223 protein-coding genes, 1 tRNA gene, 1 other RNA gene and 2 pseudogenes (2 of these 227 only partly in view) are annotated in these 225258 nt (G+C 64.3%); 80 read left to right on the top strand and 147 right to left on the bottom strand.

All coding sequences use genetic code 11. From position 1 onward, the window contains the following. The 3 genes from ruvC to ruvB all read left to right on the top strand — a co-directional run. Positions 1 to 400, top strand: partial view of a crossover junction endodeoxyribonuclease RuvC gene (gene ruvC, locus AWB66_RS06265; protein WP_087629391.1) — the 3' portion only. It extends 143 nt beyond the left edge of the window; only the last 400 of its 543 coding nucleotides appear in the window; its start codon lies beyond the left edge, outside the window; it ends in the stop codon at positions 398 to 400. A 21-nt stretch (positions 401 to 421) separates the two neighbouring features. Further along, on the top strand, positions 422 to 1003 hold the full coding sequence (ruvA, locus tag AWB66_RS06260; RefSeq protein ID WP_087629390.1) for a Holliday junction branch migration protein RuvA: 582 nt from the start codon (positions 422 to 424) through the stop codon (positions 1001 to 1003). 89 nt (positions 1004 to 1092) lie between these two features. Then, entirely contained in the window at positions 1093 to 2151 is a 1059-nt protein-coding gene (gene ruvB / locus AWB66_RS06255) for a Holliday junction branch migration DNA helicase RuvB (protein WP_087629389.1), read from the top strand. Here ruvB and AWB66_RS06250 read toward each other — a convergent pair. Genes AWB66_RS06250 through tyrS form a run of 3 tightly spaced genes read right to left on the bottom strand, consistent with a single transcriptional unit; the run spans position 2148 to position 4541 of the window. After that, on the bottom strand, positions 2148 to 2807 hold the full coding sequence (locus AWB66_RS06250; RefSeq protein WP_087629388.1) for a histidine phosphatase family protein: 660 nt from the start codon (positions 2805 to 2807) through the stop codon (positions 2148 to 2150). The genes ruvB and AWB66_RS06250 overlap by 4 nt on opposite strands. 30 nt (positions 2808 to 2837) lie before the next feature. Further along, a complete protein-coding gene (gene dtd / locus AWB66_RS06245; RefSeq protein ID WP_087629387.1) occupies positions 2838 to 3281 on the bottom strand; it encodes a D-aminoacyl-tRNA deacylase in 444 nt (147 codons plus the stop codon). Positions 3282 to 3284: 3 nt separating this feature from the next. Then, positions 3285 to 4541 (bottom strand): tyrosine--tRNA ligase, encoded by a 1257-nt coding sequence (gene tyrS, locus AWB66_RS06240; protein ID WP_087629386.1) that lies wholly within the window; start codon positions 4539 to 4541, stop codon positions 3285 to 3287. 345 nt (positions 4542 to 4886) lie between these two features. Between tyrS and AWB66_RS06235 the strand changes: the two genes are divergently transcribed. Further along, positions 4887 to 6017, top strand: coding sequence for an anhydro-N-acetylmuramic acid kinase (locus AWB66_RS06235; protein WP_087629427.1), 1131 nt, complete (start codon positions 4887 to 4889; stop codon positions 6015 to 6017). An 80-nt stretch (positions 6018 to 6097) separates the two neighbouring features. Here AWB66_RS06235 and erpA read toward each other — a convergent pair whose 3' ends face one another. The 3 genes from erpA to rplM all read right to left on the bottom strand — a co-directional run bounded on the left by erpA (position 6098) and on the right by rplM (position 7493). Then, positions 6098 to 6463 carry an iron-sulfur cluster insertion protein ErpA gene (erpA, locus tag AWB66_RS06230; RefSeq protein WP_087629385.1) on the bottom strand — a complete coding sequence of 122 codons (366 nt, stop codon included), beginning with the start codon at positions 6461 to 6463 and terminating at the stop codon, positions 6098 to 6100. Positions 6464 to 6660: 197 nt separating this feature from the next. Continuing rightward, the gene (gene rpsI / locus AWB66_RS06225; protein ID WP_087629384.1) at positions 6661 to 7053 is read right to left on the bottom strand and encodes a 30S ribosomal protein S9; all 393 of its coding nucleotides are present in this window, start codon (positions 7051 to 7053) and stop codon (positions 6661 to 6663) included. Positions 7054 to 7064: 11 nt separating this feature from the next. Beyond that, entirely contained in the window at positions 7065 to 7493 is a 429-nt protein-coding gene (gene rplM / locus AWB66_RS06220) for a 50S ribosomal protein L13 (RefSeq protein ID WP_062632786.1), read from the bottom strand. A gap of 612 nt (positions 7494 to 8105) precedes the next feature. Here rplM and AWB66_RS06215 point away from each other — a divergent pair. Further along, positions 8106 to 8528 (top strand): OsmC family protein, encoded by a 423-nt coding sequence (locus tag AWB66_RS06215; RefSeq protein WP_087629383.1) that lies wholly within the window; start codon positions 8106 to 8108, stop codon positions 8526 to 8528. Positions 8529 to 8598: 70 nt separating this feature from the next. On the opposite strand, the gene rnpB is transcribed toward AWB66_RS06215, so the two are convergent. The 3 genes from rnpB to pyrC all read right to left on the bottom strand — a co-directional run bounded on the left by rnpB (position 8599) and on the right by pyrC (position 11001). Beyond that, an RNA gene (rnpB, locus tag AWB66_RS06210) (RNase P RNA component class A) lies at positions 8599 to 9012 on the bottom strand. 54 nt (positions 9013 to 9066) lie between these two features. After that, the gene (locus AWB66_RS06205) at positions 9067 to 9894 is read right to left on the bottom strand and encodes a DUF3025 domain-containing protein (protein WP_087629382.1); all 828 of its coding nucleotides are present in this window, start codon (positions 9892 to 9894) and stop codon (positions 9067 to 9069) included. A 21-nt stretch (positions 9895 to 9915) separates the two neighbouring features. Beyond that, complete coding sequence (gene pyrC, locus AWB66_RS06200) at positions 9916 to 11001, bottom strand: dihydroorotase (RefSeq protein WP_087629381.1); 1086 nt, start codon at positions 10999 to 11001, stop codon at positions 9916 to 9918. 264 nt (positions 11002 to 11265) lie between these two features. On the opposite strand from pyrC, the gene AWB66_RS06195 reads away from it, so the two are divergent. Both AWB66_RS06195 and AWB66_RS06190 read left to right on the top strand, forming a co-directional pair. After that, positions 11266 to 12159, top strand: coding sequence for a class II glutamine amidotransferase (locus tag AWB66_RS06195; protein ID WP_087629380.1), 894 nt, complete (start codon positions 11266 to 11268; stop codon positions 12157 to 12159). A gap of 59 nt (positions 12160 to 12218) precedes the next feature. Beyond that, a complete protein-coding gene (locus tag AWB66_RS06190) occupies positions 12219 to 12554 on the top strand; it encodes a YegP family protein (RefSeq protein ID WP_087629379.1) in 336 nt (111 codons plus the stop codon). A gap of 65 nt (positions 12555 to 12619) precedes the next feature. On the opposite strand, the gene AWB66_RS06185 is transcribed toward AWB66_RS06190, so the two are convergent. The 6 genes from AWB66_RS06185 to AWB66_RS06160 all read right to left on the bottom strand — a co-directional run bounded on the left by AWB66_RS06185 (position 12620) and on the right by AWB66_RS06160 (position 18384). Then, positions 12620 to 13345 carry an amino acid ABC transporter ATP-binding protein gene (locus AWB66_RS06185; protein WP_087629378.1) on the bottom strand — a complete coding sequence of 242 codons (726 nt, stop codon included), beginning with the start codon at positions 13343 to 13345 and terminating at the stop codon, positions 12620 to 12622. Beyond that, positions 13342 to 14019, bottom strand: coding sequence for a glutamate/aspartate ABC transporter permease GltK (gltK, locus tag AWB66_RS06180; RefSeq protein ID WP_087629377.1), 678 nt, complete (start codon positions 14017 to 14019; stop codon positions 13342 to 13344). The genes AWB66_RS06185 and gltK overlap by 4 nt, the downstream gene beginning before the upstream one ends. Further along, on the bottom strand, positions 14019 to 14759 hold the full coding sequence (locus tag AWB66_RS06175) for an amino acid ABC transporter permease (RefSeq protein ID WP_087629376.1): 741 nt from the start codon (positions 14757 to 14759) through the stop codon (positions 14019 to 14021). The genes gltK and AWB66_RS06175 overlap by 1 nt, the downstream gene beginning before the upstream one ends. Before the next feature lie 71 nt (positions 14760 to 14830). Next, positions 14831 to 15724 (bottom strand): glutamate/aspartate ABC transporter substrate-binding protein, encoded by an 894-nt coding sequence (locus AWB66_RS06170; RefSeq protein WP_087629375.1) that lies wholly within the window; start codon positions 15722 to 15724, stop codon positions 14831 to 14833. 265 nt (positions 15725 to 15989) lie between these two features. Further along, complete coding sequence (locus AWB66_RS06165) at positions 15990 to 17303, bottom strand: Glu/Leu/Phe/Val family dehydrogenase (protein WP_087629374.1); 1314 nt, start codon at positions 17301 to 17303, stop codon at positions 15990 to 15992. Positions 17304 to 17412: 109 nt separating this feature from the next. Then, positions 17413 to 18384: a LysR substrate-binding domain-containing protein gene (locus AWB66_RS06160; protein WP_087629373.1), complete on the bottom strand. Its 972-nt coding sequence runs from the start codon at positions 18382 to 18384 to the stop codon at positions 17413 to 17415. A 328-nt stretch (positions 18385 to 18712) separates the two neighbouring features. On the opposite strand from AWB66_RS06160, the gene AWB66_RS06155 reads away from it, so the two are divergent. After that, positions 18713 to 20110: an MFS transporter gene (locus AWB66_RS06155; protein WP_087629372.1), complete on the top strand. Its 1398-nt coding sequence runs from the start codon at positions 18713 to 18715 to the stop codon at positions 20108 to 20110. A 52-nt stretch (positions 20111 to 20162) separates the two neighbouring features. On the opposite strand, the gene AWB66_RS06150 is transcribed toward AWB66_RS06155, so the two are convergent. Then, the gene (locus tag AWB66_RS06150; RefSeq protein ID WP_087629371.1) at positions 20163 to 22097 is read right to left on the bottom strand and encodes an ABCB family ABC transporter ATP-binding protein/permease; all 1935 of its coding nucleotides are present in this window, start codon (positions 22095 to 22097) and stop codon (positions 20163 to 20165) included. Here AWB66_RS06150 and AWB66_RS06145 point away from each other — a divergent pair. Then, on the top strand, positions 22096 to 22314 hold the full coding sequence (locus AWB66_RS06145; RefSeq protein WP_087629370.1) for a hypothetical protein: 219 nt from the start codon (positions 22096 to 22098) through the stop codon (positions 22312 to 22314). The two genes, AWB66_RS06150 and AWB66_RS06145, sit on opposite strands and share 2 nt — an antisense overlap. A 27-nt stretch (positions 22315 to 22341) precedes the next feature. Next, positions 22342 to 22737: an acyl-CoA thioesterase gene (locus AWB66_RS06140; protein ID WP_087629369.1), complete on the top strand. Its 396-nt coding sequence runs from the start codon at positions 22342 to 22344 to the stop codon at positions 22735 to 22737. A 12-nt stretch (positions 22738 to 22749) separates the two neighbouring features. On the opposite strand, the gene AWB66_RS06135 is transcribed toward AWB66_RS06140, so the two are convergent. Both AWB66_RS06135 and AWB66_RS06130 read right to left on the bottom strand, forming a co-directional pair. After that, complete coding sequence (locus AWB66_RS06135; protein ID WP_087629368.1) at positions 22750 to 25851, bottom strand: sensor domain-containing protein; 3102 nt, start codon at positions 25849 to 25851, stop codon at positions 22750 to 22752. 211 nt (positions 25852 to 26062) lie between these two features. Continuing rightward, the gene (locus AWB66_RS06130) at positions 26063 to 26542 is read right to left on the bottom strand and encodes a nitrate reductase associated protein (protein ID WP_087629367.1); all 480 of its coding nucleotides are present in this window, start codon (positions 26540 to 26542) and stop codon (positions 26063 to 26065) included. Between the two features lie 193 nt (positions 26543 to 26735). On the opposite strand from AWB66_RS06130, the gene fdhD reads away from it, so the two are divergent. Beyond that, positions 26736 to 27566: a formate dehydrogenase accessory sulfurtransferase FdhD gene (fdhD, locus tag AWB66_RS06125; protein ID WP_087629366.1), complete on the top strand. Its 831-nt coding sequence runs from the start codon at positions 26736 to 26738 to the stop codon at positions 27564 to 27566. Positions 27567 to 27578: 12 nt separating this feature from the next. Here fdhD and AWB66_RS06120 read toward each other — a convergent pair whose 3' ends face one another. From AWB66_RS06120 to AWB66_RS06035, 18 genes are all read right to left on the bottom strand, one after another. Then, positions 27579 to 28343, bottom strand: coding sequence for an enoyl-CoA hydratase (locus AWB66_RS06120; protein WP_087629365.1), 765 nt, complete (start codon positions 28341 to 28343; stop codon positions 27579 to 27581). A gap of 76 nt (positions 28344 to 28419) precedes the next feature. Then, entirely contained in the window at positions 28420 to 29619 is a 1200-nt protein-coding gene (locus tag AWB66_RS06115; protein ID WP_087629364.1) for an acetyl-CoA C-acyltransferase, read from the bottom strand. 23 nt (positions 29620 to 29642) lie between these two features. After that, entirely contained in the window at positions 29643 to 32078 is a 2436-nt protein-coding gene (locus AWB66_RS06110) for a 3-hydroxyacyl-CoA dehydrogenase/enoyl-CoA hydratase family protein (RefSeq protein ID WP_087629363.1), read from the bottom strand. Positions 32079 to 32180: 102 nt separating this feature from the next. Next, complete coding sequence (locus tag AWB66_RS06105) at positions 32181 to 33968, bottom strand: acyl-CoA dehydrogenase C-terminal domain-containing protein (protein ID WP_087629362.1); 1788 nt, start codon at positions 33966 to 33968, stop codon at positions 32181 to 32183. A gap of 65 nt (positions 33969 to 34033) precedes the next feature. Continuing rightward, positions 34034 to 34669: a TetR/AcrR family transcriptional regulator gene (locus AWB66_RS06100; RefSeq protein WP_087629361.1), complete on the bottom strand. Its 636-nt coding sequence runs from the start codon at positions 34667 to 34669 to the stop codon at positions 34034 to 34036. A 215-nt stretch (positions 34670 to 34884) separates the two neighbouring features. Then, positions 34885 to 36177, bottom strand: coding sequence for a cardiolipin synthase ClsB (gene clsB, locus AWB66_RS06095; protein WP_087629360.1), 1293 nt, complete (start codon positions 36175 to 36177; stop codon positions 34885 to 34887). Further along, positions 36177 to 36659 carry a dihydroneopterin triphosphate diphosphatase gene (gene nudB, locus AWB66_RS06090; protein WP_087629359.1) on the bottom strand — a complete coding sequence of 161 codons (483 nt, stop codon included), beginning with the start codon at positions 36657 to 36659 and terminating at the stop codon, positions 36177 to 36179. Before nudB ends, clsB begins: the two co-directional genes overlap by 1 nt. Positions 36660 to 36759: 100 nt before the next feature. Continuing rightward, positions 36760 to 38562 (bottom strand): aspartate--tRNA ligase, encoded by a 1803-nt coding sequence (gene aspS / locus AWB66_RS06085; protein ID WP_087629358.1) that lies wholly within the window; start codon positions 38560 to 38562, stop codon positions 36760 to 36762. Between the two features lie 77 nt (positions 38563 to 38639). Further along, on the bottom strand, positions 38640 to 39299 hold the full coding sequence (locus tag AWB66_RS06080) for a DUF502 domain-containing protein (RefSeq protein WP_087629357.1): 660 nt from the start codon (positions 39297 to 39299) through the stop codon (positions 38640 to 38642). A gap of 127 nt (positions 39300 to 39426) precedes the next feature. Then, on the bottom strand, positions 39427 to 39798 hold the full coding sequence (locus tag AWB66_RS06075) for an FmdB family zinc ribbon protein (protein WP_087629356.1): 372 nt from the start codon (positions 39796 to 39798) through the stop codon (positions 39427 to 39429). A gap of 185 nt (positions 39799 to 39983) precedes the next feature. Next, positions 39984 to 40595, bottom strand: coding sequence for a methyltransferase domain-containing protein (locus tag AWB66_RS06070; protein ID WP_087629355.1), 612 nt, complete (start codon positions 40593 to 40595; stop codon positions 39984 to 39986). A 3-nt stretch (positions 40596 to 40598) separates the two neighbouring features. Next, positions 40599 to 42179: a ubiquinone biosynthesis regulatory protein kinase UbiB gene (gene ubiB / locus AWB66_RS06065; protein ID WP_087629354.1), complete on the bottom strand. Its 1581-nt coding sequence runs from the start codon at positions 42177 to 42179 to the stop codon at positions 40599 to 40601. Positions 42180 to 42208: 29 nt separating this feature from the next. Next, positions 42209 to 42910: a ubiquinone biosynthesis accessory factor UbiJ gene (locus tag AWB66_RS06060; protein WP_087629353.1), complete on the bottom strand. Its 702-nt coding sequence runs from the start codon at positions 42908 to 42910 to the stop codon at positions 42209 to 42211. A gap of 136 nt (positions 42911 to 43046) precedes the next feature. Continuing rightward, positions 43047 to 44051, bottom strand: a complete 1005-nt coding sequence (locus AWB66_RS06055; protein ID WP_087629352.1) for a Tim44 domain-containing protein — start codon at positions 44049 to 44051, stop codon at positions 43047 to 43049. A 28-nt stretch (positions 44052 to 44079) separates the two neighbouring features. After that, on the bottom strand, positions 44080 to 44811 hold the full coding sequence (ubiE, locus tag AWB66_RS06050; protein WP_087629351.1) for a bifunctional demethylmenaquinone methyltransferase/2-methoxy-6-polyprenyl-1,4-benzoquinol methylase UbiE: 732 nt from the start codon (positions 44809 to 44811) through the stop codon (positions 44080 to 44082). A gap of 90 nt (positions 44812 to 44901) precedes the next feature. After that, positions 44902 to 45315 carry a gamma-butyrobetaine hydroxylase family protein gene (locus AWB66_RS06045; RefSeq protein ID WP_087629350.1) on the bottom strand — a complete coding sequence of 138 codons (414 nt, stop codon included), beginning with the start codon at positions 45313 to 45315 and terminating at the stop codon, positions 44902 to 44904. A 22-nt stretch (positions 45316 to 45337) separates the two neighbouring features. Beyond that, entirely contained in the window at positions 45338 to 45772 is a 435-nt protein-coding gene (locus AWB66_RS06040; protein ID WP_087629349.1) for an HIT family protein, read from the bottom strand. Positions 45773 to 45808: 36 nt separating this feature from the next. Continuing rightward, a complete protein-coding gene (locus AWB66_RS06035) occupies positions 45809 to 49900 on the bottom strand; it encodes an FAD/FMN-binding oxidoreductase (protein ID WP_087629348.1) in 4092 nt (1363 codons plus the stop codon). 508 nt (positions 49901 to 50408) lie between these two features. Here AWB66_RS06035 and ilvA point away from each other — a divergent pair. Genes ilvA through queF form a run of 3 tightly spaced genes read left to right on the top strand, consistent with a single transcriptional unit; the run spans position 50409 to position 53660 of the window. Continuing rightward, on the top strand, positions 50409 to 51932 hold the full coding sequence (ilvA, locus tag AWB66_RS06030; protein WP_087629347.1) for a threonine ammonia-lyase, biosynthetic: 1524 nt from the start codon (positions 50409 to 50411) through the stop codon (positions 51930 to 51932). 4 nt (positions 51933 to 51936) lie between these two features. Continuing rightward, positions 51937 to 52839 (top strand): 5'-nucleotidase, encoded by a 903-nt coding sequence (locus AWB66_RS06025; protein ID WP_087629346.1) that lies wholly within the window; start codon positions 51937 to 51939, stop codon positions 52837 to 52839. Continuing rightward, positions 52836 to 53660, top strand: a complete 825-nt coding sequence (gene queF, locus AWB66_RS06020) for an NADPH-dependent 7-cyano-7-deazaguanine reductase QueF (protein ID WP_087629345.1) — start codon at positions 52836 to 52838, stop codon at positions 53658 to 53660. Before AWB66_RS06025 ends, queF begins: the two co-directional genes overlap by 4 nt. 48 nt (positions 53661 to 53708) lie before the next feature. On the opposite strand, the gene AWB66_RS06015 is transcribed toward queF, so the two are convergent. The 3 genes from AWB66_RS06015 to AWB66_RS06005 are packed head-to-tail and all read right to left on the bottom strand — an operon-like array spanning position 53709 to position 56493. Next, positions 53709 to 54089, bottom strand: a complete 381-nt coding sequence (locus tag AWB66_RS06015; protein ID WP_087629344.1) for a RidA family protein — start codon at positions 54087 to 54089, stop codon at positions 53709 to 53711. Between the two features lie 18 nt (positions 54090 to 54107). Further along, positions 54108 to 55604, bottom strand: a complete 1497-nt coding sequence (locus AWB66_RS06010; RefSeq protein ID WP_087629426.1) for an N-acyl-D-amino-acid deacylase family protein — start codon at positions 55602 to 55604, stop codon at positions 54108 to 54110. 1 nt (position 55605) lies between these two features. Next, positions 55606 to 56493 (bottom strand): MurR/RpiR family transcriptional regulator, encoded by an 888-nt coding sequence (locus AWB66_RS06005; RefSeq protein WP_087629343.1) that lies wholly within the window; start codon positions 56491 to 56493, stop codon positions 55606 to 55608. A 145-nt stretch (positions 56494 to 56638) separates the two neighbouring features. Here AWB66_RS06005 and AWB66_RS06000 point away from each other — a divergent pair, with 145 nt between their 5' ends. Further along, positions 56639 to 57913, top strand: coding sequence for an amino acid deaminase (locus AWB66_RS06000; RefSeq protein ID WP_087629342.1), 1275 nt, complete (start codon positions 56639 to 56641; stop codon positions 57911 to 57913). Here the strand turns inward: AWB66_RS06000 and AWB66_RS05995 are convergent. Beyond that, on the bottom strand, positions 57910 to 58365 hold the full coding sequence (locus AWB66_RS05995) for a MarR family winged helix-turn-helix transcriptional regulator (protein WP_087629341.1): 456 nt from the start codon (positions 58363 to 58365) through the stop codon (positions 57910 to 57912). The two genes, AWB66_RS06000 and AWB66_RS05995, sit on opposite strands and share 4 nt — an antisense overlap. A gap of 32 nt (positions 58366 to 58397) precedes the next feature. Then, positions 58398 to 59993, bottom strand: a complete 1596-nt coding sequence (locus tag AWB66_RS05990) for an MDR family MFS transporter (RefSeq protein ID WP_087629340.1) — start codon at positions 59991 to 59993, stop codon at positions 58398 to 58400. 105 nt (positions 59994 to 60098) lie between these two features. Between AWB66_RS05990 and AWB66_RS05985 the strand changes: the two genes are divergently transcribed. After that, complete coding sequence (locus AWB66_RS05985; protein ID WP_087629339.1) at positions 60099 to 60947, top strand: EcsC family protein; 849 nt, start codon at positions 60099 to 60101, stop codon at positions 60945 to 60947. Here AWB66_RS05985 and AWB66_RS05980 read toward each other — a convergent pair. From AWB66_RS05980 to AWB66_RS05970, 3 genes are all read right to left on the bottom strand, one after another. Then, positions 60917 to 61867 (bottom strand): alpha/beta hydrolase, encoded by a 951-nt coding sequence (locus AWB66_RS05980; protein WP_087629338.1) that lies wholly within the window; start codon positions 61865 to 61867, stop codon positions 60917 to 60919. The two genes, AWB66_RS05985 and AWB66_RS05980, sit on opposite strands and share 31 nt — an antisense overlap. A gap of 48 nt (positions 61868 to 61915) precedes the next feature. After that, the gene (locus tag AWB66_RS05975; RefSeq protein ID WP_407642269.1) at positions 61916 to 62317 is read right to left on the bottom strand and encodes a CHRD domain-containing protein; all 402 of its coding nucleotides are present in this window, start codon (positions 62315 to 62317) and stop codon (positions 61916 to 61918) included. A gap of 231 nt (positions 62318 to 62548) precedes the next feature. Continuing rightward, positions 62549 to 63673, bottom strand: coding sequence for a porin (locus AWB66_RS05970; RefSeq protein ID WP_087629336.1), 1125 nt, complete (start codon positions 63671 to 63673; stop codon positions 62549 to 62551). Positions 63674 to 64150: 477 nt separating this feature from the next. Between AWB66_RS05970 and AWB66_RS05965 the strand changes: the two genes are divergently transcribed. Then, positions 64151 to 65086: a LysR family transcriptional regulator gene (locus AWB66_RS05965; RefSeq protein WP_087629335.1), complete on the top strand. Its 936-nt coding sequence runs from the start codon at positions 64151 to 64153 to the stop codon at positions 65084 to 65086. A 78-nt stretch (positions 65087 to 65164) separates the two neighbouring features. On the opposite strand, the gene AWB66_RS05960 is transcribed toward AWB66_RS05965, so the two are convergent. The 7 genes from AWB66_RS05960 to AWB66_RS05935 all read right to left on the bottom strand — a co-directional run bounded on the left by AWB66_RS05960 (position 65165) and on the right by AWB66_RS05935 (position 73729). Next, positions 65165 to 69583 (bottom strand): ATP-binding protein, encoded by a 4419-nt coding sequence (locus AWB66_RS05960; RefSeq protein WP_087629334.1) that lies wholly within the window; start codon positions 69581 to 69583, stop codon positions 65165 to 65167. A gap of 21 nt (positions 69584 to 69604) precedes the next feature. Then, positions 69605 to 70369: an aquaporin gene (locus AWB66_RS05955; protein WP_087629425.1), complete on the bottom strand. Its 765-nt coding sequence runs from the start codon at positions 70367 to 70369 to the stop codon at positions 69605 to 69607. A 151-nt stretch (positions 70370 to 70520) separates the two neighbouring features. Next, positions 70521 to 71165, bottom strand: a complete 645-nt coding sequence (locus tag AWB66_RS05950) for a response regulator (protein WP_087629333.1) — start codon at positions 71163 to 71165, stop codon at positions 70521 to 70523. Between the two features lie 119 nt (positions 71166 to 71284). Beyond that, complete coding sequence (locus tag AWB66_RS05945; RefSeq protein ID WP_087629332.1) at positions 71285 to 71956, bottom strand: response regulator; 672 nt, start codon at positions 71954 to 71956, stop codon at positions 71285 to 71287. 157 nt (positions 71957 to 72113) lie between these two features. Continuing rightward, positions 72114 to 72746, bottom strand: a complete 633-nt coding sequence (locus AWB66_RS05940) for a response regulator (RefSeq protein WP_087629331.1) — start codon at positions 72744 to 72746, stop codon at positions 72114 to 72116. Between the two features lie 11 nt (positions 72747 to 72757). Beyond that, positions 72758 to 72967: a hypothetical protein gene (locus AWB66_RS32825; RefSeq protein ID WP_125469663.1), complete on the bottom strand. Its 210-nt coding sequence runs from the start codon at positions 72965 to 72967 to the stop codon at positions 72758 to 72760. Between the two features lie 543 nt (positions 72968 to 73510). Beyond that, positions 73511 to 73729 (bottom strand): hypothetical protein, encoded by a 219-nt coding sequence (locus AWB66_RS05935; protein WP_087629330.1) that lies wholly within the window; start codon positions 73727 to 73729, stop codon positions 73511 to 73513. Positions 73730 to 73953: 224 nt separating this feature from the next. Here AWB66_RS05935 and AWB66_RS05930 point away from each other — a divergent pair, with 224 nt between their 5' ends. From AWB66_RS05930 to AWB66_RS05910, 5 genes and pseudogenes are all read left to right on the top strand, one after another. Then, positions 73954 to 74286 carry an ArsR/SmtB family transcription factor gene (locus tag AWB66_RS05930; RefSeq protein WP_087629424.1) on the top strand — a complete coding sequence of 111 codons (333 nt, stop codon included), beginning with the start codon at positions 73954 to 73956 and terminating at the stop codon, positions 74284 to 74286. Further along, positions 74283 to 74744 (top strand): ArsI/CadI family heavy metal resistance metalloenzyme, encoded by a 462-nt coding sequence (locus tag AWB66_RS05925; protein WP_087629329.1) that lies wholly within the window; start codon positions 74283 to 74285, stop codon positions 74742 to 74744. The genes AWB66_RS05930 and AWB66_RS05925 overlap by 4 nt, the downstream gene beginning before the upstream one ends. Then, positions 74741 to 75277 carry an arsenate reductase ArsC gene (locus AWB66_RS05920; RefSeq protein ID WP_087629328.1) on the top strand — a complete coding sequence of 179 codons (537 nt, stop codon included), beginning with the start codon at positions 74741 to 74743 and terminating at the stop codon, positions 75275 to 75277. The genes AWB66_RS05925 and AWB66_RS05920 overlap by 4 nt, the downstream gene beginning before the upstream one ends. Next, on the top strand, positions 75249 to 76310 hold the full coding sequence (gene arsB, locus AWB66_RS05915) for an ACR3 family arsenite efflux transporter (RefSeq protein WP_087629327.1): 1062 nt from the start codon (positions 75249 to 75251) through the stop codon (positions 76308 to 76310). The genes AWB66_RS05920 and arsB overlap by 29 nt, the downstream gene beginning before the upstream one ends. Before the next feature lie 113 nt (positions 76311 to 76423). Next, positions 76424 to 76834: pseudogene (locus AWB66_RS05910) on the top strand (NAD(P)H-dependent oxidoreductase). A 108-nt stretch (positions 76835 to 76942) separates the two neighbouring features. Here the strand turns inward: AWB66_RS05910 and AWB66_RS05905 are convergent. After that, on the bottom strand, positions 76943 to 77461 hold the full coding sequence (locus AWB66_RS05905; protein WP_087629326.1) for a single-stranded DNA-binding protein: 519 nt from the start codon (positions 77459 to 77461) through the stop codon (positions 76943 to 76945). A gap of 126 nt (positions 77462 to 77587) precedes the next feature. Next, positions 77588 to 78790: an MFS transporter gene (locus AWB66_RS05900; RefSeq protein WP_087629325.1), complete on the bottom strand. Its 1203-nt coding sequence runs from the start codon at positions 78788 to 78790 to the stop codon at positions 77588 to 77590. 259 nt (positions 78791 to 79049) lie between these two features. Between AWB66_RS05900 and uvrA the strand changes: the two genes are divergently transcribed. Together uvrA and AWB66_RS05890 are read left to right on the top strand one after the other, a co-directional pair. After that, complete coding sequence (gene uvrA, locus AWB66_RS05895; protein WP_087629324.1) at positions 79050 to 81923, top strand: excinuclease ABC subunit UvrA; 2874 nt, start codon at positions 79050 to 79052, stop codon at positions 81921 to 81923. A gap of 135 nt (positions 81924 to 82058) precedes the next feature. Then, positions 82059 to 83144 (top strand): AI-2E family transporter, encoded by a 1086-nt coding sequence (locus AWB66_RS05890; protein WP_087629323.1) that lies wholly within the window; start codon positions 82059 to 82061, stop codon positions 83142 to 83144. A gap of 72 nt (positions 83145 to 83216) precedes the next feature. Here AWB66_RS05890 and purU read toward each other — a convergent pair whose 3' ends face one another. The 5 genes from purU to AWB66_RS05865 all read right to left on the bottom strand — a co-directional run bounded on the left by purU (position 83217) and on the right by AWB66_RS05865 (position 88254). Further along, a complete protein-coding gene (gene purU, locus AWB66_RS05885; protein WP_087629322.1) occupies positions 83217 to 84086 on the bottom strand; it encodes a formyltetrahydrofolate deformylase in 870 nt (289 codons plus the stop codon). A 25-nt stretch (positions 84087 to 84111) separates the two neighbouring features. After that, positions 84112 to 84957 (bottom strand): NUDIX hydrolase, encoded by an 846-nt coding sequence (locus AWB66_RS05880; RefSeq protein WP_087629321.1) that lies wholly within the window; start codon positions 84955 to 84957, stop codon positions 84112 to 84114. A 72-nt stretch (positions 84958 to 85029) separates the two neighbouring features. Continuing rightward, entirely contained in the window at positions 85030 to 85644 is a 615-nt protein-coding gene (locus AWB66_RS05875) for a LysE family translocator (RefSeq protein WP_087629320.1), read from the bottom strand. A 4-nt stretch (positions 85645 to 85648) separates the two neighbouring features. Then, entirely contained in the window at positions 85649 to 86215 is a 567-nt protein-coding gene (locus AWB66_RS05870) for an adenine phosphoribosyltransferase (RefSeq protein ID WP_087629319.1), read from the bottom strand. A 44-nt stretch (positions 86216 to 86259) separates the two neighbouring features. Further along, on the bottom strand, positions 86260 to 88254 hold the full coding sequence (locus tag AWB66_RS05865) for a monovalent cation:proton antiporter family protein (protein ID WP_087629318.1): 1995 nt from the start codon (positions 88252 to 88254) through the stop codon (positions 86260 to 86262). A gap of 158 nt (positions 88255 to 88412) precedes the next feature. Here AWB66_RS05865 and kdsD point away from each other — a divergent pair, with 158 nt between their 5' ends. The 11 genes from kdsD to AWB66_RS05810 all read left to right on the top strand — a co-directional run bounded on the left by kdsD (position 88413) and on the right by AWB66_RS05810 (position 97879). Continuing rightward, a complete protein-coding gene (gene kdsD / locus AWB66_RS05860) occupies positions 88413 to 89396 on the top strand; it encodes an arabinose 5-phosphate isomerase KdsD (RefSeq protein ID WP_087629317.1) in 984 nt (327 codons plus the stop codon). After that, positions 89396 to 89965, top strand: coding sequence for a KdsC family phosphatase (locus tag AWB66_RS05855; RefSeq protein WP_087629316.1), 570 nt, complete (start codon positions 89396 to 89398; stop codon positions 89963 to 89965). The genes kdsD and AWB66_RS05855 overlap by 1 nt, the downstream gene beginning before the upstream one ends. Before the next feature lie 4 nt (positions 89966 to 89969). Further along, on the top strand, positions 89970 to 90572 hold the full coding sequence (gene lptC, locus AWB66_RS05850) for an LPS export ABC transporter periplasmic protein LptC (RefSeq protein ID WP_087629315.1): 603 nt from the start codon (positions 89970 to 89972) through the stop codon (positions 90570 to 90572). Positions 90573 to 90602: 30 nt separating this feature from the next. Next, positions 90603 to 91292: a lipopolysaccharide transport periplasmic protein LptA gene (gene lptA / locus AWB66_RS05845; RefSeq protein WP_087629314.1), complete on the top strand. Its 690-nt coding sequence runs from the start codon at positions 90603 to 90605 to the stop codon at positions 91290 to 91292. A gap of 11 nt (positions 91293 to 91303) precedes the next feature. After that, positions 91304 to 92071 carry an LPS export ABC transporter ATP-binding protein gene (gene lptB / locus AWB66_RS05840; RefSeq protein WP_200818934.1) on the top strand — a complete coding sequence of 256 codons (768 nt, stop codon included), beginning with the start codon at positions 91304 to 91306 and terminating at the stop codon, positions 92069 to 92071. A 146-nt stretch (positions 92072 to 92217) separates the two neighbouring features. Continuing rightward, positions 92218 to 93723, top strand: coding sequence for an RNA polymerase factor sigma-54 (locus tag AWB66_RS05835; protein WP_087629312.1), 1506 nt, complete (start codon positions 92218 to 92220; stop codon positions 93721 to 93723). A gap of 185 nt (positions 93724 to 93908) precedes the next feature. Next, positions 93909 to 94268: a ribosome hibernation-promoting factor, HPF/YfiA family gene (gene hpf, locus AWB66_RS05830; RefSeq protein WP_062639196.1), complete on the top strand. Its 360-nt coding sequence runs from the start codon at positions 93909 to 93911 to the stop codon at positions 94266 to 94268. Positions 94269 to 94592: 324 nt separating this feature from the next. Next, positions 94593 to 95084: a PTS IIA-like nitrogen regulatory protein PtsN gene (gene ptsN, locus AWB66_RS05825; protein ID WP_309786486.1), complete on the top strand. Its 492-nt coding sequence runs from the start codon at positions 94593 to 94595 to the stop codon at positions 95082 to 95084. A gap of 165 nt (positions 95085 to 95249) precedes the next feature. After that, on the top strand, positions 95250 to 96218 hold the full coding sequence (gene hprK / locus AWB66_RS05820) for an HPr(Ser) kinase/phosphatase (protein WP_062639198.1): 969 nt from the start codon (positions 95250 to 95252) through the stop codon (positions 96216 to 96218). 97 nt (positions 96219 to 96315) lie between these two features. Then, the gene (gene rapZ / locus AWB66_RS05815; protein ID WP_087629310.1) at positions 96316 to 97212 is read left to right on the top strand and encodes an RNase adapter RapZ; all 897 of its coding nucleotides are present in this window, start codon (positions 96316 to 96318) and stop codon (positions 97210 to 97212) included. A gap of 34 nt (positions 97213 to 97246) precedes the next feature. Beyond that, complete coding sequence (locus AWB66_RS05810) at positions 97247 to 97879, top strand: LON peptidase substrate-binding domain-containing protein (RefSeq protein WP_087629309.1); 633 nt, start codon at positions 97247 to 97249, stop codon at positions 97877 to 97879. Here AWB66_RS05810 and mutY read toward each other — a convergent pair. Together mutY and mutM are read right to left on the bottom strand one after the other, a co-directional pair. Continuing rightward, positions 97876 to 98940, bottom strand: a complete 1065-nt coding sequence (mutY, locus tag AWB66_RS05805; protein WP_087629308.1) for an A/G-specific adenine glycosylase — start codon at positions 98938 to 98940, stop codon at positions 97876 to 97878. The two genes, AWB66_RS05810 and mutY, sit on opposite strands and share 4 nt — an antisense overlap. Positions 98941 to 98948: 8 nt before the next feature. Continuing rightward, complete coding sequence (gene mutM, locus AWB66_RS05800) at positions 98949 to 99779, bottom strand: bifunctional DNA-formamidopyrimidine glycosylase/DNA-(apurinic or apyrimidinic site) lyase (protein ID WP_087629307.1); 831 nt, start codon at positions 99777 to 99779, stop codon at positions 98949 to 98951. Between the two features lie 98 nt (positions 99780 to 99877). On the opposite strand from mutM, the gene AWB66_RS05795 reads away from it, so the two are divergent. The 8 genes from AWB66_RS05795 to hisC all read left to right on the top strand — a co-directional run bounded on the left by AWB66_RS05795 (position 99878) and on the right by hisC (position 107006). Continuing rightward, positions 99878 to 101767 carry a tetratricopeptide repeat protein gene (locus AWB66_RS05795; RefSeq protein ID WP_087629306.1) on the top strand — a complete coding sequence of 630 codons (1890 nt, stop codon included), beginning with the start codon at positions 99878 to 99880 and terminating at the stop codon, positions 101765 to 101767. Continuing rightward, entirely contained in the window at positions 101767 to 102393 is a 627-nt protein-coding gene (lolB, locus tag AWB66_RS05790; RefSeq protein ID WP_087629305.1) for a lipoprotein insertase outer membrane protein LolB, read from the top strand. The genes AWB66_RS05795 and lolB overlap by 1 nt, the downstream gene beginning before the upstream one ends. A gap of 17 nt (positions 102394 to 102410) precedes the next feature. Then, positions 102411 to 103292: a 4-(cytidine 5'-diphospho)-2-C-methyl-D-erythritol kinase gene (ispE, locus tag AWB66_RS05785; RefSeq protein ID WP_087629304.1), complete on the top strand. Its 882-nt coding sequence runs from the start codon at positions 102411 to 102413 to the stop codon at positions 103290 to 103292. A gap of 54 nt (positions 103293 to 103346) precedes the next feature. Continuing rightward, positions 103347 to 103423: transfer RNA gene (locus tag AWB66_RS05780), tRNA-Gln, on the top strand. A gap of 48 nt (positions 103424 to 103471) precedes the next feature. Then, complete coding sequence (locus AWB66_RS05775; RefSeq protein WP_062639206.1) at positions 103472 to 104425, top strand: ribose-phosphate pyrophosphokinase; 954 nt, start codon at positions 103472 to 103474, stop codon at positions 104423 to 104425. Positions 104426 to 104568: 143 nt separating this feature from the next. Continuing rightward, entirely contained in the window at positions 104569 to 105186 is a 618-nt protein-coding gene (locus AWB66_RS05770; protein WP_087629303.1) for a 50S ribosomal protein L25/general stress protein Ctc, read from the top strand. A gap of 131 nt (positions 105187 to 105317) precedes the next feature. Then, positions 105318 to 105920 (top strand): aminoacyl-tRNA hydrolase, encoded by a 603-nt coding sequence (pth, locus tag AWB66_RS05765; RefSeq protein WP_087629302.1) that lies wholly within the window; start codon positions 105318 to 105320, stop codon positions 105918 to 105920. Between the two features lie 18 nt (positions 105921 to 105938). Further along, positions 105939 to 107006 carry a histidinol-phosphate transaminase gene (hisC, locus tag AWB66_RS05760; RefSeq protein WP_087629423.1) on the top strand — a complete coding sequence of 356 codons (1068 nt, stop codon included), beginning with the start codon at positions 105939 to 105941 and terminating at the stop codon, positions 107004 to 107006. A 7-nt stretch (positions 107007 to 107013) separates the two neighbouring features. Here hisC and AWB66_RS05755 read toward each other — a convergent pair whose 3' ends face one another. The 3 genes from AWB66_RS05755 to rsmD form a co-directional block, all read right to left on the bottom strand. Then, positions 107014 to 107271 (bottom strand): YfhL family 4Fe-4S dicluster ferredoxin, encoded by a 258-nt coding sequence (locus tag AWB66_RS05755; protein WP_087629301.1) that lies wholly within the window; start codon positions 107269 to 107271, stop codon positions 107014 to 107016. Positions 107272 to 107363: 92 nt separating this feature from the next. Then, on the bottom strand, positions 107364 to 107867 hold the full coding sequence (gene coaD / locus AWB66_RS05750) for a pantetheine-phosphate adenylyltransferase (RefSeq protein WP_087629300.1): 504 nt from the start codon (positions 107865 to 107867) through the stop codon (positions 107364 to 107366). Positions 107868 to 107972: 105 nt separating this feature from the next. Beyond that, a complete protein-coding gene (gene rsmD, locus AWB66_RS05745; RefSeq protein WP_087629299.1) occupies positions 107973 to 108632 on the bottom strand; it encodes a 16S rRNA (guanine(966)-N(2))-methyltransferase RsmD in 660 nt (219 codons plus the stop codon). A 244-nt stretch (positions 108633 to 108876) separates the two neighbouring features. Between rsmD and ftsY the strand changes: the two genes are divergently transcribed. Next, positions 108877 to 110160, top strand: coding sequence for a signal recognition particle-docking protein FtsY (ftsY, locus tag AWB66_RS05740; protein ID WP_087629298.1), 1284 nt, complete (start codon positions 108877 to 108879; stop codon positions 110158 to 110160). Between the two features lie 69 nt (positions 110161 to 110229). Here ftsY and AWB66_RS05735 read toward each other — a convergent pair whose 3' ends face one another. From AWB66_RS05735 to AWB66_RS05725, 3 genes are read right to left on the bottom strand one after another with little or no spacing between them, the layout of a single operon-like run. Beyond that, entirely contained in the window at positions 110230 to 110850 is a 621-nt protein-coding gene (locus AWB66_RS05735; protein WP_087629297.1) for a LysE/ArgO family amino acid transporter, read from the bottom strand. Next, on the bottom strand, positions 110847 to 111491 hold the full coding sequence (gene maiA / locus AWB66_RS05730) for a maleylacetoacetate isomerase (RefSeq protein WP_087629296.1): 645 nt from the start codon (positions 111489 to 111491) through the stop codon (positions 110847 to 110849). Before maiA ends, AWB66_RS05735 begins: the two co-directional genes overlap by 4 nt. 22 nt (positions 111492 to 111513) lie before the next feature. Continuing rightward, entirely contained in the window at positions 111514 to 112212 is a 699-nt protein-coding gene (locus tag AWB66_RS05725) for a fumarylacetoacetate hydrolase family protein (protein ID WP_087629295.1), read from the bottom strand. Positions 112213 to 112513: 301 nt separating this feature from the next. Here AWB66_RS05725 and ybiB point away from each other — a divergent pair, with 301 nt between their 5' ends. Together ybiB and leuA are read left to right on the top strand one after the other, a co-directional pair. Beyond that, a complete protein-coding gene (gene ybiB / locus AWB66_RS05720) occupies positions 112514 to 113485 on the top strand; it encodes a DNA-binding protein YbiB (protein WP_087629294.1) in 972 nt (323 codons plus the stop codon). Positions 113486 to 113956: 471 nt separating this feature from the next. Beyond that, positions 113957 to 115609 (top strand): 2-isopropylmalate synthase, encoded by a 1653-nt coding sequence (gene leuA, locus AWB66_RS05715; protein ID WP_087629293.1) that lies wholly within the window; start codon positions 113957 to 113959, stop codon positions 115607 to 115609. A 66-nt stretch (positions 115610 to 115675) separates the two neighbouring features. On the opposite strand, the gene AWB66_RS05710 is transcribed toward leuA, so the two are convergent. Together AWB66_RS05710 and AWB66_RS05705 are read right to left on the bottom strand one after the other, a co-directional pair. Beyond that, positions 115676 to 116059 (bottom strand): nuclear transport factor 2 family protein, encoded by a 384-nt coding sequence (locus AWB66_RS05710; protein WP_087629292.1) that lies wholly within the window; start codon positions 116057 to 116059, stop codon positions 115676 to 115678. Positions 116060 to 116104: 45 nt separating this feature from the next. Continuing rightward, positions 116105 to 116671 carry an acyloxyacyl hydrolase gene (locus tag AWB66_RS05705; RefSeq protein ID WP_087629422.1) on the bottom strand — a complete coding sequence of 189 codons (567 nt, stop codon included), beginning with the start codon at positions 116669 to 116671 and terminating at the stop codon, positions 116105 to 116107. A 371-nt stretch (positions 116672 to 117042) separates the two neighbouring features. On the opposite strand from AWB66_RS05705, the gene rpoH reads away from it, so the two are divergent. Further along, positions 117043 to 117978, top strand: coding sequence for an RNA polymerase sigma factor RpoH (gene rpoH, locus AWB66_RS05700; protein WP_087629421.1), 936 nt, complete (start codon positions 117043 to 117045; stop codon positions 117976 to 117978). Positions 117979 to 118113: 135 nt separating this feature from the next. On the opposite strand, the gene nagE is transcribed toward rpoH, so the two are convergent. From nagE to AWB66_RS05675, 5 genes are all read right to left on the bottom strand, one after another. Next, positions 118114 to 119895 (bottom strand): N-acetylglucosamine-specific PTS transporter subunit IIBC, encoded by a 1782-nt coding sequence (gene nagE / locus AWB66_RS05695; RefSeq protein ID WP_087629291.1) that lies wholly within the window; start codon positions 119893 to 119895, stop codon positions 118114 to 118116. A 76-nt stretch (positions 119896 to 119971) separates the two neighbouring features. After that, positions 119972 to 122554, bottom strand: a complete 2583-nt coding sequence (gene ptsP, locus AWB66_RS05690; RefSeq protein WP_087629290.1) for a phosphoenolpyruvate--protein phosphotransferase — start codon at positions 122552 to 122554, stop codon at positions 119972 to 119974. 11 nt (positions 122555 to 122565) lie between these two features. Beyond that, entirely contained in the window at positions 122566 to 123573 is a 1008-nt protein-coding gene (locus AWB66_RS05685; RefSeq protein WP_087629289.1) for an SIS domain-containing protein, read from the bottom strand. Next, positions 123566 to 124669 (bottom strand): N-acetylglucosamine-6-phosphate deacetylase, encoded by a 1104-nt coding sequence (gene nagA, locus AWB66_RS05680; protein WP_087629288.1) that lies wholly within the window; start codon positions 124667 to 124669, stop codon positions 123566 to 123568. The genes AWB66_RS05685 and nagA overlap by 8 nt, the downstream gene beginning before the upstream one ends. A 155-nt stretch (positions 124670 to 124824) precedes the next feature. Then, on the bottom strand, positions 124825 to 125559 hold the full coding sequence (locus tag AWB66_RS05675; RefSeq protein ID WP_087629287.1) for a GntR family transcriptional regulator: 735 nt from the start codon (positions 125557 to 125559) through the stop codon (positions 124825 to 124827). A gap of 335 nt (positions 125560 to 125894) precedes the next feature. On the opposite strand from AWB66_RS05675, the gene AWB66_RS05670 reads away from it, so the two are divergent. Then, complete coding sequence (locus AWB66_RS05670) at positions 125895 to 126809, top strand: bifunctional helix-turn-helix transcriptional regulator/GNAT family N-acetyltransferase (RefSeq protein ID WP_159462882.1); 915 nt, start codon at positions 125895 to 125897, stop codon at positions 126807 to 126809. Between the two features lie 47 nt (positions 126810 to 126856). Here AWB66_RS05670 and AWB66_RS05665 read toward each other — a convergent pair whose 3' ends face one another. Continuing rightward, positions 126857 to 127669, bottom strand: a complete 813-nt coding sequence (locus AWB66_RS05665; RefSeq protein ID WP_087629285.1) for a MetQ/NlpA family ABC transporter substrate-binding protein — start codon at positions 127667 to 127669, stop codon at positions 126857 to 126859. A gap of 169 nt (positions 127670 to 127838) precedes the next feature. Between AWB66_RS05665 and AWB66_RS05660 the strand changes: the two genes are divergently transcribed. Next, positions 127839 to 128135 (top strand): YciI family protein, encoded by a 297-nt coding sequence (locus tag AWB66_RS05660; RefSeq protein ID WP_087629284.1) that lies wholly within the window; start codon positions 127839 to 127841, stop codon positions 128133 to 128135. A gap of 56 nt (positions 128136 to 128191) precedes the next feature. Here the strand turns inward: AWB66_RS05660 and cyoD are convergent, their stop codons facing one another. The 9 genes from cyoD to AWB66_RS05615 all read right to left on the bottom strand — a co-directional run bounded on the left by cyoD (position 128192) and on the right by AWB66_RS05615 (position 136516). Then, positions 128192 to 128524 carry a cytochrome o ubiquinol oxidase subunit IV gene (gene cyoD, locus AWB66_RS05655; protein WP_087629283.1) on the bottom strand — a complete coding sequence of 111 codons (333 nt, stop codon included), beginning with the start codon at positions 128522 to 128524 and terminating at the stop codon, positions 128192 to 128194. Then, positions 128525 to 129133, bottom strand: a complete 609-nt coding sequence (gene cyoC, locus AWB66_RS05650) for a cytochrome o ubiquinol oxidase subunit III (protein ID WP_087629282.1) — start codon at positions 129131 to 129133, stop codon at positions 128525 to 128527. Next, positions 129134 to 131119, bottom strand: coding sequence for a cytochrome o ubiquinol oxidase subunit I (gene cyoB / locus AWB66_RS05645; RefSeq protein WP_087629281.1), 1986 nt, complete (start codon positions 131117 to 131119; stop codon positions 129134 to 129136). 3 nt (positions 131120 to 131122) lie between these two features. Beyond that, positions 131123 to 132013 (bottom strand): ubiquinol oxidase subunit II, encoded by an 891-nt coding sequence (gene cyoA / locus AWB66_RS05640; RefSeq protein WP_087629280.1) that lies wholly within the window; start codon positions 132011 to 132013, stop codon positions 131123 to 131125. A 400-nt stretch (positions 132014 to 132413) separates the two neighbouring features. Continuing rightward, positions 132414 to 133016, bottom strand: a complete 603-nt coding sequence (locus AWB66_RS05635) for an SCO family protein (RefSeq protein ID WP_087629279.1) — start codon at positions 133014 to 133016, stop codon at positions 132414 to 132416. Beyond that, positions 133013 to 133918, bottom strand: coding sequence for a heme o synthase (gene cyoE, locus AWB66_RS05630; RefSeq protein WP_087629278.1), 906 nt, complete (start codon positions 133916 to 133918; stop codon positions 133013 to 133015). The genes AWB66_RS05635 and cyoE overlap by 4 nt, the downstream gene beginning before the upstream one ends. A gap of 9 nt (positions 133919 to 133927) precedes the next feature. Further along, entirely contained in the window at positions 133928 to 135037 is a 1110-nt protein-coding gene (locus tag AWB66_RS05625; protein ID WP_087629277.1) for a COX15/CtaA family protein, read from the bottom strand. A gap of 12 nt (positions 135038 to 135049) precedes the next feature. Next, positions 135050 to 135706: an SCO family protein gene (locus tag AWB66_RS05620; RefSeq protein ID WP_087629276.1), complete on the bottom strand. Its 657-nt coding sequence runs from the start codon at positions 135704 to 135706 to the stop codon at positions 135050 to 135052. Positions 135707 to 135775: 69 nt separating this feature from the next. After that, positions 135776 to 136516, bottom strand: a complete 741-nt coding sequence (locus AWB66_RS05615; protein WP_087629275.1) for an SURF1 family protein — start codon at positions 136514 to 136516, stop codon at positions 135776 to 135778. Positions 136517 to 136606: 90 nt separating this feature from the next. Here AWB66_RS05615 and AWB66_RS05610 point away from each other — a divergent pair, with 90 nt between their 5' ends. After that, complete coding sequence (locus tag AWB66_RS05610; protein ID WP_016344133.1) at positions 136607 to 136816, top strand: twin transmembrane helix small protein; 210 nt, start codon at positions 136607 to 136609, stop codon at positions 136814 to 136816. 212 nt (positions 136817 to 137028) lie between these two features. Here AWB66_RS05610 and AWB66_RS05605 read toward each other — a convergent pair whose 3' ends face one another. From AWB66_RS05605 to AWB66_RS05570, 8 genes are all read right to left on the bottom strand, one after another. Next, on the bottom strand, positions 137029 to 137886 hold the full coding sequence (locus AWB66_RS05605; protein WP_087629274.1) for a cytochrome c oxidase subunit 3: 858 nt from the start codon (positions 137884 to 137886) through the stop codon (positions 137029 to 137031). A 96-nt stretch (positions 137887 to 137982) separates the two neighbouring features. Further along, positions 137983 to 138201: a DUF2970 domain-containing protein gene (locus AWB66_RS05600; protein ID WP_087629273.1), complete on the bottom strand. Its 219-nt coding sequence runs from the start codon at positions 138199 to 138201 to the stop codon at positions 137983 to 137985. Positions 138202 to 138230: 29 nt separating this feature from the next. Continuing rightward, the gene (locus tag AWB66_RS05595; protein ID WP_087629420.1) at positions 138231 to 138809 is read right to left on the bottom strand and encodes a cytochrome c oxidase assembly protein; all 579 of its coding nucleotides are present in this window, start codon (positions 138807 to 138809) and stop codon (positions 138231 to 138233) included. Between the two features lie 8 nt (positions 138810 to 138817). Further along, entirely contained in the window at positions 138818 to 138958 is a 141-nt protein-coding gene (locus tag AWB66_RS33595; RefSeq protein WP_087134882.1) for a cytochrome oxidase small assembly protein, read from the bottom strand. Positions 138959 to 139031: 73 nt separating this feature from the next. After that, positions 139032 to 140642 (bottom strand): cytochrome c oxidase subunit I, encoded by a 1611-nt coding sequence (gene ctaD, locus AWB66_RS05585; RefSeq protein WP_087629272.1) that lies wholly within the window; start codon positions 140640 to 140642, stop codon positions 139032 to 139034. Positions 140643 to 140715: 73 nt separating this feature from the next. Beyond that, on the bottom strand, positions 140716 to 142353 hold the full coding sequence (gene coxB, locus AWB66_RS05580; protein WP_087629271.1) for a cytochrome c oxidase subunit II: 1638 nt from the start codon (positions 142351 to 142353) through the stop codon (positions 140716 to 140718). Between the two features lie 77 nt (positions 142354 to 142430). After that, positions 142431 to 142907, bottom strand: a complete 477-nt coding sequence (locus tag AWB66_RS05575) for a DUF2244 domain-containing protein (RefSeq protein WP_087629270.1) — start codon at positions 142905 to 142907, stop codon at positions 142431 to 142433. A gap of 212 nt (positions 142908 to 143119) precedes the next feature. Continuing rightward, a complete protein-coding gene (locus AWB66_RS05570) occupies positions 143120 to 144100 on the bottom strand; it encodes a methyltransferase domain-containing protein (protein WP_087629269.1) in 981 nt (326 codons plus the stop codon). 160 nt (positions 144101 to 144260) lie between these two features. Here AWB66_RS05570 and AWB66_RS05565 point away from each other — a divergent pair, with 160 nt between their 5' ends. Beyond that, positions 144261 to 145010 carry a ComF family protein gene (locus AWB66_RS05565; protein ID WP_125469667.1) on the top strand — a complete coding sequence of 250 codons (750 nt, stop codon included), beginning with the start codon at positions 144261 to 144263 and terminating at the stop codon, positions 145008 to 145010. A gap of 24 nt (positions 145011 to 145034) precedes the next feature. Next, on the top strand, positions 145035 to 145505 hold the full coding sequence (gene trmL, locus AWB66_RS05560) for a tRNA (uridine(34)/cytosine(34)/5-carboxymethylaminomethyluridine(34)-2'-O)-methyltransferase TrmL (protein WP_087629268.1): 471 nt from the start codon (positions 145035 to 145037) through the stop codon (positions 145503 to 145505). Here the strand turns inward: trmL and AWB66_RS05555 are convergent. The 5 genes from AWB66_RS05555 to AWB66_RS05535 all read right to left on the bottom strand — a co-directional run bounded on the left by AWB66_RS05555 (position 145478) and on the right by AWB66_RS05535 (position 148338). Beyond that, positions 145478 to 146029, bottom strand: a complete 552-nt coding sequence (locus AWB66_RS05555) for an O-acetyl-ADP-ribose deacetylase (protein WP_087629267.1) — start codon at positions 146027 to 146029, stop codon at positions 145478 to 145480. The genes trmL and AWB66_RS05555 overlap by 28 nt on opposite strands. 24 nt (positions 146030 to 146053) lie before the next feature. Beyond that, positions 146054 to 147052, bottom strand: coding sequence for an NAD(P)H-dependent glycerol-3-phosphate dehydrogenase (locus AWB66_RS05550; RefSeq protein WP_087629266.1), 999 nt, complete (start codon positions 147050 to 147052; stop codon positions 146054 to 146056). Positions 147053 to 147087: 35 nt separating this feature from the next. Further along, positions 147088 to 147558, bottom strand: coding sequence for a protein-export chaperone SecB (secB, locus tag AWB66_RS05545; RefSeq protein ID WP_087629265.1), 471 nt, complete (start codon positions 147556 to 147558; stop codon positions 147088 to 147090). Between the two features lie 97 nt (positions 147559 to 147655). Further along, positions 147656 to 147916, bottom strand: coding sequence for a glutaredoxin 3 (grxC, locus tag AWB66_RS05540; protein WP_087629264.1), 261 nt, complete (start codon positions 147914 to 147916; stop codon positions 147656 to 147658). Then, the gene (locus AWB66_RS05535) at positions 147913 to 148338 is read right to left on the bottom strand and encodes a rhodanese-like domain-containing protein (protein WP_087629263.1); all 426 of its coding nucleotides are present in this window, start codon (positions 148336 to 148338) and stop codon (positions 147913 to 147915) included. The genes grxC and AWB66_RS05535 overlap by 4 nt, the downstream gene beginning before the upstream one ends. Before the next feature lie 195 nt (positions 148339 to 148533). Between AWB66_RS05535 and gpmA the strand changes: the two genes are divergently transcribed. The 4 genes from gpmA to AWB66_RS05515 all read left to right on the top strand — a co-directional run bounded on the left by gpmA (position 148534) and on the right by AWB66_RS05515 (position 153418). Beyond that, complete coding sequence (gene gpmA / locus AWB66_RS05530) at positions 148534 to 149280, top strand: 2,3-diphosphoglycerate-dependent phosphoglycerate mutase (protein WP_087629262.1); 747 nt, start codon at positions 148534 to 148536, stop codon at positions 149278 to 149280. Positions 149281 to 149588: 308 nt separating this feature from the next. Continuing rightward, a complete protein-coding gene (locus AWB66_RS05525; RefSeq protein ID WP_087629261.1) occupies positions 149589 to 151169 on the top strand; it encodes a S41 family peptidase in 1581 nt (526 codons plus the stop codon). Positions 151170 to 151292: 123 nt separating this feature from the next. After that, on the top strand, positions 151293 to 152051 hold the full coding sequence (locus AWB66_RS05520) for a HesA/MoeB/ThiF family protein (protein WP_087629418.1): 759 nt from the start codon (positions 151293 to 151295) through the stop codon (positions 152049 to 152051). Positions 152052 to 152194: 143 nt separating this feature from the next. Next, the gene (locus tag AWB66_RS05515) at positions 152195 to 153418 is read left to right on the top strand and encodes an autotransporter strand-loop-strand O-heptosyltransferase (RefSeq protein ID WP_087629260.1); all 1224 of its coding nucleotides are present in this window, start codon (positions 152195 to 152197) and stop codon (positions 153416 to 153418) included. On the opposite strand, the gene ptsP (AWB66_RS05510) is transcribed toward AWB66_RS05515, so the two are convergent. The 7 genes from ptsP (AWB66_RS05510) to AWB66_RS05480 form a co-directional block, all read right to left on the bottom strand. Continuing rightward, positions 153415 to 155172 (bottom strand): phosphoenolpyruvate--protein phosphotransferase, encoded by a 1758-nt coding sequence (gene ptsP, locus AWB66_RS05510; RefSeq protein WP_200818933.1) that lies wholly within the window; start codon positions 155170 to 155172, stop codon positions 153415 to 153417. The two genes, AWB66_RS05515 and ptsP (AWB66_RS05510), sit on opposite strands and share 4 nt — an antisense overlap. A gap of 193 nt (positions 155173 to 155365) precedes the next feature. Further along, positions 155366 to 155635: an HPr family phosphocarrier protein gene (locus tag AWB66_RS05505; RefSeq protein WP_087629258.1), complete on the bottom strand. Its 270-nt coding sequence runs from the start codon at positions 155633 to 155635 to the stop codon at positions 155366 to 155368. Between the two features lie 52 nt (positions 155636 to 155687). Next, complete coding sequence (locus AWB66_RS05500) at positions 155688 to 156176, bottom strand: PTS sugar transporter subunit IIA (protein WP_087629257.1); 489 nt, start codon at positions 156174 to 156176, stop codon at positions 155688 to 155690. A 308-nt stretch (positions 156177 to 156484) separates the two neighbouring features. Beyond that, complete coding sequence (gene gshB, locus AWB66_RS05495) at positions 156485 to 157441, bottom strand: glutathione synthase (protein WP_087629256.1); 957 nt, start codon at positions 157439 to 157441, stop codon at positions 156485 to 156487. 63 nt (positions 157442 to 157504) lie between these two features. Next, positions 157505 to 158794, bottom strand: a complete 1290-nt coding sequence (gene gshA, locus AWB66_RS05490; RefSeq protein WP_087629255.1) for a glutamate--cysteine ligase — start codon at positions 158792 to 158794, stop codon at positions 157505 to 157507. A 290-nt stretch (positions 158795 to 159084) separates the two neighbouring features. After that, a complete protein-coding gene (locus AWB66_RS05485) occupies positions 159085 to 160548 on the bottom strand; it encodes an ammonium transporter (RefSeq protein WP_087629254.1) in 1464 nt (487 codons plus the stop codon). A gap of 31 nt (positions 160549 to 160579) precedes the next feature. Next, positions 160580 to 160918: a P-II family nitrogen regulator gene (locus AWB66_RS05480; RefSeq protein WP_087629253.1), complete on the bottom strand. Its 339-nt coding sequence runs from the start codon at positions 160916 to 160918 to the stop codon at positions 160580 to 160582. A 424-nt stretch (positions 160919 to 161342) separates the two neighbouring features. Here AWB66_RS05480 and AWB66_RS05475 point away from each other — a divergent pair, with 424 nt between their 5' ends. Together AWB66_RS05475 and AWB66_RS05470 are read left to right on the top strand one after the other, a co-directional pair. Further along, complete coding sequence (locus AWB66_RS05475; RefSeq protein WP_087629252.1) at positions 161343 to 161603, top strand: accessory factor UbiK family protein; 261 nt, start codon at positions 161343 to 161345, stop codon at positions 161601 to 161603. 94 nt (positions 161604 to 161697) lie between these two features. Next, complete coding sequence (locus AWB66_RS05470; RefSeq protein WP_087629251.1) at positions 161698 to 163245, top strand: YifB family Mg chelatase-like AAA ATPase; 1548 nt, start codon at positions 161698 to 161700, stop codon at positions 163243 to 163245. Positions 163246 to 163601: 356 nt separating this feature from the next. Here the strand turns inward: AWB66_RS05470 and AWB66_RS05465 are convergent, their stop codons facing one another. Then, the gene (locus AWB66_RS05465) at positions 163602 to 164189 is read right to left on the bottom strand and encodes a hypothetical protein (RefSeq protein ID WP_235021001.1); all 588 of its coding nucleotides are present in this window, start codon (positions 164187 to 164189) and stop codon (positions 163602 to 163604) included. 143 nt (positions 164190 to 164332) lie between these two features. Here AWB66_RS05465 and AWB66_RS05460 point away from each other — a divergent pair, with 143 nt between their 5' ends. Further along, positions 164333 to 164869 (top strand): peroxiredoxin family protein, encoded by a 537-nt coding sequence (locus tag AWB66_RS05460; RefSeq protein ID WP_087629250.1) that lies wholly within the window; start codon positions 164333 to 164335, stop codon positions 164867 to 164869. 54 nt (positions 164870 to 164923) lie between these two features. Here the strand turns inward: AWB66_RS05460 and AWB66_RS05455 are convergent, their stop codons facing one another. From AWB66_RS05455 to AWB66_RS05430, 6 genes are all read right to left on the bottom strand, one after another. Then, positions 164924 to 166264 (bottom strand): sigma-54-dependent transcriptional regulator, encoded by a 1341-nt coding sequence (locus AWB66_RS05455; protein WP_087629249.1) that lies wholly within the window; start codon positions 166262 to 166264, stop codon positions 164924 to 164926. Between the two features lie 25 nt (positions 166265 to 166289). Then, a complete protein-coding gene (locus AWB66_RS05450; protein WP_087629248.1) occupies positions 166290 to 168260 on the bottom strand; it encodes a sensor histidine kinase in 1971 nt (656 codons plus the stop codon). Between the two features lie 22 nt (positions 168261 to 168282). After that, positions 168283 to 169581 carry a dicarboxylate/amino acid:cation symporter gene (locus tag AWB66_RS05445; protein ID WP_087629247.1) on the bottom strand — a complete coding sequence of 433 codons (1299 nt, stop codon included), beginning with the start codon at positions 169579 to 169581 and terminating at the stop codon, positions 168283 to 168285. 515 nt (positions 169582 to 170096) lie between these two features. Then, positions 170097 to 171095: a lipoyl synthase gene (gene lipA, locus AWB66_RS05440; RefSeq protein ID WP_087629246.1), complete on the bottom strand. Its 999-nt coding sequence runs from the start codon at positions 171093 to 171095 to the stop codon at positions 170097 to 170099. Between the two features lie 12 nt (positions 171096 to 171107). After that, complete coding sequence (gene lipB / locus AWB66_RS05435) at positions 171108 to 171890, bottom strand: lipoyl(octanoyl) transferase LipB (RefSeq protein WP_087629245.1); 783 nt, start codon at positions 171888 to 171890, stop codon at positions 171108 to 171110. Between the two features lie 62 nt (positions 171891 to 171952). Then, positions 171953 to 172279 (bottom strand): DUF2917 domain-containing protein, encoded by a 327-nt coding sequence (locus AWB66_RS05430; protein WP_087629244.1) that lies wholly within the window; start codon positions 172277 to 172279, stop codon positions 171953 to 171955. Positions 172280 to 172420: 141 nt separating this feature from the next. On the opposite strand from AWB66_RS05430, the gene AWB66_RS05425 reads away from it, so the two are divergent. Beyond that, positions 172421 to 173374 (top strand): transcriptional regulator GcvA, encoded by a 954-nt coding sequence (locus AWB66_RS05425; RefSeq protein WP_087629243.1) that lies wholly within the window; start codon positions 172421 to 172423, stop codon positions 173372 to 173374. Here AWB66_RS05425 and AWB66_RS05420 read toward each other — a convergent pair. From AWB66_RS05420 to AWB66_RS05375, 10 genes are all read right to left on the bottom strand, one after another. Next, the gene (locus AWB66_RS05420; protein ID WP_087629242.1) at positions 173358 to 173642 is read right to left on the bottom strand and encodes a DUF493 family protein; all 285 of its coding nucleotides are present in this window, start codon (positions 173640 to 173642) and stop codon (positions 173358 to 173360) included. The two genes, AWB66_RS05425 and AWB66_RS05420, sit on opposite strands and share 17 nt — an antisense overlap. A gap of 11 nt (positions 173643 to 173653) precedes the next feature. Further along, complete coding sequence (locus AWB66_RS05415) at positions 173654 to 174556, bottom strand: D-amino acid aminotransferase (RefSeq protein ID WP_087629241.1); 903 nt, start codon at positions 174554 to 174556, stop codon at positions 173654 to 173656. 12 nt (positions 174557 to 174568) lie between these two features. Continuing rightward, entirely contained in the window at positions 174569 to 175795 is a 1227-nt protein-coding gene (locus tag AWB66_RS05410) for a D-alanyl-D-alanine carboxypeptidase family protein (protein WP_087629240.1), read from the bottom strand. Positions 175796 to 176214: 419 nt separating this feature from the next. Beyond that, positions 176215 to 176841, bottom strand: coding sequence for an alpha/beta hydrolase (locus AWB66_RS05405; protein ID WP_087629239.1), 627 nt, complete (start codon positions 176839 to 176841; stop codon positions 176215 to 176217). A 13-nt stretch (positions 176842 to 176854) separates the two neighbouring features. Beyond that, positions 176855 to 177184 carry a (2Fe-2S) ferredoxin domain-containing protein gene (locus AWB66_RS05400; protein WP_087629238.1) on the bottom strand — a complete coding sequence of 110 codons (330 nt, stop codon included), beginning with the start codon at positions 177182 to 177184 and terminating at the stop codon, positions 176855 to 176857. Between the two features lie 29 nt (positions 177185 to 177213). Then, entirely contained in the window at positions 177214 to 178389 is a 1176-nt protein-coding gene (locus AWB66_RS05395; RefSeq protein ID WP_087629237.1) for a VanZ family protein, read from the bottom strand. A 49-nt stretch (positions 178390 to 178438) separates the two neighbouring features. Next, positions 178439 to 179068 (bottom strand): ABC-type transport auxiliary lipoprotein family protein, encoded by a 630-nt coding sequence (locus AWB66_RS05390; protein WP_087629416.1) that lies wholly within the window; start codon positions 179066 to 179068, stop codon positions 178439 to 178441. Between the two features lie 188 nt (positions 179069 to 179256). Then, positions 179257 to 180216, bottom strand: a complete 960-nt coding sequence (locus AWB66_RS05385; RefSeq protein WP_087629236.1) for an MlaD family protein — start codon at positions 180214 to 180216, stop codon at positions 179257 to 179259. A gap of 58 nt (positions 180217 to 180274) precedes the next feature. Beyond that, positions 180275 to 181150 carry an ABC transporter ATP-binding protein gene (locus AWB66_RS05380; RefSeq protein WP_087629235.1) on the bottom strand — a complete coding sequence of 292 codons (876 nt, stop codon included), beginning with the start codon at positions 181148 to 181150 and terminating at the stop codon, positions 180275 to 180277. Continuing rightward, positions 181150 to 182277 carry an MlaE family ABC transporter permease gene (locus tag AWB66_RS05375; RefSeq protein WP_087629234.1) on the bottom strand — a complete coding sequence of 376 codons (1128 nt, stop codon included), beginning with the start codon at positions 182275 to 182277 and terminating at the stop codon, positions 181150 to 181152. Before AWB66_RS05375 ends, AWB66_RS05380 begins: the two co-directional genes overlap by 1 nt. A gap of 144 nt (positions 182278 to 182421) precedes the next feature. Between AWB66_RS05375 and AWB66_RS05370 the strand changes: the two genes are divergently transcribed. Genes AWB66_RS05370 through AWB66_RS05360 form a run of 3 tightly spaced genes read left to right on the top strand, consistent with a single transcriptional unit; the run spans position 182422 to position 184392 of the window. After that, positions 182422 to 183336: a biotin--[acetyl-CoA-carboxylase] ligase gene (locus AWB66_RS05370; RefSeq protein WP_087629415.1), complete on the top strand. Its 915-nt coding sequence runs from the start codon at positions 182422 to 182424 to the stop codon at positions 183334 to 183336. Then, on the top strand, positions 183333 to 184139 hold the full coding sequence (locus AWB66_RS05365) for a type III pantothenate kinase (RefSeq protein WP_087629233.1): 807 nt from the start codon (positions 183333 to 183335) through the stop codon (positions 184137 to 184139). Before AWB66_RS05370 ends, AWB66_RS05365 begins: the two co-directional genes overlap by 4 nt. Positions 184140 to 184152: 13 nt before the next feature. Beyond that, positions 184153 to 184392, top strand: a complete 240-nt coding sequence (locus tag AWB66_RS05360) for a hypothetical protein (protein ID WP_087629232.1) — start codon at positions 184153 to 184155, stop codon at positions 184390 to 184392. 17 nt (positions 184393 to 184409) lie between these two features. Here the strand turns inward: AWB66_RS05360 and rfaE2 are convergent, their stop codons facing one another. The 3 genes from rfaE2 to AWB66_RS05345 form a co-directional block, all read right to left on the bottom strand. Continuing rightward, entirely contained in the window at positions 184410 to 184889 is a 480-nt protein-coding gene (gene rfaE2, locus AWB66_RS05355; RefSeq protein ID WP_087629231.1) for a D-glycero-beta-D-manno-heptose 1-phosphate adenylyltransferase, read from the bottom strand. 147 nt (positions 184890 to 185036) lie between these two features. Further along, on the bottom strand, positions 185037 to 185909 hold the full coding sequence (locus AWB66_RS05350) for a ferritin family protein (RefSeq protein ID WP_087629230.1): 873 nt from the start codon (positions 185907 to 185909) through the stop codon (positions 185037 to 185039). A gap of 502 nt (positions 185910 to 186411) precedes the next feature. Further along, a complete protein-coding gene (locus AWB66_RS05345) occupies positions 186412 to 187404 on the bottom strand; it encodes a MerR family transcriptional regulator (protein WP_087629229.1) in 993 nt (330 codons plus the stop codon). Between the two features lie 248 nt (positions 187405 to 187652). Between AWB66_RS05345 and AWB66_RS35075 the strand changes: the two genes are divergently transcribed. Next, positions 187653 to 187748, top strand: a complete 96-nt coding sequence (locus AWB66_RS35075; protein ID WP_159462880.1) for an FAD-dependent oxidoreductase — start codon at positions 187653 to 187655, stop codon at positions 187746 to 187748. Here AWB66_RS35075 and AWB66_RS33980 read toward each other — a convergent pair. Then, the gene (locus AWB66_RS33980; protein ID WP_087629228.1) at positions 187745 to 187948 is read right to left on the bottom strand and encodes a hypothetical protein; all 204 of its coding nucleotides are present in this window, start codon (positions 187946 to 187948) and stop codon (positions 187745 to 187747) included. The two genes, AWB66_RS35075 and AWB66_RS33980, sit on opposite strands and share 4 nt — an antisense overlap. Between AWB66_RS33980 and AWB66_RS33975 the strand changes: the two genes are divergently transcribed. Then, positions 187943 to 188098 carry an SAM-dependent methyltransferase gene (locus AWB66_RS33975; RefSeq protein ID WP_200818932.1) on the top strand — a complete coding sequence of 52 codons (156 nt, stop codon included), beginning with the start codon at positions 187943 to 187945 and terminating at the stop codon, positions 188096 to 188098. The two genes, AWB66_RS33980 and AWB66_RS33975, sit on opposite strands and share 6 nt — an antisense overlap. A 152-nt stretch (positions 188099 to 188250) precedes the next feature. Here the strand turns inward: AWB66_RS33975 and AWB66_RS05335 are convergent, their stop codons facing one another. Then, positions 188251 to 188451: a zf-HC2 domain-containing protein gene (locus AWB66_RS05335; RefSeq protein ID WP_087629227.1), complete on the bottom strand. Its 201-nt coding sequence runs from the start codon at positions 188449 to 188451 to the stop codon at positions 188251 to 188253. After that, the gene (locus AWB66_RS05330) at positions 188451 to 189035 is read right to left on the bottom strand and encodes a sigma-70 family RNA polymerase sigma factor (RefSeq protein WP_087629226.1); all 585 of its coding nucleotides are present in this window, start codon (positions 189033 to 189035) and stop codon (positions 188451 to 188453) included. The genes AWB66_RS05335 and AWB66_RS05330 overlap by 1 nt, the downstream gene beginning before the upstream one ends. Before the next feature lie 206 nt (positions 189036 to 189241). Between AWB66_RS05330 and AWB66_RS05325 the strand changes: the two genes are divergently transcribed. Further along, positions 189242 to 189880 (top strand): cytochrome b/b6 domain-containing protein, encoded by a 639-nt coding sequence (locus AWB66_RS05325; RefSeq protein WP_087629225.1) that lies wholly within the window; start codon positions 189242 to 189244, stop codon positions 189878 to 189880. A gap of 34 nt (positions 189881 to 189914) precedes the next feature. Further along, positions 189915 to 190709: a molybdopterin-dependent oxidoreductase gene (locus tag AWB66_RS05320; RefSeq protein ID WP_087629224.1), complete on the top strand. Its 795-nt coding sequence runs from the start codon at positions 189915 to 189917 to the stop codon at positions 190707 to 190709. 73 nt (positions 190710 to 190782) lie between these two features. Here the strand turns inward: AWB66_RS05320 and AWB66_RS05315 are convergent, their stop codons facing one another. The 4 genes from AWB66_RS05315 to AWB66_RS05300 all read right to left on the bottom strand — a co-directional run bounded on the left by AWB66_RS05315 (position 190783) and on the right by AWB66_RS05300 (position 194769). Further along, positions 190783 to 191574, bottom strand: coding sequence for a PhaM family polyhydroxyalkanoate granule multifunctional regulatory protein (locus AWB66_RS05315; RefSeq protein ID WP_087629223.1), 792 nt, complete (start codon positions 191572 to 191574; stop codon positions 190783 to 190785). A 75-nt stretch (positions 191575 to 191649) separates the two neighbouring features. Continuing rightward, positions 191650 to 192480: an enoyl-CoA hydratase/isomerase family protein gene (locus tag AWB66_RS05310; protein WP_087629222.1), complete on the bottom strand. Its 831-nt coding sequence runs from the start codon at positions 192478 to 192480 to the stop codon at positions 191650 to 191652. A gap of 23 nt (positions 192481 to 192503) precedes the next feature. Continuing rightward, positions 192504 to 193640 carry an ABC transporter substrate-binding protein gene (locus AWB66_RS05305; protein ID WP_235021000.1) on the bottom strand — a complete coding sequence of 379 codons (1137 nt, stop codon included), beginning with the start codon at positions 193638 to 193640 and terminating at the stop codon, positions 192504 to 192506. A 142-nt stretch (positions 193641 to 193782) separates the two neighbouring features. After that, on the bottom strand, positions 193783 to 194769 hold the full coding sequence (locus tag AWB66_RS05300) for a fumarylacetoacetate hydrolase family protein (RefSeq protein ID WP_087629221.1): 987 nt from the start codon (positions 194767 to 194769) through the stop codon (positions 193783 to 193785). Between the two features lie 20 nt (positions 194770 to 194789). Between AWB66_RS05300 and AWB66_RS05295 the strand changes: the two genes are divergently transcribed. From AWB66_RS05295 to AWB66_RS05265, 7 genes and pseudogenes are all read left to right on the top strand, one after another. Beyond that, on the top strand, positions 194790 to 195710 hold the full coding sequence (locus AWB66_RS05295) for an IclR family transcriptional regulator (RefSeq protein WP_200818931.1): 921 nt from the start codon (positions 194790 to 194792) through the stop codon (positions 195708 to 195710). A 136-nt stretch (positions 195711 to 195846) separates the two neighbouring features. Continuing rightward, positions 195847 to 197052 (top strand): DUF3108 domain-containing protein, encoded by a 1206-nt coding sequence (locus AWB66_RS05290; protein ID WP_087629220.1) that lies wholly within the window; start codon positions 195847 to 195849, stop codon positions 197050 to 197052. A gap of 61 nt (positions 197053 to 197113) precedes the next feature. Continuing rightward, positions 197114 to 197902 carry an alpha/beta fold hydrolase gene (locus AWB66_RS05285; protein ID WP_087629219.1) on the top strand — a complete coding sequence of 263 codons (789 nt, stop codon included), beginning with the start codon at positions 197114 to 197116 and terminating at the stop codon, positions 197900 to 197902. Positions 197903 to 198018: 116 nt separating this feature from the next. Beyond that, entirely contained in the window at positions 198019 to 198276 is a 258-nt protein-coding gene (locus tag AWB66_RS05280; protein WP_062634911.1) for a BTH_I0359 family protein, read from the top strand. Between the two features lie 203 nt (positions 198277 to 198479). Continuing rightward, entirely contained in the window at positions 198480 to 199571 is a 1092-nt protein-coding gene (locus AWB66_RS05275; RefSeq protein ID WP_087629218.1) for a homocysteine S-methyltransferase family protein, read from the top strand. A 21-nt stretch (positions 199572 to 199592) separates the two neighbouring features. Beyond that, a pseudogene (metH, locus tag AWB66_RS05270) lies at positions 199593 to 202340 on the top strand (methionine synthase); the annotation flags it as partial. A gap of 154 nt (positions 202341 to 202494) precedes the next feature. Beyond that, positions 202495 to 202692 (top strand): hypothetical protein, encoded by a 198-nt coding sequence (locus AWB66_RS05265; RefSeq protein ID WP_087629216.1) that lies wholly within the window; start codon positions 202495 to 202497, stop codon positions 202690 to 202692. A gap of 162 nt (positions 202693 to 202854) precedes the next feature. On the opposite strand, the gene AWB66_RS05260 is transcribed toward AWB66_RS05265, so the two are convergent. Then, the gene (locus AWB66_RS05260; RefSeq protein WP_087629215.1) at positions 202855 to 203181 is read right to left on the bottom strand and encodes a DUF1840 domain-containing protein; all 327 of its coding nucleotides are present in this window, start codon (positions 203179 to 203181) and stop codon (positions 202855 to 202857) included. A 329-nt stretch (positions 203182 to 203510) separates the two neighbouring features. On the opposite strand from AWB66_RS05260, the gene argS reads away from it, so the two are divergent. The 4 genes from argS to AWB66_RS05240 all read left to right on the top strand — a co-directional run bounded on the left by argS (position 203511) and on the right by AWB66_RS05240 (position 207839). Continuing rightward, a complete protein-coding gene (gene argS / locus AWB66_RS05255) occupies positions 203511 to 205295 on the top strand; it encodes an arginine--tRNA ligase (RefSeq protein WP_087629214.1) in 1785 nt (594 codons plus the stop codon). Positions 205296 to 205451: 156 nt separating this feature from the next. Next, a complete protein-coding gene (locus AWB66_RS05250) occupies positions 205452 to 206246 on the top strand; it encodes an SPOR domain-containing protein (RefSeq protein ID WP_087629412.1) in 795 nt (264 codons plus the stop codon). Between the two features lie 146 nt (positions 206247 to 206392). After that, positions 206393 to 207046, top strand: coding sequence for a thiol:disulfide interchange protein DsbA/DsbL (locus AWB66_RS05245; protein ID WP_087629213.1), 654 nt, complete (start codon positions 206393 to 206395; stop codon positions 207044 to 207046). A gap of 16 nt (positions 207047 to 207062) precedes the next feature. Further along, a complete protein-coding gene (locus AWB66_RS05240; protein ID WP_087629212.1) occupies positions 207063 to 207839 on the top strand; it encodes an SDR family oxidoreductase in 777 nt (258 codons plus the stop codon). Between the two features lie 99 nt (positions 207840 to 207938). On the opposite strand, the gene AWB66_RS05235 is transcribed toward AWB66_RS05240, so the two are convergent. Further along, positions 207939 to 208964 carry a DUF3443 domain-containing protein gene (locus tag AWB66_RS05235; protein ID WP_235020999.1) on the bottom strand — a complete coding sequence of 342 codons (1026 nt, stop codon included), beginning with the start codon at positions 208962 to 208964 and terminating at the stop codon, positions 207939 to 207941. Between AWB66_RS05235 and AWB66_RS34275 the strand changes: the two genes are divergently transcribed. Further along, entirely contained in the window at positions 208957 to 209214 is a 258-nt protein-coding gene (locus AWB66_RS34275; RefSeq protein WP_235020998.1) for a hypothetical protein, read from the top strand. The two genes, AWB66_RS05235 and AWB66_RS34275, sit on opposite strands and share 8 nt — an antisense overlap. 14 nt (positions 209215 to 209228) lie before the next feature. Here AWB66_RS34275 and AWB66_RS05230 read toward each other — a convergent pair whose 3' ends face one another. The 14 genes from AWB66_RS05230 to flhD form a co-directional block, all read right to left on the bottom strand. Then, positions 209229 to 209798: a DUF2844 domain-containing protein gene (locus AWB66_RS05230; RefSeq protein WP_407642267.1), complete on the bottom strand. Its 570-nt coding sequence runs from the start codon at positions 209796 to 209798 to the stop codon at positions 209229 to 209231. Positions 209799 to 210078: 280 nt separating this feature from the next. Further along, entirely contained in the window at positions 210079 to 210783 is a 705-nt protein-coding gene (cheZ, locus tag AWB66_RS05225) for a protein phosphatase CheZ (RefSeq protein WP_087629210.1), read from the bottom strand. A 2-nt stretch (positions 210784 to 210785) separates the two neighbouring features. Further along, entirely contained in the window at positions 210786 to 211181 is a 396-nt protein-coding gene (cheY, locus tag AWB66_RS05220) for a chemotaxis response regulator CheY (RefSeq protein WP_087629209.1), read from the bottom strand. Between the two features lie 83 nt (positions 211182 to 211264). Then, the gene (locus AWB66_RS05215) at positions 211265 to 212371 is read right to left on the bottom strand and encodes a protein-glutamate methylesterase/protein-glutamine glutaminase (protein WP_087629208.1); all 1107 of its coding nucleotides are present in this window, start codon (positions 212369 to 212371) and stop codon (positions 211265 to 211267) included. Further along, the gene (gene cheD / locus AWB66_RS05210; protein WP_087629207.1) at positions 212368 to 213168 is read right to left on the bottom strand and encodes a chemoreceptor glutamine deamidase CheD; all 801 of its coding nucleotides are present in this window, start codon (positions 213166 to 213168) and stop codon (positions 212368 to 212370) included. Before cheD ends, AWB66_RS05215 begins: the two co-directional genes overlap by 4 nt. After that, the gene (locus AWB66_RS05205; RefSeq protein WP_087629206.1) at positions 213165 to 214091 is read right to left on the bottom strand and encodes a CheR family methyltransferase; all 927 of its coding nucleotides are present in this window, start codon (positions 214089 to 214091) and stop codon (positions 213165 to 213167) included. Before AWB66_RS05205 ends, cheD begins: the two co-directional genes overlap by 4 nt. A gap of 169 nt (positions 214092 to 214260) precedes the next feature. Then, positions 214261 to 216099, bottom strand: coding sequence for a methyl-accepting chemotaxis protein (locus AWB66_RS05200; RefSeq protein ID WP_087629205.1), 1839 nt, complete (start codon positions 216097 to 216099; stop codon positions 214261 to 214263). 760 nt (positions 216100 to 216859) lie between these two features. After that, positions 216860 to 217384 carry a chemotaxis protein CheW gene (cheW, locus tag AWB66_RS05195; protein WP_087629204.1) on the bottom strand — a complete coding sequence of 175 codons (525 nt, stop codon included), beginning with the start codon at positions 217382 to 217384 and terminating at the stop codon, positions 216860 to 216862. A gap of 32 nt (positions 217385 to 217416) precedes the next feature. Then, positions 217417 to 219672 (bottom strand): chemotaxis protein CheA, encoded by a 2256-nt coding sequence (gene cheA, locus AWB66_RS05190; RefSeq protein WP_087629203.1) that lies wholly within the window; start codon positions 219670 to 219672, stop codon positions 217417 to 217419. Between the two features lie 76 nt (positions 219673 to 219748). Then, on the bottom strand, positions 219749 to 220153 hold the full coding sequence (locus tag AWB66_RS05185; RefSeq protein WP_087629202.1) for a response regulator: 405 nt from the start codon (positions 220151 to 220153) through the stop codon (positions 219749 to 219751). A 52-nt stretch (positions 220154 to 220205) separates the two neighbouring features. After that, the gene (motB, locus tag AWB66_RS05180; protein WP_087629410.1) at positions 220206 to 221315 is read right to left on the bottom strand and encodes a flagellar motor protein MotB; all 1110 of its coding nucleotides are present in this window, start codon (positions 221313 to 221315) and stop codon (positions 220206 to 220208) included. Positions 221316 to 221351: 36 nt separating this feature from the next. Further along, on the bottom strand, positions 221352 to 222212 hold the full coding sequence (gene motA / locus AWB66_RS05175) for a flagellar motor stator protein MotA (protein ID WP_087629201.1): 861 nt from the start codon (positions 222210 to 222212) through the stop codon (positions 221352 to 221354). A gap of 175 nt (positions 222213 to 222387) precedes the next feature. After that, positions 222388 to 222972 (bottom strand): flagellar transcriptional regulator FlhC, encoded by a 585-nt coding sequence (gene flhC, locus AWB66_RS05170; RefSeq protein ID WP_087629200.1) that lies wholly within the window; start codon positions 222970 to 222972, stop codon positions 222388 to 222390. Positions 222973 to 223026: 54 nt separating this feature from the next. Next, entirely contained in the window at positions 223027 to 223350 is a 324-nt protein-coding gene (gene flhD / locus AWB66_RS05165) for a flagellar transcriptional regulator FlhD (protein ID WP_087629199.1), read from the bottom strand. 643 nt (positions 223351 to 223993) lie between these two features. Between flhD and AWB66_RS05160 the strand changes: the two genes are divergently transcribed. Next, on the top strand, positions 223994 to 225058 hold the full coding sequence (locus tag AWB66_RS05160; RefSeq protein ID WP_087629198.1) for a glycosyltransferase family 4 protein: 1065 nt from the start codon (positions 223994 to 223996) through the stop codon (positions 225056 to 225058). Positions 225059 to 225200: 142 nt separating this feature from the next. Here the strand turns inward: AWB66_RS05160 and AWB66_RS05155 are convergent, their stop codons facing one another. Beyond that, positions 225201 to 225258, bottom strand: partial view of an H-NS histone family protein gene (locus AWB66_RS05155; protein WP_087629197.1) — the end only. It continues 239 nt past the right edge of the window; 58 of the gene's 297 nt are visible here — the last part of the coding sequence; its start codon lies off the right edge, out of view — the gene reads right to left on this strand; it ends in the stop codon at positions 225201 to 225203.

Genomic DNA, 225258 nt, shown 5'->3' with positions numbered 1-225258 from the left:
CGAAGGCGTTTCGACGCTCGTCAGGCAACACAATCCCGACCAGTCGGCGATCGAAAAAGTCTTCGTCAACGTCAATCCGCAATCCACGCTGCTGCTCGGCCAGGCGCGCGGCGCCGCGATCTGCGGGCTGGTCGCGAGCGGCGTGCCGGTCGCCGAATACACCGCGCTGCAACTGAAGCAGGCGGTCGTCGGCTACGGGCGCGCGACGAAGGAACAGATGCAGCAGATGGTCGTGCGCCTTTTGAGCCTCTCGGGCGTTCCCAGCACCGACGCCGCCGACGCACTCGGCATGGCGATCTGTCACGCGCATGGCGGCGGCGCGCTCGCGACGCTCGGCGGCATCGCGCCGTCGCTCGCGAAGAAAGGCTTGCGCGTGCGGCGCGGCCGTCTCGTCGGATAACTCCACTTCGAATCTCTCACCATGATCGGTCGCATCGCCGGCGTTCTGCTGGAAAAAAACCCGCCGCACCTCATCGTCGACTGCAACGGCGTCGGCTACGAACTCGCCGTGCCGATGAGCACGTTCTACAACCTGCCGCATACCGGCGAAAAGGTTGCGCTGCTCACGCAACTGATCGTGCGCGAGGACGCGCATCTGCTCTACGGCTTCGGCACGCAAGAGGAGCGCAACACGTTTCGCGAGTTGCTCAAGATCAGCGGCATCGGCGCGCGCATGGCGCTCGCCGTGCTTTCTGGCATGAGCGTGCAGGAACTCGCGCAGGCGGTGACGCTGCAAGACGCCGCGCGCCTCACGCGCACGCCGGGCATCGGCAAGAAGACGGCCGAGCGGCTCTTGCTCGAACTCAAAGGCAAGCTCGGCGCCGAACTGGGCGCGGCGGCGGGCGCGGTATCGGCGTCGGATCACGCGGGCGACATTCTGAACGCATTGCTGGCATTGGGTTACTCCGAGAAGGAAGCGCTCGCGGCGGTCAAGAACGTTCCAGCCGGCACGGGCGTGTCGGAAGGCATCAAGCTCGCGTTGAAGGCGCTGTCGAAGAGCTAGGAACGCACAGCTTCGCACGGCCGCGCGCGCCGCGACACTAGCCCGTTCGGCCAGCTTTCCGCGCAACGGGCACGCTGTACAATCGAAGCATGATCGAAACCGACAAACTCGCCGCCGAACGCATCATTTCGGCCACGCCCGTCTCGCCGAACGAGGAAGCGTTCGAGCGCGCGCTGCGTCCGCGCCAGCTCGACGAATACGTCGGTCAGGAAAAGGTGCGCGGCCAGCTCGAAATCTTCATCGAGGCGGCGAAGCGCCGTTCCGAAGCGCTCGACCACGTGCTCCTGTTCGGCCCGCCGGGCCTCGGCAAGACGACGCTCGCGCACATCATCGCGCGCGAGATGGGCGTGAACTTGCGGCAGACGTCGGGTCCGGTGTTGGAACGCGCCGGCGACCTCGCGGCGCTGCTGACCAATCTCGAAGCAAACGACGTGCTGTTCATCGACGAGATTCACCGGCTGTCGCCGGTCGTCGAGGAAATCCTGTATCCGGCGCTGGAGGATTATCAGATCGACATCATGATCGGCGAAGGGCCGGCCGCGCGCAGCGTCAAGCTCGATCTTCAGCCGTTCACGCTGGTCGGCGCCACGACGCGCGCCGGCATGCTGACCAATCCGCTGCGCGACCGCTTCGGCATCGTGTCGCGGCTCGAGTTTTATAACGCGAGCGAACTGGCGCGCATCGTCATGCGTTCGGCGTCGCTTTTGAAGGCGGAGATCGTGCCCGAAGGCGCGCTGGAAATCGCGAAGCGTTCGCGCGGCACGCCGCGGATCGCGAACCGGCTGTTGCGCCGGGTGCGCGACTTCGCCGAAGTGAAGGCGGACGGCAACATCACCGCGCCTGTGGCGGACGCCGCACTGAAAATGCTCGACGTCGATCCGGTCGGCTTCGACCTGATGGACAGGAAGCTGCTGGAAGCGATCCTGCACAAGTTCGACGGCGGACCGGTGGGCGTCGACAATCTTGCGGCGGCGATCGGCGAGGAGCGCGACACCATCGAGGACGTGCTCGAACCGTATCTGATACAGCAGGGCTTCCTGCAACGCACGCCGCGCGGACGCGTCGCCACGTTGCTGACCTACCGCCACTTTGGTCTCGCCGCGCCCGATGCCGGCCCGATTCGAGACCTCTGGGACGCGAACGCTTAAGCCGTTTTCCTGAGGCCGTCGTCGCTGGTGTCGGTCGAAAGATGCGCGATGTCGCCCCACGCCACGACCGACGCCGCGCCTTTGTCGAAATCGACGATATTCATGCTGCAATTGAGCAGCGGCCACTTGCGCGGCTCCTGGAGCGACACGCCCATCGCGAACCGGTAGATGCAATCGAGCACGCCACCATGCGCGACGCACGCGACGCGCCCGTCCGGATGCGCCGCCACGATCGGTTCGACCGCATGCAGCACGCGATGATAAAAGGCGCGCTGCGACTCGCCGCCTGGCGGCGCAAAGCCGGGATCGCGCGTCTGCCATTCGACGTATTCGTCGGGAAACTTCTGGCTGATCTCGTCGCTGTCGTGGCCTTGGAACGCGCCGTACCAGCGCTCGCGCAATCCTGCGCTGAGTTGCATCGGCAAGCCGAGCGCGTCGGCGAAAGGATGCGCCGTCTGCTGCGCGCGCTGCAGATCGCTCGAATAGACCGCATCCAGCCGCGCTCCCGCCTTCACATCGCGCACCACGCGCGCCGCGAGTTGCCCGGCTTGCATGAAACCGTGCGCGTTGAGCGGGATGTCGATGTGGCCCTGAATGCGCTTGATGCTGTTCCAGTCGGTTTCGCCGTGCCGGATGAAGAGGATTTGCGTGGTCATGAGCGCCTGGATTGAGTTATCGATGCCCGGTCACGGGCGAACTTGCAGCCAGAACGTGACCGGTCCGTCGTTCACGAGCGACACCTGCATGTCGGCGCCGAATTCGCCCGTCTCCACGACCGGATGGCTCGCGCGCGCCCGCGACACGTAGTAGTCGAAGAGCCGCTTACCTTCGTCGGGCGGCGCCGCGGGCGTGAAGCTCGGACGCAGGCCGCTCGACGTATCGGCGGCGAGCGTAAACTGTGAGACGAGCAACACGCCGCCATTGACGTTCTGCACCGACAAATTCATCTTGCCCGCCGCGTCGCTGAATACGCGATACGCGAGCATCTTCGCGAGCAGTTTGTCGGCGACCGCTTCGGTATCGCCGCGCTCGGCGCACACGAGCGCGAGCAGGCCCGCGTCGATCGCGCCGGTCACGCGCTCGCCGACGCGCACTTCCGCGCGCCGAACCCGCTGGATGAGCGCGATCACCGCTTACGCCGTCAGCGTGACGCGTGCGAAACGGCGCTTGCCGACCTGCACGACGAACTCGCCCGCTTCGATCTTCAGACCCTTGTCGGAGACCGTGGCGCCGTCGATCTTCACGCCGCCCTGCTCGATGTTGCGCAGCGCCTCGCTCGTCGACGGCACGAGCCCCGCTTGCTTCAGCAACTGGCCGATCGCGACCGGCGCGCCCGCGAGCGTCACCGCCGGAATGTCGTCCGGCACGCCGCCCTTCGCGCGACGGTTGAAGTCGTCGAGCGCGAGTTCTGCATCGGCTGCCGAATGGAAACGCGCGACGATTTCCTGGCCGAGCATCACCTTGAAATCGCGCGGATTGCGCCCTTCTTCCGCTTCCTTCCTGAAGCGCGCGATTTCTTCGATGCTGCGAAACGACAGCAGCTCGAAGTAACGCCACATCAACGTGTCGGAGATGCTCATCAGCTTGCCGAACATGTCGGCGGGTTTTTCGCTGATGCCGATGTAATTGTTCTTCGACTTCGACATCTTTTCGACGCCATCGAGCCCTTCGAGCAACGGCATCGTCAGGATGCACTGCTGTTCCTGGCCGTACTGCTTCTGCAATTCACGACCGACCAGCAGGTTGAATTTCTGGTCCGTGCCGCCGAGTTCGAGGTCGGCGTTCAGCGCGACCGAGTCGTAGCCTTGCATCAGCGGATACAGGAATTCGTGGATCGAAATCGGCACGCCGCCCTGAAAGCGCCGGGTGAAATCCTCGCGTTCCAGAATGCGCGCGACCGTGTAGCGCGACGCGAGCTTGATCATGCCGTCGGCGCCGAGCGGCATCGACCATTCGCTGTTGTAGCGGATCTCGGTCTTCTCACGATCAAGCACGAGCGACGCCTGATCGAAATACGTCTTCGCGTTCGCTTCGATCTGCTCGCGCGTGAGCGGCGGACGCGTCGCATTGCGGCCCGACGGATCGCCGATCAGCGAAGTGAAATCGCCGATCAGGAAGATCACCGTGTGCCCGAGGTCCTGCAACTGCCGCATCTTGTTCAGCACGACCGTGTGGCCGATGTGGATGTCCGGCGCGGTCGGATCGAGGCCGAGCTTGATGCGCAACGGCTTGGCCGTCGCGGCGCTCCTCGCGAGCTTCTGCGCGAATTCGTCTTCGATCAGCAGTTCGTCGCAACCGCGTTTGGCGATCGCGAGCGCGGCGCGGACTTCGGCGGTGATGGGGAAAGCTTGCGCCGCGGGCGCGGAGGATGCGGTGGAGTCAGTGGTCATGCTCGCGACTTTTGAAATGAAAGTGGTTCGAAGGCCGTCTCGCGGCCTGGCCGGGCGATTCGGCATGAAAGCCGATTGGCCGGCGCTGACAGATGATGCTGCAAGGCAATTGCGCAATGCGGATGCAACTGCTTGTTCAGGCAAAGGATTTTACGCGATGACGCCACGCTTCGCCCCGTTTTTGCCCGCGGCACGCGCGTGTCGCGGCACTCGGCCGATTCCGACGCACCTTAACGATTCGCCCCGATGCGCGGATAATCGCGCTTGATCGACGAAACCGGCATCGGCCGCAACTATGTGCATGGGACCAGACAGGAGACGAGCGTGGGACGAAAACCCGAGGCAATCGAAGCGGGCAAGGCGGACGGCGTCTATTTCGGTCTGATGTCCGGCACGAGCATGGACGGCGTCGACGGCGTGGCCGTCCAGTTCGTGACCGGCAAGCCTCCGGTCGTACTGGGCGAAGCGCACGTGAGCTTCTCGCAAGGCCTGCGCGACGCGCTCTTCGCGCTACAGGCGCCCGGCGAGAACGAACTCGAACGCGCCGCGCTCTGTGCCAACGCGCTCGCGACGCGCTACGCCGTCTGTTGCCACGAACTGCAGAGCATGAGCAACTGCTCGGCGACGAAAGTGCGCGCGATCGGCGTACACGGACAAACGGTGCGGCATCGGCCGGACAAGGGCTACACCACGCAGATCAACAATCCCGCGCTGCTCGCCGAAATGACGAACATCGACGTGATCGCCGATTTTCGGCGCCGCGATGTCGCCGCGGGCGGCCAGGGCGCGCCGCTCGTGCCGGCGTTCCACGCGACGGTGTTCGGCGCGAAGGGCGAGACGCGCGTCGTCTGCAATCTGGGCGGCATCAGCAACATCACGATCCTGTCGGCGGATGGCTCGGTGCGTGGGTTCGATTGCGGACCGGCGAACGCGCTGCTCGACGAATGGGCGCACAGGCACCTTCAAAAGCCCTACGATGAAGGCGGTCATTTCGCGGCGCAGGGCGAGGTGAACCGGCCGCTTCTGAACGCGTTGCTCGACGAACCGTTCTTTGGACAATTGCCGCCCAAGAGCACCGGGCGCGATCTGTTCAATCCGGTTTGGCTCGATGCGAAGCTGGCGGCGTTCGCGGCCGTCGCACCCGCCGACGTGCAGGCGACGCTCGTCGCGCTGACAGCGGTAAGCATCGCTCGCGAGATTCAGCGGCATGCGCCCGACACGCGCGCGGTCTACGTCTGCGGCGGCGGCGCACGCAATTCCGTGCTGATGAACGCGATCCAGCAGGCGCTGGAAGAAATCGGCGTGCCGGGCGTGCCGGTGATGACGACCGAAGCGCTCGGCGTGCCGCCGCAGCAGGTCGAAGCCCTCGCTTTCGCGTGGCTCGCGATGCGATGCGTGGCTCGCGAGCCCGGTAATCTCGCGGCCGTGACGGGCGCGGCCGGCGATCGCGTGCTCGGCGCGATCTATCCGCATTGAGCGGGGCGTCGGTTTGATCGGCGCAATAAAAAACGGAGCCCGCAGGCTCCGTTTTCTTTACGGCCTTCGACGCGAAACCATCACACCGAAAAGGACGAGCCGCAGCCGCAAGTCGTCGTCGCGTTCGGGTTCTTGATCACGAACTGCGCGCCGTTGAGGTCGTCCTTATAGTCGATTTCGGCGCCGACCAGATACTGGTAGCTCATTGAATCGACCAGGAGTTGCACGCCGCTCTTGTCCATCACGGTATCGTCTTCGTTGACGGCTTCGTCGAACGTGAAACCATACTGGAAGCCCGAACAGCCGCCGCCCTGCACGAACACGCGCAGTTTCAGGTCCGGATTGCCTTCTTCGTCGATCAGTTGCTTGACCTTGTCGGCGGCCGCGTCGGTGAAGACGAACGGCAACGGCATTTCGGTCGTGGGGGTGTCGGTGACAGCGTTCATTCGAACTCTCCAAAAAAGCTTCTATCCGTCATTGTAGGGCCGATCTCAATATTGTGCTGGAAGTCCATGTAATCAATGGGCTATAAGCACAGTCGCGAATCGCCCGCTCCAATGAAAAAGCCGCCAGGCGCATGACGCCGGCGGCTTTTCGCAGCAGTTCCGCTTTCGACCAGCAAAGCGAAACGCGCGGATACGGCTTAACGCTTCGAGAATTGCTTCCTGCGGCGTGCCTTGTGGAAACCGACCTTCTTACGTTCCACTTCACGCGCATCACGCGTGACGAAGCCAGCGTTCGACAGTTGCGGCTTCAGCGTTGCGTCGTAGTCCATCAGCGCGCGGGTGATGCCGTGGCGAACCGCACCGGCCTGACCCGTTTCGCCGCCGCCCGACACGTTGACCTTGATGTCGAACGTGACAGCGTGGTTCGTGAGTTCCAGCGGCTGACGCACGATCATCAGCGACGTTTCGCGCGAGAAGTAGTCAGCGATGGGCTTGCCGTTGACAACGATGTCGCCCTTGCCTGCCTTGATGAAGACACGAGCGACGGCGCTCTTGCGGCGGCCCGTACCGTAGTTCCAGTTACCGATCATGTGGGCTCCCCTTAGATCTCGAGCGCTTTAGGCTGTTGAGCCGTATGCGGATGCGTTGCGTCGGCGTAGACCTTCAGCTTCTTGATCATCGCGTAGCCGAGCGGACCCTTCGGCAGCATGCCCTTCACGGCCTTCTCGAGCGCGCGGCCCGGGAAGCGTTCTTGCATCTTGCCAAACGTCGTTTCGTAGATGCCGCCCGGGTAGCCCGAGTGACGATAGTACTTCTTGTCCGTGGTCTTGTTGCCCGTGACCTTCAGCTTGCCGGCGTTGATGATGATGATGAAATCACCAGTGTCGACGTGCGGGGTGAACTCGGGTTTGTGCTTGCCGCGAAGACGGCGTGCCACTTCGCTGGCGACACGGCCGAGAATCTTATCCGTCGCGTCAATCACGTACCATTCACGCGTCACCTCATGGGCTTTTGCGGAAAACGTCTTCATGATCGATCCAAAAAAATAACTGTGCCCTTGATGTCCCGCTTGTATGAATGTTGCGCATCGAGGCGCGTGCAGGCTCTCCCTGAGCTCCCTCCGCGGGCATGGTGCGAAGAGAACTTTGAATTATAAGGGGTTTTCTGGTATCGAGTCAAAACTTGCTCGAATGGACCGCGCGCGCGAGGGGAAAAGGCGAAAAAAAGCCCGGGCAACTGAGGCTCGAGCTTAATCCACCAAAGGAGGAGGTGGAGGAGACGCGGTAGAGATGTCCAACTTCGACAACCAATGAGCCGAGTATAGGCAGGCAGTTTCTGCAACGCAAGAAAATTTGCATGGTGAGAATTGATTTCATAATTCGAAATCTCAGAGGCATGCTTGCGGCGATTGTTTTTCTTTTAAAAACAATCAGCTAGATTCACTCTAAGCCGCTTGTCCAATCGAATCGACGCATTAGAGGACCTGCTCAGTCTCGCGAACCGCCCAACGTTGCTCATACCGCACGGTTGATAACCGCGCCGTCAACCCGTATATGCGCTTATCGGCGGCGTGCTGGAAACGACCGACCCGCTACAATGTAGTTTTGTACAACAACGTCTTGAGTTGCGCTGGAGCCTGAGCATGGAATGCAAAGTAAGCTGGATGGGACAGGACGGTATGGCGTTCGCGGCCGAAACCGGCAGCGGCCACCTCGTCACGATGGACGGCGCACCCGACGGCGGCGGCCGCAATCTCGCCCCGCGTCCGATGGAAATGGTGCTGCTCGGCACGGGCGGCTGCACGGCCTACGACGTCGTCATGATCCTGAAGAAGAGCCGTCAGGAAGTCGCCGGATGCTCGGTCACGCTCAAGGCCGAGCGCGCCAGCGAAGACCCGAAAGTCTTCACGAAGATCCACTTCCACTTCACCGTGACGGGCAAGAACCTCAACCCGGCGACCGTCGAGCGGGCGATCAACCTGTCGCACGACAAATACTGCTCGGCGTCGATCATGCTCGCGAAGACGGCCGAGCTGACCCATTCGTTCGACATCGTCGCGGCCTGATCGCGGCGAAGCAGGCCAGGATGCAAAAAGCCGGCGTCATCACTGACGCCGGCTTTTTGACTTTAAGCGAAGGCAAAGCAGGCCGATAAGCCGGATTCTGTGCATGCAGCGCATCCGAAGACGCGCTGCGCGTGGCAGTCATTCCTCTAGACGCGCCATTGCTGACGCGTTCAAGCTTCCTACCCGCAGACGAAACGGGGGCCCCGTCCTGCATCCCGAAGATGCGCGCCTGCCTACTTGGAATTGCTCCGGGTGGAGGTTACCGTGCCGGTCTGTCTCGCGACAGCCGCGGTGCGCTCTTACCGCACCGTTTCACCCTTACCTGATCCCGATTTGCATCGGGCCATCGGCGGTTTGCTTTCTGTTGCCCTGTTCCGCGTGTCGCCACGGATGGCCGTTAGCCATCACCCTGCCCTGTGGAGTCCGGACTTTCCTCGCCCTTCCCGGCCGAAACCGGAAAAGCCGCGACTGCCTGGCCTGCTTTGCTGCGCAAATTTTAACATGGGCGCTGGAAGCCGACCCGTCGCCAACGCGCGGTTCAGCGATGGCGACGGCCGGAGCGAAACACTGAGACATCGTCGTAGAACGCCGTCGATTCGTTCTCCGGCCACCAGCCCGGCACGCCCAGAACGGGCAGCGGCGCGAAATCGCGGCTCGTCGGCGGCGCGGCGAGCAGCATGCCCGCGATGCGCTCGTCGAGCAGCGCGCGACGTTGCGCATCGTCGGCGGAGAAATAGGCGGGCGGGACTTCCACGATCCACGCGTGTCCCGTGCACGCCTTGTACGGCGCGACCAGCTTTTCCAGCAGCGCGTGACCGAAAATGCGCGCCTCGCAGCGTTCGCCCCACGCGTCGCGGCGGCTCACGAAGAGCGACTGCCAGTCGAACTCGCGCAGCGCCTCGGACACCCGTGGATCGCACGACGCAAAAAGCACCGCGTTTTCGTCGAAGAGCGTGAGCGCGTCGCGCAACCCGCCGCGCGTCGGTCCGATGCCGAGCGCGTCGATCTGCCCGGCTTGCAGCGCATTCAACGCCGCCTTGATCCGCGGATACTGGAACCACATCGACGCGTTGAAGAAATCGTGCAGATTGTGGCGCGTCGGGACGCAACCGGTCGCGGCGATGTGTCCTTCGTAGGACGCGCCCGGCGGCAGGTCGTCCTGTGCGATGAACGACAGCGCGTTGCCGCGGCCGGTCGACAGCGCGGCGCGCCGGGCGTCGACGTTGAGCGCGCTCAGATAGGTGGCGTAGTCGGCGAGCGCCGCTTCCTGCCAGCGCGCGCCCCGCTCGGCGAGCGCCGCGAGCCACGGCTGGCTCCAGTCGACGCGCGCGAACGCCGTGTGTGGATCTGCGGCGGTTTCCAGCATGCCCGAACAATCCAAAAGCGCTTAAATCTGCCGCCAGCCGATCGACTCGCCGCCGCGCAGCGGAACGACTTCCGTGTCGCCGGCGGCGAACTGGGCCGGCAGCGTCCACGATTCGCGACGCAGCGTCACCGTCTCGGTGCTGCGCGGCAGACGGTAGAAATCGGGGCCGTAGAAGCTCGCGAAACCTTCCAGCTTGTCGAGCGCGCCGGCCTGATCGAAGGCTTCGGTGTACAGCTCCAGCGCATGCAGCGCCGTGTAGCAACCCGCGCAGCCGCACGCGTGCTCCTTCAAGCCCTTCGGATGCGGCGCGCTGTCGGTGCCGAGGAAAAAGCGCGGATTACCCGAGATCGCCGCCTCGACGAGCGCCACGCGATGCGTCTCGCGCTTCAACACCGGCAGGCAGTAATAGTGCGGACGAATCCCGCCGAGGAAAATCGCGTTGCGGTTGTACAGCAGGTGATGCGAGGTGATCGTCGCGCCGAGGGTGCCTTCCGGGCCGCTCGCGTCGCGCACGTATTCGGCGGCGTCTTTCGTCGTGATGTGCTCGAAAACGACCTTCAACGCCGGAAAATCGCGGCGCAACGGCGTCATCACGCGGTCGATGAACACCTTCTCGCGATCGAACAAGTCGATCGCCGGGTCGGTCACTTCGCCGTGCACGAGAAGCGGCATGCCGGCTTCCTGCATCGCTTCGAGCGTCTTCGCGCATTTCGCCAGGTCGGTCACGCCGGCGTCCGAGTTGGTCGTCGCGCCCGCCGGATACAGCTTCACGCCGTGAACGAAGCCGCTTTCGCGCGCGCGACGGATTTCGTCGGGCGGCGTGTTATCGGTGAGATAGAGCGTCATCAGCGGCTCGAAGCGCGCGCCGGGGCCGTCCTTCGGCAGCGCGGCCAGAATCCGCTCGCGATACGCGGCGGCCATCTCCGTCGTCGTCACCGGCGGGCGCAGGTTCGGCATGATGATCGCGCGGCCGAACTGGCGCGCGGTGTGCGGCAGCACGGCGGCGAGCATCGCGCCGTCGCGCACGTGCAGATGCCAGTCGTCGGGGCGCGCGATGGTGAGCGTGGCGGGAGACTGCGATTCGGAAGCGGCGTGTTGAGCGGACATGGCGGTTTGACAGCGAAGACGATCGGATTTGCGGGACACGAGCCTTTGGCGCACATCGAAAGCGGCGCGGCGCGTGATGGAAGCGTCACGGGAGCGGCACTGAAGCGGCACTGAAGCGATATCGGGAAAAATCGCCGTGGAAAATCAACAACGATGCCCGCGGGCAGCCGGACGATCGATATTTTCGGGCGTGGGCTCGGTGATATGCTTGCGAGACAGCATTGTAACAATTCGCTCCGACACCCAGCCTGCAGCCCCAGCAACATGTGCCAACTTCTTGGAATGAACTGCGCGGAGCCGACCGACGTGACGTTTTCGTTCACGGGTTTCGCGGCGCGCGGCGGCGTCACCGATCATCACGCCGACGGCTGGGGCATCGCCTTCTTCGAAGACAAGGCATGCCGGCTGTTCATCGACCATCAATCGTCGGCCAGCTCGCCGCTCGCGGAGATGGTCAAGCGCTATCCGATCAAGTCGAAGAACACGATCGCGCATATCCGCAAGGCGACGCAAGGGCACATCCTGCTCGAAAACTGCCATCCGTTCCTGCGCGAGTTGTGGGGCCGACACTGGATCTTTGCGCACAACGGCGACCTGAAAGGCCACGCGCCGCAGTTAGGGGGCGTCTATCAGCCGGTCGGCACGACCGACAGCGAACTCGCGTTTTGCGCGTTGCTGCAAGGCTTGCGCGAGGCGTTCCCCGGTTCGCAGCCGCCGCTCGACGAACTCTTCGACGCGCTCGCCACGCTCACGCGCGAGATCACGCAATACGGCGTGTTCAATTTCCTGATGTCGAACGGTCAGGCGCTCTTTTCGCATTGCTCGACACATCTCTATTATCTGGTGCGCAGTTGGCCATTCTCGACCGCTCATCTGATCGACGCCGACATGTCGATCGACTTCGCGAAGTACACGACGCCGGAAGACCGCGTCGCGGTGATCGCGACGTCGCCGCTCACCGACAACGAAATCTGGACTCGCTTCGCCCCCGGCGATCTCGCGATGTTCCAGAAAGGCGCGCTGCAAAAAACCGTGAATATTCCCGTGCCGGAAGAGGTGGCGACGAAGGCCGCCGAGCCGCTTTGCAAGGTCTGCGTGGAATCGGCGTTGAAGATCGAGACGAACGCCGCCGTCGAGACGGCGCTCGGCATCGAATAGCATCGACTGGTGCGTCGAACCCTCCGACTCAAGCTTCATCCACCGCGAAAGGAAGCGCCATGTCAGGAAAATTCGTGATCGACAAAGCGAGCAACGGGCAGTTCTATTTCAACCTGCGCGCCGGTAACGGCGAGCCGATCCTGCGAAGCGAGACGTACGTGACGCGCGCGTCGGCGGAGCATGGGATCGAATCCGTGCGCAAGAACGCGCCGCTCGACGAGCGCTATCAACGCAAGGACAACACCAAAGGCGAACCGATGTTCACGCTCAAGGCCGGCAATCACGAAGTGATCGGCGTGAGCGAAAGCTACAGCAGCGCGTCGGCGCGCGACAACGGCATCGAGTCGGTGAAGACGAACGCGCCCGACGCCACCGTTCAGGACAATACGAAGTAACGCTCACGAGAAAACGGCCTCTTTTGCAAGGGGCCGTTTTTTCATTGCAGCGAGCGAAACGAAGCTCAGTGAAGGATCTTCGCGAGAAAATCCTTCGCGCGATCCGACTTCGGGTTCGCGAAGAACTCTTCCTTCTTGTCGTCTTCCACGATGAGCCCCTTGTCCATGAAGACCACGCGATGCGCGACCTTCTTGGCGAAGCCCATTTCGTGCGTGACGCACATCATCGTCATGCCTTCCTGCGCCAGTTCGACCATCACGTCGAGCACTTCGTTGATCATCTCCGGGTCGAGCGCGGAGGTGGGTTCGTCGAAGAGCATCGCGATCGGGTCCATCGACAGCGCGCGCGCAATCGCCACGCGCTGCTGCTGACCGCCCGACAACTGGCCCGGATATTTCTCGGCGTGAGCGCGCAGTCCGACGCGATCCAGAAGCTTCAACCCCTTCGCCATCGCTTCGTCGTTCGAGCGGCCGAGCACCTTGATTTGCGCGAGCGTCAGGTTCTGCACGATCGACAGATGCGGGAACAGTTCGAAGTGCTGGAACACCATGCCGACCTTCGAGCGCAGCTTCGACAGATTCGTCTTCTTGTCGCCGACGGACTGGCCGTTGATCGTGATCTCGCCCTTCTGGAACGGCTCAAGGCCGTTCACGGTCTTGATGAGCGTCGACTTGCCCGAGCCCGACGGGCCGCACACGACGACCACTTCGCCCTTTTTCACTTCGGTCGTGCAGTCGGTCAGCACCTGGAACGGGCCGTACCACTTGGAAACATTTTTCAAAGAGATCATCTTGCGACCTTTTTCTGAAGACTTTTGACTAGGGCCGATGCCAGCACGCAGACCACGAAATAGCATGCCCCGGCGAAGAGGACCATCTCGACGGTCGTGCCGTCACGGTCGCCCACGTTCGTCGCGGTGCGGAAGAAATCCGCGAGGCTGATCACGTAGACGAGCGACGTGTCCTGAAAGAGCACGATGGCCTGTGTAAGCAAGAGCGGCACCATCGCGCGGAACGCCTGCGGCAGCACGACGAGCTTCATCGCCTGCGCGTAGGTCATGCCGAGCGCGAACGCCGCGTTCACCTGCCCGCGCGAGACCGACTGAATGCCCGCGCGGATGATCTCCGAATAATAAGCGGCCTCGAAGAGCGAGAACGCGACCATCGCGGAGGCGAGCCGGATGTCGATGTCGGCCGAGAGCCCGAGCACATTCTGCAGGAACTGCGGCACGATCAAAAAGAACCACAGCAGCACCATCACGAGCGGGATCGAGCGAAACAGCGTGACGTAGATGTTCGCGAACCATTCGAGCGGCTTGACGCCCGAGAGCCGCATCAGCGCGAGCACCGTGCCCCAGACGATGCCCACGACGATGGCGAGCACCGTGATCTGCAGCGTGATGATCGCGCCGGTCCAGAGGGTCGGCAGCGAGCCGATGACGCCACTCCAGTTGAAATGATGCATCACTTGCCTCCGATGTAGCCGGGCAACCGGGTCTTTGCTTCGACCCAGCGCATCAAGAGCATGACGATCAGGTTGATCAGCATGTAGGCGAGCGTCACCGCGATGAACGACTCATACGTCTGCGCCGTGTAGTCGACGAGCTGGCGCGCCTGCGCCGACAAATCGAGCAGACCGATGGTCGACGCGACCGCCGAGTTCTTGAACACGTTGAGGAATTCCGACGTGAGCGGCGGCACGATGATGCGGTACGCGACGGGCATCAGCACATAGCGATACGTCTGCCATTGCGTGAGCCCCACGGCGAGGCCGGCGGCGCGCTGGCCGCGAGGCAGCGCGTTGATGCCCGAGCGCACCTGTTCGCACACGCGCGCGCCGGTGAAGAGCCCGAGACAGATGATCGACGACGAAAAGAACTGCGCGGTTGGCGGCAGTTGCTTGAACCAGTTTCCGATGGACGGCGGCAGCAGCTCCGGAATCACGAGATACCAGATGAAGAACTGCACGATCAGCGGAATATTGCGGAAGATCGCCACGTAGACCGTGCCGATGCCCGCAAGAAAGCGATTCGGGACCGTGCGCAGGATGCCGAACAGCGAACCGATCACGAGCGCGATCACCCACGCGGCGAGCGACACCGTGACGGTCACCCAGAAGCCGGAAATCAGCCAGCCGAGGTAGGTAGTGGGCTCCCCGGTCGATACCGGACTCAGCAGGATGCCCCAGTTCCAGTGATAAGACATGGACTCACTCCAAAAGAAAACGGAAGAAGCGCGACGCTCCTTCCGTTCCGTTCACCCGATACCCGGAGAGGTTAGTCGATTGCCTTGTCATTCGGGCTCTTGAAGAGAGCCTTGATGTCGTCGCTTTCCGGGAAGTTGAGATTCAGGCCCTTCGGCGGAATCGGGCTTTCGAACCACTTCTTGTAGATCTTGTCGCCGTCGCCCGAGGTTTCGACCTGCGCGATCGCATCGTCGACGACCTTCTTGAACTCCGGATCGTTCTTGCGGATCATGCAGCCGTACGCTTCATGCGACTGCGGCGCACCGACGATCACGAAGTCGTTCGGCGTGTTCGACTTCGCGCGCTCGCCTGCGAGCAGCGCGTCGTCCATCATGAACGCCACGGCGCGGCCGGTCGACAGCGTCAGGAACGACTCGCCGTGATCCTTCGCGCTGATGATGTTCATGCCCATGCTCTTGTCCTGGTTCATCTTGCGAAGCAGGCGCTCGGACGTGGTGCCCGCGGTCGTCACGACGGTCTTGCCCTTCAGGTCGGCCCAGTCCTTCACGCCCGAATCCTTCTTGGTCATGAGGCGCGTGCCGATCACGAAGATCGTGTTCGAAAACGAAACCTGCTGCTGACGCTCGGCGTTATTCGTGGTCGAGCCGCACTCGATGTCGACCGTGCCGTTCTGCACGAGCGGAATGCGGTTCTGCGACGTGATCGGCGTGAGCTTCACCTTCAGGTCGGACATGCCGAGCTTCTTCTTGACGGCGTCGACCACCTTCAGCGCGAATTCATGCGAGTAACCGACGACGTTCTGCTTGTCGTCATAGTACGAAAACGGAATCGACGATTCGCGGTGACCCAGCGAAATCACCCCGGTGTCCTTGATCTTTTTCAGCGTGCCGGCATCCTGAGCGTAAGCGCCCGTGGCGAGAAAACCCAGTGCGGCGAGCGTGAGCGCAACTTTTTTAATCTTCATTTGTTCGATCTCCTGTGGCGAAAACGGGGCAAGTTTAGCAGGGTAATTATTCTGAAAGAATGATTGTTAACCACACGTCTCAAAATTTGAATCCACCGCGCCACACGCCCTGCGACGCGCATTCTAACTGTAGTTTCCATGCAAAAGCAGGCGGCATCCCGCGCGGGATGCCGCCTGCTTTTTTAAAGGGCGCGAACAACGCCTTGCGCGCCCGCGCACGCCGCGCACAAAGGCGTAACAGTGCGCGCGAACTGCGCGCAATCAATCACGGATAAAGACCGCGCATCTCGCGCGCCATCAAGATCCGCGTACAGGCGACGATGAACGCGGCCGTGCGCACAGACACCTTGTGTTCGCTCGACACTTGCCACACCGCGGCGAACGCTTCGCGCATCACGCGTTCGAGTCGCTGGTTGATTTCGTCCTCGGTCCAGAAGAAGCTCGAGAAATCCTGCACCCATTCGAAGTACGAGACCGTCACGCCGCCCGCGTTCGCCACCACGTCCGGGATCACGAGGATGCCCTTGTCGTGGAGGATGTCGTCCGCGGCGGTGGTCGTCGGGCCGTTCGCGCCTTCCACGACGATCTTCGTCCTGATCTTTGACGCGTTCTTCTCGGTGATCTGCCCTTCGAGCGCGGCCGGGATCAGGATGTCGCTTTCGATCGTCCAGAACTCGTCGGCGGAAACCGGGTCCGCGCCGGTGAAACCGCCCACGCCGCCGTGCTTCGCCACGTGATCGAGCAGCGCGACCGTGTCGATGCCCTGCGAGTTATGCAGCGTGCCCGTGTGGTCCTGCACCGCGATCACGTGCGCGCCGGCTTCCTGGAAAAGCCGCGCCGCGATGCCGCCGACGTTGCCGAAACCCTGCACCGCGATGCGCGCGCCTTCGATATCGAAGCCGATGCGCCGCGCCGCTTCCGTGCCGACCACGAACACGCCGCGTCCGGTCGCTTCCTTGCGGCCGAGCGAACCGCCGAGCGAGATCGGTTTGCCGGTCACGACGCCGGTGGCCGTGTTTCCCTGGTTCATCGAGTACGTGTCCATCATCCAAGCCATGATCTGCTCGTTCGTGTTCACGTCGGGCGCCGGAATGTCGGTGTTCGGTCCGATGATGATGCCGATTTCGCTGGTATAACGGCGCGTCAGGCGTTCGAGTTCGCCGCGCGAGAGCGTGCGCGGATCGACGCGGATACCGCCCTTCGCACCGCCGTACGGCACGTTCACGGCCGCGTTCTTCACCGACATCCACGCGGACAGCGCCATCACTTCGGAGAGCGTCACGTCCTGGTGGTAACGCACGCCGCCCTTGCCGGGACCGCGCGACATGTTGTGCTGCACGCGATAGCCCTCGAAATGGGCGACGGTGCCGTTATCGAGTTCGATCGGGCAATCGACGATGAGAATGCGCTTCGGACGCTTGAGCGTTTCGATCCAGCGCGAGAGGGAGCCGAGATACGGTGCGACGCGGTCGACCTGCTTCAGATAGTTACCCCACGGGCCGAGATCGTCGGCCTGAAGGTACGACGGAATGGCATGTTGTGCGGCGGGTGACGGCAGGTCGTGCTTCGGAGATGACATTTACGCTCCAGCGTTTTGGGCAATGCGCACATTGTCGAAAAACACCGTTTCGAAATCCAATGCCGTTTCCTTATCCGATTATGCATTTCGCGCATAACGTCGGAGAAGCTTATCCTGCCTGGTTTTCCGGCGATGCCTTCAGCACTTCCTCGCCTACCGCATCCCACAGGCTGCGTATAAGCGCCTGGCGCGGATCGTCGCCTTGCGAAGCGAGCTTGTCGCGGTAGAGGCGGATTTCCATCGTCAGCGTGAACTGACCGGCGGGCACGCCGCGCGTTCCCCGGTCGAGCCGGATCAGGCGCCCTTCCTCGACCGCATCCTCGACGGCGCTGTGCGGCAGGAACGCGATGCCGTGCCCTGCGAGCGCCATCGCCTTGAGGCCCTCGGCCATGTCCGTTTCATACACCTTGTCGAGATGCGGGCGCGTCGGCGCGGTCGCGATGATCACCTCGGTCATGCGGCCGAGATAGGCATTGGGCGTGTACGACAAATACGGCGCCGGCGCTTCGGCGCTCGCGGGCAGCGTGTAGCGCGCCCGGCCGCCCTTGCCGACCGCCGAGAACGGACTGATCGGCTCGGTGCCGAGCGTGAGCATGTCGTAGCGCGCGGGATCGAGCGCGACCGGATGGCTCGGATGGTGATAGCCCATCACGAGATCGCAGCCGCCTTCGACGAGCGACAGGACCGCATCGTGCACGTTCAGCGCGCGCAGTCGCGTGTGAATGCGTCCGAGCCGCGCTTCGATGCGTTGCAGCCAGCGGGGGAAATAGGTGAGCGAGAGCGTGTGCGGCACGGCGAATTCGATCGTCGCGGCGGGCGCGCCGCCCTGGCCGCGCAGGAGCGTGCGCGCTTCATGGAACTGCGAGAGCATCGCGAGCGCCTGCTCATAGAAGACCTGGCCTGCTTGCGTGAGGCGGGTCGGATACACCGAGCGGTCGATGAGTTCCGTACCGAGCCACGCTTCGAGCGCCTGGATGCGCCGCGAAAACGCCGGCTGCGTGATATGGCGCAGTTCCGCCGAGCGGCTGAAGCTGCGCGTCTCCGCGAGCGAGACGAAGTCTTCGAGCCATTTGAGTTCCATGCTGGGTCCTTTCCCTCATCCGCGCGGCCGGCGGCGAAGCCCGCATTTTAGCGGCGCATCGCCGCGCCGCGCGCCGCCCGGCGATGCGTCATCGCACCATTCTCACGCAGCGCGCACCCGGGCGGTGCCGCGGCGCAGCGTCGACGGTGCGCCTGGATGCGCGACGCCATGCCACTGGAGCCGCGCTGGAACCCGCGCCAACATTCGCTTCCGGCGATCCGTCGAAAAGATGCACGCCATTGGCATGAGGCTTGCAATTTCCGGGACCGCCCGCGCGCGAGAACAAACGACGACAGACGAATCGCGCCGCCCCACTCGAGGACCCTTGATGAAGAACCTGACGACATCGCTGAAAACCGGCAACTGGCGCTCGCTCCTCGCCTGCTTCCTGTACTTCGATACCGGCTTCACCGTCTGGGTGCTGTACGGCCCGCTCGCGCCGTTCATCAGCAAGGACATCGCGATGACGGCCGCGCAACAGGGCTTTCTCGTCGCGGTGCCGGTGCTGGCTGCCGCCATCCTTCGCGTGACGCTCGGCAACCTGTACCAGTCGACGGACGGACGGCGCGTCGCGCTGATGGGCGTCGTGCTCTCCTCCATTCCGACGATCGTCCTGCCGCTCCTGCCGGGCGTGCCGTCCTATTCGCTGATGCTCGTGCTCGGCGTGTTCCTCGGCATGGGCGGCGCGAGCTTCGCTGTGGCGCTGCCGATGGCGGGCAGTACCTACGCGCCGAAAGTCCAGGGCCTCGTGCTCGGGCTGGCCGCGGCGGGCAACATCGGCGCGGTGCTCGACGGCTTCCTGTTCCCGCATCTCGCCGAAGCGTTCGGCTGGAAGGCATCGACGGCAGCCGCTTTGCCGCTGCTCGCGATCACGGCCGTGGCGCTCTACGCGTGGGCGGCGGATGCGGGCGAAAAGACCGGCAGCACGCTGCGCGCGCTGACGGGTTTCGCGGTGACGCTCGTCGGGCTGATCGTGCTCGTGCTGGCCGTGCACGGCGGCGTGTTCGGCACGGGACGCACCGGCGTGCTGATGTTGCCGGTGATCGGCGCGCTGCTCGCCATCGCGGTGCTGCCGAAGCGCTATCGCGCGGTGCTCGGCGAACGCGACACCTGGGTCGTCATGCTGATCTACAGCATCACGTTCGGCGGTTTCGTCGGGATGTCGTCGTACGTGACGCTGCTCCTCACCACGCTCTATCAGATGCCGAAGATCGAAGCCGGCCTCTTCATGGCGCTGCTGGCGTTTCTCGGCGCGATCGTGCGGCCGTTCGGCGGCTACGTCGCGGATCGCGTGACGGGCGTGCGCGCGCTCCTCGTGCTGCTCGTCGTGATCGCCGCCGCCGACTTCACCTTCGCGATCTGGATGCCGCCCGTCGCCGGCGGGATCGTGCTGCTGATCTGCCTCTACATCGCGTTCGGCCTCGGCAACGGTTCGACCTTCCAGCTCGTGCCGCAGCGCTGGAAGGGCAAGACCGGACTGCTGTCGGGGATCGTCGGCGCCGCGGGCGGGATCGGCGGCTTTTATCTGCCGGTGATCATGGCGATCGCCAAGGAAAGCACCGGCAGCTATCAGATGGGCTTCGCGACCTTCGGCGTGCTCGCGACCTGCGCGTTCGGCCTCCTGCTCGCGCTGCGCTCGCAATGGCTGCGCTGGGCGGCGCCGGCGATGGCCGTCGGCAGCGCGCCGGGCGGCGTGGCGATCTCGACCGCGCACGCGACGGAATAACGCTCGCTTCGCGCAACACACAGCGCCGGTGCCGCGAGGCACCGGCGCTTTTTCATGCCCGCGCGGTGTCCTGCGCGATGCCGTGTGCTGTACCTTGCTGATCGACCGCATCCCGGTCGGCGCGCGGCTCTTCCGCCCGCTGCTGCTGCAGCGCCCACATCTGCGCGAAGAGGCCTCCGGCGAGCAAGAGATCGGCATGCGTTCCGCGCTCGACGATCCGCCCATGATCCATCACGATGATCTGCTGCGCGTGCACGACCGTCGACAGCCGGTGCGCGATGATGAGCGTCGTGCGCTCGCGCGCGATCGAATCGAGTTCATGCTGGATCGCGCGTTCGGATTTCGAATCGAGCGCGGACGTCGCTTCGTCGAAGATCAAAAGCGGCGGGTTCTTGAGCAGCGTGCGCGCGATCGCGACGCGCTGCTTCTCGCCGCCCGAGAGCTTCAGCCCGCGCTCGCCGACCGGCGTGTCGTACCCGGCCGGCAGGCTTTCGATGAAATCGTGGATATGCGCCGCGCGCGCCGCCGCGATCACTTCGTCGCGCGTCGCCGACGGACGCCCGTAGGCGATGTTGTAGTAGATCGAATCGTTGAAGAGCACCGTGTCCTGTGGCACGATGCCGATCGCCGCGCGCAGCGAGTCCTGCGTGACGTCGCGAATGTCCTGGCTGTCGATCAGGATGCGCCCGCCGTGCGCGCGGTCGAGGTCGTAGAAGCGAAAGAGGAGCCGCCCGAGCGTCGACTTGCCCGAGCCGCTGTGACCGACCACCGCGGTCGTCGTGCCCGCGGGAATCGTGAAATCGACGCCGTGCAGGATCGGCCGCGCGGCTTCGTAGCCGAAGCTGACGTTCTCGAAGCGCACCCCCGCGCCGCCGACGACGAGCGCCTCCGCACCGGGCGCGTCGGGCACTTCACGGCCAGCCGCGAGCAGTGTGAACATGCGGTCCATGTCGGTGAGACTCTGCTTCAACTCGCGATATACCACGCCGAGGAAATTCAGCGGAATGTAGAGCTGCAGCATGAACGTGTTGATCAGCACGAGATCGCCGAGCGTGAGGCGTCCCGCCATCACGCCCTGGGTCGCGCGCCAGAGAATGAACACGAGCCCCGTGCCGATGATCGACTGCTGCCCGAAATTCAGCATCGAGAGCGAACGTTGCGACTTGATCGCGGCCGTCCGGTAACGCTTCAGGTTTTCGTCGTAACGCTCGGCTTCCCATTGCTCATTGCCGAAGTATTTGACCGTCTCGTAGTTCAGCAGCGAATCGATCGCGCGCGAGTTCGCCTTCGAATCGAGATCGTTCATCGTGCGCCGGAAGTGCGTGCGCCACTCGGTCACCTTCACCGTGAACACGATATACACGACGAGCGCAATGAACGTGACGATCGCGTAGTACGCCTCGTACTTCGTCGCGAAGAAGCCGAGCACGAGGCCGACTTCGACGAGCGTCGGCAGGATGCTGTAGAGCGAATACGACACGAGTTGCTGGATGCCGCGCGTGCCGCGCTCGATGTCGCGCGACATGCCGCCCGTCTGCCGCTCGAGGTGAAAGCGCAGCGACAGTGAATGCAGATGGCGGAACACGCGCAGCGCGAGCGTGCGCACGGCGCTCTCGGTCACCTTCGCGAAGAGGATCTCGCGCAGCTCGGTGAAGAGCGACGTGGAAAGCCGCACGACCGCATATGCCACGACGAGCAACCCGATGCCGCCGATCAGCACGATGCCGGGCGAATCGTTCGCGCGGCCGAGCGCGGTGAGATGCTGCACGGAGGCGAGGCCATCGACGATCTTCTTCATCACGATCGGCACGCCCAGATTCGCGACCTTCGCGCCGATCAGGCAGGTGAGCGCGAACGCGACCCGCCACTTATAGGTCGCAAGATACGGCAGCAGCGAGCGGATGGTCTGCCAGTCGTTGCGCGGGCCTTTCTGGAGCGGCGCCGGCTCGGTGTGGGAGGAACTGGACGAACTGGATGAGCGGCGCATGAATTCTGGATCGGCATGGGCACGCGGCGCGCCGGTCGTGACCGGTGCGCGGGCAGCGCTGTATCGCGGTATCGCGGGGCGGGAGCACGTCGAGGACGCATGCTTTCCCGTACAATCCGATGAACCGCGCGGCCATTGCGACCTTCGTCGCGCGGCCGTCGCGGCATCGTTTCATGCGTTCATTGTCGCAGATGGCGGCATCTACCGCTCACGCTGACCGAAGCGCCCTTACCGGACTCCACCGATGACCGACCCAATGCAACTTCCAGACAAGCCGGTCGCGCTGCGCGTGATGCCGCAGCCCTCCGATTCGAACGTCCACGGCGACGTGTTCGGGGGCTGGATCATGGCGCAGGTCGACATCGCCGGATCGATTCCCGCCAGCCGTCGCGCGAACGGGCGCGTCGCGACCATCGCGGTGAACTCGTTCATCTTCAAGCAGCCGGTGTTCGTCGGCGATCTGCTGAGCTTCTACGCCGACGTCGTGAAGACGGGCAACACGTCGGTCACGGTGTCGGTCGAGGTGTATGCGCAGCGCATGCGCCTGAACGGCGAGGTCGTGAAGGTGACGGAGGCGATGCTCACCTATGTCGCCACCGATCGCGACCGCCGTCCGCGCGCGCTGCCCGCCATCGACTGACGACCGCCGCGCTCAGTTCAGCGTGATCCCGTGCTGCAACAGCCCGGGAATGTCGTCGCGCGGCATCGGGCGCGAAAAGTAGTAACCCTGCATCTCGTCGCAGTCGCGTGCGCGCAGGAATTCGTGCTGCGCGGACGTCTCGACGCCCTCCGCGATCACCTGCAATTCCAGCGAATGCGCGAGCGCGATGATCGCCGAGGTGATCGTTTCGTCGTCGCCGCATGTGCCGATGTCGGCCACGAACGAGCGGTCGATCTTGAGCCGGTGCACCGGGAAGCGTTTCAGATACGCGAGGCTCGAATAGCCGGTGCCGAAGTCGTCGATCGCGATGCCGATGCCGAGCGCCGACAATTCCGCCAGCATCGTGATCGCCTCCTCGGCGTTGCGCATGATCGTGCTCTCGGTGAGTTCGAGCTCCAGGTACTTCGGCTCGAGCCCGGTTTCCTCCAGCACGGACGTCACGAGCCGCGCGATATCGCGTTGCTGGAACTGCCGCGCCGAAAGGTTCACCGAGACTCTCGCAGCAGGCAATCCGGCATCCTGCCACGCCTTGTTCTGCCGGCATGCCTCGCGCAGCACCCACTCCGAGAGCGGCCCGATGAGCCCGCTCTCCTCCGCCACCGGGATGAACGACGCCGGCGACACGAGCCCGTGCTCGGGGTCCATCCAGCGCACGAGCGCCTCGATCCCGACGATGCCGCCCGTCGTCATGTCGACCTGCGGCTGGTAATGCAGGATGAACTCGCCATCGCGCAGCGCGCGCCGCAGCCGCCGCTCGACGTTCATCCGCGCTCCGACGCTCGCGTTCATCTCCGGCAGATAGAACTGGAAGGTGTTGCGGCCCATGTCCTTCGCGCGGTACATCGCCAGGTCGGCTTTCTTCAGCACCGTTTCGGCGTCGTCGCCGTCCTGCGGGAAGAGGCTCGCGCCCATGCTGCAGCCGACATACAGCTCCGTACCGTCGAGCCACACCGGCTCCGAGATCGCCGCGCGCACGCGCTCCATCCAGGCGATCAGCGCCGTTTCGTCGGCGAAACCGGGCAGCACGATCACGAACTCGTCGCCGCCGTGACGCGCCACCGTATCGCCCGCCCGCGCGCAACGCGCGAGACGTTCCCCGACCACCGCGAGCAGCCGGTCGCCGACGCTGTGACCGAGACTGTCGTTGACGTTCTTGAAGCCGTCGAGGTCGATGAACACGACCGACAGCTTCGTGTCGTGCCGGCGCGCGTGGTCGATCGCCTGCTGGAGGCGCTCGCGCAGCAGGTTGCGGTTCGGCAGGCGTGTGAGCGTGTCGTAGTTCGCCTGATATTCGAGTTGTTCCTGATAGCGGATCAGGTCGGTGACGTCGTGGATGACGCCGATGTGATGCGTCGTATGGCCGTTCACGTCCGGCACGGGCGCGACGAACAGCTGGTTCCAGAACAGCGCGCCGTCCTTGCGGTAGTTGCGCAGCACCGCGCTCACTTCGCGATTGACCGCAAGCCCGCGGCGAATCGTATCGAGCCCTTCCTGCTCGGGATCTTCGCCGTGCAGGAAGCGGCAATCGCGGCCGATCACCTCGGCCGGATCGTAGCCCGTGATGCGCTTGAACGCCGGATTCGCATACTCGATCACGTTGCCGCCGTTCGCCGGACCGGTGATCAGAATGGCATTGACGCTCGCGTCGAGCGCGCGGCTTTGCAGACGCAACGCGAGTTCCGAGCGCTTTCTCTTCGTCACGTCGTGATACGAACCGAGCACGCCGATGATCTGCCCTTCGCCGTCGGTGAGCGGCAGCTTGCTCGCCACCACGGTGCGCAGCGTGTCGCCGACCATGATGTCCTGTTCGAAGTGCATCTTCGGCACGCTCGTCGTGATCACCTCTTCGTCGTCGGCGCGCAGCACGTGGGCGAAGGCGCCCCACGGCAGTTCGTCGTCGGTCTTGCCGATCACCTGCTCGTTGTAGGCGAGGCCGGCGTCGCGCGCGAACGCGTTGTTGCAGCCGAGATAACGCGACTCCCGATCCTTCCAGAACACGCGCTGCGGAATGTTGTCGATCACGGCTTCGAGCATCTCGTTCGAACGCCGCGCCTCGGCTTCGGCGTTGATGCGGTCGGTCACGTCGTTCGCGAGCATGAAGAGGCCCGGCCGTCCCGAATAGACGAGCGCGTGATACGAGACGTCCGCGCTGATCGACGAACCGTCCCTGTGGCGGTGCCGCCATACGCCCGCCGAGCGCTGCCCCGGCGCCTCGTCGTTCGCGCTTCGCGCGAGCCGCGCCGCGAACAGGGCGAAGTCTTCCGCGCAATGCAGGTCGGGGAGCGTCAGGTTCATGAACTCGGGTTCGGTGTAGCCGTAATGCTGGAGCGCCGCCGGGTTCACGGCGACGAAGCGCATCGTCTCGCTGTCGACGATCCACATCGGCACCGGATGCGAGTCGAAGAGCCCGCGAAAGCGCTCGTTGCTGCGCTGCATCGCGCGGGCGATGCGCAACTTGCCGCGCGCCGAGTGCTCGTGGCTCGCGAAGGTGTAGATCAGCACGCCGCTGCCCGCGAGCATCGTGACGATCAGAAGCAGCATCGCGTGGCCGGATGCCTCGGTCGAGACATCGAGCGCCGAGGTCAGCGCGATGTCCTCACGGGCACGCAGCGCGGCGAGTTCTTCGTCGACGGCCCGCTGGTCTTCCGCGATCTGCGCGAAAAGCGCATCGACCCAGTCGCGCAACGCGCCGGGTCTTGCCTTCATCGCCCGCTCGAAAGCGGAATGCGAGTCGCGCTTCATGACGGCGGCTGCGCGCGCGAGCGCGTCGAACGCGCCGTCCATGCCCGGCTCGATGGCGAACTGGGCGCGCAGGCTGCTTTCGAGCGCGTCGATATGCGCGGTACGCGCTTCGCGCACGGCGGCCGATTCGAGCGTGCCGGTCGCCTCGAAGCGGCTGAGCGCGGTCAGATTTTCGCCGAGTGTGCTGCGATAGGCGTCCAGGTCGCGCATCACGCTCATCGAGCGGAGCGTGCGCGCGTCGGCTTCGCTCTGACCGCTGATCTGCCGGTAAGCGACGAACGCATTCGCGCCGAGCGCGAGCAGCACGACGGCGACATTGACCAGCAAGCGCCTGGAAAAGAATGGGATCATGGGCTACGGGCGTCATCCGTGAAAGCGCGCGGAGGCGGTTTCGCGAGCGCCATCGAAACAGCGCACGAAACCGGCGCGCGGACCTGTCGTCCACGCCGCGATCTCTGGATAACGGCAGCCGCGCCGCCGGGTTTAGGGCAGCGGCCAAAAAAAATCCCTGAAGCGCTTAAATGCAGCGCTTCAGATGGTCAGCGATGACCGCGCTTTGGCGTCACTCCGCGAGCCCGAACTCGCGCATGGCGGGCAGGAAGTCATGATTCAACTCGCCCGTGCGGCGCGCGAGCTTGGCGAGCGCATAACGCTGGAACGGGTCGAGCGCGCCCCAGCGCGACAGGCTCGGCGCGCTCACCCCCGCGAGACTGCTCTGCCGGATCACGGTCTCCGGCACGGCGTCGGCGTGGGCCCAGACCGGCTCGGCGTCGGGCGTGAACTTCTCGGGTTCGGCGTTCGCATGCGTGCGCAACATCTCTTCGACCGCGCGATCGAAGTTCGGCTCGATCTCGCTGTCGACTTCGACCGGGAAGCGCGCGAGCAGCACGCGGTCGTCGTGAGGGAGCATCTGCCACTGATCGAGCGTTATCCGCAGACCAAAGCGATCCAGGTTGAAACGCACGGCAAGGGGAATGAAGCGCAGATTTTCGGACGACTCGACTTCGAATTCGAACAGACGCGCGGCGTCGTAAAGTCCCATGACAGTTGCCTCGTTGGCGTGATGGCGAGCATCGGCATGCTTCGCCGGCTTAAGTTATTGTAGGGCCTCGGACGACAAATATACCCACAGTTGCGGCGCCCCTGCATGGGGTCGCGCACGCTCCTTCGTCGATTCGGCAGCAAACGTTATGCCCGTGCCGTGAGCGCGGGCCCGCTCCAGGGAAAACAGCAAAGTGAACGAACTCGACACGGACGACCAGCCCGGATACATCGAGCGCCAGGTGCGCCGCCATCGCATCGGCGACACGACGATCGCCTCGGACAACGTCGGGCAGGAATGGCCCGTCGCGCTCGTCTACAACGGCATTTCGCACGCGGTGATGATGTGCACGCCGCGCGACCTCGAAGCATTCGCGGTCGGCTTCTCGATCACCGAAGGGATCGTCGAGCGCGGCAGCGACATCCACGACATCGAGGTGTTCTTCCGCGATAGCGAAGACGCCGTCTTGCCACATGCGGAAGTGCATCTGCAAGTGGTGCAGCAGGCGTTCGTCGCGCTGAAGGACAAGCGGCGCGCGCTCGCCGGCAGAACCGGCTGCGGCGTATGCGGCATCGAAAGCATCGAGTTGCTCGACCTGCAGCCCGAACGCGTGCCGGACACGGGCTTTCTCGCGCGCGTGGCCGACGACGCGATCGCCCGCGCCGCGCGCGAACTGCCCGCGCATCAGCAGTTGACGAAGCTGACCGGCGGCCTGCACGCGGCCGCATGGTGCGACGCGAACGGCGCGGTGCGCTACGCGTTCGAGGACGTCGGCCGGCACAACGCGCTCGATAAGCTGATCGGTCATCTGATCCTGAACCGCGAGGACACGACGCAAGGCTTCGTGTTCCTGTCGAGCCGCGCGAGCTATGAGCTCGTGCGCAAATCGGCGCGCGTCGGCGTGCCGATGGTCGTCACGATATCCGCGCCGACGTCGCTCGCCATCGCCATCGCGAAAGAGGCCAACCTGCGGCTCGTGAGCTTCGCGCGGGAGAAGAGCTTCGTCGAATACGACGTGGAGTAACGCGCGACCCGGCTAGTCGAAGCGGCTGAAGTCCGGCTTGCGCTTGTCGAAGAACGCCTGGAACGCCTCGCGCGCTTCCGGCGCCTTCAGCATCGTGCCGAAGTGCCCGGCTTCCTCGTCGATGCGATGCGCGACGGCGGCGGCATCCGCGCTTTTCATCAGCGACTTCGAGAGGCGCAGCGACGAAGCGGGCAGCGACGCCAGCTTATGTGCCTGCGCCAACGCGAATGCATCGACTTCGGCGGCGTCCAGCACGCGATTCACGAAGCCCATGCCGACGGCTTCCTGTGCATCGAACGCTTCGCCGAGCAGCAGCTTTTCCGCCGCGCGCTGATAGCCCGCGACGCGTGGCAGCAACAGGCTCGACGCCGCTTCCGGACAGAGCCCGAGTTGCACGAACGGCATCGAGAATCTGGCCGTCGAGGCTGCATAGACGAGGTCGCAGTGCAGCAGCATCGTCGTGCCGACGCCGACCGCCACGCCCGTCACCGCCGCCACCACGGGCTTCGGCGCGCTGCTGATGCGGCGCAGGAACTGGAGCACGGGCGCATCGTGGTCGGTGTTCGGCGCCTTCATGAAGTCTTCGAGATCGTTGCCCGCGCAGAACGCGCCGCCGTTGCCGCGAAGCAGCACGACGCGCACGCTCGCGTCCTTCTCCGCTTCGAAGAAGGTGTCGGCCAGTTCCTGGTACATCGCGGCCGTGAGCGCGTTCTTCTTGTCCGGCCGGTTGAGCGCGATGGTCAAGACGCCGCCGTCACGCTGGATCAGAATGTCCATCTTTGTCCCCTATGTAAAAGGCGGTTCGCGAGCGCCTGCTCACGAACCGCCATTCAAGTCATGTCGACGGCAAGCGTTACAAACGCTCGATGATGCCCGCCGCACCCATGCCGGTGCCGACGCACATCGTCACCATGCCGTACTTCAGATTGCGGCGGCGCAGGCCGTGCACGACCGTCGCCGCGCGAATCGCGCCCGTCGCGCCGAGCGGATGGCCGAGCGCGATCGCGCCGCCGAGCGGATTGATCTTCGACGGATCGAGCCCGAGGTCCTGCGTGACGGCGAGTGCCTGGGCCGCGAACGCCTCGTTCAGTTCGATCCAGTCGATGTCGTCCTGCCTGAGACCGGCGGCCTTCAACGCGGCCGGAATCGCTTCCTTCGGACCAATGCCCATGATCTCCGGCGGCACGCCGCGCACGGCGAAGCTCACGAAGCGCGCAAGCGGCGTGAGGTTGAACTGCTTCAAGATTTTCTCCGACACGACGATCAGCGCGCCCGCACCGTCGGACGTCTGCGAGCTGTTGCCCGCCGTCACCGAACCCTTGTTCGCGAACACCGTGCGCAGTTTCGCGAGACCTTCCATCGACGTGTCGGCGCGCGGGCCTTCGTCGAGCCGGATCTCGCGCGCGTTCACACGGACCTCGCCGGTCGCGAGGTCGGGGAAGCGCTCGTTGAGCATGAACGCGGCGATTTCATCGTTGAATTCGCCCGACTGTTGCGCGGCCAGCGCCTTGCGATGCGACTCGACCGCGAACGCGTCCTGCGCCTCGCGGCTGATCTTCCAGCGCTCGGCGACCTTCTCCGCGGTCAGGCCCATGCCATAGGCGATGCCGACGTTCTCGTCGCGATCGAAGATGTGCGGCGACAGCGACGGCTTGTTGCCCATCATCGGCACCATGCTCATGGATTCGCAGCCGCCCGCGATCATCACGTCCGATTCGCCGACGCGAATCCGGTCCGCCGCCATCGCGAGCGCGGTCACGCCCGATGCGCAGAAGCGGTTCACCGTCACGCCGCCGACCGTGTTCGGCAGGCCCGCGAGCAGCGCACCCATGCGCGCCACGTTCAGGCCCTGCTCCGCTTCGGGAATCGCGCAACCGATGATCGCGTCTTCGATCAGCGACGTATCCAGCCCCGGCACCTGCGCCACGGCCGAGCGGATCGCGTGAACGAGCAGTTCGTCCGGGCGCGTGTTCTTGAAGACGCCGCGCGGCGCACGGCCGATCGGCGTGCGGCTCGCGGCGACGATGTATGCGTCCTGCAGTTGTTTGGTCATATCCGACTCCAGTATGTGCGCGCTCAGTTGCGAACCGGCTTGCCGGTCTGCAACATGCCCATGATCCGTTCCTGCGTCTTTGGCGTGCCGAGCAAGTCGACGAACGCCTGACGTTCGAGTCTCAGGAGCCACTCTTCGTCGACGAGACTGCCCGCTTCGACATCGCCGCCGCACACGGCTTCCGCGATGCGGCTCGCGATCAGGAAATCGTGCTCGCTGATGAAGCGGCCATCGCGCATGTTGACGAGCGACGCCTTGATCGTCGAGATGGCCGAGCGGCCCGCGACCGGGATCTGCTTCGCGCGCAGCGGCGGACGATAGCCCGATGCGCTCAGCGCGCGCGCTTCCTTCTTCGCGATGTCGAGCAGTTCGTGCACGTTGAAGACGATCGTGTCCGACGGCTTCAGATAGCCCATCGCGCGGGCATCGAGTGCGGAAGTCGAGACCTTCGCCATCGCCGCGTTCTCGAACGGCTTCTGGAGGAATTTCAAAAGATCGCTGGTCGCGTTGACGGCGCTGGCCGCTTCCGCCGCGCGCAACGCGGCTTCTTTCAGCCCGCCGCCCGCCGGCACGAGACCGACGCCCACTTCCACGAGCCCGATATAGCTTTCGATGTGCGCAACGCGCTTGGCCGAATGCAGCACGAGTTCGCAGCCGCCGCCGAGCGCGATGCCCGACACCGCCGCCACGACCGGCACGCTCGCGTACTTCACGCGCAGCATGCCCTGCTGGAACTTCTTGACGAACGGTTCGATGCCTTTCGCGCCGCCCATCATGAACGCGGGCATCGCTTCTTCGAGATTCGCGCCCGCCGAGAACGCGCCGCCCGGGTTGCCGAGCTTGAGCGATGTCGGCTGCCAGATCACCACGCCCTTGTAGTCCTTCTCGGCGAGTTCGATCGCCTGCGTGATGCCGTCGATCACCGACGGTCCGATCGTGTTCATCTTGCTCTTGAACGACACGATCACGACGTCGTCCTCACCTGCACGATCATCGACCCACGCGCGCACGGCTTCGGTTTCGAAGAGCGTCTTGCCGTAGGTTTTCGGATCGGCGCCCGTTTCGCCCGCGAGCGGCGCGCGGAACACCTGCTTGCCGTAGACCGGCAGATTCGAGCGCGGCACGAACTTGCACGCCTCGGGTGACCACGAGCCTTCCGTCGTATGCACGCCGCCCTTCTCCGCGACCGGACCGTCGAAGACCCACGACGGCAGCGGCGCGTTCGACAGCGCCTTGCCCGCGTCGATGTCTTCCTGCACCCACATCGCGATCTGCTGCCAGCCGGCCGACTGCCAGCCTTCGAACGGACCTTCGTTCCAGCCGAAGCCCCAGCGGATCGCGAGATCGACGTCGCGCGCGTTATCGGCGATCGATTCCAGATGCACGCCGATGTAGTGGAACACGTCGCGGAAGATCGCCCAGAGGAACTGCGCCTGTGGGTGCTCGGATTCGCGCAAGAGCTTCAGGCGCTCAGGCGCGGGACGCTTCAGGATGCGGCCGATGAGTTCGTCGGCTGTCGCGCCGCCATCGACGTAGCCGCCCGACTTCGGATCGAGCACCTTGATCGTCTTGCCTTCCTTCTTGTAGAAGCCCGCGCCGGTCTTTTGTCCGAGCGCGCCCTGCTTCACCAGTCCGGCGAGCACGGCAGGCGTTTCGTAGACCGGGAAGAACGGATCGTCGGCGAGATTGTCCTGCATCGTCTTGATGACGTGCGCCATCGTGTCGAGGCCGACCACGTCCGCCGTGCGGAACGTCGCCGACTTCGCGCGACCGAGACGCGCGCCCGTGAGATCGTCGACTTCGTCGAAACGCAGGCCGAACTTCTGCGCTTCCGCGATCACCGCGAGAATCGAGAAGATGCCGACGCGGTTCGCGATGAAATTCGGCGTGTCCTTCGCGCGCACGACGCCCTTGCCGACGACGCTCGTCAGGAACGTTTCCAGTTGATCGAGAATCTCGGGACGCGTCGATGCGGTCGGAATCAGTTCGACCAGATGCATGTAGCGCGGCGGATTGAAGAAGTGCACGCCGCAGAAGCGTGCCTTCAGTTCGTCGGAGAAGCCGTTCGACAGTTCGTTGATCGACAGCCCCGACGTGTTGGTCGCGAAGATCGCGCGCTCGCCAATATACGGCGACACCTTCTTGTACAGATCGTGCTTCCAGTCCATGCGCTCGGCGATCGCTTCGATCACGAGATCGCATTCCTTCAGCTTCTCGATGTCGTCGTCGTAGTTCGCGGGCTCGATGTACTGCGCGTCTTCCTTCACGCCGAACGGCGCGGGCGACAACTTCTTCAGGTTTTCGATTGCCTTGATCGCGATGCCGCTTTTCGCGCCTTCCTTCGCGGGCAGGTCGAACAGCAGGACCGGCACCCGCGCGTTCACGAGGTGCGCGGCGATCTGCGCGCCCATCACGCCGGCGCCGAGCACGGCCACCTTGGCGATATTCAGATTGCTCACGTTTTATCTCCGGGAGTATTCATTCGATGCGCTTCGTCAGAAGCGGCTTGAGAGACCGGCGCGCCGCAACGCTTAAAGCCGCGGCGCGCTCGCGAAAGGCGTTTAGAACAACGCCTCGTCGTAGTCCATCAGCGTCTTCGACCCGGCGCGCGCGGCGCGGATCGTCGATGCCGTTTCGGGCAGCAGCTTCGCGAAGTAGAACCGCGCGGTCGCGAGCTTCGCCGTGTAGAACGGGTCGCCTTCGGCTTCTTTGTCGAGCGCGACGCGCGCCATGCGCGCCCAGAAGTACGAGAAGACCAGATGCCCGACCGTGCGCAGATACGGCACGGAAGCAGCGCCGACTTCGTCGGGGTTCTGCATCGCCTTCATGCCGATTTCCATCGTCAGCTTCTGCACCTTGTCGCCGATGTCCGCGAGCGGGTTGACGAACTCCTGCATCTCCGGCTTCACGCCTTCCTCTTCGACGAACGCCGTGACGAGCTGGCCGAACTTCTTCAGCTTCGCGCCCATGTCGCCGAGAATCTTGCGGCCGAGCAGATCGAGCGCCTGAATCGAGTTCGTGCCTTCGTAGATCATGTTGATGCGCGCGTCGCGCACGTACTGCTCCATGCCCCACTCGCTGATAAAGCCGTGGCCGCCGTAGATCTGCATCCCCATGTTCGTGCCTTCGAACGCGTTGTCGGTCAGGAAGGCCTTGATGACCGGCGTCAGCAGCGCGACGAAGTCGGCGGAATCGCGGCGCACGGATTCATCCGCGTGCGATAGCTCCTTGTCGATGTTGAGCGCCGCCCAGTACGTGAACGCCCGGCCCGCTTCGGCGTATGCCTTTTGCGTGAGCAGCATGCGGCGCACGTCCGGATGCACGATGATCGGATCGGCGGCTTTCTCCGGCGCCTTCGGGCCAGTCAGCGAGCGCATCTGCAGGCGCTCCTTCGCGTAGACGAGCGAGTTCTGATACGCGACTTCCGTGAGCCCAAGCCCCTGCATCCCGACGCCCAGACGCGCCGCGTTCATCATCACGAACATGGCGTTGAGCCCCTTGTTCGCCTCGCCGACGAGCCAGCCCTTCGCGTTGTCGAGATTGATGACGCAGGTCGAGTTGCCGTGGATGCCCATCTTGTGCTCGATCGAGCCGCACTTCACGCCATTGCGCTCACCGGGCTCGCCCGCATCGGTCGGGACGAACTTCGGCACGATGAAAAGCGAGATGCCCTTGGTGCCGATCGGCGCGCCGGACAGGCGCGCGAGCACGAGGTGAACGATGTTGTCGGCGAGATCGTGTTCGCCGCTGGAGATGAAGATCTTCGTGCCGCTGATCGAGTAGGAGCCGTCGCTGTTCGGCTCGGCCTTCGTGCGCAGCATGCCGAGGTCCGTTCCGCAATGCGGTTCGGTCAGGCACATCGTGCCGGTCCAGACGCCGGAGACGAGTTTCGGCAGATAGACCGTCTTCTGCCCGGGCGTGCCGTGCGCGTGCAGGCACTCGTAGGCCCCGTGCGAAAGGCCGGGATACATCGTCCACGCCTGATTCGCGGAATTCAGCATCTCGTACATCGCGTTGTTCACGAACGCGGGCAGGCCCTGGCCGCCGAATTCGGGATCGCAACCGAGCGCGGGCCAGCCCGCCTCGACGTACTGTCGATATGCCTCCTTGAAGCCCGCCGGCGTGCGCACGACGCCATCGCCTTCGTAGGTGCAGCCTTCGCGGTCGCCGCTCTGGTTGAGCGGAAAAATGACTTCGGAGCAGAACTTGCCGGCTTCTTCGAGCACCTGATTGATGGTGTCGGCGTCGAGGTCGGCATGCTTCGGCATGTTCTTGAGTTCGGCTTCGACATTAAGCACTTCGTGCAATACGAACTGCATATCGCGCAGCGGTGCGGCGTACTGTCCCATGAGTTTCTCCAGATGTTCAATCTTGGTGCCGGGCGCCGCCGCCGAATTCCGCTCGATCGACTTCGCTAACGGCTGTTGCTTTCGCTGTTGCTTTCGGTTTTGTGTTCGCTCTTGCTTTGATACGAAACGATCGTTTTTTCCAGCGCGTCCCGCGTCAGTTGCACGGCGTCCGGCAGGTGCAGGAAGCGCGCGTCGTGATGCAGTCCGAGCGTGAAGCTGTACAGTTCGAAGAGCATCAGCGCCGGATCGGTCTCCGGCTTCAGGTGCCCTTCGTCTTTCGCCTGCTGAATCGCACGCACGAGCGCCTCGCGCCACATCGTCACGCTATGGACGAGTTGCTCGCGCACTGCGCTCGCCGCGCGGTCGTCGTACTCGACCGCGCCGCTGATGTAAATGCAGCCCGTGGTCACTTCCTGGATGCGTCGCTCCATCCAGCGATTCATCATCGATCTCAGACGCGGCAGGCCGCGCCCTTCACGCAGACTCGGGAAAAACACTTCGTCCTCGAAACGGCGGTGGTATTCGCGCACCACTTCCACCTGCAGATCCTCGCGCGAGCCGAAATGCGCGAACACCCCGCTCTTGCTCATCTGCATTCGCTCGGCGAGCAGACCGATGGTCAGCCCTTCGAGCCCGTCGCGGCTCGCGAGGTCCAGTGCTGCATCGAGAATCGCGACTCGTGTCTGTTCGCCTTTTCGCATGATGTCTCTACCGTTCTTATGTGACCGATTAAAAATCGAACGGCCGTACTATTATTGTAGTCGGCCGTTCGTGAAACAAGCAATTTTTTAGAAACCCATGTCTAACCGCCGAGTGATGGTCAATAGGAATCAGCGTAAATCTTGTGCGCGCTCATTGTCCCTTTTAAATCACCGCCTGCCTGTTAGTGCGTGCCCGGGTTCCCAATTCGTGGGAATCAGTCGTATTGGCCGATTGTGAGCAGCTTCATCATCATTCGATAGGTGTTATAGGCGAGCCAGCTCAAGATGCGTTCGCCGATCGGCCGCGCGGCATAGCGTTTTTCGTCGATGCGGCGGCCTTCGTCGAAGGCCGCGAGGATCTTGTCGCGCAGCTCGGCGATCTCTTCGTGATGGACGAGCACCATGTTCGCCTCGTTGTTGAGCACAAGACTAAGCGCGTCGAGGTTCGACGAGCCGACCGTTCCCCACGCGGAATCGACGACCGCGACCTTGCCGTGCAGCATCGTTTTCTCGTATTCAGCAATCCGCACGCCGTGCTTGAGGAGGTTGTCGTAGAGGAAGGGAGTGGCGTAATCGAGCGCGACGAATTCCTTTCGGCCGATCACCAGATTCACGCGCACGCCACGCCGCGACGCGTGCACGAGCGCCCGACGCAGCTTGCGTCCCGGCATGAAGTAGGGATTGGCGAGCAGCACTTCGTGCTCGGCACGCGCGATCGCGCGCAGGTAGGCCTTTTCGATCGCGCGCCGGTTCAGCAGGTTGTCGCGCGCGACGAAGGCGACGCACGGCTGGTCGACCGCGTGAATCTCGCCGAGCCGCGCACGACGCTTCGCGCGCGCGGCCCGCCGCGCCGCGCCGCGCGCGACGGTCGGCTGACCGTTTTCGCCGGATTGCGGATCGCAGCCCGGCTGACGCGGCTGGCTCGGCTTGACGCCGAGCCGGATGCGCTGCCATTGCAGGTCGAAGGCTTCGCGCACGTCGGCGACGACCGGGCCCTTGGTTTCCAGCGCGAAATCCCAGCGCGGCGATTCGAGGCGCACGCCGTCCTGGTCGAAATCGTCGACGATATTGATGCCGCCGCAAAACGCATGCGTTTCGTCGATGACGGCGAGCTTTCGATGCGTGCGCGAAAAACCGAGCGGCCCGAACAGATGCGGGTTGTAAATGCGATGCTCGACGTTCGCCTCGTCCCATGCCGTGAACATCGGCAGGTTCTTCGCGGTGCCGATGCCATCCGTGATCACACGCACGCGCACACCGCGCTTGGCCGCCCGGACGAGGGCTTCGGAGACGGCGCGGCCGGTGTCGTCGTTGGCGAAGATGTAGGTTTCGAGCGCGACGTCGCGTTGAGCGCTGTCGATGCGTTCGAGCAGCGCCGGAAAAAATTCGACGCCGCTTTTCAACAGCCGCACCTCGTTGCCGACCGTAAAGCAGAGCCGCGGCGGCCGGCGGCCAGAGAAGAGCGCCGCCCTCAGGCGCGTGAACCGGCGCCTCGGGCCGAATCCCATCATCGGCTGTGCGCCGCGAGGCGCTCGGGCAACTGCAAAATCGCCTCGCGATTCGACCACGAGAAGCAACGATCGGCCGCCTCGCGAAACGGCAGCCACAGGTGAGACGTGTGCTCGCGCGGCGCGAGCGTGATTTCGAGGCAATGCGGCACGAGCAGGCTGAACTGATGCTCAGTGTTGCGCGTCACGCCCTCGGCGTAGCGATGCCGCCATTGCGGATAGATGTCGTACTGGATTTCGTGATGCCAGTCGACGAGGCACCGCTCGGGCACGAGTTCGCTGCCGATCACGATGCCGGTTTCTTCGGCCACTTCGCGCGCGGCCGTTTCGGCGAACGGCTCGTCGATGCGGTCCTTCGAGCCCGTCACCGATTGCCAGAAGCCCTTGTGATCGGCGCGTTCGATGATGAGGACGTCGAGTTCCGGCGTATGGATCACGACGAGAACGGATTCGGGGATTTTCGGCGGCTTGTTGTTGAGCATGTTGACGGCGCGCGCATATTTTGCGATACGGCCAACGACTGTAACTCAAAAAATGAAAAAGGCGCCATCGGCGCCTTTTTCATGGGTGTGACACGAGACCTTACTGAACCTTCGGCTCCGGCTGACGCAAGCGGATATGCAGCTCGCGCAACTGACGCTCGTCGACTTCGCTCGGCGCCTGCGTGAGCAGACACTGCGCGCGCTGCGTCTTCGGGAACGCGATCACGTCGCGGATCGAATCGGCGCCGGCCATCATCGTGACGATGCGGTCCAGACCGAACGCGATCCCGCCGTGCGGCGGCGCGCCGTATTGCAGGGCGTCGAGCAGGAAGCCGAACTTCAGGCGCGCTTCCTCGGCGTTGATCTTCAGCGCGCGGAACACCTTGCTCTGCACGTCTTCCTGATGGATACGCACCGAACCGCCGCCGATTTCCCAGCCGTTCAGCACCATGTCGTACGCCTTCGCGAGACAGCGGCCCGGATCGGTTTCCAGATATTCGAGGTGCTCGTCCTTCGGGCTCGTGAACGGATGGTGCGCGGCCACGTAGCGGTTTTCTTCCTCGTCGTACTCGAACATCGGGAAGTCGATCACCCACAGCGGCTTCCAGCCGGTTTCCAGCAGGCCGTTCGCCTTGCCGAATTCCGAATGACCGATCTTCAGACGCAGCGCGCCCAGACTGTCGTTCACGACCTTCGCGCGGTCGGCGGCGAAGAACACGATGTCGCCGTTCTGCGCGCCGGTGCGCTCCATGATCGCGGCGATCGCGGCGTCGTGCAGGTTCTTCACGATCGGGCTTTGCAGGCCGTCACGGCCCTTCGTCACGTCGTTGACCTTGATCCACGCGAGGCCCTTCGCGCCGTAGATGCGCACGAATTCCGTGTAGCCGTCGATGTCGCCGCGCGAGAGTTCGCCGCCCTTCGGCACGCGCAGCGCCGCCACGCGGCCGTCCTTCGAGTTCGCCGGCATGCTGAACACCTTGAAGTCGACGTCGCGCACGGCGTCGGTCAGATCGGCGAATTCGAGCTTCACGCGCAGGTCCGGCTTGTCCGAACCGAAGCGGCGCATCGCTTCCGAATAGAGCATCACCGGGAATTTCTCGGCGAGCGACACGTTCATCGTTTCCTTGAACACGTGACGGATCATCGCTTCGAACAGATCGCGGATTTCCTGCTCGTTCAGGAACGACGTTTCGCAGTCGATCTGCGTGAATTCCGGCTGACGGTCGGCGCGCAGGTCTTCGTCGCGGAAGCACTTGACGATCTGGTAGTAGCGATCGAAGTTCGCGACCATCAAGAGCTGCTTGAACAGCTGCGGCGACTGCGGCAGCGCGAAGAACTGGCCGGCGTTCACACGCGAGGGCACCAGATAATCGCGCGCGCCTTCCGGCGTGCTCTTGGTGAGCATCGGCGTTTCGATGTCGATGAAGCCTTGCGCGTCGAGATACTTGCGCACTTCCATCGCGACGCGATAGCGCAGACGCAGGTTCTGCTGCATCTGCGGGCGGCGCAGGTCGAGCACGCGATGCGTGAGGCGCGTGGTTTCCGAGAGGTTGTCGTCGTCGAGCTGGAACGGCGGCGTGACCGACGCGTTCAGCACGGTCAGTTCGTGGCACAGCACTTCGATCTTGCCGCTCGTGAGGCCGGCGTTCGCCGTGCCTTCCGGACGGCTGCGCACGACGCCCTTCACCTGCACGCAAAATTCGTTGCGCACGCCCTCGGCGACCTTGAACATGTCGGCGCGATCCGGATCGCAAACGACCTGGACGAGGCCTTCGCGATCGCGCAGGTCGATGAAGATAACGCCGCCGTGATCGCGGCGGCGGTGTACCCAGCCGCACAGCGAGACGGTTTGGCCCAGGAGGGCTTCGGTCACCAGACCGCAGTATTCAGATCGCATCGACATGATGTTGTGTCTTTCGTTGTTTCATTAATCAACGGCGCGCGCGCGAACATGATGGCGTTTCGCGGCGCGTGCCGGCATTACAGCGGCGGCTCGGTGGGGCGGCGCGCGGGGGCCACCGGCGCGGGTGGCGCGTTCGGCGCCACCACACCCATCGAGACGATGTACTTCAGAGCGGCATCGACGGTCATGTCGAGCTCGATCACTTCGCTTTTCGGCACCATCAGGAAGAAGCCGGAAGTGGGATTCGGCGTTGTCGGCACGTAGACGCTGACGTGCTCTTCCTTCAGATGGTTCACGACGTCGCCGCCGGGAATGCCGGTCAGGAAGCCGATGGTGTACGAACCCTTGCGCGGATACTCGATCAGGAGCGCCTTGCGAAACGCGTTGCCGCTGCTGGAGAGGAGCGTGTCCGACACCTGCTTGACGCTGGTATAGAGCGGGCCGACCACGGGAATATGGCGCACGACCACGTCCCACCATCCGACGAGCTTCTGTCCGATGAAATTCTGCGTCAGCAGACCGACGATGAAAATGAACGCGAGCGTCAGCACGGCGCCCAGGCCCGGCAAATGGAAGCCGAAGAGCCGCTCCGGCTGCCATGCCAGTGGCAAAAGCAGAAGCGTCTGGTCCATGGTCCCGATCACGAGCCCCAGCACCCACAAGGTGATGGCGAGCGGCACCAGCACGAGCAGGCCGGTGAGGAACACGGATTTCAACGTAGTCTTTTTGGTCGTCATTGACACAGCCGGAAGGCCGCCCCGCGATGAGGCACGGTTTGGCAGGTTTGCCGCCCCGGTGGATTCGAAAGCGGTGGGCGGTCGTCTTCTTGCGTGAGTGTGGACAGATCGGCGACGGCCCTGCGCCTTACGCGGCGCCGGACGATGCGGACGTGCCCGTCGAGGCGGCAGGAGCGCTGCCCGACGAGGACGACTCCGTCGGAGCGCTCGCGGCGGCGGCCGGTTTCGAGCCGGAATCGGCGGTGGCGCTGTCGGACTTCGGAGCCTCGGCGCCGGCATTCTCCGTCGCCGCCGGGGCGGATTTGCCGCCGTTGTTGCCGCCGCGGAAATCCGTGACATACCAGCCGGAGCCCTTCAGCTGGAAGCCGGCAGCAGTCACCTGCTTGGCAAAGGTGTCTTTCCCGCATTCGGGACATTGGGTGAGCGGCGCGTCGCTCAGCTTACGGAGGATGTCTTTTCCGAAGCCGCAGGACTCGCAGCGGTACGCGTAGATCGGCATGGCACTGTTCCTACATTAATCTGTCGGCGCTTGCAAAGCCTTGAATTATAGCCGCAAACCATTTTCGACCCGCGATTTTCAGGGCGCCGGGGCGTGCGGGGGGATTCTTAAATGCGGTCCGATCGACCGTAATTCAAGCTCGACGCGGGGCGAAAAGCGCGGAGAAAACCGCCGAGCGGTCGAAGTCAGGCGCGCCGGCGCCACGTCAGCCAGCGCTCGCGCCCGGCGAACACGGCAATGGAGTCCGTCACTTCGTGGTCCTCGACGAGCTCGAAGTGCGGGGTCAGCCAAGCATCGAGCGCGTCGCGTTCGATGCCGAACGGCGGGCCTTTCGGCGTCGTGCCGAGAAAGAAAAAGCCGGCGAGCAGCGCCCCCGGCCGCAGCAGCGCGGCCATGCGCGCGGCGTAGTCGGGCCAGCGCTCGGGCGGCAGCGCGCAAAAAAACGCGCGCTCGTAGACCCAGTCGACGGGAAACGGCGGCTGGTACGCGAAGAAATCCGCTTGTTCGACGACCTCCGCGTGGTCCTTGAGCTGGACCCGCGCCGCCGCGACCGCGCTCGGCGAGAAATCGATCGCGCGGACCGGCCAGCCCGCCTCCGCGAGCAGCGATGCCTCGTAGGCACTGCCGCAACCGGGAATCAGAACATTGCAGCGCGCGCGCCCGGTGACGAACGCCCGGAACGCGTGAGGCACGCCCGCCTGGTCCCACGGCGTGTAGTGCTGGTCGAAGCGTTCGTCCCAGAATTCGGGCGAATTGGGATCGCGCGACTCGAACGACGGTGCGGCAGGATCGCTCATGGGTCAGCCTCCGTAAGCGTAGCTCAGCCAGAACTGCGCGAGGACCGCGCCCGCGCCCACCGCTAGCCCGAAGATCAGGAGCGCCTGGAGGAGCCGGTTCGTCCGCTTCTGCTCGACGAGAATCGTGCGCATCAGTTCGTCGTTGCCGGCGACGCCCGGCAATTCGTGGCGCTCCGCGAGCAGATGATGGATCAGCCGCGGCAGTTGCGGCAGCGTCTTGCTCCACTGCGGCGCTTCCATTTGCAGCCGCTCATACCAGCCGCGCCAGCCGATCTGCTCGTTCATCCAGCGTTCGAGATACGGTTTCGCGGTCTTCCACAGGTCGAGTTCAGGATCGAGCGAGCGGCCGAGCCCTTCCACGTTGAGCATCGTCTTTTGCAGCAGCACGAGTTGCGGCTGGATTTCGACGTTAAAGCGCCGCGACGTCGAAAAGAGGCGCAACAGCACCTGACCGAGCGAAATATCCTTCAGCGCCCGATCGAAATACGGTTCGCAGACCGCGCGAATCGCGCTTTCCAGTTCCTCGACGCGCGTATTGGACGGCACCCAGCCCGACTCCAGATGCAGCGTCGCGACCCGGTGATAGTCGCGCTTGAAGAACGCGAGAAAATTCTGCGCCAGATAATTCTTATCGAAGTCCGACAGCGCGCCGACGATCCCGAAATCGAGCGCGATATAACGCCCGAAATGCGCGGGGTCGAGGCTCACCTGAATGTTGCCGGGGTGCATGTCGGCGTGGAAAAAGCCGTCTCGGAAAACTTGCGTGAAGAAAATCTCGACGCCTTCGCGCGCGAGCTTCGGAATGTCGACGCCCGCCGCGCGCAGCGTCTGTACCTGGCTGATCGGCACGCCGATCATCCGCTCCATCACGAGCACGGTGGGCGCGGAATAGTCCCAGTACATCTCGGGCACGAGCAACAGATCGAGCCCCGCGAAATTGCGGCGCAACTGGCTGCCGTTCGCGGCCTCGCGCATCAGATCGAGTTCGTCGTGCAGGTATTTGTCGAATTCCGCGACCACCTCGCGCGGCTTCAGGCGCCGTCCGTCGGCCCAGAGACGCTCCGCCCAGATCGCGATGTCGCGCAAGAGCGCGAGGTCGGAATCGATCACCGGGAGCATGCCCGGGCGCAGCACCTTCACCGCGACGTCCTTGCCGGCGTGCACGCCCGTGCGAATCTTCGCGAAGTGCACCTGCGCAATCGACGCGCTCGCAATTGGCACGCGTTCGAAGTCGTCGAAGAGCACGTCGATCGGATTACCGAGCGATTTCTCGATGATCGAGATCGCCACCGCCGAATCGAATGGCGGCACCTGATCCTGAAGCTTCGCGAGTTCATCGGCGATATCGACCGGCAGCAGGTCGCGGCGCGTCGAGAGCACCTGGCCGAACTTCACGAAAATCGGCCCGAGGCTTTCCAGCGCGAGCCGCAGACGAATGCCGCGCTGGACGTCGAACTTGCGGCCGAACGTGGTGATGCGCATGAGAAAGCGCACGCGACGATCGTCGATGCCGCTCATCACCAGTTCGTCCAGACCGAAGCGGACAATCGTGAAGAAAATCTTGAGGAAACGCAGAAAACGCATGGTCAGCCCGTTAGCCCTTTATTGGCTCTTTAGTTGCGCGTGCCGCGCGGAAGTGCGGCGGCGCCGGGCGCGGAAGCGCCGCGGGCTTCGGCTGCGGATTGCGCGCGCTCGAGCCGCTCGATGCGCTTTTCGACGCGCGCCAGCGCATCGCGGGCGCGCGACAGGTCGGCGTTGAACGTGTCGAGCGCGCTGCGGCGCACGAGCTGCGGCTTTTCATCGAGCAGGTATTCGGCGACCGTATCCAGCACGTTGCGACCGGTCCGAAGCGCCTGCTCGTGAACCGTGCGCACGACCGCGCCGATGCGGTACGCGGGCGCATCGCCGATCACGCGCGCGAGGTCCTCTTCCGGCTCCCAGCGCAAATGCTCGGCGAGCTTCGCGATGGTCGTCGCGAATTCCGCATCGCCTTCGATCCTGACGTGCTTCATCACGGCCGCCTGGCCGCCCTGCACGAAGGCCGGCAGCGCGTCGGGCGGCACCGAGATGGTGACGTCGAAGAGCGGCGCCTGCGTTTCGTCGATACCGGCGATCAGCCCGTCCGGCTGCACCACGAGCGACAGCGCGAAAGGCGGCGAGGCGAGCCGGGCGGTCTTGCCGGCGTAGGGCTTGAAGCGCTCACGAGCCCACGACTCACGGGCGAGCAGATGATTGACAGCGGCCGCGAACGCTTTCGATGCGGTCTTGACGGCGGGACTTGCGGGAAAACGGGCGGATTCGTCTGCGTTCGTCATCGGCTATGAGATGAAAAAACCCGCGCAAGCGGTAGCTCGCGCGGGTTCCTATTCTACCTTCGTACCTTCGCAACCGGCTGGCCGCCGGACGCGCATTCCGCGCATCGGCCATCCAGCCGATGCACCGGAAACGTCGTCAGTTGACTTGCTGGATGCCGGCCAGCAGCCAGCCTTCGTTGCCCGCCTTCTGCTTCGACAGGTTCCAGATCTCGACGAACGGCTCCGCCGACGCACCTTCCGACTCGCGGATCAGCCCGTGGAAACGCACGCTCGCCAGATACTCCGAGCCGCGATCCTCGACGCCGAGCAGGTCGCCGTTCAACTGCACGACGTCCGTGCGATTCGGCTTGCCGTTACGCGCGTCGATGTCGAGCTTCACTTCGGCGAACATCTCGGGCGTCGTGAATTCGCGGATGTCGTTCACGTTGCCGCGGTCCCAGGCGTCCTGCAGGCGCACGAAGTAGACCTTCGCGTTGCGCATGAAGGCGTCGGTGTCGAAGCCCGCCGGAACGGTGACGGCCGGCGCGACGTCCGTCGTGCTCGCCGCGCTTTGCGGGATATAGCCGCCCGACGACGGCGCGCTGTAGCCCGGCTCCTGGTTCAGCGTCGTGCGCGCGGAGCCGCCGAACGGCGAGGAACCCGCGCCTGCGCCCGCATTGGCGTACGCAGGCGTGTTGCCCGCGGCGCGCTTTCGCATGATGAAGCGGAACAGCATGACGGCGGCCATCACGATCAACGCGATGATGATCATGTTCGCCATCGCGCCGGCGAACGCTTCGCCGAGCCCGAAGTGCGACAGCAACGCGGCGATACCAAGACCCGCGGCCAGACCGGCGATCGGACCGAGCCAGCGGTTGCGCGCCGGCTGCGCGGCAGCGGCACCCGGCGCGGCTGCGGGCGCGCGCTGGGCCTGTGCAGCCTGGCCCTGCTGCATCGACTGGGAAGGCGGCGTCGCCTGATGCTGCTGCGTGGCCGTGGCGGACTGACGGCCCATGCTGCGGCCGCCGCCCATGCGCGCAGCTTCCGCATCGTCGGTGATGATGGCGCCGGCCATGATTACGCCAGCCAGCGCCAGAAGCCCGGCTTTCCTGAAAAGCGTCTTCAGGAAACCCCGAGACTGGGGTGAGCGCGAATCGGACATTTCGAATCCTTTAAGAAAGAGTGGAACACTAGAATTTGGTCCCGACGTGTAACGCTACCACGCCACCTGACAAATTGTAATATTCGACTCGATCCAGGCCCGCTTGTTCCATCATCGTCTTTAAAGTTTTCTGGTCGGGATGCATGCGGATAGATTCCGCTAAATAGCGGTAACTATCGGCATCTTTCGCGAATTTGTCGCCAAGCCAAGGCAAAACCTTGAAGCTATAGACATCGTAGGCTTTTTTCAGCGGGTGCCATACCTTGGAAAACTCTAATACGAGCAGACGCCCGCCCGGCTTCAAAACCCGTCGCATCTCGGCCAGTGCACCCTCTTTGTGCGTCATATTACGAAGACCAAACGCGACCGTCACCACATCGAAATAATTGTTCGGGAACGGAATTTTCTCCGCGTCGCAGAGCAGCGCGGGGGTGATGACGCCCTTGTTGAGCAGCCGATCGCGCCCGACGCGCAGCATCGATTCGTTGATGTCCGTGTGCCACACCTCGCCCGACGGCCCCGCCTGCTTGGCGAACGCCATCGCCAGATCGCCCGTCCCGCCTGCGAGGTCGAGCACCTTGTAGCCCGGGCGAACTTTCGCCTGGCCGATCGTGAAGAACTTCCACACGCGATGCAGCCCGCCCGACATCAGGTCGTTCATCAGGTCGTAGTTGCTTGCGACGGAGTGAAAAACGCCCGCCACCTTTTTTGCTTTTTCCTGTTCGTCGACCGTTTCGAAACCGAAGTGGGTCTTGCTCATCGCGCTCGTCCTCGCCTGTTATTCGTTGTATGCCCGCGCCCGGAGCGCCGGCTGATGCGGCAAAACGCCGCGCTGTTCCGATGACCGGTGTCAGTGACAGTGGCCGCCCGACGCCTTCGCCGCCGTCATCGGCGCATCGCGATCGACGCCTGCCGCTTCCAGTTTGGCGAAATACGCGCGCCAGAGTTCATCCTGGCGCGCGGCCAGGTCGTACAGGATGTCCCAGGAATAAATTCCGGTGTTATGACCGTCGGAAAAGCTCAGTTGCAGTGCGTAATGGCCGACCGGCTCGACGCTGATCACCGTGACGTCGCGCTTGCCCGTCTGCAGCGTTTCCTGGCCGGGGCCGTGTCCCTGCACTTCCGCCGAAGGCGAATACACGCGCAGCAGTTCGAAAGGAACGCGATAGTTCTCACCGTTCGCGTACTGAAGTTCGAGCGCGCGCGATTTGGAATGGACGACGACGCCGCTCGGGATCGGCGTCTCTCGGGTAAGTCCGCTCATGATGAGCCTTGATGGTTGGGGTTCAGTTCTGGCCGAACGCGTGGTCCAGTTCGATGCGCACTGCCTCGCGCAAGAGCGTGGCTTGCGCGCGCCATTTCGACAGTTGCGCCTCGGGCACCGAGCGCTGGCGCGGTGCCCAAATCGGCAGCGGAAAACGTGAATCGTTCGAGCGGCGCGGAATGACGTGCCAGTGAACGTGCGGAACCTGGTTGCCGAGGCTCGCCAGATTCACCTTCGCGGGCGACAGAACGCGCCGCATCGCGCGCTCGACGCCGTTCACGGCCGTCATGACCCGCAGGCGCGCCTGATCGGAGAGATCGGACATCTCGGCGACGTGCGAATTCCAGATCACGCGGATAAGGCCCGGCCAGTCGGGCTCGTCGGCGAGGACGACACGCAGCGTGTCGTCCGACCATAAAACCTCGCCGCCGTCTTCACGGCAAAACACACAGTCCATCGTCAACCTCTAGCGAAACAATCCTCGATTTCGCTATTACACCAGCACGCGCTCGATACCGCCATCGTTCGCGCGCTCGACGTAATCGGCCATCCAGTTCTCGCCGAGCACCTTGCGCGCGATTTCGACGACGATGTAATCCGCCTCGATGTCCGCGTCCTCGTTAAAGCGCGAGAGACCTTGCAGGCAGGACGGGCAGCTCGTCAGGATCTTGACGTCGGTTCCGCTCGATTGCGGGCCGTCGCCGGCCTTCAGCACCGAACCGGGCGCAGCACCCGCCGAACCGGCCGACGCGTTCGCTGGGTTGATCGCGTTCGCGCCCGCCTCGGCGACGAGCGGAATATCGCGCAACTTCGCCGCGCCCTTCCGAATCTCCTCTTCCTTGCGGAAACGAACCTGTGTCGAAATGTCCGGACGCGTGACCGCGAGCGTGCCCGATTCGCCGCAGCAGCGATCGTTCTTCTCGATCTTGTAGCCGTCGTTCTTCGAGCCCATCAGTTCGTTCACGAGCTTGACCGGGTCCATCGTCTTGATCGGCGAGTGGCACGGGTCGTGATACATGTAGCGCGTGCCCTTCACGCCTTCCAGCCGAATGTTCTTTTCGAGCAGGAATTCGTGGATGTCGATGATCCGGCAGCCCGGGAAGATCTTCTCGAATTCGTAGCCCGCGAGCTGGTCGTAGCAGGTGCCGCACGATACGACGACCGTCTTGATGTCGAGATAGTTCAGCGTGTTCGCGACGCGATGGAACAGCACGCGATTGTCCGTCACGATCTTCTCGGCCTTGTCGTACTGGCCCGAGCCGCGCTGCGGATAGCCGCAGCAGAGATAACCCGGCGGCAGCACGGTCTGCACGCCCGCTTCCCAGAGCATCGCCTGCGTCGCGAGGCCGACCTGCGAGAACAGGCGCTCCGAGCCGCAGCCGGGGAAATAGAACACCGCTTCCGTATCGACGGTGGTCGTCTTCGGATTGCGGATGATCGGCACGATCTTGTTGTCTTCGATGTCGAGCAGCGCGCGCGCCGTCTTCTTCGGCAGATTGCCGGGCATCTTCTTGTTCATGAAGTGGATCACCTGCGTGACCACCGGCGGCTTGCCGACCGTCGCGGGCGGTTTCGCCGTCTGCTTCTTCGTGAACTTCTTCAGCATGTCGTTGCCGAGGCGCTGCGCCTTGTAGCCGACGCCCATCATCGCGGTGCGCGCGAGGTTGATCGTCTGCGGGTTGGTCGCGTTCAGGAAGAACATGCCGGCCGCGTTGCCCGCATTGAACTTCTTCTTGCCCATCTTGCGCAGGAGGTTGCGCATGTTCATCGTGACATCGCCGAAGTCGATCTTCACCGGGCACGGCGTCACGCATTTGTGACAGACGGTGCAGTGATCGGCGACGTCGTTGAAATCGTCCCAATGCTTGATCGACACGCCGCGGCGCGTCTGCTCTTCGTACAGGAACGCCTCGACCAGAAGCGAGGTCGCGAGAATCTTGTTGCGCGGGCTGTAGAGCAGGTTCGCGCGCGGCACGTGCGTCGCGCAGACCGGCTTGCACTTGCCGCAGCGCAGGCAGTCCTTGATCGAATCCGAGATCGCGCCGATGTCGCTCTGCTGCATGATGAGCGATTCGTAGCCCATCAGACCGAAGCTCGGCGTGTACGCATTGCGCAGATCGGCGCCCGCGAGCAGCTTGCCCGCGTTGAAGCGTCCGTTCGGATCGACGCGCTGCTTGTACGCGCGGAATTCGCCGATTTCGTCTTCCGTCAGGAATTCCAGCTTCGTGATGCCGATGCCGTGCTCGCCGGAAATCACGCCGTCGAGGGAGCGCGCGAGTTTCATGATGCGCGCGACCGCGTGATGCGCGTCCTGCAGCATCTCGTAGTTGTCGGAGTTGACCGGGATGTTCGTGTGGACGTTGCCGTCGCCCGCGTGCATGTGCAGCGCGACGAACACGCGGCCGCGCAGCACCTGCTTGTGGATGTTCTGCGCTTCGTCGAGGATCGGCTTGAATTCGCCGCCGTTGAAGATCTGCCGCAGTTCGGCGCGGATTTCCTGCTTCCACGAGACGCGCACCGTGCGGTCCTGCGCGACGTTGAACACAGTCGCGCCCCCTTGCGCATCGACGCGGTCCGCGAGCTTTTCCGCGAGCGCCTCGTAGCCGAGCCCGACCATATAGTGCTGCGCCTCGCGCAGCGGCATGTCGAGTTTTTCGCCGACGAACGTCCAGCGCGCCTTCACGCGCTTGAGCAAATCGAGCGCCTGTTGCACGCGATCTTCGAGCAGTTCGGCGCTCGGGATTTCGTTCGCGTCGTCACTTTTGCCGAGCGGCAGCTTGCCGGTGCGGAAAAACGCGTCGAGCGCGTCGACGAGTTGCAGCTTGTTCTTGATCGACAGCTCGATGTTGATGCGCTCGATGCCGTCCGTGTATTCGCCCATGCGGTTGAGCGGAATCACGACGTCTTCGTTGATCTTGAACGCGTTCGTGTGCTTCGCGATCGCGGCCGTGCGCGAGCGGTCGAGCCAGAAGCGCTTCCTCGCCTCCGCATTCACCGCGACGAAACCTTCGCCGCTCTTGCCGTTCGCCATGCGCACGACTTCGGAGGTCGCGCTCGCGACCGCATCGGCATCGTCGCCGACGATGTCGCCGATCAGCACCATCTTCGGAAACGCGTTGCGCTTGCTCTTGGTCGCGTAGCCGACCGCGCGCAGATAGCGCTCGTCGAGATGTTCGAGGCCGGCGAGGACCGCGCCGCCCTGCTTCGACGTTTCGAACAGATAATCCTTGATCTCGACGATGCTCGGAATCGCGTCGCGCGCCTGGCCGAAGAATTCGAGGCAGACGGTGCGCGTGTGCGCCGGCATCTTGTGCAGAATCCAGCGCGCGGACGTGATGAGGCCGTCGCAGCCTTCCTTCTGCACGCCCGGCAGGCCGGACAGGAACTTGTCGGTCACGTCCTTGCCGAGCCCTTCCTTGCGGAACGTGCGCCCCGCGATGTCGAGCGCTTCGGTGCGGATCCGCTTTTCGCCCGGCGCGCGCGTGCCGTCGAACCAGTCGAGCCTGAAGCGCGCCACTTCGATGTCGTGGATCTTGCCGAGGTTATGGTCGAGCCGCGTGACTTCGAGCCAGTTGCCTTCCGGATCGACCATGCGCCACCAGGCGAGGTTGTCGAGCGCCGTGCCCCACAGCACGGCCTTCTTGCCGCCCGCATTCATCGCGACATTGCCGCCGACGCAGGACGCATCGAGCGAAGTCGGATCGACGGCGAACACGAAGCCCGCCTGCTCCGCCGCTTCGGTCACGCGCCGCGTGACGACGCCCGCGCCGGAAAAAATCGTCGCGACGCGGCGATCGACGCCGGGCAAATCCGTCATCTCGACCGGCCCGAGCTGTTCGAGCTTTTCCGTGTTGATGACCGCCGAGAACGGCGTGAGCGGAATCGCGCCGCCGGTGTAGCCGGTGCCGCCGCCGCGCGGAATCACGGTCAGTCCGAGCTCGAAGCACGCCTTGATGAGCCCCGCGATCTCTTCTTCCGTATCCGGCGTCAAGACGACGAACGGATATTCGACGCGCCAGTCGGTCGCATCGGTGACGTGCGAGACGCGCGAGAGGCCGTCGAACTTGATGTTGTCCTTCTGCGTGCATTTGCCGAGCACCTTCGACGCTTTCCGGCGCAGCTCCGCCATGCGGCCGAACTCGTCGGCGAAGTCGTCGACGGCGCGGCGCGCGGCCGACACCAGCGTTTCGACGCGCGCGGCGCGGTCGTGGCCGGCGGTGTCGCTGTTTTCGGAGAGATCGTCCCGGCGACGCTTCTCGATTTCATGCAGCCGATGGTTCAGCGCCTCGACGAGCAGCGCACGGCGCTTCGGGTTATCGAGCAGGTCGTCCTGCAGATACGGATTGCGGCGCACGACCCAGATGTCGCCGAGCACTTCGTACAGCATGCGCGCCGAGCGGCCGGTGCGGCGTTCGAGGCGCAACACGTCGAGCGCGGCCCAGGCTTCGTCGCCGAGGAGCCGCATGACGATTTCGCGATCGGAAAACGACGTGTAGTTATAGGGAATTTCGCGCAGGCGCGGTTCGGCGTCCAGCGCGACAGCGGCGGCGGCGCCCTTCGGGTCGAAGGCTTGGGGTGCGTTCATATTCGGCGGTTCGGTAGGCCGGCACATGCGCCAAGAGAAGCGCAATGCCCGACGATGCGCGTGGGGGCGCAAATTTTCGAGGAAGACTTGATTTTGGGAAGGCGGCCGGTCATTCGATTGTTAAGCGGCTCATCAACTGTTTGACGCCTTCGAGGTGCCCGGAATCAGCGCCACGATCGCGCGTGACGCGCATGCCGCTCGGCCGCGGGATGGCACTCGCGCGGGGCATGCGTAAACGATTCGATCCGAGGCTGCCGTTGCATCTTCCGATCCTGATTCGAAAAGACAATTCTAACCCATCGCGAATATCGCCGTTCGCGGCGGCTAGCGCGCCGAAGGGGCATTTGCCAGCGCGTTTTCGCCGGATTTCCGACGTTTTGCGCCGATGCTATTGGCGACCGACCGGTCGGTGAAAGCCGTTCCCGGCCGATCCGGAAGAGGTTGGCGCTATCATTGATGTTTTCGCTCTCAAAAATGGCGCGCAGTCGCAATGCGCGACTCACCCGGCATGGCACACCCCGATTACCTGAAGAAAGTTTTGACCGCCCGCGTCTACGACGTCGCGCGGGAAAGCGAACTCGAACCCGCGCGCAATCTGTCGGTGCGGCTTTCGAACCCGGTTTTCCTCAAGCGCGAGGACAACCAGCCGGTGTTCTCGTTCAAGATTCGCGGCGCGTACAACAAGATGGCGCAGCTTCCCGCCGATGTGCTCGCGCGCGGCGTGATCACGGCGTCGGCGGGGAATCACGCGCAGGGCGTCGCGTTTTCGGCGGCGCGGCTCGGCTGCCGCGCGGTGATCGCCATTCCGACGACCACGCCGCAAGTCAAGATCGACGCGGTGCGCGCGCACGGCGGCCCGACGGTCGAAGTGGTGCTGGCGGGCGAATCGTATAGCGACGCCTATGCGCACGCGCTGAAACTCCAGGAAGAACGCGGCTTGACCTTCGTCCATCCGTTCGACGATCCCGACGTGATCGCCGGTCAGGGCACTGTCGCGATGGAAATCCTGCGCCAGCATCAGGGGCCGATCCACGCGATCTTCGTGCCGATCGGCGGCGGCGGGCTGGCTGCCGGCGTCGCGGCTTACGTCAAGGCGGTGCGGCCGGAGATCAAGGTGATCGGCGTGCAGACCGACGATTCGTGCGCGATGGCGCAATCGATCAAGGCGGGCGAGCGCGTCACGCTGTCCGAAGTCGGCCTGTTTTCGGACGGCACGGCGGTAAAACTCGTCGGCGAGGAAACGTTCCGGCTCTGCCGCGAACTGCTCGACGAAGTCATCACCGTGGACACCGACGCGCTCTGCGCCGCGATCAAGGACGTCTTCCAGGACACCCGCAGCGTGCTCGAGCCGGCCGGATCGCTCGCGGTCGCGGGCGCGAAGCTGTATGTGGAACGCGAGGGCGTCGAAGGGAAAACGCTCGTCGCCGTGACGTCCGGCGCGAACATGAATTTCGACCGGATGCGCTTCGTCGCGGAACGCGCCGAAGTCGGTGAAGCGCGCGAGGCCGTGTTCGCCGTGACGATTCCCGAGGAGCGCGGCAGTTTCCGGCGCTTCTGCGAACTCGTTGGCACGCGCAGCGTGACCGAGTTCAACTACCGGATCGCCGATGCGAACGCCGCGCATATCTTCGTCGGCGTGCAGATCAAGACGCGCAGCGAATCGGCGCAGATGATGAACGCGTTCGTCGAGCACGGTTTCGCGACCGTCGATCTCTCGCACGACGAGTTGTCGAAGCAACACATCCGCTACATGGTCGGCGGCCATTCGCCGCTCGCCCGCGACGAACGCCTGTTGCGCTTCGAATTTCCCGAGCGGCCGGGCGCGCTGATGAAATTCCTGTCGTCGATGGCGCCGAACTGGAACATCAGCCTCTTCCACTACCGGAACCAGGGCGCGGATTACAGTTCGATCCTGGTCGGCATTCAGGTGCCGTCGGCGGAAAACGCCGCGTTCGAGCGCTTTCTCGCGACGCTCGGCTATCCGTACTGGGACGAAGGCGCGAACCCGGTCTACAAGCTGTTCCTGGCGTAACGCGATGACGTTCACGCTCGAAGACAAGCTCGTCGTCGCGATTTCATCGCGTGCGCTCTTCGACTTCGAGGAAGAGAACGAAGTCTACGAAGCCGGCGATCTCGCCGAGTACGAAGCGTTGCAGCGCTCGCGGCTGAACGTGCCGGCAAAACCGGGCGTCGCGTTTGCGCTGATCCGCAAGCTGCTCGCGATGAACGTCGGCGCGCAGCACGTCGAAGTGGTGATCTTGTCGCGCAGCGATCCGATCAGCGGCCTGCGCGCGTTCAGTTCCTGCAAGGAACACGGGCTCGCGATCGAGCGCGGCGTGTTCACGCGCGGTCGTGCGCCGTTCGGCTATCTGAGGCCGCTCGGCGCGTCGCTGTTTTTGTCGGCGAATCCGGACGACGTGCGCGCCGCGCTCGACGCCGGTTTTCCCGCCGCACGCGTGCTGCCCGAGACGGCGCGCGCCGCGAGCCAGTATCCTGACGAAATCCGCATCGCGTTCGACGGCGACGCCGTGCTGTTCTCCGACGAAGCGGAGCGCGTGTTCCAGTCGGACGGTTTGCGCGCGTTCGTCGGCCACGAGACGACGAAGAAGGACTCGCCGCTCGCCGGCGGGCCGCTGAAGCCGCTTCTGGCGGCGCTTCACAAGCTGCAGAAAATCGCCGACGACGCCGCGCCGATGCGCATCCGCACCGCGCTCGTCACCGCGCGTTCCGCTCCCGCGCACGAGCGCGCGATCCGGACCCTGATGGCCTGGAACATCGAAATCGACGAAGCGATGTTCCTCGGCGGACTCGACAAGGGCGCATTTTTGCGCGAGTTCGAACCCGACTTTTTCTTCGACGATCAAATGCGCCATTGCGAATCGGCCCGCGTCGTCACCGCGACCGGGCACGTTTTGAGTGGCATATCGAACGCATCATGACACCCGACCAATCTCCGCTCGGCAAGGCCGTCGTCTACACCGAACAGTACGATCCGATGCTGCTGTTCCCGATCGAACGCAAGAGCGCGCGCGATGCCATCGGCATCGGCGCGCGGCTGCCGTTCTTCGGCACGGACATCTGGAACGCGTATGAACTGTCGTGGCTGAACCGGCGCGGCAAGCCGCAGATCGCCGTCGCGACGTTCTTCGTGCCGGCGGATTCGCCGAATATCGTCGAGTCGAAGTCTTTCAAGCTCTATCTCGGATCGTTCGCGCAGACGGCGTTCGATTCCATCGACGACGTGAAGGCGGCGATCAAGCGCGACGTGTCGGCGATTTGCGGCGCGACGGTTTCCGTGCAGCTCGCCGCTCCCGGCGATTTCGGCAAGCTCGCGATGGAAGAATTCGACGGCTTGTCGCTCGACCGGCTCGATCTCGACACCGATGTGTATTCGCCGGACCCTTCGTTATTGACGGCGGTCCACGACGAAGCGCCCGTCGACGAGACGCTGTTTTCGAACCTGCTGAAATCGAATTGCCCGGTGACGGGGCAGCCGGACTGGGGCAGCGTGCAGATCCGCTATTACGGCGGGCAGATCGATCACGCGGGATTGCTGCGGTATATCGTGTCGTTTCGCGAACATACCGGGTTTCATGAGCAATGCGTCGAGCGCATTTTCGTGGACATCATGCGCGAATGCCGGCCGGAACGGCTCGCCGTTTATGCGCGATATACGCGGCGCGGCGGGCTCGACATCAATCCTTTCCGCACCAATTTCAATCTGCCGATGCCGGATAACGCGCGGCTCGCGCGGCAATAATCATTGAAAAAGGCCGCCTTCCATGCGGCCTTTCGTTGCATATCGGCGTCAGGGCGCCTTATACGCCACGCAATCCACCTCGACCTTGCAATCGATCACCATCGACGACACGACGCAAGCGCGCGCTGGCGGATTCTCGCCGAAATATTCCTTGAACACCTTGTTGAACGAAGCGAAATCCCGCGGATCGTCGAGCCACACGCCGCATCGCACGACATGCTCCGCGCCGTACCCCGCTTCCTTCAGGATCGCAAACACGTTCTGAATGCACTTGTGCGACTGCTCGACGATGCCGCCGTTGATCACCTCGCCATTTTCCATCGGCGTCTGTCCGGAGACGAACAACCAACCGTTCGCCTCGACAGCCCGCGCGAACGGCATATGCGCGCCGCCCTGTCCCTTACCGCCTTCCACGCCATATCGCTTCATCTTCGACTCCCTTTGAACTTAAAAAGCGCCGCGTTCGTCCAGCTTCGAAGCTGAACCACGCGCCACGAATTGCCCCGCACGGTCGCCCGTCACCGCCCGCTCGCTGTACGACAGAACCCCGTTCACCCAGACCGCATCGATGCCGTCCGCCGGCTGCTGCGGTTCCGCGAAAGTCGCGGCGTCGCGGACCTTTTCGGCGTCGAACATCACTAGATCGGCGTGGAAGCCGACCTTCAGTTCGCCGCGCTCCACGAGCCCGAACCGCCGCGCCGAAAGGCTCGTCATCTTGCGCACCGCTTCCTCCAGCGAAATCAGCGCCGTATCGCGCGCGTAATGGCCGAGTACGCGCGGAAACGCGCCCCACAGACGCGGATGCGGCAGCGGATCGTTCGGCAGGCCGTCGGAGCCGACCATCGTCGCGGGATGCGAGAGGATGCGCCGCACGTCGTCCTCCGACATGTTGTGATACACCGCGCCCGCCGGTTGCAGCCGCTTGCCCGCTTCCTGCTGGCTCACGCCCCACTCGGCGGCGATGTCCTTGATGAGCTTGCCCGCCATCTCGGGATGCGGCTCGGACCAGGTGATCGTGATGTCGATGTCGCCCGTGACCTGCTTCAGATCCAGCGTCGACGAACTGCGGTTGTACGGATAGCAGTCGCAGCCGACCGGCTGACCGTCGCGGGTCGTGTCGAGCGACTTCAGCACCTCGACGCTGCGTCCCCAGTTCGACGGCCCCGCGCACTTCAGATGCGAAATCACGACCGGCACGCGCGCGTGGCGGCCGACCTGATACGCCTCGCTCATCGCGTCGAGAATCGCGTCGAATTCGGTGCGCATGTGCGTCGTGTAGAGCGCGCCCGCACGGCCGAGCGGCTCGGCCAGCGCCTTCACCTCTTCGGGCGGCGCGCTGAACGCCGAACCGTACGCGAGCCCGCTGCTCAGTCCGAGCGCGCCGTTATCGAGCGCTTCTTCGAGCTGCGCCTGCATCGCCTCGATTTCCGCCGGCGTGGCCGCCCGGTCGAGCCGGTCCATGTGATTGTTGCGCAGCGCCGTATGCCCGATCAGCGCGCCGACGTTCACCGCCGGCCGCGCCTCGTTGACCGCGTCCACATACGACGCGAACGTCGGATAGAGGAACGCGCCCGCGTCGCCGAGCAGGTTCATCGGGTCGGGCGGATCGCCGTTCAACGTCACCGGCGATACGCTGATCCCGCAATTGCCGACGATCACCGTCGTCACGCCCTGCGTGAGCTTCGGCAGCATCTGCGGCGAGCGGATCACGTGGGTGTCGTCGTGCGTGTGGACGTCGATGAAACCCGGCGCGAGCACACGCCCCGCCGCTTCCACGACTTGATCCGCACTCCAGCCCGCGAGGCCGCCCGGCGCCGTGATCGCGACGATGCGGCCATCGCGCAATGCGACGTCGCGTTCCGACGCGGGCGCGCCCGTGCCGTCGATCACGCGCGCGCCGACGATGAGCGTGTCGGCCTTGGCCGTCTCCAACTGCGATTCCATGTCAGTCTCCCAGAGGTTGGCGCTCGCCGCCGCCGCGATGCGCATCGAGCGCGTGTTTCATGCGGCGCAGCAATTCGCGGCTGTGGCTCGCCTGCTTGACGGCCAGTTCGGTAACGAGCAGGTCGAGCGCCATCATCATCGCGTAACGCGACGACGACGGCTTGTAGATGAAATCCGTTTCGATCGCGATGATCGGGATCAGCCAGTCGGCGAGCTGCGCGAGCGGCGAAGCCGGCGCGGTCAGCGCGATCACGCGCGCGCCGTATTCACGCGCGAGCCGGCAGCTTTCGACCATCTCCGGCGTCTGTCCCGTCACCGACAACGCCACGACGACGTGCTCCTTCGACAACGTCGCGGCCACCATGCGCTGCAGCAAACCATCCTGATACGACGCGACCGGACGACCGAGCCGCACGAGCCGAAAGCGCATCTCGTCGGAAAGCGCGGTCGAGCCGCCGCCCATGCCGAACACGTAGATCATCGCGGCTTCGCCGAGCGCGTCGGCGGCGGCTTCGATCGGTGCGCCGCGCAGCGCGCCCTGGTTGTGCGCGAGCGTCGTCTGCACTTCCTCGAAGATGCGCGTCGCGAGCGAATCGGGCAAGTCGTCGGGCTCGCGCTTCAGGAAACGCTGGCCGACCGCCGCCGCCTGCGCGAGCCGCAGTTTCAGCTCGCGCACGTCGTCGCAGCCGACCGCCTTCGCGAAACGCGTCACCGTCGCGATGCTCACCTCGGCCTTTTCTGCGAGCGCGCCGATGCTAGCGCGCGACGCGCCGGTGAGATCGTCGAGGATCAGCGCCGCCACCTTGCGCTCCGCCGAACGCAGTTCGGGCGCGCGCTCGGCGATCCGGGCGACGATGTCGAAGCCAAGCGTTTCAGAGGAAGCATTCATCCAGGCAAAAACCAGAAAAGGAACCGTCTTGGTACTAAATAACAATTTATCCCGCATCGTACTTTCGGTACCATGTGGACGTCAACCTTGGCGCCAGTTAAGTATCGACAGAACTCTATTTAAACGGACGATGGAGTAGCAGCACATGAAAGTTACAAACTATCAGAACGCGACAATCGACCCGTTCGGCAAGGGTCTCGGCATGGTGCCGGGCACGGGCATCAATCTCGGCGATGCGGGACGTCTCGACTGGAATCTGCTCGAAGAAGACGTGAGCCTGCCGGCCGCCGTGCTGTACGCGGACCGCATCGAACACAACCTGAAGTGGATGCAGGCGTTCGTCGCGGAATACGGCGTGAAGCTCGCACCGCACGGCAAGACGACGATGGCGCCGCAACTGTTCCGTCGCCAGCTCGAAACGGGAGCGTGGGGCATCACGCTCGCGACCGCTCATCAGGTGCGCGCGGCGTATCGCGGCGGCGTGCATCGCGTGCTGCTCGCGAACCAGCTCGTCGGAAAGCGCAACATGGGCATGATCGCCGAGCTGCTGACCGATCCGAATTTCGAGTTCTTCTGTCTGGTCGATTCGGCGGACGGCGTCGATCAACTGGGCGAATTCTTCAGCAGCGTGAAGAAGCCGTTGAACGTGCTGATCGAACTCGGCGTGCCGGGCGGACGCACCGGCGTGCGCGATCAAGCCCAGCGAGAAGCCGTGCTGGCCGCCATCGCGCGCTGGCCGGACATGATTCGCCTCGCCGGCGTGGAACTGTACGAAGGCGTGCTGCAGGATGAGTCGAAGGTGCGCGAATTCCTCCAGGACGCGGTGGCGATCACGCGCGCGCTCGTATCGGAAGGCAAGATCACACGCAAACCGGCCATTTTGTCGGGCGCGGGATCGGCGTGGTACGACGTCGTCGCCGATGAATTCGCGAAGGCGAACAGCGACGTGATCGAAGTCGTGCTGCGCCCCGGCTGCTATCTGACGCACGACGTCGGCATCTACAAGAAAGCGCAGAACGAGATTTTTGCACGCAATCCGATCGCGAAGAAAATGGGGCAGGGATTGAAGCCGGCGCTGCAACTATGGGCCTACGTGCAGTCGATTCCGGAGCCGGATCGCGCGATCATCGGTCTCGGCAAGCGCGATTCCGCGTTCGATGCCGGCATGCCGGAGCCGGCGCGGCACTATCGGCCGGGCAACGACGCGCCGCGCGACGTCACCCCCGGCGACGGCTGGGAAATCTTCGGCCTGATGGATCAGCACGCGTATCTGCGCATCAAGCCGGGCGACGACGTAAAGGTCGGCGACATGATCGCGTTCGACATCTCGCACCCGTGCCTGACGTTCGACAAGTGGCGCCAGGTGCTGGTCGTCGATCAGAAGTTCCGCGTGACCGAAGTGATCGAGACGTTTTTCTAGACGTCGTCGCTGGCGGCGTTCGACGCCGTCACCGTCTGGATGCGCTGCTCCAGCATGCGCAGCGCATCGGACAACGCGGCGATGGCGTCGTCGGGCAGCGACGCCATCGTGTCGTGCAGGAACGCGTTCCTGCGCGGCAGGCCGGCATCGACGGCAGCGCGGCCGTCGTCGGTCAACACGACGTTGGAAACGCGGTTGTCGCGCGCGTCGACGCTGCGCGTAATCCAGCCGAGCGCCTCCAGCGCCTTCAACTGGCGCGTGAGCGCGCCCGGATCGACGCGCAACTGCTCCACCAGCTTCTTCTGCGACAGCACGCCCGCGTGCTCGTGCAGCGCGCGCAGGATGCGCCAGCGCGGCATCGGCTGGCCGACCTGCGATTCGAACGCCGACATGAACGCGCGGTAAGTGCGTCCGAACTGCTGAACGACGGCGATACGGTCCTGTTCTTCCATGCTCTGTCTTCCGGCTGTACGTTCCAGCAAGTTCATTCGGCGGCGACCGTCGGTTCGACGGGCCCCTTCAGGCGCACCGGCGGCACGCGGCGCGACTGCCACAGCGAAATCACCGCGACGACCGCCGCGAGCGCAAGCCCGATGTGAATCGCGGCGACGAGCGCCTCGCGCGCCGCCTCGAGCAGCAGCGCGCCGTTGTGCCCGGCGGCACTGAGCTGCGCGAGGAGCGTGTCCTGAGCGTCGCGATTGATGAGGATCTGCGGATCGGCGAGTTCGGCGAGCCAGTGCGTCGCGTGATCCTTTTCCAGCGCAAGCTGCACGCCGCTCGCGTAGAGGTGCGTGACGAGCGTCCCGGTCAGCGCCGTGCCGATCATCCCGCCGATCATCCGCAGCGATTGCAAAAGCGCCGTGGCGATGCCGAGATGCTGGCGGCCCGCCGTCTGCTGCGCGAAGACGGTCAGGTTCGGCATCACGAAGCCGAGGCCGAGACCGCCGATCAGCATGAACGTCATCAGGATCGGACGCGGCATCGCGCGCGTTGCGATCACCGTGCCGAGGCACGCGATCACCAGAAGCCCGAAGCCGACGTAGAGCATCGCGTTCGGATTCTTCACACGCGTCACGATGCGCCCGTTCGCGATACTGCCGATCGTGATGAACACGACGAGCGGCGTAATCATCAGCCCGGCGTCCTTCGGCGACATTCCGAAGCCGCCCTGGAACAGGAGCGGCGCGTAGAACAGCAGCGAAAACATCGTGAAGCCGCCAAGAATGCCGAGTGTGAAAAGCGCGGCGAGGCTCTTGTTGCGAAACATGTCGATCGGAAGAATCGCGTAGGCGCAGCGCTTCTCCCACATCCACAGCGCGATCGCGCTCGCGACGCTCACCGCGATCAGCGCGGCCGTCTCGAGCGTCAGGCCGTGTTTCGGCACGGTTTCGACGAACATTTGCAGCGAGCCGAGCGCGACGGCGATCAGCGCGGCGCCCGGCCAGTCGAGCCGCATCTTCCCTTCGTGCGCGACGTGTCGCAAATGCGGCAGGTATCGCCAGACGAAAAACAGCGACACCGCGCCGACCGGCAGATTCACGTAGAACACCGAGCGCCAGCCGTAGTATTCGGTCAGGAAACCGCCGAGCGACGGCCCGACCGCGTTCGCGATGCCGAACGCCGAACTCATCAGCACCTGCCAGCGCAGACGCACGACGTTGTCGGGGAAAAGATCCGCGATGCACGCGAACGCGGTGCCGACCAGCATCCCGCCGCCGATGCCCTGCAAGCCGCGCGCGAGCACGAGGAACATCATGCTGTTCGCGAGCCCGCACAGCACCGACGCCACGGTGAACACAGCGATCGACGCGATCACGAACGGTTTGCGCCCGTAGTAATCGCCAAGCCGGCCGAAAATCGGTACCGTGATGACGGACGTGAGCAGATAGGACGTGGCGACCCACGCGTACAGGTCGAAGCCCTTGAGTTCGGCGACGATCGTCGGAAGCGCGGTGCCGACGACGGTCTGGTCGAGCGCGACGAGCATCGTCACGAACGAGATGCCGAGCATCGCCATCAGCGATTCGCGAAACGGAAGAACCTGGGAACTGGAATGTTGCGCGGCTGTATGAACGGCCATTTTTGATACCGCAATGATTGACTAGTCAACGGAAATCGAATCTTAGCATGTGAATGCGCTCTAACCGTTCCCGATTCACTCTTTTACTATTTCAAGAAGCCAAAAATGGAACCCACGCCGATCGCCACCACGCCCCTTTCCGCCGATGATCTCGAGTCGCTTCGCCGCGCAAAGGACGCGCTCGAAAGCCCGTCGCTGACGATGAAGCTCGCGAGCGTCGTCGGCGCGCCGATCGAAAAACTGATGGCGAAAATGCCCGGCGTCGCGCAGGAGAAAATCGACGAAGCCACGCAGGTCGCGCTTCGCAAATGCCTGCAACTCGCGCTGCGCACGCTCGGCAAAACCGGGCCGCACGATTCGCTGATGGCGCCGCCGCCCGACAAGCCGCACAACCTGATGCACAAGCTGGCCGTCGCGACGACCGGCGCCGCGGGCGGCGCGTTCGGACTTTTCGCGCTGCCGGTCGAGCTGCCGGTCACGACGACGCTGATGTTTCGTTCCATCTGCGATATCGCGCGCAGCGAGGGCGAGGACATCCATCGCATCGACACGCAACTGCAATGCATGATGGTGCTCGGCATGGGCGGCCCGGCCAAAAGCGACGACAACGCCGACATCGGCTATTTCATCGTGCGCGGCGCGCTGGCGCAGTCGGTGTCGCGCGCGACGAACGAGATCGCCGCGAAGGGTTTGAGCAGCCACGGATCGACGGCGCTCATCAAGTTCCTGCACACGATCGCGTCGCGCTTTTCGGTACAGGTCAGCGAACAGGTCGCGGCCAAGTCGATTCCGGCGATCGGCGCGGTGCTCGGCGCGATGGTGAACACCGTCTTCATCGACCACTTCCAGCAGATGGCGCACGGCCACTTCGCCGTGCGCAGGCTCGAGCGGCAGTACGGCCAACTGGCCGTCGAGCGCGCGTATCAGACGATCGACGTTTCAGGCAGCCGGTGAGGCGCCTTGCCGCTCGTGGTTTCGCGGATGAACGCCGCCGCGCGGGCGAGCGCCCGGTTCGCTTCGGGCATGAAGGGCGCGCAAAGCTGAAAGCAGTGCGGCACGTTCCTCCAGATTTCGAGATCGACGATCACGCCCGCCGCGCGCGCTTTTTCCGCGACGCGCACGGAATCGTCGAGCAGGACTTCGGTGTCGCCGGCCTGGATCAGGAGCGGCGGAAGATCGTCGAAACGGCCGTATAGCGGCGACGCGCCGGGATTTTTCGGATCGGCATCGCCCAGATAGAGCTTCGCCGCGCGTGCGAGGGCCGCGCCGTGGAACATCGGATCGCGACCGTCGTTGGTCACGATGGATGCGCCCGTCGAGGCGAGGTCCGTCCAGGGCGAAAACAGCACCGCGCAGGCGGGCAGCGGGTCGGACGCGTCGCGCAACGCGTGGAGCATCGCGAGCGCAAGACCGCCGCCGGCCGAATCGCCGGCAATCGCGATCGACCGGGCCGGAATGCCGTCGGCAAGCAGACGGCGGTAGGCGGCGACGGCGTCGTCGAGCGCGCACGGGAAGCGGTGTTCCGGCGCGAGCCGATAGTCGAGGGAAAAAGCGCGCGCGCGTGCGAGCGTGGCAAGCGGGAAGACCACCGACCGATGGCTGCGCGGCGAACAGAAATAATAGCCGCCGCCGTGCAGATACAAGATGGTGGCTTGCTTCGCGGCGACGGTGTCCGGCGTCAGCCACTCGCCCCGCAGCGGGAGGTCGCGGGCGGCATAGTGTTCCGTCAGGCGCCAGCCGGCCGGGACTTTCGGCGCCCAGACGCGCCGCGCCGCGTACGCGCGCGCGCGCGCAACGTCGATCACCGGCTTCGCCGTCTCCGGCCGCAATCGGCGACGCACGATCCAGCACGCCAGCGCACTTTGCCAGCTCATTCGGAACGCTCCGCGTCGTGTTGCTCGTGTGTCGGCATCGATGCCGCGTCAGTTTGCCGGGACGACCTGTCCGCGAATTTCGCCCGATGGATTCTCGGCTGTGTGGATGTTGAAGTACCACTGGCCGGCCATCAGATCCGTGATTTGCTGGTCGGTGAGCGTGGCCTGCCCCTTCATCGGACTCGCGAGCGCGCTCTTGTCGACCGTCACTTGCGGCTTGGCGTTCTGCCCAACGGGCGCGGGGCCGTGAAAATGCGCCATCGTGACCGGGCCGGAGAGCTCGTCGTAGCTGGCAGTCCACGTCAGCGTCTTGGTGGTGGTATCGAATTGTGCGTCGACGATGCCATGTCCCTTGCTCACGCGCGGCGGCACTTCGGCCGACGGTTGCAGATTCGCCTTCAGCGGTACCGTCTCGGCAAGCACAGCCGTGGATGTCGACAGTGAAAACATCAGCGCGATCGCCAAGCCGAAATACGGTCTGAATCCTTGTTTCATGCTTCTTCTCCTGACGGCGAATGGGCCGCCTGAGGGTGAAGCACGCGGCCTTCGTCTGCATGGTAGAGCATTTGGGGCTGCATCGGCCGATTGCCGCGGCATCGCGCATTGTCGACGGCCGCAATGCAAAAGGGCGCCTTGCGGCGCCCTTTTGCATTTCTGCTACTGCTTACAGATCAAACCGCTTTAGAAGCGGTGACGGATACCAGCCGACACCACGACCTGGTGGTTGCTCGACGAAGGATCGGTGCCGGCGATTTGCGCCTGAACGCCCGAGCGCGTGGTCTGCACGACGCCTTCTGCGTAGATGTCAGTGCGCTTCGACAGCAGGTAGTCGGCTTGCAAACCGAACTGATGGTAAGCGTACCGATGGTCGTCGTTCACTCCGTCGAACCTTGCGCGGGTGTACGTGTAGGCGCCGCCCAGTGCAAGTGCCGGCGTGACGTTGTAGCGGGCGTTCAACTCAAAGTTGTTGAAGCTGCCGTTGCCGAACAACGCCGACTCGTCGAGGCGAGTCTGCGTCCACACGCCGCCGAACACCAGCGCGCCGACCGAGTAGTTTGCACCCACGCCGTACGTACGCGTGCGGCGGCTGTCCGACGCGAGCACCGGATCAGCGATCGCGCCAACGATCGTGCCATCGGCTGCCGCAGCGCCTGCACCTTGCGTTTGCAGGTAAGCTGCCGCGATCTTGAACGGGCCGTTGGCATACTGCATGCCGGCGCTGTAAGCGCGGTTGTTGGCGAAGCCGCCTGCGTCGTTCGAGAAGCCGTACACGCCGCCGAACGTGAAGCCGCCGTAATTCACGCTCTGATACTTGATCGCGTTGTTCACACGGAACGAGTTGTTCGTGTTGTCGTTATCGAACGGATGCGAGAAATACGTGCCGCCCCAGCTGCCGTTCGACGTGATCGGGCCCAGATAGTCGACGACGGAGTCGTACTGGCGACCGAGCGTCACGGTACCTGCAGTTGCGCTCGACAGGCCGACGTACGCCTGACGGCCGAACTGACGGCCACCTTGGGAAGCCGTGCCATTCGTGATGTTAAATCCGTTTTCCAACGTGAAGACGGCTTTCAGGCCACCACCCAGGTCTTCCTGACCGCGCAGGCCCCAACGGCTGCCTTGCAGGTTGCCGCTCGTCATGCCGAACTTCGACACCTGTTGATCCGGGCCAGCGCCCGTGTTTGCCACGTTGTTCGTGTAAGCAAAACCTGCATCGATGAGGCCGTACAGCGTCACGCTGCTCTGCGCACTCGCGGCAGTGGCGAACGAAGCGGATACGGCCGCCACAATCAGAGTCTTTTTCATGTGTGATCCTTTGAATGAGTCTCGCGACTCGATTTGGTTGCTCAACGCGGCGTTGCTTCGCACGGCGATTCGCCTGGCAAACCACTGAGCACCGCGCCTCCGGTTGCTTCCCGGACACCGTTATTCGGCAGACCAAAGTTTATGGCGCAGGCAATTCCTACCACTACCAAAGGACGCACAAAAATCCTTTCGAATAAATCAAATAATGCAATTTTGATACGTGGAAACCCTGACTTCCCATAGACTTGCGTCTATCTTTAAATAACTTCTGCATTCCGAATTATTGATTCGAGTTGCGTGCATGCCACAGTGGTTTGTCTGCGACACGCCGACGACTTCGGAATAGTCGTATTCACACACACGCAGCTCCCACCTACCATCGCGCGCGCATCGATACAGCGCCTACCGATGCCCTTCCAAACCCCAACGCGGCACCCCTCCGATGGCGCTCCATCGTACGTCCTAGCAGGCACGACCATGAATCACTTGCAAGCCATCCGCGTCTTTCTGAAAGTCGCCGAGTCGGGCTCGTTCGGGCGCGCCGCCGCGAGCTTCGAATTGTCCAACGCGGTCATCACGCGCTACGTCGCGTTGCTCGAAGCGCACCTCAACACGCGCCTTCTGAACCGCACCACGCGCAGCGTCTCGCTGACCGAAGCGGGACGCACCTACGCGCTCTCCTGCAAGGCGGTGATCGACCAGCTCGAGGAGATCGAGGCCGCCATTTCGAGCAGTTCGACCGATCCTTCAGGCACGCTCCGGCTGGTCGCTTCGGCTTCGTTTTCGCTGCTGGGTCTGACGCCGCTGCTCGGCGCCTATCGCGAGCGCTATCCAAACGTGAAGCTGCGTCTCACCTTGCTGCATCGCCCGGTGGATCTGGTCGACGAGGGGTTCGACGTCGGCATCGTCGTGCCGCGGCTCATCAATAGCGGCACGCTCATCAACCGCCCGCTCTTCAAGGTGACGCCGGCGGTCGTCGCCGCGCCGGCCTATCTCGAGCGGCACGGCACGCCGACGCGCCCTTCCTGTCTCGCGACGCACACGTTTCTCGCGCCATCGCCCGACATTCACGGCGCGATGTGGACGTTCATCTCGTCCTCGGGCGACGACGAAGAGGTCTCGCTCGATCCGGCCTATACGGTCAACAATTCGCAGATGCTGCGTCAGGCAGCGATAGTGGGAATGGGCGTCGCCGTGTTGCCGGAAAGCCATGTCGCGAGCGACATCGAAAGCGGCGCGCTCGTGCGTCTTTTGCCCGGGTTCTCGGTGAAGGACGCGGACAAGGAAGTCTCGCTGGTTTATCCGGGAAGGCGGCATGTGTCGGCGAAGACGCGCTCGTTCGTCGACTTCGCGCTCGCCTACTTTCGCAGCGACACGGCGGCGCAGATGCAGCCGCCGCCGGTCGTCTGCTGACCCTCGCCTCCACGCAAACGAATATGAAAACGCGGCCGTTTGGCCGCGTTCATTCGCCAGCTATTCCCATTCGCGCTTCTACGCCAAAGCACTGCAACGCGCGTCAAGGCGCTCGAGAAGGATCTCGCAGCGTGCGATCAGCGCAATGCCGTCCTCGCGACGACGCGCCGGCGCCTTGTTGCACAAGTCGCGCCTGAATACCTCCAGCGCCTCGAGCAGCGGCCGATACTGCAGGACGCTCGCTGCGCCAAGCACACGATGGTGCCACTCGCGCAGTCGCTCGATCGAGCCATCGTCCAGCAGCGGCCTGAGCGCCGCGAGGTCGTCCCGAAACGACGAGACGAACGAATGAAGCAGCGCCTTCACCGTCGATTCGCTTCCCCAAAGCTGGGTCATATACGTCAGATCGAGATCCTCGCTCGACTCATACAAGAGGCTTGCCACCGGCGCGCGCGTCTCGATCGCCTGGACGACGGCCTCCGGCCCCTCCGGAGCACGCCACCGGTTCAGATGATCGCGCAACGTAGCGAGCCGGGTCGGCTTGACGAGACAGTCGTCCATGCCCGCCTCACGGCACATCGTGAGTTCTTCCGGCGCCGTGCTCGCGGTGATGCCGAGAATCGGCAGCCGCTTCTCCATGCCGAGTTCCGATGCCCGGACTCGCCGCGCCAGTTCGTAGCCCGTCATGTTCGGCATATGGCAGTCGGTGATCAGGAAGCCATAGCGCGTATTCTTCAGTGCGATCAGCGCCTCCACGCCATCGTGCACGACGTCGCACGCAAATCCGAGAAGCGACAACTGATGCCGGATCAGCTCCTGGTTCACCGGATGATCCTCGGCGACGAGCACGAGCCTGCCGCTCTTCAACGCCTTCTCGCGGTCGGGCGCTTCCATGGGCGCTTCGGCGCCGCCGGTCGCATGCGAGACGATCTGCGGCAAGCCGGTCATCGCAGCCACGCACGCCGCACCCAGTCCGCGCCACGAGATGGGGTTCACGCTCACGCGGATGTCGTTGTCGAGGATGCGGTAGCCGGTCGGCTTCGGCTTTTCCGTCACGTGGATGACGCGAGACTTCACGGGCAGCGGTTCCTTATGCGCATCGCTCAGGAACACGAGTTCGACGCCGTCGAACGTCTCCGGGCGCTGGAGCACGGGATCGTTTCGGGACATGATGCGCATCACGAGTCCGAGCGCCTGCGCGTAGTCGACGAGCGCTCGCGCCACCCGCGCGTCGTCGATCGCGATGAGCGCCTGCTTGCCGCGCAAGCCGTCGATTTGGTAGTGCGGCGTTTCCACCGGCATCGCGAGCCGCACGGTCATGCGCGTGCCGACGCCGACTTCGCTCTCGAGATGGAGCGTGCCGCCCATCAGTTCCACGAGCTTGTGGCAGATCGTCAGCCCGAGACCCGTGCCGCCGAAACGCCGCGTCGTCGAGGTCTCGGCCTGCACGAATGGCTCGAAGAGGCTCGCCTGCGCGTCGGGCGAGATGCCGATGCCGCTATCTTCCACGCACAGTTCGAGCACCTGCTCGTCATGGCGATCCTCGGCCATCCGCACGGACAACGCGACTTCGCCTTTCATCGTGAACTTGATGGCGTTGCTCATGAGATTGAACAGCACCTGACGCAAGCGCACGCTGTCGCCCCGGACACTCGCCGCGACGTCCGGCGCGACGTCGCAACGCACGCGCAATCCCTTCTCGTGGGCGCGGCCTGCGAGCAGTCCCACGGCGTTGTCGACCAGTTCGCGCAGGTCGATCGGCATCGACTCGATGCTGAGTCGCCCCGCTTCGATCTTCGAATAGTCCAGCAGGTCGTCCAGGATTTGCAAAAGCGCGCTTGCGGAATCCTGGATCATGCCGAGCATCTGCGCCTGGTCGGGATTGAGCGGCGTGTTCTCGATCACTTCGACAAGCCCCAGCACGCCATTCATCGGTGTGCGGATTTCGTGGCTCATCATCGCGAGGAAGTCGTCCTTCGCCCGCGACGCTGCTTCGGCCGTATCGCGGGCGCGCGCGAGTTCGTCGGCTCGCGCACGCTCGACGCTCGCATCGACCCAGTATCCGCTCCAGACGACGGCGCCGTCGTCTTCACGGCGTGCTGCGAGAACCGCGCGCACCCAACGCTCGCCGCGCTCGCCGCGATCGCCGTTCGAGCGGAATTCCGCGTGCACCGGTTCGAGCGTGAAAGCCGAGCGCTCGATGACCTCGCGAAGCGTGCCCTCATCTTCGTGATGAATCTGCGACAGACAGCCCAGTTGGTTCTCGTCGGGCCTCGACAGATCGACGCCGAACAGCGGCCGCGTATCGCCGCCGATGTAGGGGAAGTTGTAGGTGCCGTCGGGCGCGCGGCGCAACTGGAAAACGACGGCCGGCAGCGAGCGCGTGACATCGTGCAGCCGCCGCTCGTTTTCTCGCGCGCGCATTTCCGCGTCGCGAATGTCGGTGATATCGACCATCGTGCCGACGATACCCGCCATCGCACCATCCGCGGACGTGAACGTGCTGGTCCAGAAGAGCCCGTGACGCGCCTGACCGTGGCGATCGCGAAATTCCAGTTCGACTTGCTGGCGCTTATCGGTCGCGATGCTCAGTGCCGCGAGTTCGTGCATCTGCTTGCTTTGGTTCGCGCCCCAGGGCATGCATTCGACCGACGTGCGGCCGATGATCTCTTCGCGTCGCACGCCGAGCGCTTCCTCGAAAGCGCGATTGACGGCGATATAGCGGTTCTGCAAATCCTTCGCGACGAGCGGATACGGCACGACTTCCATCATCGTGCGCTGGAAGCTCAATTGCGTGGCGAGGCGCTCTTCCATCTCGACGCGCCGGGTCATTTCGCGCTGCAGGAGAACGAAGGCGCGCAGCGTGACGAGCAGCACGACCGCGACCGCGATGAGCGCAGGCAAGAGCCGCAGCGCATTGACGCTCCATCCGCTTTGCGGGTCGCCGAGCGCGGCCTGCCGAGCGACATTGATTTTCTGCCTTTCGGCCTCCGGCATGGCGTCCAGAGCGCGGTCGATGAGCGTCGCCAGTTGCGACGACTGCGGCCGCACAGCGAAGCCGATGTGCTCGAACGTGCCCGTCGGACCCACGATCTTGAGCGTCTCGCCGTATTGCGACGACAGCGCCACGTCGATAGACGCCAGGTCTCCGACTGCGGCATCGGCCTCGCCATTCGCCACGCGCTCGAGCGCGTCGTTCAGTTTCGGCACGACGACGAACTCGGCGTGCGGAGCAAGACCTCGCAGTTCGCCGTCCGCCGCGAGGCGTTTGCTCACTGCAATGCGCGGCAACGGCAGATCGTCGAGGCTCTTCACGACGGCCTGACCATGCCGCCCCACAATGACGAGTGGATATTGGTCGCGCGGATCGGTCAGGACGTTACCGGACGCCGAGTCCCGGACGCGCTCGGCGGTAAAGATCATGTCGACGTCGCCGCGCGCGAGCGCACGTGCGACAGCGGCCGAATCCGCGTAGGCGCGTCGATCGAACGTCACGCCGAGCGTCTTCGAAAGGTACGCGAGATATGCCGCGCCGATTCCGCTCGCGTGTCCGTTCGAATCGACGTAGCTGAAGGGCGCCCAGTCGGCATCGAACCCCACGCTGACCGCAGGCAACGAGGACAGATAGTGTCGCTCGGCGGCGCTCAGAACCAGAGGCTTGCCCGAAAGCCTGCCGCGATCCTGTCGTTCCGATGAAACCGGGTGGATGGAATGCAGCCGGTCGGCATCCAACGCGAGAAGGCGTTCGTTGAGGTCGTTGCGCAGCGAGACGTGTTTAGATGGAACAGCAAAGCGCGACTCATTGAGCTCGCCGCTTTCAGTCTGCACGAGGCCGAGGGACGCGAATTCCGGTGAATCGAGGAGACGGGCCGCGCCCGGCGCGATTCCGAAATACAGATCGGCGCCGTTCCGGACGACTGCCTGCAATGCCTGACGTTCATCGCGAAAGGTCCGGAACTTCGCATTGGGCATGCGCTCGCGAATCAGCCGCTCGAGTGCATAGCCCTCTTCCACGGCGACGACAGGCTGTCGCATTCCGCCTTGCGTCATCTTGGCGAAGTCGGCGGTGCGTCCGATCATCACGGACTGACTGTAGGAATACGGGACGGTGAAGGTCAGGCAGTCATCGTGGTCGGCCGCACGCGAGACGTTCGCGATCACATCGATCTCGCCCGCACACGCTGCCTGGATCAGGTCGGCCATCGTCGCATAGCTGCGTGCGTCGAAACGGACGTTGGGGCCGGTGAGTTCGCGAAGCACGTCGATGCTCGTGCCGGCGGGCTGACCATCGCGCATCGTGACGGACGAATCGGCACCCGCCGACAGGACGCCGACGTTGAGGACCGTGTAGTCCTTGAGCGACCGGCTGGCGCTGATCGCCTGTGTCGGATCGACATGCGCGAACAGCGTTGCGGGGAACAACATCGCGACGAGCACGAGTCGCGCCCAACAGCGCGCCACGCTCGAAGCGGAGAGAAAAGACCGGAGTGTCGACATGGCGCTTATCAACTCGAAGCGCTAGTGCAGCGGCACGTCGTTGACCTCATGCGCGCGGCCGCGTGCTTCGACGCTTGCCAATTCGCGATGGAAGACCGGGTAGCACAGGCCGGCGAGCACGCCGCCCGTAAGCGGCGCCGCCCAGAACAGCCACAGTTCGTCTAGCGCCCAGCCGCCTGTGATGAGTGCGGGTCCCGTCGAGCGCGCCGGATTGATTGATCCGCCGGTGACGGGCATCGTAAAGGCGTAGATCATGATCAGCGCCAGCCCGATGGCAAACGGACTGCACATGCTAGAGGCACGTCTTCCGGCGAGCACCAGGTTCATCGTCACGAACACAAAGCTCATTGCCGCTTCGACGATAAATGCGGCCTGTAGCGTGAAGCTTCCCGGCGAGTGACTGTCGAATCCGTTCGCGCCAAGACCCGACTGATAGAACTCAAAGCCCGGTCTTGCGCGCATCAAGAGGTAGAGCAAACCGGCACCCGCGATCGCGCCGACGACCTGCGCGAGAATATAGGGCACGAGGTCGCTGACCGGAAAGCGATTGGCCGCCGCGAACCCGACTGTCACAGCGGGATTGAAATGGGCGCCCGAGACAGGACCGAGTACATAGGAAGCCGTAATGAAAGCGAACCCGAACATCAAGGGTTGTCCCAAGAGTCCCGGGTAAGAGGCGAAATAGCCGGAGGCGAGCACGCCGGAGCCGCAACCCATGAAAACGAGCCAGAAGGTTCCCGCACATTCTGCTGTCAGTCTTCCAATCAGGTTATTCGTCGGGGTCATCGGCCACAAGCGATCCAGCATCGGAAGCGAAATGCGTCCGCGCAGGCATCAAGATAGTGAAACCAAGAGTTTGACGAGACATCACGATCCGCAACATCAGATTGATCCGAATAAGGTCTTATCATTGATATGGGGCATCCGAATGCAGCATTCAGGCGAGTCCGATCTGCTGCAAATAGGCGATCAACTCGAACTCGTTTTCTAGACCCAACTTGCGCACGGCGCTGCGTCGTTGCGTGGCGATCGTTTTGTTACTACGTCCGAACTGGCGCGCGATCTCTGCCATGCGCATGCCGCTCGCGTATAGTCGAAAGACTTCCCACTCGCGCGCGCTCAAGGTGCCGGCACGGGCGGGCGCCCACGCCGGCTCGGCGGCCAGCAACTCGCTTGCGTGCGCCGACGCGAATCGCCGCCCGCCGCTGATCGCCGTGATTGCCTCGCTCAACGAAGGCAGTGTGTCGCGCTTGTCGACGACGCCTTCCACGCCCAGGTTGAGCAACCCTGCCAGCATCTGCGCATGCGCGATCATGGTGACTGCGACGATATGGGGACGGGGCACCTGCCGGACCAATCGCTTGAGGAACGCGATCGAGTTGCTCTCGCCGTTCACGCCCCGCATGCCGATGTCCGAAAACACAAAGTCGCACGGGACGTCTGAAACAAGCGTGGCGAGCCCCGCCGCGTCCCTGGCGGTCGCCACGACCTCGACCCGCCGGTCTTGTCGCAGATACGCACAAATTCCATCCAGGACCACCGGATGATCGTCGGCAACAATGACTCGGATTTTCTTATCCATTGTTTTTGTTGTTGTCGGTGCATCGAAACGACGAGCTTCTATCTGGACCGCCTCTTGTCTCCGTCCAGCTCGCCGCATGAATCCATGATTGCCCGCGCGGAACGCGGGTTCATGCGAACCTACGTCCGGCGCAGTTGCACGAGTCCGCTGTCAAAGGCGAATCGGTAAAGCTCCGCGTCCGTCGACAGATCGAGCTTGCGCATGGCCGCGCATTTTTGCGCGCTGATCGTTTTCACGCTGCGCCCGAGTTCTCTCGCGATTTCCGTCACGTTTCCACCCTTTGCGTAGCGCGCGATCACATCGAGTTCCCGGCGCGTCAGCTTTTTGCGGATCAGATCCACGCGATTCGCCACGTTCGCGTCAGCGAGCAGCGCGCGCACGGACGGCCCGAGGTAGTCCTCCTGCGCCAGTATGGTGACGATGGCAACGTAAATCAGCTCGAGCCGGTCCTGCTTGCTGACGACCGCATTCGCGCCTGCTTCGAGCGCCTGCCCGATCAGATCGGCGTCGGTCATCATCGACAGAACGACTTTCGCCGCCTGAGGATGACGGCTCGTGAGGTGCTTGATGAGGGCGAGGCCGTCGCCGTACTTTCCGCCGGGCATGAAGAAATCCATGATCACGACGTCGCACTCGACAGTCGCGAGCGCTTCTACTAGCTCGGTTGCATCCTTTGCCCGACACACGATCTCGATGTTCGGAATGTTGGCAATCAATTTCTCGATGGCGAGGATGACGAGCGGATGGTCGTCTGCTACCGCGAGTCGGATTCTATTATTGAACGCATGCATTTACCCGCTCCTCATTCCGGGTGTTTTCTGGATTACCTTCGTCGCCCAGAACACAATGAAGCTTGGACGCCGCGGGATATAACGCGCGTAAGCATCAGACATCGACGCATCCTCGAACGGAAGACACGTCCCAAAACTGCTAAGAATTTTCATAACTTCAGGTCAAGCCGTGGGCACGCGCGAACGCAAACAAGCCAGGATCGTTGCGCACGCCGAGCTTGCTCATCGCATCACGTTTCTGGCGGCTGATCGTGCGAACATCGCGATCGAGTTCCCGGGCGATCTCGGTGATCGACATTCCGCTCGCGAACATCCGGACGACCTCCAGCTCTCGCGGCGAAAGCCGCGGCCCTTCCGCGAGCGCGTCTGTTTCCGCACCCGCGACCGCCAGAGCCGCAACGATGGACGTACTCAGATACCGTCGCCCGACGCCCGCAAAGCGGACAGCGGCGGCCAGTTCGTCCATCGACTCGACTTTGTTGAGCAGGCTGAGCGCGCCGGCGTTCAGGATCGAACGCAGGATCGCGACATTGCTCATGCTCGTGAGCACGACGATACGAATGGCGGGCCAATCCCGGCACACGCGGCGAATCAGACGCAGGCCGTCCTCCGGCTGCGGACCTTGCTCCGGCATGGCGAAATCGGTCACGAGCACATCACAAGGCGTGGTGCTGAGTAACGAAATCAATGCCGTGGCGTTCACGGCCTCACCCACGATATTCAGGCTCTCGTCGGTGTTGAACGTCGCACGAATTCCGAGTAACACGAACGGATGATCATCCGCCAACACAACACGTAACTTCAAAGCGGCCCTCTCAGTTTCTTATTTTGTTTTTCGCCAATCCGAGCTTTAATCCAAAGGACAGTGTGTTTAATTAATTGCGTTTTCATCAATGGCCTAAAAAATGCGCTGGTTGGACTCATTTCAGGCCACTCAGGAGCACGCATATGCAAAGAAACGCCCTGCCGCTGATTTTCGCCAGAGTAGACGCCGGTAATTTCGTGATCCATACGATTTGTCCTATTTCCCCACCGTCATACGTGTGAGGTCCGTCCAGAGAGACGCCAATTTAGGAGGTCATCGCCGACCACCCTATAAGCAAAGGACTATTCGATGCCCGCGCTTGAAAATTCAGCCGGATATCCGACAAAATCGATATCAACTGTCACAGACTCGTCAATTTTTTAGGCGCGTACGAACGCGCGCGTGGTTTCAAGAAGGATGACAAATCCCTTTCTCCGACTCGAATACAACGATTAAGACCACATAGGAATTTGTCAAAAAGAGAGTTAAAAAAAGCCCGTGACGATCACGTCACGTGCTTTTCGAGAATGCGTAGCGATTTAGAACGGTTCTGTTGCGACTTTCGGTCAACATCGACGGCAGACGGCTTGCGGACAGGCGTGCCGTCGGTTTCGAGACGAGCAATTGTAAGGATTTGGCACCCAACGGCCGAGGGCATCGCCCCTGAACTGATCGTCGATGCGCAGTCTGCGCGGGAGGTTGAAGTGATTGCAGGTCCCACCTGCGGGTACCTTTTCTGCGAATCGTGATCAATTCGACCCAGCTTTCTTCCTAGAGGCGTGAACGCGCAGCGGTCGGCCGCATGGCGTGGTCAGCAGTGCATAGGCGGCATCGAGCTGGTCACTGTTTGCCTGCTGCCGCGCAATTGCCTCGAGCGCTCGCAACAAATGCTTGGCCAGTTCGAACTCCTGCTCCTCGCACGCTCTCTTGAATGCGGCGAACACATCGCCGTGCAGTGAGCACCTCATCGCCACTCCCGAGATTGAAGCAGTCCGGCGGGCGGGCCTTCAGACCTGCGTGATGCATTCAGTATCGACCTTCCCACGAGAGGAAGGCCAAGCCAGGTGTGCACACCCTCGATTCGAGAGCGCCCGCGCGCGCGCCGGACTCAGATCGTTAATTTCGACATTTCTTGAATTATCGAATGTAATGGACTATCGTTGCGAACATGGACATTACGCAACTTGCAAACATGGACTCGAACCTCGTTGTACGCGCGCTTGGTGCGCTCGCTCATGAATCGCGCCTCGCGGTCTTTCGAACGCTGGTCGTTGCTGGCCCCGATGGCATGGCCGCCGGCGAGATCGCACAGCAAGTTGGACTGGCGCCATCGAGTCTGTCTTTTCACCTCAAGGATCTTTCGCACGCGGAGCTCGTCACCGCGCGCCAGGAAGGTCGCTATGTTTTCTACTCGGCCAACTTCGGGACCATGAACAGCCTGATTGGCTTTCTGACGGAGAACTGTTGCGCGGGCGCGCCGTGCGACGCCAGCAATCCGTCGAACTGCTGCGGAGATTCAGCATGAAGCGCATCCATATTCACGTGTCGGTTCAGGACCTCAACGAGAGCGCGCGCTTCTACAGTGCGTTGTTCGGGAATGTTGAGCCGACGGTGAGCAAGTCCGACTACTGCAAATGGGAGCTGACGGATCCCGCCGTCAATTTCGCCATCTCGCAGCGCGGCGCCCCGCTTGGGGTTGATCACATTGGCATTCAGGTCGAGAACGCCGACGAACTCGCTGAGATGAACGCGCGATTCGCCTCGGCGCGTCTCCCCGTCCAGGTTCAGGAGGATACGACCTGCTGCTACGCCCGTTCGGAGAAGGCGTGGACGGTCGATCCTCAAGGCGTTGCTTGGGAGACCTTCCATACGCTCGAATCCGCGCCCGTCTATGGAGCGTCGCGCGACCGCTCGGCAGAGGCCGAGGCCGCAGCGTGTTGCTCCCCCACCGAAACCATCGCCACCTTGCAGAGGCGCTCGTGAGCACCAAGGCGTATTCCATCCTGATCTTATGCACTGGCAACAGCGCACGCAGCATTATGGCCGAAGCGCTTTTCAACGTACTCGGCAAGGGCAAGTTCCAGGCGTACAGTGCCGGCAGTCACCCTGGCGGCACTGTCAACCCATTCGCCATCGAGCGCTGTGCGGCGCTCGGCTATGACACGTCGAAGCTGCGCAGCAAGAGCTGGGACGAGTTCGCGGCGCCCGACGCACCGCATATGGATTTTGTCATCACCGTGTGCGATCAGGCCGCCGGCGAAGCCTGCCCGATCTGGCCGGGTAAGCCCATTACCGCGCATTGGGGATTTGAGGATCCGGCTACATGTGTGGGCACCGACGAGGAGAAGCGCAAAGTCTTCAACAAGGTCTATCGGCAGATCATGACGCGCGTCAGCCAGTTCGTGAACCTCCCGCTGCACGTACTCGATCGCAACGCCATTCAGCAAGAGATGCGCGCGATCGGCCAGCAACCCGTCGAGGAATCAAATGAGCACGACGGACACCACGCGCAATAACGCCTCGCCGGCGATCGGCTTCTTCGAGCGATACCTGACGGTCTGGGTGGCGCTGTGCATCGTTGCGGGCATCGCCCTCGGACAGGTCTTTCCCGGACTTTTTCACGCGATTGGCGGCATGGAAGTCTCACAGGTCAACCTCCCGGTAGGCGTGCTGATCTGGGTGATGATCATTCCGATGCTGGTAAAGATCGACTTCTCTGCGCTCTCGCAGGTGGGTAGCCATTGGCGCGGCATCGGCGTGACCTTGCTGGTGAACTGGCTCGTCAAGCCGTTCTCGATGGCGTTGCTTGGCTGGATCTTCGTACGACATGTATTTGCCGCATGGCTGCCCGCTGATCAGCTCGACAGCTACATCGCTGGACTGATACTTCTGGCTGCGGCGCCGTGCACCGCGATGGTTTTCGTGTGGTCGCAACTGTGCAAGGGCGACCCGTATTTCACCCTCTCGCAAGTCGCGCTCAATGACGCGATCATGGTCGTTGCATTCGCGCCGCTCGTGGCGCTGCTGCTCGGGCTGTCTTCGATCACGGTGCCGTGGGGCACATTGATCGTCTCGGTGGGCTTGTACATCGTCATTCCGGTACTGCTCGCCCAATGGCTGCGCAAGCATCTGCTCGCCCGCAGCGAAGCCTACTTCAAACACGCAGTCACCCGTCTGGGTCCGTGGTCGATTTCCGCACTGCTCGCGACGCTCGTGCTGCTGTTTGGTTTTCAGGGCGAAGCGATCGTGCGAGAGCCGCTCGTCATCGCGATGCTTGCTGTGCCGATCCTGATTCAGGTGTTTTTTAACTCAGGCCTCGCTTACCTGCTCAACCGCCGCCTTGGTGTGGCGCATTGCGTCGCGGGCCCATCGAGTCTGATCGGCGCGAGCAACTTCTTCGAGCTGGCTGTCGCCACGGCCATCAGCCTGTTCGGTTTTCATTCGGGTGCGGCACTCGCCACGGTTGTCGGCGTGCTCATCGAGGTCCCAGTCATGCTGCTGGTGGTGAGGGTCGTCAATCGCTCGCAACGCTGGTACGAAGCCGCCTGACCGCCCTTCACAGTCATTTATTCGAATCTCCCGAATTTGAACGCTGCTCACGTAGACATTCCCGACAGCGAGAAGCTGCAGCCTCCGTCGGCCTCTGCGCACGCACCCGGATCTTGTTGTTGTATGGCTCGCTGCGTCCAACGTCGTTTAGCCGCTTTCTGACGCTCGAGGCCGAGCGCCTGCTGCAAGCCTTCGGCGCCGAGACGCGAGTGTTCGACCCTCACGGCTTGCCGATGGTCGACAGCGCGCCGGCCGATCACCCGAAGGTGGTCGAACTGCAAGCTGTCCGAGTGGCCTGAAGGAAGGTGTGGTGCAGCCCGGAGCGTCACGGCACGCTCACCTCTGTGTTCAAGAACCAGGTCGACTGGCTCCCGCTGGAGTCGGCCGGCATCCGCCCGACCCAGGGACGCACGCTCGCGGTCATGCAGGTGTGCGGCGGCTCGCAGTCGTTCAACGCGGTGAACGCGCTTCGTGTGCTCGGCCGCTGGATGCGCATGGTCACTGTTTACACTTTTCGATGGTGAACACTCTAGGAAGTAGAGTATTCGCCATACGAAAAACGCAACAATGAAAAAAGCCCCACCAATCAATGGCGGGGCTTGAGTCATTTACGTTCCTGTAGTTGTTCCGGGCTAGAACGGGATGTCGTCGTCCATCTCGTCGAAGCCGCCGCCGGCCGGCGCGCTCGGGCGGCTCGATCCGCCGCCGCCACTTGCCGGACGGCCGGCCGCGGGCGCGCGACCACCGCCGCCACCGCCGCTGCGTTCCGCGGGCGCGCTGCGGCTGTATCCGCTGTCGTCTCCGGCGCCCGAACCGCCGCGGCCGCCGAGCATCTGCATTTGATCAGCGACGATTTCGGTCGAATAGCGTTCCTGCCCCGCCTGATCCGTCCATTTGCGCGTGCGGATGCGGCCCTCGATATACACCGACGAACCCTTCTTCAGATACTCGTTCACGATTTCCGCGAGACGCCCGAAGAACGACACGCGATGCCACTCCGTGAGTTCCTTCATTTCGCCGGACGACTTGTCCTTGTAGCGGTCGGTCGTCGCGAGACGAATGTTGGCTACGGCGTCGCCGCTCGGCAGGTAGCGGGTTTCCGGGTCGGCGCCCAGATTGCCGACGAGAATGACCTTGTTGACGGATGCCATGATTTCTCCTGTTGATTCGATACTTTGCCGCCGGCCGCGCCGCACGATGCGCAAAAGACTTCGCTGCTCCGAAGTTCCGCTTTCTCGTCGCCGCGCCGGCTTGAATCCGATTGACTGTGACTGCGATTAAACCGTGCGCTGGACCTTGCGCGGCGGCGCCTTCATGTTCGCCGCCACCACGAGCCACGCGAGCACCAGCGCAGAACACGCGTAGAAGACCGCGCTTTGCCCGTCCACCTTCAGCAGCCAGCCGCCGATCACGCCGCCGAGCGCGAGCCCGATCGACTGAGTCGTGTTGTAGACGCCCGCCGCCGCGCCCTTGCGCGTGCCGGGCGCGAGCTTCGATACGAGCGACGGCTGCGACGCCTCCAGCACGTTGAAGCCGAGAAAGTACACGAACAGAATCGCGGCCACCGACCATAGCGTATGAGGAGCGGCGCCCAATAACAACTGGCCGATCAGGATAAGCGCGATCGCGCTCAGCATGACGCTCTTCATTTTTCCACGTTTCTCGGCGGCGATGATCGCGGGCACCATCATCACGAACGCGAGTCCCATCACCGGCAGGTAAATCTTCCAGTGCGACGCGACCGGCAGGCCGCCCGCTTCCAGAATGCGCGGCACGACGAGAAAAAGCGCCGTCTGCGTGGCGTGCAGCACGAGCACGCCGAAGTTGAGGCGCAGCAGTTCGACGTTGTGCAGCACTTCGGCGAACGGCGCCTTCACGTGGACCGGATGCGTCGGCGGATCGGGCACGATCCACAGCACGACGCCCACCGCGAGAATCGACAGCACGCCGATCACCGTGAAGAGCCCGCTCATGCCGACCCAATGGAAGACGATCGGCGCGCCCACGATCGCCACCGCGAACGACACGCCGATGCTGGCGCCGACCATCGCCATTGCCTTGGTGCGGTTTTCCTCCGACGTGAGATCGGCGATGAACGCGATCACCGCCGACGACACCGCGCCCATGCCCTGGATCACGCGCCCGGCGATGATCCACGTCATCGAATGGCCGACGGCCGCGACGAAACTGCCGATCGCGAACACGACGAGGCCGAACACGATGACCGGCTTGCGGCCGAACTTGTCCGAGACCCAGCCGTAGAAAATATAGAGCATCGACTGCGTGACGCCGTACGCGCCGAGCGCGAGACCGACGAGAACCGCGTTGTCGCCGCCGGGGATGGTTTTCGCGTAGATCGAAAACACCGGCATGATCATGAAGAGGCCGAGCATCCGCAGCGCGAAGATCGCGGCGAGCGACACGGTCGCGCGCAATTCGGGCGCGCTCAGACGTGAAGACGTGGCAGACGGATTGGACATCAGAAGCGGGAAATGTAAGGGAAACGCGTTGGCCCGAAGCGCAGAAGCTCGATGAAACCCGGGCGCGGCCGCCTTGTTCCCGGTCGAAACGGCACAATATGGGACGCACTGCACTGGCGCACCGGCGGCCGGCCGGATCTTCGCGGATGCCCCGCGAGCGGCCCTTCCGGCGCTTGACTGGCGCTCTCGGGCGCGGGTACGGCGCCCTTGAAAAGTCGTTATAGTAGCAGGTTTAGCCCCCTCACTTTCCGCCCGGTTCATGGAAGAAATCCGTATTCGTGGGGCTCGCACCCACAACCTCAAAAACGTCAGTCTCGACCTGCCGCGTCACAAGCTGATCGTGATTACGGGCCTGTCCGGGTCGGGCAAGTCGTCGCTCGCGTTCGATACGCTCTACGCCGAGGGCCAGCGTCGCTATGTCGAAAGTCTGTCCGCTTACGCCCGGCAATTCCTGCAATTAATGGAAAAGCCCGACGTCGATCTGATCGAGGGCCTTTCGCCCGCCATTTCGATCGAGCAGAAGGCCACGTCGCACAATCCGCGTTCGACGGTCGGCACCGTCACGGAAATCCACGACTATTTACGCCTTTTGTATGCGCGCGTCGGCACGCCGTATTGCCCGGATCACCACATTCCGCTCGAAGCGCAAAGCGTCTCGCAAATGGTCGACGCCGCGCTCGCGCTGCCCGAGGAAACCAGGCTGATGATCCTCGCGCCCGTGGTCGCGGACCGCAAGGGCGAGCACGTCGAACTGTTCGAGGAAATGCAGGCGCAGGGTTTCATCCGCTTTCGCATTCGCTCCGGCGGCGGCACGGCGAACGAAGGCGTCGCGAAAATCTACGAAGTCGACTCGCTGCCGAAGCTGAAGAAGAACGACAAGCACACGATCGACGTCGTCATCGACCGGCTGAAAGTGCGTCCCGACATGAAGCAGCGGCTCGCGGAATCGTTCGAAACGGCGCTGCGCCTCGCCGACGGCCGCGCGATCGCGCTCGAAATGGACACCGACCGCGAGAAGCTCTTCAGCTCGAAATTCGCATGCCCCGTTTGTTCGTATTCGCTGCAGGAACTGGAGCCGCGCCTCTTCTCGTTCAACAATCCGATGGGCGCGTGTCCGGAGTGCGACGGACTCGGCCAGATCACCTTCTTCGACCCGAAGCGGGTGGTCGCGCATCCGTCGCTGTCGCTCGCGGCCGGCGCCGTGAAGGGCTGGGACCGGCGCAATCAGTTCTATTTCCAGATGCTGCAAAGTCTCGCGGCATTCTACGAATTCGACATCGAGCAGGCGGTCGAGGATCTGCCCGAGAAAGTTCGCAAAATCCTGCTGTTCGGCTCGGGCAAGACGCTCATCCCGTTCTCGTACATCAACGAGCGCGGCCGGACCTCGGTGCGCGAGCACGCGTTCGAAGGGATCATCCCGAATCTGGAGCGGCGTTATCGTGAAACCGATTCGACCGCCGTGCGCGAGGAACTCGCCAAATACCAGAACAACCAGCCGTGCCCGGCCTGCGAAGGCACACGGCTGCGTCGCGAAGCGCGTCACGTGAAGGTCGGCGCAGGCGACCAAGCTCGCGGCATCTTCGAAGTGAGCGGCTGGCCGTTGCGCGACACGCTCGGCTATTTCCAGACGCTCACGCTCGAAGGCGCGAAGCGCGAAATCGCCGACAAGGTCGTGAAGGAAATCGTCGCGCGGCTGTCGTTTTTGAATAACGTCGGGCTGGATTACCTGTCGCTCGAACGCAGCGCCGAAACGCTTTCCGGCGGCGAGGCGCAGCGCATCCGGCTCGCGTCGCAAATCGGCTCGGGGCTCACCGGCGTCATGTACGTGCTCGACGAGCCGTCGATCGGCCTGCATCAGCGCGACAACGACCGGCTGATCGGCACGCTCAAGCATCTGCGCGACATCGGCAATTCGGTGATCGTCGTCGAGCACGACGAGGACATGATCCGCATGGCCGATTACGTCGTCGACATGGGTCCGGGCGCGGGCGAGCACGGCGGCGTGATCGTGGCGCAAGGCACGCCGGCGCAGGTCCAGAACGACCCGAACTCGGTCACCGGCCAGTATCTCTCCGGCAAGCGCGGAATCGGCTATCCCGCCGAGCGCACCGCGCCCGACGAGCGGCGACTGCGCATCGTCGAGGCGTACGGCAACAATCTCAAGAACGTCTCGCTCGACCTGCCGGTCGGCCTGTTGACCTGCGTCACGGGCGTGTCCGGCTCGGGCAAGTCGACGCTCATCAACGACACGCTCTATCACGCGGTCGCGCAACACCTGTACGGCTCGGCGACGGAGCCGGCGCCCTACGAATCGATCGAAGGGCTGGAGCATTTCGACAAGGTGATCGCCGTCGATCAATCGCCGATCGGCCGCACGCCGCGCTCGAACCCGGCCACTTACACCGGTCTTTTCACGCCGATCCGCGAACTGTTCGCCGGCGTGCCGGCGGCGAAGGAGCGCGGCTACGATCCCGGCCGCTTCTCGTTCAACGTCAAGGGCGGGCGCTGCGAGGCGTGCCAGGGCGACGGCGTGCTGAAGGTGGAAATGCACTTCCTGCCCGACGTGTACGTGCCCTGCGACGTCTGCCACGGCAAGCGCTACAACCGCGAGACGCTCGACATCCAGTACAAGGGCAAGAACATCAGCGAAGTGCTCGACTTGACGGTCGAGTCGGCGCACGAGTTCTTCCGGCCGGTGCCGGTGGTCGCGCGCAAGCTGAAGACGCTGCTCGACGTCGGGCTCGGCTATATTCGCCTCGGCCAATCGGCGACCACGCTGTCGGGCGGCGAAGCGCAGCGCGTCAAGCTCTCGCTGGAACTGAGCAAGCGCGACACCGGTCGGACACTCTATATCCTCGACGAACCGACCACCGGCCTGCACTTCCACGATATCGCGCTGTTGCTCGAAGTGATTCACCGTCTGCGCGATCAGGGCAATACTGTCGTCATCATCGAGCATAATCTCGACGTGATCAAAACCGCCGACTGGGTCATCGACCTCGGTCCGGAAGGCGGAGCCGGCGGCGGGCAGATCATCGCCCAGGGGACGCCGGAGCAGGTCGCGAAGTCGAAGGCCAGTTTTACCGGCCGATATCTGGCACCGCTGTTGCAACGGGCGAAATCGGCGGCTTGAGGTGGGCTGCTTCCAGCATCAGGCGCAGCGGCACATAGCGGCCGCCGTCTGCATGAACGCGCGATGAAAACGAGCCGTATCCCTCGGATTGCGGTATAGACAAACGCTGTTGGCGTCAGGAGATGGAAAGCGGTCATGGCAAAGCGCAACGAAGCGCCCGACGAGCGGCGCGTCCGGGACCTGCCCGCCCGGCCGGTCAGACTGACGAGCGACATGAGCTTGCCGAAGCTGTCGGCGGTGGAAATCGGCAGCTATCTCGTGGCGTTTCTTGCCATGTACCTCGTGCTGCAACTGAAGCTGCTCGGCGGCCTGCTTGCGGGGATGCTCGTCTACCAGCTCGTGCACATGATCGCGCCGTTCATCGAAAAGCGGATGACGAGCGGGCGCGCGCGGCTCGTTGCGGTGGTGCTGCTCTCCGCCGTGATCATCGGCGGGCTGACGGGCGCGACGGTCGCCACCATCGAGCATTTCGAGCACGACGTCCCGAGCCTGCAAAAGCTGCTCGACCAGTTACTGACGATCACGTCGCACGCACGCCTTCGCGTGCCGGAATGGGTCGGCAACTATCTGCCCGTCGATTCCGAGCAGATGAAGGACAAGGCCACTCAGCTGATGCACCAGCACGCCGAGCAATTGCAGCAGGGCGGCAAGGAAATGGCGCGCGGCTTCGGGCATATCCTGATCGGCATGATCATCGGCGCGATCATCGCGGTGGGCGCGCCGAAAACCTCGCACCGGCTGCCGCTTTCCACCGCGCTCGTCACCCGCGTCTCGCGCTTTTCCGACGCCTTTCGCCGCATCGTCTTCGCGCAGATCAAGATTTCGGCGATCAACGCCGTGTTCACCGCGATGTATTTGCTGATCGCGCTGCCGATCTTTCACGAACGCCTGCCGCTCTCGAAGACGCTCGTCCTGGTCACGTTCATCGTCGGGCTCTTGCCGGTGATCGGCAATCTGATCTCGAACACGATCATCGTCGCGATTTCGCTTTCCGTGTCGTTCGGGACGGCGGTCGCGTCGCTCGCGTTCCTGATCCTGATCCACAAGCTCGAATACTTCCTGAACGCGCGGATCATCGGCGGACAGATCGAGGCGCGCGCCTGGGAACTGCTGCTCGCGATGCTCGCGATGGAAGCGGCGTTCGGCTTGCCCGGCGTGATCGCCGCGCCGATCTTCTACGCGTATATCAAGCGCGAACTAATTTATCTGCGGCTGGTTTGAGCTTCAAGAAGCGTCGCGCGAAAAAAATGGCCGCCCTCCGAAGGCGGCCATTTTCATTGCGGCGGCGAAAATTCAGCGGAACACCACCGTCTTGCTGCCGTTCAGCACGATGCGGTGCTCGACATGCCATTTCACCGCGCGCGCGAGCGTCACGCATTCGACGTCGCGGCCGATCGCCGTCAGTTGATCCGGCGTCATGCTGTGATCGACGCGCTCCACTTCCTGCTCGATGATCGGACCTTCGTCGAGGTCCGTCGTCACGTAATGCGCGGTCGCGCCGATCAGCTTCACGCCACGGTCGAACGCCTGGTAATACGGCTTCGCGCCCTTGAAGCTCGGCAAAAACGAGTGGTGGATATTGATCGCGTGGCCCGCGAGCTTCTCGCACATCTGCGGCGACAGAATCTGCATATAGCGCGCGAGCACGACGAGATCCACGTCATGCTGCTCGACGATTTCCAACACGCGCGCTTCCTGCGCGGTCTTCGCTTGCGGCGTCGACGACGTCAGCGGCAGATGATGGAACGGAATGTCGTAGCTCGCGGCGAGCTGATAAAAATCCTTGTGATTCGAGACGATCGCCGGAATCTCGATCTGCAACTGGCCGGTGCGATAGCGAAACAGCAGGTCGTTCAGGCAATGCCCGATCTTCGACACCATGATCACCACGCGCGGCTTCACCGACGCATCGTGCAATTCCCAGCGCATGCCGAACTCGTCGGCGAGTTCAGTGAACGACTTGCGCAACGCCTCCAGCCCCGGATCGCCGCCGACCTGCTGGAAATGCACGCGCATGAAGAATTCGCCGGTGTGGCTGTCGCCGAACTGGGCCGAATCGAGGATATTGCTGCCGAGGTTGAACAGAAACCCGGACACCGCATGCACGATGCCGGGCCGGTCCGGGCACGACAACTTCAAAATGAAACTATGTTCGGTCGACATGAACCGGTTACTCCTGGCGTGATATTTAGAACTCGGGCGAGGCGTAGATCGCCGCGATGCCTTCGCAGGCTTCTTCGTCGATCCAGCGGCGCCGCAGCAGGCAATCGAGCGTCGCGAGACTTGCGTCGACGGTGAGCGCGCCCTCTTCGATCCACCGCGCCACTTCGTCGATGCGCGCAAGCCGGTGTTCGCCGACTTCGCCATCCTGGTTGCGCGGCGCGAAATCGGCAGGCAGCGTGACGTCGAAGACGAAAATTTGCTCCGCCTGCGTGCCTTCCGGCAGCGTCTGCAAAACGTGGAACGTGCCGCCGCGCGTCGCGCGCGCCGCCAGTTCGGGCGTCATGCCGGCTTCTTCCCAGCATTCCTTCGCGAGCGTCGCCTCGATTCCCATTCCCCAGCCGATGCCGCCCGCCACCACGTTGTCGAGCATGCCGGGATCGGTCGCCTTGGACTTGCTGCGACGCGCGATCCACAACTGCGGCGCGCTATCGTCATATTCTACGATGCCGTTCAGATGCACCGCGTAGGTCATCGTCCCAAAGAAGCGCGACGCCGCGCGTTCGATGAACGCGAGCGGCGCGGCGTCGAAGTGGTTGCGGATCGCGTAGGTTTCGTCGCGCCAGCCCGGGATGCGGCCTTCCGCGGCGAGCATGCCGATCACCGCGCCGAGCGCGGCGCTGCGCGCGTCGACAGTATCGAACGAGGGCGAGAGCCGAACGCACGCAACGTCGATTTCGAAGACGTCCGGCCATCGCGCGAGCAAATCGACATCGCCGCGACGCACCCAGCCGACGCGCTCGTCGCCGATGAGAAACGGCTGATGCGCGGCGGGATCGAAGCGGCGGGCGGCGGCGATCGAAGGCAGGGACATGGAAACTCCGGCGGCGCCAGGCGGCGAAAAGCCGGTAATTGTAGCGTGCGAGGCCGTCCGGCGACGCGCCGCTCAGTCCTTCAGCGCGACGCGAATTCCGAGCGCGATGAACGTCGCGCCCGCCAGCCGGTCGAGCCACACGCCGACGCGCGGCCTGCGCTTGAGCCACGCGCCGATCATCCCGGCGCAGATGCCGAACACCGAAAACACGACGACCGTCTGCAGCATGAACAACGCGCCGAGTTCGAACATCTGGAGCATCACGCTCTGGCCGCCGTGCGGATTGACGAACTGCGGCAGGAAGACGATGAAAAAGAGCGTCACCTTCGGATTCAGCATATTGCCGATCACGCTTTGCCGGAACACGGTCGACAGCGCCTGCGCGGGACGCTCGTGCGCGGTGGCGAGTCCGCGGCTCGTCAGCGCCTTGATGCCGATCCACACGAGATAGGCGGCGCCCGCGAGCTTCACCGCTTCGAACGCGACCGGCGACGAGCGCAGCAACGCGGCGACGCCGAGCGCGGCGAGCGTCGTGTGGAAACTGATGCCGGCGGCAAATCCGAGCGCCGCGACGAGCCCGGCCGCGCGTCCCTGCGAGATGCCGCGCGCGAGCACCTGGAGATTGTCGGGACCGGGCGCGACCGTGATCGCGACCGACGCGGCGAGAAAGAGCAGGAAATTCGGCATCGCGTCAGTGCCCCGCGAACTCGCACACGGTGTAGAGCGGCACGCCGCCCTCGCGCAAGAGCGCCGAGCCGCCGAGATCCGGCAGATCGATGATCGCCGCGGCTTCCACGACCGTCGCGCCCAGGCGCTTGAGCAAGCGCGTGCCCGCCATCATCGTGCCGCCGGTCGCGACGAGATCGTCGACGATCACCACGCGATCGCCCGGCTTCACGGCGTCCTCGTGAATTTCGACGGTCGCGCTCGCGTATTCCAGTTCGTACGACTCGGCGAGCGTCCTATATGGCAACTTGCCTTTCTTTCTGATCGGCACGAAGCCGAGGCTCAGTTCATACGCGAGAATCGGCCCGATAATGAAACCGCGCGCGTCGAGCCCCGCAATGGCGTCGAGCTTCGCGTCGATATAGCGCTGCACGAACAGGTCGATCAGCGTGCGTAGGGCGCGGCGGTCCTGCAACACCGGCGTGATGTCGCGGAACTGCACGCCCGGCTGCGGCCAGTCGTCGATCGTGCGCACGCGGTCCTTGATGAATTGCGCGGCCTCGCGCGGGGCGGTCGATGGGATACTCGACATGGTGTCTCCGGGGAACATGGCGCTCGGCATTCGAGCGTGCAGAATCAGGCGGCTCGGCGATGGCGCGACAGCCGCTCCTCGGCCTGCGCCAGTTCTTCGGGCAGGCCGCGCAACACGACGATGTCCTTCGCGCGCAGCTTGGTTTCGGGGTCCGGCTCGACGCCGCGAATGCCGTGACGCCGGATCGCGGTCACTTCGATGCCGTCGCCAACCAGCCCGAGCGTTTCGAGCGTCTGGCCGACCGCGTCCGAGTTCTCGTCGATCGGCACCGATTGTAGCCGCACCTGCTCGTGACCATCGTCGTCGTCGAGGTCGTCGGCGCCGCGGAAATAGCCGCGCAGCAAGCTGTAGCGCTCGTCGCGCATTTCCTCGACGCGCCGCACGACGCGCCGCATCGGCACGCCCATCAGCACGAGCGTATGCGACGCGAGCATCAGGCTGCCCTCGACGATCTCCGGAATCACTTCCGTCGCGCCCGCCGCGATCAGCTTTTCCAGATCGGCGTCGTCGACCGTGCGCACGATCACGGGCAGCGTCGGCTGAAGCTCGTGGATGTTGTGCAGTACGCGCATCGCGGAAGGCGTGTTCGCATAGGTGATCGCGACCGTCGCCGCGCGGTGCAGGCCCGCGGCGAGCAGCGATTCGCGCCGCCCCGCATCGCCGAATACGACCGATTCGCCCGCCGCCGCGGCCGCCGCGACGCGATCCGGGTCAAGATCGAGCGCGACGTACGACAAGCCTTCGTGCTCCAGCATCCGCGCGAGATTCTGCCCGGCGCGGCCGTAGCCGCAGATGATCACGTGGCCGCTTTGCTTGAGGCTCTGCGTCGCGATCTTGGTCATCTGCAACGACTGCAGCATCCATTCAGTCGACGACAACCTGAGCACGATCCGGTCCGCGTTCTGGATGATGAACGGCGCGGCGAGCATCGAAAGCAGCATCGCGGAGAGAATCGCCTGCAACAGCACCGGCTCGACGAGATGCGCGTCCAGAATGAGGTTCAGCAGCACGAAGCCGAATTCGCCCGCCTGCGCCAGATAGAGACCCGTGCGCATCGCGACACCCGGCCGCGCGCCGAAGAGCCGCGCGAGCCCCGTGATCATCACGGCTTTCAGCAGAATCGGCACGATCAGGAACGCGAGCACGAGCAGCGGATGCTCCCAGATCACGCGCGGGTTGAGCAGCATGCCGGTCGTCACGAAGAAGAGGCCGAGCAGCACGTCGCGAAACGGCTTGATGTCTTCTTCCACCTGATGCCGGTACGGCGTCTCGGCGATCAGCATGCCCGCGATGAAAGCGCCGAGCGCGAGCGATAGCCCGAACTTGTCGGTGATGAACGCCGCGCCGAGCGTCACCAGCAGGAGGTTCAGCATGAAGAGCTCTTGCGAGCGCCGCCGCGCGACGAGATCGAACCAGCGCGTCATGAACTTCTGGCCGATGAAGAGCAGCACCGTCAGCGCGACGACGATCTTCACCGCCGCGATGCCGAGCCACATCGCGAGTTGCGACGACTGGCCGTTGCCGAACGCCGCGATGATGATGAGCAGCGGCACGACCACCAGGTCCTGGAACAGCAGCACGCCGAAGATGTTGCGGCCGTGCTCCGCTTCGAGTTCGAGCCGCTCGGCGAGCAGCTTGCTGACGATCGCCGTCGACGACATGGAAAGCGCGCCGCCGAGCGCGAAGCTCGCCTGCCACGACATGTTCATCCAGAAGCTCGCGATCCAGCCGAAGAAGAGCGCGAGCGCGATCGTTCCCGCGACCTGGCACGCGCCAAGTCCGAACACGATCCGGCGCATCGCGCGCAACTTCGATAGCGAGAATTCCAGCCCGATGGAAAACATCAGGAACACGACGCCGAATTCGGCGAGATGCTGCGCGCCGCCGCTGTCCGGCACGATACGCAGCGCATTCGGCCCGACGACGATGCCGACCGCGAGATAGCCGAGCATCGGCGGCAGGTTCAGAAACCGGAACACGACGACTCCCGCCACCGAACACAGCAGCAGCAACAGCGTCATTTCAAGCGGCGATGTCATCCGTCTAGCGTCCTCGTCTGTCGGCGGAACCGCTCGCGCGGCACGCGCTCGGTTCTCGGGGATGGCCTTTTGCGGCAGGCCTTTCGGGGGGCGGATGAGCGGCGGCGAGCCGCTGGGTGTCCGGCGCGGCGAAGAAACGCCTTTGTTATACTCCGCGAATGATAGCGAAAATCAATGGCGACCGGGCACTCGCGCTGGCTCGCACCGTACTCGACATCGAAGCCGACGCCGTCCGCGGGCTCGCAGATCTTCTCGACCACAACTTCACCGGCGCCGTCGAACTGCTGCTCGGCTGCCGCGGCCGCGTGGTCGTGTCGGGTATCGGCAAGTCGGGGCATGTGGCGCGCAAGTTCGCCGCGACGCTCGCCAGCACGGGCACGCCCGCGTTCTTCGTGCATCCCGCCGAAGCGAGCCACGGCGACCTCGGCATGGTCACCTCCGACGACATCTTCATCGCGATGTCCAACTCCGGCGAAACCGAAGAACTCGTCGCGATCCTGCCGCTCATCAAGCGCCTCGGCGCCAAGCTGATCGCGATCACGGGCCGTCCCGAATCGAGCCTCGCGCAACTCGCCGACGTGCACCTGAACGCACGCGTCGAAAAGGAAGCCTGCCCGCTGAATCTCGCGCCCACCGCCAGCACCACCGCGGCGCTCGCGCTCGGCGACGCGCTCGCGGTCGCGGTGCTCGATGCGCGCGGCTTCGGCCCCGACGACTTCGCGCGCTCGCATCCCGGCGGCGCGCTCGGCCGGCGCCTGCTCACCTACGTGCGCGACGTGATGCGCGTGGGCGACGACGTGCCGCAAGTGCCGCTCGATGCGACCGTCGCCGACGCGCTCTTCCAGATCACCGACAAGCGCATGGGCATGACGGCCGTCGTGAACGCAAAAGGCCACGTCGAAGGCATTTTCACCGACGGCGACCTGCGCCGCGTGCTGCAACGCGACGGCGATTTCCGCGCGCTGTCGCTCGTCGACGTCATGACGCGCAGCCCGCGCACGATCGCACCGGACCATCTCGCGGTCGAGGCCGTGGAACTGATGGAGCGCCACCGCATCAATCAGATGCTGGTCGTCGATGAAAACGCGACGCTGATCGGCGCCCTGAACATGCACGACCTCTTCTCCAAGAAGGTGATTTGATGGCGCAGAAGCCTTCCGCCGCCAGCGCAGCGCCGCCCGCCACGGGCACGGCGGCCGAGCGCGCGAGCCGCATCAAGCTGATGATTTTCGACGTCGACGGCGTTTTCACCGACGGCAGCCTCTTCTTCAACGCCGACGGCGACGCGATGAAGTCGTTCAATTCGCTCGACGGCTACGGCGTGAAGATGCTGGAAAGAATCGGCGTGCAGACGGCGATCATCACCGGACGCCAGTCGGGCATCGTCGCGGCGCGGGTGCGCGAACTCTCGATCACGCATCTCTATCAGGGCGTCGACGACAAGACCGTCGCGCTCGCCGAGCTGCTGCAAAAGACCGGCATCGCCGCGTCCGAATGCGGCTACATGGGCGACGACTGGCCCGATCTCGCGGTCATGCGCTTGTGCGGCTTCGCGGCTGCGCCGGCCAACGCGCATCCGGAAGTGATCCAGCGCGTGCACTGGGTCGCCGAAGCGCGCGGCGGCCACGGCGCGGTGCGCGAAGTGTGCGACGCGATCGCGCGCGCGCAGCATCGTTACGACGAACTGCTCGCCGACGCGATGGGAGCCTGACGCGATGCAGCGCCCAGGCCGACTCACTTCGCTCCTTCCGCTCGTCGCGGTGGCCGCGCTCGCGGGCATCACGTACTGGCTCTTGCAGGCGACGCTGCCGCAGTCGGGTCCGGCGCCCGAGCAGCCGAAGCGCCACACTGCGGACTATTTCGCCGACAACTTCTCCGTCTCCGAACTCGACACGACCGGCACGACGCAATATCGCCTCACCGCGAAGTCGATGGTGCATTACGAGGACGACGAGAACAGCGATCTCACGCTGCCCGCGTTGCGCATGTTCCAGCCGGAGAAGCCGCAAGTGACCGCGACGGCCGAGCGCGGCACGGTGAACGGCGACGTCTCGATCGTCGATCTCTACGACAACGCGCGCATCCTGCGCGTGGCCGGCTACGGCGATCCGCAGATGCAGGCCGATTCCCAGCATTTCCGTATCTTCGTCAATGACGATGTCATCGAAACGAAAAAGCCGGTTAAACTTCAGCGCGGTCCGTCCGTGATGACGGCCAACGGCATGAACTACAACAACGTGACCCGGGAAATGAAGCTCTTTGGTAACGTGCGCGGCATGATCGCCTCGTCCGATATCAACGGCGGCTCCTCCAAGTAATCCCGGCAATCCCATCCCAAGTGTGACTGCATGAACGAAACGTTCCCTCGTCCCGATTCCGGCTGTCCGCGCGAGGCGCTTTCGCGTCGCGCGCGCCGCGCCGCGCAGCTCGGGCTCGCGGCCGCACTCGTCGCGCTGCCGATCGCGGGCTTTGCCCCGGCAGCCCACGCGGAACGCGCCGACCGCGACAAGCCGCTCAACATCGAAGCGGACAACATGTCCTACGACGACCTGAAACAGAAGAACATCTTCATCGGGCACGTCGTCGCCACCAAAGGCACGATCGTGATCAAGGCCGACCGTGTCGAAGTGACGCAAGACCCGCAGGGCTACCAGTACGCGACCGGCACCTCGACCGGCAACAACCTGTCGTACTTCCGCCAGAAGCGCGATGGTCTCGACGAATACATCGAAGGCAATGCCGTGCGTATCGACTACGACGGCAAGCAGGACCTGACCACGCTCACGACGCGTGCGGTCGTGCGCCGGCTGGTCGGCCTGACGAAAATTCAGGACGAAGTCCACGGCAGCGTGATCACCTACGACGGCCAGAAGGACTTCTACACCGCGAAGGCGGGCTCCGACGTCGCCGGCCCGGGCAACCCGACCGGCCGCGTGCGCGCGATGCTCTCGCCGCGCAACGGCAACGCCGCGCCGCTCAACGGCTCGCCCGCCACGCTCGCTCCTTCCACCACCATTCAGGGAACGCCGCAGCAGTGAACGCGCCCGCCATGCCCCATCGCAAGCCGGCCGGTGAATCGAGTTCGCTCGCCGTCCGCAATCTGAAAAAGCGCTACGGCTCGCGCACGGTCGTGAAGGACGTGTCGCTCGACGTGAAGAGCGGCGAAGTCGTCGGACTGCTCGGCCCGAATGGCGCGGGCAAGACGACGTCGTTCTACATGATCGTCGGCCTCGTGCCGCTCGACGAGGGCGAAATCGCGCTCGACGGCACCTCGATCAGCCTCCTGCCGATTCACCAGCGCGCGAAACTCGGGCTGTCGTATCTGCCGCAGGAAGCCTCGGTTTTCCGCAAGCTGACCGTCGAGCAGAACATTCGCGCCGTGCTCGAACTGCAATTCACCGAGGCCGGCAAGCGGCTCACGAAGGACGCCATCACGCAGCGCGCCGAAGCGCTCCTCGACGAACTCCAGATCGCCCATCTGCGTGACAATCCGGCGCTGTCGCTCTCCGGCGGTGAGCGGCGACGCGTCGAAATCGCCCGCGCGCTCGCGACCAATCCGGCCTTCATCCTGCTCGACGAGCCGTTCGCGGGCGTCGATCCGATCGCCGTGCTGGAAATCCAGAAGATCGTCAAGTTCCTGAAGCAGCGCAACATCGGCGTGCTCATCACGGATCACAACGTGCGCGAAACGCTCGGCATCTGCGACCACGCCTACATCATCAGCGACGGCAGCGTGCTCGCCGCCGGCGCGCCGAGCGAGATCATCGAGAACGAAAGCGTGCGCCGCGTGTATCTCGGCGAGCACTTCCGCATGTGACCGGTGCACGGCCGCGGCTTACTGCACCGCGGCATCGCGACGTTGCAAATCTTACGTGCCGCCCGCGAGGCGGCACGGCTGTTTTTGCGAAATCCCGCGAGGTTTCGCGCGCGTGGCAAACTCTCTACAATGATTAAAACTTTGCCATGAAAGCCAGCCTCCAACTCCGCCTATCGCAGCATCTTGCGCTGACCCCGCAACTGCAGCAGTCCATCCGGCTGTTACAGTTGTCGACGCTCGAACTGCAACAAGAGGTCGCGATGGCGGTCGCGCAGAATCCGCTGCTCGAAAACGAGGACGACTGGATCGCCAGTCCGCTGCGCGTCGCGGCCGACGGCTCGCTAATCACGTCGGCGAACACGTCGAGCGCGCCGCCTGAGCCGCTGATGAACAACGGCTCGACGAGCAGCACGTCCACGTCCGAACGATCGGAAAGCGGCGAGCCGCAGGGCGTCGACGAATACAACGGCCTCGGCGCGGATTCGAATTCGTGGAATCTGGAAGACTACGGCCGCTCGAACACCGGTTCCGACGACGACGATCTCCCGCCGCTGCAAATCCACGAATCCACCACCACGCTGCGCGATCATCTGACCGCGCAGTTGCGCATGACGCAGGCGAACCAGCGCGACCGCGCGCTGATCACGTTCCTGATCGAGTCGCTGGACGAAGACGGTTATCTGACGTCGTCGCTGGAGGAAGTGCAGGCGGATTTGCCCGACGAACTCGAAGTCGATGTCGACGAACTCAGCGCCGCGCTCGCGCTGCTGCAAAGCTTCGATCCGCCGGGCGTCGGCGGGCGCTCGGCTTCGGAATGCCTGAAGCTGCAGTTGCTGCGGCTCGATTCGTCGGCGACGCGTACGCTCGCGCTGGAAATCGTCACGCATCATCTCGAACTGCTTGCCGCGCGCGACTTCACGCGTCTGCGCAAGCAACTCAAGGCCAGCGACGACGCCCTGCGCGACGCGCACGCGCTCATCCGGTCGCTCGAGCCGTTTCCGGGCGCGGCGTACGGCAAGAGCGAAGCGGATTACGTCGTGCCCGACATCCTGGTGCGCAAGACCACGGGCGGCTGGACGGCCGAATTGAATCCGGAAATCGTTCCGCGCCTGCGAATCAACCATCTCTACGCGAACATTCTGCGTAACAACCGGGGCGATCCGGGCAGCGGATCACTGCGTCAGCAGCTTCAGGAAGCGCGCTGGCTCATCAAGAATATTCAGCAGAGGTTTGAGACGATTCTGCGTGTCGCGCAGGCAATTGTTGAACGTCAAAAGAACTTTTTCGCACATGGCGAAATTGCCATGCGGCCCTTGGTTTTGAGGGAAATTGCTGATACGCTGGGTTTACACGAGTCGACGGTTTCGCGTGTGACGACCGGCAAGTACATGCTCACCCCATTTGGGACGCTTGAATTTAAGTACTTCTTTGGATCGCACGTTTCGACCGACACAGGAGGCGCGGCATCGTCCACGGCGATCCGGGCCCTCATCAAGCAACTGATAGGAGCGGAAGACCCCAAATCTCCTCTTTCAGACAGCCGCATCGCCGAACTGCTGGCGGAACAGGGATTCGTGGTCGCGCGGCGCACTGTCGCGAAATATCGCGAAGCTCTGAAAATCCCCGCGGTGAATCTGCGCAAGTCTCTGTGACACGTCTCTGTAGCCCGTTGCATTTCGCGGCGGGCCTTTACCGGCCGCATCGCGGTAAGCGCGAACGAGCCGGCCGATGCGTCCCGTTTTTCACGCACGCCCGGACGGCGTAGCAAACGGGCAGCAGGGCCGACCGGTATTAGCCGCGCTGCCGCGATCCACGGCCACTAGCTTGGAGAGCAACTATGAATCTGAAGATCAGTGGACACCACCTCGAATTGACGCCTGCGTTGCGCGAGTACGTGATCACCAAACTCGACAGGGTGCTCCGTCATTTCGATCAAGTGATCGACGGCAATGTGGTCCTCTCGGTCGACAATCATAGGGAAAAGGACAAGCGGCAAAAGGTGGAAATCAACCTGCACCTGAAGGGCAAGGACATTTTCATCGAGAGTTGTGACGCTGATATGTACGCGGCGATCGACCTCATGGTGGACAAGCTGGATCGCCAGGTCATCAAGCACAAGGACAAGATTCAAGGCCACGCGCACGAGGCCGCAAAGTATCGTGCGGAACCGCAGGAACTCGAAGCCCCGTCGCCGTGATTTCGCCGGCCGACCGAGTCGCCTGATGCTTCGCGCAACAATTCGAGGGATTATTCGAATTTCGTGATTGAGCAAAGGAAGGGTGCAACCTGGCACGAGCCGCCTGAACCCAGGCGGCTTTTTTGTTGCACGCCAGGTTCAAGTCGTTGATTTCCGGGCGAATTGACCGTTGCAAAAGGTGCCCGAAGTCGATGGCGCGCTGCACCATCACTGATTGCGCTGTCATATAATGAACCGGTTATTATCGAATTCCACTATCGGACCGCGCCAGCGAGCGCTGTTCCTTCCAAACATCGCCGTGAGCGCTTTCGATCAGTCGCCACGATGAGGAGAATTCAGGCCACGCATCAGCCTGCCAACATGAATCGTTTAGCCAAATTTCTTCCCCTCGAAAACGTCGTTCTCGGACTGACCGTCACTAGCAAGAAACGCGTATTCGAGCAAGCCGGGCTGATTTTCGAGAACCAGAACGGCGTCGCCCGCAGCACCGTCACCGACAATCTTTTCGCACGCGAGCGCCTCGGTTCGACCGGTCTCGGCGAAGGCGTCGCGATCCCGCACGGGCGCATCAAAGGTCTGAAGCAGCCGATCGCCGCCTTCGTGCGCCTGGCCGAACCGATCGCATTCGAATCGCCGGACGGCCAGCCGGTGTCGCTGCTCATTTTCCTGCTCGTTCCCGAGCAGGCCACGCAGCAGCATCTTGAAATTCTGTCGGAGATCGCACAACTACTCTCCGACACGCAAGCGCGTGAACGCCTCAACAAGGAAGAGAATCGTGAAGCGCTGTATCAGGTGCTCACGCAGTGGCAGCCGTAAATCCAGCTTCGGCGGCACGCACGGCCTGACCGGGCGGCCGCGGGCCGGCTCGCGCGGGTCGGGCTTCTGGGGCACAATCGGTTCAATGGAGCGGACTGCGATGGGCTCGGGTGCCGAGCCCCGGAACAGAAGCCCGCTCCCGGCTTCCAACGGAGTTCCGGACTCATGGATACGTCCAGCATCAACGCCCAGAGCATTTTCGACGACAACGCGGCCGCGCTGAAACTCAGCTGGCTGACGGGTCACGAAGGCTGGGAACGCGGCTTTTCGAGCGAGACGGTCGCGAACGCCACATCGAGCGCCGATCTCGTCGGCCACTTGAACCTGATTCACCCGAATCGTATCCAGGTGCTCGGCGACGCCGAGATCAATTACTACCAGCGCCAATCCGACGAAGACCGCTCGCGCAACATGGCCGAGCTGATCGCGCTCGAGCCGCCGTTTCTCGTGGTGGCGGGCGAAGTCGGCGCGCCGCCGGAACTGGTTTTGCGCTGCACCCGTTCCTCGACGCCGCTTTTCACCACGCGCATGTCGGCGGCCGCGGTCATCGACAGTTTGCGGCTTTATATGTCGCGCATTCTTGCGCCGCGCGCGACGCTGCACGGCGTGTTCCTCGACATCCTCGGGATGGGCGTGCTGCTCACCGGCGACTCCGGCCTCGGCAAGAGCGAACTCGGCCTAGAGCTGATCAGCCGCGGCCACGGGCTGGTGGCGGACGACGCCGTCGATTTCGTGCGCCTCGGCCCGGATTTCGTCGAAGGGCGCTGCCCGCCGCTGTTGCAGAATCTGCTCGAAGTGCGCGGCCTGGGCCTGCTCGACATCAAGACGATCTTCGGTGAAACCGCGGTGCGGCGAAAAATGAAGCTCAAGCTGATCGTGCAACTCGTGCGCCGGCCGGACGGCGAATTCCAGCGCCTGCCGCTGGAAAGCCAGACCGTCGACGTGCTCGGCCTGCCGATCAGCAAGGTCACGATTCAGGTCGCGGCCGGCCGAAATCTCGCCGTGCTGGTCGAAGCGGCGGTGCGCAACACGATCCTGCAACTGCGCGGCATCGACACGCTTCGCGACTTCATGGACCGTCAGCGGCTTGCCATGCAGGACCCCGACAGCCAGTTTCCGGGCAAACTGATCTGACCGCGCGAGCGCCCCGCGAAAGCACGCGGCGCGCGGTTCCTGCGACAAATCCGCGCACCATCGCAGGTGCTAAGATAAAGCGAACGAGTCGAACTCCATGCGTATCATTCTGATCACCGGCATTTCCGGTTCCGGCAAGTCCGTCGCGCTGAACGCTCTGGAAGACGGCGGCTACTATTGCGTCGACAACCTGCCGCCGCGCTTTCTGCCCGAGCTCGCCCGCTACCTCGCAAGCGTCGGGCAGACGCATCTCGCCGTCGCCATCGACGCGCGCTCGAGCGTCTCGCTCGACGATGTCCCCGCGATCATCCGCGATCTTTCGGTCGCCTACGATCTGCGCGTGCTGTTCCTGAACGCGAGCACGCAGTCGCTCATTCAACGCTTTTCCGAAACCCGCCGCCGTCATCCGCTCTCGGGCTCGCCCGCGCACGACGCCGACGTCGGCCTGCTGAAGTCGCTCGCCGAAGCCATCGAGCGCGAGCGCGAACTCGTCTCCGGTCTCGCGGAGTTCGGGCATCAGATCGACACGAGCAATCTGCGCGCGAACGTGCTGCGCGCGTGGGTGAAGAGTTTCATCGAGCAGGAATCGGCAGGCCTCACGCTGATGTTCGAATCGTTCGGATTCAAGCGCGGCGTGCCGCTCGACGCCGATTTCGTCTTCGACGTCCGCACGCTGCCGAACCCGTACTACGACCGCGAGTTGCGACCGCTAACGGGCCTCGACCAGCCGGTCATCGAATATTTGTCGGCGCAGCCGATGGTGCATCAGATGATCGACGACGTCGGCACGTTCATTGCGAAATGGCTGCCGCAGTTTCGCGACGACAACCGCAGTTATCTCACCGTCGCTATCGGCTGCACGGGCGGCCAGCATCGCTCGGTGTTCATCGCCCAGGCGCTCGCCGCGCGCTTTAACGACAAGGCGAAAGTAATCGTGCGGCATCGCGACGCGCCCATCGCGGTCGATGGCAACGCGGCGCACACGCCAACCTGATCGCCGTCGCGGCGATCAAACCTGGAGGCGCGCGATGTCTTCCAATCCCGTTCTCGCCGACTTGCCGCTGTTCCCGCTTCACACCGTCCTGTTTCCGGGCGGCCTCCTGCCGCTCAAGATCTTCGAGGCGCGCTATCTCGATATGGCGCGCGAATGTCTGCGCGAGAAGACGCCGTTCGGCGTGTGTCTCCTGAAAAGCGGCAACGAGATCGCGTCGCCGGGCGATCCTTCCGTGCCGGAAAGCGTCGGCTGTCTGGCCGAGATCAACGAATGCGATGTCGACACGTTCGGCCTGCTGCTCGTTCAGGCGCGCGGCACGCAGCGGTTCCGGCTGCTTGCGCATCGCGTCGAGCCGAGCAATCTGATCGTCGGCATGGCGGAGTTGATCGGCGAGGATGCGCCGCTTCAGGGAGTCGAGGCGCTCGCGAAGTTCGGTGCGTGCGCGGAAGTGCTGGAACGCATTATCGAGACGATCAAGGAACGCGATCCGCAGAATCTTCCCTTCGCCGAGCCCTTCCTCTTCGACGACCCGACGTGGGTCTCGAATCGGCTCTCCGAAATCCTGCCGATTCCGATGCGCGCGCGGCAGAAAATGATGGAACTGGAGGACGCGGCGGCGCGCATCGACGTCGTGCATCACTACATGCAGCATCATCAGCTGCTTTAGATCAGCGATCCTTGCAGCGCGTCGAGCAGTTTCCTCACCGGCGCGGGCAAGCCGAACGCGTCGATCTCGGCAAGCGGCGCCCAGACGGTTTCGCCGTTCGCCGCCTGAAAGCGCGCGCCGCCGCCCACTTGCGCGAGACGCGGCTCGATCTCCAGCTTGAAATGCGTGAACGTGTGCGTGAGCGGCGCAAGCCGATGCAGCTCGTCCGTGCCGCCAAAGCCATGCGCGACGTCCGCGAGCGCGTCTTCGCCGGCGGCTTCGGGCAGGCTCCAGAGGCCGCCCCAGATGCCCGTCGGCGGGCGTTTTTCCAGCAGCACGGCATCGCCGTCCTTCAGCACCAGCATCCAGGTCTTCTTCGTCGGCAGCGTCTTTTTCGGACGCGCCGCCGGCAATTCGCGCTGCCGTCCGCTCACGTTCGCCACGCAATCCGCCGCGAACGGACAGCGCGCGCAGTCCGGCTTGCCGCGCACGCACAGCGTCGCGCCGAGGTCCATCAGGCCTTGCGTGTACGCGGTGACGTCGTCGGGATGCGCGGCGTCCGGCAACAGCGATTCGGCGAGCGTCCACATCGCGTTTTCCACGCGCTTTTCGCCCGGAAAGCCGTCGATGCCGAAGACGCGCGCGAGCACGCGCTTCACGTTGCCGTCGAGGATCGTCGCCCGCGCGCCGAACGCGAACGACGCGATCGCCGCCGCCGTCGAGCGGCCGATGCCCGGCAATTCCGCGAGTTCGTCGACGGTTTGCGGAAACGCGCCGCCGAATTGCTCCGACACCACCTGCGCGCACCGATGCAGATTGCGCGCGCGCGAGTAGTAGCCGAGGCCGGCCCAGAGCGCCATCACGTCGTCGAGCGGCGCGGCGGCGAGCGCGTTCACATCGGGGAAGCGCGCGAGAAAACGCGCGTAGTACGGAATCACCGTCGAGACCTGCGTCTGCTGGAGCATGATTTCCGACAGCCAGATCCAGTACGGATCGCGCGTGTTTTGCCACGGCAGGTCGTGGCGGCCGTGAACGCGTTGCCACGCGATCAGGCGCGTGGAGAAATCGGCGAGTGCGAGCATCGGAGCAATTAGCGTTGGCAGCGCGAACAGAAGTACGTCGAGCGCTGTCCCTGGGCGATGTGTTTGATCGGCGTGCCGCAGACGTGACACGGCAGACCCGCGCGATCATAGACGAAATAATCGAGCTGGAAGTAGCCCGACTCGCCGTCGCTGCCGACGAAATCGCGCAACGTGCTGCCGCCCTTCTCGATCGCGGCGGCGAGCGTCACGCGCACGGCGTCGGCGAGCAGGTCGTAGCGCACGAGCGAGATGCGCCCGGCAGCGGTCGTCGGCCGGATGCCCGCGCGAAAAAGGCTCTCCGACGCATAAATATTCCCCACGCCCACGACGATGTTCCCCGCGAGCAGCGCCTGCTTCACCGACACCTTGCGCCCGCGCGTTTTGCGAAACAGCAGCGCGCCGGAGAATTCGGGCGTGAACGGCTCGACGCCGAGGCTCGCGAGCAGCGGATGGTCGAGCACGTCGCCGGCTTCGCGCGGATGCCAGAGCACGGCGCCGAAGCGACGCGGATCGCGAAAACGCAGGATGAAGTCGTCGAAAATCAGATCGATGTGATCGTGTTTGGCGGCGTCCGGCGGGCGCGGCACGTTGCGCAGCACGCGCAGCGTGCCCGTCATGCCGAGATGGACGATGAGCCAGCCGGCGGCGGTTTCGAACAGGAGATACTTCCCGCGCCGCTCCACTTTGTCGATCCTGAGCTGGCCGAGCGTCTTCGCGAGATGCGCCGGAACGGGCCAGCGCAGCGCCTTCGTGCGTATCTCGACGTGTTCGATCCGCCTTCCCGCCACATAGGGTTCGATTCCGCGGCGCGTGACTTCTACTTCCGGCAACTCTGGCATATTTGGATGGTCTGCAGCTTGCTTGGGGCGTTGGTCCCGCTTTGTGCCCGTATTGTAGCGAGCGCGTTACAATCGACCGAAACATCCATCGGATTTCCATGAACTTGTTCGTCAATAAGCAGTTTCCGAAGCGAACGGGCGCGCTTGCTGAGGAAAGCGGGTCGTCGGTTTCGCGCGTCGCGGGCGCGGTGGCTCTGGCGATGGCCGTGTTCGCATTCATGCCCGCCTGCGCGCAGAACCCGTCGCAGACTCAGGCGCAAAAGCAAGGTCAGCCGTCGGATCGGAGCGCCGCTCCGTCGTCCGACGACCAGCCCGTCAGCGCCGCCGACATGCTGACCGCGCCGCCGACGGCCAAGGAATCGCAGGATTTGCCGCCCGTCGCGTTGTCGAGCCAGATCGTGTTCCAGGTCCTGGCGGCGGAAGTCGCGTTGCAGCGCAATCAGCCGGCGCCGGCGTATCAGACGTATCTCGCGCTCGCTCGCGACACGCACGATCCGCGTTTCGCTCAGCGCGCGACGGAAATCGCCATCGCGGCGCAGAGTCCCAACGACGCGCTGACCGCCGTCCAGTTGTGGCAGCAGTTCGCGCCGAATTCGGATCGCGCGGCGCAATTGAGCGCGTCGCTGTTGATCGTCGCCGGCAAGCCCGACGACGCCAAGCCCACGCTTCAGCGCGAACTGGCGAAAGTCCCGGAATCGCAGCGCGGCGATGCGATCCTGTCGCTGCAATCGCTGCTGTCGCGCGGGCCGAATCGGATCGGCGGGCTGAATGTGCTCAAGGATCTGACGGCGAACGACCTGCAACGCCCGGAAACGCAACTGGCGCTCGCCCGCCAGCAACTGATCGCCGACGACGCGCCCGGCGCGCGCGCATCGCTCGAAAAGGCGCTCCAGTTGAAGCCCGACTATCTGCCGGCGGCGCTCACGCTCGCCCGCATGGGGCCGGAGGAGCGCAAGGAAGGCATCGCTTCGTTCGAGAAATACGTCGAGAAAAATCCGAAGTCGCACGATGCGCGGCTTGCGCTCGCGCAGTTGTATTTGTCGTCGGATCGACTGGACGACGCGCAGAAGCAGTTCGAAATCATGCGCAAGAACGATCCGAAGGACCTGACGCCGCTGATGGCGCTCGCGCTCATCAACATCCAGAAAAAGCAGTTCGACAAGGCGCAGGACTACCTGAACCAGTACGCGAAGACCGCCGAAAGCACGCCCGGCGCCGATCCGGGTCAGGCGTATATCTATCTCGCGCAGTTGTCGCTGGAACAGAAGAACGATGCCGCCGCGAGCCAGTGGCTCGACAAGATTCCGCGCACGAGCCAGCAGTATCTTCCCGCGCAGATCACGCGCGCGCAGTTGATGGCGAAGCAGGGCAAGCTCGACGAAGCGCGCCAGTTGCTCGCGAATCTGCAGAGTTCGGACCCGCACGACATCGCGCTCCTCGCACGCACGGATTCCGCGCTGCTGTTCGAAGCGAAGCGCTATCCGGAGGCGGAGGCGAATCTGGCGAAGGCCGTGGCCGCGTTCCCCGACGACCCCGATCTCACTTACGACTACGCGATGGCCGCCGAAAAGAACGGCCATTACGACGTGATGGAAGCGCAACTGCGCAAGCTGATGCGCACGCAGCCGGACAATCCGCAGGCGTACAACGCGCTCGGCTACTCGCTCGTCGATCGCAACCAGCGCATCGACGAAGCCGTGAAGCTGATCGAAAAGGCCGTCTCGCTCGCGCCGAACGACGCGTTCATCATGGACAGCCTCGGCTGGGCCAAATTCCGCCAGGGCAACTCCGCGGAAGCCGCGAAGATCCTCAAACAAGCGTACGACCTGCAGCCGAACGCCGAAATCGGCGCGCATCTCGGCGAGGTGCAGTGGAAGTCGGGCCAGCAGGACCAGGCGCGCGCGACGTGGCGGCAGGCTCAAAAGCTTGAACCGGACAACGATACGCTCGTCAAAACGCTCAAACGACTCCAGGTGAACGATCTTTGATGTCAATCCACACCCACGCCCGCGCGCCGCTCAGACGCGGCGCGCTCGCGCTCGCGGCTGCGGCGGCCGTCGTCCTTTCCGGGTGCGCGACCAAGCCAAACGTGCCGAACACGTCGAACGCGGCGACCTCGATCACGGCGCAGACGAGCCGCGCGTATCACGGCCGCTTCGCCGTTCAGTACAACGACGAGTACGGTCATCAGCGCAACGCCTACGGCAATTTCGACTGGCAGGAAACCGGCGACACCGTCACGTTGCAACTGCGTAATCCGCTCGGGCAGACGCTGGCAGTGGTGACGTCGTCGCCGGCTTCGGCAACGCTCGAACTGCCGAACAAGCAGCCGGTGAACGCCGACAACGTTTCGCAACTGATGCAGAGCACGCTCGGATTCGCACTGCCGGTCGAAGGATTGCGCTACTGGCTGCAGCCATCGGCGGCGCCGACTTCGCGCGCCAAGACGACGATGGATGCATCGTCCGGCAACGGCCGGCTGAAGGAAATCAAGCAGGACGGCTGGACGATCGACTATCTGGCCTACGCCGACGCGCCCGCGACAGGCGTCAAGCGCGTGGACCTGACGCGCGAAGATCCGCCGCTCGACATCAAGCTCGTGATCGACCAGTAAGCCTTTTCCGCTCAAGCATGTCCCAATCGAACGAGTCGCTGCGCGACTGCCTCGCGCCCGCGAAGCTCAACCTCTTCCTGCATATCACCGGCCGTCGTCCGGACGGCTATCACGCGCTCCAGACGGTTTTCCAGCTGCTCGACTGGGGCGACGCGCTGCATTTCACCCGTCGCGACGATGGCGCGATCACGCGCCGGACCGACGTTCCGGGCGTCCCGGAATCGGACGACCTCGTCGTGCGCGCGGCGCGGCTGTTACGCGATTACACGGGAAGCAAATACGGTGTCGAAATCGAAATCGACAAACGACTTCCGATGGGCGCGGGTCTCGGCGGAGGCAGTTCTGATGCCGCGACGACACTTTTAGCGTTGAATCGTCTTTGGGGCGTTGACCTTCCGCGCGCGACACTGCAAAATCTCGCCCTGCAATTGGGCGCTGACGTGCCGTTCTTTGTTTTTGGGCAGAATGCATTTGCAGAAGGAGTCGGAGAAGCGTTGCGAGCGGTCGATCTGCCGAAGCGCTGGTTCCTGGTGGTGACTCCTGCGGTCCATGTGCCAACCGCCGAGATATTTTCGGAGAAAGCGTTGACAAGGGACTCAAAAGTCCTCACAATGACGGACTTTCTTGCACAACATAGTTCTGACGCAGATTGGCCAGACAGTTTCGGCCGAAATGACATGCAGGCAGTTGTCGCAGAAAAGTACGCGGAAGTTGCAAAGGTGCTCGAGTGGTTTTCCGATTCAGCGCCGGCGCGAATGACCGGATCTGGAGCAAGCGTGTTCGCTGCTTTTCGTAGCAAAGCCGAAGCGGAACTGGCGCAAGCCAAGCTCCCGGCAAGCTGGAAGAGCGTCGTGACAGGCAGCCTGGATTCTCATCCTCTCTTCGCCTTCGCGTCATAAGGTTTTGTTTTGTCGGGTATGTCCTACACTTCCGGCAAGACTCAAAGTTAGTGTAGGGGAGTCGCCAAGTTGGTCAAGGCACCGGATTTTGATTCCGGCATGCGAGGGTTCGAGTCCTTCCTCCCCTGCCATAATTTCTCGCGCTTTTCCTCTCGCCCCCAGCCCGAAACAGGTGCACGATGAGCAGTGACGGCCTGATGGTTTTTACTGGCAACGCGAATCCCGCGCTTGCACAGGAAGTCGTCAAGATCCTTGGTATTCCCCTCGGCAAAGCGATGGTCAGCCGTTTCTCCGACGGCGAAATCATGGTCGAGATTCAGGAAAACGTTCGTGGCAAGGACGTATTCGTCCTGCAGTCCACCTGCGCTCCGACGAACGATAACCTGATGGAACTCATGATCATGGTCGATGCGCTCAAGCGCGCATCCGCTGGCCGGATCACCGCAGCCATCCCCTATTTCGGTTATGCGCGTCAGGATCGCCGTCCGCGTTCGGCGCGGGTCGCCATTTCGGCGAAGGTCGTGGCGAACATGCTGGAAATCGCCGGCGTCGATCGCGTCATCACGATGGATCTCCACGCCGACCAGATTCAAGGTTTCTTCGACATCCCCGTCGACAACATCTATGCAACGCCCGTGCTGCTCGGCGATCTGCGCAAGCAGAATCACGAGAACCTGCTGGTGGTGTCGCCAGATGTAGGCGGCGTGATTCGCGCCCGCGCGCTGGCGAAGCAACTGAACACGGACCTCGCGATCATCGACAAGCGCCGTCCGAAGGCGAATGTCGCTGAAGTGATGAACATCATCGGTGAAGTGGAAGGCCGCACGTGCGTGATCATGGACGACATGGTCGACACCGCCGGCACGCTCTGCAAGGCAGCGCAGGTTTTGAAGCAACGCGGCGCGAAGCAAGTGTTTGCGTACGCCACGCACCCGGTTCTTTCGGGTGGCGCGGGCGAGCGAATCGCGGCATCGGAACTCGACGAACTCGTCGTCACCGACACGATTCCCCTCTCCGCCGAATCGCTCGCATGCAAGAAGATTCGCCTGCTGTCGAGTTCGGGCCTCCTCGCGGAGACGTTCTCGCGAATCCGGCGCGGCGACTCGGTGATGTCGCTGTTCGCTGAAAGTTAAAAGAATTGGCAAAACGCGAAGCTCGAGCTTCGCGTTTTTGCGTAATCGGCACGAACGAACGAAGGTCCGTGCCGTTGTTTTGGGGCTCGACTAAAGAGCCCTGTTCTCACTGCCTGGTCGCGGGCAGAAAATGGAGTCGAATCATGAAAGTAGTCGCTTTCGAGCGTAGTCTGCAAGGTACGGGTGCGAGCCGCCGCCTGCGTAACTCGGGCAAGACCCCGGGCATCGTGTATGGCGCCGACAAGGATGTGCAACTGGTCGAACTCGACCACAACGCCCTTTGGCACGCGCTGAAGAAAGAAGTGTTCCATTCGTCGATTCTCGACATTGAAGTGGCTGGCAAGTCGCAACAGGTTCTCCTGCGCGACGTGCAATACCACCCGTTCAAGCAGATGGTTCTGCACGTGGACTTCCAGCGCGTCGATTCGAAGAAGAAGCTGCACACCAAGGTGCCGCTGCACTTCATGAATCAGGAAACGAATCCGGCCGTCAAGCTGGCCGGCGCCGTGATCACCCACGTGATCAACGAACTCGAAGTGGAATGCCTGCCGGGCGACCTGCCGGAATTCATCGAGATCGATCTGGCGACGATCGAAGCAGGCCACTCGATGCACGCCAAGGACATCGCGCTGCCGAAGGGCGTGACCCTCGTCGCGCACGTCATTGCAGAAAACCCGGTCATCGCTTCGGCGACGGTTCCGGCCGCAGTGGTGTCGGGCACGGCCGCTGAAGGCACTGAAGGCGCAACGCCGGCAGCGTAAGTTTTCGCCAAGAAGCTGTCTATCCTCTCGAACCGTTCGTAGAACGGTCGACGTGACCCGCCGATGCTCGCGCTCCGGCGGGTTTTTTTTCGCTCCATTCACGCGGGCGCCCTCGCCCGTCACGACTCGACATGATCAAGCTGATCGTCGGCCTCGGCAATCCGGGCGCCGAGTACACCGCGACCCGACATAACGCAGGTTTCTGGTTCGTCGACCAGTTCGCACGCGATGCCGGCGCGAGCCTGCGCGACGAACGCCGCTTCCACGGCCACTATGGCAAAGGCCGTCTGAACGGCCACGAAGTGCACCTGCTCGAGCCGCAGACGTTCATGAACCGGTCAGGGCAATCGGTGGTTGCGGTCGCGCAGTTCTTCAAGGTTCTCCCGGACGAGATTCTCGTCGCGCACGACGAACTCGACCTGCCGCCCGGCACGGTGAAGATGAAGCTCGGCGGCGGCAGCGGCGGCCACAACGGCCTGAAGGACATCACCGCGCACCTGTCGTCGCAGCAATACTGGCGGCTGCGGATCGGTATCGGGCATCCGCGCGACCTGATCCCTGAAGGCGCGCGTGCCGGCGCGAAGCCCGACGTCGCCAATTTCGTGCTCAAGCCGCCGCGCCGCGAAGAGCAGGAGCCGATCGACCAGTCGATCGAGCGCGCGCTCGCCGTGATGCCGTTCGTCGTCGTCGGCGAAACCGAGCGCGCGGTGATGAACCTGCATCGCAATCCCTGATCGTCATTGGAGCCGCACGTGAGCCGTTTCTGGAGCGACATCGTTCATCGACTGACGCCGTATGTCCCGGGCGAGCAGCCCGCGCTCGCGCATCCCGTCAAACTGAACACGAACGAAAATCCGTATCCGCCGTCGCCGCGCGTCGTCGAGGCGATCCGGCGCGAACTGGGCGATACCGGCGATGCGCTGCGCAAATATCCCGATCCGACCGCGCATGCGTTACGCGCGACCGTGGCGGCGCACCACGGCTTGCGCATCGATCAGGTGTTCGCGGGCAACGGTTCGGATGAAGTGCTCGCTCACGTGTTCCAGGCGCTCCTGAAGCACGACAAGCCAATCCGCTTCCCCGACATCACGTACAGCTTTTATCCGGTCTACGCGCAGCTTTACGGCGTCGATTTCGATGCGATTGCCCTCGGCGACGAATTCGCCATCGACATCGACGATTACCGCGCGCCGGGCGGCCCCGTGCTGCTGCCGAACCCGAACGCGCCGACCGGCCGCGCGCTCACGCTCGCGGAAATCGAGGCCTTGCTGAAGGCGAATCCGGATGCGCCCGTCGTGATCGACGAGGCGTATGTCGATTTCGGCGCGAAATCGGCGGTGAAGCTGATCGACCGTCATCCGAACTTGCTCGTCGTGCAGACGGTGTCGAAGTCGCGTGCTCTGGCGGGCATGCGCGTGGGTTTCGCGTTCGGCGACGCCGCGCTGATCGAAGCGCTGATGCGCGTGAAGGACAGCTTCAACTCGTACCCGCTCGACCGCCTGGCGCTTGCCGCGGCGATCGCCGCTTACGAAGACGACGCGTATTTCCGCGCAAGCTGCGCGAAGGTGATCGCGAGCCGCGAGCGACTGACGGGCGAACTGAAGGCGCTTGGCTTCGACATCGTGCCGTCGGCGGCGAATTTCGTTTTCGCGCGCCATCCCGCGCACGATGCAGCGACGCTCGCGGCGTCGCTCAGGGAGAAGGAGATCTTCGTGCGGCATTTCAGGCTGCCGCGCATCGACCAGCACTTGCGCATTTCCATCGGCACCGATGCCGAATGCGACGCGCTCCTCGGCGCGCTGAAGCCGCTGATCGCCTGAAACGCGCTTACTGGCCCTTGGTGGCCATCAGCGCGTGATACTTCGCCATCAACTGGTCGGGCGTTTCGACGTGCGCCGGATCGCGCGGAATGCATTCGACGGGACACACCTGCTGACATTGCGGCTCGTCGAAATGGCCGACGCATTCGGTGCATTTCTTCGGGTCGATGACGTAGATTTCCGCGCCCATCGAAATGGCGTCGTTCGGGCACTCGGGCTCGCAAACGTCGCAGTTGATGCACTCGTCGGTAATGATCAGGGACATGCTCTACTCTCTCTCGCCGGTCTGACCCGGCACTCACCCGCGCGGCGGCTTGAACTGCAACGGGCCGCCGGGTTCGCGATGCCCGTCGAAGCTCAGGGCGCCGCGCCGTTCGCCGGCAGCAGACCGACCTTGTCGATCAGGCGCTTCTCGACGGATGGAAACACGAATTTGCTGACGTCGCCGCCCAGTTGCGCGATCTCGCGCACGATCGTGCCCGAGATGAACTGATACTGGTCCGACGGCGTCATGAACATCGTCTCCACGTCCGGCAGCAGATAACGGTTCATGCCCGCCATCTGAAACTCGTACTCGAAATCGGAGACGGCGCGCAGGCCGCGCACGATCACGCGCGCATTGTTCTTGCGCACGAAATCCTTGAGCAGCCCGGTAAAACTCATCACCTGCACGTTCGGATAATGCCCGAGCACGTCGTGCGCGATGTCGAGGCGTTCCTGCAAGTTGAAGAACGGCTTCTTCGCCCGGCTGTCGGCGACGCCGACGACGAGCGTATCGAATATGCTCGACGCCCGCCTCACGAGGTCTTCGTGTCCGCGCGTCAGCGGGTCGAACGTTCCCGGGTACACGGCGACTACCATGGGCCTTCTCCTCTTATCTAGACATTGGGCCGCTCGGCCGCTCAGGCAAGTGCAACCGGAGGGCGCCCGGCCATTTCGTCCGGTGCGCTATTTTTGGAACGCGCATTATTCCTCATTTTCGCGCCGCAGCAAATGATAGCGGACCGCGCCTGCGCGGCCCTCGCGGACGATCGCCCAGCCGCCGAGCGCGGGCGTCGCCGAGAGCGCGAGCGCTTCGCCGGATTCGACGTACAGCGCGCCGCCCGGCGCGACGAGCGGCGCCGCGAGTTCCAGCGCGCGATCGAGCATCGGCTGGTCGCCGAACGGCGGGTCGAGGAACACGATGTCGAAGGAATTCGGCGGCAGGTTTGCGGCGAGCCGCAGCGCGTCGGCTTCGGCGATCTCGATGTTGGTCGCCGCGAGCCGCGCCTGGTTCGCCTTCAACTGGGCGACGGCGCGTCCGCTCCTTTCGACCATCAGCACCCGCGCGGCGCCGCGCGACGCCGCTTCGAAGCCGAGCGCGCCGCTGCCGGCGAAGAGATCGAGGCAGCGCTGGCCGTCGAGTTGCTGGCCGAGCCAGTTGAACAGCGTCTCGCGCACGCGATCCGGCGTCGGACGCAGGCCGTCGAGATCGAGCACGGGCAGCGGCGTGCGCTTCCAGTCGCCGCCGATGATGCGGATCGAATGCGGTTTGCCGCCGCGCGACGGCGCGGCCTCGCGCGGTTTGGCGGGCGGGCGGCGCGGCGCGGCTGAGGCGGGCGATCGGTTGATGGACGAACGGGACATGGTGGTGAAGTGAATGGAGAGGCGGGCGCCGGGCAGCGCGGCGTCTTTCGAAACCGAACGCGATGCGAAAAGATGAAAGGCAACGTTACCACAGCCGTGCGCCTCGCCACCAAAGGCGAGCGACCGCCCTGGGCGTCGCCTGATAAAATACGCGCCTTCCGCGCTTTCTCGCTTTCTGGTTTGCTCGATGTCGAGAACCCCGGCGTCATTCGAGAAACGTGCGCACTTCCCACCCTTGCAGACCATGTTCAGCTTTTTCAAACGATTCAAGAAGCCGGCCGAGGGCGAAACGCCCGTCGACAATGCCGCCGACGAAGCCGGCGAGCAGGAAGCGCCCGAGGCGTTCGAAGAGCCGTTGCGTCACGCGAGCACGCCTGTCACGCCGGCTCAGCCGGTCGAGCCGGCTTCGGAGCCGGTGAACGAACCCGCGCCGCTCAAGCACGCTACGACGCCCGTCACGCCCGCGCAGCCCGTCGAAGAGGCGCCTCAGGCCGCACCGAAGCCCGCCGAGCCGCAACCGGCGGAGCCGAAGCCGTACTGGCAGGGCCGCACGCCGTCGCAATGGCAGCGCGAGCCGCTCGCCGAAGAACTCGACGAAGTCATCCCGGCGCCCTCGCCCGACGCCGCCGCGAAGAAATCGTGGATCTCGCGCCTGAAGCACGGTTTGTCGAAGACGAGTTCGAGCCTGACCGGCATTTTCGTCGGCGCGAAAATCGACGAGGATCTGTACGAGGAGCTGGAAACCGCGCTGCTCGTGTCCGATGCGGGCGTCGACGCCACCGAATTCCTGCTCGAAGCGCTGCGCGAAAAAGTGCGCGCCGAGCGTCTCACCGACGCGATGCAAGTAAAGAACGCGCTGCGCTCGCTGCTCGTCGATCTGCTCGCGCCGCTCGAAAAGTCGCTGATGCTCGGCCGCGCGCAGCCGCTCGTCATGATGATTACCGGCGTGAACGGCGCGGGCAAGACCACGAGCATCGGCAAGCTGGCGAAGCATTTGCAGCGCTTCGACCAGTCGGTGCTGCTGGCCGCCGGCGACACCTTCCGCGCCGCCGCGCGCGAACAGCTCACCGTCTGGGGCGAGCGCAACAACGTCACGGTGATGTCGCAGGAAAGCGGCGACGCCGCCGCGGTGATCTTCGACGCGGTCGGCGCCGCGCGCGCACGCAAGATCGACGTGATGATGGCCGATACCGCCGGACGTCTGCCGACACAACTGCATCTGATGGAAGAGTTGCGCAAGGTGCGTCGCGTGATCGCGAAGGCGATGCCGGACGCGCCGCACGAAGTGCTGCTCGTGATCGACGCAAACACCGGCCAGAACGCGCTCGCGCAGGTGAAGGCGTTCGACGACGCGCTCGGCCTGACCGGGCTGATCGTCACCAAGCTCGACGGCACGGCGAAGGGCGGCATCCTCGCTGCGATCGCGCGGCAGCGGCCGATTCCGGTGTATTTCATCGGCGTCGGCGAGAAGGTGGAGGACTTGCAGCCTTTCAGCGCCGAGGAATTCGCCGACGCGTTGCTCGGTTGATCTTTGTCGATTCAAAGCAGAAAAGGCGTCCCGCGGGACGCCTTTTTTTCGCCATGAAGCAGCGCGAACTCAGTGCGACAGCAGCAAGGCCGCCGCGATCCACCACATCACGCAGCCGACGATCACATCCAGCACGCGCCACGCGACGTCCTTCTCGAACCATGGCTGAAGCAGGCGCGCGCCGTAGCCGAGCGTCGTGAACCAGACGATCGACGCGCACATCGCGCCCGCCGCGAACCACGCGTTGCGCGGCCAGCCGTAGCGCGCCCCGATGCCGCCGAGCAGCACGACGGTATCGAGATAGACGTGCGGATTGAGCAGCGACAGCGCGAGCACCGTCGATGCCGCGCCGAGCGCCGTCTGCGTTTCGCCGTTCGTGGCGTCGAGATGGCCCGGACCGCGCCACGCCGCGAGAAACGCGCGCGCGCCGTAGAGGAACACGAAAATCGCGCCGGCCCAGCGGATCACGTCGAGCAGGAACGGCGCGCGGGCGATCAGCGCGCCCATCCCGCCGATGCCGAGCGCGATCAAGAGCACGTCGATCGCCGCGCAGATCGAGACGACCACCCCGACGTGCTTGCGCTTCAATCCCTGCCGCAACACATAGGCGTTCTGCGCACCGATCGCGATGATGAGACTCGCGCCCAGTCCGGCGCCCGACAAAAAGCTCGATAGATAGGGAAACGTCATTCAGCGTCGGGTTGTTGCGCGGGCGCGGCGCGTTGGAAGGCATCGAGCGTATCGGCGTGATCGGCGATGCGTTCGATCGTCGGAAAACGGCCGAGGTCGATCTTGAAGCGCCGCGCGTTGAACACTTGCGGCACGAGACACAGATCGGCGACGGTCGGCGTATCGCCGAAACAGAACGCGCCCACGCGCTTGTCGGCAGACAGACGCTTTTCCAGCGCCTCGAACCCCGATTCCACCCAGTGCGCGTACCACGCGTCCTTGACCTCGTCGGGCGCCTTCACCTGGTGCTTCAGATACTTGAGCACGCGCAGATTGTCGAGCGGATGGATTTCGCACGCGACCGCGAGCGCGATCGACCGGACGAACGCGCGGTCTGCGGGCGCGCGCGGCAGGAGCGCCGGCTCGGGATGCGTTTCCTCTAGATATTCGATGATCGCGAGCGATTGCGTAAGCACGTCGTCGCCGTCGACGAGCGTCGGCACGATGCCGTCCGGATTGAGCGCGCGATAGTCGGGCTGCAATTGCTGCCCGCCGTCACGCAGCAGATGCACCGGGGCGTACTCGTAATCGAGCCCCTTGAGATTCAGCGCGATGCGCACCCGGTAAGCCGCCGAACTGCGGAAATAGCTGTAGAGCTTCAAGTCGTCTCCCCTTTTTCGCGCTTTAAACGACCCGCACCGAGAATTCGCCGATGCCGTCCACGCCGCCCTTCATCAGGTCGCCCGTAACGATCGCGCCGACGCCTTCCGGCGTGCCGGTGAAAATGAGATCGCCGGGGAAGAGTTCGAAGAGCGTCGACAGATACGCAATCGTCTCGCCGACCGGCCAGATCAGTTGCGAGATGTCCGAGCGCTGTTTTTCCTCGCCGTTGACCGACAGCCAGATCGCGCTTTTTTCCAGATGCCCGACCTTCGACACCGGATGAATCGGCCCAAGCGGCGCCGAGCGGTCGAAACCCTTCGCGGTGTCCCACGGACGGCCGAGCTTCTTCGCTTCGGCCTGCAGGTCGCGGCGCGTCATGTCGAGGCCGAGCGCGTAGCCGTACACGTAGTCGAGCGCCTGATCGGCGGGAATGTCGCGGCCTTGCTTGCCGATCGCCGCGACCAGTTCCATCTCGAAATGCACGTTCTTCGATTGCGACGGATACGGGAATTCGCCGGTCGTGCCCGGCGCGACGTAGAGCACGGCGTCGGCGGGCTTGGCGAAGAAGAACGGCGGCTCGCGGTCCGGGTCGTGACCCATTTCGCGCGCGTGCGCTTCATAATTGCGGCCGACGCAATAAATGCGGCGCACCGGAAACTGATCGTCGGAACCTGCGACGGGCACGGCTACCGCCGGCGCCGGAGTGAACACGAAACTCATCCCGCTCTCCTCGTTCTGGTTGGATCGCGGCCTCGATCGTGTGGAGCGCATGGCGGGTCCGCCCCGATCGGCGCCCGACCCGAAGCCGGCAAGACAAAGAGTTTAACGTGCGCGCGACGCGCCTGCGCGCCGGCCTCGCGGGCGAAAACGGCGCGTCGCGCGGACTGCCGCCGCTTTTGAGCGACTTGCACGCGCCGCACAAATGCTGTACTCAATACTCTTTCCGCATCCCAAATTTGCCTGGACCGAACGTGGACACCGCCATAGCGAAACGCACGACGCCCACGCACCCTAATCGACGATGACCGATCCTGCCCTACCACCTTTCCCCTGCGCGCGCTTCATCAAGGAAATCGGACGCGGGCCGAACGGCGCCCGCGCGCTCTCCCGCGACGACACCTTCTCGCTCTACGAAGCGATGCTCGATAACCGCGTCTCCGAACTCGAACTCGGCGCGGTGCTGCTTGCGTACCGCGTGAAGGGCGAAACGGCCGCCGAACTCGCCGCGATGCTCGCCGCCGCGCATCGCTCCTTCGAGCTACTGCACATCCAGCATGGACGCGAGCACGCACGGCCGGTCTCGATCCCAAGCTACAACGGCGCACGCAAGCAGCCGAACCTGACCCCGCTGCTCGCGATGCTGCTCGCACGCGAAGGGGTGCCGGTGCTGGTGCACGGCGTCGTCGACGATCCGGGGCGCGTGACGAGCGCGGAAATCTTCGCGGAGCTGGGCATTGCGCAGGCGGCGTCGCACGATGAAATCGAGGACAGCCTCGCGTCGCGCCGGCTCGCGTTCGCGCCGATCGCCTCGCTTGCGCCGAAGCTCGCGCGGCTCTTGGCGCTGCGGCGGATCATGGGCGTGCGCAATTCGACTCACACGCTCGTGAAGATTCTCCAGCCGTTTGCGCAACCGGGCCTGCGGCTCGTGAACTACACGCATCCGGAGTATCGCGACAGCCTGACGAGCCTCTTCGTCGATCATCCCGACGCCGCCGTGGGCGGTGCGCTGCTCGCGCGCGGTACCGAAGGCGAGGCGGTCGCGGATACGCGCCGCCAGGTTCAGGTCGACTGGTTCCACGACGGCCATTCGGAGACGCTGCTGTCGGCGGAACGCTCGTCGGCGGATGCGCCGGCCGCCGCGCTGCCCGATTCGCTCGACGCGGCGACCACCGCGCGCTGGATCGAAACCGTGCTGCGCGGCGAAGTGCCGATTCCGCCGACGGTCGCGCGGCAGGTCGAACTGATCTCCGACGTGGTGCGCCGGCCGGGGTGAAGCGGAATCGTCCGATTGGGTTGCGTTCGCGATTGGTTGACACATCAACCGCCGCTGGCTAAAGTAGCCGCATGCGTTTCACCCAATTCTCCTCCCTCCGAATTATTTCGGGCCGCCTAGCGCGGCCCCTATCGCTACGTCTAGCGTAAGTCGCCAGGCGTAGCGCCGCGCGTTTGTCTGTTTGTCGCGCGGTCCTCCCAGCAGTTCTCGTAGTTCCTTCTTTTCACCACCTGTAGTCGTCAGCTTTTCGTTCGCGCATCCCGCGATACGGAAACGCGAGGGTCACATGCACGCTGCTTCGCGCACGTTCACGTTGGTCGCAGGCGTCACCGTCGCCGTGACGCAACGTGACCGCGCGCGCGGGAAAGCATCTCGGCGTGCATCGGGCAAGGGCCGGCCAGCCGCCGGCACGGGCCTCTCTCGCAGGCGCTACGCAACTTGCGCAACCCGCGATCAACGAGGTCGACGATCATGATGCAGAGCCCTTCCGAGAAATACCGTCCGTTTCCGCCAGTCCGTTTGAACGGCCGCCGCTGGCCGACACGCACCATCGAAAAAGCGCCCGTCTGGATGAGCACCGACCTGCGCGACGGCAACCAGGCGCTGATCGAACCGATGAGCATCGCGGCAAAGCTCGAATTCTTCGAGATGCTGGTGGCGACGGGTTTCAAGGAGATCGAAGTGGGCTTTCCGTCGGCATCGCAGACGGATTTCGATTTCGTGCGCAAGCTGATCGCCGACAAGCGCATTCCCGACGATGTGACCATCGAAGTGCTCGTGCAGTCGCGCCGTGAACTGATCGAGCGCACGTTCGAGGCGGTGGAAGGCGCGTCGAAGGTGATCGTGCATTTGTACAACGCGATTGCGCCGTCGTTCCGGCGCATCGTCTTCAACCAGTCGAAGGAAGAAGTGAAGGCGCTGGCCGTCGAAGGCACGCGCATCATCAAGGAATGCGCCGCCGCGCGTCCCGGCACGCACTGGACGTATCAGTATTCGCCGGAGACCTTCAGCATCACGGAGCTCTCGTTCGCGCGCGAAGTCTGCGACGCCGTCGCGCAAATGTGGTGCCCGACGCCCGATCACAAGATGATCGTGAACCTGCCCGCGACCGTCGAAGCCGCGATGCCCAACGTGTTCGCGGACCAGGTCGAGTGGATGGACAAGAACCTCGGCTATCGCGACAGCATCGTCCTCTCGGTGCATCCGCACAACGACCGTGGCACGGCCGTCGCCGCCGCCGAACTCGCGATGCTCGCGGGCGCGGAACGCGTCGAAGGGTGCCTCTTCGGCAACGGCGAGCGCACCGGCAACGTCGATCTCGTGACGCTCGCGATGAATCTCTACACGCAAGGCATCGATCCGGGCCTCGACTTTTCCGACATCGACGGCGTGCGGCGCGTCGTCGAGCGTTGCAACCAGATTCCGGTGCATCCGCGCCATCCGTATGCGGGCGATCTCGTGTTCACGGCGTTTTCGGGATCGCATCAGGACGCGATCCGAAAGGGCTTCGCGCAGCGCGAACCCGGCACGGTGTGGGAAGTGCCCTATTTGCCGATCGATCCCGCCGATCTCGGCCGCAGCTACGACGCCGTGATCCGCGTGAACAGCCAGTCCGGCAAGGGCGGTGCGACGTATCTGCTCGAACGCGGCCTGGGCTTCACGCCGCCGCGCCGCGTGCAGATCGAGTTCAGCCACGCCGTACAGGCGGTCGCCGATGCATCGGGCGAGGAAGTGTCCGGCGAAGCCGTCTGCGCGCTGTTCCGGCGCGAATATTTCGACGTGGCCGGCCCGGTCTCACGCGTCGGCGCGGCGACGCTGCGGGTTCGCGAACGCGACGTGAAAATCCCGCCGGCCTCCGTCGCCGCTTCCGGTGAGTCTTATGCGGAAAACGTAGCAGAGGCGCTCGGCGTCGCGGCGCAGGTGTCGTCGTTCGAGACGGCCAGTACCGCGAGCGGCGAGACGGCGGTGTTCGTCGGATGCCGCGTGGGCGACGAGCCGATGCGCTTCGGCGTCGCGGTGAATGCGAACGCGGCGCAGGCCGTCGTCGATGCGATCGTGAGCGCGGTGAATCGCGCGCGCTGGACGAGCGTGCAGGAAGCGCAGAGCGAAGCGGTGGCGGCTTAACGAAACGGAATGTGAAGGAATGCGACGCGGAATGCGATGGAATGCGACGGCTGGGTGGCGCTGCGACTATTCGAGCGCCACGCGCGTCGCCTGCAGCGCGAGCAGTTGCCAATGCCCGGAGTTCTGGATGTGGACCGCGGTGTAGGCGATCGGAAACAGCAGCGCGCCGTTCTTCGATTCCATCTCGATCAGCGCGCGCCCCGACACGAGACATGTGTCGCGCCCGGCCGGCATCACGTCCTGCGACTGGATCTCGATTTGCCGGTAGCGACGGCGGCCGGCGGTGATCGCGTCGATGAACTGGCGTTTCGTTTCACGCTTGCCGTTCGTGTGCACGTAGCTGACGTTGTCGGCGAGGAGCGCGTCGAGCGTCTCGCCGTCGCCTTCGACCATCGCCCGGAAGCGGTCGCGTTCGAGACCGCGGATCGCCTCGATAGTTTTTGCCGGCATCTGTCGATTCCCCTTGCGGCAAGGAACCGATGCACGCGTTCCCCGTCAGAAGTTGTACTGCAGATAGAGCTGGCTGAAATTTATACCAGGATTCGGCTCTTTGATACCGGCGTTCGACACGTGCTGGAACCGGAAACCCGCCTGGTAGTTCTGACGGGAGCCGAAAACCGCGCCGATGCCGACCACGTCGGCGAATTCGAACGCGGTTCCCATCGCGAAAAACGGCGTGATGCGCGTGTGCGACAGCACCCGGACGCCGACGCCCGCTTCGATGAAAGGCCGGAAGTTGCCCGAGCTCTTGATGAACCGGAACATGGGCGTGATGCCCACTTCCCAGATGGCCGGATTGACCGTCTGGTCGAGGGTCGGGTGCCAGTACGAGACATGCCCCTCGCCGACCATGGTGAAGTGATACCCGCCGATCTCCCACCACTGCCACTCCGGATCCCAGACGACACCCAGATCGGCTTTCCAGATCTGCCGGTCGGAATAGCCGCCGGCAATCTGCACACCAAACCGGTCAGCGTGGGCGCCCGCCGGCGCGCACGCAGATGCCGCGAGCGCGGCGCATTGCAGGAAGCGATTCAGCCACGCGCATTTTTTCTTTTGCATGAACACCCCGACACGGGTACTTGATCACCGACCGCTCGGACGGCCACCGGCGTATTTTAGAGATGATCGCGGAATTGTGCTTGAATGGTGTTTGGTTTCACCGAAAGGTTGAATTAAGTTTCGTTGTACGGCCGAAACACGGTAATTTGAGCGAATGACGTCAGATCCCTGAAGCGCACAGCGGTAAGAATGACTGTTTAATTTACTGTAATATGTGCCCTATCAGAGTTTGATTTTTGATAGCTTTTGTGGGAACTCCCACACAAGTCGACGCTCTAACCCTTAGCACTCACTGGACTGGAGTGCTAATATCGTGGTGACTCGCTGCGAATCTTCGCAACGGGTTTTTTGTTGATAAGGAGCTTATGAGCGTGACCAATGCGATGACCCTTCCGAATGTCGTGAACTCGGCGCCTGCCAAGGCCGCATCGGCAGGCGCGCTGACGTACGCACAGTCGTCGATGCTGACCGGCCAGATCGGCAATATCGACGCCTATATTTCGGCTGTGAACCGGATTCCGATGCTGTCGCCGTCGGAGGAACGTCAGTACGCCACCGAATTCCGCGAGAATGACAACCTCGAAGCGGCGCGTCAGCTCGTGCTGTCGCACCTGCGCCTCGTCGTGTCGATCGCCCGCAATTACCTGGGCTACGGCCTGCCGCACGCAGACCTGATCCAGGAAGGCAACATCGGCCTGATGAAGGCAGTGAAGCGCTTCGACCCCGCGCAGAACGTGCGCCTCGTGTCGTATGCGATGCACTGGATCAAGGCCGAGATCCATGAATACATCCTGCGCAACTGGCGCACGGTGAAGGTCGCAACGACCAAGGCGCAACGCAAGCTGTTCTTCAATCTGCGCAGCCACAAGACCGGTCTCGCCGCGTTCACGCCGGACGAGATCGAAGGCCTCGCGAAAGAGCTGAACGTGAAGCGCGAGGAAGTCGCGGAGATGGAAACGCGTCTGTCGGGCGGCGACATCGCGCTCGAAGGCCAGGTCGAGGATGGCGAGGAAGCCTTTGCGCCGATCGCGTATCTCGCCGACTCGAACAACGAGCCGACCAACGTGATCGCCGCGCGCCAGTTCGACAAGCTGCAAAGCGACGGTTTGTCGGACGCGCTCGAATCGCTCGACGATCGCAGCCGCCGCATCATCAAGGCGCGCTGGCTCGACGTGCAGGACGACGGATCGGGCGGCAAGACGCTGCATGAACTGGCCGACGAGTTCGGCGTCTCGGCGGAGCGGATTCGCCAGATCGAAGCGAGCGCGATGAAGAAGATGAAGGCGGCTCTGCACGACTACGCTTGACGTCTGACTGACGAAGTACCGCAAAGCCCGCCGTCGAAAGACGGCGGGCTTTTTTGCGTGCCCGACGTTGCGCGCCGCGGATGAAAAAACGGCGCCCGAAGGCGCCGTTTCCGCATGCGTGGACGTGTGCGGGCGTCAGGCAGGCAAAGGCGCCGCGCCGCCGCCGTTGCCTTGCAGACGCGTCGCCAGTTGCCGCGCATAGCGCTCGGCGGCCGTTCCGACGACGATGTGGAACGTATCGGCCGAGACCCACGCGACGTCGAGCGCCGAGAGCCGCTGGCGATCCACCGCCGACGGATCGCGCACGACCACGCGCAGACGCGTCGCCGCAATCGCGTCGAGCGAAGACACGTTGGTCGCGCCGCCGAATACGGCAAGCCAGCGCGCCGGGTCCGGATCGAGCGGACCTTGCTCGCTTGCGCCAGCCGTCGCCGGAGCCGCAGCCACGGCAGCGGGCGCCGACGAAGCTGGCGTCGCGCCGCGCGTCGACGAATGCTCCAGTTCCGAGCGGATTTCATCGGCGATCAGGTCCGCTTCCGGCCCGATGATCACCTGCACGTTCGTCGCGCCGCGCTTCAACACGCCGCGCGCGCCGATCGACTTCAACTGCGCTTCCGACACCTTTTCCGAATCCGCCACCGACAGACGCAGACGCGTCGTGCACGCATCCACCAGCGTCAGGTTCGACGCGCCGCCGAGCGCCGCGATATAGCGGGCCGCACGCGTCGAAGCCGCTGCGGGTGCCGACGTCGGCGAGACGTAGCCGCCCGCGCTTTCCGTCGACGCGGTTTCGGCATCGGTCGTCGCGGGTTCGCGGCCCGGCGTCGCCATGTTGAACTTGCGGATGAAAAAACGGAACAGGCCGTAGTACAGCAAACCGTAGACGATGCCGATCGGAATCGCCATCCAACCGCGCGTCGAGAGACCGTAGTTCAGCACGTAGTCGATCGCGCCCGCCGAGAACGTGAAGCCCAGATGGATGCCGAGCGCCGAGCAGATCGCGAGCGCGAGGCCCGTCAGCACGGCGTGGATCGCGTAGAGGATCGGGGCGAGGAACATGAACGTGTATTCGATCGGCTCGGTCACGCCCGTCAGGAACGAGGTGAGCGCCATCGAGAACAGCAGGCCGCCGACGATCGCGCGGCGATCCTTCGGCGCCTCGTGGAACATCGCGAGACACGCGGCCGGCAGGCCGAACATCATCACCGGGAAGAAGCCCGTCATGAAGCCGCCCGCAGTCGGGTCGCCTGCGAAGAAGCGGTGCAGGTCGCCCGTCACCGGCGCGCCGCCAGCCGGCGTGAACGTGCCGAACACGAACCACGCGAGCGAGTTGAGGATGTGATGCAGGCCCGTCACCAGCAGGATGCGGTTCAGCACGCCGAACACGAAGGTGCCGAGCGCGCCCGCCGTCGTCAGCCAGAGGCCAGCGGCGTCGATTGCATGCTGCACCGGCTGCCAGATATAGCCGAACACGATGCCGAGTACCAGACACGCGACGCCCGTCACAATCGGCACGAAGCGTTTCCCTCCGAAGAACGCGAGGTACTCGGGCAGCTTGATGTCCTTGTAGCGGTTGTAGAGATAGCCCGCGACCGAACCCGCGACGATCCCCGAGAGCACGCCCATGTTGAGCTTCGGATCGATGTCCTTCATCACCGCGATCTCGATCAGATAACCGATCGCGCCCGCGAGACCCGCCGTGCCGTTATTGTCCTTCGCGAAACCGACCGCTACGCCGATGGCGAACAGGAGCGGCAGGTTCGTGAAGATGGCGTCGCCGGCGTCGGCGATCATCTTGATGTTGAAAACATCGGGCTGGCCGAGACGCAGCAGAAGGCCGGCCACGGGCAGCACGGCAATCGGCAGCATCAGCGCGCGACCTAGTCGCTGCATCTTTGCAAACGGGTTGGCGTCCATCGGGTTCTCCAATAATTAGTGGTCTTGTCGTTGCTGGGTTTGATTTCGGGACGCGAAATCCCGCGCCGGACGGACGTTAGTCCAGCGGCCAGATTTCGCGGCTTGCTGCTCTTACTGCCTGCGCCGATTCGAGCGCGAGGGCATCCTCGGCGCGCTGACGGCACAACGGGTAATCGAGATTGCGCACGCGCGCCTTGATGCCGGGCACCGAGACCGGATCGACCGAGAGTTCGGTCACGCCCAGGCCGATGAGTAGCGGCACCGCGACCGGATCGCCGCCGAGCGCCCCGCACACGCCGACCCACTTGCCGTGCTTCGCGGCGCCGTCGGTCGCTGCCTTGATGAGACGCAGCACGGCCGGATGCAGGCCGTCGGCTTGCGCGGCGAGATCCGGCTGGCAGCGGTCCATCGCGAGCGTGTACTGCGTGAGATCGTTGGTGCCGATCGAGAGGAAATCGGCGTGTTGCGCCAGTTGATCCGCGAGCAGCGCCGCCGACGGCACTTCGATCATCACGCCCACTTCGACCGGCTCGGTGCGGCCGATTTCGCGCGCGAGTTCGTCGATGCGCTTTCTGAGACGCACGAGTTCGCCCGAATCGGTGACCATCGGCAACAGGATGCGCACCGCGCCGAACGGCCGCACGGCGAGCAGGCCGCGCAACTGGTCGTCGAGCAGATCGGGGCGCACTTGCGCGAGGCGGATGCCGCGCAGGCCGAGCGCCGGGTTCGTTTCGGGCGGCAACGTCAGGTAATCGACTTCCTTGTCCGCGCCGACATCGAGCGTGCGGATGATCGCCGTGCGCCCCTTCAGCGCATCGACGATGCCCTGGTAGCTCCGTGCGTGCTCGTCCTTCGTCGGCGCCGACGCGCGGTGGATGAAGAGCAGCTCCGTGCGCAGCAAGCCGACCGAGTCGGCGCCGTTGTCGACGGCGGTTTGCGCGTCGTCGAGCGTCGCGATGTTGGCGGCGACTTCGATCGCGCGTCCGTCGCGGGTGGCGACCGCTTCGCCCGACAGACGCCGGTTCGCTTCACGCACGCCCGCGAGACGCTGACGCTCGGTGCGCGCGCGTTCGACGTCGAGCGCGGTCGGCGCGTATTCGATCCGTCCCGCCGACGCATCGACGACCACCTGCGTGCCTTCGGGCACCGCGTGCAGCGCATCGCCGACCGCGACGAGCGCCGGAATGCCGATCTGACGCGCGATGATCGCCGCGTGCGAGGTCGCGCCTCCGCGCGCCATCACGAGCGCGGTGACGCGCGTGCGATCGAGCGACGAGAGATCGGACGGCGTGAATTCGTCGGCGGAGAGCACGGCTTCGTCGGGCAGCGCGCGCGCCGCCGTGTTCGTGTAGCCGAGCGCGCGCAGGACGCGCTTTTCGATGTCGCGCAGGTCGGCGGCGCGCTCGGCGAGCAGCGCATCTTCCACCCTGCCGAGCAGCACGATCTGCGCGCGGATCGCTTCGCGCCACGCGAAACCCGCGCTCTTGCCGAGGCTGATGAGATCGCGTGCGGCGTCGAGCAGCGTCGGGTCTTCCAGCAGCACGCGATGCACCGCGAAAATCCCCGCCTCGCCGACCGCGCCGCGTTGCGACGCGGTGCGCACGGTTTCGTCGAGTTCGGCATCGACGGTGGCGATCGCGCGGTCGAGCGCGCGGCTTTCCGCCGCCGACGTGGCACTCGCCTGCTCGGGCGGCGCGATGTCCTGGTCGTCCCAGCGCACCAGCTTGCCGACGGCGATGCCGGGCGCCGCGCACACGCCCGCGAGCGTATTCGGGTCGAGCGGCTGGCCCGGCGCGCGCGCGAGCGTCTGCGGCGCGGGCGATTTGGCGCGCGCGGGCGTCTCTTCCACTTCGCCGTGCGCGGCGCGCAGCAGTTCCGCCGCGACCGCTTCGACGGCTTGCGCCGCCTGCGCGCCGATGCCGAGCAGTTCGACCGTCGCGCCCTCGCCCGCGCCGAGTCCCAGCAATCCGACGACGCTTTCGATCGGCGCCTTGCGGCCTTCGTAGCGCACTTCGACCTTCGCATCGAAACCGCGCGCCGCTTCGCGGGCGCGCGCCGCCGGCCGCGCGTGCAGGCCGCCCGCGTGCGCGAGCGTCACGTTGCGGCGGGCTTCGTCGGTGAAATTGGCGTCGCTGCGGGCGGCGTCGGCCTTCACGCCGTCTTTCGCGCGCAGCACGAGCAGGCGCTCTCCCACTTTCAGCACGCCGCGCCCGGCGCGCTCGACGACCTCGAACGCGTCGCTGTTCGCGACCGCGATCACCGAGACGAGGCTCGGCGCGTGTTGCGCGACATAGTCGGCGTCGAATTCGATCAGCGGCTGGCCGGCGCGCACTTGCGCGCCCTGCGCGATCTTCGGCGTGAAGCCCGCGCCGCCCAGTTCGACCGTATCGATGCCGATATGCAGCAGGATTTCCGCGCCCTCGGGCGTGCGCAGCGTGACGGCGTGATGCGTGCGCGCGAGATGCGTGATCGTGCCGTCGCACGGCGAGACGAGCACGCCGTCGAGCGGATCGATGCCAATGCCGTCGCCGAACATCCCTTCCGCGAAGACGGGATCGGGGACATCGGCGAGCGGCACGACGGGCCCGGTGAAAGGCGCGAGCAACACGAACGGTTTAGCGGTGGAATGGTTCAACAGTGACTCCTCGGCACGGCGCATCGGGGGCTCGCTCAGTGAGTTTCGGTGACTTTGTTCAGGTGACGCGGCGCATCGGGATTGCGTCCGCGCGCGGCGGCGAGACCGGCGGCCATCACATAGAAGGAAAGAATCGCGGCGATCGGATCGAGCGCCGGATGGTCAGTAACCGCGAGCGGCAAGTCGGCTTGCCCGATGTCGTCGGGGGCCGCGAGCAGCACGCGTGCGCCGCGCGCGCGCATGTCGGATGCAAGCTGGATCAGGCCCGCCTGCTCCGGTCCGCGCGGCGCGAAAACGAGCAGCGGATAGTCCTGGTCGATCAGTTCCATCGGGCCGTGACGCACTTCCGCGCTCGAAAACGCTTCCGCCTGGATGCCCGAGGTTTCCTTGAGCTTGAGCGCCGCTTCCTGCGCGATCGCGAGCCCGAGACCGCGCCCGATCACGATCATGCGATCGACGCCCTTCAGTTCGTCGACGGCCTTCGACCAGTCGAGCTTGCCCGCCGCGCGCAACGCGTCCGGCAGCGTCTTCAGCGCGTTCAGCAATTCGACGTCGCGCTGCACGTGCGCGATCACGATCGCGGAAAGCGACAGCATCGCGATATAGCTTTTCGTGGCGGCGACGCTCAGTTCCGCGCCGGCCAGGAGCGGCAGGTGCCATTCGCAGGCGTCGGCGAGCGGCGAGCCCGGTGCGTTGACGGCGGCGACGGTGAACGCGCCCGCTTCGCGCAGCGCCTGCATCGTGCCGACGAGGTCGGGACTCTTGCCCGACTGCGAGAACGCGACGGCAAGTTGCCCGGCGACGCGCAACGGCGCCTGCTGCAAGGTGGCGACCGACATTGGCAGCGACGCGACCGGCACGCCGATGCGGCTCATCGTGAGGCTCGCGAAATAGCTCGCGGCGTGGTCGGAACTGCCGCGCGCGACCGTCAGCGCGACATGACGCGGCGCTTCGGCGAGCTTGACGGCAAGGGCCTCGATATTCGAGGTATCGGCGAGCTGGGCTTCGACCACATCGGCCGAGGCGAGCGCCTCACTAAGCATATTCGACAATCGATTCTCCTTCGACATAAGTGGCCGTCAGCGCGAGTTCGCGGTCGATGACGACGAGATCGGCCCATGCGCCGCGCGCGATGCGGCCGCGGTCTTCGAGACCGAGATAATCGGCGGCATGGCGCGACAGGCAGTTCGAGACGTCCGCCATCGGCAGGCCGAGCGACACGAGATTGCGCAGCGCCTGATCCATCGTGAGCGTGCTGCCGGCGAGCGTGCCGTCCGCGAGCCGCACGCCGCCCATGCATTTGGTGACGTGCTGGCTGCCGAGGCGATATTCGCCATCGGGCATGCCGGACGCCGAGGTGCTGTCGGTCACGACGTACAGATGCGGAATCGCGCGCAACGCCGCGCGAATCGCGCCCGGATGAACGTGCAGCAAATCGGGGATCAGTTCCGCGTATTCGGCATGCGCGAGCGCGGCGCCGACCATGCCGGGATCGCGGTGATGCAGCGGCGACATCGCGTTGAACAAGTGCGTGAAGCCGCGCGCGCCGTGCTTGAGCGCGGCGACGGCGTCGTCGTAGGTGCCGAGCGAGTGGCCGAGTTGCACGCGCACGCCGCGCGCCGCCATCTCGCTGATGATGTCCAGATGCCCTGAGATTTCCGGCGCGATCGTGACGACGCGGATCGGCGCGAGCGCGAGGTATTTCAGGACTTCGTCGCGCACGGCGACGGCCGCGGCGTCCGGCTGCGCCCCGAGCTTGCCGGGATTGATGTACGGGCCTTCCAGATGCACGCCGAGCACGCGCGCGCCGCCCGGCACGCGGTATTTCGCCTGCTCGCCGAGTCCGGCCACGACGCTCATCAGTTCGTCGCGCGGGGCGGTCATCGTCGTGGCGAGGAGGCTCGTCGTGCCGTGCTGCGCGTGCAGCCGCGCGACGGTCTGCGCCGCGTCGCCGCCTTCCATGATGTCGGCGCCGCCGCCGCCATGCACGTGCAGGTCGATGAAGCCGGGCAGGATGTACGGCGCGTCATTGGTCGACGGATCGACGCGCTCGCCGTCGAGCGCCGTGACGCGCCCGTTCTCGAAGCGGATCGAGCCGTGAATCCAGCCGTCGGTCGTGAGGATGTTTCCTTTGAGCATGAAGTTCTCTGTGAAACGCGATGCGTTTGAGCCTGAGACTCGAGGCTGAAATCCGGGCGCGCCATGCTGCGAGCAGGCGAAACGTGCGTCCGGCGTCTTTGTCCTCTCGTTTTTATGGGTAGTGCGCGTCTGTCATGCCGACGCTATTTGTGCTGCTAGCGGTGAAGCTCCGCGACGAAGTCGTAGTAGTCGTCGCGGCAATACGTGTCCGTCAGTTCGATGGCGCGCTGGTCTGCCGAATAACCGATCCGCGTGATCACGAGCAGCGCCGCGCGCGGCGCCACGCCCATCAGGCGCGCGATTTCCGCGCCCGCGTTGACCGCGCGAAAGTGCTGCAACGCGCGCACCACCGACATGCCGCGCTCCTCCAGGTACCGGTACAGCGATGCGCCGATCGCCGCCGGCTGCGGCACGACCGACGCGGGCAGCGTGGAATGCTCGACCGCCATCACGATGCCGTCCGCGCGACGCAAGCGCCGCAAGCTCGCGACGCCCGCCCCCGGCGGCAAACCGAGGCGCACGATTTCGTCGCGGCTCGCCGTGCGCACTTCACGCGCTAGCCAGACCGAGTCGGGTGTGAAGCCGCGCTGCTCCATCTTCGTCGTGAAACCGGTGAGCCGCGACAGCGGGTCCTCGACGCGCGGCGTAATGAAGCTGCCCGCGCCGCGCACCCGACGAATCAGACCTTGCTCGACCAGAAGCGCGATGGCGTTGCGCGCGGTGATCCGCGACACGCCGACGCTCTCCGACAACGTTCGCTCCGACGGCAGCGCCTCGCCCGCCGACCATGCGCCCGCGTGAATCCGGGTGGCGAGGCGGGCGGCGAGTTGCAGATAGAGCGGCGTGCTGTTCTGCGCATCGGGAGCCAGTTCTCGCCATCGATCGTCCATCGGATTTTTCCGGTCAGAAGCGCTTGTCGGAGCCCATTATATAACCAAAATAATACCAGTCAATTTTGACGGACCGCCGCATCGAAACGGATTTTTATTGTGTAACTTCAAGTACTTACGTTTCAAATCGCAGGTCAGATAGCATGCTCCGATGCATCGGGATTTACCCGCATGTAGAGTCCACTCGATTCCGATTGGTCTGCATGGAATGGCCCCGTTCGTTCGTTGTTACAAAAGTGCGCGTGCGTGCTTTTACGCGGCACAATAGACGGAGTTGCTTCGGACTCTGAAGTAATGAAGACACACAAAACTAGACACTGAGAGAACGAGGAATGATGACCGTAAATTCCGACCGCGCCGCCGAGGCAGTCCGGCGCTTCAATCACTTTTATTCGCGCTACACGCGAGGGCTGCAGGAGTGCCTGCGCCAGAGCGCTTTTTCGATGGCGGAGGTGCGGGTGCTCCAGGCGCTCGTCTACGACCCGCCGCAGACGGCGGCGCAAATCGCGCGCAGCCTGGGGCTCGACACCGGCTATTTGAGCAGGCTGTTGACCCGGTTCGAACGCAATGGCCTTCTCGTGCGGCTCCCGAGCATCGACGACGCACGCAAACACGTCCTGATCCTGACCAAAGCGGGCCGGACGGCCTTCGACGAAATCGGCGCGGGCAGCATCGTCGAAGTGTCGGCAACGCTCGATCGCTTGGCCGAGGGCGAGCGCGCGCAACTCATGTCGTCGATGGCGGATATCGAGCGCCTGCTCTCGCCTCCCGTCAATCAGGAACGTGTGCGCCTGCGCAGTCCGCGACGCGGCGATTTCGGCTGGATCGTGGAGCGCTGCGCCCAGCTCGCTTCGCGTGACAATGCCGGTCCGGACATGGAAACGCGCGCGGCGTCGGTCGTGACGCGCTTTCTCGACTCGCCGTCTCACGCGACCCAGGACGCGCGGCCGTCTGCGTGCTGGATCGCCGAGCAGGATCACGGTTCGCGAATCGGCGCCGCGATACTGATGCGTGTGTCGGAAAGGCTCGCGCGCATCGAACTGCTGTTCGTCGAACCGGGCGCGCGCCGGCAAGGACTGGGCTCGCGTCTCGTCGACGCCTGTTCGCGGTTCGCGGTCGACGCGGGCTGCGAGCAACTCTCCTGCTCGTTCGACGAAGCCCACGCCGACCTTCGCGGGTTCGTCGTGAGCCGTGGATTTGCAGCGGCGAACGAGGGCTGGCAACGGTCGCTCTCTTCCATCGACGCATAAAAAAATGGCGCCCGTCAGGCGCCATTCATCTTGCCGTCTGAATCGACTCAGAACGAGGGCACCATCGAACCCTTGAACTCCGTCTTCAGGAACTGACGCACGTCTTCCGACTGGTACGCGGCGACCAGCTTCTTCACCCACGGCTGGTCCTTGTCTTTCGCGCGCACCGCGATCAGGTTCGCATACGGGCTGTGCACGTCTTCGAGCGCGATGGCGTCCTTGCCCGGCTGGAGGCCTGCGGCCAGCGCGAAGTTCGTGTTGATCGCGGCGGCGTCGACGTCCGCGAGCGTGCGCGGCAACTGCGCGGCATCGAGTTCGACGAGCTTGATCTTCTTCGGATTCCCGGCGACGTCGAGCGGCGTGGCGTTGCTGCCGTTCGTGCCCGCGCCGGCCTTCAATTTGATCACGCCTTGCGACTGCAACAGCAGCAGCGCGCGATTTTCGTTCGACGGGTCGTTCGGCACCGCGATCCTTGCGCCCTCCGGCAGATCCTTCAGCGACTTCAGCTTCTTCGAATAGACGCCGAGCGGGGAAATGTACGTCAGTCCCGCGTTGACGAGCTTGTAGCCGCGTTGCTTGATCTGGCTGTCGAGATACGGCTGATGCTGGAAGCTGTTGGCATCGAGATCGCCCGCGTCGAGGGCGGCGTTCGGCTGCACGTAATCGTTGAACTCGACGATCTTCACGTCGAGACCGTCGCGCTTGGCAACCTTCTGCACGACTTGCCAGATTTGCGCGTCGGGACCGCCGATCGTGCCGACCTTGACGACTTTGCCGTCGGCATGGGCGCCTGCGCTCGTGAAAAACGCGGTCGATACCGCGACGAGGGAAAGGGCTTTGAGCAAATGTCTGCGCTGCATGGTGTTCTCGCTTCGATACAAGGTGACGGGTACTTCGCCTGAGGTCGCGGATATTCGCACACTCGTGGTGCAAACGGAAATATGCAATTGGAATGTCGTTATGCCGACGCCGGCGTGAAAGGCGCCGTCCGGCTTAGAATCGTCCATCATCCAACCCGGAACGACCGCCATGTACGTCATCAATCTGCGTTATACCGGCGCGCTTGCCGAAATCGACGATGCACTCGGTGCACATCGCCTTTTCCTCGAACGGCAGTTCGCTGCGGGCATTTTCATCGCCGCGGGTCCGAAGGTGCCGCGCGACGGCGGGATCATCCTGGCATCGGGGATCGATCGCGACCGGCTCGATTCGATCCTCGCCGAAGACCCGTTCGCGGCACAAAAGCTCGCGCACTACGAAGTGATCGAATTCAAGGCGACACGGCTCGCGCCCGGCCTGAACCTGCCGTCGCCCGCGGACGCGTAAACGACGAAGGCGGCCACTGGCCGCCTTTTCCTGATCGGAACGTTCGCGTTATCCGTTTAACGCGACATCATGTTCATCGACACGTTGTGCATGACCCACATCGTGCCGACGATCAGAAACGCTGCCGCGAGCACGGTATAGCCGAAAGCGATCAGATTCCAGCGTTGCGCGCGCGACGTGTTCATGTGCAGGAAGTACACCAGATGAACGACGATCTGCACGAACGCCAGCGCGCCGAGCACGAGCAGCGCGGTATCGGGCGGCAGCACGCGCTTGATGACGAGGCCGAACGCGGCCGCGGTGAGCAGCACCGAAAGCACGAAGCCGACGACATAGCTACCGAGCGTGCCGTGTCCGTGGTCCGCCGTTGAAGAGTGCGCATGGCTCATTTAGATCACGCTCCCGAGATAGACGAAGGTAAAGACACCGATCCACACGATATCCAGAAAGTGCCAGAAAAGACTCAGGCACGTGAGCCGGCGAATTTCGCGCTCGGACAGTTCCGGGTTGCAGATGACCTGCGCGGCGAGCACGACCATCCAGACGAGGCCGAGCGTCACGTGCAGGCCGTGCGTACCGACCAGCGCGAAGAACGACGACAGAAACGCGCTGCGGCCGGGGCCGAAGCCCTCGTCGAGCAGATGTCCGAACTCGCGGAATTCCAGCCACAGGAACCCGAGGCCGAGAACAAACGTGATCGCGAGCCACATCAGCACCGTACCGCTCTTGCGACGGTGCGCGCCGAGCATCGCAAAGCCGAAGGTGATGCTGCTCAGGAGCAGCATCACGGTTTCGAGCGCGACGCCCTGGATGTCGAAGAGTTCCTTGCCGCTCGGACCACCCGCGAACTGATGCGCCATGACGCCGAACGTGGCGAACAGTGACGCGAAGATCACGCAGTCGGTCATCAGATACAGCCAGAAACCGAAGACCGAATGCGACGGAACGTGTTCCTCTCCGGAATCGTGCGGATCGAGAACGAGAGTTTTCTGCAACATTTAAACGACCTCCACTGCCGCAAGCGCGGGACTGTGCGTCTTCTCGATCGTGCGGACCGTCGAAGCCTCGATGTAATGGCCGTCGTTGCGACGGAAGCTATAGCCGATCACCGTGACCGCAATCGCGACCAGCGCCACGATCGCGAGCCACCAGATGTGCCAGACGCCTGCGAAACCGAGCGCGAGACTAAACAATGCGATGAACAAGCCCGCACTCGTGTTAGACGGCATGTGAATGTCGCGGTAGACGGTGTCGCGTCCGAGGCCGTGCCCCGTTTCCTTCATGTGCGCGAACGCATCGAGTTCGTGGACGACCGGCAGATTCGCGAAGTTATAGACCGGCGGCGGCGAGCTCGTCGCCCATTCGAGCGTGCGGCCGCCCCACGGATCGCCCGTGACGTCGCGATACTCCGGCAGATGGCGGTTGCGCACGCTGACGATCACCTGCACGACCTGGAACACCACGCCCACCGCGATGATGCCCGCACCACATGCGGCCACGATCAGCCACGGCTGCCAGGCGGGATTGTCGTAGTGATTCATGCGTCGCATCATGCCCATGAAGCCCAGCACGTAAAGCGGCGTGAACGCGACGAAATAGCCGACGAACCAGCACCAGAACGCGCACTTCCCGAGCTTCTCGTTGAGCTTGAATCCGAACGCTTTCGGGAACCAGTACGTCACGCCCGCCATGTAGCCGAATACCACCCCGCCGATGATCGTGTTGTGGAAGTGCGCGACCAGGAACAGCGTGTTGTGCAGCAGGAAGTCGGCGCCCGGAATCGCGAGCATCACGCCCGTCATGCCGCCGATCGTGAACGTCACGATGAAGCCGATCGTCCACAAGATGGGCGACGTGAACTCCAGCCGGCCGCGATAGATCGTGAACAGCCAGTTGAAGATCTTCACGCCGGTCGGAATGGCGATGATCATCGTCATAATGCCGAAGAAGGCGTTGACGTTCGCGCCCGAGCCCATCGTAAAGAAGTGATGCAGCCACACGAGGAACGCCAGAATCATGATCACGCACGACGCATACACCATCGTCTTGTAGCCGAACAGCGTCTTCTTGGCGAACGTCGCGACGACTTCCGAATAGATGCCGAACGCCGGCAGCACGAGGATGTACACCTCGGGATGCCCCCACGCCCAGATCAGGTTCAGGTAGAGCATCGGATTGCCGCCGAGGTCGTTCGTGAAGAAGTGCATGCCCATGTAGCGGTCGAGACCGAGCAGCGCCAGCGCGACCGTCAGGATCGGGAACGTCGCCATGATGAGCACGTTCGAGCAGAGCGCGGTCCACGTGAACACCGGCATCTTCATGAGCGTCATGCCGGGTGCGCGCATCTTCACGATCGTCACGAAGAAGTTGATCGCCGTGATCAACGTGCCGACGCCCGACAACTGCAAGCTCCAGATATAGTAGTCAACCCCGACGCCCGGACTGTATTGCAGCTCCGAAAGCGGCGGATAGGCGAGCCATCCGGTCTGCGCGAATTCGCCGATCACGAGCGAGACGTTCATCAGGATCGCGGCGATCGCCGTCATCCAGAAGCTCAGCGAATTGAGGAACGGAAACGCGACGTCGCGCGCGCCGATCTGCAGCGGCACCACGAGATTGAAGAAGCCGACCATCAGCGCCATCGCCATGAAGAAGATCATGATGACGCCGTGCGCCGTGAAGATCTGATCGTAGTGATGCGGCGGCAGGAAGCCCGGATCGAGATAGGCGATGGCCTGCTGCGCGCGCATCATGACGGCATCGATGAAGCCGCGCACCAGCATCAGCACCGCGACGACGCAATACATCACGCCGATGCGCTTATGGTCGACGCTCGTCAGCCACTCGGTCCACAGCCATTTCCACTTGCCGTAGACGGTCAGCCCGCCGCCTACGCCGAGTACCAGGAGCGCCATGAAGGCGGCGGCTCCCATGATGATCGGCTGATCGAAAGGGATCGCCGACAGTGTGAGTTTTCCGAACATGCGTTACCCCTGCGTTGCGCAGGCAGCATCCTTGAAGTCCAGGACGTTACCGTTGTTGTACTTTGCGATGATGTTGCGAAAGAGCTTCGAATCGACGGTCGAGAAATACCTGACCGGCTGGTTCGTGCTCGGCTGCGTCACGACGTTGTAGGCGTTCATGTCGAGGCGGTCGGCGGAGGCCTTCACGCCCGCGACCCACGCGTCGAACTGAGCCGGCGTTTTGGCGAGCGCGCGGAACTTCATGTCGGCATAGCCGTGACCGCTGTAATTGGCCGATACGCCCGCGAAGTCTCCCGCGTGGTCGGCGACCAGATGCAGACGCGTCTGCATGCCCGCCATCGCGTAGATCTGACTGCCGAGCTGCGGGATGAAGAACGAGTTCATCACCGAGTCGGACGTGATGCGGAAGTTCACCGGCGTGCCGACCGGAAACGCGAGCTGGTTGACCGTCGCGATGCCGAGGTCCGGGTAGATGAAGAGCCACTTCCAGTCGAGCGCAACGACTTCGACGTTGATCGGTTTCACCGACGACTCGAGCGGCTTGTACGGATCGAGTTCGTGCGTCGTCTTCCACGTCAGGATGCCGAGGAAGAGAATGATCAGCGTGGGAATGGTCCAGACGACCACTTCGATGGCCGTCGAGTGCGCCCACTTCGGCGCATAGGTGGCATTGCGGTTCGACGCGCGATAACGCCACGCGAACACCAACGTCATGATGATGACCGGTATCACGACGATCAGCATCGCGATGGTCGCCGTCGTAATCAGATCCTTCTCGGCCACCCCGACGCTGCCTTTGGGATTCAGCAGATCCAGGTTGCTACATCCGGAGAGACACGAGATCAGCGCGACCGAGAAGGGAAGCAAGATCCCTCTTAAGAGTTTTCCATTCATTTCATTTGCCTGATCTTCATTGATTCGTTCCAGACGAAAGAGAGATGCGCGACGCCGTTGGGGACGCGCCGGAGAGCGTTACAGCGCGGAATTTTATGCAGGTGCACCCATGCGGAAATTGACCGCGGTCAACATAACGAATGCGTCTAAACGCCCTTGACCACAGGCGTTTGTCTGAAGATGTTCTTAGAAACGTGACGAGCGTCGTCATCACGGTCATGAGGATGTCTTAATAAGACGGTCGCGCCCGGTCGGATGACGGAACGAACCGTCGATAACAACCGCGCAGTTGAAAGCAGAAGAGGTAGTTTTGCCGCAGAATCGGCGATGAATGCGGTCGATCGGATTCGACCGGCAATCTTGCGTGTCGACGCGCATCGTCCGGGCGGACGATGCGCGTTCAGTCGAGCAGCAGTTTCAGATCGTGAACCCAGGGCTGGACGCCTTGTCCATCTCGGGCAAAAAGTCGCAGCTTGCCTTCGGGGTCGAAGACGTAGCTCGCGGCCGTGTGGTCCATCGTGTAGTCGCCCGGCGTCTTGCCCTGCGCCTTGGCGTAGTACACGCGGAAGTCCTTCGCGACCTTCGCGAGTGCCGCGTCGTTCGCGGGACGCAGCCCGACGTACGACGCGTTGAACGCCGATACATACTGCCCGAGCAACTCGGGCGTGTCGCGCGCGGGATCGACGGTGACCATCAGCACCTGCACGCGCTTGCCCTCGTCACCGAGTTGCTGCAGCGCCTGCGAAAGCTCGGCGAGCGTCGTCGGACAGACATCCGGGCAGTGCGTGTAGCCGAAGAACAGGACGACGGCCTTGCCTTTGAAATCAGCGAGCGTGCGCGTCTTGCCCGACGTGTCGGGCAGCGAGAACGTGCTGCCGAACTGCGTATTGCCGGTGATGTCGAGATTCTTGAAGTCCGGCGCCTTGTTGCACGCCGCCAGGAGTGCGGCACCGGCCAGCGCGAGCGCAATGCGCCCGAAGATCCTGCGAGCCGGAATGGTCATGCGCCGATCACCGTGCGCACGTAGTGATCGACGAGCAGCGCGCCGAACAACAGCGACAGATACACGATCGAATAGCGGAAGGTCTTGCGCGCGAGGGCGTCCGAATATTCGCGATAAATCTTCCACGCGTAGCCGAGGAACACCGCGCCCAGCACGACCGCCGAGGCCAGATAGATCACCCCGCTCATGCCCGAGATGAACGGCATCATCGTGACAGCGAACAGAATCACCGTGTAGAGGAAGATGTGCAACCGCGTGTATTGCTCGCCGTGCGTGTTCGGCAGCATCGGCAGGCCGGCGTTCTCGTAGTCCTTGCGGCGATAGAGCGCGAGCGCCCAGAAATGCGGCGGCGTCCACACGAAGATGATCAGCACGAGAATCCATGCATCGCCGGGCACCGCGCCCGTCACGGCCGCCCAGCCCAGCGCCGGCGGCATCGCGCCCGACGCTCCGCCGATCACGATGTTCTGCGGCGTGTACGGCTTGAGCAGCAGCGTATAGATGACCGCGTAGCCGACGAACGTCGCGACCGTGAGCCACATCGTCAGCGGGTTGGTGAAGGTGTAGAGCGTCGCCATGCCGGCGCCGCCGAGCACCGCGGAGAAGAGCAGGATCTGCGCGGTCGTGATCTCGCCGCGCGCCGACGGACGCCATGACGTGCGCCGCATCATCGCATCGACTTTTTGCTCGACGAGACAGTTGATCGCGAACGCCGCGCCCGCCAGGAGCCAGATGCCGACCGTGCCGCCGATCAGCACGGTCCACGGCACCATGCCGGGCGTCGAGAGAAACATGCCGATGACCGCGCAGAACACCGCCAGCTGCGTCACGCGCGGCTTGGTCAGCGCGAGATATTGCGAGAGGCGGCTACCGGAGGGAGAAGTGATTGTCGTGCTTTCCATGATTTGGATTCACGCTGAAACGACGTCGCGCGCGGGAAGCACGGCGCGGCCGGGACGGCTGGAAGAGATTCGAAAGTTTAGCATAACGAGCAGCAGCAGCAGGATTGCTGCACCGCCGTTGTGCGCCACGGCGATGGGCAACGGCCATTGCAAAACGATGTTCGACAGCCCCGTCAGAAACTGCACGACGATCAGCAGCAGCACGCCGTTGGCCGGCGTGCGCAGCGATTCGAAACGACGCAGCCTGAACGCGAGCCACAGCGTGTACAGCACCACGACCACGGCGAATGTCCGGTGCGTCCAGTGGATCGCGACGAGCGCGTCCTGCGAAATCACGTCGCCGTCGCCGGTCATGCCGAGCGCGCGCCACAGGTGAAAACCGTGCTCGAAATTCATCGGCGGGACCCATTGGCCGTTGCACAGCGGGAAGTCGGTGCAGGCGAGCACCGCGTAATTGGTGCTGACCCACCCGCCGAGCGCGATCTGCACGATCAGCAGCGCCAGCCCGAAAAGCGCCGCCGGCATCCAGCGCGCGGCTTCGGGCTCGTGAACGGGAATCGGCGTCTGCCGCGCCGCGAGCCACCCGAGCGCACCGAGCAGCGCAAGCCCGAGCAGCAGATGCAGCGTGACGATCACCGGCTGAAGTTTCATCGTGACCGTCCACGCGCCGAACGCGCCCTGCACGCAGATCAGCAGCAGAATGCCCGTCGGCCACCACGGCGAGACGTGCAGCGGCCGGCGCTTGAAACGCGCCGTCCACGCGATCGCCGCCTGCGCGATGATCAGCACGCCGATCGCCATCGCGAAATAGCGGTGAAGCATTTCGATCCACGCCTTGACCAGGCTGACGGGTCCGCTCGGCATCGCCTGATGGGCGGCGGCGATCTGCGCATGCGCGATGAACGGCGACGACGTGCCGTAGCAACCCGGCCAATCGGGGCAGCCAAGGCCGGAATCGGTCAGGCGCGTGAAGCCGCCGAACATGATCAGATCGAGCGTAAGAAACGTCGTCAGCCAGACGAGCTTGCGGAATTTGTTGTCGTCGGCCTTGACCCAGACGTACGAGAGCGGCAACAGCGCGATACAGAGGCCAATCAAGCCGAGTTGCAATACGAACATTCTTCTAAACCCTCAACCGATCCGTGACCACTTGAGAAGTTTCGCGAGATCGCCCTTGATCTTGGCGGGATCGGGATTTTTCGGGAAACGCTCCATCAGATTGCCGTTCGGATCGACGAGAAAGATGTGGTCGGTAAGCTGCGAGTCGTCAGAGATTGGCAGCCATTTCGAGACGGCGCCCTGATCTGCAACAAGCATTCGCGTATCCGGTTGCGGATAGGCGGTTTTGATCTTGTCGTCGACGGGTTTGTCGTCGGTACGCAGCCAGACGTTCACGACGCGCTCGCGTTCGGCCGCCTGCAGCGCGCGAACCTGGCGCATGAAATAGAGCCGCGTCGCGCACGGTTCCCCGCAGTCGCTGCCGTTGACCGTGACCATCAGCCATTTGCCGCGCAGCGCGGTCAGCGGCATCGGCTCGCCCTTTTCGTCGCGGACCATCAGGTCGCCGGGAATCGGGCGCTGCGGCTCGATCAGCGCGCCGTAGCTCGTGGTGCCGCCGGCCGGTTTGAACACGTAGTACATCAGATACGACGCGATGACCGGCGCCGCGCAGACGAACGCAAGCAGCAGCAGCATCCAGCGGCCCTTGTTCCACGAGCCTTTCGTGGCTTCGCGGTGCTCGGCGCGCGCCTTGTTGATGGCGGAAGGCGAAGGACGGGGGGTTTGCATCGACAAAACAGGGCCTCTATTCGATTACGCAGCGCGCCGGTTCAATCCGCGCGCCGACTGGATTCAAGCTTAGGCGTGGCTGGCGTGATTGTCCGCTTCGTCGGCGGAGTCGCTCTTTTTCGCGGCGCGACGCGCGGCGTAGAGACCGAAACCGATCGCCGCCGCCGCCATGCCCCACCACTGCAACATATAGCCATAGTTGCGTTCGACGCCGAGCGTCGGTGCCGGCCAGTCTCGCACGAGCTTGTCGCCGGTGTTGTTCAGTTGCTGGATCACGAACGGCTGCAGCGGCAGACCGGTCTCGCTGGCGTAGGCGGCGATATCGAGATTCTGACGAATCTTTTGACGCGCCGCCGACCCGCCCCGCCCCAGTTCGAACGCCTGCGACGCATTCGAACGCGCAATGCCTTCGATCTCGACCTCGCCTTTCGGCGTCTCGTAAGGCTCGATGCCCGTGCGATCGGCGAGATTACGCGGCAACCAGCCGCGATTGACCAGGACGTAGCCGCCTCCGTCGAGTTTAAACGGCATCACGACATAAAAACCCGGCTGGTCGTTATAAGGCCGATTATCGAGATAAACGACCTGCTCCGGCAAAAATTCGCCTCGCGCCAGCACGCGATGAAACTCGATGTCCTTCAGCGGGATCGGCATCACGCCGACGCGCTCTGCGGGCGCGTTTTCGAACGCGACGATCCGCGCGTTGAGCGCTTCCTTCTGATGCGCGCGATCGCGCTGCCAGAACCCGAGCTTCACCGTCACCGCGACGACGATCAGGATCAAGAACGCCGGCCAGAAGCGAATCTTCATACCCGCGATCCGTCCCGTGCGACGCGGCACGATCCATGCGATGCGATAATCGATTGATTCAACTTCTCATGCCAATCGCTGGCTGGTTTCATGCACATCATCGTTGCCATCGCATTCATCCTTATCATCGGCAGCCTCGGCTCGGCGCTGTACTTCATGATGACGGACCGGGGCAAAACCAAGCGGATGGTGTGGTCGCTTGCCATGCGCGTCGGGCTGTCCATCTCGCTGTTCCTTTTCATCCTGTTCGCGCACTGGATGGGCTGGATTCAGTCGACCGGCATTCCGCTCGGACGCTAAACCGCCGCGAAGGTTCGCCGGGGCACCGTTTTTAGCATGCGCCGGGCGCCGCCGGCGCGACATATCAGCGCGGTCATTCACGCTGAAAATCTCCCGCAGTCCAGAAAGCAAAACGCCGCCCGGGAAAGGTCGAGGGCGGCGCTCAAGCAGTGCTGTGCGACTGAACGTTGCGGACGGCGCGTCGCGCGCCGCCGTCCGTGCTGCGACAACCGTTACAGCCAGTACACGACGATGTACAGCCCCAGCCACACGACGTCGACGAAGTGCCAGTACCATGCGGCGCCTTCGAACGCGAAATGATGCTCCGCCGTGAAGTGGCCGCGGATCAGCCGCACCATGACCACCGCCAGCATCGTGCCGCCGAGGAACACGTGAAATCCGTGGAAGCCCGTCAGCAGGAAGAAGGTCGAGCCGTACACGCCCGATGCGAGCGTCAGGTTCAGTTCGTTGTAAGCGTGGAAATACTCGTAGCCCTGGCAGAACAGGAAGATCAGACCGAGCAGCACCGTTGCGCCGAGCCAGATGATCGCCTTCCTGCGATGGTCCTCGCGCAGCGCGTGGTGAGCGACCGTCAGCGTTGCGCCGGAACTCAGCAGGAGCGCGGTGTTGATGGTCGGGAGCGGCCACGGCGTCATCGAGCGGAAATGTCCGACCAGCGCCGCCGGCCCGTTATTCGGCCACACTGCGGTGAAATCCGGCCAGATCAGCTTGTAATCGAGGCTCGCCAGCTCGTGCATCGCAATCGCGCGCGCGTAGAACAATGCCCCGAAAAACGCGGCGAAGAACATGACTTCGGAGAAGATGAACCAGCTCATGCTCCAGCGATACGACGTGTCGACGCGCTTGCCGTACATGCCGCCCTCGGATTCCGAGATGGCGTCGCCGAACCAGTGCCAGAGCACGAACAGCACGAACAGCACGCCGAGCAGCGTCGTGAACGGCGCCCAGGTATGACCGTTGACCCACGACGCCAGCGATCCGAGCGCCACCAGGAGACCGGTGGCCGCCATGATCGGATGCCGTGACGGGTGCGGCACGAAATAGTACGGGCTATCGTTTTGACCGCTCATTTTTGATTCTCCACTTCGATCCAGTTGCTTGTTTTCTTTCGACTCGGGGCGGCGCGTCGCATCATCCACACCACGCCGGCCCGGCCCCTCGATTCGTTATCCGACTACCGCCCGCACGACCAGCAGCAGCACGACGATGAACAGCGCCGCGCCGATCACACCCGCCGCGATCAGGTGCAACGGGTTCAACTGGGCGGCGTCGCTTTCCAGGTCGGCCTTGCGGCGCACGCCGAAAAACGACCAGAACACCGCTTTCACGAGCCTCAGGAGGCTCGTCTTCTGTGCGGGCTTGCCCGGCTTGTCTGCTTCGACCATCGTTCTTTCCTTGCCGTCCGGCATCGGGTTCAAGTCCCGCCGCCGCTCTTCGCGACCGACTTCGGCGCCGTGAGTTCGAAGAACGTGTATGACAGCGTGATCGTCTTCACATCCTTCGGCAGCTTCGGATCGACGACGAACACCACCGGCATGCGCTTCGTCTCATTGGCGGCGAGCGTCTGCTGCGTAAAGCAAAAACATTCGATCTTCTTGAAGTACTCGGTGGCCTCTTTCGGGGCGTAGCTCGGAATGGCCTGCGCCTGAACCGTGCGCCCCTGCTCGTTGGTCACCTGGTACATCACCGTCATCACTTCGCCGGGGTGCACGTCGAGACTGTTCTGCTCCGGCTTGAACTGCAGCGGGCCGCGCGCGTTGGCGTCGAGTTCGATCGAAATCGTGCGGCTCGCGTCGACCTGCGTATTCTTCGCCTCGCGCGCGCCGACATCGCGCTGCACGAGGTTGTTGATGCCGGTAATCGAGCAGATCGCGCGATACATCGGCACCAGGGCAAATCCGAAACCGAACATCAGCCCCGCCACGACGACGAGCTTGACGAGCATCGAGCGGTTGAACGCGCGGTCTGTGTGTACTTCGTGCGGACTGGACACGTCGTTTCTCACCCTCTGGACAGCAGGAACTGATTGACGACGGCTGCCATAAAAAAGACGGCGACGATGGCGAGCAGGATCAGGCCGAGCCGCTTGTTGCCCGCGCGAATCTGCTCGGGCGATCGTCTTTCCTGTGGATTCCGGGTCATGCTGCGAACTTCTTGTTCCATTAGGACCTGCCTGGCGAGGCTCCGGCCGGAGCCTCGCCGCATTGCGTGCGTCTTATTCGACGGTCGGCGGATTTTCGAACGTATGGAACGGCGCCGGGCTCGGCACGGTCCATTCGAGGCCTTCCGCGCCATCCCACGGCTTGTCGCCGGCCTTCTCGAGTTCGCCGCCGCCGCGATACGCCGGCAGCGCGACCGCGAACAGGAAGTACACCTGCGCGAGACCGAAACCGAATGCGCCGATCGTCGCGACCTGATTGAAGTCGGTGAACTGCGCCGGGTAGTCGGCGTAGCGACGCGGCATGCCCGCGAGGCCCAGGAAGTGCATCGGGAAGAACGTGATGTTGAAGAAGATCATCGACGCCCAGAAGTGGATCTTGCCGCGCGTTTCGTTGTACATCCAGCCCGTCCACTTCGGCGCCCAGTAGTACCAGCCGGAGAAGAGCGCGAAGAGCGACCCCGCCACCAGCACGTAGTGGAAGTGCGCCACCACGTAGTAGGTACCGTGCATCTGGATGTCGAGCGGCGCCATCGACAGGATCAGGCCCGTGAAGCCGCCCATCGTGAACACGAACAGGAAGCCGATCGCGAAGATCATCGGCGTTTCGAACGTGAGCGAACCGCGCCACATCGTCGCGACCCAGTTGAAGACCTTCACGCCCGTCGGCACGGCGATCAGCATCGTCGCGTACATGAAGAAAAGCTGGCCCGTCACCGGCATGCCGGTGGCGAACATGTGGTGCGCCCAGACCATGAACGAGAGAATCGCGATCGATGCCGTTGCGTACACCATCGAGCTATAGCCGAAGAGCGGCTTGCGCGAGAACGCCGGAATCACCTGCGACACGATCCCGAACGCCGGCAAGATCATGATGTACACCTCGGGGTGACCGAAGAACCAGAAGATGTGCTGGTACATCACCGGATCGCCGCCGCCCGCCGCGTTGAAGAACGACGTGCCGAAGTGGCGGTCGAACAGCACCATCGTGATCGCGCCCGCCAGAACCGGCATCACCGCGATCAGCAGGTACGCCGTGATGAGCCACGTCCACGCGAACATCGGCATCTTCATGAGCGTCATGCCAGGCGCGCGCATGTTCAGGATCGTCACGACGATGTTGATGCCGCCCATGATCGACGACGCGCCCATCAAGTGGACCGCGAAAATCGCGAAGTCCATGCCCGGACCCATCTGCGTGGAGAGCGGTGCGTAGAGCGTCCAGCCCGCGGCGGTCGCGCCGCCCGGCGTGAAGAACGAACCGACCAGCAGCACGGCCGCGACCGGCAGCAGCCAGAAGCTGAAGTTGTTCATCCGCGCAAACGCCATGTCGGACGCGCCGATCTGCAGCGGGATCATCCAGTTCGCGAAGCCGACGAACGCCGGCATGATCGCACCGAACACCATGATGAGGCCGTGCATGGTGGTCAACTGGTTGAAGAACTCGGGGCGCATGATCTGCAGCCCGGGCTCGAAAAGCTCGGCGCGGATCATCAGCGCCATCACGCCCCCCGAGAGGAACATGATGAACGAGAACAGCAGGTACAACGTACCGATGTCCTTGTGGTTGGTGGCGAACAGCCACCGGCGCCAGCCGTGAGGCGTTTCATGCGCATGATCGTGCGCGTGGTCGTGACCCGCGGCTACATCGTGTCCGATGCTAGACATGACAATCTCCTAAAGCGAATACTGCGGCACTTGACGGATGTCGCCCGCGCCATCCTGGCTCGGGCGCGACACGTCAAGCAGCCGGACTGATCTCTACGCGACGGGCTTCCTTCGCATCCGTACCGCCCGTGATGGTTTCCGGCTTCTTCAAGACGATGCGATCTTCGGCGACGCCCGCTGCCTTCAGCGCGTCGCGCACGGCTTGCGCGCGCGTCTTGGCAAGTTCGGCGTTCTTGCCGGCGGAACCGGTGGCGTCGGTGAAGCCCGACAGCGCCAGCTTCGCCTCAGGATGCGCCTTCGCGTAAGCCGCTGCGGCTTGCACGGCGACGGCCGCGTCGGCCGGGAGCGTGCTCTTGCCGGTTTCGAAATAGACGCTCGCGGGCAGGCCTGCGGCCTGCGTCGCTTCGGCGGCCGGCGCGCTCGCGCTTTCAGCGGCCGATGCGCCCGACGCTTCGGCTGCCGGTGCTGCCGGTGCCGATGCTGCAGCATCCGCCGCGCCCGCTGCCGCGAGATGGTTGCCGCCTTCCGGCATATTGCCGTTGCGCGCGTCCGCGACCTGCTTCGGCTGAAGGATGTCGGTGGTGTGATTGCCCCACGAATTGCGCTCGAACGTGACGACCGAGGCGATCTCGACGTCGCTGAGCGCCGTGCCCCACGGCGGCATCGCGGCCTTGCCGTGCAGCACGATGTTCACGTGCTCGGCGATCGGACCGTTGGCGATCTTGCTGCCGTCGAGCGCCGGGAATGCGCCTGCGCCCTTGCCGTTCGGCTGGTGGCAGACCGCGCAGTTCGACGCGTAGACCTTCTCGCCGCGCGCCTTGAGCTCGTCCATCGTGTAGGTTTTGTTCGGATCGTCCGCGGCGGCGGCCAGCTTCTTCTTCTGGTTGTCGACCCAATTCGCGTAGTCGTCGTCCGACAGCACTTCGACGACGACCGGCATGTACGCATGTTCCTTGCCGCACAGTTCGGTACAGAAGCCGCGGAACGTGCCGACTTTCTCCGCCTTGAACCACGTGTCGCGCACGAAGCCGGGAATCGCATCCTGCTTCACGCCGAACGCCGGCACGTACCACGAGTGCACGACGTCGTTCGCGGTGGTGATGATGCGGATCTTCTTGTTGACCGGCACCACGAGCGGGTTGTCGACTTCCTGCAGATAAAGATTCGAGATCGGCGTCTGGCCGTTGGTCTCGCTGCGCGGCGTGGAGAGCGTCGAGAAGAAGTTGATGCCCTCGCCCGGACCCTTCACGTAGTCGTACGCCCACTTCCACTGATAACCCGTGACCTTCACGGTGAGATCGGCGTTGGTCGTGTCCTTCATCGCGACGACGGCCTTGGTGGCCGGCAGTGCCATCAGCACGACGATGACGAACGGCGCGATCGTCCAGATGATTTCGACGGTGGTGCTTTCGTGGAAGTTGGCCGCCTTGTGGCCGCGCGACTTCCGGTGCACGACCATTGAATAGAACATCACGCCGAACACACCGAGGAAGATCACCCCGCAGATGATCAGCATGAACGTATGGAGGCCAAAGAGCTCCTCGGCGATTTTCGTCGCGGGCTGCTGGAAGTTGAGCTCGTTGACACGAGGACCGCCAGGAGCGTCGGTGACCGCCAGGGCCGTGCCGGCTGCGAGCATTGCGCCTGCCGCCAGCACGCCCGAGAGGGCTCGCTTGATTGTTTTCATAGCATCCTTACCCAAAATTTCCATTCAAACCCTCGACCCCCGTGTGCATCGGTCGCGCGTTACGCGCTGCTTTTGCGCCCGTTTTTCGTCCGGCGCGCTTTTCACGCGCAGCGGCGAATCCAGGCCTGCAATTCCGCGGCGAACTGCCGGCGACGATGCTGTGCAAGGTGTAGCCCGATTTGCACCGACTGTCCGCGCGATACGATCTTGAGCGGATCTCTCGGTGCCGCGCCCGTTTCGATCCGCACCCAGCGCGGATTGAATTCGAACTGCGTCAATTCTTCGGCATTCATCTGTTCGATCAACAGCCGGTTCTGAAACAACCGGATGCGTTCGTAGTCGACTGCGTGCCGCGCGTAAATCAGGAACGCGACGCCCACCACGAACAGTTCGATCCCCGTGAACGGCAGCACCAGCCAGGCGCCATTCAATAACAGCAAGGTCGCGATAGCGAGCGAAAAGAGCGCGAGCGAGACAAAGAAGCCCACGAACTGGCGCGGCGACGCGGAGCAGTTACGCTTCATCAGCCACTCCTTGAGGACGGGCTCCGCGTCCGTCAGCAATGCGCTTCTTTCCATCGCCGCCTCCGTCGATCTGCTCGGATGTTGACCAAAATCATTGCCAGCCGGGCGACAAACTGACGCATTATAGGCGCGTTACGAAGCATCCACAAGCAAGGGGCAGAACAGCGCAAAGCCAAGCGCCACAAGCTTCTGCGCCCATTTGACGCAGCTTTTTACGCGCTTTTCGGACGCAAATCTCAGACATAACAGACGCCCTCTTTACCGCGTCAGCGATCCTTCTTCGGGCCGCGTCCGATATCTTCCAGACGCACGATTCCGTGCCCTTCCGCCGTCATGCGCGGCACCGCCTTCCACGCGTGACCATAGATCACCTCGAAGGTCAGAGGGATCGTGCCGTCGTCCCGCCGGATGGCTTCGAGTGCCGTGTGAACCGCGCTGCGCAAGGCTTCGGCATCGGTCGGGCGCTCGTTTGCCGCGCGCTCGAACGGGTAGGCGCCCCAGCGCCGCACATCGTTCAACAGCGATTCCGGCGACCGATACGTGATCGTCAACACCTCCTGATCCATCACCGGAATCTCGAAGCCGCTTTCCACCAGCATGTCGCCGAGATCGTGCATGTCGACGAAATCGATCGTGTGCGGCTGCAGTGCGATGCCGAGCGACGCTTCCGCCTCGCGATACGCGCGGGTGAGCTCACGCAGCGTGTCGGGACCGAAGGTGCTGAACATCAGGAGGCCGTTGACCTTGAGCACGCGCTGCCATTCAGGAAACACGAGATCGGGGCGCGAATGCCAGTGCAGCGCGAGGTTGGACCAGAGGAGTTCGAACGCGCCCGCCGAAAACGGCAGCGCCGAGAAGTCGGCCTGCGCGAGTTGCGGGCCGCGCGCGCCGAACGCCTTGCTGAGCGTGGCCGGAAGAAAGCGCCGCCAGCCCGCGTCGGCTTGCGCGTCGGCGCTTTCGGCGGCGTTTGCGCGCACGAGCATCGCCGATGAAATGTCGACGCCCAGCACCGAAGCCTCGGGGAAACGCGTGCGCAATCCCGGCAGGTCGGCGCCCGTGCCGCAGGCGGCGTCGAGCGCGCGCGTCGGGGCGACCACGATGTAGTCGAGCCGCTCGCGCATGCGTTGCGCGATCTCGCGCGTCAGGAACGCGACGTCGTCGAACGTGCCGGCGCGGCGATCGAAAATCTCGCGCAGACGGCGCGGATCATAGGCCGGTCGGCCAGATTTGGCGGGAGTTGGGGACATGACGGTCTGCTCGCGAAGAGTGCGAAGTATACTCGGTCGTCCTGGAATCGGCCTGCAAAGGCGGCGCCGCGAGGCCCGGACGGCGCGGTTCGCCTGTTTTGTGGGAGTCGTCAGCATGATGATCGAGAAGCGCGCGATGTCGCCGGCCCACGTCGCGCTCATGCACGTCGTCGGGCACGTCGTCGGGCGCGCGCGACGCGCCATCGCGTGGCTCGGCGATGTCGCGTTGCCCGGCCAATGCGCCTTGTGTGGCAATTTGTCGCATAGTCTGCTGTGTCGAGGATGCGACGAATCCTACTGGAACGAACCGCGTTTGAGATGCCGGACGTGCGCGTTGCCGTTGTCTGCGACTCGTCGAGAACTTGAGGGCGCCGCGTCTCACTGCGCGACCTGTCTCGATTCGCCGCCGCACTTCGATGCCACGCTCGCCCTCGCCGACTACCGCGCGCCGCTCGATACGCTCGCGCTCGATTTAAAGTTTCGCGCGCGATTCGGAACGGGTGAAGCGTTCGCGCGCCATCTGCATGCGTGTTTCGACGACAGCGGCTTGCCGGCGCCCGACGTGATCGCGCCGGTTCCGCTGTCGGACCAACGTCTGATCGCGCGCGGCTACAACCAGGCGTGGGCGATCGCGAAACCGCTCGCGCGCCGCCTCGCCGTGAGCGCCGACGCCCGGCTTGTGTGCCGCACGATCGAAACCGCGCCGCAGTCGAAGCTCGATCTCGACACGCGCCGGCGCAACGTGGAACGCGCGTTCGCCGTGACGGGCGATGTGCGCGGACTGCACGTCGGCATCGTCGATGACGTGATGACCTCCGGCGCGACGCTCGATGCGCTCGCGCGCACGCTCAAGCGGTCGGGCGCGCGTCGCGTGACCAATTTCGTCGCGTTGCGTACGCCAAAAGATTAACCCCGCACTTCAGCTCACTTACCTATGTTCAACGTCGTTCTGGTCGAACCCGAAATCCCGCCGAATACCGGCAACGTGATCCGCCTCTGCGCGAACACCGGCGCGCGCCTGCATCTGATCGAGCCGCTCGGCTTTCCGCTCGACGACGCCAAGATGCGCCGCGCCGGCCTCGATTATCACGAGTACGCGCAGATGCACGTGCACGCGAACTGGGAAGCGTTCGTCGCGAAGGAATCGCCCGAGGCCGCACGCATGTTCGCCTTCACGACGCGCGGCTCGTCGCCGTTTTTCGAGCACGCGTTCAAGCCGGGCGACTGGTTCGTGTTCGGCGCCGAAACGCGCGGTTTATCCGAGGCGTTGCTCGACCGCTTCCCGAACGAACAGCGCGTGCGCCTGCCGATGCGGCCGGGCAACCGGAGCCTGAACCTGTCGAATACGGTGGCGGTGGTGACGTTCGAGGCGTGGCGTCAGGCGGGTTTCGAAGGCGGCGCCTGAGTCGCTTCTGCGAGTTGCTTCGTATAGAGATCGAGCATCGGCTGCTGAAAGCACGCGAAGATCACGCGTTCGATGGCAGGCACGTTCGGCAACGTGCCGATCACCGTATCCACCGCGATGCGCACGGCCGCTTCGACCGGAAAGCGATAGATGCCGCAACTGATCGCTGGAAACGCGATCGACTTGCAGCGCGCCTCGCCGGCGAGTTCGAGCGAACGTCTGTAGCAGCTCGCGAGCAGCGCCGGCTCGTTGCGCTTGCCACCGCTCCAGCGCGGGCCGACCGCGTGAATCACGTGCCTCGCCGGCAGATCGTGGCCGCCGGTGATCTTCGCGTCGCCGGTTTCGCAGCCGCCGAGCGTCTCGCATTCGCGCTTGAGGTCGCGTCCCGCGGCCCGATGAATCGCGCCGTCGACGCCTCCGCCGCCCAAAAGCGACTTGTTCGCCGCATTGACGATGGCATCGACGTCGAGCGTCGTGATGTCGACGAGTCGTGCTTCGAGCGTGCAGTGACCGACGGCGACCATGGCAGACCTCCCCGAAGGACGCGCCTATTCCGCTTTCGCGTCCCGGCTGAGCAGCGCGTGAACCGCATCGCGCGGCGTGACGTCTTCGAACAGCACGCGGCAGACGGCGTGCGTGATGGGCATCTCGATATTGCGCGACTGCGCGAGCGCAAGCACCGCGCGCGCGCACCGGACGCCTTCCGCGACATGGCCGAGCGCCGCGAGAATTTCGGTGAGCGTTCGTCCAGTTGCAAGCTGCATACCCACGGTGCGATTGCGCGAGAGATCGCCGGTTGCGGTGAGGATCAGGTCGCCGAGGCCCGTGAGCCCGGTGAAGGTTTCGGCGCGGCCGCCGAGCGCGACGCCGAGCCGCGACATTTCCGCGAGACCGCGCGTGATGAGCGCGGCGCGGGCGTTCAGGCCGAGTCCGAGGCCGTCGGAGATGCCCGTCGCGATCGCCAGGACGTTTTTTACCGCACCGCCGACTTCGACGCCAATCACGTCGTCGCCCGTATATATTCGCATCGCACCGTGATGGAACGCGGCGACGGTGCGCTCGGCGAGCACGGCCGACGCGCTCGCGACCGTCAGCGCGACCGGCAGGCCCTGCCCCACTTCGCGCGCGAAGCTCGGCCCCGACAGCGTGCCGTTGCTCGCGTGCTGCGGCAGTTCGGATGCGACGATCTCGTTCGGCAGACATTGCGTATCCGCTTCGAAGCCCTTGCAGAGCCAGACGATGTGCGCGGGAACGATGCCGATGTCGCGCATCGAGCGGCACAGCGCGCGCAGGCCGGCAACGGGCGTCGCGACGACACAGAGCGCATCGTCGGCGCACGCGTGCGTCAGGGCCGCGGCCAGTTCGGTTTCAAAGCGCAGCGACGGCGGCAGCGTCACGCCGCGCAGATAGCGCTCGTTTTCGTGCGATGTGGAAAGGGATTCGACGAGCGCGCGATCGCGCGCCCAGAGCACCGCGTCGTGACGCGAGGCCAGATGGCCTGCTAGAGCGGTGCCCCATGCACCGGCGCCGAGAACGGCTACTTTCATGCTCGGCTCCGGGTCCGGCGGGTTGAACAATCTGCTCAGTGCGTCGCGCCGTTCGCCGCGCCTTCCTGAGCCGCCGCGAGTTGCGAGATGCGCTGCTCGTAGAGCGACTGGAAATTGATTTCCGCGAGGTGGATCGGCGGGAAACCGGCGCGGGTGATCGCGTCGGCGATGTTCGAGCGCAGGTACGGGAACAGGATGGTCGGGCAGGCGATGCCGACGAGCGGATCGATCTGGTCGGCCGGAATGTTGCGGATATCGAAAATGCCCGCCTGCTTCGCTTCGATCAGGAACGCGACCTTGTCGGTGACTTTCGCGGTGACGGTGCCCGTGACCAGCACTTCGAAGACGCTTTCCGCGAGGCGCTCGGCCTTCACGTCGACTTCGACTTCCACCGACGGCATTTCCTGTTCGAGAAAGATGCCCGGCGAGTTGGGCTGCTCGAGCGACATGTCCTTCAGGTAAATGCGCTGGATGTTGAAGAACGGCTGGTTGTTGTCGTCAGACATGGTGAATTCCCTTGATTATTTCGATGATCGGCGCCGCGCTTTCGTTGTTTTTGCGATGGCGCCGTCCGTCGCGGCCGAGGGCCACGGCGGAATTGCTTTAGGCCGATTCGAGCAGCGGCGTCAGGCCGCCCTTGCGATCGAGCGCGGAAAGATCGTCGTAGCCGCCCACGTGCGTTTCGCCGATATACACCTGCGGCACGGTACGGCGGCCGGTACGCGTCATCATTTCCTCACGCCGGCCGGGTTCGCGATCGATCAGCACTTTTTCGATGTGCTCGACCCCGCGCGACTTTAAAAGACGTTCGGCCATCTGGCAATAAGGACACACTTGGGTGCTGTACATCACGACTTTCTTCACTTGACTGCTCCTTGTTTCACGACCGGCATGCCGGCCTTCTGCCAGGCGTCGACACCGCCCTGCAGAACATGGACTTCGCTGTAGCCGGCTTCCGTCACGGTGCGGCTCGCCTTCTGCGATTGCTGTCCGGTCTGGCACACCAGAATGACCGGATTGCTCTTATTCTTCGCGATTTGGCCGATCTTTGCTTGGAGCTCGGCCATTTCGAGATTGCGCGCCGCCGGAAGATGCCCCTTCGCGTATTCCGCCGCGGGACGCAGGTCGACGACGACCGCGTTGCGCCGGTTGATCAGCGTGGTGGCTTCGGCGGCGGAGACGCCGCCGCGTCCACGACGGGTGATCGCCGGCCAGAGGAGCAACCCGCCGGAAATGAGGGCGATCGCGATGAGTACGAGGTTCGTGTAATCGGTGAAAAACTTCACGGAAGGGCCGCCGAAAGTGGAGAAAGGGAAGAAAGAAAAAATCGGGACAATCGGGGCATTATAAAATAACCGTTTGCCGCGATGGCCTCGGCCGTTCGGACGATGGCGCGCGCCACCGGCTGCGAGCACAATCTGACACGATCGAACGTCAAGTCTTCCTGCTTTTCCGCTTCCCAACTAACCGACCTATCAGACATGTACAAGCTAGTGCTCATCCGCCACGGCGAATCGACGTGGAACAAGGAAAACCGGTTCACGGGCTGGGTCGATGTCGACCTGACCGAACAGGGCAACCGCGAAGCGCGCCAGGCAGGCGTGCTGCTGAAGGAAGCCGGCTTCTCGTTCGACATCGCCTACACGTCCGTGCTGAAGCGCGCGATTCGCACGCTCTGGCACGTGCAGGACGAGATGGACGAAATGTATCTGCCCGTCGTCCATTCATGGCGTCTGAACGAGCGTCACTACGGCGCGCTCTCCGGGCTGAACAAGGCCGAAACCGCCAAGAAATACGGCGATGAGCAGGTGCTCGTCTGGCGCCGCAGCTACGATACGCCGCCGCCCGCGCTCGCCCCGGACGACGAGCGCACGTCGTACAACGATCCGCGTTACGCGAAGGTGCCGCGCGAGCAGTTGCCGCTCACCGAATGCCTGAAGGACACGGTCGCGCGCGTGCTGCCGATCTGGAACGAGTCGATCGCACCGGCCATCAAGTCGGGCAAGCGCGTGCTGATCGCGGCGCACGGCAATTCGATGCGCGCGCTCGTCAAGTATCTCGACAACATCTCGGACGACGACATCGTCGGCCTGAACATTCCGAACGGCGTGCCGCTCGTCTATGAACTGGACGCCGACCTGAAGCCGATCAAGCACTACTATCTCGGCGACCAGGAAGCGATCGCCGCCGCGCAAGCCGCCGTGGCAAAGCAAGGCAAGGCGGGCTGAGCGCATCGCGGGCCGGGGTGATTCCCCGGCCCGTTTTTTATGCGCGCGGCGTCGCGCTGGTCATCCTGCGTTCGTACATGGCAACGCCGTCATCTGCGTGACAGGCACGCGCCTCGCCGTCAGGTCGTCCAATCCGGCATCGCGCGGGGTGCGTCCAATCATCGTCCGCGTGGCTCGCATCCGCCCCGCCGCCCCGTCCTCCCTTTGTCCGGGGCTTTAAGCTGCGTTTAAGTCGTTGCGGGAAACGACCATGTATACTGGCCTGTCACCTACGATCCAGCCTAATCCGCTTCCGACCGCAACACTCTATGCGAAAGAACCTGAAAAACATCGGCCTGATCGCCGCGGGCCTCGCTACCGGCGCGCTCGCAACCCTGCAAATTTCCGCGTCCGCCCAGCAATCCGCCACCGCGCCGCTCCCGCTCGATCAATTGCGGTTGTTTGCCGAAGTCTTCGGGCAAATCAAGCATGAATACGTCGAACCGGTCGACGACAAGAAGCTGCTGACGGCCGCGATCAAGGGCATGGTGTCGAGCCTCGACCCGCACTCGTCCTATCTCGACAAGACCGACTACGAAGAACTCCAGGAGCAGACCAAGGGCCGCTTCGCGGGTCTCGGCATCGAAATCTCGTCGGAAGACGGGCTGATCAAGGTGATTTCGCCGATCGAGGACACGCCCGCGTTTCGCGCCGGCATCCGCCCGGGCGACCTCATCACGCGCATCAACGACAAGCCCGTGCGCGGCATGACGCTCGACAAGGCCGTCAAGCAGATGCGCGGCGAGCCGGGCACGAAGGTGACGCTCACCATCTTCCGCAAGACCGACGACCGCACGTTCCCGATCACCGTCACGCGCGCGCTGATTCGCGTGCAGTCGGTGAAGATGAAGATTCCGGAGCCGGGATACGGCTATATCCGCATCACGAGCTTCCAGGAACGCACGGTTCCCGATCTCGCCGCGAAGCTGCAGGATCTAGCGCGCCAGCAGCCGGACCTGAAGGGTCTCGTGATCGACCTGCGCAACAACGGCGGCGGTCTGCTGCAAAGCGCGGTCGGCGTGGCGGGCGCGTTCCTGCCGGACAACGCGGTCGTGGTGTCGACCAACGGACAGATCGCCGACGCGAAGCAGACCTTCCGCGACACCTACGAGAACTACCGCCTGCCGTCGTTCGACGCGGACCCGCTGAAGGACGTGCCGCCCATCTTCAAGAAGGTGCCGATCGTCGTGCTGACGAACGCGTATTCGGCGTCGGCGTCGGAGATCGTTGCCGGTGCGCTACAGGATCACCATCGCGCGCTGATCGTCGGCAAGACAACCTTCGGCAAGGGCTCGGTGCAAACCGTGCGCCCGATGACCGCCGAAACCGCGCTGCGACTGACAACGGCCTACTACTACACGCCGAGCGGCAAGTCGATTCAGAACCAGGGCGTGCGCCCCGACGTGCCGGTCGATCAATACGCGGACGGCGATCCGGACGACGCGCTCGTGACGCGCGAAGTCGACTACTCGAACCACCTCGCGAACACGCAGGACCCGAACGAGAAGAAGGAACAGGAAGCGCGCGAAGCCGACCGTCTCGAACAACTGCGCATTCTCGAAGAGCAGAACGACAAGAAGACGCCGGAACAGCGCCGCAAGGATCGCGAGCGCAAGCCGGTCGAATTCGGCAGCGCCGACGACTTCATGCTCCAGCAAGCGCTGAACAAGCTTGAAGGCAAGCAAGTGGTCGAATCGAAGTCGATCAGCGAGCGAAAGCTGGCGCAGAACAAGCCGCCGCGTTCGGCTTCCGCGCCGGTCGCGGTGAAGCCGGCGCTGCCGGCTACGCCTGGCTCGTCACCGGCATCGGGTGCCGCGCCGGCGTCCGCGCCGACAGCCGAGAGCAAGTAAGCCGTATCGGGCTTCGCGGCGCCGCGCCGTGAAGCCCGCGTTTCTTCCTCACGCGGCGCGCGATCTAAAATACCTCACGTAAAGCGCGCTTTCGCGTCGATGCAACGTCTTGCGCTCAGCCCGATGAACGACGACCAACTCCTTCGCTACTCCCGCCATATCCTCGCCGACGAGATCGGCATCGAGGCGCAGCAGCGCTTTCTCGACGCCCACGCGCTCGTGATCGGCGCGGGCGGGCTCGGTTCGCCGGCGGCAATGTATCTGGCGGCATCGGGGGTGGGCGAAATCACGCTCGTCGATGCCGACACGGTCGATCTCACCAACTTGCAGCGCCAAATCCTGCACGTGACGCGCTCGGTTGGACGGCCGAAGGTCGAATCGGGCCGCGATGCGCTCGCGGCGCTCAATCCGGACGTGAAGGTTCACGCGCTCCAGCAACGCGCCGACGCCGCCTGGCTCGACGAAACCGTGCCGCGCATGACGGTCGTGCTCGACTGCACCGACAACTTCGCGACACGCCACGCGATCAACGCCGCCTGCGTCGCGCACAAGGTGCCGCTCGTCTCGGGCGCGGCGCTGCGCTTCGACGGCCAGATCAGCACCTTCGACTTCCGCTCCGACGCATCGCCCTGCTACGCGTGCGTGTTCCCGCCCGACCAGGCATTCGAGGAAGTCGCGTGCTCGACGATGGGCGTGTTCGCGCCGACCGTCGGCATCATCGGCGCGATGCAGGCGGCCGAGGCGCTGCGCGTGATCGGCGGCTTCGGCGAGACGCTCGAAGGACGCCTGATGATGCTCGACTCGCTGCGCATGGAATGGAACACGATGCGCATCGCGCGCCAGCCGGCGTGCCCCGTCTGCGGCACGCAGCACGGCCGCTGAACCCGAGCGTCCGCCGACGTCATCTCAAATTTAAGAGTTCTCCAATTTCGACGATGGGCGCGCCGCCTTAAGGTGTGCGCTGCATTTTTTCGCCCATCTGGCGGCCGGCGCCTGCACGCCGGCGCCATCGAACCGGAGTCTCAATGAGCGGCACAGACAACGCGAGCGCGCAGCGCGGCCTTACCCGAAGCCTATTCGCCAATCCGGGCGTCCCGGTTCTCGCGGGCGCCGAAGGCATTCTTTACGACTTCAACTACGGTTGCCGCGTGCAGGTGCCCGTCGATGGCTGGCGCGTGCGCATGATCGATCTCGATACGCACAGCCTGCTGTTCGACGAGCCGGTCGAGGCGAATGTCGTCGTGACGAGCCGCCGCAAGTATTTCGTGCGCTTCAGGCTCGAGGTGCTCGACGGCGAGCGGCTCGTGTTCTTGCACGATTACGACGCGCGCGGGAAGAAAGTCGTCGTGCGTCCGTCGACGATGGCGCTCGGCGATTCGCTCGCGTGGGTGCCGATCGTCGATGCCTTTCGCGCGCAGCATCAGTGCGAGCTGGTCATGCTGCTCGCCGAGCATCTTCAGCCGCTCTTCGCAGCGGGCCATGCGCACATCCGTTTCGCCACGCGTGAAGCGCTCGACGCGCTCGCCGCCGACGCCTACGCGACCTATTACCTCGGAATCTTCTCGCCCTACACCGACCGCGATCATCAGCCGACCGACCCGCGCGTGAGCAGCATGCAGGACGGAATCGCGTACATGCTGGGCGTTGCGTGCGCCGAGTGGCGACCGAACGTCGTCGTCGCGGATACGGCGCGGCGCATTCCCGAGCGCTACGTCTGCATCGCGACGCAGGCGACCGCGCAATGCAAGTACTGGAACAACCCGCGCGGCTGGCCGACGGTGATCGCGCATTTGAAGCAGTTGGGTTATCGCGTGCTGTGCATCGACCGGGAACGCGAGTACGGTCTCGGCGACTACATCAACACGATGCCGGACGGCTGCGAGGACTTCACGGGCAATCGACCGCTTCAGGAACGCGCGAACCTCTTGCTGCACGCGGACTTTTTCATCGGATTGGGAAGCGGGCTGTCGTGGCTCGCGTGGGCCGTCGGGACGCCGGTCGTGATGATCAGCGGCTTCTCGCATCCGCACACGGAATTCCGCACGCCCTATCGCGTGATCAATTTCCACGCGTGCAATAGCTGCTTTAACGACACGACGACCCAGTTCGACGCCCGCGACTTCCTCTGGTGCCCGCGCCGCCCCGACAAACCACAGCGCTTCCAGTGCACGTGGGCGATCTCGCCGGAGCACGTGATTTCGCAGGTGCATCCGCTGATCGCCGAGCACCGGCTGGCTGAAACGGCCTAGACCTTTTGCAGTGCGCCAAGCGCCGTCGCGAGTTCGGCTGGCTCGTAGGCGGCGAGCACATCCGCGACGGGCTTCTCGAACGCCTTCAGGTTCGAGCGCAGGATTTCCTGCTTCACGACGAGCAACTGGCTCGGATGCATCGAAAACTCGGTGAGACCGAGCCCGAGCAACAGACGCGTCACGGTCGGATCGCCCGCCATTTCCCCGCAGATCGACACCGGCACGCCCGCGCGCTTCGCCTCGCGCAGCGTGAACGCGATCAAATTCAGCACCGCCGGGTGCAGCGGATCGTACAGATGCGCGACGGCGTTATCCGCGCGATCGATCGCGAGCGTGTACTGAATCAGATCGTTCGTGCCGATCGACAGGAAATCGAGCCGCTTCAGGAACAGCCGCACCGCGATCGCCGCCGCCGGAATCTCGATCATCGCGCCGACCTGCACGTTCGGATCGTAGGCGATGCCAGCGTCGTCGAGCTGACGCTTCGCTTCCTGGATCAGGTCGAGCGTCTGGTCGATTTCCTGCGCGTGCGCGAGCATCGGAATCAGGATTTTCGCCTGGCCGAACGCCGACGCACGCAGGATCGCCCGCAACTGCGTCATGAACATCTGCGGCTCGGACAGGCTCCAGCGGATCGCACGCAGGCCGAGCGCCGGGTTCGGCGCGGTTTCGTAACCGTCGCCGCTCATCGAATCGAGCGGCTTGTCGGCGCCGACGTCGATCGTGCGGATCGTCACCGGCCGGCCGTTCATCAGTTCGATCGCGCGCTTGTACGCCTCGAACTGCTCCTCTTCCTCCGGCAACCGGTCCTTGTGATTCATGAACAGGAACTCGGTGCGAAAGAGGCCGACGCCCATCGCGCCCGCTTCCACGGCGGTCTGCGCGTCGTCCGGCAGTTCGATGTTTGCGCACAGCTCGATCTTGGTGCCGTCGAGCGTCTGCGTCGGCGAGAACTTCAGGCGCTGGAGCTTTCGCTGCTCCAGCACTTTTTCGCTTTGGCGGTATGAATATTCCTCAAGGACGATGGGCGCCGGATCGACGATCACGATGCCGTGGTCGCCGTCGACGATGATCAAATCGTTCTGCCGGATCAGCACGCTCGCCTGCTGCACGCCGACCGACGCCGGAATGCCGAGACTGCGCGCGACGATCGCGGTATGCGACGTGCGTCCGCCGAGGTCCGTCACGAAGCCCTTGAACGCCTGCGTCTTGAACTGGAGCATGTCGGCCGGCGCGATGTCGTGCGCGACGACGATCATCTCGTTGTGGCCGTTGCTCGCTGCGTTGTGCGCGACGAGCGATGCCGTCGACGGCGCACCCGCCAGCGCCTTCAGCACGCGCTCGACGACCTGCTCGATGTCCGCCTTGCGCTCGCGCAGGTATTCGTCTTCGATGTCGTCGAAATGGCGGCTCAGGATTTCGAGCTGCTCGGTCAGCGCCCATTCGACGTTGTAGCGCCGCGTGCGCACGAGGTCGATGGTTTCCTGCACGAGCATCGCGTCGTTCAGGATCATCGAGTGAACGTTGATGAACGCGCCCATTTCGCTGGGTGCGTCGGCGGCGAGGTCTTCGCGCAGGGCGTCGAGTTCCGCGTGCACGCGTTCCTGCGCCACGTGAAAGCGTTCGATTTCAGCGCCGATCTGGTCCGGTTCGATCAGGTAATGGTCGACATCGAGGGCGGCAGGCGCGATCAGATAGGCACGCCCGATGGCGATGCCGCGTGAGACGGGAATTCCATGCAGCGTGAAGGACACGCGCACCTCCTCTAGTTGTGTTATGTCCGCGGTCTCTCATGGTCCGCGGTTCGCCGCCCGATGGCGTCCGGACTGGCGCGATCATTATAAATTCGATCGCCCCGCGCGGCCCGATACGGCACAGAAGAAGAGGGGCAACAAAAAGCCGCGTCGATGCGCGGCTTCGTTCATACGTCTTGCAGGCGACAGTCCGTTACTGCCCTTCGCCGAATTTGTCGGCGATCAACGCGAGGATCGCCTGCATCGCGTCGGCCTCGTCGGGGCCTTCGGTTTCGATCACGACCGTCGCGCCGATGCCCGCCGCCAGCATCATCACGCCCATGATGCTCTTCGCGTTGATCCGGCGGCCGTTGCGGCTCATCCAGATTTCGCTTTGATAATTGGCCGCCAGTTGCGTGAGCTTGGCCGAAGCGCGTGCGTGAAGCCCCAGCTTGTTCACGATTGTTGTTTCTTGTTGCAGCATGATGCTCCGAAACGCTGAGTGGATGAAGAAGCGTCGTCCGTGAGTGAAGCGGTCAGGACGCGACCGCCTTCGCCGTCACGAGATCGGCGCTCGCCGACGATGCGGGATCGGCCGTGCCCGGCTTCGCCGTCGCGAGCGCGCAGGGATTCTGCGGCGTCGTGCAATCCAGTTCCTGGATGCCCTTCGAGCCGCCTTGCAGGATTTTTTCGGTGAGCGTGTCGAGCGGCGTCGTGCGATAGCAGACCGCGCGCACGAGCATCGGCAGGTTGACACCGGCGAGCACGCGCACTTCGTCGCCAGCGAGGCTCTGCGCGATATTCGCAGGCGTCGCGCCGAACACGTCGGTGAGCACGATCGCGCCGTTGTCTTCCCTCAGGCGATCGATTTCCGAGCGCGCGAACGCGCGGACTTCCACGGGATCGCAGTCCGGCTTCACGTCGATGACGCCGATGCGGGCGGGCAAGCCGCCGTAAATGTGAGCGACGCACTCGCGAAGCGCGGAAGCGAACGGTGCGTGCGCGATGATCAGAATGCCAGCCATGTCAGGATTGCTGCCTCAAAACGACGAAAACCGTCGGTGAACATCGAAATGCGCCGCAAAATTCGAAAATGGCGGGAAAAGCGGCGGCCCGGACGTCGGTTTCGAGAGCAGATGACAGAAACCTCAAGCTTAGCCGCGATTCGTCCGCAACGCGGGGCGCGGCTACCCGCTTATCCGACGTTCTAACGGCAGCTTGCGCCACGATCCTTAATTGAGGCTTTAAATCGGCTTTCAAAGCCAGGATCGTGCCCCGATTTTCGGATGCCGCGTGCCATCCGCGGTCGGCAGATTGTAACAGTCTGGTCCGTTCAGCCCGCCGCGCGCTCCAGCGCGTCGATGAACATGCCGGCGACGTCGAAACCCGTCTGGTCCATGATTTCGCGGAAGCACGTCGGGCTCGTCACGTTGACTTCGGTCAGATAGTCGCCGATGGCGTCCAGTCCGACGAGCAAGAGTCCGCGCGCCGCCAGCACCGGGCCGAGCATTTCCGCGATCTCGCGGTCGCGCTCGGAAAGCGGCTGCGCGCGCCCGAGGCCGCCCGCCGCCAGATTGCCGCGCACTTCGCTGCCCTGCGGAATGCGTGCCAGCGAATACGGCACCGGCTGACCGCCGATCAGGAGAATGCGCTTGTCGCCGTCGGTGATCTGCGGGATGAACTTCTGCGCCATTACCGAGCGCGCGCCGTCCTCGCTCAACATTTCGATGATCGAACCAAGATTCATGCCGTCCGGCTTCACCCGGAACACGCCCATGCCGCCCATGCCGTCGAGCGGCTTCAGGATCACGTCGCCGTGCTCGGCGTGGAACGCGCGCAGACGCGCGGCGTCGCGCGTGACGAGCGTCGGCGCGACATACTGCGGCCATTCGGCGATCGCGAGCTTTTCCGAGTGATCGCGGATCGACTGCGGCTTGTTGAACACGCGGGCGCCCGCGCGCTCCGCCATTTCCAGCAGCCACGTCGAATTGACGTATTCCATGTCGAACGGCGGGTCCTTGCGCATCAGGACGGCGTCGAAATGCGTGAGCCGCATGTGTTCCGGCTGCTCGGCCGCGTACCACGGCGAGCGGTCGGTGTTCGCTTCGTCGCCGACGATCGTGATGCGCTGCACGCGCGCCTCGACGCCGTCGCCCGTCCACGCGAGATGCTGCGGCTCGCACGCGTAGAGCACGTGACCGCGACGCGCGGCTTCGGCCATCATCGCGTAGGTCGTGTCCTTGTAGATCTTGAAGCGATCGAGCGGATCGGCGATAAAAAGAATGTCCATAAAGGTCCAGTGTGGCCGTGCGGCCTGGGTTGATCGATGCGCCGCGCGCGTGCGCGGACGTTCTCAGACCTGGATCGCTTCGGGATCGGTCTTCTCGAGTTCCACCGACGCCGCGAGCAACCCGAGCCGCGCGACGACGCCGTACATGTAGAAGCGGTTCGGCGGCGCGGCGCCGGGTTTGGCGTGGCTGTCGGGCAGCGCCGTGTGCTCGAAGCCGAGCGGCACGAAATGCATGCCGGGCGCGTTCAGGTTCTGGTCGCGCTCGCGCGAATCGTGCACGCGATAAAAGCCGCCGACGACATACCGGTCGATCATGTACACCACCGGTTCCGCGACACTGTTCTCGACGCGCTCGAACGTATGGACGCCTTCCTGCACGATCACGTCGTGAACTTGCAGGCCGTCCTTCGCGTCGTTCATTTTCGCGCGCTCGCGCTTGGTGAGCGCGGCGACTTCGGACGCGTCGTGCACCGTCATCACGCCCTTGCCGTAGGTGCCGGCGTCGGCCTTGATGACGACATACGGCTTCTCGCTGATGCCGTACTCGCGATACTTCTTCGCGATCTTCTTGATCACGCCGTCGATCGCGTCCGCAAGCGCTTCCTCGCCGGTGCGCGCCTCGTAGTCCACGCCTTCCACGTGCGCGAAGTACGGATTGATCATCCACGGATCGATTTCGACCAGTTTCGCGAACTTCTTCGCGACGTCGTCGTAGCAGGAGAAGTGCGTCGACTTGCGGCGCACCGCCCAGCCCGCGTGCAGCGGCGGCAGCAGATATTGCTCGTGCAGGTTTTCCAGCACGGGCGGAATGCCCGCCGACAGATCGTTGTTCAGCAGGATCGAGCAGGGATCGAAATTCTTCAGGCCGAGCCGGCGCGGCGTGCGCTCGAGCGGTTCGAGCACGATCTTCTGACCGTCCGCGAGCGCGATGGTCACCGGGCCGTGGATGGTCTCGTCGAGCGTGCCGAAGCGCACGTGCAGGCCCGCCTGGCGCATGATCGTTGCGAGCCGGGCGACGTTTTCGAGGTAGAACGCGTTGCGCGTATGGCGCTCCGGAATCACGAGCAGATTCTTCGCGTCCGGGCAGATCTTTTCGATCGACGCCATCGCGGCCTGCACCGCGAGCGGCAGCACTTCCTGCGGCAGGTTGTTGAAACCGCCCGGAAACAGATTGGTATCGACGGGGGCGAGCTTGAACCCCGCATTGCGCAGATCGACCGAGCAATAGAAGGGCGGCGTGTGTTCCTGCCATTCGAGGCGGAACCAGCGTTCGATGGCCGGCGTGGCGTCGAGGATCTTCCGCTCAAGATCGAGCAGCGGGCCGTTTAACGCCGTGACTAAATGCGGAACCATTAATTTCTCGCGGACTTGAGAGCAAAGATTGTAGAGCAATCGCCCTGCCTACTTGGGGATGAACCGCCATTTGGCAAGGTTTTCCGGCCCTGGAGCCAGGATTGCGCCCTCAATTGTTTTTATCGCCGCAATAGCCGGCTCGTGTCACACGCGTGTCGCATTTTCGACCAACAAAAAAATGCCCGCCGTGAGGCGGGCAAAGTCGCTGCGCTCGTTCGGAGCCGTACTGCGCTTTCGTTGCCGACGACCGCCCGCGCCTCTCGCGCGCGGGCGTCGTTGTGCGTGATGCGTTATTCGACGTGTTCGCCGTGCAGCGTCACGTCGAGACCTTCGCGTTCCTGTTCTTCCGTCACGCGCAGGCCCATGACCATGTCGATGACCTTCAGCAGGATGAAGCTGACCACGCCGCTGTAGACGACCGTCGTGAGCACGCCCTTCGCCTGCAGCAGCACGCTGCCGTCGAAGCCGCCGATGTCCTTGACCGCGAACACGCCGGTCAACAGCGCGCCGACGATACCGCCGATGCCGTGCACGCCGAACGCGTCGAGCGAGTCGTCGTAGCCCAGCTTCGTCTTGAGCCACGTCGCCGACCAGAAGCAGACCACGCCCGCCACGATGCCGATCACGATCGCGCCCGTCACGCCGACGAAGCCCGAAGCCGGCGTGATCGCCACGAGACCGGCCACCGCGCCCGAAATGATGCCGAGCACCGAAGGCTTACCCTTCGTGATCCACTCCGCGAACATCCAGCCGAAGGCGGCGAAGGCGGTCGCGATCTGCGTCGTGAGCATGGCGAAGCCGGCACGGCCGTCCGCCGCCACCGCCGAACCGGCGTTGAAGCCGAACCAGCCCACCCACAACATCGAGGCGCCGATCAGCGAGAGCACGAGGTTGTGCGGCGCCATCACTTCGCGGCCGTAGCCGACGCGCTTGCCGAGCACCAAACAGCACACCAGGCCCGCGACACCGGCGTTGATGTGAACCACCGTGCCGCCGGCGAAGTCGAGCACGCCAGCGGACGCCAGCCAGCCCGTCGGTTCCCAGACCATGTGCGCGATCGGCGAGTAGACGATCAGCGACCACAGCGCCATGAACACGAGCATCGCCGAGAACTTCATGCGGTCGGCGAACGCGCCGGTGATGAGCGCCGGCGTGATGATCGCGAACGTCATCTGATAGACGAAGTAGACCGATTCCGGAATCGTCGAGGCGAGATGGCTGACAGTGAGCGTCGTCGCCTTGTCGCCCTTGATGTAGTTCATGCCGTGCAGGAACACGCGCGAGAAGCCGCCGAGGAACGGGCTGCCGGGCGTGAACGCCATGCTGTAGCCGACCACCGTCCAGATGATCGTCACGAGACAGCAGATCGCGAAGCTCTGCATCACGGTCGCGAGCACGTTCTTCTTGCGGACCATGCCGGCGTAGAAGAGCGCGAGGCCCGGGATCGTCATGAACAGCACGAGTGCGGTGGAGGTCAGCATCCAGGCGGTGTCGCCCGAGCTGATCTTCGAGGAATCGACCGAGAAAGGTTCGGTCGGTGCGGCAGGCGCGGCTTCGGATGCGCCGGACGCCGCGGCGGCCTCGGCCGACGACGCCATCGCCGTGTTGGCGCTGGCAGGTGCGCTTGCTGCCGTGGCATCGGACGCCGGGGCCGAAGCGGCGGCCGGTGCGGACGCGTCCTGAGCCAGAGCGGCGCCGACGCTGGCGCCGATCAGCGACCCCGCCATCAACAAGGACATCAATAATTTGCGCATTCTTCTGTTTCCTCTTATCGCCGAATTCTTTTTAGAGAGCGTCCGCGCCGGTCTCGCCGGTCCGAATACGAACAACCTGTTCAATGGCGGTGACGAAAATCTTGCCGTCGCCGATCTTGCCCGTGCGGGCCGCGCGTTCCACTGCCTCGATCGCCTGGTCGACGATGTCGTCCGACACGGCCGCTTCGATCTTCACTTTCGGCAGAAAATCGACCACGTACTCCGCGCCGCGATAGAGCTCGGTGTGACCTTTCTGACGGCCGAAACCCTTCACCTCGGTCACGGTGATGCCCGAGACGCCGATCGCCGACAGCGCTTCGCGCGCTTCGTCGAGCTTGAACGGCTTGATGATTGCGGTAATGAGCTTCATGTAACCCTCGCTGTGGTGTGCCCTGATCCCGATGCCTTCGAGCGGCTCTGTGTGACCTTTGTGATCGTTGTGCGCCGCATCGTCCCGTCCGCCAGCCGCCGAAAAGAGCGTGCAGGAAAGGCCCGCGCCACTTATGCAACTCGTGTGCCATGCGAGTGTTCATCGGGCCCGGCGGGATGTTTGACGCGACCGGGCGAAAGCATCGTCCGAATGGCGAACGCGGCCGAAGCACGCTGGCGCCGCGTCGGGTTCGTTGCTAGAGTGCTCGCAAGGTCCGGCAGAAAAGGACGCGGCGGCGGTGAGCCAGGTCCGGCGAAGGGTCGAACGGGTGCACTGTCGTGGCGCACCAAAAACGAACATTCGGCGAGCCGGGGCACTGACCTAAGAACGAATGCACTGAAACTGTGCATCAGAGGAAAAAACCATGAAACAGCCCAACGACGTATTCAACGATTTCCAGCAGAAGATGAGCGAGCTATTCAAGAATTCGCCGGCGAAAGACCTTGAAAGGAACATGAAGGCGATGCTTTCGCAGGGTTTCTCCAAGCTCGATCTCGTGACGCGCGAGGAATTCGATACCCAGACACAGGTGCTCGTGCGCACGCGCGCGCGGCTCGAAGAACTGGAGGCGCGCGTCGCGCAACTCGAACAGCGGCTAACGGCCGGCGGGACGTCGCAGGACTGATGCCCCGTCTTTGAGCGGACCTCGGACTGGCGAGTGAAGACTTAATCGAATGCAACGGCGCGTGGTTATCGGGCGCCGGGATCTGGGGAAATCCATGTCGCTTGCCGTGGTACGCAGCCGCGCGCCCGCGCCTGGGCGCGCGCCCGAGGTGGTCGTCGAAGTCCACCTCGCCAATGGATTGCCTTCCTTTTCGATCGTCGGCCTGCCCGACCTCGAAGTCCGCGAAAGTCGCGAGCGCGTGCGCGCCGCGCTTCAGAACTGCGGGTTCGAATTCCCCGTTCGCAGGATCACCGTCAATCTCGCGCCCGCCGATCTTCCGAAGGAATCCGGCCGCTTCGACCTGCCGATCGCGCTCGGCATCCTTGCCGCGAGCGGGCAGATTCCGGCTGAGTCGCTCACGCGCCGCGAGTTCGCAGGCGAGTTGTCGCTGACCGGCGCACTGCGCCCGATGCGCGGCGCCTTCGCGATGGTCTGCGGCGCCGCGCGCCAGTATGCGATCGCCGCGAGCGACGAGCCGCCGCCCGAAATCTATCTGCCGCTCGCGAGCGCGTCCGAGGCGGCGCTCGTGCCGGGCATCGACGTGTTCGGCGCAGCCGATCTGCCGTCGCTCTGTGCGCATCTCGCGGGAAGCATCGACGGCCGGCTGACGCGCGTGCGCGCCCCGACCTTGCCGGAGTTCAGCGCAGCGCCGCCGCAGCCCGATCTGGCCGACGTGATCGGTCATCCGGCGGCGCGCCGCGCGCTGGAAGTCGCCGCGGCGGGCGGCCATCATCTGCTGATGATCGGACCGCCCGGCGCGGGCAAGTCGATGCTCGCGGCGCGCCTGCCCGGCCTTCTGCCGCCGATGACCGACGACGAAGCGCTGACCTCCGCCGCCATCCTCTCGGCGAGTTCGATCGGCTTTACGCCCGAGCAATGGCGCCGGCGGCCGTTCCGCGCGCCGCATCATTCGTCGAGCTCGGCGGCGCTCGTCGGCGGGCGCAATCCGCCGCAGCCGGGCGAGATCACGCTGGCGCACCTGGGCGTCCTGTTCCTCGACGAACTGCCGGAATTCGACCGGAAAGTGCTGGAGACGCTCCGCGAACCGCTCGAAGCCGGACGCATCACGATCTCGCGCGCCGCGCAGCAGGCGGACTTCCCGGCCGCGTGCCAATTGGTCGCCGCGATGAATCCGTGTCCGTGCGGCTGGCGCGGCGATCCGAACGGCCGATGCCGCTGCTCGCCGGACATCGCCGCGCGTTATCTGCGCAAGCTCTCGGGGCCGCTACTGGATCGCATCGATATCCAGATCGAGTTGCCAGCGCTGACGCCCTCGGAACTGTCGGCGCGAAGCGCGGTGCGCGGGGAGTCGAGCGCGAGCGTGGCGCAGCGTGTTTCCGGCGCGCGCGAACGGCAGTTGCGGCGGCAAGGCAAGACCAATTGCGAACTGGACGGCCGCGAAGCCGACGCGGTTTGCCGTCTCGATACGGCCGCCGAGGCGTTGCTGCGCGAATCGAGCGAGCGCTTCGGCTGGTCGGCGCGGGCGTACTACCGCGTGCTCAAGGTGACACGAACCATCGCCGATCTCGACGCGTCGGACTCCGTCGGCGCCGCCCATGTCGCCGAGGCGGTTCAATACCGGCGCGCGCTCGCGGTCGCGTGACGGATGGGCGACCGCAAAACCTGCTTGTCAAGACTTGACTTATGCACACGGCGCCGCTCCTCGGGGCATTTTCGTCGTATCGAATGGCGAAAATCACACATCGCCACAGAGCATTGATTTTATTGAATTATTTAAATTGCTCCGATTCGAGGCAAAGTAACGGGGTCCGCGCCAGTTGGCGCTATGAGCGCGACCGCACACTCTTTTCCACAAAGTTATCCACAGACGCTGTGGATAGTGCAAAAAACTCAGATAAATCTGAGCATTAGCGTCGGAACTTGCTGCGGAACCTTCACTCAGTGTCGAAGGTCTGAGCACGCTCGTTCTGATTGATCGACAGTTGTGGAGTAAACGTTCTAATAAAGTTTGAAGGACGTGAAGAACTGTTCGGCCTGCTCCCGCGGCGTCTCTTTCGACGACACGATCGCCACTTGGTAGACATGCACGCCGCGCGCGACAAACCGCGCGTGGATCGAATGCGCTTCGCGCTTTTCGCCGCTCATGCCCTTCACTTCCATCTCGCTGCCGAGCACCCGGCCGCCTGTCGCGAGTTCGATCTGCGTCGCGCGCGCGGACGGCGGCACGTTCACGTTGCTGGCGAGGCCGTGCTGAAGGAAGTCGAGCGCGGCGCGCTGCAACGCCGGATCGGCGCTCGGCAACACGACGGTGCCCACGGCGAACAGGGCATCGCCCGCTTCGGCGGTCTGCATCTTCATTTTCATCGACTGTCCGGCGATGCGGATTTCGCGCTCGTCGGAACGCGGCTTCGCGGGTAGCGTGACTTCATAGCCGTCGTCGTTGTTCATGATCGTGCGCCAGTCGTAGGCCGGCGTGCAGGCGAGGAGCGCGCCGGCGGCAAGCGACGCGCACAGCGCGGCGCGCAGCGGGCGGGCGGCAAGACGGACAAACCGGCCTGCCGACGCGAAAGCGAAAGTTCGATTCATGGCGAAAAAATGCGCAAAAGCCGTCATTATCGCTGCTGAATTCCGGGGCTTCCGGCTCGCACGAGCCTGCGCTCCGGATTGGCGCTAAAATATCGGGCAGTTTGAGCGCGGTCCGCGCGAATCCAGGTTCCACGAGGTTCCCCATGTCCCCAGCCACCCAGCAAACGCCCTCGCGCGGCAAGAGTCCGTTGCGCTACATCGCGATGGCGGTCGTCGCGGGCGTGATCGCCTGCACGGGCTACTTCGCGTTCGGCGGACAGCAGCGCGCCCCCGACGCCACGTTCACACTGCTGTCGGGTCAGAAGATTTCGACCTCGGCCGATCTGAAGGGCAAGGTCTATCTCGTCAATTTCTGGGCGACGAGTTGCGAGACCTGCATGAAGGAAATGCCTGAGATGATCAACACGTACAACCGCTTCAAGGGCCGCGGCCTGGAGTTCGTCGCGGTGGCGATGAGCTACGACGCGCCGATGTACGTCACCAACTACGCGCAGACCCGCAACCTGCCGTTCAAGGTCGCGATGGACGACGGCAGCGTCGCCAAGCAGTTCGGCAACGTGCAACTGACGCCCACCACCTTCGTCATCGACAAGAACGGCAAGATTTTGAAGCGCTACGTCGGCGAGCCGACTTTCGCCGAACTCGATGCGTTGCTCGACAAGGCGCTGAACGCGGTTTAATTTTCGCGCACGAAAACCCGCTTGCTTATTCACGGCAGGCGGGTTTTTTTATGCTCAACGCTCGCCCTCGCCCTTCACCGTGAGGCCGTAGCGCTTGATCTTCTCGTAGAGCGTCGCCTTGCCGAGCTGCAGCCGGTCGGCCGCCGACGCCACCACGCCGCCGCACTGCTGCAACGCCTCCGCGATCACCGCGCGCTCGAACTGCTCGGTGCGCTCCTTGAGCGACTGCGTCGCGGCGTCGAGCGGAACGGCCGTGTCGTCGATCACGCCGAGCACCATCCGGTCCGCCGCGTTGCGCAGTTCGCGCACGTTGCCCGGCCAGTCGCGCTGCATCAGCTCGGCACGCTGACGGTCGGTGAGAAGCGGCGCGGGGCGCTCGTAGCGCACGGCGGCGTCGAGCAGGAAATGCTCGAAAAGCGGCACGATGTCCTCGCGGCGTTCAGCGAGCGGCGGCAGCGTGATCGTCACCACGTTCAGCCGATACAGCAAATCGCGCCGGAACGTGCCATCGGCGACGTGTTCCGCCATGTCGCCCTTCGCCGCCGCCACCACGCGGCAGTTCGCGCGGATCGGCTGGTTCGAGCCGAGCCGCTCCAGCACGCCGTCCTGCAGCACGCGCAGGAGCTTCACCTGCAACGAAAGCGGCATGCTCTCGATTTCGTCGAGAAAAAGCGTGCCGCCCGACGCGTGTTCCAGCTTCCCGACCCGCCGCTTCTGCGCGCCGGTAAACGCGCCCGCTTCGTAGCCGAACATCTCGGATTCGAACATCTGCTCCGGCAGCGCGCCGCAATTTACCGCGATGAACGGCTTGTCCCGTCGCGGCGAGAGATCGTGCAGGCTGCGCGCGATCAGTTCCTTGCCCGCGCCGGTGTCGCCGTTGATGAGCACGGAGGCATCCGTCGGCGCGACGTTCGCGATCAGCCGCCGCACCTGCTCGATCGCGGGACTACGCCCGATGATGCGCGGCGCGACGCTGTTCTGCCCCGCCAGTTCGCGCCGCAGCGCCTGGTTTTCGAGCACGAGCGTGCGCCGCTCCAGCGCGCGCCGGACGGCTTCGATCAGACGCTCGGAGGCGAACGGCTTTTCGATGAAATCGTAAGCGCCGTCGCGCATCGCCTGCACGGCCATCGAAATGTCGCCGTGACCGGTGACGAGGATCACCGGCACTTCCGGCGCGCGCTCGCGGCATTGCGCGAGCAGATCGAGGCCGCTCGCGCCCGGCAGGCGGATGTCGCTCACGATCACGCCGGGAAACGCCGCGTCGATCGAACGCGCCGCCGCCTCGACGCTGCCGTGTCCGGCCACTTCGAAGCCCGCGAGTTGCAGGCTCTGGACGCTCGCGCGCCGCACGAGTTCGTCGTCTTCGATAAAGATGACCTGAAGGCCAGTCGTCATTGCTCGGTCTCGTATCTACAAGGTTTTACGCACGCCGCAGCGTCAACACGAATTCTGCACCGTGCGAGCGATCGGCGTCGGCCTGGGTGCCGCCTTCGGGTCCGTCGACTTCCAGCGCCATCGCCAGATTGCGCGCGACGAGCGTGCCGCCGTAGTCGCGCGCGATCGCCGACGAAATCGCGAGGCCGAGCCCGAGGCCGTGCCCCATCTCCTTGGTCGTGAAGAACGGCTCGAAAAGGCGCGGCAGCACGTCGTCCGGAATGCCCGGGCCGTTATCGCGCACGACGAGTTCCACGCTCGCCTCGCCGATTTCGACGAAAAGCGAAATACGCGGCGAATCGCACGCGCCGACCGCGTCGAGCGCATTGCCGATCAGGTTGATCAGCACCTGCTCCAGCCGCAAGTCCTCGCAGCGCACGTACACGGGCGCATCCTCGCGGCGCAGTTCCGGCGCCACGTCGAGCGCGACGTCCTGCATGCGCGGACGCAGCATCGCGAGCACGTTGCGCAGTGCGCGCGCGACGTCGGTGCGTGCGTTGCGCGGCCGCGCCTTCGCGACGAAGAGTTTCAGCTGATTCGTGATCTTGCCCATGCGCTCGGTCAGCGAAGCGATGGCTTCGAGATTCTCGTGCGCTGCCGCCTGGTCGCCGCGCTCGATCAGGACGCGCGTGTTGTCGGAGAAACTGCGCAGCGCCGCGAGCGGCTGGTTCAGTTCGTGCGTGATGCCCGCCGCCATCTGGCCGAGCGCGGCGAGCTTGCTCGCCTGGACCAGTTCGTCGTGGGCGGCGCGCAGGTCCTGCTCGGCGCGCGTGCGCTCGCCCACTTCCTTGGTGAGCCGCGCGTTGGCTTCGGACAGATCCGCGGTGCGCTCCGCCACGCGCTGGTTCAGTTCGGCGTACGCCGTCTGCAACAATTCGCGACTGCGCAGCATGTCGCGCACGCGCACGCGCCGCATGCGCCAGTAGAAGCCGAGCAGACACAGCGACACGAACACGAGCCCCGTCACGATCGCCGCCGTGCGCGCGGCGCTTTCGACCGGATCGAGCGGCGCCATCGTGATCAGTTGCCAGTCGGGCTCGCCGATCGAACGGCGTGTCGCGAGATAACTCGGCGCGTTCAGTCCGCCGCCGACGCGCACGATCTGTGCATCGCCTTCGAGCGTCTTCACGACCGTCATCGGCAGCGGCGTGATGGTCTGCTGCGCGTACTGGCGCGTCGCGAACACGGACGCCTCGATGTTCTTCGGCAGCGGCCGCACCGTGTGGTATTTCCACGCGGGCACCGACGAAAGGAAGATCACGCCGTGATCGTCGGTGACGATGAGCGGCTCGGACGCGTCGGCGCTTTGCAGCCATTCGAGATTGAGCTTCACCACCGCCACGCCGACGATCTCGCGCGAGCCTTCGCGGTGGACCGGCTGCGAGATGTAGTAGCCCGGCTCGCGCGACACGGTGCCGAGCCCGAAGAAGCGACCGGTGTTGCCCTTGGTCGCGTCGATGAAGTACGGGCGGAACTGGTATTCCGAGCCGACGAACGTATCGGTCGCGCGCCAGTTGCTCGCCGCGACGCACAGTCCGTTGGATCGGATGATGTAGGTAACGGTCGCGCGGGCGCGGCCGTTCAAGTCTTCGAGGTAGCGGTTCGCGCGCTCGATGTTCGGCGCGCTCGGATCGGTCAGCACCTCCTGCACGAACGGATGGCGCGACAGCAGATACGGCAGGTATTCGTAGCGCTCGAGTGTGCTCTTGAGCGTGTTCGTCGTGCGGTCGACGCGCACGGCGGCATTGCGCCGCAATTCGTCGATGCCGCGCTGCCACGCGATGTTCCAGGTCAGCGCGCAAGCCGCCACGAGCGCGGCGGCAAGCGCGAAGAACACAAGCAGGCGGCGCGTCACGTGAGCGGATTCCGGATGACTGGATTCCGCGATTGTGGCATAGGCGCCGGACAGAGACGGCTGCGGCGAAGCATCGGTCGCCGGATGCTTCGCCGCGTTCATGGCCGTTTGGTCCTCTGAGACGTCAGTGCTTGACCGGAATGGCGTCGCCTTCTTCGGTGTCGTCCGACGCGCCGTGCGACAGCGCGTTGCGCAGCTTGTCGCGGTCGAGCTCCTTCTCCCACGCCGACACGACCACCGTCGCCACGCCGTTGCCGACGATGTTCGTCAGCGCGCGGCATTCGCTCATGAAGCGGTCGATGCCGAGAATCAGCACCATGCCCGCGAGCGGGATCGTCGGCACGACGGCGAGCGTCGCGGCGAGCGTGATGAAACCCGCGCCCGTCACGCCGCTCGCGCCCTTCGAGGTCAGCATCGTCACCGCGAGGAGCGTCAGCTGCTGCGTCCAGGTGAGATCGGTGTTGGTCGCCTGCGCGATGAAGAGCACGGCCATCGTCATGTAGATGTTGGTGCCGTCGAGGTTGAACGAATAGCCGGTCGGCACCACGAGACCCACCACCGAGCGCGAGCAGCCGAGCTTTTCAAGCTTGAGCATCAGTTGCGGCAGCGCGGCTTCCGACGAGCTCGTGCCGAGCACGATCAGCATCTCTTCCTTGATGTACGCGACGAAGCGCAGGATGTTGAAGCCGACCATCTTCGCAATCGCGCCGAGCACGATGACGACGAACAGGATCGAGGTGAGATAGAACGTGCCGATCAGCTTCAGCATCGGCACGAGCGAGCCGATGCCGTACTTGCCGATGGTGAACGCCATCGCGCCGAACGCGCCGATCGGCGCCAGCTTGGTGATGATGCCGACCATGCCGAACAGGATGTGCGAGAAACCTTCGATGAAGCTCGTCACCACGCGGCCCTTCTCGCCGACGTGCGAGAGCACGGCGCCGAACAAGAGCGCGATCAGCAGGATCTGCAGGATTTCACCCTGCGCGAACGCCGACACGAGCGTATCCGGGATGATGTGCAGCAGGAAGTCGACGGTCGACTGGCCGTGCGCCTTCGCGGCGAACGAGGCGACCGCCTTGCTGTCGAGCGTCGCCGGATCGACGTTGAAGCCGGCGCCCGGCTTCAGGATGTGCGTCGCCGCGAGGCCGATCAGGAGCGCGAAAGTCGAGACGACTTCGAAGTACAGCAGCGCCTTGCCGCCGACGCGACCGACCTTCTTCATGTCCTCCATGCCGGCGATGCCGGTCACGACGGTACAGAAGATGATCGGGCCGATGACCATCTTGATGAGTTTGATGAATCCGTCGCCGAGCGGCTTCATGTCGGTGGCGAGGGTCGGATAGAAGTGTCCGAGCGCGATGCCGATGGCGATCGCCATCAGCACTTGCACGTAGAGGACTTTATAGAAAGGTTTCTTCACGATGGTTCCAGACAGGGATCAGGCAGTGGGCAAACAAGAGCCGGAGGCGAGCCGCGAGTGCGAGGTGCGTCGGTGCGGGATCGGGATGAGCCGCACGATGAACGCGCCGCGAGCAGCAGCCAGGCCGCTACGACGACGATTCAAGGACGTTTCGAAGGAATGGGGTGCATCGATTTGTCTCCTTACTGTTATGAGGGGCCTCGCGGGCCACGCCTCTCTATTGCAAGGTCGATGCCAGTGTTTATAGCGTCTAAAACCTTGATTTAAAAGATTTTTTTGTGGCTCCCAAAGGACTTCGATCCGGCTTTCCAGAATTCCGGAACGACCTCGTCCGACGATCCGGACGACCCTCGGGTTTTCCCTTAGCGCCTTTATCTACGGGCTTTCCCGGAGTTTTTCGACCGCCGGACGGAGCGCATCGGGGAGAATTTCGTCGGCAAATCCGAAGAGCGCGGAGGCGAAAAAAAAACCCACGTCACCGTGGGTTTTGTGTCTGGCCGGTTCGTAACGCCGAATCAGACGACGCCCGCGTCGTGTGCCTGCTGATCCGCGTGATAGCTCGAACGCACCATCGCGCCGACGGCCGCGTGCGTGAAGCCCATCTTGTACGCCTCTTCCTCGTACATCTTGAACGTATCGGGATGCACATACGAACGCACCGGCAGATGATGCTCCGACGGTTGCAGATACTGCCCAATCGTCAGCATGTCGACGTCGTGCGCGCGCAGGTCGCGCATCACGTGAAGGATTTCCTCTTCGGTTTCGCCCAGTCCGACCATCAGCCCCGATTTCGTCGCGACATCCGGATGCAGCGCCTTGAAATCCTTCAGCAGCTTGAGCGAATGGTGGTAATCCGAGCCCGGCCGCGCTTCCTTGTAGAGACGCGGCACGGTTTCGAGATTGTGGTTCATCACGTCGGGCGGCGCGGCGGTCAGAATGCCGATCGCGCGATCGAGACGGCCGCGGAAGTCCGGCGTCAGGATTTCGATGCGCGTCTGCGGTGAATGCGCGCGCACCTGCCGGATGCACTCGACGAAGTGCGCCGCGCCGCCATCGCGCAGGTCGTCGCGATCGACGCTCGTGATCACGACGTACTTCAGTTTCAGCGCGCCGATCGTGCGCGCGAGATTCAGCGGCTCTTCCGGATCGAGCGGATCGGGACGGCCGTGGCCGACATCGCAGAACGGGCAGCGGCGCGTACACTTGTCGCCCATGATCATGAACGTCGCGGTGCCCTTGCCGAAGCATTCGCCGATGTTCGGGCAACTCGCTTCTTCACACACGGTATGCAGGTTGTGCTCGCGCAGGATCTGCTTGATCTCGTAGAAACGCGAACTGCCGGTCGCCGCCTTCACGCGAATCCACTCGGGCTTCTTCAGCTTTTCGATCGGGACGATCTTGATCGGAATGCGCGCCGTCTTGGCCTGCGCCTTCTGCTTGGCCGTGGCGTCGTAGGCGGCGGGAGTCGGAGAAGCGGCGAGTTCGCCAGCCAGGTTTCCGGTTGCGTCAGTCATTCGTCGATCCATTCAGACGGTCAGGCCGTTCTGCGGTTGAGCGGCGGCGGGGGCGCCGTCGATGTGGTGGGTTAGCCGGTCTGCGAGACGCCCGGCCACTTCGTGCCAACTGGCCGCGACGCCGAGCGTCGCCATGTCGACTGTTTCGAGTCCCGCATAGCCGCATGGATTGATCGCGAGGAACGGCTTGAGGTCCATCCGCACGTTCAGGCTCACGCCGTGATAGCTGCAGCCGTTGCGAATCTTCAGACCCAGCGCGGCGATCTTCGCGCCTTCGTGCAGGCCGTGGAGCGCGGCATCGGCGCCATCCGCGAGCTGGTTTTCGAACGGTCGTGAGATATAGATGCCCGGCGCGCCTGCCTTGCGATCAGTCGCCAGATTATACGCCGCGAGCGTTTCGATCACGCCCTGCTCGATCCGGCGCACGAGTTCGCGCACCATCAGCTTCCGGCGGCGCAGATCGAGCAGCAGATACGCGACGACCTGCCCCGGCCCGTGATACGTGATCTGCCCGCCGCGATCCACTTTGACGAGCGGAATGCCGCTGTCGGCGATCAGGAGATGCGCGGGATCGCCCGCGAGGCCGAGCGTGAACACCTGCGGATGCTCGACGAGCCAGATTTCATCGGGCGTGTCGGGCGTGCGGGCGTCGGTGAAGGCGCGCATCGCGTCAAAGCTTTGTGCGTAGGGTTCGAGGCCGCGCCAGTGCAGCGTGACCGGATGCGCGGCGCAACCGATGACGGTCGCTGCGGCGGGGTTCGAATCGACGGGAGAGAGGAGCGGCGTGGCGGACATGATCCCGGTAGTTTACCGAAATCGCGTGACACCCGCCGCCGGTGAATCGGCGCAGCGCTCGCTCAGACGGTCCGCAAGCCCGAGCGGAAGCGATCGAACATCCGGTCGAAACGCTGCGCGATCCAGCCGATCGCCCGCCGGTCGGGGCGCGGCGCGATCGTGAAGACGACCTGCGCGGGCCGTTCGCCTTCGACGGAAAGCCAGAGCCGTTCGCGCTCGCGCAACTTGAGTTTGTCGCCGGGGGCGAGCCAGTAGTCTTCGGTATCGTTGCTGCGTGTCGCCCAGACCGCGGCGCCCTGCACCGTGAGCCGCGTGCCGCGCGCGATGCGCATCGGCACCGTTTCGCCGGGACGAATTTCAAAGACAACGTTTGTGGATATTTCTCGCATGATCTGCTCCGTGAGGATTGGCGTTGCTGACTACAATCCTAGGCGCAGCAAGGCTTGGAGCAAAACGAGCAATTTTCGCCCCTATGTGAGGTAAATTAGCGAAGCGGGTGATTTGCCCGATCCACATACTTTCGATCAGTCATGGACCTTCGCCAGCTTCCCGCCCTCAACGCGCTGCGCGCCTTCGAAGCCGCCGCGCGCCACGAAAGCTTTTCGCGCGCCGCCGACGAACTCTTCGTCACGCACGGCGCCGTCAGCCATCAAATCCGGGCGCTCGAAGCCGAACTGAGCGTGTCGCTGTTCGCTCGCGACGGCAAGCGCGTGCGCCTCACCGACAGCGGCCGGCAGTACGCCGCCGAAGTCCGCGCGGCGCTCGGCGCGCTCGCCGACGCGACGCGGAAGTTGCGCTCCGGGGATCGCGACCGGCGGCTCGTCGTGTCGATGCTGTCGTCGTTCTCGGCGCGCTTCGTGACGCCGCGCGTCGGCAGCTTCATCGAAAAGCATCCCGAAATCGATCTCGAACTGCTGTCGACGAACGCGCTCACCGACTTCAGCCGCGACGACGTCGATGTCGCGATTCGTTTCGGTCAGGGCAAATATTCGGGTGTGCACGCGGAGAAGCTGCTCGACGAAGTGTTCTTCCCCGCCTGTTCGCCGCGCTTCAACGGCGGCAGGCTGCCGCGCACGCCCGCCGATCTCGCCGGCATGCCGCTCTTGCGCTCGAACGACGAACTGTGGCGCCCCTGGTTCGACGCCGCTGGGCTCACCGATCTGCCCGAGCCGAAGCGCGGCGTTCTGTATGAGGATTCGTCGAATTTGCTGCAGGCGGCCATCGACGGCCAGGGGATCGCGCTGGTGCGCCGCTCGCTCGCGATGCACGAGATCATCGCGGGGCGGCTCGTGCGGCTATTCAATATCGACGGACCGAGCCCCTGGACCTATTTCTTCGTCTGCCCGACCTCGATTCTGAAGACGAAGCGGGTGCAGGATTTTCGCGCGTGGATTTTCGACGAGGCGGAGCAGTTCAGGCGCACCTACGAATGCACGCCGGCCGCGTGCGATGCGCCCGAGCCGACACTCAAAGCACTATCTTGACCATCGGATGGCCGGTGAGCGCGCGGTAGATGTCGTCCAGATGGGCGCGGCTTTGCGCGCGCACCGTGCAGGTGAGACCGGTGTAGTTGCCGCCGGACGACGGCCGGGTTTCGATACGCGTGACGTCGAATTCGCCGTCGTGCTCGCGGATCACCGTGACGATCGTGTCCTGGAAATCCGGATGCGTCTTGCCCATTACCTTGATCGGGAAATCGCAGGGAAAGTCGAACAGGTCGTCGATGGATTGAGGGGTATCGGGGGTGGTCATGGCTTTCTCCTTCACTTGGCGCGCGCGGTCCAGTCCGCGAGTTCGCGCGCCTTTGCCCGCTGATAGGCGTCATACAGTGCAGCATAGATCGCGCCGGGCCGGCCGTCGCCGACCGGCTCACCGTCCAGCACGGTGACCGGCATCACTTCCTTGGTCGCGGAGCTGATCATGATTTCGTCGGCGGCGCGCAGTTCGGCTTCGGTGATGTCGCGTTCCTCGAACGCGATGCCCGCTTGCGCGGCCAGCTCCTCGACGAGCGCATAGCGGATGCCTTCGAGAATGCGCGGTCCGCGCGGCGCGCCTAAGAGCTTGCCGCCCTTCACGATCCACACGTTCGACGACGACCCTTCCGTCAGCAGGCCATCGCGCAACTGGATGGTTTCGAGCGCGTCGTTTTCCGCCGCGTACTGCGCCATCAGCACGTTGCCGAGCAGCGAAACCGACTTGATGTCGCAATGCAGCCAGCGCTTGTCCTCGGCGGTGACGGCGCGCGCGCCTTCGGCACGGCTTGCGTCGCTCGGGAACGCAAGCGGATTGACCATCACGAAGACGGTCGGCGTGATGCCGGCCGGAAACGCGTGGCTGCGCCGTTTCGCGACGCCGCGCGTCACGTGGATATACACGAGTGCGTCGCCTTCGCCGCGATTCGCTTCGATCGCTTCTGCGATCAGCGCGCGCCAGCCGGCGTCGTCGAACGGATTGTCGATGCGGATCTTGCCGAGACTGCGCGCGAGCCGCGCCAGATGCTGCGTGAGCCGAAACGGCGCGCGGCCTTGCGGCGTGGCGTAGAGCGGCACGACTTCATACACGCCGTCGCCGAAGATGAAGCCGCGATCCAGCACCGGAATGCGCGCTTCGGACAACGGGCCCCACTCGCCGTTCAGATAGACGACGGGATCGAGATCAGCACTCATGGCGACGCTCCTTTACGACTTGCGCTTGTCCCACCACATCAGCGCCGAATCCCACAGACGTCCGGCGATACCCGCCTCCGGCACGTCCTGCAGCGCGACGAGCGGGAACTGCGCGAGCTCCTTGCCGTCTGCCATCATCTTGACGGTGCCGATCTGCTGGCCCTTCTTGATCGGCGCGACGATCAGCGCGTTGTGCGTGACCGTCGGTTTCACCTTGTCGGCCATGCCCTTCGGCACGGTGATGTATTGGTCCGTCGAGACGCCCGCCTTCACGTTGTTCTCGGCGCCCTTGTAGATGCGCGGCGATTCGATCACCTGATCGGCCTTGTAGAGCCGCATCGCGTCATAGGCGGTGTAGCCGTAGTTCAGCATCTTCAGGCTGTCCTGCACGCGGTTGTGCTCTTTCGGCTCGCCCATCATCACGGCGACGAGGCGCCGGCTCGCGTCGGGCACGCCGTTGAGCGGGCGCTTCGACGTCGCGATCAGGCAGTAGCCGGCCGCCTTCGTGTGGCCGGTCTTCAGGCCGTCGACGGTCGGATCGAGCCACAGCAGGCGGTTGCGGTTCGGCTGCTTGATCTTGTTGTACGTGAAGTCGCGCTCCGAGAAGATCTTGTAGTACTCGGGGAAGTCGCGGATGAGGCGCGTCGAGAGCACGGCCAGATCGCCCGCCGTCGTGTAGTGCTGCGGATCGGGCATGCCGTTGACGTCGGCGAAATTGGTGTTCTTCATGCCGATGCGCTTGGCCGCCGCGTTCATCAGCCCGACGAAGTTCTGCTCGCTGCCGCCGACGAGTTCCGCGAGCGCGATCGCCGCGTCGTTGCCCGACTGCACGATCATCCCGTAGACGAGATCGTGAACCGTCACCGGCTTGTTCGCTTCGATGAACATGCGCGACTCGTCGGTGCGAACGCGGCGCACGGCCTCGCTCGGCATCACGGTCTGGTCCAGGTTGATCTTCTTCGACTTCAGCGCGTCGAAGACGAGATACGCGGTCATCAGCTTCGTGAGCGACGCGGGTTCCGAGCGCTCATCCGGGTTGCCGGATGCGAGCACCTGGTTGCTCGTGGCATCGACGAGCACCCACGAGCGCGCGGTCACGTCGGGCGGCGGCACCTGCGCGAAGGCGCTGGCGGCGGCAAGCGTGGCGGGCAGCACGATCGCGGCGGCAATGGCGCGATGCAGAACGCGTTGGGACACTTCGGGAATGAAAAAGGACAGGCCGGAAGGGGAAAAGCGCATAGGGTCGGGTCGGCAGAAAAGGCATCGGCGCTTCGTCGGCTTTCATTTGAGGACGGGCGAAGCGCGGGTTGAACAGGCGGACGTTCGGGCCAGATGAGCGCGTCGTTTCGACGTGCGCGCCAGCGGATGCCGCGGGCGCAGCGAAAAGAAGCGCTCGTTGGACAGACGGTCGCGCGATCGGTTCTCAAGCAGCCAAGCGGTGGCGCGACGAAGGCGCCGTGTGCTCGAGCGAAACGCTGAACGCCTCGGCGTTCAGCGCAAAAAGTCTGCGCCATTATACGCGTCGCGCGATGCGCTTTTGCTTCGGATACGGCCTGATGTCCCGCGAATGTGCGTATTTTTCGGGCACGCAGAAAAAAACGGCGCAGAGCCTTCGGGAGGCTTGCGCCGTGTTTGGCGGCTTGGAAAGTTCGCGCGCTTTAACGCCAGGCGTCGACGATCACGCGCTTCAGGATATGCAGCTTGCGATGGAAGAAATGCTCGCCGCCGGGAATCACGACGACCGGCAGTTCCTGCGGCCGCGCCCAGTCGTAGACCGACTGGATCGGCACGGTGTCGTCCACTTCGCCGTGGATCACGAGCGTGCCCTCCGGCACCTCGGCGACGTCCCAGCGGCTCGCCGCCGTGCCGACGAACACCATCCGCTCGATCGCCTGCCCCGCATCGCGCATCGCTTTCGCCACGTGCGAGAGCACGAAGGTGCCGAACGAAAAGCCCGCGAGCACGAGCGGCACGTCGGCCTGCCCCGGGTCGGCGCGCATGTGGTCGATGACGGCGCGCAGGTCGTCGCGCTCGCCGATGCCGTTGTCGTGCTCGCCCTCGGTCTGCCCGACGCCGCGAAAGTTCGAGCGGTACGTCGTGTAGCCGAGCTGCACGAAGGTGCGCGCGAGCGTCTGCGCGACCTTGTTGTCCATCGTGCCGCCGAAGAGCGGATGCGGATGCGCGACGAGCGCGATGCCGCGCGGCGTGCCTTCGGCGCGGTCGAGCGCGACTTCGATCTTGCCCGCCGGGCCGTCGATCAGGAATTTCTCGGTGTGTGCGTTCATGGAAGGCGCCGCGTCAGGCCGGTTGATCGATGAGAAGCCGCTCGACGATCTTGCCGTTCGCGAGATGCGAATCGACGATCTCGTCGATGTCGGTTTCGTCGATGTAGGTGTACCACGTCCCTTCCGGATACACGACGAGAACCGGCCCCAGTTCGCAACGGTCCAGACACCCCGCCTTGTTGATACGGACCTTGCCGTCGCCCGCGAGACCCAGTTTCTTCACGCGCTTTTTCGCGTATTCCTGCATCGCCTGCGCGTTGCAGTTCGCGCAGCTCGGCCGCGGCGCGTCCGGCTCGCGCTGGTTCAGGCAGAAGAAGACGTGATACTTGTAGAAGGAATCCATGAGCGTCTGCGTGAAAGAGTGTCGGTCGATTATAGCGAGCGATCCCGGTCGCCGCCGCGCCGCCGCCGCGCCAGCCACGCGCGCTCGGCCACCGATGCGAGCCAGCCGAGCGCCGCATACGGCCACACCCAGGCAAGCCAGTGCGCCAGGCCGTTGAAGTGCAGGTAGCGCCCCTGCCGCCAGTCGGCGAGCACGATGTCGAAGTAGGGATTCACCGGCAGCACGTTCACGAGCGCGAGCGCGATCACCAGCGCCGCGCCCGCGAGCGCCGCGCGCAGCGCGCGCGGCAGCGCGAGCGAGACCATCGCGGCGAGCGTGCCGATCGCGATGCCTTCGAGCGCGCCGTCGGTCGCCCAGTCGAACGTGAGACCCGCGCGCGATTGCAGGAACGACGCGCCCGCCTTCGCGCCGAGCGTCACCGTGAGCAGCGCGAGCATCAGCCGCATGCGCGGCGCCCGGGCGCGCGCGTAGAGCGTCGCGAGCACGAGCGCCGCGAACAAATTGCACGACGTGATCAGCGCTTCCCACGAATCATCGGGCAGGAGGCCGCCGAAGTCGTCGAGCCAGCCGCCGATGTCCCACGCGGCGGGCGTCCACGCGAGGATCGCGTCCTGCATCGACGGATCGAGGCCGTCCCAGAGCACATGGGGCAGGTCGCCGAGCGCGAACAGGTAGGGCGCGGGAAAGAGCGTCGCGAACGGCCAGAGCGCCGACAGACCGAGCACGTAGGCGGCGTCGCGTTCGAACCACGTAAAACGGATTCGTCGCAACACGCCGCGATCGAGCAACATGCTGGTCGCGGGCGCCGTCAGCACGCCGCCGATCAGCGCGCCGAGCGCATTCGCCGCGAGATCGAGATTCGACGCGACGCGCGTCGGCAAATACGTCTGGATCGATTCCATCGCGCCGGAGAGCAGCGCGCCGCCCGCGAATGCAGCCGCGACCGCAGCCGCGCCGCGCCAGCGCGGATACAGCGCGAGCACGACGAGCGCGCCGAGCGGCATATAGCCGAGCACGTTCGTCACGACGTCGAACGCCGTCACGTATTGCGGAAGCGGATCGGTGAGAAACGCGAACGGACCGAGGCCGAGCGAGCGCCAGCCGGAAAATGGATACAGCGACCCGTACACCACGAGCGCCGCATACACGGCGAGCGCCTGTCGCGCGAAGGCCGACGGGCGGCGCTGCCACTGCTTTGTGGTCATCGGCCGCCCGTGCGGGGCGCGCGCCGGCCGGCGGCGCGGGGCCCGTGCGTCATTGCGAAGCGACGAGCGGCTGCACGCCGAGCCAGGTGGTCATCTGCGCGATGAGTTCGTCGGCGGCGGCGGCGAGCGCCTGCGCGCCGCCCGCGGCGTCGCCCGTGCTCGACGGCGCGCGCGCCATGAACGTGCGCTGGCCGATCACGCGGCCCTGCTGCGAGAGCGTCGCGCGCACCGACACGAGCCCGTGACTCTCGTTGGGCGCGTCGAACACTTGCTCGAAGCCGGTCAGTTCGACTTCGAGCAGCGGCGCGCGCACGGTGTCCGCGCCCGTCAGCACGGGGCCGCGCGCCGACAGCGCCGAGCGCAGGCGCTGCGTCAGCAGTTGCGCGGGCGGCATCGTCCAGTGGCTGTTCGAATAGACGCCGGTGCGCTGCGCGTCGGCGTATTGCAGGCGATAGACGAACGCGTCGGAATCGAGATCGCGCGGCGCGGCCACGCCGACCACCTTCATCGGCGGCATGTTGCCGGGCGTGCCCATCGCGGGCGGCGCGCCGAGGTCGTAGCGGATGTTCGAGACCGCCGCGGGCGGACCCGACGCGCAGCCGGACAACGCCGCCGCGGCAAACGCGGCGAGGACAAGGGGAAAACCGCAGCGCCGCGGCAGCGAGCGAAGATTCCGCATCGCGTCGAAATTCATGGGTGGCATCACAGTTCCTCGGATTCGATGCAAGAAAACGTCAGGCGTCAAACTTTAGCGCGCCAAATTTTAAGGCAAACCGACGAATTGACCTTAAGACGACGGCTAATCCGTTCAATTCGGCTTACAGCGCGCCTTTCAAAGCGCTGCTCAGGCGCGCGCTCATTGGCCGCTCACTGGCCCGCTTTCGCCGGCCACGTGAAGCCCGGCTCGCCCGGCCCGGGCGCCTGCGCGGGGGCGCCGAACAGCACGCTGCGCGGATTCGTGCTGAACGTATCGGCGGCGCGGTCGATCGAGCGCGCGGCGCTGCTGACGTCGTCGGCGAAGGAATTCACGCGCGGCAGCGTCTCGTAGCCGACTCGCGCAGACAGTTCGCGCAGCGAATCGTTCATGTCGGCGAGCGCGACGCCCGCCTGCTCCGCCGCCGTCCCCGCCTTGTTCAGATTCGACACGAACGGCCCGTCCGGCCGGTTCAGGCTCTGGATCAGCGTGTTGGTCGACGCCAGCGCGTTGTCGAGCCGGTTGAGCGTCTGCGGCAGGCGCGCCGTCGCCGGCCCGACCTCGCTCGCGAGCGTCGCGATGCCGTCCGCCGCGCCCTTCAGGCTTTTCGTCGTCGCGATCAACTGGTCGCGGACGTCGTCGGCGAGAAACTTGTCCGCGTCGTCGGCGAGGCGCTCGAACTTGCGCAGGATCACGTCGCCGCGCTGCTGGAGCTGGTCGAAGATGCCCGGGCGCATCGGCACCTCGGCCACTTCCTTCACCGACGAAGGCAGGTCGCGCGTGTCCTTGCCCGTATCGTCGAGCTGCACGAACGCGATGCCCGTCACGCCCTGGAAGCCGAGCGTCGCGTAGGTGGAATGCGTCATCGGCGCGTTCTTGTCGACTTGAATGCGGATTCGGATCTGTCCCGGATGCGCGCGGTCGAAGCGGATCGACTCTACCTTGCCGACGCCGAGGCCGCGATAACGCACGGCGGCATCGGTGAAGAGGCCGGTCACGTTGGTGCGCGCGATCAGGTCGTAGGGCACGCGCACCGTGCGGTCGACGTTGAAGAAGAACGCCGTGAACGCGATCGCCGCCACGAGGACGATGGTGAAGAGGCCAGCCCAGAACGCATGGGATTTGTTTTCCATCGACAGGTTCCTTTTCGTCCTACTCGCTCTTGGATGAGCCTTTCCCGCGCTTGCCGCGTCACTTCAGGCCGAGCGGCGCTTCCTCCAGCGCGACGGCCGGAAGCCGCGCGCGCCGCTCGGACGGCAGCGCCTGCAACGCGCGCCGCCCGCGCCGGCCGAGAAAATACTCGCGGATGAACGGATGATCGACCGCCACCGCTTCCTCCACCGGCGCCGCGACCAGCACGCGCCGCTCGGCGAGCACCGCGACGCGCGTCGAGAGCGCGACCATCGTGTCCAGATCGTGCGTGACCATGATGACCGTCAGCCCGAGCGCGCGATGCAGCGTCGCGATCAGGTCGACGAATTCGTCGGACGCCTTCGGGTCGAGCCCGGCGGTCGGTTCGTCGAGAAACAGCAGTTCCGGTTCGAGCGCGATCGCCCGCGCGATGCCGACGCGCTTCACCATCCCGCCCGACAACGCCGACGGCATCTTGCTCGCGTGCTTGCACGACAGCCCGACCATCTCCAGCTTCAACATCACGAATTCGCGGATCAGATCCTCGGGAATCTTGCCGAGTTCGCGAAACGGCTGCGCGATGTTGTCGTACACCGACAGCGACGAGAACAACGCGCCCTGCTGGAACATCATCCCGGAACGCGTGCGCAGCATGCGCGCGGTTTCTTCGTCCATGCTCGCCCATTCCTCGCCGAGCACGCGGATGCGGCCCGAGGTCGGCGATTCAAGGCCGAGGATCTGCCGCACGAGCGTCGTCTTGCCCGAGCCCGAGCCGCCGAGGAGCGCGACGATCTCGCCGCGCCGCACTTCCAGATTCAGATGCTCGTGGATCACGGTGCGCCCGTAGCGCTTCGTGACGTCCTCGCACTCGATCACCGGCTCCGCGATGACGGGCGGCGGCTGGTGGCGCACGGCAGTGGCGAGAGTGGTCGACATCAGAGGCCCACGTTCTGGAAAAGGATCGCGAACACGGCGTCCGCGAGAATCACGATGGTGATCGAGGTGACCACCGACGTGGTCGTACCTTCGCCGAGACTCTCCGAATTCGGTTTGATGCGAAAGCCGAAGTGGCACGCGGCGAGCGCGATCAGCATGCCGAACACGACGCCCTTGCCAAGCCCGATCCACAAGTTCGCGATCGGCACGACGCTCGGCAGCGAGCGCACGAAGAACGACACGTCGATGGACAGCACGAGCTTCGCCGCGAGCGCGCCGCCCGACAGCGCGATGATGTTGGTCCACATGACGAGGAGCGGCATCGCGATGCCGAGCGCGATCACGCGCGGCAAGACGAGGCGCAGGCCGTGCGGGATGCCCATCACCTGCATCGCGTCGAGTTCCTCGGTCACGCGCATCACGCCGATCTGCGCGGTGATCGCGGAACCCGAGCGCCCCGCGACCAGAATGGCCGACAGCACCGGCCCGAGCTCGCGAATCACCGAGAGCCCGAGAATATTCACGATGTACTGGTTCGCGCCGAACACGCGCAACTGCTGCGCGGAGAGATAACTCAGCACGATGCCGATCAGGAACGCGACGAGCGCGGTGATCGCGAGCGCCTGCGTGCCGGCGCTATAGACATTCGCGGAGATTTCCGTCCACGGGATGCGTTTCGGACGCCGCACGAGGCCGATCAGGTCGATGACGAAGGTGCCGAACATCGCGAGGCCGCCGTACAGATGCTCGAAGAACGAGAACAGCAGAAGGCCGAAGCGCGTGACGGGATCGGTGCGGTCGACGGCTTCCGGTTCCTCGCGTTCGGCATCGAGCAGCGCGACGCGCTCGAAAATCTCGCGCTGCGTGTCCGAGAGCGCGACCGTTTCCGGCATGCGCCGCCCCCAGATGCGCCACAGCGCCTGTCCGCCGACGTGATCGAGCCGTTCGATCGCGAGCAGGTCCCAGTTGCGGATCGACTCCCTGCCAATCGCGCGCAGCCGCCGCGTCACGCCGCTCTTCGCGCGGTCGCGCGCGAGCGCGAGCGCCGTCCACTGGCCGGAGAGCCGGACCACCTTGCCCTGCTGACCGGCTTCCACTCGCAGGCGGGGCGGAGTGTCGAAGTTCAAGGATCGAATCGCTCGGCGGAAAGGGAGCACACATTGTAACGAAGCTTTATGTTCGAAATGAGCCTATCGACGCGGCCGCACCGGCCTCGGGTGCCCGCGCCGACTGGCGTTCGGACGACGGCGCGCGCGGCTACAATGCGAATCATGAACTCTCCACACTCGCCTTTTCCGCTCGACGCCGCCTGGCGCATCGACCGCGAGCGGCTCGCGACGCTCCTCGCGCGGCCGGTGCGCGACTGGCCCGTCGAGATCGTCGATGAAACCGGCTCCACCAACGCCGACCTGATGGCGCGCGTGAAGCAGCGCCCGCGCGATCCGTCGGCGGGCCAGAGCGCGCTTGAACCGCTTGTGCGCGTCGCGTATTCGCAGACGGCCGGGCGCGGGCGGCGCGGCCGTCCGTGGGTCGCGGCGCCGGGCAACGCGCTGCTCTTTTCGATCGCGTGCGTGATCGCGCGCCCGATCGAGGGCCTCGCCGGGCTGAGCCTCGCCGTCGGCACGGGCGTGCTCGACGCGCTGTCGCGCCTGCCGCTCTCGGCGTCCGCGCGGCTCGCGCTGAAGTGGCCGAACGACGTATTGATCGACGACGGCAAGCTCGCCGGCATCCTGATCGAAACCGCGTGGAGCACGCAGCAGGCGACGGCGGTCGTGATCGGCATCGGCATCAACCTGCACGGCGCGGCGGAACTCGCCGCACAGGTCGACGAAGCCAACCGCCAGGGCAGCGCCGCCGTGCCGGCGCCGGGCAATGCGCCGGCGTCGCTGTCACGGGCGTGGCCGAACGCCAATCTCACCGACACGCTCGCCGCGCTCCTGAACGCGCTCGACGCCACGCTCACGCGCTTTTCCGCCGAAGGCTTCCGGCCGTTTCGCCCGTCGTGGCTCGCGGCGCACGCGTATGCGGGCCGCGAAGTCGTGCTGCTCGAACAGGGCGTGGAAGTGGCGCGCGGCATCGCGGCGGGCGTCGACGATCGGGGCCAGTTGCAGATCGACACGCCCGAAGGCCTGCGCACGGCCGCGACCGGCGACGTCAGCCTGCGGCTCACGGAATCGCGTCCATGAGCGGCATGGCCGATGAAACCGCGCGGCTTTTGATCGACGCGGGCAACAGCCGGATCAAATGGTCGATGATCGACGGGACGGGCGCCGCGCTCGCGAGCGGCGCGCTCGATCATGACGCGCAGCCCGACTGGGCCGCCGTGCCGCTGCCGCGCGACGCCTGGATATCGAATGTGGCGGGAGAACCGGCGGCAAAGCGCATCGACGCATTGATCGACGCCCGCTGGCCGGGGCTCGCGCGCACGACGGTGCGTGCACAGACGCGCCAGTGCGGCGTGACGAACGGCTATGCGGAACCGGCGTCGCTCGGCAGCGACCGCTGGTGCGGCCTGATCGGCGCACATGCCGCGTTTCCCGGCGAAAATCTGCTGATCGCGACCTTCGGCACCGCGACGACGCTCGAAGCCCTGCGCGCCGACGGCACGTTCACGGGCGGCCTGATCGCGCCGGGCTGGTCGCTGATGATGCATTCGCTCGGCACGCACACCGCGCAATTGCCGACGCTCGACGCCGCGGCCGCGCGCCGCGCGCTCGACCACGAGCCTTTGAAGGCCCGCAGCGTCTTCGCGACCGACACGCGCGCAGCGCTGTCATCGGGCTGCCTGCTCGCGCAGGCCGGGCTGATCGAGCGCGCGTGGCGAGACCTGCGCGCGGACTGGCAGAGCGACGTGCGGCTCGTGCTCGGCGGCGGTGCCGCGAGCGAAATCGCCGGCGCGCTCGACGTGCCGCATACTCGCCACGATTCACTCGTGCTGGCCGGACTCGCGCTGATCGCCCGCGACGCCGCCGCACGCAACCTTTCCTGACGGAGCATCCGACATGCTGCGCTGGCTCGTCGCCATTCTCATCATCGCCAATCTGCTGATGTTCGCCGTCGCGCGCGGCGCGTTCGGCCCGCTGCCCTCGGCGGGCGGGCGCGAGCCGCATCATCTGTTGCAGCAGGTGCGGCCGGACTCGCTGACAGTGCGTCCGCTCAGGCCCGAAGACGCTGGCGAACTGCCGGTCGTCGGCGGTCCGGCGCCCGCCGCGCCCGTGCAGTCGACGCCGCTCGGGAAGTAAGCGCGCCGCGCAATCCGTTACTGTGCGCGGACCTTCTTAAGCAGCGCGGTCGTCGAGCGGTCGTGCTCGAACGCGATCGCGAGCGCGCGGCCGCCCCAACTGCGCACCGCCGCCGATTCGGCGAGCGTGTCCATGTCGTAATCGCCACCCTTCACGAGCACGTCCGGGCGCAGCGCTTCGATCAACTCAAGCGGCGTCGATTCCCCGAACTTCACCACCCAGTCGACGCTTTCGAGCGCCGCCAGCAGCGCCATGCGGTCGTCTTCGCGATTGATCGGGCGATCGTCGCCCTTGCCGAGCGTGCGCACGGAGGCATCGCTGTTCACGCCGACGACGAGTGTCGCACCGAGCGCCTTCGCGTCGGCCAGATAGGTGACGTGGCCGCGATGCAGGATGTCGAAGACACCGTTGGTGAACACGACCGGGCCGGCGAGGCTCGGGCGAAGCGCGGCGAGCGCGTCGCGCGTGGTGATCTTGCGTTCGAAAATGGCTGGCATGGCGGTGATCCGCTGAAACGTGAGGAAGGGATTTTGCCACGCGTCGTGCGCGCGTCCTCGTGCGACGCGCGTCGCCGCCCAGACAAAACAGCCCGCCGGGCGAACCCGGCGGGCTGTCGATTCATCGCGATCGCACGACGCGAGCCTTCAGGCCGGCTGCTCCGCCGAACCCGACGCCGCCTGCAGACGCTGCACCACTTCCTTGCGATAGCGGTTCAGCTCCTGCGCGGTCGCGAACGAGCGCTCGAACAGGATGGACAGGTTATGCAGGATTCGCTCGACAACCTTCTTTTCCCAACTGTCGTCGAAGCGGATCTGGTCGTCGAGCCAGCGTTCGAGCCATTCCGGGTCGGGCAGGCGCGACTGGATCGTGTCGCGCGGAAAGAGCGCCTGATTGACGTGCAGGTTCGTGGGATGCAGCGGCTTTTCCGTGCGCCGCGCCGACGCCATCAGCACGCCGATCTTGGCGAATGCCGCGCGCGCTGTATCGCCGGCGGTCGCCATCGCCTTCTTCATGTAGCGCAGGTACGCGCCGCCGTGACGCGCTTCGTCGCGGGAAATGGTTTCGTAGATGGCCTTGATGACCGGTTCGGTGTGCCACTCGGCGGCACGGCGATACCAGTGGTTCAGGCGGATTTCGCCGCAGAAGTGCAGCATCAGCGTTTCGAGCGGCGGCGCCGGATCGAATTCGAACCGCACCGCGTGCAGTTCCTCTTCGGTCGGCACCATCTCCGGCTTGAAGCGGCGCAGATACTCCATCAGCACGAGCGAGTGCTTTTGTTCCTCGAAGAACCACACGCTCATGAACGCGGAGAAGTCGCTGTCATGATGGTTGTCGCGCAGGAACATTTCGGTTGCGGGAAGTGCGGACCATTCGGTGATCGCGTTCATCTTGATGGTCTTCGCCTGCTCGTCCGTGAGCAGCGATGCATCGAACTTGTCCCAGGGGATATCTTTCTCCATATCCCAACGAACCGATTCCAGCGATTTATAAAGTTCCGGATAAAGCATGGTGTTCATAGGTCCACCCCTGATCTGCCGCTTAGTGCGAGATTCTGTCTGTAGTTACTTTCGGCCCGGCGCGCGTGGACAACTCTGCCTTGCGGCGTGTCAACGTGGCGCCGAACAACCAAGCTTTCAATTTTACGCGGGAAACAGGCGCACAGACGCGATAAAACGGCAATAAGCGCCCGCCGCAATCCGCTGCGACGTTTTGCCCGTGCTCGCCTGTTGTAGCGACGCCGCATTTCGCTGGCGCGCCTTGCGTTTTTTGTCTACCTGGGTGAGGAGCTAAACCTGTGCCTGGGGTATGAATGGAGCCGGCCGCGGCGCCCCGCGATGCTCGATGCGCCGCGACGTTTCGCCGCCCGGTCAGCTTGCCCGCCGATCATGACAGCCTTGCGTTCGCCCGCTCCGAATGCGAGCGCGTGGCGTCGCGGGCTCCGAGCGCCCATCGGGTAGCGTGGGCGTCGCCGGACGAGCCCGAAGATCGCTCGCGGAAATGTAAAAAGATGTTCGCCGACTATAGCATGGCCACCTGCGTGGCGGCCTGTCTCCAGGCCGCGACTGCCTCGTCGATCGGCGTCAGTCCCGGCACGTGCTCCACGCCTTCCGGCAGCTTGCGGCGCAACACGGGACTGCTGCCGCCGACCCAAATGCCGACCTCCGCCGGCAACAGGTTGCGCAACTCGGCGAGCCCGCTCGTCACAGCCTGGGCCGGCATCGACGCGGTGAACGACAGCGCGACGATATCGAGCTTGTGCGCATTCACGGCATCGACGATGTCGTGCAGCGGCGTCTGCGTTCCGAGTCCCATGCATTCGCATTCGCAGAGCGAAAAGATCGCCTCAGCCATCAGGATGCCGAGGCCGTGGCTCTCGCCGGTGAGCGTGGTGAGCAGCATGCGCGGCCGGCCGCCGCGCCCGCGCAGCGCGTCGGAGAGCGGCCGCAGCAGCGTGCGCAGCGTCACCTGCATCGCCTCGCTGAACAGGTGCTCGTGATAGACCTGGAGCGTGCCCGCCGCCCACGCGTTGCCGACCCGCGCCGACAGCGGCGCCGCGATGTCGAGCACGAAACGTTCGAGGCCTCCGCGAGTCGCGCGTTTGAGCAGTTCGAAGCGGAAGTCGTCGTAGGCGCCGTCGCGCAGCATGCGGACCAGCCGGTCGAGTTCCACGTCCGGCGCATCCTGGCCGACGCCCGAGTCCTGCGCGAGTTGCTGCAGCATCTCGATCGACTGAACGAGCACCTTGCTCGGCCGGTGCCCCGCGTCGAGCAGCCGCTTGACGAGCCGCAGCTTCGTCACCTGTTCCTGCGGGTAGAGGCGTTCGCCACCCGGCGAGCGCATCGGGCGCGGGAAGCCGTAACGCCGTTCCCAGACACGCAGCGTGTCCTTCGTCAGCCCGATTTCATGCGCGATCGCCCCGATCCCGATGCCCGCGCGCGGCACGACCGCCTCATTCGCGTTGTCGCCGTGCGTCGGCTCTCGTCCCGAGTCGATTTCTGGTACGTTTGTCATGGACAAAATATTCCAGTCGATGAAGTTGCACGGTTGCAGTCTGCACTTAAATCCTTATCGCGAAAGGCCCGCAACGCCAGATCCGTGCTCCCATGATAGACGATTTTTAAAAATCATCATGGACAAACATCGGTCGTTTGTCCACCTGCATCCGCGTCGACGCCCGCTGCGTAAGTCGAGAGGCCACGGCCCGAAGCAGGCGGCCGGCGGCCTCGGGCGACGCGCACCGTTCGAACCACGGAGTTGCCGTGCGAGTTGCTGTCATCGGAGGCGGAATTTTGGGACTGTCGTGCGCGTGGCGGCTCGCGCAAAGCGATGCCGCGATCGAAACGACGCTCTTCTAGGCCGACGAAACCATCGGCGGCCAGGCGAATATCGTGGACATCACGCTCGACGGCATCGCGCGTGCCGTGGACACCGGCTTTCTTGTGTTCAACGCGAACACGTATCCGATCTCGTCGCGCTCTTCGAGGAACGCGGCGGGCACGCTCGCGCTGCAACGCGACGGCAATGCGCCCGCCGAGCCGCTCGGGCGCTTTTGCACAGACGGACGCGCATCGCGAGAGCTGGCCTCGCCGGACGGGTCGACTTGCGCCTCGCGGACTATCGCGACACCCACGGCCAGTTCGATGCGATCGCGTCGATCGAAGTGTTCGAAGCCGTCGGCGAGCGCTACTGGCTCGCTAATTTCTAGCGTCTCGCGCGCAACCTGAAGCGCGTGAACGCCGTGCGCGAACAGCAGTTGCCGGTCCATTCACTTGTGGGATGTTTATCTGTGCTACCGCACGGCGGCGTTCGCGCATGCGACCGACGTGATCCCGTTCACGCTCATGCACGCGTGACGCTTCAGTCGCCGGAAGACTCGCCGTCGACGGAACGCGCGGCGAACGCCCGGCACGCGCGCCGCAGCATGTGCAGGTCGCGCCGGTAATTGCGGCAGCCGCTGCATGTAATCAGATGCAGACGAAGCTGGTTGCGCTCGTGAAGGGACGTGCGGCGGTCCATGTCGTTCGACATCAATTGCGTCGCTTCCTTGCAGGTCAGCATCAGGCACCTTTCTCGTCGAACCATCGATTCTGCAGGCAGAGCCGCAACGCCATCTTCGCGCGGTGCAGGATCACGCCGCAATTCGTCTTCGTGATGGCGAGCTCGACGCACACGTCGTCCACCGACACGTCGAGAAACTCTCGCATCATGAAGACGCGCGCCGTCGCGGGCGGGAGATTCGTCAGGCAGAGCTCGAACACGGTCCAGAACTGGGTCTGCGCGAGCGTCGCCTCCGGGTCGCCCCACGCCGACGGACGTTCGTTCTTCTTCCAGTGATCGTGCTCGTCGAAGAGCGCGTCGAACGTATCCGCCGGTATCTCTTCGTCGTAAGTCGGGGTCGAAAGATTACGCGCTCGTAAGCGAAACGTATCGACTATCTTGTTCTTGAGGATCGCGAACACCCACGTGCTGAACTGCGCCTGACCGCGAAACTCGCCGACGCGCGCCATCGACGCGAGCATCGCTTCCTGAACGGCGTCCTCCGCCTCCGTGCGATCGCGCAGTTGCAGCACGGCAAAGCGCAGCAGCCGCTCGCGCAGCCGCGCGAGATCGGGGTGAAACCGGGACGACGGGAATTCGCTCATGGATGGGAAAGGCAGCTTACAGAATTCGAAAATGCCGCGCCGGCGGCCCGAATCGGGTCGGGTCGCGGGGGTTGATACGTCGCGGTTCGCCGGCAGCGAAAAACTTGTCCGACGATGTAATACGCCACGCCGCGTGACGACTAATCCTCAAAGAACCGTCCTGCAGGGCAAATCGCAGAACGACGCACAGCTTAAAGGAAATCAAAATGACCACACAACACTCGCACGCAGCCATTCCCGGCGGCTCGCCCGCACGCGCCGCCGTCATTGCCCCGGTCTGGCTGCGCATCTCGCACTGGCTCAACGCCGTCGCCGTCATCCTGATGATTCTTTCGGGCTGGCGCATCTACAACGCATCGCCGATATTCAAAAACTTCACTATTCCCAAGGACATCACGCTCGGCGGCTGGCTCGGCGGCGCGCTGCAATGGCACTTCGCCGCGATGTGGCTGCTGTTCTTCAACGGCCTCTTCTACCTCGCGATGAGCCTCGCCACCGGCCGCCTGTTTCGCAAGCTGCTGCCGGTGTCGCCGGGCGCGATCTTGCGCGACCTGCGGCTCGCGCTGACGGGCCACCTCGCCCACGACGACCTCGCCCGCTACAACGCGGTGCAGAAGTTCGCCTATCTCTTCGCGATCGTCGATCTCATCGTGCTCGTGCTGTCGGGTCTCGTCATCTGGAAGTCGGTGCAGTTTCCGCATCTGCGCGATTTGATGGGCGGTTACGACAACGCGCGCATCGTGCACTTCGTCGCGATGTCGCTCCTGGTGGCGTTCATCGTCGTGCATGTGGCGATGGTCGCGCTCGTGCCGCGCTCGCTCCTCACGATGATCCGCGGCCGCTGACGGCTCGCACCTTTAAAAAGCTGGAGAACGTAAGATGACATCCCCCAAACCTCGCCGCAAAGAGACGACGATCGCGCCCGGTATCGACCGCGAGTCGCTCTTGATCGACGCGCGTCGCGAACTCGACATGCCCGCGCGACGCCTCTTCGGCAAGCAACTGGTTTCGCTCGGCGGCCTCGCGATGCTCACCGGCTGCAGCATCTCCGACAACAAGTCGGTCGAGACCTTCCTCTCGCGCGTCTCGCGCCTGAACGACGGCGTGCAGGCGTGGCTTTACGACCCGAACCGCCTCGCGCCGACCTACACGCACGCCGAACTCACGCGGCCGTTTCCATTCAACGCGTTCTACGGCGTGGAAGACGCGCCCGAAGTCGATGGCGAAGACTTTCGCCTGAAAGTGAGCGGGCTCGTGGCGGACAAGCGCGCATGGTCGCTGCCCGAACTGTACGCGCTGCCGCACGCGGAGCAGATCACGCGGCACATCTGCGTGGAAGGATGGAGCGCCATCGGACGATGGGGCGGCACGCCGTTTTCCGAGTTCCTGAAACGCGTCGGCGCCGACACGAGCGCGAAATACATCGGCTTCAAATGCGCCGACGACTATTACGAAAGCATCGACATGGCGACCGCGCTGCATCCGCAGACGCTGCTCACATTCACCTACGACGGCGAAACGCTGCCCACGAAATACGGATTCCCGATGAAGCTGCGCATGCCGACCAAGCTCGGCTACAAGAATCCGAAGCACGTCATGGAGATCTTCGTCACCAATACGTTTCCTGGCGGCTACTGGGTCGATCAGGGATACAACTGGTTCGGCGGTTCGTGACTGGCGAGACGCACACTTCAATTCACCCTGGCTCGTACACGAATCAGCGGGCCGCAGCTTCGCGCGCGCCCCTTCACTCGGACTTCTTGCGCGGCGCGGCCTTCTTTGCGGGCGCCTTTTTCGCTGCGGCATCGGCATCGGCATCGGCATCGGCCGCGCCGGACGGTGCGTCCGGACTCTCGTCCTTCTCCTCCGATGCCGCCGAAGCCGCCGAAGCCGCCGCCGGACTCGCCGACGCATTGCCGGCCGCCGGCGTCACGGCTTGTGCCGCCTGCGCGGCCTGCGCCATCGCGATGCCCGCAAGCTGATTGAATTGCGTCTGCAGCAGGTTCCACCATCCCGAAGGATCGAACGCCGTTTCGCTCGCGCCTTCGCCCTCCGGCTTCTCGTCTTTCGACGCTTCGGGCGCGGGCGCCGGCTTCGGCGCTTCGGTCTTCGTGGTCGCGCCTGTCATCGGCCAGCCGGATGCCTTCGGCCGCTCGGCGGGCGCCGGCGTCTGCGACTTCTCCACCGAAGACTGCGCATACGCGCCGAACGCGCGCAGCGTCGCGAGCGTGGCGCGCTGCACTTCGAGCGCCTGAATCGCCGATTGCAGCATGTTCAGATTGAGCTTGAGCCATTGCTCGATGGCGCGCATGTCGGTCACGCGCTTGTCGAGTTCTTCGATGTTCGAGAGCGGCGCGAGCATGTCGGACATCATCGAGAGCGACGGCCCGACGCCCTGCGCGCCGCCCGGCATCGCAGCGGCCGTGAAGGGATTCAGACGCATCAGCTCCCACATCTTTCCCATCATGTCGGTCTGTGAAAAGCCGGGAATGCCGGAAAAGGCGCCAAAGGGCGGCGTGCCGCCGGATGTATCGGTCATGCGAATCTCCTTCGATAAGCGATGCGGCGCGCGAGAGGTGTCACGCCGCGCATCGCGCAATGATCCCGTTGAAGTTCAGAACGGCGAGCCGCCGGGGAAATCGGGCGCACGCCGCTCGCGCAGCGAGCGCATGCCTTCCTGCACGTCGGGCCCGGAAAAGCCCATGAATTCGAGCGCGAGCGATGCGTCGAACGTCGGGCCCGCCGAGCGCAGCCAGTTGTTCAGCGCGTACTTGGTCCAGCGGATCGCGGTCTGCGAGCCGGCGGCGAGCCGGTTCGCCACTTCGATCGCCTTCGGCATCAGTTCGCTCTCGTCCACCGCGAGCGAGACGAGGCCGATGCGCTCCGCCTCCTCGCCGCTCACGGGCTCGCACAGCAGCAGGTAATACTTCGCCTTCGCCATGCCGCACAAAAGCGGCCACACGATCGCCGCGTGATCGCCCGCCGCGACGCCGAGCCGCGTATGACCGTCGATGATGCGCGCCGTCTTCGTGGCGATCGAGATGTCGGCGAGCAATCCCGCGACCAGCCCCGCGCCGACCGCCGGCCCGTGCATCGCAGAGACGATCGGCTTGCTGCAGTTGATCACGTTATAGACGAGATCGCGCGCCTCGCGCCAGACGCGCGTGCGCACGTCGAAGTCGGAGGCCATCGCCTCGACGAGATCGAGATCGCCGCCCGCCGAGAAGCCTTTGCCCTCGCCGCGGATCAGCGCGACGCGGGTATCCGGATCGCGGTCGATGTCGCGCCAGATGTCCGCGAGTTCGCGGTGCATGTTGGCGTCGGCGGTGGCGAGGCCGCTCTTGTTCGTGCCCGCGCCGCTCATCACGACTTCGAGCACGCCCTGCGGATGGCGCCGCAACTTCAGCGACGTGTACTGCGCGTAAAAAGAGAGGTCATCGCTCATGGCGCTTCCTTGGAAAGAGGCGGTCAACGCGGCTGATACACCCACTTGCCGTCGCTGATCTCGACCATCACGCGCGCGCGCTGATCGAGCCCGATGTGATCGGTCGCCGACATGTTCACGAGGCCGTTGGTATCGGCGAAATTCTTCGTGCCTTCGAGCGCGTCGCGCAGCGCGCGGCGAAACTCCGGCGTGCCGGGCGCGCCTGCCTTCATCGCGAGCGGCATCGCGCGTTCGAGCAGCATGCCCGCGTCCCACGCGTAGGAGCCGAACGCCGACACCGAGCCCGCCCCGTGCTGCGCCTCGTACAGCTTGATGTACGCGAGCGCGAGGCGCTTCGCCGGATGATCGTCGGGCAACTGCGACGCGACGAGCACCGGGCTCGTCGGCAGGAAGGTGCCGTTGCAGTCGGCGCCGCACACGCGCAGGAAGTCGCGGTTGCCGGTGCCGTGGTTATGGTAGATCTTGCCCTTGTAGCCGCGCATCACGAGCGTTTTCGGCGGCAGCGCCGCGGGCGTGCCCGCCGCGCCGACGACGACCGCATCCGGCTTCGCCGCGAGAATCTTGAGGATCTGCCCGGTTACGCTCGGATCGGTGCGGTTGAAGCGCTCGTTCGCGACCATCGCGATCTTGTGCAGTTGCGCGAACTTCGCGACTTCGACGTAGAAGGTCTCGCCGAGCGCGTCGGCCTGGCCGATGTACGCCATCGTCTTCACGCCGTGGTTGCTCGCGTGCTCGGCGATGGCGGACGCCATCATCGCGTCCGTCTGCGGCGTCTTGAAGACCCAGTGACGCTTGGCGTCGACGGGCTCGATGATCTTCGACGACGACGCCAGAGAAATCATCGGCGTCTCGCCTTCGGCCACGACGTCGATCATCGCGAGTGAATTCGGCGTGATCGACGAGCCGATGATCGCGTCGACGTGGTCTTCGGAAATCAGCTTCTTCGTGGTCTGCACGGCCTGCGTGGTGTCGGACGCATCGTCGAGCACGATGTAGTCGACAGGACGCCCGCCCATTTCCTTCGGCAAGAGCGCGGCCGTCTCGCGCGCGGGAATGCCGAGCGACGCGGCCGGGCCCGTCAGCGAGAGCACCAGCCCGATTTTCACATGCGGCGTCTGCGCGAAGGCGCCCGCCGACATCGCCATCGATACACCGACCATCCACCGCTTCAAATCTGTTCGCCAACGCTGCATCTCGAAGTCTCCGTTATTTTTGTCGTGCATTCCCGAACCGCCGGGCAAGTGTAAGGCGCCCGGCAGGCGGGGCGCATCGGGCGAAACCCGTTGCGCCCCGCGGCCACGCTCACTCGTGCAGGGCCACGACCGCCTGGTCGATCGCGCCGAAGATCGACTTGCCCGCTTCGTCGAACATTTCGATCTTCACGCTGTCGCCGAACTGCATGAACTCGGTCTGCGGCGCGCCGTGCTCGATGGTTTCGAGGCACCGCTTCTCCGCGATACAGCAATAGCCGCGCTTCGCGTCCTTGTTCGAGATCGTGCCTGAGCCGACGATCGACCCCGCGCGCACGTTGCGCGTTTTCGCCACATGCGCGATCAGCTGGCCGAAGTGGAACACCATGTCGGTGCCGCAATCGGGCTGGCCGACCTTCTTGCCGTTCCAGTGCACGGTCATCGGGCGATGCACGCGGCCTTCGCGCCACGCGTCGCCGAGCTCGTCGGGCGTCACGGCGACCGGCGAGAACGCCGTCGCCGGCTTGCTCTGGAAGAAGCCGAAGCCCTTCGCCAGTTCGGCGGGAATTAGGTTGCGCAACGAAACATCGTTGACGAGCATCAAAAGGCGCACATGCCTGAGCGCTTCGTCGGGTTTCGCGGTCATCGGCACGTCGCTCGTGATGACGGCGACTTCCGCCTCGAAGTCGATGCCGAACGCTTCCGACGCGCACACGATGTCGTCCGTCGGGCCGATGAAGTCGTCGCTGCCGCCCTGGTACATCAGCGGATCGGTCCAGAACTCGGGCGGCATCTCGGCGCCGCGCGCGCGGCGCACGAGTTCGACGTGATTCACGTAAGCGGAGCCGTCGGCCCACTGGAACGCGCGCGGCAGCGGCGCCATGCACGACTTCGCGTCGAACGAGAACGCGTTGCGCGCGCGGCCCTGATTGAGCGCTTCGTAGAGATCGAGCAGTTGCGGCGCGTAGAAGGTCCAGTCGTCGAGCGCGCGTTGCAGCGTGCCGACGATCGCATCCGCGATCGCCGCTGTGCGCAGGTCGCGGGACACGACGATCAGTTGACCGTCGCGCGTGCCGTCCTTCAGCGTGGCAAGTTTCATAGGTGACTTGTTGGTGTGGGATGACGATGAGGGAAATCTATTTTACGATGGTGAATCCGGGGCGGGGCACGCCGCTCGCTCGCCAAATCCCTATGTCCTCCAAATTCCCCCAGCCCGCCGACGAAACCGACGACCCGTCCGACACCACCGACACCGCCGACGCCACCGAAGCCGGCGAGGAAAAGGCGCGTTCCGGCATTCAGTCGATCGAAGTCGGCTTCCGGCTGCTCGACGTCCTGACCCATGAACCGCGCGCGATGATGTTGCGCGATCTCGCGCAGCGCGCGGGCATGAGCCCGGCGAAGGCGCATCGTTATCTCGTGAGTTTCCAGCGGCTCGGGCTCGCATCGCAGGACCCGGTGTCGGGGCGCTACGAACTCGGCGGCTTCGCGTTGCAGATGGGACTTGCGCGGCTCGCGCGCGTCGATGGCGTGAAGCTCGCGCGCATCGCGCTCTCCGAACTGCGCGACAGGCTCGATCAGACCGTCGGCATCGCGGTGTGGGGCAATCAGGGGCCGACCGTCGTTCACTGGATGGAATCGAGCTATCCGGCGAAGGCGTCGCTGAAACTCGGCGACGTGATGCCGCTGCTTTCGTCGGCGACCGGGCTGCTGTTCGCCGCGTATCTGCCGCGCAGCAAGACCGAGGCGCTGCTCGAGCGCGAACTCGCGGCGACCCGCAAGACGATGGCGGACATCGAACCGCTGCTCGCCGGCGTGCGCGAACACGGGGCGGCCCGCATCGAAGGCATGCTGCTGCCGACGATCCACGCGTTCTGCACGCCCGTCTTCGATTCGAACGGCGATCTCGCGCTGGGGCTGATCGCGCTCGGACACGAAGGCGCGTTCGATACGCGCTGGGGCGGAGAAATCGATTCCGCGCTGCGGGCATGCGCGGCGGAACTGTCCTATCAACTGGGTTATTGCGCAGAGGAACGCTGAGCGCAAGCGCCCCTTACACGAGGTCACGTCACGCGATGCGAAAGCGCGGAACATCGCTTTCGCGGGGCGTGTCATAACCGTTTGCCCTTTTCATCGCGTTCTGCACGCGTTCGCCACGTACACGAAGCTCGTTCCGATGCCGCTTTTCCCCTTACGTCGCCCGCGTCCCGCCGACGGCGAGCCGCAGAGCGGCGCTCCCCGCCCGCCCGATTCCCGACCGCCCCGCCGCTGGGGCCGCTGGGCGCTGGTGCTGCTCGCGGTCGTCGCGTTGCACTGGAGTGCGGCGCGCTGGGTCGGGCGCAATGGCAACGCGTCGAACCCGCCGCCCGCCGAAGACGTGCCCGTGCAGGTCGCGCTGCTTACGCCGAAGCCGGTCGAACAGGCGCCGCCGCCCGCCGCCCCGCCTGCCGCGCCGAAACCGGCGCCGACGCCCGCCGCGCCGCAGCCGAAACCTGCCGCCCCCGTACTGAGCGTCGCGCGCGACGACGCGAATGCGCAGCCCGCCGCGCCGCCTGGCGCAGGCAGCGCAGCGGCGGCCTCGCAGGCATCGGCTGCAAACGCGGCTGCAAACGCGAAACCGGCGCCCCCCGTCTCCGGCGACAAATTCGACGTCCCGCCAACGGGCGAGCTGCGCTACGACACGCTCGTCAACGGCGTGATGAACCAGACCGGCACGATCCACTGGATCAACGACGGCCAGCGCTACGAGATGGTCGTCTCGATCCCGATTCCGTTCGTCGGCCCCTACGTCTATTCTAGCCACGGTCATCTCGACGGCTTCGGCATCGCGCCCGAGCAGTATTCCGAGCAGCGCGGCCGCCGCGCCGCCGACGTGACCGTTTTCAATCGCGAATCGAAACAGCTTGTCTACACGCGCACGCCGGCGAGTCAGCCGCTCGCCGATGGCGCGCAGGACCGCTTCAGCGTCTTTATGCAACTCGCGAGCCTCGTGCGCGGCGCGCCCGACAAATACAAGCCGGGCGTAACGCGCCAGTTCAGCGTCGCGGATAACGACAGCAACGAGGTCTGGTCGTTCGAAACCGTCGGCGATGAAACCGTGCAGGCCCGCGGCGGCGCGATGAGCGCGCGCCATTTCACGCGGCTGCCGCGCCGCGAGGGCGATCGCCGACGCATCGACGTGTGGCTCGCGCCGTCGCTCGGCTGGCTGCCGGCGCGCATCGTGCAAACCGAGCCGAACGGCCTGCAGATGGAACTGCTATGGCGCGGCAAGCTGCAACCGCCCGCCGCACCGGCGCGCGATGCCGTCGAAACGGGCGGCCCGGGCACGCCCGATGCGTCAGACGAATCCGCGCCCGCCGCGTTACAGTCCGAGAAACCCTGACGGCGATCGGAGCAGGAAGTCGGACGGGCGCCATCCGCAACCGCATTTTTACGGAGCCAACATGCAGGTGACGATCAACGGTATCGACACGCGTTATGTGCTGAGCAACGAAGGCGGCGGCCCCTGGCTGACCTTCATCCACCAGTTGGCGGGCGACCTGTCCGTGTGGGACCAGCAGGCTGGCTATTTCCGCAACGATTTCACCGTGCTGCGTTACGACCTGCGCGGCCACGGCGAGACGGCGCTATCGCTCGGTGCATTCAGCATCGAACAGCTTGCCGACGACCTCGCCGAACTGTTGCACAAGCTCGGCGCACCGAGCACGCACGTCGTGGGTTTGTCGATCGGCGGCATGGTCGCGCAGCAGTTCGCGGTCGACCATGCGTCGCTCGTCGATAGTCTGACCGTCGTCGGCGCGCCCGCCTTCACGCCCGAGGACGCGCGTCCCACTTTTGGGCAGCGTGCGGCATCCGTGCGCGAAAACGGCACAGAGAATATCGTGGAAGCCACCCTCGACCGATGGCTGACCGCCGATTTCCGCAAGCGGCATCCCGAAGTGGTGGAACAGATTCGCGACACCATCCTGCGCACGCCACCCGAGGGCTTCGCACGCGCCGCCGAGGCCATCCGCGATTTCGATGTACGTGAAAAGCTCCGTTCGGTGGCGAAGCCCACACTCGTCGTGGCCGGAAAACACGATACGGGCACGCCGAATGCTGCCTCCAGACTGATCGCCGACACCGTGCCGGGTGCACTTTTTGAAACACTCGACGCGGCGCATCTGTCCCCGATCGAGTGCTCCACGCAATTTACCGCCCTCCTTGCAACATTTTTGCGCAGTTCTGTCTAAAAGAAAGCCTCGATGGGCTTCTGGCAACACGTCGAGGCCACCCCTTGAATTCCAACCCAAGCGCTCCATGTATGCTGCAGGAATGCCAGGAGCAATCAGGAATAAGGAGTGTCGCCATGCAAATGATCTACAACAGCCCTAACTATTGTGTTGTGGAGTTCCCGCCGCAGGACAACCATCTGGCGATGAAAGCCGGCGGATACGAAATCGTCGACAAGAACACACAGCGCGAAATCTTCATCGATGGCGCGCTGGCGGCCAAGTTTCGCGAACATGTCCAGAAGTTGATCGAAGAAGAACCGTCGCTCGAAGATGTCGACGAATTCCTGGGTCAGTTCGACGTTCTGATGAACCAGCCGGTGATCCTTCACTGACGCGGCCAATCGGTCAAAGAGTGCGGCGCCCAGAGCCGCATCGCCCCATAGGTGACACCCCACGAAGCCCCGGCGCGCAATGCGCCGGGGCTTTTGCCTGATGGGTGCGCCTTGGCCCGCGAGCCTCTCGCGGCGGCGGCGGCCGCGCGGCCGTCCGGCTACAATGACACGCTAACTTCTTACCTGGTGCGAGCCTTGCCGTCATGAACGAGACCGCCAATTCGACTGCCACGGCCGCTCCGGCCGCCGCCCGGGCGCCTGCCCGCCGCGAATACACGCGCGGCGCGACGCTGCCCGCGCTGTTGCAACAGCGCATCCTCATCCTCGACGGCGCGATGGGCACGATGATCCAGCGCTACAAGCTCGACGAGGCAGCCTATCGCGGCGAGCGCTTCAAGGACTACGCGCGCGACATCAAGGGCAACAACGAATTGCTGTCGATCACGCAGCCGCAAATCATTCGCGAGATCCACGATCAATATCTCGCGGCCGGCGCCGATATCGTCGAAACGAATACCTTCGGCGCGACGCGCGTGGCCCAGGCCGACTACGGCATGGAAGAACTTGCCGTCGAGATGAATCGCGAATCGGTGAAGGTCGCGCGTGAGGCGTGCGACAAATATTCGACGCCGGACAAGCCGCGCTTCGTCGCGGGAGCGATCGGCCCGACGCCGAAGACCGCGAGCATCTCGCCCGACGTGAACGATCCGGGCGCGCGCAACGTGACCTTCGACGAGTTGCGCGACGCCTACTACGAGCAGGCGAAGGCGCTGCTCGATGCGGGCTGCGACCTCTTTCTGGTCGAGACGATCTTCGACACGCTGAACGCGAAGGCCGCGCTTTTCGCGCTGGACCAGTTGTTCGAAGATACCGGCGAACTGCTGCCGATCATGATTTCGGGCACGGTCACGGACGCGTCCGGACGGATTCTGTCGGGGCAGACGGTCGAGGCGTTCTGGAATTCGCTGCGTCACGCGCGGCCCCTGACGTTCGGCCTGAACTGCGCGCTCGGCGCGGCGCTGATGCGCCCGTACATCGCGGAACTGGCGAAGCTCTGCGATACCTATGTGTCGTGCTATCCCAACGCGGGCCTGCCGAATCCAATGAGCGATACGGGCTTCGACGAAACGCCCGATGTGACGTCGAGTCTGCTGAAGGAGTTCGCCGAGGCGGGGCTCGTGAATCTCGCGGGCGGCTGCTGCGGGACGACGCCGGAGCATATTGCGGAGATCGCGAAGGCGCTCGCCGATGTGAAGCCGCGCCAATGGCCGTCGCATTATCGCGACGCAGCCTGATCGAAGCACAGCGCGCGGCCCGATAACGACAATCAACCTGCACAGCACACCATGACCGATCACACGATGCGCCTTTCCGGACTCGAACCGTTCAACGTCACCGACGGCTCTCTCTTCATCAACGTCGGTGAGCGCACCAACGTGACCGGATCGAAGGCCTTCGCGCGCATGATCCTCAACGGCCAGTTCGACGAGGCACTCGCCGTCGCGCGCCAGCAGGTCGAGAACGGCGCGCAGGTCATCGACATCAACATGGACGAAGCGATGCTCGATTCGAAAGCGGCGATGGTCCGCTTCCTGAATCTGATCGCGTCCGAGCCCGACATCGCGCGCGTGCCGATCATGATCGACTCGTCGAAGTTCGAGGTGATCGAGGCTGGCCTCAAGTGCGTGCAGGGCAAGGCGATCGTCAACTCGATCTCGCTCAAGGAAGGCGAAGAGCCGTTCCGCCATCACGCGACGCTGATTCGTCGTTATGGCGCGGCGGCCGTCGTGATGGCCTTCGACGAACAGGGCCAGGCCGACACCTTCAAGCGCAAGACCGAAATCTGCAAGCGCTCGTATGACTTCCTCGTGAACGAAGTGGGCTTTCCGCCCGAGGACATCATCTTCGATCCGAACATCTTCGCGATCGCAACCGGCATCGAAGAACACAACAACTACGCCGTCGATTTCATCAACGCGACGCGCTGGATCAAGCAGAACCTGCCGTATGCGAAGGTGAGCGGCGGCGTGTCGAACGTGTCGTTCTCGTTTCGCGGCAACGATCCGGTGCGCGAGGCGATCCACACCGTGTTCCTGTATCACGCGATCCAGGCCGGCATGGACATGGGCATCGTCAACGCCGGGCAGCTGGGCGTCTATCAGGATCTCGATGCGGAACTGCGCGAGCGTGTCGAGGACGTGGTGCTGAACCGTCGCGAGGACGGCACCGACCGCCTGCTCGAAAGCGCCGACCGGTTCAAGACCGGCGCCGCGAAGAAGGAAGAGAACCTCGAATGGCGCAACCAGCCGGTCGAGGCGCGCCTCGCGCATGCGCTCGTGCACGGCATCACGAATTTCATCGTCGACGATACGGAAGAAGTGCGCGCGAAGATCGAAAAAGCGGGCGGCCGTCCGATCAACGTGATCGAAGGACCGCTGATGGACGGCATGAACATCGTCGGCGACCTGTTCGGCGCGGGCAAGATGTTCCTGCCGCAAGTCGTGAAGTCGGCGCGCGTGATGAAGCAGGCGGTCGCGCACCTGATTCCGTACATCGAGGAAGAGAAAAAGCGCATGGCCGATGCCGGCGCCGACGTGCGCCCGAAAGGCAAGATCGTGATCGCGACCGTGAAGGGCGACGTGCACGACATCGGCAAGAACATCGTGTCGGTGGTGCTCCAGTGCAACAACTTCGAAGTGGTCAACATGGGCGTGATGGTGCCCTGCGCGACCATCCTCCAGAAGGCGAAGGAAGAAGGCGCGGACATCATCGGACTGTCAGGGCTCATCACGCCGAGTCTCGAAGAAATGGCCTACGTCGCGTCCGAAATGCAGCGCGACGACTACTTCCGCGGCAAGCAGACGCCGCTTCTGATCGGCGGCGCGACCACTTCGCGCGTGCACACGGCCGTCAAGATCGCGCCACATTACGACGGGCCGGTGGTCTACGTGCCGGACGCGTCGCGTTCCGTTTCGGTGGCGTCGAGCCTCTTGTCGGACGAAGGCGCGGCGAAGTATCTCGACGACCTGAAGACCGACTACGACCGCATCCGCACGCAGCACGCGAACAGGAAGGCGCAGCCGATGGTGACCTACGCCGAGGCGCGCGCGAACAAGACGAAGATAGACTGGGCAAGCTACACGCCGAAGAAGCCGACCTTCATCGGCCGGCGCGTCTTCAGGAACTACGATCTGGCGGAGCTTGCGAACTACATCGACTGGGCGCCGTTCTTCCAGACCTGGGATCTGGCGGGCCCGTATCCGGCGATCCTGAACGACGAGATCGTCGGCGAATCGGCGCGGCGCGTGTTCTCCGATGGCAAGTCGATGCTCTCGCGCATCATCCAGGGCCGCTGGCTGACGGCGAACGGCGTCATTTCGCTCTTGCCCGCCAACACCGTGAACGACGACGACATCGAAATCTACACGGACGAATCGCGCACGAAGGTCGCGCTGACATGGCGCAACCTGCGCCAGCAGAGCGTGCGGCCGGTGGTCGACGGCGTGATGCGCGCGAACCGCTCGCTTGCCGACTTCATCGCGCCGAAGGAATCGGGCGTGGCGGACTACATCGGCCTGTTCGCGGTGACGGCGGGCCTCGGCGTCGACAAGAAGGAACAGCAGTTCGAAGCCGATCACGACGACTACAGCGCGATCATGCTGAAGGCGCTGGCCGATCGCTTCGCCGAGGCGTTCGCCGAAGCGCTGCACGCGCGCGTGCGCCGCGAACTGTGGGGCTACGCGGCGGGCGAAACGTTCGACAACGCGGCGCTGATCGCGGAGAAATACCGCGGCATCCGCCCGGCGCCGGGTTATCCGGCCTGTCCGGATCACCTCGTCAAGAAGGACATGTTCGAGGTGCTGCAAGCAGGCGAGATCGGCATGAGCGTCACGGAATCGCTCGCGATGCTGCCGGCCGCGAGCGTGTCGGGCTTCTATCTGGCGCATCCGGACAGCACGTACTTTTCGGTCGGCAAGATCGGCGGCGACCAGGTGGAAAGTTTCGCGCAACGCATGGCGCTGTCGAAGACGGACGCCGAGCGCGCGCTCGCGCCGCTGCTCTGAAAACGCGCGATTAAACGCCTTACGAACATACGCGCCGCGTGATACGGAAAAACAACGCGCGGCGCGGCCAGAACTTTTTTATTTCCGTAGACTTGGCGTTGCGAATGTCCGTCATGGCGACGGTCACGCATATCTTTGTCACGGAGAATGCCGCATGAAGAAGCTGACGCCCGTTTTGGCCGTTGCCGCAGCCATCCTGTTCACATCCGGCTCCGCTGCGTTCGCGCAGCCGGCGAGCAGCGTGTCGTCGTACTCCCCGCCGATCACCGAACACAAGAAGAAGCCGAAAAAACCCAAGGCGAAGAAAGGCGCGAGCGCGCCCGCGGCGGATACCAACGGTCAGACGCAGTAACGCAGAACACCGGGCATTGCGATTCCCCGTCACGCAGGAAGCACGCAGCAAGCAGTAAGAAAAAACCCGCATCGTCGCCGATGCGGGTTTTTTTGTCCGCGCTGCCCGGACGGCCGGGCAGTATTCAGCGCTTCCTTAATCCGCCGCGCGCGGCGCCGCGTGTCAGACGCCCCACAGAATGTCGGTGTTGGCTTTCTGCGCGAGGCGCAGCATGTCGAGAAACGGATAGGCGCGCTGCGCGAGGCCGATCGGGATTTCATGCGGCTCGTGGCCTTCCTCGCCTTCGTGAAAATGTCCGTCGTGCTCGGCACGTTCCTTCTTGTCGACGACCACGGCGACTTCCAGCTTCTGGATCGCGGCGGGCAACTCGTCATGAGTGATGACCCCGCGCTCGCTCAAATGTTTGCCGATGATGCCGAGCAGATATTCCGCCAGGTTTTCGAGCATCATCACGTCGGGCGCAGCACTGGTTTTGAAAGTGATCAGCATGGCAAGGTCCTTTTCCTTATGTTTGGGTTGTTAGCGAAACGCGTCGGCGGTGTATCGGACGCATGCGCCGCGAAGCGTGGGTTTCCCCGACTGTTTCCCTGAGTGTTTCCCCGACAGCGACCCTGATTCGACATATTAGCACCTGCTAAAATCCGGTTTCGACATCCGGGGCAATCGGAATCGTTGCAACGAGCGGAGCGCGCGAAGCCGCCGCATCCACGTCCGCCTGCCCGGGTTGGGTCGCGCTCTTTGCCGGCGCGCGGGCTGAAACATAGCGCGCCCGCGCCGGCCACATCACACTGGACCCGGTCCACTGGATCACACTCAGCATGCTGCCCGCACACAAACACACCCTCGAAACGCTCCTCGCCGACGCGGTCAAGCAAGTCGCGCTCGCCAGAGAAGGCGCATCCGAAGCCGCGTTCGTCGAACCGGCCATCGTCCTCGAACGCCCGAAAGTCGCCGCGCATGGCGACGTCGCCAGCAACGTCGCCATGCAACTCGCCAAGCCGCTGCGCGCCAATCCGCGCCAGCTCGCGCAGCAGATCGTCGATGCCGTGCTCGCCAGTCCGGCCGCGCCGGGCCTCGTCGAAAGCGCCGAAGTCGCCGGTCCGGGCTTTATCAACCTGCGTCTCGCTCCCGCCGCGAAGCAAGCCGTGGTCCCGGCGGTGCTCGCCGAGGGCGCGGCCTACGGGCGCTCGTCGCGCGAGGAAGGCAAGCGCGTTTTGGTCGAATTCGTGTCGGCGAATCCGACCGGGCCGCTGCACGTCGGCCACGGCCGTCAGGCGACGCTCGGCGACGCGCTCTCGAATCTGCTCGAAACGCAGGGCTACGCGGTCCATCGCGAGTTCTACTACAACGACGCCGGCGTGCAGATCAACAACCTCGCGATCTCGACGCAGGCGCGCGCGCGCGGCCTGAAACCCGGCGACGCGCTCTGGCCGGAAGCGGCCTACAACGGCGAGTACATCGCCGACATCGCGCGTGACTATCTGGCAGGCGCGACCGTCGCGGCGAAGGACGGCGAGCCGGTGAAAGGCCGCGGCGACGTCGACGATCTGGACGCGATCCGCGTGTTCGCGGTCGCCTACCTGCGCCACGAACAGGACATGGACCTGACCGCGTTCGGCGTGAAGTTCGACCAGTTCTATCTGGAGTCGTCGCTGTACAAGGAAGGCCGCGTCGAGGCGACGGTGAACGCGCTGATCGCCGCCGGCAAGACCTACGAGCAGGACGGCGCGCTCTGGCTGCGCACCACCGACGACGGCGACGACAAGGACCGCGTGATGCGCAAGTCCGACGGCACGTACACCTACTTCGTGCCGGACGTCGCGTATCACCGCGCGAAGTGGGAGCGCGGCTTCACGAAGGTCATCAACGTGCAGGGCTCGGACCATCACGGCACGATCGCGCGGGTGCGCGCGGGCTTGCAGGGCCTGGGCATCGGCATTCCGAAGGACTATCCCGACTACGTGCTGCACAAGATGGTCACCGTGATGCGCGACGGCCAGGAAGTGAAGATCTCGAAGCGCGCGGGCAGCTACGTGACCGTGCGCGACCTGATCGAATGGTCCGGCGGCATGGCGCCGGGCAGCGAGACCGCGCCCGACCAGCTCGACGAGGAAACGATCCGGCGCGGCCGCGACGCGGTCCGCTTCTTCCTGATCTCGCGCAAGGCGGACACGGAGTTCGTGTTCGACATCGACCTCGCGCTGAAGCAGAACGACGAAAATCCGGTGTATTACGTGCAGTACGCCCACGCGCGCATCAGCACGATCCTTTCCGACTGGCAGTCGCGCTACCACGGCGAGCTCGCGCAGGCGGCGCACGCGGACCTCGCGCCGCTCGACAGCGAACGCGCGATGGCTTTGCTCAACAAGCTCGCCGAATATCCGGACATGCTCGCGCACGCGGCGGAAGAACTCGCGCCGCACGCGGTCGCGTTCTATCTGCGCGATCTCGCTGGCGAATTCCACTCGTTCTACAATGCGGAGCGCGTTCTCGTCGATGAAGAGGCGCCGCGCAATGCGCGCATCGCGTTGCTCGCGGCGACGCGCCAGGTGCTCGCGAACGGCCTGGCGACGATCGGCGTGTCCGCTCCCGCCAAGATGTAAATGCATTAAACGACACCCCGGTGCATCGGCTTCGTCGCTCGTCGCGCAATTCGGAATTTTCGGCGCGCTCGGGCGGCGATGTCGTGCGCGGGTCCGCTTCGGGCCGCCGTTATAATCGTCGGCCAATCAGAAGACTTTTTGCAGGTGATTCATACGATGGCAAAACCACGCCGCACGTCGAAGCAGTCGAAGCAAACCGGGGGCACCTTTCTGGGCATCGTGCTGGGCTTGATTGTCGGTCTGGCGATCGCAGTCATCGTCGCGCTCTACATCACGCGCGCGCCCACGCCGTTCGTCGCGAAGGTCGCGCCGCCGGCCGAATCGGGCTCCGCGCCCGCCGCCGGCCAGCCCTACGACCCGAACCGCCCGCTGCAAGGCAAGACGCCCGGACAACCCGTTCCGCAAGCCGCGCAGCCTTCACCGCCGAACACCGCGCCGGGCCAGACCAACAACCAGACGCAGTCGTCGGGCATGCTGGAAGAACCCCAGATCGTCGAAGTGCCGCCGTCCGGCAATGGCGCTGCCGTCGCGCCGAAGCCGAACGCGCCGTCCGCGCAAGGCTCGGGCGTGCCCGCGCAGGGCTCGGGCGCCGTCGCCACCAAGAAACCGGCGAGCGCGCCGACCGCCACCAGCACGGCGAGCGCGTCGGGTGCCAAGAGCACGTCGGGCGCCTCGACGGCGAAGGCCGCCCCGCCCGCGCCCGGCGACGCGAACACCGGCTACTTCCTGCAAGTGGGCGCGTACAAGACCCAGGCCGACGCCGAGCAGCAGCGCGCGCGGCTCGGCTTCCAGGGCTTCGAATCGAAGGTCACGGAACGCGATGCGGGCGGTGTCACGTACTATCGCGTGCGCATCGGTCCGTTCACGAAGTTCGAGGACATGAACAACGTGCGTCAGCGTCTGTCCGATGCCGGCGTCGATACCGCGGTGATCCGTTTCTCGAAGCAGTGAGCGTCACGCGCCGCGCCTTTGATCGCTTCAGAGGCGCGGACTCGAATCACCGCTTGAGCGTGGCTTAAGTGTGGCTTAAGCGTCCTGTGTCCCACTTACGCCTCGTTCGATCCCTTTACGTCTCTCACGCACCTTCTCCCGTCATCATGAAAAAACTGTTCAGCGCGCTTCTCGTCTCCCTCGGTATCGCAGTCGGCGCGATGGGCGCCATGAACACGGCGCACGCATCGCCGGCCGCGCCGGTCGCGGGCACGGACTACACCGTGCTGCCGGGCGCCCAGCCGGTCGATGCCGCCGGCAAGGTCGAAGTCATCGAGTTCTTCTGGTACGGCTGCCCGCACTGCAACGAGTTCGAGCCGTATCTCGAAGCATGGGAAAAGAAGCAAGGCCCGGACGTCGTATTCAAGCGCGTGCCGGTCGCCTTTCGCGACGAGTTCATTCCGCACTCGAAGATGTACCACGCGCTCGTCGCGCTCGGCGTCGCGGAAAAGGTCACGTCGGCGGTCTTCAACGAAATCCACGTGAAGAAGAACTATCTGCTGACGCCGCAGGCTCAGGCCGATTTCCTCGCGACGCAAGGCGTCGACAAGAAGAAGTACATGGACGCGTACAACTCGTTCTCGACGCAGAGCGCGATCCAGCGCGACACGAAGCTGCTGCAGGACTACAAGATCGACGGCGTGCCGACCCTCATCGTGCAGGGCAAGTACGTCACCGGACCGTCGCAGACCAACAGCCTGCCCGGCACGACGCAGGTGCTCGATTACCTGATCGGCCAGATTCGCGCGAAGAAGATGTGACGGACCGCGCGCCGGTATGAACGCAGTCCGACTGAAGGTCTTCATCACCGGCGCGTCGAGCGGCATCGGCCTCGCGCTCGCCGAGGAATATGTCCGGCGCGGGGCCGCGCTCGGCCTCGTCGCCCGCCGCGCCGAATCGCTTGCGGCGTTCGCCGCGCGCTTTCCCGATTCCCCCATTTCCCTCTATTGCGCCGACGTCCGCGACGCCGACGCGCTCGCCGACGCCGCCGCTCGCTTCGTCGCTGAACACGGGCCGGCCGATGTCGTGATCGCGAACGCCGGCATCAGCCGCGGCGCACTGACGGGCCACGGCGACCTGCAGACGTTCCGCGACGTGATGGACGTGAATTACTACGGCATGGTCGCGACGTTCGAGCCATTCGTCGCCGCGATGACGGCCGCGCGGCGCGGCACGCTGGTCGGCATCGCAAGCGTCGCGGGCGTGCGCGGCCTGCCGGGTTCGGGTGCCTACAGCGCGTCGAAGTCGGCGGCGGCGAAGTATCTGGAAGCGCTGCGTGTGGAGATGCGGCCACAGGGCGTCGCCGTCGTCACGATTGCGCCTGGCTACGTGCGCTCGGAGATGACCGCGCGCAATCCCTATCCGATGCCCTTCCTGATGGACGCCGACGCATTTGCCGCGAAGACCGCCGACGCCATCGCGCGCCGTGTCCGCTACGCGACGTTTCCGTGGCAGATGCGCGTCGCGGGCGTGCTGCTGCATGTGCTGCCGCGCTGGGTCTACGACCTCGTCTTCGAGCGCGCGCCGCGCAAGCCGCGCGGCGGCCACGACTGACCGAACCGGACCGGCAGCGCGCGAATGAAAAAAGGCCCCGCGAGATGCTCGCGGGGCCTTGTCGTTTCCTTGTCGTTTCAACTCACGCCGACGTGCGTGTCAGAACGCCACGTAAGGCGAACTGCTCGGCTGGTCGAAGCCGACGTACACGTGGCGGCCGTAGAAGAACGGCAGCCCGAAGTCGAAGAAGCTCGAGTCGCCGAAGTTGCCGGCCAGCGTGCTGAACGCGAACTTCGAGCCGCCCGACGTCAGCGTTCGCTGGTTGATCACCTTGAAGTCCACGGTCGCCGTCGTGCCGTCGATGCCGCGAATCGCGTTCGAGAGCGACTGCACCGACGACGGACAGTAGAACGTCGTCGACGAGCACGCCGTGATCGAACTGTCAGCGAAGAAGGTGCCGTTCGATCCGGTGTCGAAGAACGTCGTCACCGAATTGTTCTTGTAGGTGCCGCTCAGGTTGCCGAAGCCGTCGGTGCCGAACTTGGTCACGCCGGTCAGCGTGTTGTTGCTCTGCGTGCCGATGCCGAACACGAGCGTTCCGCTCGCGGACGCGGCGCCGTTGTCGTCGATCGGCGGCAACTGCACGATCACGCCGTTGTTGTCGGTAGCGAAGCGCGTGACCGGGTTGACGACCTGCTGCGCGAGCGGCGTGGCCGTCGCCGTGCAGTTCGTGCCGCCCGGGCACGAGTAGTACGTGCTTTGCGCCGCGTCCAGGCATCTCACGCCGCAGTCGTACGTCGCGTTGCCCACGCCGAGAATGCCGTTCGCGCCGATGTCGCCGGTGGTGCGCTCGTCGTTGCCGCTCACGCAACTGCTCGATGGCACGGTCGACGGATCGAGGTCGCCGATCACCTGCACCGGAATGTTCGATGCCGTCTCGCCGCCGATCTTCACGTCGGCCGAGCGCACGGTGCCCCACGTGTAGCCGTCCGCGAACTGCGTGCATTGGGCGAGCTGGCCGCCTGCCTGCGCGGTGGCGACCGGCAGGCTGCCGAGCACCTGCGACGCCGCGCCGCTCACGATGCGCAATCCATACGAGCCGGTGTCGAGCTGGATGTTGTCGATGGTCTGGCACTGGCTCGTGCCGGGCGCGCAAACCGTCACCGACACGTTCGGGATGTTCACGAAGTTCGCCGCCCCCTTGTTGACGGTGATCGGGACCGCGTTGCTGCCATTCGCCGCGATCGGCTGGCTGGTGCCCGATCCGGACGAGCCGCCACCGGAGCCGCTGCCGCCGGAACTGCTGCTCGAATTGTCGTTGCCTCCACCGCAGGCGGCGAGCGCGGTCGCGAACATCGCGACGGACAGCCAGCAGAGCGCGCGCTGGAAGAATCGGGAAGGTGAATCGTTGCTGATGGGCGTCGGACGCATGTGAGTTTCTCCCGTCCGTTACTGAATGTCGCTGCCGCTGACGCCGGCGGGCAGCTTCTCGGGCAGATACGCCTGTCCGGCGAACGAGCCCATGTGGCCGCCCGAACGAACGACAAGCCCCGAATCCTGCACGCTAACGGGCCCGCGGCTTCCGCGCTCGGCGCGTTGCGCCTTCAGGCCTTGCAGGTACTGCGGGAAATAGCTGCCGAGCAGGCCCGGAAGGTCGGGAATGCGCTCGCCGTGCCACGCGACGCCGAACACGGCGCCATCGGTCGACACGTACTCGTTCACGACGGTGCCGTTGGCGAGCGTGGTCGAGCGGACGGAATACGAGGCGCCGGACGCCGCGGACGCGGACGTCCCGCTCGCCGACGATGCGCCCGGCACGACCGCCGCCTTGGCGATGGCGCGGTCCGCGGTGGCGCCGTTCGGCGTGGTCATCGGTGCGCCGCCCAGTACGGCGTGGGCCGGGGCCGCGGCAAATGCGGCGACCAGACTGGCGATCAAAGGCAACACGGCACGCGAAATCGTGCGCCGCGCCGGGGCCGGCACGGCGTCGCCTTTGTCGAATTGAATCGGTGACTTCACTACTCCTCCTGCGTTCGACGTCCGACCGTTTAAAGCCGTCGAGCGGCTCAAACGATCGTTGCAAAGGTCGGCCCGCAGCGCCGCGACAGATCGCGGAGGGGGCGGGGCAAGCGCAGTATGCCAGTCGAAAGCAGGGAGCCGGAAGTTCGGAAACGCACGCACGCGGGGCGGTTCTTCTCAAAAATACGACGAGAAGACGAAATTAGCCGCCCGACGCCCGATGCGAGGCGCCATTCATGCGCGCCGCGCCGGATATACCGGAGGATTCCTGCGGCCTGACTTAAAAGCCCAGGCTGGCGAGCAGATCGTCGACTTGCGACTGATCCTGCACCACATCGGTGCGCCCTTCCGGATTGATCTGCGGTCCGTTGAGCAGCGCATCCGGGTTCGTGCCCGCGGACACGAGCGCCGCCGCCGACGCCGCGAATTGCTCGCGCCGCTCGGGCGCGATGTTTTCGAGCAGCACGCCGAGCAACTGCTGCTCGATCTGATAGACGACGTCGGTGATTTTCTTGATCACCTGGCCGGTCAGATCCTGGAAATCCTGCGCGAGCATGATTTCGAGCAGTTGCGCGTTGGTCGCCTGCGTGTTTTCCGGCACGCGCTGAAGGAACCCGCGCGTGTCGGCGATCAGCTCGCCCGCCTCCGTCTTCGCGATCGGCGCGGCGTACCACTCGCTCCAGCGCGCGTCGAGCGCCTGAGCGTCGCGCTGCATGGCTTCCTGCATCGGCTTCGCGAGTTCGATCGCGTTGAGCGCGCGGTCGGCGGCCTGCTCGGTCATCGTCGCGACGTACTTCAGGCGGTCGCGCGCGTCGGGCACCATTTCGGCGGCGGCCTCGACTTGCTTATCGAGTCCGAGTTCGCGCATCGAATCGCGCAGCGTGCGCGTCAGCTGGCCGATGCGCGCGAGGATGCGGTCGCTCGACGGGTCGACATCGCTTTCCGCGACCTGGGCCAGTTCGCTTTGATTAGTGAGATCGTTCACGATCAGCTCCCCGTTTTCGCCAGCTTCTCGAGAATCTTGCTGAGTTTCTCGTCGAGCGTGGCGGCCGTGAACGGCTTCACCACGTAACCACTCGCACCGGCCTGCGCCGCCGCGATGATGTTCTCCTTCTTCGACTCCGCCGTCACCATCAGCACCGGCAGGTGCGACAGCGCGGCGTCGGCGCGGATTTGCTGGAGCATCGAGAGACCGTCGAGGTTCGGCATGTTCCAGTCGGAAATGACGAAGTCGAAGCCGCCGCCGCGCAGGCGCGCGAGGCCGGCCGCGCCGTCTTCCGCTTCATCGACGTTCGAATAGCCCAGTTCCTTCAGCAGGTTTCGCACGATACGGCGCATCGTCGGGAAATCGTCCACGACGAGGATCTTCATGTTCTTGTCCATCTTCAGTCACTCCAGTGTTCTTTCTATGCGGCTCGTCACCGCGCGTTGATTCAATGTCCAGTCCGAATCCGTGCCGCGAACGCTCAGACGCGCTGCACGCGTTCGCCCATCGATCCGAGCCGCGCCATCACGCGCCGGCTCATTTCCTGCAAAGGTGCAATCTCGCTCACGCCGCCCGTCGCGATCGCCTCGCGCGGCATGCCGAAGACGACGCAGCTCGCTTCGTCCTGCGCGAAGGTGTAGGCGCCCGCCTGCTGCATCTCGAGGAGACCCAGAGCGCCGTCGCGGCCCATGCCCGTCAGGATCACGCCGAGCGCGTTCTTGCCCGCGTGCTGCGCGGCCGAGCGGAACAGCACATCGACCGACGGCCGGTGCCGGTTCACCGGCGGCGCATCCGAGAGATGCGCGACATAGTTCGCGCCGCTTCGGGCGAGCACGAGGTGCGCGTGGCCCGGCGCGATGTACGCGTGACCCGGCAAAACGCGTTCGCCGTGCTCCGCTTCCTTCACCGCGATGCGGCACAGCCCGTTCAGGCGCTGCGCGAACGACTTCGTGAAGCCCGGCGGCATGTGCTGCGCGATCAGCACGGCGGGCGCGTCGGGCGGCAGCGGCACGAGCACTTCGCGGATCGCTTCGGTGCCGCCCGTCGAGGCGCCGACGATGACCAGCTTTTCCGTACTGACGAGCGGATTGTTGAACATCGGCGCCGGCTTCGCGCCCGCGGCCGGCGCGCCGCCGCTTGCCGCCTGCGCGACGTGGTGCGTCTGCCGCACGCGCGCGCGCGAAGCGGCGCGGATCTTGTCGGCGAGCTTTTCGGCGTAGTCGAGCATGCCGTCGCGGATACCGACCTTCGGCTTCGTCACGAAATCGACCGCGCCGAGTTCCAGCGCGCGCAGCGTGATTTCGTTGCCGCGCTCCGTCAGCGACGACACCATCACGACCGGCATCGGCCGCAGGCGCATCAGCTTTTCGAGGAAATCGAGGCCGTCCATGCGCGGCATTTCGACGTCGAGCGTCAGGACGTCCGGGTTGTGCTGCTTGATCAGCTCGCGTGCGACGAGCGGATCGGGCGCCGTTGCCACGACGTGCATGTCGGGTTGCGTGTTGATGATTTCGGTCATCAGACTGCGCACGAGCGCCGAATCGTCGACGCACAGCACCTTGATCTTTTGTACTTGCTGGGTGGTCATGCTTCCTCCGCGGTCCGGGTGCCGCGCTCCGCGCGAGCGAGACCGTTCACGCCCGAAGCCTGCGTCGCTCCGAACAGTTCGATGCGCGGCTTCGCCGTAGCCGGACGCGCGGCCGTTGCAGAAAGCGCGGCGCTGCCGAACAACTCCACGCGCGGCTTCGAACCGCCGGCGCCCGCCTGATTGAACAGCTCGACGCGCGCCCGCGCCCGCGCGAGCCGCTCCGCGCGTTGTTCCGGCGTGGTGCGCACGAGCGCCTGCTCGCGCTCCACGACGCTCGTTTCCTGCTGCGTCTTCAGCTTCTTGACCATCACCTGGCCGGTGCGCGGCATGAACGCGACCTTGCGCGGATGCGCGCCCTGCAAGTCCTCGGCGACGATGCGAATCTTTTCCAGCGCGAGATAGCGCCGCACGAATTCCGAGTTGCGGTCGCCGATATTGATGGTCGTCATGCCCGCGAGCACCGCGCCGCCGCCGAACACCTTCGCCTCGAAGCGCTCACGGCGTCCGCCGCGCTTGATCAGTTCGTTGATGAGCACTTCCATCGCGTAGGCGCCGTAGCGCATCGAATCCGAAGAAGCATGCGACGCGTCCGAGCCGTCGTCGGGCAGCATGAAGTGATTCATTCCGCCGATGCCCGCCGTGCGGTCGTTGATGCACGCCGCGACGCACGAGCCGAGCACCGTCACGAGGACCATGTCCTCGCTCGTCATGTAGAACTCGTTCGGCAGCAGTTTCACGCCGGGCTTCTGGAAGTGGTTGTCGAAATACAGGTTCGACGCGATCGGCAATCCGCTCATGCCGGTTCTCCGGCAAGCGCGCGCGCCTGCTTCGCCGCGGCGCCTTTCGCGTCGCGCGTGAGTTCGTACACCGTCTGGCCGCGCAGCCGGAACGCCTGCGTCACGTAGGTGAAGTTCTCCGAGTGGCCGGCGAACAGCAGCGCGCCCGGCTTCATCAGTGGCTCGAAGCGCGAGAGCACTTGCCCTTGCGTCGGCTTGTCGAAGTAGATCATCACGTTGCGGCAGAAGATCGCGTCGAACGGGCCTTTCAGGTTGTAGTGCACGTCGGTCAGATTCAGGCGATCGAACTTCACCAGCGCGCGCACTTCCGGGCGCACCTTGACGAGACCCGCATGCGCGCCCGTGCCCTTCAGGAAGAAGCGCTTGAGCCGTTCCGGGCTCAGCTGCTTCACCTGGTCGAGCGAGTAGACGCCCGCGTCGGCCTTGGCGAGCACCTGGCTGTCGATGTCGGTGGAGATCACCGTGCACTGGCGCGCCGCTTGTTCGCCGAGCGCTTCGATCAGCGTCATGGCGATCGAATACGGCTCCTCGCCCGTCGATGCCGCCGAGCACCACACCGAGAACGGCTGCTGGCGGCGCTTCGCGAAGTCCGCGAGAATCGGGAAGTGATGCGACTCGCGGAAGAACGCCGTCAGGTTGGTGGTCAGCGCGTTGACGAAGGCTTCCCATTCGGCGTTGTCGTCGCTCGCTTCGAGGCGGTCCAGATATTGCCGGAACGTGTCGATGCCGCAGGCGCGCAGGCGCCGCGCGAGCCGGCTGTACGCCATGTCGCGCTTGTGGTCGGACAGCGAGATGCCCGCGCGGCGGTGGATCAGCTCGCGAATGCGGGCGAAATCCGCCGACGTGAATTCGAAATCGCGCTCGACGTCCGAGGTCCGCGGACGTTCGGTCGTGTCGATGCGTGCTTGGCGCGTTGCCATCATGATGCCTCTTGTCTCACTGCCTTATGCCTGACTTGAAGCCGCATCGCGTCGCGATGCAGGTCTTCGGCGACCAAGCAGGCCCGACGCCCGCGCTTCGATGAATCGCCCGCTGGGCGGCGAGTTGCTGAAATCCTGCATGGTCGTATCGAACTGCCTTAAGCGTGCTGCGTCAGAAAGTTTCCCAGTCGCCGTCTGCCGTGGCCGTCGCTCGCGCTGTCGCGCGGGGCGCGACCGCCGGTGCTGCGGACACTGCCGCCGGGGCGCTCGTCGCGTCTTGCCTGGCGGCGCCCGTGCCCGTACCTTTATTAACGGCGCGATTGCGCGCGACGTTAGGCTCCGGCGAGATTTTTGTGCCGTCGTTGCGGTTTTCAGCCTTGAGCCGCGCCGGTTCGACGCGCGATGCCGCGCCGGACAGGCGCGCCGCCGCGACCGAAGCGCTCGGCTTCGCGGTCATGCTCTCGATCTGCCAGTGCCCGACGATGTCCTTCAACTGACGCGTCTGGTCTTCGAGCGAGGCCGCCGCCGCGGCTGCCTGCTCGACGAGCGCGGCGTTCTGCTGCGTGACGCTGTCCATCTGCGTGACCGCGCGGTTGACCTGCTCGATACCGTCCGACTGCTCTTCGGAGGCCGCGCTGATTTCGCCCATGATGTCGGTCACGCGGCGCACGGCCTGCACGATCTCGCCCATCGTCTCGCCCGCCTTCGCGACGAGTTCCGTGCCGCTCTCGACCTTGCCTGCCGAATCGCCGATCAGCGCCTTGATCTCCTTCGCCGCCGCCGCGCTGCGCTGCGCGAGCGAGCGCACTTCGCCCGCGACGACCGCGAACCCGCGTCCTTCCTCCCCGGCGCGCGCGGCTTCCACGGCCGCATTCAGTGCCAGGATGTTGGTCTGGAACGCGATGCCTTCGATCACGCCGATGATGTCGACGACCTTGCTCGAACTCGACGCGATCGCGTTCATCGTGTCGACGACCTGATCGACGACGTGCCCGCCGCGCGACGCGATATCCGAAGCGTTCACCGCGAGCTGGCTTGCCTGGCGCGCGTTCTCGGCGTTCTGCTTCACCGTGCCGGTGAGTTCTTCCATGCTCGACGCGGTTTCCTGCAGCGACGCGGCCTGTTCTTCCGTGCGTTGCGAGAGATCCGTGTTGCCGCTCGCGATTTCGCGCGCGCCGGTGTCGATCGATTCCGCGCCGCGATGAACCGAGCCGACCATCTGCGTGAGATTGACGCGCATGCGTTCGATGCCCGCGAAGAGGCGGCCGATCTCGTTGGTCTTGTCGGTGTGCACGGACTTCGTGAGGTCGCCTTGCGAGATGCGTTCGAAGTGATCGACGGCGGCGTTGATCGGCTGCACGATGAGGCCGCCCAGCGCGACGCGGGTGGCGAAGAGCGTGAGCACGGCCAGCACGAGCACGACGGCGATCGCCGCGCTGAGCATCTCGATGTGCGACGTCGCGTCCGAGCGCAGTTCTTCCGCGTGCTTCAGGTGCAACGCGACGGCGGCGGACGCGGCTGTGTCGAATGCCACGAACATCGGGCTGATCTTGGTATCGGCGATGGCGTGATAGGCGGCCATGTCGCCGGCGCGGATCGCGGCGAACTCCGGTTCGACGCCGGTACGCAGCAGCGCGTCGTGTTGCGCGATCACGGCGTCGAGGGCTGCCTGCGGCAGCGTGGGCTTCGGCGTGTCGATGTAGAGCTTCCAGTTCTCGTTCGACTTGTCGAGCAGGAACTGGCCGCGGTCCAGTGCCTTTTTGGCTTCGTCTGCGTTGCCCGCTTCCGTGAGCGAGCGCACGCGATCGAGCGTCACGCGCGAGCGCAGCAGGTACGACGAGGCCTCGCCGAGCGCGCGGATCGACACCATGTCCTGTTGCGCCAGCGCGGACAGGGACGTGCTTGCTGAGGTCAGGCCCGACAGTGCCAACGCACCGACTACCGCCGCGAAGCTCACGAAGAGCAGACCCACCAGGGTCAGCGTCGTACGAATCGACCACTTCTTCAACATGATTCTCTTTCCTTCAATCTGTACGGGTTCTTTTTTGCTGCGTTTGCTTCTGGTTTTTTTGACACCGGTTGATGCGCTTGCGCTTCTTTGGAACTTGCTTTCGCGTCGGTCTATTGGCTCTGCCCCTGTCCGGGGCGGGACTTACTTTCTTTGCTGCTGCAAAGAAAGTAAGCAAAGAAAGCAGCTTTTTTAGTCAGCAGTCTTAAGGCGGCAACGCCTTTGAAGTACTGAGTGGACATACCGCCTAAGTGTCGCCCTCAAACATCCACCCGACTTGGCGCGCAGTACGACTGACACCTTCTTCATTTATACGGAGTGGTATGCACTCCGTTCAGCTCCGTCCGCGCTTCGCTCGGACGAGGGGCACAACAAAAACCAGCGGACTACCATCTCAACCGCGAAGCTCAACCGCGAAGCTCAACCGCGCGACGGATGTACCCTTCGTTAGCGAAGCGGAAACGGATGAATGATTGCTGTGCCAATCCCTTTGCTGTGCGATAACACAGTGGTTAATCGCACCAAGCCCCTCTTGTTCTTTGAGGGCGACACTTAGGCGGTATGACCACTCAGTACTTCGAGAGCGTTACCGCCTCAAGACTACTGCCTAGAAAAGCTGCTTTCTTTGCTTACTTTCTTTGCAGCAGCAAAGAAAGTAAGTCCCGCCCCGGACAGGGGCAGAGCCAATAGACCGACGTGAAAGCAAGTTCCCTGAAGGCACAAGCGCATCAAACGGTGTTCACCCCCAAGCGCCAGCAAAACCTCAAACCCCGACCATGTCGATGAGTTCCATTTCCTTGCTGGTCATGAGCTTCTCGATGTCCATGAGAATGAGCATTCGACCATCGACGGTACCGAGTCCGGTGAGATATTCGGTGGTGAGTGTGGCGCCGAACTCGGGCGCGGGCATGACCTGCTCGGCGGTGAGCGTGAGCACGTCGGACACCCCATCCACGACCATCCCGACGACGCGATGCGCAACATTGAGAATGATCACGACCGTCTGGTTGTCATACTCGACGCGGCCAAGCGCGAACTTGATCCGCATATCGACGATCGGCACGATGATGCCGCGCAGATTGATCACGCCCTTGATGAACGACGGCGCATTCGCAATGCGCGTCACGCTGTCGTAACCGCGAATCTCCTGAACCTTCAGGATGTCGATGCCGTACTCCTCGGCGCCGAGCGTGAAGACGAGAAACTCCTGGCCTGCGGCCTCGGCGTGCTGCGCATCGCGGCGCTGCGATGCCGCTGCGGAATGATTGGATTGAATGTCTGCTGCCACGTTAGCCCCCGAATTCGGTTGGGTTTGCAAAATTAGGAATGAGCATGCGATCCGTGCTGCGCACGCGATTCGCGATTGAGCGCCGCCACGTCGACAATCAGCGCGACACTGCCGTCGCCCAGAATCGTCGCGGCGGAAATGCCATGCACCTTGCGATAATTCGTTTCGAGGTTCTTCACCACCACCTGCTGCTGACCCACCAGTTCGTCGATCAGCATCGCAAAGCGGCGTCCCTCCGTCTGCATGATCGTGACGATGCCCTGCGTCGGCTCGGTGCGCGCACCCTCGACGGAGAACACGCCATGCAGCGCCACGAGCGGCAGATACTCGCCGCGCACACGCACGACGCGCTCGCCGTTAGCGACCGTATAGATGTCTTCGGCAACAGGCTGAAGCGACTCCATCACGAAGTTCAGCGGCAGAATGAAGATCTCATTGCCGACCTTCACCGACATGCCGTCGAGAATCGCGAGCGTGAGCGGCAGCACGATCCTGATCGTCGTTCCCTTGCCCTCGCGCGACATGATTTCGACGTGACCGCCCATCGACTGGATGTTGCGCTTCACCACGTCCATGCCGACGCCGCGTCCGGAAATGTCCGTCACCTGCTCGGCCGTCGAGAAGCCCGGCATGAAGATGAGCTGCCACACTTCTTCGTCGCTCATCGACTCGCTGACCTGCATGCCCTGCTTTTGCGCCTTCGCAAGAATCTTGTCGCGGCGCAGGCCGGCGCCGTCGTCGCTCACTTCGATCACGATGTTGCCGCCGTGATGCGCCGCCGACAGCACCAGTTGCCCCGTCGACGACTTGCCCGCCGCGCGTCGCGCGTCCACGGTCTCGATGCCGTGATCGAGCGAATTGCGCACGAGGTGCGTGAGCGGATCGATGATGCGTTCGATCAGGCTCTTGTCGAGTTCGGTCGCCTGACCGAACGTGACGAGTTCCACTTCCTTGCCGAGCTTGCCGGCGATGTCGCGCACGAGGCGCGGGAAGCGGCTGAATACATAATCCATCGGCATCATGCGAATCGACATCACGGCTTCCTGGAGGTCGCGCGCGTTGCGTTCGAGCTGCCCCATGCCGTTGAAGAGACGATCGTGCAATGCCGGGTCGAAGGTGCTGGTGGTTTCCGCGAGCATCGCCTGCGTGATCACCAGTTCGCCGACGAGGTTGATCAGCTGATCGACCTTCTCCACGCCGACGCGAATCGAGCTGCCTTCCGCCGATGCCGCCGCGGCCGGACGCGCTTTCTTGTCCGTGTCGGCTGCGGGCGCGCTCGCCTTGGGCGCTTCCGCCGGGCGGTTGCCGGCAGCGGCTTGCGCCGCCGCCGGTGCCGCTTCTTCTCCCTTGGGCGCTGTCGCTGCCGCCTCTTGGCCCTGCGTGTGGACCACGGCTTCGGCCGCCGCGGCCGGCGCGTCGTCAGGCGTCGCCTGAGCGCCATCGCCGCGACCGACGATGATCTGTGCCTCGTCGATCACAAAACAGCACACGGCGATGATGTCGTCCGAAGAGACGTCGGAGTCGAGCCACAACACGAGGTCGCTACCCGACTTCTTCTGCGCGACGATCCCGCCCAGATTCCCGAGCTCCTCGGTCAACAGCGCCTGGTCCTTCTCGCCCACCTCCCGTAGCGTAATTTTCAGGTGGGGTCCTGCTTCCGCGCTGGCTTCGCCCGTTGCGCCGATGTGTCCCGGCGTCGCGTCCTGCGCGGTTCCTGCATTCGGTTCCGAATTCGTGATGTCGAAGGCGCCGTCCCAGTTGCCGTCGTCTTCGATCAACGCTTCCGTCTGCGCGATCACGTGCGCGGGCGGTGCATTCGGGCCTTCGTAGAGCGGTGCTTCATGCACCGGCGCAACTGTCGCCGCTGCGGGTGCCGCCTCGGGTGCTGCCTCGCCCGCGCCCTCGTTCTTCAGGCGTTCGAGCTTCGCGCAGATCGCGGCCGCCGCGGCCGCATCCGGCTTGGCGCTCGCGCGATACGCGGCGAGCTGGTCCGAGAGCACGTCCTTCGTCGCGAGGAACGTGTCGATCATGTCGCGGCGCAGAACGAGTTCGTTGTTGCGCGCGCGGTCGAGCAGCGATTCGAGGATGTGCGTCGTTTCCGTGAGCGCGGTAAAGCCGAACGTCGCGGCGCCGCCCTTGATCGAATGCGCCGCGCGGAAGATCGCCGCGAGGTCTTCGGGATCTGGGTTCGCGATGTCGAGCACGAGCAGGAGCTGCTCCATTTGGGCGAGCAGTTCGTCGGCTTCGTCGAAGAACGTTTGATAGAACTGAGTAATGTCGAGAGTCATGCTTGATTCACCGCAGGGATGCTGTCAGTCGGCGTCGCTATGCGCGTTCGGTTGTCGTATCCGGTCTTTCGGATATTTATTCAGATACTTGAGCCTGACTTGAACCGTCGGGCGCTTCTTCCGACAGCGCCGCGACGAGTTCGGTCAAAAGCTCCGGGTCAAGCGGCTTTTCGATCCACCCGGTCGCGCCCGATGCGCGCGCCGCGTCCTTGAACGGCTCGCCGCTTTCGGTCGTCAGCACGAGGATCGGCGTCGCCTTGTACGCGTGATTCGCGCGCAGTTCGGCGATCAGATCGAGCCCGCTCTTGCCGGGCATGTGATGGTCGGTGAGCACGAGATCGAAGCGCTCCGCGAGCGCCGTTTCGAGCCCTTCGATGCCGTCGGACGCCACCGTCACGCCGTAGCCCGCGAGGGTCAGCGTGGCCGAGAGGATCTGCCGCATGGCGGCGGAATCGTCGATTGCCAGAATGTTCTTGATCATGGAAGTCTCTTGCTCGTGATGTCCGGGCGAGGGGTTGCTGTCTGCGGGGCCGTCACTGCGTCGCCGTTGCGGGCGCCGCGGCTGTCATGGCGGCGGGGGCTGTACTTTGCGCGGTCAAAACCCGCGGGACCGGCAACTCGAACGCGGCCTGCGGCGAGGGCTTCGCTGCGCCCGCCCTCGCGGAACCGACCTTGTCGACGAGCGGCCGCGCGCCCGACGCCGGGTTGCCGTTTGCGCCCGCGGCGTTGTCGAAGAGCGTGGTCGCGGAGGAGTCGTCGCGCGTCATCGCTTCTTCCGACTTCCGGTTGAGCACGATGATGCTGATGCGGCGGTTTTCGGGGTCCATCGCGTCCTTCTTGTTCAGGTTCTGCGTCGACGCGAGGCCGAGCACGCGCAGCACCTTCGCCTCATCCATGCCGCCCGAGATCAGTTCGCGCCGCGACGCATTCGCGCGATCCGCCGACAGTTCCCAGTTGCTGTAGCCCTTCTCGCCGCCCGCGTACTGCACGGCGTCGGTGTGGCCCTGCACGACGATGCGGTTCGGCACGTCGTTTAAGGTCTTGCCGATCTCTCGCAGGATGTCGCGCATGTACGGCTGCACGTTGTCGCTCGACATCGCGAACATCGGCCGCTTCTGCGTATCGACGATCTCGATGCGCAAGCCCGTCAACGTCGAATCGATGCGGATCTGCTGCCTGAACTGGCGCAGCGTCGGGTTCGCCTCGATCGCCTGCATCAGCTTCACCTGCAGGTCGTGGAGACGAATCTGCTCGCGCCTTTCGAGTTCGCTTTGCGCGTCCTTCAGAAGCTGTTCGTCGCGCTGGGCCGCCGTGCGCTTGGCCCATGACGTCTGGCCGTCGCCCATGCGCGTCGTGCCCGGCTCGGGGCTCGAGATGTCGCGCCCGCCGCCCTGCAGGATGCTCGAATCCATGCCGCTGCTCTGCCCGCCGAGAATCGCGGCCTTGAGCGGCATGTTGAAATATTCCGCGATGCCGCGCCGCTGCACGGGCGACACTGAACTCAGCAGCCACATCAGCAGGAAAAACGCCATCATCGCGGTCATGAAGTCCGCGTAGGCGAGCTTCCACGCGCCGCCGTGATGCCCCTTGCGGCGGCCCACGACGCGCTTGATGAAGATCGGACGCTCTTTATCGTTGCTCATGCCGATGCCCTTGAGGTCGCGCGCCATGACGGCACGTCACTTCGCCTTCACGCGGCGCACGTGCTCTTCCAGTTCGGAGAACGACGGACGCTCGGTGGAGAAGAGCACCTTGCGGCCGAACTCGACCGCAATCGCCGGTGCGTAGCCGTTCAGGCTCGCGAGGATCGTCACCTTGATGCACTGGAACATCTTGGTCGACTCCGCGACGCGCTGTTCCGCCACGCTCGCGAGCGGCCCGATCAGGCCATACGAAAGGAGAATGCCGAGGAACGTGCCGACGAGCGCCTGCGCGATCATCTCGCCGAGAACGGCGGGCGGCTGGTCGGCGGAGGCCATCGTATGCACGACGCCCATCACCGCCGCGACGATGCCGAACGCCGGCATCGCGTCGCCGACCTTGTGCAGCGCCTGCGCGGGGCCTTCGCCCTCGACGTGATGCGTTTCGATCTCTTCGTCCATCAGGCTTTCGATCTCGAACGCGTTCATGTTCCCGCCGACCATCAGCCGCAGGTAATCGGTCAGGAACACGACGATGTGCTCGTCCGCGAGGATCTTCGGGTACTGGCTGAAGATCGGGCTCGCGTGCGGATTGTCGATGTCGGATTCGAGCGTGAGCGTGCCTTCCTTGCGCGCCTTCGCCAGCAGGACGTAGAGGAGCGCCATCAGCTCCATGTACACGTCCTTGTTGTACTTCGAGCCCTTGAACAGCGTGGGAATGACTTTCAGCGTGGCCTTGATCGTCTTCATGCCGTTGCCGAGAATGAACGCGCCAACGCCCGCACCCGCGATCATCAGGATTTCGACCGGTTGCACGAGCGCGCCAAGGTGGCCGCCTTCCAGCGCGTAGCCGCCGAAAACCGACAACAATGTCACGAGCGTTCCCACGAAAATCAGCACAGTCGAGTCCTCACTTGTCAATTCGGCGAGAGACCGCCGTTAAGTGGTTTACGGCATCGACCGCAAAAACTTTGAGGGAAAATCGGTGCGGGCAAACGATACAACCCGCGTCGGCGCGGGGGCCCGGCCACGCGGCGGCGGGGCGCCGCGGCGATGGTCGCGGGGATGTTCGCGGCTACGCCGCCAGTTCGGCTTCGCCTGCCGCGCCGGCTTCGGCTTGGGCTTCGGCCGCGCGCGCCGCGCTCGCCTTGCGCGTCTTGCCCGCGCGCGACGGCGGCTGGCACAGTCCGCAGACATAGCCCTGACGCAAGTCGTACGCATGTGCGACAAAATGCCCGGTGCAGCGCGAACAGGTACTCGTCTGCAGCATGCAGGAGTCGAAGAAGCGCACGAGCGTCCATGCGCGCGTGAGGCTCAGGATCGCTTCGTCGCCGTGGAGCTCGATGTGTTCGAGATAGAGCCGGTAGCTCTTCACGATCGACTGGATCGTGTCGCAGCCGCCGTGCTGGCTGATGAACCGGTAAATGCCGTAGAACAGCGACGAATGGATGTTCGGCTGCCAGGTCATGAACCATTCGGTCGAGAACGGCAGCATGCCTTTCGGCGGCGAGACGCCCTTCAGTTCCTTATAGAGGCGGATGAGCCGGTCGCGCGACAGGTTCGTCTCCGCTTCGAGCAGTTGCAGCCGCGCGCCCAGTTCGATCAATTCGATCGCCAGGGTGATCTCGCGGACTTCCGCCACCACGCTTTTTGTCGCCATAAGAAACCGGACCGTGCGTTTGCCGATAAAAACTGTTGAGCTTTCGTGCGCCGCTCAGCCGATCTCGCCGACCGGCTGGTTCGCCATCAGGATGGCCGCCTGCGATTGTGCGAGCGCGGCGCTTTTTCCTTTGTCGGCGAGCGAGGAGAGGATCGTGTGGTCGTCGAAGCGGAAGCGACACAGGAGCTGGCTCGCCGCCGCGATTTTCACGAGCTGCGCCAGATTCAGCGAGGAGAGGACATCGGCGATCGTCTGCGACAGTCCCATGCGAAACATCGCAGCAGGCCGGTCCTCTTGAAGAAGGCGTTGCGCGAGCAGCAAGTACGACAGATTCAGCTCGCGGATTTCCGCAAGCATGCTGACATTACTGTCCGTCATTTTTTCCCCGAGTCGAATCCGTGCCAGGTCTGGCGAATATGGAAACGTTTGCTCGAATTCCTGACATGCAAAAGGAATATCGCGCCCGCTCCTTTAATCTTCAGCGGATTTTCAGCGAATCTACGGCGGCGCGGTATCGGACAAACGTTCCGATTTGCCGGCAGCAAGACGCGTAATTCCGTGTAGGAATATTTCCTACACGGAATTAAACGCTGCGTTTAACTCGTGCATGCCGGATTATCGGCAGGGTATCGAATAACTGAAGGAATTCGGTGAAAACGCCGCGCAAGCCCCGCTGGCGGGGCCCCGGTGCGACGGGCTTGGCCCGAAAACTGCTCAAGTGTCGCGGCGCTCGCGGCGGTGAAATTCGTCGCAATTGTGCGCTAAGCCTTTAAGGACGGGGTTGTTCGCGCGATTTGCACGCTTCGTAACAGGCGGTGTGTCGTCCTGTAACAAGGTTAAGCGATTGAAAAATGACGTGAAATACTGGGCTCGTTATTGATAATGAACGTAAGGGATAACCCGGTCGATTTCCGGGCCGATCTCGGACGGCGGCAAACCGCTGTCCGTCCGACAGGCATGCGCGTCAACGCTCGACCGGGGCGTGAATATGCGGTGCCCTTTTGAACAGGAGAGTCACGATATGCGAATCGCACAAATTGCACCGTTGCACGAAGCAGTTCCCCCGAAATTCTACGGCGGCACCGAGCGCGTGGTGTCCTACCTCACCGACGCCCTCGTCGACCTCGGCCACGATGTGACGCTTTTCGCGAGCGGCGACTCGCAAACCAAGGCAACACTCGAAGCGGCGTGGCCGCGCGCGCTACGCCTCGATCCGTCGATTCGCGACGCGATCGCGCCGCACATGCTGCTGCTAGAGACGGTCCGCCAGCGCGCGCATGAATTCGACGTGCTGCACTTTCACCTCGACTACATGCCGTTTTCGCTGTTCTCGCAGCTCGACACGCCGTTCGTCACGACCCTGCACGGCCGTCTGGACCTGCCGGAACTGCAGCCGATCTTCAACACGTTCACGAAGGCGCCGGTGATCTCGATCTCCGATTCGCAGCGCGTGCCGCTGCCCCAGGCGGCCTGGCTGAACACGATCTACCACGGCCTGCCGGAGAACCTGCTGACGCCGCAGACCAGCAAGAAGCCTGAATATCTCGCGTTCCTCGGCCGCATTTGTCCGGAAAAACGCGCCGATCTCGCCATCAAGATCGCCGCGCAAAGCGGTCTGCCGCTGAAGATCGCCGCCAAGGTGGACAAGGCCGACCAGGAATACTTCAAGTCGACGATCGAGCCGCTTCTGTCGCAGGCGCACGTCGAATTCGTCGGCGAGATCAACGAGGCGCAGAAGCCCGAGTTCCTGTCGGGCGCGAAGGCGCTGCTGTTCCCGATCGACTGGAACGAGCCGTTCGGCCTCGTGATGATCGAGGCGATGGCGTGCGGCACGCCGGTGATCGCGTTCAATCGCGGCTCGGTGCCGGAAGTGATCGACCACGGCGTGACGGGATATATCTGTGAGGACGTCCAGGGTGCCGTCGGCGCGCTGCAACGTCTCGACGAGTTGTCGCGCACGGAAATCCGCGCGCAATTCGAACGCCGTTTCAGTTCGAAAACCATGGCGCAGAATTACGTCGACAGCTATGCGTCGATGCTTCAGGCCGCAAAGCGTCCGATTTTGCGTCAGGTTGCAGTGGGCTAAAGTCCGGTTTTAATGCGCAAGGATAAGACGTATCTCGTTTAATCCGAATTCGCATTAAGAGACATCGTGCAGTCGACCCAAGAAATGCCGCCTTTCGAGGCGGCATTTTTTTGCATTTTGCAATAACGAAAACGTCGCGCGCTCATCGAACGATAAGAAAACGCTCGCGATTCTTTCCGGCAATCCAGTTAGGCGGTTTG

Source organism: Caballeronia telluris (assembly GCF_001544495.1).
Lineage (GTDB): Bacteria > Pseudomonadota > Gammaproteobacteria > Burkholderiales > Burkholderiaceae > Caballeronia > Caballeronia telluris.
The sequence above is the reverse complement of the archived record's forward strand: the minus strand, read 5'-3'. Positions and strand labels throughout refer to the sequence as shown.

Coding starts and splice junctions, on each gene's coding strand:
- AWB66_RS06040 (WP_087629349.1), bottom strand. CDS start 45,772: ATGGACTGTGTGTTTTGCCGTGAAGACGGCGGCGAGGTTTTATGGTCG.
- AWB66_RS05305 (WP_235021000.1), bottom strand. CDS start 193,640: ATGGTCGGTGTATCGATGGCGATGTCGGCGGGCGCCTTCGCGCAGACG.
- AWB66_RS05600 (WP_087629273.1), bottom strand. CDS start 138,201: ATGGTCGAAGCAGACAAGCCGGGCAAGCCCGCACAGAAGACGAGCCTC.
- AWB66_RS05960 (WP_087629334.1), bottom strand. CDS start 69,583: ATGTCGACACTCCGGTCTTTTCTCTCCGCTTCGAGCGTGGCGCGCTGT.
- AWB66_RS05465 (WP_235021001.1), bottom strand. CDS start 164,189: ATGAATCGAACTTTCGCTTTCGCGTCGGCAGGCCGGTTTGTCCGTCTT.
- AWB66_RS05460 (WP_087629250.1), top strand. CDS start 164,333: ATGTCCCCAGCCACCCAGCAAACGCCCTCGCGCGGCAAGAGTCCGTTG.
- erpA (WP_087629385.1), bottom strand. CDS start 6,463: ATGAACGCTGTCACCGACACCCCCACGACCGAAATGCCGTTGCCGTTC.
- AWB66_RS05755 (WP_087629301.1), bottom strand. CDS start 107,271: ATGTCCCTGATCATTACCGACGAGTGCATCAACTGCGACGTTTGCGAG.
- AWB66_RS05500 (WP_087629257.1), bottom strand. CDS start 156,176: ATGGCTGGCATTCTGATCATCGCGCACGCACCGTTCGCTTCCGCGCTT.
- AWB66_RS05425 (WP_087629243.1), top strand. CDS start 172,421: ATGGACCTTCGCCAGCTTCCCGCCCTCAACGCGCTGCGCGCCTTCGAA.
- AWB66_RS05520 (WP_087629418.1), top strand. CDS start 151,293: ATGAACGACGACCAACTCCTTCGCTACTCCCGCCATATCCTCGCCGAC.
- AWB66_RS05550 (WP_087629266.1), bottom strand. CDS start 147,052: ATGAAAGTAGCCGTTCTCGGCGCCGGTGCATGGGGCACCGCTCTAGCA.
- AWB66_RS05205 (WP_087629206.1), bottom strand. CDS start 214,091: ATGATGGCAACGCGCCAAGCACGCATCGACACGACCGAACGTCCGCGG.
- AWB66_RS05315 (WP_087629223.1), bottom strand. CDS start 191,574: ATGACCGATACATCCGGCGGCACGCCGCCCTTTGGCGCCTTTTCCGGC.
- AWB66_RS05310 (WP_087629222.1), bottom strand. CDS start 192,480: ATGAGCGATGACCTCTCTTTTTACGCGCAGTACACGTCGCTGAAGTTG.
- AWB66_RS06025 (WP_087629346.1), top strand. CDS start 51,937: ATGACGTTCACGCTCGAAGACAAGCTCGTCGTCGCGATTTCATCGCGT.
- AWB66_RS06115 (WP_087629364.1), bottom strand. CDS start 29,619: ATGACCAAACAACTGCAGGACGCATACATCGTCGCCGCGAGCCGCACG.
- lipA (WP_087629246.1), bottom strand. CDS start 171,095: ATGACTGACGCAACCGGAAACCTGGCTGGCGAACTCGCCGCTTCTCCG.
- AWB66_RS05775 (WP_062639206.1), top strand. CDS start 103,472: ATGAGCAGTGACGGCCTGATGGTTTTTACTGGCAACGCGAATCCCGCG.
- AWB66_RS05620 (WP_087629276.1), bottom strand. CDS start 135,706: ATGCAAACCCCCCGTCCTTCGCCTTCCGCCATCAACAAGGCGCGCGCC.
- leuA (WP_087629293.1), top strand. CDS start 113,957: ATGATGCAGAGCCCTTCCGAGAAATACCGTCCGTTTCCGCCAGTCCGT.
- motB (WP_087629410.1), bottom strand. CDS start 221,315: ATGAGCAACGATAAAGAGCGTCCGATCTTCATCAAGCGCGTCGTGGGC.
- ubiB (WP_087629354.1), bottom strand. CDS start 42,179: ATGCGTTTTCTGCGTTTCCTCAAGATTTTCTTCACGATTGTCCGCTTC.
- ispE (WP_087629304.1), top strand. CDS start 102,411: ATGTCCCAATCGAACGAGTCGCTGCGCGACTGCCTCGCGCCCGCGAAG.
- ruvB (WP_087629389.1), top strand. CDS start 1,093: ATGATCGAAACCGACAAACTCGCCGCCGAACGCATCATTTCGGCCACG.
- coxB (WP_087629271.1), bottom strand. CDS start 142,353: ATGGAAATTTTGGGTAAGGATGCTATGAAAACAATCAAGCGAGCCCTC.
- flhD (WP_087629199.1), bottom strand. CDS start 223,350: ATGACGGACAGTAATGTCAGCATGCTTGCGGAAATCCGCGAGCTGAAT.
- AWB66_RS06105 (WP_087629362.1), bottom strand. CDS start 33,968: ATGGGACAGTACGCCGCACCGCTGCGCGATATGCAGTTCGTATTGCAC.
- ctaD (WP_087629272.1), bottom strand. CDS start 140,642: ATGTCTAGCATCGGACACGATGTAGCCGCGGGTCACGACCACGCGCAC.
- AWB66_RS05325 (WP_087629225.1), top strand. CDS start 189,242: ATGACCACACAACACTCGCACGCAGCCATTCCCGGCGGCTCGCCCGCA.
- AWB66_RS05610 (WP_016344133.1), top strand. CDS start 136,607: ATGCACATCATCGTTGCCATCGCATTCATCCTTATCATCGGCAGCCTC.
- AWB66_RS05905 (WP_087629326.1), bottom strand. CDS start 77,461: ATGGCATCCGTCAACAAGGTCATTCTCGTCGGCAATCTGGGCGCCGAC.
- AWB66_RS05950 (WP_087629333.1), bottom strand. CDS start 71,165: ATGGATAAGAAAATCCGAGTCATTGTTGCCGACGATCATCCGGTGGTC.
- AWB66_RS06185 (WP_087629378.1), bottom strand. CDS start 13,345: ATGATCTCTTTGAAAAATGTTTCCAAGTGGTACGGCCCGTTCCAGGTG.
- AWB66_RS05415 (WP_087629241.1), bottom strand. CDS start 174,556: ATGAGTGCTGATCTCGATCCCGTCGTCTATCTGAACGGCGAGTGGGGC.
- AWB66_RS05965 (WP_087629335.1), top strand. CDS start 64,151: ATGAATCACTTGCAAGCCATCCGCGTCTTTCTGAAAGTCGCCGAGTCG.
- AWB66_RS05405 (WP_087629239.1), bottom strand. CDS start 176,841: ATGAACGCACACACCGAGAAATTCCTGATCGACGGCCCGGCGGGCAAG.
- cyoD (WP_087629283.1), bottom strand. CDS start 128,524: ATGAGCCATGCGCACTCTTCAACGGCGGACCACGGACACGGCACGCTC.
- AWB66_RS05485 (WP_087629254.1), bottom strand. CDS start 160,548: ATGCGCAAATTATTGATGTCCTTGTTGATGGCGGGGTCGCTGATCGGC.
- AWB66_RS05685 (WP_087629289.1), bottom strand. CDS start 123,573: ATGCTTAGTGAGGCGCTCGCCTCGGCCGATGTGGTCGAAGCCCAGCTC.
- AWB66_RS06100 (WP_087629361.1), bottom strand. CDS start 34,669: ATGCGAAAAGGCGAACAGACACGAGTCGCGATTCTCGATGCAGCACTG.
- AWB66_RS05410 (WP_087629240.1), bottom strand. CDS start 175,795: ATGCGCTTTTCCCCTTCCGGCCTGTCCTTTTTCATTCCCGAAGTGTCC.
- AWB66_RS05240 (WP_087629212.1), top strand. CDS start 207,063: ATGAACGCAGTCCGACTGAAGGTCTTCATCACCGGCGCGTCGAGCGGC.
- AWB66_RS05935 (WP_087629330.1), bottom strand. CDS start 73,729: ATGAGGTGCTCACTGCACGGCGATGTGTTCGCCGCATTCAAGAGAGCG.
- AWB66_RS05300 (WP_087629221.1), bottom strand. CDS start 194,769: ATGAAACTTGCCACGCTGAAGGACGGCACGCGCGACGGTCAACTGATC.
- AWB66_RS06175 (WP_087629376.1), bottom strand. CDS start 14,759: ATGTCTTATCACTGGAACTGGGGCATCCTGCTGAGTCCGGTATCGACC.
- ubiE (WP_087629351.1), bottom strand. CDS start 44,811: ATGAGCAAGACCCACTTCGGTTTCGAAACGGTCGACGAACAGGAAAAA.
- cyoB (WP_087629281.1), bottom strand. CDS start 131,119: ATGTTCGGAAAACTCACACTGTCGGCGATCCCTTTCGATCAGCCGATC.
- trmL (WP_087629268.1), top strand. CDS start 145,035: ATGTTCAACGTCGTTCTGGTCGAACCCGAAATCCCGCCGAATACCGGC.
- AWB66_RS05450 (WP_087629248.1), bottom strand. CDS start 168,260: ATGAACGCGGCGAAGCATCCGGCGACCGATGCTTCGCCGCAGCCGTCT.
- AWB66_RS05295 (WP_200818931.1), top strand. CDS start 194,790: ATGACGATGAGGGAAATCTATTTTACGATGGTGAATCCGGGGCGGGGC.
- purU (WP_087629322.1), bottom strand. CDS start 84,086: ATGTCGACCGAACATAGTTTCATTTTGAAGTTGTCGTGCCCGGACCGG.
- AWB66_RS05555 (WP_087629267.1), bottom strand. CDS start 146,029: ATGGTCGCCGTCGGTCACTGCACGCTCGAAGCACGACTCGTCGACATC.
- AWB66_RS05525 (WP_087629261.1), top strand. CDS start 149,589: ATGCGAAAGAACCTGAAAAACATCGGCCTGATCGCCGCGGGCCTCGCT.
- AWB66_RS05385 (WP_087629236.1), bottom strand. CDS start 180,216: ATGGAAAACAAATCCCATGCGTTCTGGGCTGGCCTCTTCACCATCGTC.
- AWB66_RS05215 (WP_087629208.1), bottom strand. CDS start 212,371: ATGACCACCCAGCAAGTACAAAAGATCAAGGTGCTGTGCGTCGACGAT.
- gpmA (WP_087629262.1), top strand. CDS start 148,534: ATGTACAAGCTAGTGCTCATCCGCCACGGCGAATCGACGTGGAACAAG.
- AWB66_RS05955 (WP_087629425.1), bottom strand. CDS start 70,369: ATGACCCCGACGAATAACCTGATTGGAAGACTGACAGCAGAATGTGCG.
- AWB66_RS05345 (WP_087629229.1), bottom strand. CDS start 187,404: ATGACAAACGTACCAGAAATCGACTCGGGACGAGAGCCGACGCACGGC.
- cheD (WP_087629207.1), bottom strand. CDS start 213,168: ATGAGCGGATTGCCGATCGCGTCGAACCTGTATTTCGACAACCACTTC.
- nagA (WP_087629288.1), bottom strand. CDS start 124,669: ATGCTCAAAGGAAACATCCTCACGACCGACGGCTGGATTCACGGCTCG.
- lptA (WP_087629314.1), top strand. CDS start 90,603: ATGAACGAAACGTTCCCTCGTCCCGATTCCGGCTGTCCGCGCGAGGCG.
- AWB66_RS05245 (WP_087629213.1), top strand. CDS start 206,393: ATGAAAAAACTGTTCAGCGCGCTTCTCGTCTCCCTCGGTATCGCAGTC.
- mutM (WP_087629307.1), bottom strand. CDS start 99,779: ATGCCAGAGTTGCCGGAAGTAGAAGTCACGCGCCGCGGAATCGAACCC.
- ftsY (WP_087629298.1), top strand. CDS start 108,877: ATGTTCAGCTTTTTCAAACGATTCAAGAAGCCGGCCGAGGGCGAAACG.
- AWB66_RS05390 (WP_087629416.1), bottom strand. CDS start 179,068: ATGCGGAATCTTCGCTCGCTGCCGCGGCGCTGCGGTTTTCCCCTTGTC.
- AWB66_RS05660 (WP_087629284.1), top strand. CDS start 127,839: ATGTACGTCATCAATCTGCGTTATACCGGCGCGCTTGCCGAAATCGAC.
- AWB66_RS05380 (WP_087629235.1), bottom strand. CDS start 181,150: ATGTCGACCACTCTCGCCACTGCCGTGCGCCACCAGCCGCCGCCCGTC.
- AWB66_RS05260 (WP_087629215.1), bottom strand. CDS start 203,181: ATGCTGATCACTTTCAAAACCAGTGCTGCGCCCGACGTGATGATGCTC.
- AWB66_RS05635 (WP_087629279.1), bottom strand. CDS start 133,016: ATGACCATTCCGGCTCGCAGGATCTTCGGGCGCATTGCGCTCGCGCTG.
- AWB66_RS05455 (WP_087629249.1), bottom strand. CDS start 166,264: ATGACGACTGGCCTTCAGGTCATCTTTATCGAAGACGACGAACTCGTG.
- AWB66_RS05350 (WP_087629230.1), bottom strand. CDS start 185,909: ATGAACACCATGCTTTATCCGGAACTTTATAAATCGCTGGAATCGGTT.
- AWB66_RS06045 (WP_087629350.1), bottom strand. CDS start 45,315: ATGAGCGGACTTACCCGAGAGACGCCGATCCCGAGCGGCGTCGTCGTC.
- AWB66_RS05975 (WP_407642269.1), bottom strand. CDS start 62,317: ATGTTTTCACTGTCGACATCCACGGCTGTGCTTGCCGAGACGGTACCG.
- AWB66_RS05880 (WP_087629321.1), bottom strand. CDS start 84,957: ATGTCCCTGCCTTCGATCGCCGCCGCCCGCCGCTTCGATCCCGCCGCG.
- cheA (WP_087629203.1), bottom strand. CDS start 219,672: ATGACTCTCGACATTACTCAGTTCTATCAAACGTTCTTCGACGAAGCC.
- AWB66_RS05990 (WP_087629340.1), bottom strand. CDS start 59,993: ATGGCCGTTCATACAGCCGCGCAACATTCCAGTTCCCAGGTTCTTCCG.
- AWB66_RS05320 (WP_087629224.1), top strand. CDS start 189,915: ATGACATCCCCCAAACCTCGCCGCAAAGAGACGACGATCGCGCCCGGT.
- AWB66_RS05900 (WP_087629325.1), bottom strand. CDS start 78,790: ATGTCCAATCCGTCTGCCACGTCTTCACGTCTGAGCGCGCCCGAATTG.
- AWB66_RS06120 (WP_087629365.1), bottom strand. CDS start 28,343: ATGGACATTCTGATCCAGCGTGACGGCGGCGTCTTGACCATCGCGCTC.
- AWB66_RS05250 (WP_087629412.1), top strand. CDS start 205,452: ATGGCAAAACCACGCCGCACGTCGAAGCAGTCGAAGCAAACCGGGGGC.
- AWB66_RS06205 (WP_087629382.1), bottom strand. CDS start 9,894: ATGCTGGAAACCGCCGCAGATCCACACACGGCGTTCGCGCGCGTCGAC.
- AWB66_RS06145 (WP_087629370.1), top strand. CDS start 22,096: ATGAATTCTGGATCGGCATGGGCACGCGGCGCGCCGGTCGTGACCGGT.
- AWB66_RS06035 (WP_087629348.1), bottom strand. CDS start 49,900: ATGAACGCACCCCAAGCCTTCGACCCGAAGGGCGCCGCCGCCGCTGTC.
- AWB66_RS05365 (WP_087629233.1), top strand. CDS start 183,333: ATGAGCGGCATGGCCGATGAAACCGCGCGGCTTTTGATCGACGCGGGC.
- AWB66_RS05370 (WP_087629415.1), top strand. CDS start 182,422: ATGAACTCTCCACACTCGCCTTTTCCGCTCGACGCCGCCTGGCGCATC.
- cyoC (WP_087629282.1), bottom strand. CDS start 129,133: ATGTTGCAGAAAACTCTCGTTCTCGATCCGCACGATTCCGGAGAGGAA.
- AWB66_RS05890 (WP_087629323.1), top strand. CDS start 82,059: ATGGCAAAGCGCAACGAAGCGCCCGACGAGCGGCGCGTCCGGGACCTG.
- pyrC (WP_087629381.1), bottom strand. CDS start 11,001: ATGTCCGCTCAACACGCCGCTTCCGAATCGCAGTCTCCCGCCACGCTC.
- AWB66_RS05280 (WP_062634911.1), top strand. CDS start 198,019: ATGCAAATGATCTACAACAGCCCTAACTATTGTGTTGTGGAGTTCCCG.
- AWB66_RS33595 (WP_087134882.1), bottom strand. CDS start 138,958: ATGACCCGGAATCCACAGGAAAGACGATCGCCCGAGCAGATTCGCGCG.
- AWB66_RS05160 (WP_087629198.1), top strand. CDS start 223,994: ATGCGAATCGCACAAATTGCACCGTTGCACGAAGCAGTTCCCCCGAAA.
- AWB66_RS05395 (WP_087629237.1), bottom strand. CDS start 178,389: ATGACCACAAAGCAGTGGCAGCGCCGCCCGTCGGCCTTCGCGCGACAG.
- AWB66_RS05795 (WP_087629306.1), top strand. CDS start 99,878: ATGAACTTGTTCGTCAATAAGCAGTTTCCGAAGCGAACGGGCGCGCTT.
- aspS (WP_087629358.1), bottom strand. CDS start 38,562: ATGTCGATGCGATCTGAATACTGCGGTCTGGTGACCGAAGCCCTCCTG.
- mutY (WP_087629308.1), bottom strand. CDS start 98,940: ATGCTCGCACTCGCCGATTTCTCCACGCGCCTGATCGCGTGGCAACGC.
- ybiB (WP_087629294.1), top strand. CDS start 112,514: ATGACCGATCCTGCCCTACCACCTTTCCCCTGCGCGCGCTTCATCAAG.
- AWB66_RS05475 (WP_087629252.1), top strand. CDS start 161,343: ATGAAACAGCCCAACGACGTATTCAACGATTTCCAGCAGAAGATGAGC.
- AWB66_RS06055 (WP_087629352.1), bottom strand. CDS start 44,051: ATGTCCGATTCGCGCTCACCCCAGTCTCGGGGTTTCCTGAAGACGCTT.
- AWB66_RS06060 (WP_087629353.1), bottom strand. CDS start 42,910: ATGACGAACGCAGACGAATCCGCCCGTTTTCCCGCAAGTCCCGCCGTC.
- AWB66_RS05710 (WP_087629292.1), bottom strand. CDS start 116,059: ATGCCGGCAAAAACTATCGAGGCGATCCGCGGTCTCGAACGCGACCGC.
- secB (WP_087629265.1), bottom strand. CDS start 147,558: ATGTCTGACGACAACAACCAGCCGTTCTTCAACATCCAGCGCATTTAC.
- uvrA (WP_087629324.1), top strand. CDS start 79,050: ATGGAAGAAATCCGTATTCGTGGGGCTCGCACCCACAACCTCAAAAAC.
- rpsI (WP_087629384.1), bottom strand. CDS start 7,053: ATGATCGGTAACTGGAACTACGGTACGGGCCGCCGCAAGAGCGCCGTC.
- cyoE (WP_087629278.1), bottom strand. CDS start 133,918: ATGGAAAGCACGACAATCACTTCTCCCTCCGGTAGCCGCCTCTCGCAA.
- AWB66_RS05875 (WP_087629320.1), bottom strand. CDS start 85,644: ATGCCGAATTTCCTGCTCTTTCTCGCCGCGTCGGTCGCGATCACGGTC.
- lptC (WP_087629315.1), top strand. CDS start 89,970: ATGCAGCGCCCAGGCCGACTCACTTCGCTCCTTCCGCTCGTCGCGGTG.
- cheY (WP_087629209.1), bottom strand. CDS start 211,181: ATGGACAAGAACATGAAGATCCTCGTCGTGGACGATTTCCCGACGATG.
- coaD (WP_087629300.1), bottom strand. CDS start 107,867: ATGGTAGTCGCCGTGTACCCGGGAACGTTCGACCCGCTGACGCGCGGA.
- AWB66_RS05930 (WP_087629424.1), top strand. CDS start 73,954: ATGGACTCGAACCTCGTTGTACGCGCGCTTGGTGCGCTCGCTCATGAA.
- AWB66_RS06250 (WP_087629388.1), bottom strand. CDS start 2,807: ATGACCACGCAAATCCTCTTCATCCGGCACGGCGAAACCGACTGGAAC.
- AWB66_RS05565 (WP_125469667.1), top strand. CDS start 144,261: ATGCACGTCGTCGGGCACGTCGTCGGGCGCGCGCGACGCGCCATCGCG.
- AWB66_RS05665 (WP_087629285.1), bottom strand. CDS start 127,669: ATGCAGCGCAGACATTTGCTCAAAGCCCTTTCCCTCGTCGCGGTATCG.
- AWB66_RS05200 (WP_087629205.1), bottom strand. CDS start 216,099: ATGTTGAAGAAGTGGTCGATTCGTACGACGCTGACCCTGGTGGGTCTG.
- AWB66_RS05670 (WP_159462882.1), top strand. CDS start 125,895: ATGACCGTAAATTCCGACCGCGCCGCCGAGGCAGTCCGGCGCTTCAAT.
- ptsN (WP_309786486.1), top strand. CDS start 94,593: ATGAGGAGAATTCAGGCCACGCATCAGCCTGCCAACATGAATCGTTTA.
- cyoA (WP_087629280.1), bottom strand. CDS start 132,013: ATGAATGGAAAACTCTTAAGAGGGATCTTGCTTCCCTTCTCGGTCGCG.
- AWB66_RS05285 (WP_087629219.1), top strand. CDS start 197,114: ATGCAGGTGACGATCAACGGTATCGACACGCGTTATGTGCTGAGCAAC.
- AWB66_RS05330 (WP_087629226.1), bottom strand. CDS start 189,035: ATGAGCGAATTCCCGTCGTCCCGGTTTCACCCCGATCTCGCGCGGCTG.
- AWB66_RS06135 (WP_087629368.1), bottom strand. CDS start 25,851: ATGATCCCATTCTTTTCCAGGCGCTTGCTGGTCAATGTCGCCGTCGTG.
- AWB66_RS05185 (WP_087629202.1), bottom strand. CDS start 220,153: ATGATCAAGAACATTCTGGCAATCGACGATTCCGCCGCCATGCGGCAG.
- AWB66_RS05605 (WP_087629274.1), bottom strand. CDS start 137,886: ATGAGCGGTCAAAACGATAGCCCGTACTATTTCGTGCCGCACCCGTCA.
- AWB66_RS06215 (WP_087629383.1), top strand. CDS start 8,106: ATGGAATGCAAAGTAAGCTGGATGGGACAGGACGGTATGGCGTTCGCG.
- nagE (WP_087629291.1), bottom strand. CDS start 119,895: ATGGACGCCAACCCGTTTGCAAAGATGCAGCGACTAGGTCGCGCGCTG.
- ruvA (WP_087629390.1), top strand. CDS start 422: ATGATCGGTCGCATCGCCGGCGTTCTGCTGGAAAAAAACCCGCCGCAC.
- AWB66_RS05625 (WP_087629277.1), bottom strand. CDS start 135,037: ATGTTCGTATTGCAACTCGGCTTGATTGGCCTCTGTATCGCGCTGTTG.
- AWB66_RS05725 (WP_087629295.1), bottom strand. CDS start 112,212: ATGAGTTTCGTGTTCACTCCGGCGCCGGCGGTAGCCGTGCCCGTCGCA.
- AWB66_RS06155 (WP_087629372.1), top strand. CDS start 18,713: ATGAAGAACCTGACGACATCGCTGAAAACCGGCAACTGGCGCTCGCTC.
- AWB66_RS05865 (WP_087629318.1), bottom strand. CDS start 88,254: ATGACATCGCCGCTTGAAATGACGCTGTTGCTGCTGCTGTGTTCGGTG.
- AWB66_RS06070 (WP_087629355.1), bottom strand. CDS start 40,595: ATGAGCGATCCTGCCGCACCGTCGTTCGAGTCGCGCGATCCCAATTCG.
- AWB66_RS05870 (WP_087629319.1), bottom strand. CDS start 86,215: ATGTCGAGTATCCCATCGACCGCCCCGCGCGAGGCCGCGCAATTCATC.
- AWB66_RS06165 (WP_087629374.1), bottom strand. CDS start 17,303: ATGTCATCTCCGAAGCACGACCTGCCGTCACCCGCCGCACAACATGCC.
- AWB66_RS05980 (WP_087629338.1), bottom strand. CDS start 61,867: ATGAGCTGGCAAAGTGCGCTGGCGTGCTGGATCGTGCGTCGCCGATTG.
- AWB66_RS05675 (WP_087629287.1), bottom strand. CDS start 125,559: ATGGACGATCGATGGCGAGAACTGGCTCCCGATGCGCAGAACAGCACG.
- arsB (WP_087629327.1), top strand. CDS start 75,249: ATGAGCACGACGGACACCACGCGCAATAACGCCTCGCCGGCGATCGGC.
- AWB66_RS05430 (WP_087629244.1), bottom strand. CDS start 172,279: ATGCGAGAAATATCCACAAACGTTGTCTTTGAAATTCGTCCCGGCGAA.
- gltK (WP_087629377.1), bottom strand. CDS start 14,019: ATGCATCATTTCAACTGGAGTGGCGTCATCGGCTCGCTGCCGACCCTC.
- lipB (WP_087629245.1), bottom strand. CDS start 171,890: ATGTCCGCCACGCCGCTCCTCTCTCCCGTCGATTCGAACCCCGCCGCA.
- AWB66_RS05275 (WP_087629218.1), top strand. CDS start 198,480: ATGAACGAGACCGCCAATTCGACTGCCACGGCCGCTCCGGCCGCCGCC.
- AWB66_RS05570 (WP_087629269.1), bottom strand. CDS start 144,100: ATGTCCCCAACTCCCGCCAAATCTGGCCGACCGGCCTATGATCCGCGC.
- flhC (WP_087629200.1), bottom strand. CDS start 222,972: ATGGCGACAAAAAGCGTGGTGGCGGAAGTCCGCGAGATCACCCTGGCG.
- AWB66_RS32825 (WP_125469663.1), bottom strand. CDS start 72,967: ATGGATCACGAAATTACCGGCGTCTACTCTGGCGAAAATCAGCGGCAG.
- AWB66_RS05925 (WP_087629329.1), top strand. CDS start 74,283: ATGAAGCGCATCCATATTCACGTGTCGGTTCAGGACCTCAACGAGAGC.
- AWB66_RS05335 (WP_087629227.1), bottom strand. CDS start 188,451: ATGCTGACCTGCAAGGAAGCGACGCAATTGATGTCGAACGACATGGAC.
- AWB66_RS05835 (WP_087629312.1), top strand. CDS start 92,218: ATGAAAGCCAGCCTCCAACTCCGCCTATCGCAGCATCTTGCGCTGACC.
- gshA (WP_087629255.1), bottom strand. CDS start 158,794: ATGGTTCCGCATTTAGTCACGGCGTTAAACGGCCCGCTGCTCGATCTT.
- AWB66_RS06160 (WP_087629373.1), bottom strand. CDS start 18,384: ATGGAACTCAAATGGCTCGAAGACTTCGTCTCGCTCGCGGAGACGCGC.
- AWB66_RS06010 (WP_087629426.1), bottom strand. CDS start 55,604: ATGGAATCGCAGTTGGAGACGGCCAAGGCCGACACGCTCATCGTCGGC.
- AWB66_RS06170 (WP_087629375.1), bottom strand. CDS start 15,724: ATGAAGATTAAAAAAGTTGCGCTCACGCTCGCCGCACTGGGTTTTCTC.
- kdsD (WP_087629317.1), top strand. CDS start 88,413: ATGATAGCGAAAATCAATGGCGACCGGGCACTCGCGCTGGCTCGCACC.
- AWB66_RS05615 (WP_087629275.1), bottom strand. CDS start 136,516: ATGAAGATTCGCTTCTGGCCGGCGTTCTTGATCCTGATCGTCGTCGCG.
- AWB66_RS05265 (WP_087629216.1), top strand. CDS start 202,495: ATGAAGAAGCTGACGCCCGTTTTGGCCGTTGCCGCAGCCATCCTGTTC.
- AWB66_RS05575 (WP_087629270.1), bottom strand. CDS start 142,907: ATGGAAAGAAGCGCATTGCTGACGGACGCGGAGCCCGTCCTCAAGGAG.
- AWB66_RS06190 (WP_087629379.1), top strand. CDS start 12,219: ATGTCAGGAAAATTCGTGATCGACAAAGCGAGCAACGGGCAGTTCTAT.
- queF (WP_087629345.1), top strand. CDS start 52,836: ATGACACCCGACCAATCTCCGCTCGGCAAGGCCGTCGTCTACACCGAA.
- AWB66_RS34275 (WP_235020998.1), top strand. CDS start 208,957: ATGTTCACGAAGTTCGCCGCCCCCTTGTTGACGGTGATCGGGACCGCG.
- AWB66_RS05810 (WP_087629309.1), top strand. CDS start 97,247: ATGTCTTCCAATCCCGTTCTCGCCGACTTGCCGCTGTTCCCGCTTCAC.
- tyrS (WP_087629386.1), bottom strand. CDS start 4,541: ATGACCACTGACTCCACCGCATCCTCCGCGCCCGCGGCGCAAGCTTTC.
- AWB66_RS06080 (WP_087629357.1), bottom strand. CDS start 39,299: ATGACGACCAAAAAGACTACGTTGAAATCCGTGTTCCTCACCGGCCTG.
- AWB66_RS05945 (WP_087629332.1), bottom strand. CDS start 71,956: ATGCATGCGTTCAATAATAGAATCCGACTCGCGGTAGCAGACGACCAT.
- rsmD (WP_087629299.1), bottom strand. CDS start 108,632: ATGTCCCGTTCGTCCATCAACCGATCGCCCGCCTCAGCCGCGCCGCGC.
- AWB66_RS05290 (WP_087629220.1), top strand. CDS start 195,847: ATGCCGCTTTTCCCCTTACGTCGCCCGCGTCCCGCCGACGGCGAGCCG.
- ptsP (WP_087629290.1), bottom strand. CDS start 122,554: ATGCGCCGTGCCGAGGAGTCACTGTTGAACCATTCCACCGCTAAACCG.
- AWB66_RS06195 (WP_087629380.1), top strand. CDS start 11,266: ATGTGCCAACTTCTTGGAATGAACTGCGCGGAGCCGACCGACGTGACG.
- AWB66_RS05985 (WP_087629339.1), top strand. CDS start 60,099: ATGGAACCCACGCCGATCGCCACCACGCCCCTTTCCGCCGATGATCTC.
- hprK (WP_062639198.1), top strand. CDS start 95,250: ATGGATACGTCCAGCATCAACGCCCAGAGCATTTTCGACGACAACGCG.
- clsB (WP_087629360.1), bottom strand. CDS start 36,177: ATGGGATTCGGCCCGAGGCGCCGGTTCACGCGCCTGAGGGCGGCGCTC.
- AWB66_RS05995 (WP_087629341.1), bottom strand. CDS start 58,365: ATGGAAGAACAGGACCGTATCGCCGTCGTTCAGCAGTTCGGACGCACT.
- AWB66_RS05505 (WP_087629258.1), bottom strand. CDS start 155,635: ATGCTGCAACAAGAAACAACAATCGTGAACAAGCTGGGGCTTCACGCA.
- AWB66_RS05855 (WP_087629316.1), top strand. CDS start 89,396: ATGGCGCAGAAGCCTTCCGCCGCCAGCGCAGCGCCGCCCGCCACGGGC.
- AWB66_RS06000 (WP_087629342.1), top strand. CDS start 56,639: ATGAAAGTTACAAACTATCAGAACGCGACAATCGACCCGTTCGGCAAG.
- nudB (WP_087629359.1), bottom strand. CDS start 36,659: ATGCTCAACAACAAGCCGCCGAAAATCCCCGAATCCGTTCTCGTCGTG.
- gshB (WP_087629256.1), bottom strand. CDS start 157,441: ATGGACATTCTTTTTATCGCCGATCCGCTCGATCGCTTCAAGATCTAC.
- lolB (WP_087629305.1), top strand. CDS start 101,767: ATGTCAATCCACACCCACGCCCGCGCGCCGCTCAGACGCGGCGCGCTC.
- rapZ (WP_087629310.1), top strand. CDS start 96,316: ATGCGTATCATTCTGATCACCGGCATTTCCGGTTCCGGCAAGTCCGTC.
- AWB66_RS06150 (WP_087629371.1), bottom strand. CDS start 22,097: ATGCGCCGCTCATCCAGTTCGTCCAGTTCCTCCCACACCGAGCCGGCG.
- argS (WP_087629214.1), top strand. CDS start 203,511: ATGCTGCCCGCACACAAACACACCCTCGAAACGCTCCTCGCCGACGCG.
- AWB66_RS06015 (WP_087629344.1), bottom strand. CDS start 54,089: ATGAAGCGATATGGCGTGGAAGGCGGTAAGGGACAGGGCGGCGCGCAT.
- AWB66_RS05515 (WP_087629260.1), top strand. CDS start 152,195: ATGAGCGGCACAGACAACGCGAGCGCGCAGCGCGGCCTTACCCGAAGC.
- AWB66_RS05360 (WP_087629232.1), top strand. CDS start 184,153: ATGCTGCGCTGGCTCGTCGCCATTCTCATCATCGCCAATCTGCTGATG.
- AWB66_RS05705 (WP_087629422.1), bottom strand. CDS start 116,671: ATGCAAAAGAAAAAATGCGCGTGGCTGAATCGCTTCCTGCAATGCGCC.
- AWB66_RS05480 (WP_087629253.1), bottom strand. CDS start 160,918: ATGAAGCTCATTACCGCAATCATCAAGCCGTTCAAGCTCGACGAAGCG.
- AWB66_RS06075 (WP_087629356.1), bottom strand. CDS start 39,798: ATGCCGATCTACGCGTACCGCTGCGAGTCCTGCGGCTTCGGAAAAGAC.
- AWB66_RS06140 (WP_087629369.1), top strand. CDS start 22,342: ATGACCGACCCAATGCAACTTCCAGACAAGCCGGTCGCGCTGCGCGTG.
- lptB (WP_200818934.1), top strand. CDS start 91,304: ATGCCCCATCGCAAGCCGGCCGGTGAATCGAGTTCGCTCGCCGTCCGC.
- AWB66_RS05970 (WP_087629336.1), bottom strand. CDS start 63,673: ATGAAAAAGACTCTGATTGTGGCGGCCGTATCCGCTTCGTTCGCCACT.
- pth (WP_087629302.1), top strand. CDS start 105,318: ATGATCAAGCTGATCGTCGGCCTCGGCAATCCGGGCGCCGAGTACACC.
- AWB66_RS05770 (WP_087629303.1), top strand. CDS start 104,569: ATGAAAGTAGTCGCTTTCGAGCGTAGTCTGCAAGGTACGGGTGCGAGC.
- AWB66_RS05470 (WP_087629251.1), top strand. CDS start 161,698: ATGTCGCTTGCCGTGGTACGCAGCCGCGCGCCCGCGCCTGGGCGCGCG.
- AWB66_RS06005 (WP_087629343.1), bottom strand. CDS start 56,493: ATGAATGCTTCCTCTGAAACGCTTGGCTTCGACATCGTCGCCCGGATC.
- rfaE2 (WP_087629231.1), bottom strand. CDS start 184,889: ATGCCAGCCATTTTCGAACGCAAGATCACCACGCGCGACGCGCTCGCC.
- ilvA (WP_087629347.1), top strand. CDS start 50,409: ATGGCACACCCCGATTACCTGAAGAAAGTTTTGACCGCCCGCGTCTAC.
- hpf (WP_062639196.1), top strand. CDS start 93,909: ATGAATCTGAAGATCAGTGGACACCACCTCGAATTGACGCCTGCGTTG.
- AWB66_RS06130 (WP_087629367.1), bottom strand. CDS start 26,542: ATGGGACTTTACGACGCCGCGCGTCTGTTCGAATTCGAAGTCGAGTCG.
- AWB66_RS05400 (WP_087629238.1), bottom strand. CDS start 177,184: ATGGATTCCTTCTACAAGTATCACGTCTTCTTCTGCCTGAACCAGCGC.
- rplM (WP_062632786.1), bottom strand. CDS start 7,493: ATGAAGACGTTTTCCGCAAAAGCCCATGAGGTGACGCGTGAATGGTAC.
- AWB66_RS05420 (WP_087629242.1), bottom strand. CDS start 173,642: ATGACCACCCCCGATACCCCTCAATCCATCGACGACCTGTTCGACTTT.
- AWB66_RS05735 (WP_087629297.1), bottom strand. CDS start 110,850: ATGACGTTTCCCTATCTATCGAGCTTTTTGTCGGGCGCCGGACTGGGC.